Origin of the sequence: Serratia proteamaculans, assembly GCF_004684015.1 — a bacterium.
Taxonomy (GTDB): domain Bacteria; phylum Pseudomonadota; class Gammaproteobacteria; order Enterobacterales; family Enterobacteriaceae; genus Serratia; species Serratia proteamaculans_F.
In genome coordinates this window covers 1-229,434 of record NZ_SRIA01000023.1, presented here as the reverse complement: position 1 = coordinate 229,434, position 229,434 = coordinate 1, and the positions used below count along the sequence as shown (strand labels likewise).

At 55.4% G+C, this 229,434-nt stretch carries 203 protein-coding genes and 1 tRNA gene; 116 read left to right on the top strand and 88 right to left on the bottom strand.

Features of this window, described 5'->3' with window-relative positions:
- The first annotated feature begins 46 nt into the window (after window positions 1–46).
- The 5 genes from E5C26_RS23930 (at window position 47) to yjfF (ending at window position 4,945) form a co-directional block, all read left to right on the top strand.
- A tRNA-Trp gene (locus E5C26_RS23930) sits at window positions 47–122 on the top strand.
- Window positions 123–442: 320 nt separating this feature from the next.
- Window positions 443–1,399: a galactofuranose ABC transporter, galactofuranose-binding protein YtfQ gene (gene ytfQ, locus E5C26_RS23925; RefSeq protein ID WP_135318477.1), complete on the top strand. Its 957-nt coding sequence runs from the start codon at window positions 443–445 to the stop codon at window positions 1,397–1,399.
- Window positions 1,400–1,422: 23 nt separating this feature from the next.
- The gene (gene ytfR / locus E5C26_RS23920) at window positions 1,423–2,937 is read left to right on the top strand and encodes a galactofuranose ABC transporter, ATP-binding protein YtfR (RefSeq protein WP_135318476.1); all 1,515 of its coding nucleotides are present in this window, start codon (window positions 1,423–1,425) and stop codon (window positions 2,935–2,937) included.
- 17 nt (window positions 2,938–2,954) lie between these two features.
- Window positions 2,955–3,956, top strand: coding sequence for a galactofuranose ABC transporter, ATP-binding protein YtfT (gene ytfT / locus E5C26_RS23915; protein ID WP_167796696.1), 1,002 nt, complete (start codon window positions 2,955–2,957; stop codon window positions 3,954–3,956).
- Window positions 3,953–4,945 (top strand): galactofuranose ABC transporter, permease protein YjfF, encoded by a 993-nt coding sequence (yjfF, locus tag E5C26_RS23910; RefSeq protein ID WP_012147439.1) that lies wholly within the window; start codon window positions 3,953–3,955, stop codon window positions 4,943–4,945. Before ytfT ends, yjfF begins: the two co-directional genes overlap by 4 nt.
- A gap of 4 nt (window positions 4,946–4,949) precedes the next feature.
- On the opposite strand, the gene hdfR is transcribed toward yjfF, so the two are convergent.
- Window positions 4,950–5,777, bottom strand: a complete 828-nt coding sequence (gene hdfR / locus E5C26_RS23905; protein ID WP_026142584.1) for an HTH-type transcriptional regulator HdfR — start codon at window positions 5,775–5,777, stop codon at window positions 4,950–4,952.
- A gap of 119 nt (window positions 5,778–5,896) precedes the next feature.
- Here hdfR and E5C26_RS23900 point away from each other — a divergent pair, with 119 nt between their 5' ends.
- Window positions 5,897–6,235: a DUF413 domain-containing protein gene (locus tag E5C26_RS23900; RefSeq protein WP_085119975.1), complete on the top strand. Its 339-nt coding sequence runs from the start codon at window positions 5,897–5,899 to the stop codon at window positions 6,233–6,235.
- Window positions 6,236–6,262: 27 nt separating this feature from the next.
- On the opposite strand, the gene E5C26_RS23895 is transcribed toward E5C26_RS23900, so the two are convergent.
- A complete protein-coding gene (locus E5C26_RS23895; protein WP_135318474.1) occupies window positions 6,263–7,786 on the bottom strand; it encodes a YifB family Mg chelatase-like AAA ATPase in 1,524 nt (507 codons plus the stop codon).
- Window positions 7,787–8,127: 341 nt separating this feature from the next.
- On the opposite strand from E5C26_RS23895, the gene E5C26_RS23890 reads away from it, so the two are divergent.
- The 10 genes from E5C26_RS23890 (at window position 8,128) to E5C26_RS23845 (ending at window position 18,469) form a co-directional block, all read left to right on the top strand.
- The gene (locus tag E5C26_RS23890; protein WP_135318473.1) at window positions 8,128–9,360 is read left to right on the top strand and encodes an MFS transporter; all 1,233 of its coding nucleotides are present in this window, start codon (window positions 8,128–8,130) and stop codon (window positions 9,358–9,360) included.
- A gap of 133 nt (window positions 9,361–9,493) precedes the next feature.
- Window positions 9,494–9,592 (top strand): ilv operon leader peptide, encoded by a 99-nt coding sequence (gene ilvL, locus E5C26_RS23885; protein WP_015962288.1) that lies wholly within the window; start codon window positions 9,494–9,496, stop codon window positions 9,590–9,592.
- Between the two features lie 142 nt (window positions 9,593–9,734).
- Complete coding sequence (ilvG, locus tag E5C26_RS23880; protein WP_135318472.1) at window positions 9,735–11,381, top strand: acetolactate synthase 2 catalytic subunit; 1,647 nt, start codon at window positions 9,735–9,737, stop codon at window positions 11,379–11,381.
- Window positions 11,378–11,635, top strand: coding sequence for an acetolactate synthase 2 small subunit (ilvM, locus tag E5C26_RS23875; RefSeq protein WP_135318471.1), 258 nt, complete (start codon window positions 11,378–11,380; stop codon window positions 11,633–11,635). The genes ilvG and ilvM overlap by 4 nt, the downstream gene beginning before the upstream one ends.
- A 22-nt stretch (window positions 11,636–11,657) precedes the next feature.
- Window positions 11,658–12,584, top strand: a complete 927-nt coding sequence (locus E5C26_RS23870) for a branched-chain amino acid transaminase (protein WP_135318470.1) — start codon at window positions 11,658–11,660, stop codon at window positions 12,582–12,584.
- A gap of 73 nt (window positions 12,585–12,657) precedes the next feature.
- Entirely contained in the window at window positions 12,658–14,508 is a 1,851-nt protein-coding gene (gene ilvD, locus E5C26_RS23865; protein WP_135318469.1) for a dihydroxy-acid dehydratase, read from the top strand.
- A 5-nt stretch (window positions 14,509–14,513) separates the two neighbouring features.
- Window positions 14,514–16,058 carry a threonine ammonia-lyase, biosynthetic gene (gene ilvA, locus E5C26_RS23860; RefSeq protein ID WP_012147430.1) on the top strand — a complete coding sequence of 515 codons (1,545 nt, stop codon included), beginning with the start codon at window positions 14,514–14,516 and terminating at the stop codon, window positions 16,056–16,058.
- A gap of 113 nt (window positions 16,059–16,171) precedes the next feature.
- The gene (locus tag E5C26_RS23855; protein WP_135318468.1) at window positions 16,172–17,167 is read left to right on the top strand and encodes a hypothetical protein; all 996 of its coding nucleotides are present in this window, start codon (window positions 16,172–16,174) and stop codon (window positions 17,165–17,167) included.
- Window positions 17,167–17,745 carry a hypothetical protein gene (locus tag E5C26_RS23850; RefSeq protein ID WP_135318467.1) on the top strand — a complete coding sequence of 193 codons (579 nt, stop codon included), beginning with the start codon at window positions 17,167–17,169 and terminating at the stop codon, window positions 17,743–17,745. The genes E5C26_RS23855 and E5C26_RS23850 overlap by 1 nt, the downstream gene beginning before the upstream one ends.
- 22 nt (window positions 17,746–17,767) lie before the next feature.
- A complete protein-coding gene (locus E5C26_RS23845; protein ID WP_135318466.1) occupies window positions 17,768–18,469 on the top strand; it encodes a DUF2461 domain-containing protein in 702 nt (233 codons plus the stop codon).
- Window positions 18,470–18,675: 206 nt separating this feature from the next.
- On the opposite strand, the gene ilvY is transcribed toward E5C26_RS23845, so the two are convergent.
- On the bottom strand, window positions 18,676–19,557 hold the full coding sequence (gene ilvY / locus E5C26_RS23840) for an HTH-type transcriptional activator IlvY (RefSeq protein ID WP_135318465.1): 882 nt from the start codon (window positions 19,555–19,557) through the stop codon (window positions 18,676–18,678).
- Between the two features lie 179 nt (window positions 19,558–19,736).
- Between ilvY and ilvC the strand changes: the two genes are divergently transcribed.
- The gene (ilvC, locus tag E5C26_RS23835; protein ID WP_135318464.1) at window positions 19,737–21,212 is read left to right on the top strand and encodes a ketol-acid reductoisomerase; all 1,476 of its coding nucleotides are present in this window, start codon (window positions 19,737–19,739) and stop codon (window positions 21,210–21,212) included.
- A gap of 233 nt (window positions 21,213–21,445) precedes the next feature.
- On the opposite strand, the gene E5C26_RS23830 is transcribed toward ilvC, so the two are convergent.
- Together E5C26_RS23830 and E5C26_RS23825 are read right to left on the bottom strand one after the other, a co-directional pair.
- The gene (locus E5C26_RS23830) at window positions 21,446–22,378 is read right to left on the bottom strand and encodes a sugar kinase (RefSeq protein ID WP_135318463.1); all 933 of its coding nucleotides are present in this window, start codon (window positions 22,376–22,378) and stop codon (window positions 21,446–21,448) included.
- Window positions 22,379–22,543: 165 nt separating this feature from the next.
- A complete protein-coding gene (locus E5C26_RS23825) occupies window positions 22,544–22,747 on the bottom strand; it encodes a 2-hydroxymuconate tautomerase family protein (RefSeq protein WP_135318462.1) in 204 nt (67 codons plus the stop codon).
- Window positions 22,748–22,891: 144 nt separating this feature from the next.
- Here E5C26_RS23825 and pdeH point away from each other — a divergent pair, with 144 nt between their 5' ends.
- On the top strand, window positions 22,892–23,677 hold the full coding sequence (gene pdeH / locus E5C26_RS23820) for a cyclic-guanylate-specific phosphodiesterase (RefSeq protein ID WP_135318461.1): 786 nt from the start codon (window positions 22,892–22,894) through the stop codon (window positions 23,675–23,677).
- 90 nt (window positions 23,678–23,767) lie between these two features.
- On the top strand, window positions 23,768–25,804 hold the full coding sequence (locus tag E5C26_RS23815; protein WP_135318460.1) for an AsmA family protein: 2,037 nt from the start codon (window positions 23,768–23,770) through the stop codon (window positions 25,802–25,804).
- Between the two features lie 38 nt (window positions 25,805–25,842).
- On the opposite strand, the gene E5C26_RS23810 is transcribed toward E5C26_RS23815, so the two are convergent.
- From E5C26_RS23810 to yhjD, 3 genes are all read right to left on the bottom strand, one after another.
- Window positions 25,843–26,655 carry a CDP-diacylglycerol diphosphatase gene (locus E5C26_RS23810; RefSeq protein WP_409513919.1) on the bottom strand — a complete coding sequence of 271 codons (813 nt, stop codon included), beginning with the start codon at window positions 26,653–26,655 and terminating at the stop codon, window positions 25,843–25,845.
- A 60-nt stretch (window positions 26,656–26,715) separates the two neighbouring features.
- Complete coding sequence (locus E5C26_RS23805) at window positions 26,716–28,038, bottom strand: MFS transporter (protein ID WP_135318459.1); 1,323 nt, start codon at window positions 28,036–28,038, stop codon at window positions 26,716–26,718.
- A gap of 328 nt (window positions 28,039–28,366) precedes the next feature.
- Window positions 28,367–29,386: an inner membrane protein YhjD gene (yhjD, locus tag E5C26_RS23800; RefSeq protein ID WP_135318458.1), complete on the bottom strand. Its 1,020-nt coding sequence runs from the start codon at window positions 29,384–29,386 to the stop codon at window positions 28,367–28,369.
- Window positions 29,387–29,726: 340 nt separating this feature from the next.
- Here yhjD and E5C26_RS23795 point away from each other — a divergent pair, with 340 nt between their 5' ends.
- Window positions 29,727–30,593 carry a crotonase/enoyl-CoA hydratase family protein gene (locus E5C26_RS23795; protein WP_135318457.1) on the top strand — a complete coding sequence of 289 codons (867 nt, stop codon included), beginning with the start codon at window positions 29,727–29,729 and terminating at the stop codon, window positions 30,591–30,593.
- 16 nt (window positions 30,594–30,609) lie between these two features.
- Here the strand turns inward: E5C26_RS23795 and pdeR are convergent, their stop codons facing one another.
- The gene (pdeR, locus tag E5C26_RS23790) at window positions 30,610–32,604 is read right to left on the bottom strand and encodes a cyclic di-GMP phosphodiesterase (protein WP_135318456.1); all 1,995 of its coding nucleotides are present in this window, start codon (window positions 32,602–32,604) and stop codon (window positions 30,610–30,612) included.
- Window positions 32,605–33,164: 560 nt separating this feature from the next.
- Here pdeR and spy point away from each other — a divergent pair.
- On the top strand, window positions 33,165–33,665 hold the full coding sequence (gene spy, locus E5C26_RS23785) for an ATP-independent periplasmic protein-refolding chaperone Spy (RefSeq protein ID WP_135318455.1): 501 nt from the start codon (window positions 33,165–33,167) through the stop codon (window positions 33,663–33,665).
- 70 nt (window positions 33,666–33,735) lie between these two features.
- Here spy and E5C26_RS23780 read toward each other — a convergent pair whose 3' ends face one another.
- Window positions 33,736–34,983, bottom strand: a complete 1,248-nt coding sequence (locus E5C26_RS23780) for a Tm-1-like ATP-binding domain-containing protein (protein WP_135318454.1) — start codon at window positions 34,981–34,983, stop codon at window positions 33,736–33,738.
- Between the two features lie 294 nt (window positions 34,984–35,277).
- Here E5C26_RS23780 and E5C26_RS23775 point away from each other — a divergent pair, with 294 nt between their 5' ends.
- The 4 genes from E5C26_RS23775 (at window position 35,278) to E5C26_RS23760 (ending at window position 43,886) form a co-directional block, all read left to right on the top strand.
- Window positions 35,278–35,892 carry a TetR/AcrR family transcriptional regulator gene (locus tag E5C26_RS23775; protein ID WP_135318453.1) on the top strand — a complete coding sequence of 205 codons (615 nt, stop codon included), beginning with the start codon at window positions 35,278–35,280 and terminating at the stop codon, window positions 35,890–35,892.
- Between the two features lie 492 nt (window positions 35,893–36,384).
- Entirely contained in the window at window positions 36,385–39,399 is a 3,015-nt protein-coding gene (locus tag E5C26_RS23770) for an autotransporter outer membrane beta-barrel domain-containing protein (protein WP_135318484.1), read from the top strand.
- 69 nt (window positions 39,400–39,468) lie between these two features.
- Window positions 39,469–42,570, top strand: a complete 3,102-nt coding sequence (locus tag E5C26_RS23765; protein WP_135318452.1) for an autotransporter outer membrane beta-barrel domain-containing protein — start codon at window positions 39,469–39,471, stop codon at window positions 42,568–42,570.
- A gap of 464 nt (window positions 42,571–43,034) precedes the next feature.
- Window positions 43,035–43,886, top strand: a complete 852-nt coding sequence (locus tag E5C26_RS23760) for a helix-turn-helix domain-containing protein (protein ID WP_135318451.1) — start codon at window positions 43,035–43,037, stop codon at window positions 43,884–43,886.
- Here the strand turns inward: E5C26_RS23760 and E5C26_RS23755 are convergent.
- The 4 genes from E5C26_RS23755 to E5C26_RS23740 form a co-directional block, all read right to left on the bottom strand.
- Entirely contained in the window at window positions 43,876–45,660 is a 1,785-nt protein-coding gene (locus tag E5C26_RS23755; protein WP_135318450.1) for an ATP-binding response regulator, read from the bottom strand. The two genes, E5C26_RS23760 and E5C26_RS23755, sit on opposite strands and share 11 nt — an antisense overlap.
- On the bottom strand, window positions 45,657–46,151 hold the full coding sequence (locus tag E5C26_RS23750; RefSeq protein WP_135318449.1) for a molybdopterin-dependent oxidoreductase: 495 nt from the start codon (window positions 46,149–46,151) through the stop codon (window positions 45,657–45,659). Before E5C26_RS23750 ends, E5C26_RS23755 begins: the two co-directional genes overlap by 4 nt.
- A gap of 159 nt (window positions 46,152–46,310) precedes the next feature.
- Complete coding sequence (gorA, locus tag E5C26_RS23745; protein WP_135318448.1) at window positions 46,311–47,663, bottom strand: glutathione-disulfide reductase; 1,353 nt, start codon at window positions 47,661–47,663, stop codon at window positions 46,311–46,313.
- A 129-nt stretch (window positions 47,664–47,792) separates the two neighbouring features.
- Complete coding sequence (locus E5C26_RS23740) at window positions 47,793–48,635, bottom strand: 23S rRNA (adenine(2030)-N(6))-methyltransferase RlmJ (protein WP_135318447.1); 843 nt, start codon at window positions 48,633–48,635, stop codon at window positions 47,793–47,795.
- A gap of 135 nt (window positions 48,636–48,770) precedes the next feature.
- On the opposite strand from E5C26_RS23740, the gene E5C26_RS23735 reads away from it, so the two are divergent.
- Entirely contained in the window at window positions 48,771–49,175 is a 405-nt protein-coding gene (locus E5C26_RS23735; RefSeq protein WP_135318446.1) for an ASCH domain-containing protein, read from the top strand.
- Here E5C26_RS23735 and E5C26_RS23730 read toward each other — a convergent pair whose 3' ends face one another.
- On the bottom strand, window positions 49,176–50,102 hold the full coding sequence (locus E5C26_RS23730) for a LysR family transcriptional regulator (protein WP_174355057.1): 927 nt from the start codon (window positions 50,100–50,102) through the stop codon (window positions 49,176–49,178).
- A 93-nt stretch (window positions 50,103–50,195) separates the two neighbouring features.
- On the opposite strand from E5C26_RS23730, the gene E5C26_RS23725 reads away from it, so the two are divergent.
- From E5C26_RS23725 to E5C26_RS23710, 4 genes are all read left to right on the top strand, one after another.
- Entirely contained in the window at window positions 50,196–51,632 is a 1,437-nt protein-coding gene (locus E5C26_RS23725; protein WP_135318445.1) for an amidase, read from the top strand.
- Window positions 51,633–51,800: 168 nt separating this feature from the next.
- Entirely contained in the window at window positions 51,801–53,843 is a 2,043-nt protein-coding gene (gene prlC, locus E5C26_RS23720) for an oligopeptidase A (RefSeq protein ID WP_135318444.1), read from the top strand.
- Window positions 53,844–53,851: 8 nt separating this feature from the next.
- Entirely contained in the window at window positions 53,852–54,604 is a 753-nt protein-coding gene (rsmJ, locus tag E5C26_RS23715; protein ID WP_135318443.1) for a 16S rRNA (guanine(1516)-N(2))-methyltransferase RsmJ, read from the top strand.
- A gap of 319 nt (window positions 54,605–54,923) precedes the next feature.
- Window positions 54,924–56,822 carry a bifunctional metallophosphatase/5'-nucleotidase gene (locus E5C26_RS23710; RefSeq protein ID WP_135318442.1) on the top strand — a complete coding sequence of 633 codons (1,899 nt, stop codon included), beginning with the start codon at window positions 54,924–54,926 and terminating at the stop codon, window positions 56,820–56,822.
- A 49-nt stretch (window positions 56,823–56,871) separates the two neighbouring features.
- Here E5C26_RS23710 and E5C26_RS23705 read toward each other — a convergent pair whose 3' ends face one another.
- The 8 genes from E5C26_RS23705 to uspA form a co-directional block, all read right to left on the bottom strand.
- Window positions 56,872–57,471 (bottom strand): KpsF/GutQ family sugar-phosphate isomerase, encoded by a 600-nt coding sequence (locus E5C26_RS23705; protein WP_135318441.1) that lies wholly within the window; start codon window positions 57,469–57,471, stop codon window positions 56,872–56,874.
- Window positions 57,471–59,108, bottom strand: a complete 1,638-nt coding sequence (locus E5C26_RS23700) for an FGGY-family carbohydrate kinase (protein ID WP_012147371.1) — start codon at window positions 59,106–59,108, stop codon at window positions 57,471–57,473. The genes E5C26_RS23705 and E5C26_RS23700 overlap by 1 nt, the downstream gene beginning before the upstream one ends.
- 10 nt (window positions 59,109–59,118) lie before the next feature.
- On the bottom strand, window positions 59,119–60,072 hold the full coding sequence (locus E5C26_RS23695) for an ABC transporter permease (RefSeq protein ID WP_037426861.1): 954 nt from the start codon (window positions 60,070–60,072) through the stop codon (window positions 59,119–59,121).
- A 1-nt stretch (window position 60,073) separates the two neighbouring features.
- Window positions 60,074–61,063: an ABC transporter permease gene (locus tag E5C26_RS23690; RefSeq protein WP_135318440.1), complete on the bottom strand. Its 990-nt coding sequence runs from the start codon at window positions 61,061–61,063 to the stop codon at window positions 60,074–60,076.
- A complete protein-coding gene (locus E5C26_RS23685) occupies window positions 61,056–62,555 on the bottom strand; it encodes a sugar ABC transporter ATP-binding protein (RefSeq protein ID WP_135318439.1) in 1,500 nt (499 codons plus the stop codon). Before E5C26_RS23685 ends, E5C26_RS23690 begins: the two co-directional genes overlap by 8 nt.
- A 220-nt stretch (window positions 62,556–62,775) precedes the next feature.
- Window positions 62,776–63,762, bottom strand: a complete 987-nt coding sequence (locus E5C26_RS23680) for an autoinducer 2 ABC transporter substrate-binding protein (protein ID WP_135318438.1) — start codon at window positions 63,760–63,762, stop codon at window positions 62,776–62,778.
- A 339-nt stretch (window positions 63,763–64,101) separates the two neighbouring features.
- Window positions 64,102–65,436 carry an NADP-specific glutamate dehydrogenase gene (gene gdhA / locus E5C26_RS23675; RefSeq protein WP_135318437.1) on the bottom strand — a complete coding sequence of 445 codons (1,335 nt, stop codon included), beginning with the start codon at window positions 65,434–65,436 and terminating at the stop codon, window positions 64,102–64,104.
- A 196-nt stretch (window positions 65,437–65,632) separates the two neighbouring features.
- Window positions 65,633–66,079, bottom strand: coding sequence for a universal stress protein UspA (uspA, locus tag E5C26_RS23670; protein WP_012147365.1), 447 nt, complete (start codon window positions 66,077–66,079; stop codon window positions 65,633–65,635).
- Between the two features lie 611 nt (window positions 66,080–66,690).
- Between uspA and uspB the strand changes: the two genes are divergently transcribed.
- Entirely contained in the window at window positions 66,691–67,026 is a 336-nt protein-coding gene (gene uspB, locus E5C26_RS23665; RefSeq protein ID WP_026142575.1) for a universal stress protein UspB, read from the top strand.
- Window positions 67,027–67,100: 74 nt separating this feature from the next.
- Here the strand turns inward: uspB and pitA are convergent, their stop codons facing one another.
- Entirely contained in the window at window positions 67,101–68,603 is a 1,503-nt protein-coding gene (gene pitA / locus E5C26_RS23660) for an inorganic phosphate transporter PitA (RefSeq protein WP_115183577.1), read from the bottom strand.
- A gap of 299 nt (window positions 68,604–68,902) precedes the next feature.
- Here pitA and E5C26_RS23655 point away from each other — a divergent pair, with 299 nt between their 5' ends.
- Window positions 68,903–70,102, top strand: coding sequence for an NAD(P)/FAD-dependent oxidoreductase (locus E5C26_RS23655; RefSeq protein ID WP_135318436.1), 1,200 nt, complete (start codon window positions 68,903–68,905; stop codon window positions 70,100–70,102).
- Window positions 70,103–70,146: 44 nt separating this feature from the next.
- Here the strand turns inward: E5C26_RS23655 and E5C26_RS23650 are convergent, their stop codons facing one another.
- Window positions 70,147–71,010 (bottom strand): helix-turn-helix domain-containing protein, encoded by an 864-nt coding sequence (locus tag E5C26_RS23650; RefSeq protein ID WP_135318435.1) that lies wholly within the window; start codon window positions 71,008–71,010, stop codon window positions 70,147–70,149.
- A gap of 317 nt (window positions 71,011–71,327) precedes the next feature.
- On the opposite strand from E5C26_RS23650, the gene E5C26_RS23645 reads away from it, so the two are divergent.
- Window positions 71,328–71,774 carry a nuclear transport factor 2 family protein gene (locus E5C26_RS23645; protein WP_135318434.1) on the top strand — a complete coding sequence of 149 codons (447 nt, stop codon included), beginning with the start codon at window positions 71,328–71,330 and terminating at the stop codon, window positions 71,772–71,774.
- Window positions 71,775–72,074: 300 nt separating this feature from the next.
- Window positions 72,075–73,997 carry an oxidoreductase gene (locus E5C26_RS23640; protein ID WP_167796695.1) on the top strand — a complete coding sequence of 641 codons (1,923 nt, stop codon included), beginning with the start codon at window positions 72,075–72,077 and terminating at the stop codon, window positions 73,995–73,997.
- Between the two features lie 51 nt (window positions 73,998–74,048).
- Here E5C26_RS23640 and E5C26_RS23635 read toward each other — a convergent pair whose 3' ends face one another.
- Window positions 74,049–74,969 carry a LysR family transcriptional regulator gene (locus E5C26_RS23635; protein WP_167796694.1) on the bottom strand — a complete coding sequence of 307 codons (921 nt, stop codon included), beginning with the start codon at window positions 74,967–74,969 and terminating at the stop codon, window positions 74,049–74,051.
- A gap of 111 nt (window positions 74,970–75,080) precedes the next feature.
- Between E5C26_RS23635 and E5C26_RS23630 the strand changes: the two genes are divergently transcribed.
- Both E5C26_RS23630 and E5C26_RS23625 read left to right on the top strand, forming a co-directional pair.
- Window positions 75,081–75,866, top strand: coding sequence for a hypothetical protein (locus E5C26_RS23630; protein ID WP_135318431.1), 786 nt, complete (start codon window positions 75,081–75,083; stop codon window positions 75,864–75,866).
- Window positions 75,867–76,004: 138 nt separating this feature from the next.
- Window positions 76,005–76,766 (top strand): SDR family NAD(P)-dependent oxidoreductase, encoded by a 762-nt coding sequence (locus E5C26_RS23625; protein ID WP_135318430.1) that lies wholly within the window; start codon window positions 76,005–76,007, stop codon window positions 76,764–76,766.
- Window positions 76,767–76,863: 97 nt separating this feature from the next.
- Here E5C26_RS23625 and E5C26_RS23620 read toward each other — a convergent pair whose 3' ends face one another.
- Window positions 76,864–77,490 carry a TetR/AcrR family transcriptional regulator gene (locus E5C26_RS23620; protein WP_135318482.1) on the bottom strand — a complete coding sequence of 209 codons (627 nt, stop codon included), beginning with the start codon at window positions 77,488–77,490 and terminating at the stop codon, window positions 76,864–76,866.
- 259 nt (window positions 77,491–77,749) lie between these two features.
- Here E5C26_RS23620 and E5C26_RS23615 point away from each other — a divergent pair, with 259 nt between their 5' ends.
- The 8 genes from E5C26_RS23615 (at window position 77,750) to E5C26_RS23575 (ending at window position 84,126) form a co-directional block, all read left to right on the top strand.
- On the top strand, window positions 77,750–78,412 hold the full coding sequence (locus tag E5C26_RS23615) for a DUF3313 domain-containing protein (protein WP_135318429.1): 663 nt from the start codon (window positions 77,750–77,752) through the stop codon (window positions 78,410–78,412).
- Window positions 78,413–78,559: 147 nt separating this feature from the next.
- Window positions 78,560–79,180, top strand: coding sequence for a paraquat-inducible protein A (locus tag E5C26_RS23610; protein ID WP_135318428.1), 621 nt, complete (start codon window positions 78,560–78,562; stop codon window positions 79,178–79,180).
- Window positions 79,173–79,778 carry a paraquat-inducible protein A gene (locus E5C26_RS23605; protein WP_135318427.1) on the top strand — a complete coding sequence of 202 codons (606 nt, stop codon included), beginning with the start codon at window positions 79,173–79,175 and terminating at the stop codon, window positions 79,776–79,778. The genes E5C26_RS23610 and E5C26_RS23605 overlap by 8 nt, the downstream gene beginning before the upstream one ends.
- Before the next feature lie 5 nt (window positions 79,779–79,783).
- Complete coding sequence (locus tag E5C26_RS23600) at window positions 79,784–81,424, top strand: PqiB family protein (protein WP_167796699.1); 1,641 nt, start codon at window positions 79,784–79,786, stop codon at window positions 81,422–81,424.
- On the top strand, window positions 81,421–82,017 hold the full coding sequence (locus E5C26_RS23595; protein ID WP_135318425.1) for a PqiC family protein: 597 nt from the start codon (window positions 81,421–81,423) through the stop codon (window positions 82,015–82,017). Before E5C26_RS23600 ends, E5C26_RS23595 begins: the two co-directional genes overlap by 4 nt.
- Before the next feature lie 550 nt (window positions 82,018–82,567).
- Complete coding sequence (locus E5C26_RS23590; RefSeq protein WP_135318424.1) at window positions 82,568–82,858, top strand: hypothetical protein; 291 nt, start codon at window positions 82,568–82,570, stop codon at window positions 82,856–82,858.
- 377 nt (window positions 82,859–83,235) lie between these two features.
- Window positions 83,236–83,589: a hypothetical protein gene (locus tag E5C26_RS23585; protein ID WP_135318423.1), complete on the top strand. Its 354-nt coding sequence runs from the start codon at window positions 83,236–83,238 to the stop codon at window positions 83,587–83,589.
- A 327-nt stretch (window positions 83,590–83,916) separates the two neighbouring features.
- Window positions 83,917–84,126, top strand: coding sequence for a hypothetical protein (locus E5C26_RS23575; RefSeq protein ID WP_135318421.1), 210 nt, complete (start codon window positions 83,917–83,919; stop codon window positions 84,124–84,126).
- 124 nt (window positions 84,127–84,250) lie between these two features.
- On the opposite strand, the gene E5C26_RS23570 is transcribed toward E5C26_RS23575, so the two are convergent.
- Entirely contained in the window at window positions 84,251–84,697 is a 447-nt protein-coding gene (locus tag E5C26_RS23570) for a universal stress protein (protein ID WP_135318420.1), read from the bottom strand.
- Window positions 84,698–85,050: 353 nt separating this feature from the next.
- Between E5C26_RS23570 and E5C26_RS23565 the strand changes: the two genes are divergently transcribed.
- From E5C26_RS23565 to E5C26_RS23555, 3 genes are read left to right on the top strand one after another with little or no spacing between them, the layout of a single operon-like run.
- Window positions 85,051–85,356 (top strand): DUF406 family protein, encoded by a 306-nt coding sequence (locus E5C26_RS23565; RefSeq protein ID WP_135318419.1) that lies wholly within the window; start codon window positions 85,051–85,053, stop codon window positions 85,354–85,356.
- Window positions 85,357–85,388: 32 nt separating this feature from the next.
- Window positions 85,389–85,688: a hypothetical protein gene (locus tag E5C26_RS23560; RefSeq protein ID WP_135318418.1), complete on the top strand. Its 300-nt coding sequence runs from the start codon at window positions 85,389–85,391 to the stop codon at window positions 85,686–85,688.
- A 27-nt stretch (window positions 85,689–85,715) separates the two neighbouring features.
- Window positions 85,716–86,054 (top strand): DMT family transporter, encoded by a 339-nt coding sequence (locus tag E5C26_RS23555; protein WP_135318417.1) that lies wholly within the window; start codon window positions 85,716–85,718, stop codon window positions 86,052–86,054.
- On the opposite strand, the gene E5C26_RS23550 is transcribed toward E5C26_RS23555, so the two are convergent.
- Entirely contained in the window at window positions 86,051–86,473 is a 423-nt protein-coding gene (locus E5C26_RS23550; RefSeq protein ID WP_135318416.1) for an Lrp/AsnC family transcriptional regulator, read from the bottom strand. The genes E5C26_RS23555 and E5C26_RS23550 overlap by 4 nt on opposite strands.
- Before the next feature lie 143 nt (window positions 86,474–86,616).
- Here E5C26_RS23550 and ctlX point away from each other — a divergent pair, with 143 nt between their 5' ends.
- The gene (ctlX, locus tag E5C26_RS23545; protein WP_135318415.1) at window positions 86,617–87,543 is read left to right on the top strand and encodes a citrulline utilization hydrolase CtlX; all 927 of its coding nucleotides are present in this window, start codon (window positions 86,617–86,619) and stop codon (window positions 87,541–87,543) included.
- On the opposite strand, the gene E5C26_RS23540 is transcribed toward ctlX, so the two are convergent.
- The 9 genes from E5C26_RS23540 to E5C26_RS23500 form a co-directional block, all read right to left on the bottom strand.
- Complete coding sequence (locus E5C26_RS23540; protein WP_135318414.1) at window positions 87,535–88,146, bottom strand: helix-turn-helix transcriptional regulator; 612 nt, start codon at window positions 88,144–88,146, stop codon at window positions 87,535–87,537. The two genes, ctlX and E5C26_RS23540, sit on opposite strands and share 9 nt — an antisense overlap.
- Before the next feature lie 2 nt (window positions 88,147–88,148).
- Window positions 88,149–89,783, bottom strand: coding sequence for a PglL family O-oligosaccharyltransferase (locus tag E5C26_RS23535; RefSeq protein ID WP_135318413.1), 1,635 nt, complete (start codon window positions 89,781–89,783; stop codon window positions 88,149–88,151).
- Between the two features lie 23 nt (window positions 89,784–89,806).
- Window positions 89,807–90,346, bottom strand: a complete 540-nt coding sequence (locus E5C26_RS23530) for a fimbrial protein (protein ID WP_135318412.1) — start codon at window positions 90,344–90,346, stop codon at window positions 89,807–89,809.
- 18 nt (window positions 90,347–90,364) lie between these two features.
- The gene (locus E5C26_RS23525) at window positions 90,365–91,369 is read right to left on the bottom strand and encodes a fimbrial protein (RefSeq protein ID WP_135318411.1); all 1,005 of its coding nucleotides are present in this window, start codon (window positions 91,367–91,369) and stop codon (window positions 90,365–90,367) included.
- Between the two features lie 14 nt (window positions 91,370–91,383).
- Window positions 91,384–91,998 carry a fimbrial protein gene (locus E5C26_RS23520; RefSeq protein WP_135318410.1) on the bottom strand — a complete coding sequence of 205 codons (615 nt, stop codon included), beginning with the start codon at window positions 91,996–91,998 and terminating at the stop codon, window positions 91,384–91,386.
- Window positions 91,999–92,009: 11 nt separating this feature from the next.
- Window positions 92,010–92,735, bottom strand: coding sequence for a fimbrial biogenesis chaperone (locus E5C26_RS23515; protein ID WP_167796698.1), 726 nt, complete (start codon window positions 92,733–92,735; stop codon window positions 92,010–92,012).
- A 49-nt stretch (window positions 92,736–92,784) separates the two neighbouring features.
- Complete coding sequence (locus E5C26_RS23510) at window positions 92,785–95,286, bottom strand: fimbria/pilus outer membrane usher protein (RefSeq protein WP_206194306.1); 2,502 nt, start codon at window positions 95,284–95,286, stop codon at window positions 92,785–92,787.
- Window positions 95,287–95,384: 98 nt separating this feature from the next.
- A complete protein-coding gene (locus tag E5C26_RS23505) occupies window positions 95,385–95,936 on the bottom strand; it encodes a fimbrial protein (protein ID WP_135318408.1) in 552 nt (183 codons plus the stop codon).
- A gap of 87 nt (window positions 95,937–96,023) precedes the next feature.
- Entirely contained in the window at window positions 96,024–96,554 is a 531-nt protein-coding gene (locus tag E5C26_RS23500; protein ID WP_006317526.1) for a fimbrial protein, read from the bottom strand.
- A 763-nt stretch (window positions 96,555–97,317) separates the two neighbouring features.
- Here E5C26_RS23500 and E5C26_RS23495 point away from each other — a divergent pair.
- The 5 genes from E5C26_RS23495 (at window position 97,318) to fetB (ending at window position 100,801) form a co-directional block, all read left to right on the top strand.
- Window positions 97,318–97,731 carry a hypothetical protein gene (locus E5C26_RS23495; RefSeq protein WP_135318407.1) on the top strand — a complete coding sequence of 138 codons (414 nt, stop codon included), beginning with the start codon at window positions 97,318–97,320 and terminating at the stop codon, window positions 97,729–97,731.
- A gap of 2 nt (window positions 97,732–97,733) precedes the next feature.
- Window positions 97,734–98,882 carry an FKBP-type peptidyl-prolyl cis-trans isomerase N-terminal domain-containing protein gene (locus tag E5C26_RS23490; RefSeq protein WP_135318406.1) on the top strand — a complete coding sequence of 383 codons (1,149 nt, stop codon included), beginning with the start codon at window positions 97,734–97,736 and terminating at the stop codon, window positions 98,880–98,882.
- A gap of 15 nt (window positions 98,883–98,897) precedes the next feature.
- Window positions 98,898–99,179, top strand: a complete 282-nt coding sequence (locus tag E5C26_RS23485; RefSeq protein ID WP_135318405.1) for a FaeA/PapI family transcriptional regulator — start codon at window positions 98,898–98,900, stop codon at window positions 99,177–99,179.
- Window positions 99,180–99,363: 184 nt separating this feature from the next.
- Window positions 99,364–100,041, top strand: a complete 678-nt coding sequence (gene fetA / locus E5C26_RS23480; RefSeq protein ID WP_135318404.1) for an iron efflux ABC transporter ATP-binding subunit FetA — start codon at window positions 99,364–99,366, stop codon at window positions 100,039–100,041.
- Window positions 100,028–100,801 (top strand): iron efflux ABC transporter permease subunit FetB, encoded by a 774-nt coding sequence (gene fetB, locus E5C26_RS23475; protein WP_135318403.1) that lies wholly within the window; start codon window positions 100,028–100,030, stop codon window positions 100,799–100,801. Before fetA ends, fetB begins: the two co-directional genes overlap by 14 nt.
- Before the next feature lie 53 nt (window positions 100,802–100,854).
- Here the strand turns inward: fetB and E5C26_RS23470 are convergent, their stop codons facing one another.
- Together E5C26_RS23470 and E5C26_RS23465 are read right to left on the bottom strand one after the other, a co-directional pair.
- Entirely contained in the window at window positions 100,855–101,691 is an 837-nt protein-coding gene (locus E5C26_RS23470) for a TIM barrel protein (protein WP_135318402.1), read from the bottom strand.
- Window positions 101,692–101,737: 46 nt separating this feature from the next.
- A complete protein-coding gene (locus E5C26_RS23465) occupies window positions 101,738–103,165 on the bottom strand; it encodes a sugar porter family MFS transporter (protein WP_135318401.1) in 1,428 nt (475 codons plus the stop codon).
- 564 nt (window positions 103,166–103,729) lie between these two features.
- On the opposite strand from E5C26_RS23465, the gene E5C26_RS23460 reads away from it, so the two are divergent.
- Window positions 103,730–105,235 carry a CoA-acylating methylmalonate-semialdehyde dehydrogenase gene (locus tag E5C26_RS23460; RefSeq protein WP_112364234.1) on the top strand — a complete coding sequence of 502 codons (1,506 nt, stop codon included), beginning with the start codon at window positions 103,730–103,732 and terminating at the stop codon, window positions 105,233–105,235.
- An 85-nt stretch (window positions 105,236–105,320) separates the two neighbouring features.
- Window positions 105,321–106,142 (top strand): 5-deoxy-glucuronate isomerase, encoded by an 822-nt coding sequence (iolB, locus tag E5C26_RS23455; protein WP_135318400.1) that lies wholly within the window; start codon window positions 105,321–105,323, stop codon window positions 106,140–106,142.
- Window positions 106,143–106,247: 105 nt separating this feature from the next.
- Here the strand turns inward: iolB and E5C26_RS23450 are convergent, their stop codons facing one another.
- Both E5C26_RS23450 and E5C26_RS23445 read right to left on the bottom strand, forming a co-directional pair.
- Complete coding sequence (locus tag E5C26_RS23450) at window positions 106,248–107,084, bottom strand: MurR/RpiR family transcriptional regulator (protein ID WP_012147336.1); 837 nt, start codon at window positions 107,082–107,084, stop codon at window positions 106,248–106,250.
- A gap of 197 nt (window positions 107,085–107,281) precedes the next feature.
- Complete coding sequence (locus E5C26_RS23445) at window positions 107,282–109,210, bottom strand: bifunctional 5-dehydro-2-deoxygluconokinase/5-dehydro-2-deoxyphosphogluconate aldolase (protein ID WP_135318399.1); 1,929 nt, start codon at window positions 109,208–109,210, stop codon at window positions 107,282–107,284.
- Between the two features lie 535 nt (window positions 109,211–109,745).
- On the opposite strand from E5C26_RS23445, the gene iolD reads away from it, so the two are divergent.
- From iolD to iolE, 4 genes are all read left to right on the top strand, one after another.
- Window positions 109,746–111,686 carry a 3D-(3,5/4)-trihydroxycyclohexane-1,2-dione acylhydrolase (decyclizing) gene (gene iolD, locus E5C26_RS23440; RefSeq protein ID WP_135318398.1) on the top strand — a complete coding sequence of 647 codons (1,941 nt, stop codon included), beginning with the start codon at window positions 109,746–109,748 and terminating at the stop codon, window positions 111,684–111,686.
- 64 nt (window positions 111,687–111,750) lie between these two features.
- Window positions 111,751–112,764: a Gfo/Idh/MocA family protein gene (locus E5C26_RS23435; protein WP_012147333.1), complete on the top strand. Its 1,014-nt coding sequence runs from the start codon at window positions 111,751–111,753 to the stop codon at window positions 112,762–112,764.
- Window positions 112,765–112,803: 39 nt separating this feature from the next.
- Window positions 112,804–113,688, top strand: a complete 885-nt coding sequence (locus E5C26_RS23430) for a sugar phosphate isomerase/epimerase family protein (RefSeq protein WP_135318397.1) — start codon at window positions 112,804–112,806, stop codon at window positions 113,686–113,688.
- 59 nt (window positions 113,689–113,747) lie between these two features.
- Window positions 113,748–114,644 (top strand): myo-inosose-2 dehydratase, encoded by an 897-nt coding sequence (iolE, locus tag E5C26_RS23425; RefSeq protein WP_135318396.1) that lies wholly within the window; start codon window positions 113,748–113,750, stop codon window positions 114,642–114,644.
- 139 nt (window positions 114,645–114,783) lie between these two features.
- Here the strand turns inward: iolE and E5C26_RS23420 are convergent, their stop codons facing one another.
- The 3 genes from E5C26_RS23420 to E5C26_RS23410 form a co-directional block, all read right to left on the bottom strand.
- Entirely contained in the window at window positions 114,784–115,104 is a 321-nt protein-coding gene (locus tag E5C26_RS23420) for a hypothetical protein (RefSeq protein WP_135318395.1), read from the bottom strand.
- Between the two features lie 482 nt (window positions 115,105–115,586).
- Window positions 115,587–116,765, bottom strand: coding sequence for a P1 family peptidase (locus E5C26_RS23415; RefSeq protein ID WP_135318394.1), 1,179 nt, complete (start codon window positions 116,763–116,765; stop codon window positions 115,587–115,589).
- Entirely contained in the window at window positions 116,758–117,279 is a 522-nt protein-coding gene (locus tag E5C26_RS23410) for a GNAT family N-acetyltransferase (protein ID WP_135318393.1), read from the bottom strand. The genes E5C26_RS23415 and E5C26_RS23410 overlap by 8 nt, the downstream gene beginning before the upstream one ends.
- Window positions 117,280–117,665: 386 nt before the next feature.
- Here E5C26_RS23410 and E5C26_RS23405 point away from each other — a divergent pair, with 386 nt between their 5' ends.
- The 4 genes from E5C26_RS23405 to gntK all read left to right on the top strand — a co-directional run bounded on the left by E5C26_RS23405 (window position 117,666) and on the right by gntK (window position 121,779).
- Entirely contained in the window at window positions 117,666–118,361 is a 696-nt protein-coding gene (locus E5C26_RS23405; protein ID WP_135318392.1) for a pirin family protein, read from the top strand.
- Between the two features lie 131 nt (window positions 118,362–118,492).
- The gene (gene gntR, locus E5C26_RS23400) at window positions 118,493–119,488 is read left to right on the top strand and encodes a gluconate operon transcriptional repressor GntR (protein ID WP_017894317.1); all 996 of its coding nucleotides are present in this window, start codon (window positions 118,493–118,495) and stop codon (window positions 119,486–119,488) included.
- Between the two features lie 342 nt (window positions 119,489–119,830).
- On the top strand, window positions 119,831–121,147 hold the full coding sequence (gene gntT / locus E5C26_RS23395; protein ID WP_135318391.1) for a gluconate transporter: 1,317 nt from the start codon (window positions 119,831–119,833) through the stop codon (window positions 121,145–121,147).
- Between the two features lie 104 nt (window positions 121,148–121,251).
- The gene (gene gntK / locus E5C26_RS23390) at window positions 121,252–121,779 is read left to right on the top strand and encodes a gluconokinase (RefSeq protein WP_012147325.1); all 528 of its coding nucleotides are present in this window, start codon (window positions 121,252–121,254) and stop codon (window positions 121,777–121,779) included.
- 48 nt (window positions 121,780–121,827) lie between these two features.
- Here the strand turns inward: gntK and E5C26_RS23385 are convergent, their stop codons facing one another.
- Window positions 121,828–122,421, bottom strand: coding sequence for a YhgN family NAAT transporter (locus E5C26_RS23385; RefSeq protein WP_135318390.1), 594 nt, complete (start codon window positions 122,419–122,421; stop codon window positions 121,828–121,830).
- 182 nt (window positions 122,422–122,603) lie between these two features.
- On the opposite strand from E5C26_RS23385, the gene asd reads away from it, so the two are divergent.
- The 6 genes from asd to glgP all read left to right on the top strand — a co-directional run bounded on the left by asd (window position 122,604) and on the right by glgP (window position 133,812).
- A complete protein-coding gene (asd, locus tag E5C26_RS23380; protein ID WP_135318389.1) occupies window positions 122,604–123,707 on the top strand; it encodes an aspartate-semialdehyde dehydrogenase in 1,104 nt (367 codons plus the stop codon).
- A gap of 498 nt (window positions 123,708–124,205) precedes the next feature.
- Window positions 124,206–126,392, top strand: coding sequence for a 1,4-alpha-glucan branching enzyme (gene glgB / locus E5C26_RS23375; protein WP_135318388.1), 2,187 nt, complete (start codon window positions 124,206–124,208; stop codon window positions 126,390–126,392).
- Window positions 126,389–128,374 carry a glycogen debranching protein GlgX gene (glgX, locus tag E5C26_RS23370; RefSeq protein WP_135318387.1) on the top strand — a complete coding sequence of 662 codons (1,986 nt, stop codon included), beginning with the start codon at window positions 126,389–126,391 and terminating at the stop codon, window positions 128,372–128,374. Before glgB ends, glgX begins: the two co-directional genes overlap by 4 nt.
- Window positions 128,375–128,386: 12 nt before the next feature.
- Window positions 128,387–129,664 (top strand): glucose-1-phosphate adenylyltransferase, encoded by a 1,278-nt coding sequence (gene glgC, locus E5C26_RS23365; protein ID WP_135318386.1) that lies wholly within the window; start codon window positions 128,387–128,389, stop codon window positions 129,662–129,664.
- Between the two features lie 140 nt (window positions 129,665–129,804).
- The gene (glgA, locus tag E5C26_RS23360; RefSeq protein WP_135318385.1) at window positions 129,805–131,238 is read left to right on the top strand and encodes a glycogen synthase GlgA; all 1,434 of its coding nucleotides are present in this window, start codon (window positions 129,805–129,807) and stop codon (window positions 131,236–131,238) included.
- A 126-nt stretch (window positions 131,239–131,364) separates the two neighbouring features.
- Window positions 131,365–133,812 carry a glycogen phosphorylase gene (glgP, locus tag E5C26_RS23355; RefSeq protein ID WP_135318384.1) on the top strand — a complete coding sequence of 816 codons (2,448 nt, stop codon included), beginning with the start codon at window positions 131,365–131,367 and terminating at the stop codon, window positions 133,810–133,812.
- Between the two features lie 42 nt (window positions 133,813–133,854).
- On the opposite strand, the gene glpD is transcribed toward glgP, so the two are convergent.
- From glpD to malT, 5 genes are all read right to left on the bottom strand, one after another.
- Entirely contained in the window at window positions 133,855–135,363 is a 1,509-nt protein-coding gene (gene glpD, locus E5C26_RS23350; protein WP_135318383.1) for a glycerol-3-phosphate dehydrogenase, read from the bottom strand.
- A 267-nt stretch (window positions 135,364–135,630) separates the two neighbouring features.
- Window positions 135,631–136,389 carry a DeoR/GlpR family transcriptional regulator gene (locus E5C26_RS23345; protein WP_020837378.1) on the bottom strand — a complete coding sequence of 253 codons (759 nt, stop codon included), beginning with the start codon at window positions 136,387–136,389 and terminating at the stop codon, window positions 135,631–135,633.
- A gap of 36 nt (window positions 136,390–136,425) precedes the next feature.
- The gene (gene glpG, locus E5C26_RS23340) at window positions 136,426–137,262 is read right to left on the bottom strand and encodes a rhomboid family intramembrane serine protease GlpG (protein ID WP_135318382.1); all 837 of its coding nucleotides are present in this window, start codon (window positions 137,260–137,262) and stop codon (window positions 136,426–136,428) included.
- Between the two features lie 166 nt (window positions 137,263–137,428).
- Complete coding sequence (glpE, locus tag E5C26_RS23335) at window positions 137,429–137,755, bottom strand: thiosulfate sulfurtransferase GlpE (protein WP_012147313.1); 327 nt, start codon at window positions 137,753–137,755, stop codon at window positions 137,429–137,431.
- Between the two features lie 83 nt (window positions 137,756–137,838).
- On the bottom strand, window positions 137,839–140,553 hold the full coding sequence (gene malT / locus E5C26_RS23330) for an HTH-type transcriptional regulator MalT (protein ID WP_135318381.1): 2,715 nt from the start codon (window positions 140,551–140,553) through the stop codon (window positions 137,839–137,841).
- Window positions 140,554–141,097: 544 nt separating this feature from the next.
- Between malT and malP the strand changes: the two genes are divergently transcribed.
- Together malP and malQ are read left to right on the top strand one after the other, a co-directional pair.
- Window positions 141,098–143,503: a maltodextrin phosphorylase gene (gene malP / locus E5C26_RS23320; RefSeq protein WP_135318380.1), complete on the top strand. Its 2,406-nt coding sequence runs from the start codon at window positions 141,098–141,100 to the stop codon at window positions 143,501–143,503.
- 9 nt (window positions 143,504–143,512) lie between these two features.
- Window positions 143,513–145,603, top strand: coding sequence for a 4-alpha-glucanotransferase (malQ, locus tag E5C26_RS23315; RefSeq protein WP_135318379.1), 2,091 nt, complete (start codon window positions 143,513–143,515; stop codon window positions 145,601–145,603).
- A gap of 81 nt (window positions 145,604–145,684) precedes the next feature.
- Here the strand turns inward: malQ and nfuA are convergent, their stop codons facing one another.
- Both nfuA and gntX read right to left on the bottom strand, forming a co-directional pair.
- Window positions 145,685–146,260 (bottom strand): Fe-S biogenesis protein NfuA, encoded by a 576-nt coding sequence (nfuA, locus tag E5C26_RS23310; RefSeq protein WP_012147309.1) that lies wholly within the window; start codon window positions 146,258–146,260, stop codon window positions 145,685–145,687.
- 67 nt (window positions 146,261–146,327) lie between these two features.
- The gene (gene gntX, locus E5C26_RS23305) at window positions 146,328–147,011 is read right to left on the bottom strand and encodes a DNA utilization protein GntX (RefSeq protein ID WP_135318378.1); all 684 of its coding nucleotides are present in this window, start codon (window positions 147,009–147,011) and stop codon (window positions 146,328–146,330) included.
- Window positions 147,012–147,053: 42 nt separating this feature from the next.
- Between gntX and bioH the strand changes: the two genes are divergently transcribed.
- The gene (gene bioH, locus E5C26_RS23300; protein ID WP_135318377.1) at window positions 147,054–147,848 is read left to right on the top strand and encodes a pimeloyl-ACP methyl ester esterase BioH; all 795 of its coding nucleotides are present in this window, start codon (window positions 147,054–147,056) and stop codon (window positions 147,846–147,848) included.
- Between the two features lie 246 nt (window positions 147,849–148,094).
- Window positions 148,095–148,379 carry a YdgH/BhsA/McbA-like domain containing protein gene (locus tag E5C26_RS23295; RefSeq protein ID WP_135318376.1) on the top strand — a complete coding sequence of 95 codons (285 nt, stop codon included), beginning with the start codon at window positions 148,095–148,097 and terminating at the stop codon, window positions 148,377–148,379.
- 46 nt (window positions 148,380–148,425) lie between these two features.
- On the opposite strand, the gene E5C26_RS23290 is transcribed toward E5C26_RS23295, so the two are convergent.
- The 8 genes from E5C26_RS23290 to E5C26_RS23255 form a co-directional block, all read right to left on the bottom strand.
- Complete coding sequence (locus E5C26_RS23290) at window positions 148,426–148,665, bottom strand: FeoC-like transcriptional regulator (protein WP_135318375.1); 240 nt, start codon at window positions 148,663–148,665, stop codon at window positions 148,426–148,428.
- Window positions 148,665–150,980: a Fe(2+) transporter permease subunit FeoB gene (gene feoB, locus E5C26_RS23285; protein ID WP_135318374.1), complete on the bottom strand. Its 2,316-nt coding sequence runs from the start codon at window positions 150,978–150,980 to the stop codon at window positions 148,665–148,667. Before feoB ends, E5C26_RS23290 begins: the two co-directional genes overlap by 1 nt.
- A gap of 71 nt (window positions 150,981–151,051) precedes the next feature.
- Window positions 151,052–151,276, bottom strand: coding sequence for a ferrous iron transporter A (feoA, locus tag E5C26_RS23280; protein WP_037426593.1), 225 nt, complete (start codon window positions 151,274–151,276; stop codon window positions 151,052–151,054).
- A gap of 638 nt (window positions 151,277–151,914) precedes the next feature.
- Window positions 151,915–154,251, bottom strand: a complete 2,337-nt coding sequence (locus E5C26_RS23275; RefSeq protein ID WP_135318373.1) for a Tex family protein — start codon at window positions 154,249–154,251, stop codon at window positions 151,915–151,917.
- A gap of 157 nt (window positions 154,252–154,408) precedes the next feature.
- A complete protein-coding gene (gene greB, locus E5C26_RS23270) occupies window positions 154,409–154,882 on the bottom strand; it encodes a transcription elongation factor GreB (protein ID WP_135318372.1) in 474 nt (157 codons plus the stop codon).
- Window positions 154,883–154,968: 86 nt separating this feature from the next.
- Window positions 154,969–155,832 (bottom strand): fumarylacetoacetate hydrolase family protein, encoded by an 864-nt coding sequence (locus tag E5C26_RS23265; protein WP_135318371.1) that lies wholly within the window; start codon window positions 155,830–155,832, stop codon window positions 154,969–154,971.
- A 68-nt stretch (window positions 155,833–155,900) separates the two neighbouring features.
- On the bottom strand, window positions 155,901–156,935 hold the full coding sequence (locus tag E5C26_RS23260) for a cupin domain-containing protein (protein ID WP_135318370.1): 1,035 nt from the start codon (window positions 156,933–156,935) through the stop codon (window positions 155,901–155,903).
- Entirely contained in the window at window positions 156,936–158,426 is a 1,491-nt protein-coding gene (locus tag E5C26_RS23255; RefSeq protein ID WP_135318369.1) for an aldehyde dehydrogenase family protein, read from the bottom strand.
- A gap of 113 nt (window positions 158,427–158,539) precedes the next feature.
- Between E5C26_RS23255 and E5C26_RS23250 the strand changes: the two genes are divergently transcribed.
- The 3 genes from E5C26_RS23250 to envZ all read left to right on the top strand — a co-directional run bounded on the left by E5C26_RS23250 (window position 158,540) and on the right by envZ (window position 161,910).
- Window positions 158,540–159,484, top strand: coding sequence for a LysR family transcriptional regulator (locus tag E5C26_RS23250; RefSeq protein ID WP_135318368.1), 945 nt, complete (start codon window positions 158,540–158,542; stop codon window positions 159,482–159,484).
- 330 nt (window positions 159,485–159,814) lie between these two features.
- Window positions 159,815–160,534, top strand: a complete 720-nt coding sequence (gene ompR / locus E5C26_RS23245) for an osmolarity response regulator transcription factor OmpR (protein ID WP_004709363.1) — start codon at window positions 159,815–159,817, stop codon at window positions 160,532–160,534.
- On the top strand, window positions 160,531–161,910 hold the full coding sequence (gene envZ, locus E5C26_RS23240; RefSeq protein WP_135318367.1) for a two-component system sensor histidine kinase EnvZ: 1,380 nt from the start codon (window positions 160,531–160,533) through the stop codon (window positions 161,908–161,910). The genes ompR and envZ overlap by 4 nt, the downstream gene beginning before the upstream one ends.
- Window positions 161,911–161,926: 16 nt before the next feature.
- On the opposite strand, the gene E5C26_RS23235 is transcribed toward envZ, so the two are convergent.
- The 7 genes from E5C26_RS23235 to E5C26_RS23205 all read right to left on the bottom strand — a co-directional run bounded on the left by E5C26_RS23235 (window position 161,927) and on the right by E5C26_RS23205 (window position 168,826).
- Entirely contained in the window at window positions 161,927–162,406 is a 480-nt protein-coding gene (locus tag E5C26_RS23235) for a type II toxin-antitoxin system VapC family toxin (protein WP_135318366.1), read from the bottom strand.
- The gene (locus tag E5C26_RS23230; RefSeq protein WP_135318365.1) at window positions 162,403–162,666 is read right to left on the bottom strand and encodes a FitA-like ribbon-helix-helix domain-containing protein; all 264 of its coding nucleotides are present in this window, start codon (window positions 162,664–162,666) and stop codon (window positions 162,403–162,405) included. Before E5C26_RS23230 ends, E5C26_RS23235 begins: the two co-directional genes overlap by 4 nt.
- A 126-nt stretch (window positions 162,667–162,792) precedes the next feature.
- Window positions 162,793–164,412, bottom strand: coding sequence for a phosphoenolpyruvate carboxykinase (ATP) (gene pckA, locus E5C26_RS23225; RefSeq protein WP_135318364.1), 1,620 nt, complete (start codon window positions 164,410–164,412; stop codon window positions 162,793–162,795).
- A gap of 196 nt (window positions 164,413–164,608) precedes the next feature.
- A complete protein-coding gene (gene hslO, locus E5C26_RS23220) occupies window positions 164,609–165,487 on the bottom strand; it encodes an Hsp33 family molecular chaperone HslO (protein ID WP_135318363.1) in 879 nt (292 codons plus the stop codon).
- 25 nt (window positions 165,488–165,512) lie between these two features.
- Window positions 165,513–165,920 (bottom strand): ribosome-associated heat shock protein Hsp15, encoded by a 408-nt coding sequence (gene hslR, locus E5C26_RS23215; RefSeq protein WP_135318362.1) that lies wholly within the window; start codon window positions 165,918–165,920, stop codon window positions 165,513–165,515.
- Window positions 165,917–166,597: a GMP/IMP nucleotidase gene (yrfG, locus tag E5C26_RS23210; protein ID WP_135318361.1), complete on the bottom strand. Its 681-nt coding sequence runs from the start codon at window positions 166,595–166,597 to the stop codon at window positions 165,917–165,919. The genes hslR and yrfG overlap by 4 nt, the downstream gene beginning before the upstream one ends.
- A 96-nt stretch (window positions 166,598–166,693) precedes the next feature.
- Window positions 166,694–168,826, bottom strand: coding sequence for an intracellular growth attenuator family protein (locus E5C26_RS23205; RefSeq protein WP_135318360.1), 2,133 nt, complete (start codon window positions 168,824–168,826; stop codon window positions 166,694–166,696).
- Window positions 168,827–169,291: 465 nt separating this feature from the next.
- Here E5C26_RS23205 and nudE point away from each other — a divergent pair, with 465 nt between their 5' ends.
- Entirely contained in the window at window positions 169,292–169,846 is a 555-nt protein-coding gene (gene nudE / locus E5C26_RS23200; RefSeq protein WP_135318359.1) for an ADP compounds hydrolase NudE, read from the top strand.
- A 52-nt stretch (window positions 169,847–169,898) separates the two neighbouring features.
- On the opposite strand, the gene mrcA is transcribed toward nudE, so the two are convergent.
- Entirely contained in the window at window positions 169,899–172,457 is a 2,559-nt protein-coding gene (gene mrcA, locus E5C26_RS23195; RefSeq protein ID WP_135318358.1) for a peptidoglycan glycosyltransferase/peptidoglycan DD-transpeptidase MrcA, read from the bottom strand.
- Window positions 172,458–172,579: 122 nt separating this feature from the next.
- Here mrcA and pilM point away from each other — a divergent pair, with 122 nt between their 5' ends.
- The 12 genes from pilM to trpS all read left to right on the top strand — a co-directional run bounded on the left by pilM (window position 172,580) and on the right by trpS (window position 182,814).
- Window positions 172,580–173,422 (top strand): type IV pilus biogenesis protein PilM, encoded by an 843-nt coding sequence (gene pilM, locus E5C26_RS23190; RefSeq protein ID WP_135318357.1) that lies wholly within the window; start codon window positions 172,580–172,582, stop codon window positions 173,420–173,422.
- Window positions 173,422–173,958, top strand: a complete 537-nt coding sequence (locus E5C26_RS23185) for a PilN domain-containing protein (RefSeq protein WP_135318356.1) — start codon at window positions 173,422–173,424, stop codon at window positions 173,956–173,958. Before pilM ends, E5C26_RS23185 begins: the two co-directional genes overlap by 1 nt.
- Window positions 173,951–174,472 carry a hypothetical protein gene (locus E5C26_RS23180; protein WP_135318355.1) on the top strand — a complete coding sequence of 174 codons (522 nt, stop codon included), beginning with the start codon at window positions 173,951–173,953 and terminating at the stop codon, window positions 174,470–174,472. The genes E5C26_RS23185 and E5C26_RS23180 overlap by 8 nt, the downstream gene beginning before the upstream one ends.
- On the top strand, window positions 174,465–174,827 hold the full coding sequence (locus tag E5C26_RS23175; RefSeq protein WP_135318354.1) for a DNA utilization family protein: 363 nt from the start codon (window positions 174,465–174,467) through the stop codon (window positions 174,825–174,827). Before E5C26_RS23180 ends, E5C26_RS23175 begins: the two co-directional genes overlap by 8 nt.
- Complete coding sequence (gene hofQ, locus E5C26_RS23170) at window positions 174,824–176,065, top strand: DNA uptake porin HofQ (RefSeq protein ID WP_135318353.1); 1,242 nt, start codon at window positions 174,824–174,826, stop codon at window positions 176,063–176,065. The genes E5C26_RS23175 and hofQ overlap by 4 nt, the downstream gene beginning before the upstream one ends.
- Before the next feature lie 350 nt (window positions 176,066–176,415).
- Complete coding sequence (aroK, locus tag E5C26_RS23165) at window positions 176,416–176,937, top strand: shikimate kinase AroK (protein WP_004391482.1); 522 nt, start codon at window positions 176,416–176,418, stop codon at window positions 176,935–176,937.
- Window positions 176,938–177,028: 91 nt separating this feature from the next.
- Entirely contained in the window at window positions 177,029–178,129 is a 1,101-nt protein-coding gene (gene aroB, locus E5C26_RS23160; RefSeq protein WP_135318352.1) for a 3-dehydroquinate synthase, read from the top strand.
- Window positions 178,130–178,284: 155 nt separating this feature from the next.
- Complete coding sequence (locus E5C26_RS23155; RefSeq protein WP_135318351.1) at window positions 178,285–179,307, top strand: SPOR domain-containing protein; 1,023 nt, start codon at window positions 178,285–178,287, stop codon at window positions 179,305–179,307.
- A gap of 255 nt (window positions 179,308–179,562) precedes the next feature.
- A complete protein-coding gene (gene dam, locus E5C26_RS23150; protein ID WP_135318350.1) occupies window positions 179,563–180,375 on the top strand; it encodes an adenine-specific DNA-methyltransferase in 813 nt (270 codons plus the stop codon).
- A 63-nt stretch (window positions 180,376–180,438) separates the two neighbouring features.
- Window positions 180,439–181,116 carry a ribulose-phosphate 3-epimerase gene (gene rpe / locus E5C26_RS23145; RefSeq protein ID WP_135318349.1) on the top strand — a complete coding sequence of 226 codons (678 nt, stop codon included), beginning with the start codon at window positions 180,439–180,441 and terminating at the stop codon, window positions 181,114–181,116.
- The gene (locus tag E5C26_RS23140) at window positions 181,109–181,807 is read left to right on the top strand and encodes a phosphoglycolate phosphatase (RefSeq protein ID WP_135318348.1); all 699 of its coding nucleotides are present in this window, start codon (window positions 181,109–181,111) and stop codon (window positions 181,805–181,807) included. Before rpe ends, E5C26_RS23140 begins: the two co-directional genes overlap by 8 nt.
- Window positions 181,808–181,809: 2 nt before the next feature.
- Window positions 181,810–182,814 carry a tryptophan--tRNA ligase gene (gene trpS, locus E5C26_RS23135; protein WP_135318347.1) on the top strand — a complete coding sequence of 335 codons (1,005 nt, stop codon included), beginning with the start codon at window positions 181,810–181,812 and terminating at the stop codon, window positions 182,812–182,814.
- A 52-nt stretch (window positions 182,815–182,866) separates the two neighbouring features.
- Here the strand turns inward: trpS and cysG are convergent, their stop codons facing one another.
- Genes cysG through nirB form a run of 4 tightly spaced genes read right to left on the bottom strand, consistent with a single transcriptional unit; the run spans window position 182,867 to window position 188,023 of the window.
- Window positions 182,867–184,270 (bottom strand): siroheme synthase CysG, encoded by a 1,404-nt coding sequence (gene cysG / locus E5C26_RS23130; RefSeq protein WP_135318346.1) that lies wholly within the window; start codon window positions 184,268–184,270, stop codon window positions 182,867–182,869.
- 50 nt (window positions 184,271–184,320) lie between these two features.
- Window positions 184,321–185,121, bottom strand: a complete 801-nt coding sequence (nirC, locus tag E5C26_RS23125; protein WP_135318345.1) for a nitrite transporter NirC — start codon at window positions 185,119–185,121, stop codon at window positions 184,321–184,323.
- A gap of 29 nt (window positions 185,122–185,150) precedes the next feature.
- Window positions 185,151–185,477: a nitrite reductase small subunit NirD gene (nirD, locus tag E5C26_RS23120; protein WP_135318344.1), complete on the bottom strand. Its 327-nt coding sequence runs from the start codon at window positions 185,475–185,477 to the stop codon at window positions 185,151–185,153.
- Window positions 185,474–188,023 carry a nitrite reductase large subunit NirB gene (nirB, locus tag E5C26_RS23115; protein ID WP_135318343.1) on the bottom strand — a complete coding sequence of 850 codons (2,550 nt, stop codon included), beginning with the start codon at window positions 188,021–188,023 and terminating at the stop codon, window positions 185,474–185,476. Before nirB ends, nirD begins: the two co-directional genes overlap by 4 nt.
- A gap of 303 nt (window positions 188,024–188,326) precedes the next feature.
- On the opposite strand from nirB, the gene E5C26_RS23110 reads away from it, so the two are divergent.
- Complete coding sequence (locus tag E5C26_RS23110; protein ID WP_312847938.1) at window positions 188,327–189,595, top strand: cytosine deaminase; 1,269 nt, start codon at window positions 188,327–188,329, stop codon at window positions 189,593–189,595.
- Between the two features lie 54 nt (window positions 189,596–189,649).
- On the opposite strand, the gene E5C26_RS23105 is transcribed toward E5C26_RS23110, so the two are convergent.
- The 5 genes from E5C26_RS23105 to E5C26_RS23085 all read right to left on the bottom strand — a co-directional run bounded on the left by E5C26_RS23105 (window position 189,650) and on the right by E5C26_RS23085 (window position 195,122).
- The gene (locus tag E5C26_RS23105; RefSeq protein WP_135318341.1) at window positions 189,650–190,801 is read right to left on the bottom strand and encodes a Fic family protein; all 1,152 of its coding nucleotides are present in this window, start codon (window positions 190,799–190,801) and stop codon (window positions 189,650–189,652) included.
- 221 nt (window positions 190,802–191,022) lie between these two features.
- Window positions 191,023–192,207: an MFS transporter TsgA gene (tsgA, locus tag E5C26_RS23100; protein ID WP_135318340.1), complete on the bottom strand. Its 1,185-nt coding sequence runs from the start codon at window positions 192,205–192,207 to the stop codon at window positions 191,023–191,025.
- 190 nt (window positions 192,208–192,397) lie between these two features.
- A complete protein-coding gene (locus E5C26_RS23095; RefSeq protein ID WP_135318479.1) occupies window positions 192,398–193,378 on the bottom strand; it encodes a LacI family DNA-binding transcriptional regulator in 981 nt (326 codons plus the stop codon).
- A 95-nt stretch (window positions 193,379–193,473) separates the two neighbouring features.
- On the bottom strand, window positions 193,474–194,781 hold the full coding sequence (locus tag E5C26_RS23090) for a 6-phospho-beta-glucosidase (RefSeq protein ID WP_135318339.1): 1,308 nt from the start codon (window positions 194,779–194,781) through the stop codon (window positions 193,474–193,476).
- Complete coding sequence (locus E5C26_RS23085; protein ID WP_135318338.1) at window positions 194,778–195,122, bottom strand: PTS lactose/cellobiose transporter subunit IIA; 345 nt, start codon at window positions 195,120–195,122, stop codon at window positions 194,778–194,780. The genes E5C26_RS23090 and E5C26_RS23085 overlap by 4 nt, the downstream gene beginning before the upstream one ends.
- 355 nt (window positions 195,123–195,477) lie before the next feature.
- On the opposite strand from E5C26_RS23085, the gene ppiA reads away from it, so the two are divergent.
- The 3 genes from ppiA to btsR all read left to right on the top strand — a co-directional run bounded on the left by ppiA (window position 195,478) and on the right by btsR (window position 198,619).
- Window positions 195,478–196,047, top strand: a complete 570-nt coding sequence (gene ppiA / locus E5C26_RS23080) for a peptidylprolyl isomerase A (protein WP_012147266.1) — start codon at window positions 195,478–195,480, stop codon at window positions 196,045–196,047.
- Between the two features lie 161 nt (window positions 196,048–196,208).
- Window positions 196,209–197,894 (top strand): sensor histidine kinase, encoded by a 1,686-nt coding sequence (locus E5C26_RS23075; RefSeq protein WP_135318337.1) that lies wholly within the window; start codon window positions 196,209–196,211, stop codon window positions 197,892–197,894.
- Window positions 197,894–198,619: a two-component system response regulator BtsR gene (gene btsR / locus E5C26_RS23070; RefSeq protein ID WP_135318336.1), complete on the top strand. Its 726-nt coding sequence runs from the start codon at window positions 197,894–197,896 to the stop codon at window positions 198,617–198,619. The genes E5C26_RS23075 and btsR overlap by 1 nt, the downstream gene beginning before the upstream one ends.
- Window positions 198,620–198,839: 220 nt before the next feature.
- Here btsR and E5C26_RS23065 read toward each other — a convergent pair whose 3' ends face one another.
- Complete coding sequence (locus E5C26_RS23065; RefSeq protein WP_135318335.1) at window positions 198,840–199,109, bottom strand: CopG family ribbon-helix-helix protein; 270 nt, start codon at window positions 199,107–199,109, stop codon at window positions 198,840–198,842.
- Between the two features lie 230 nt (window positions 199,110–199,339).
- Here E5C26_RS23065 and E5C26_RS23060 point away from each other — a divergent pair, with 230 nt between their 5' ends.
- The 3 genes from E5C26_RS23060 to argD all read left to right on the top strand — a co-directional run bounded on the left by E5C26_RS23060 (window position 199,340) and on the right by argD (window position 202,889).
- Window positions 199,340–200,866: a helicase HerA-like domain-containing protein gene (locus E5C26_RS23060; RefSeq protein ID WP_135318334.1), complete on the top strand. Its 1,527-nt coding sequence runs from the start codon at window positions 199,340–199,342 to the stop codon at window positions 200,864–200,866.
- A 98-nt stretch (window positions 200,867–200,964) separates the two neighbouring features.
- A complete protein-coding gene (locus E5C26_RS23055; protein ID WP_135318333.1) occupies window positions 200,965–201,540 on the top strand; it encodes an aminodeoxychorismate synthase component II in 576 nt (191 codons plus the stop codon).
- 131 nt (window positions 201,541–201,671) lie between these two features.
- Window positions 201,672–202,889, top strand: coding sequence for a bifunctional acetylornithine/succinyldiaminopimelate transaminase (argD, locus tag E5C26_RS23050; RefSeq protein ID WP_135318332.1), 1,218 nt, complete (start codon window positions 201,672–201,674; stop codon window positions 202,887–202,889).
- A 36-nt stretch (window positions 202,890–202,925) separates the two neighbouring features.
- Here argD and E5C26_RS23045 read toward each other — a convergent pair whose 3' ends face one another.
- Both E5C26_RS23045 and crp read right to left on the bottom strand, forming a co-directional pair.
- Complete coding sequence (locus E5C26_RS23045) at window positions 202,926–205,001, bottom strand: YccS/YhfK family putative transporter (RefSeq protein WP_135318331.1); 2,076 nt, start codon at window positions 204,999–205,001, stop codon at window positions 202,926–202,928.
- A gap of 53 nt (window positions 205,002–205,054) precedes the next feature.
- Complete coding sequence (gene crp, locus E5C26_RS23040; protein WP_004718520.1) at window positions 205,055–205,687, bottom strand: cAMP-activated global transcriptional regulator CRP; 633 nt, start codon at window positions 205,685–205,687, stop codon at window positions 205,055–205,057.
- A gap of 379 nt (window positions 205,688–206,066) precedes the next feature.
- Between crp and E5C26_RS23035 the strand changes: the two genes are divergently transcribed.
- Window positions 206,067–206,474 carry an OsmC family protein gene (locus tag E5C26_RS23035; protein WP_012147257.1) on the top strand — a complete coding sequence of 136 codons (408 nt, stop codon included), beginning with the start codon at window positions 206,067–206,069 and terminating at the stop codon, window positions 206,472–206,474.
- Window positions 206,475–206,513: 39 nt separating this feature from the next.
- Here the strand turns inward: E5C26_RS23035 and E5C26_RS23030 are convergent, their stop codons facing one another.
- The 3 genes from E5C26_RS23030 to E5C26_RS23020 form a co-directional block, all read right to left on the bottom strand.
- The gene (locus E5C26_RS23030) at window positions 206,514–207,383 is read right to left on the bottom strand and encodes a phosphoribulokinase (protein ID WP_012147256.1); all 870 of its coding nucleotides are present in this window, start codon (window positions 207,381–207,383) and stop codon (window positions 206,514–206,516) included.
- A gap of 151 nt (window positions 207,384–207,534) precedes the next feature.
- Window positions 207,535–207,768 (bottom strand): YheU family protein, encoded by a 234-nt coding sequence (locus tag E5C26_RS23025; protein ID WP_012147255.1) that lies wholly within the window; start codon window positions 207,766–207,768, stop codon window positions 207,535–207,537.
- Window positions 207,765–208,745, bottom strand: coding sequence for a hydrolase (locus E5C26_RS23020; RefSeq protein ID WP_135318330.1), 981 nt, complete (start codon window positions 208,743–208,745; stop codon window positions 207,765–207,767). Before E5C26_RS23020 ends, E5C26_RS23025 begins: the two co-directional genes overlap by 4 nt.
- Window positions 208,746–208,863: 118 nt before the next feature.
- On the opposite strand from E5C26_RS23020, the gene E5C26_RS23015 reads away from it, so the two are divergent.
- Together E5C26_RS23015 and E5C26_RS23010 are read left to right on the top strand one after the other, a co-directional pair.
- Window positions 208,864–209,466, top strand: coding sequence for a LysE family translocator (locus E5C26_RS23015; protein ID WP_135318329.1), 603 nt, complete (start codon window positions 208,864–208,866; stop codon window positions 209,464–209,466).
- 10 nt (window positions 209,467–209,476) lie between these two features.
- A complete protein-coding gene (locus E5C26_RS23010) occupies window positions 209,477–210,259 on the top strand; it encodes a PhzF family phenazine biosynthesis protein (protein ID WP_135318328.1) in 783 nt (260 codons plus the stop codon).
- 35 nt (window positions 210,260–210,294) lie between these two features.
- On the opposite strand, the gene E5C26_RS23005 is transcribed toward E5C26_RS23010, so the two are convergent.
- On the bottom strand, window positions 210,295–211,638 hold the full coding sequence (locus tag E5C26_RS23005; RefSeq protein WP_135318327.1) for a hypothetical protein: 1,344 nt from the start codon (window positions 211,636–211,638) through the stop codon (window positions 210,295–210,297).
- Between the two features lie 66 nt (window positions 211,639–211,704).
- Window positions 211,705–212,859, bottom strand: coding sequence for a toxic anion resistance protein (locus E5C26_RS23000; RefSeq protein WP_240776142.1), 1,155 nt, complete (start codon window positions 212,857–212,859; stop codon window positions 211,705–211,707).
- A gap of 311 nt (window positions 212,860–213,170) precedes the next feature.
- Here E5C26_RS23000 and tauA point away from each other — a divergent pair, with 311 nt between their 5' ends.
- Genes tauA through tauD form a run of 4 tightly spaced genes read left to right on the top strand, consistent with a single transcriptional unit; the run spans window position 213,171 to window position 216,624 of the window.
- Window positions 213,171–214,166: a taurine ABC transporter substrate-binding protein gene (gene tauA / locus E5C26_RS22995; protein WP_135318325.1), complete on the top strand. Its 996-nt coding sequence runs from the start codon at window positions 213,171–213,173 to the stop codon at window positions 214,164–214,166.
- A gap of 9 nt (window positions 214,167–214,175) precedes the next feature.
- Entirely contained in the window at window positions 214,176–214,943 is a 768-nt protein-coding gene (gene tauB, locus E5C26_RS22990) for a taurine ABC transporter ATP-binding subunit (protein WP_135318324.1), read from the top strand.
- Window positions 214,940–215,779 carry a taurine ABC transporter permease TauC gene (gene tauC, locus E5C26_RS22985; protein ID WP_135318323.1) on the top strand — a complete coding sequence of 280 codons (840 nt, stop codon included), beginning with the start codon at window positions 214,940–214,942 and terminating at the stop codon, window positions 215,777–215,779. The genes tauB and tauC overlap by 4 nt, the downstream gene beginning before the upstream one ends.
- Window positions 215,776–216,624, top strand: a complete 849-nt coding sequence (gene tauD, locus E5C26_RS22980) for a taurine dioxygenase (RefSeq protein WP_135318322.1) — start codon at window positions 215,776–215,778, stop codon at window positions 216,622–216,624. The genes tauC and tauD overlap by 4 nt, the downstream gene beginning before the upstream one ends.
- 11 nt (window positions 216,625–216,635) lie before the next feature.
- Here the strand turns inward: tauD and E5C26_RS22975 are convergent, their stop codons facing one another.
- Window positions 216,636–218,549: an ABC transporter ATP-binding protein gene (locus tag E5C26_RS22975; RefSeq protein ID WP_135318321.1), complete on the bottom strand. Its 1,914-nt coding sequence runs from the start codon at window positions 218,547–218,549 to the stop codon at window positions 216,636–216,638.
- Between the two features lie 133 nt (window positions 218,550–218,682).
- On the opposite strand from E5C26_RS22975, the gene kefG reads away from it, so the two are divergent.
- From kefG to slyD, 4 genes are all read left to right on the top strand, one after another.
- Window positions 218,683–219,234, top strand: coding sequence for a glutathione-regulated potassium-efflux system ancillary protein KefG (kefG, locus tag E5C26_RS22970; RefSeq protein ID WP_167796697.1), 552 nt, complete (start codon window positions 218,683–218,685; stop codon window positions 219,232–219,234).
- A gap of 2 nt (window positions 219,235–219,236) precedes the next feature.
- Window positions 219,237–221,045 carry a glutathione-regulated potassium-efflux system protein KefB gene (kefB, locus tag E5C26_RS22965; protein ID WP_135318319.1) on the top strand — a complete coding sequence of 603 codons (1,809 nt, stop codon included), beginning with the start codon at window positions 219,237–219,239 and terminating at the stop codon, window positions 221,043–221,045.
- Window positions 221,046–221,059: 14 nt separating this feature from the next.
- Window positions 221,060–221,263: a YheV family putative zinc ribbon protein gene (locus E5C26_RS22960; protein WP_012147237.1), complete on the top strand. Its 204-nt coding sequence runs from the start codon at window positions 221,060–221,062 to the stop codon at window positions 221,261–221,263.
- A 122-nt stretch (window positions 221,264–221,385) separates the two neighbouring features.
- Window positions 221,386–221,988 carry a peptidylprolyl isomerase gene (slyD, locus tag E5C26_RS22955; RefSeq protein WP_012147236.1) on the top strand — a complete coding sequence of 201 codons (603 nt, stop codon included), beginning with the start codon at window positions 221,386–221,388 and terminating at the stop codon, window positions 221,986–221,988.
- Window positions 221,989–222,046: 58 nt separating this feature from the next.
- On the opposite strand, the gene E5C26_RS22950 is transcribed toward slyD, so the two are convergent.
- Entirely contained in the window at window positions 222,047–222,274 is a 228-nt protein-coding gene (locus tag E5C26_RS22950; RefSeq protein WP_012147235.1) for a SlyX family protein, read from the bottom strand.
- A gap of 369 nt (window positions 222,275–222,643) precedes the next feature.
- Here E5C26_RS22950 and fkpA point away from each other — a divergent pair, with 369 nt between their 5' ends.
- From fkpA to E5C26_RS22905, 9 genes are all read left to right on the top strand, one after another.
- The gene (gene fkpA, locus E5C26_RS22945; RefSeq protein ID WP_099063554.1) at window positions 222,644–223,477 is read left to right on the top strand and encodes an FKBP-type peptidyl-prolyl cis-trans isomerase; all 834 of its coding nucleotides are present in this window, start codon (window positions 222,644–222,646) and stop codon (window positions 223,475–223,477) included.
- 400 nt (window positions 223,478–223,877) lie between these two features.
- Complete coding sequence (locus tag E5C26_RS22940; protein WP_167796693.1) at window positions 223,878–224,600, top strand: helix-turn-helix transcriptional regulator; 723 nt, start codon at window positions 223,878–223,880, stop codon at window positions 224,598–224,600.
- Entirely contained in the window at window positions 224,600–224,989 is a 390-nt protein-coding gene (tusD, locus tag E5C26_RS22935) for a sulfurtransferase complex subunit TusD (protein WP_135318318.1), read from the top strand. The genes E5C26_RS22940 and tusD overlap by 1 nt, the downstream gene beginning before the upstream one ends.
- 8 nt (window positions 224,990–224,997) lie before the next feature.
- Entirely contained in the window at window positions 224,998–225,357 is a 360-nt protein-coding gene (gene tusC, locus E5C26_RS22930; protein WP_135318317.1) for a sulfurtransferase complex subunit TusC, read from the top strand.
- Between the two features lie 9 nt (window positions 225,358–225,366).
- Window positions 225,367–225,654, top strand: coding sequence for a sulfurtransferase complex subunit TusB (gene tusB, locus E5C26_RS22925; protein WP_135318316.1), 288 nt, complete (start codon window positions 225,367–225,369; stop codon window positions 225,652–225,654).
- A gap of 142 nt (window positions 225,655–225,796) precedes the next feature.
- Window positions 225,797–226,171: a 30S ribosomal protein S12 gene (rpsL, locus tag E5C26_RS22920; RefSeq protein ID WP_004930426.1), complete on the top strand. Its 375-nt coding sequence runs from the start codon at window positions 225,797–225,799 to the stop codon at window positions 226,169–226,171.
- A 96-nt stretch (window positions 226,172–226,267) separates the two neighbouring features.
- Window positions 226,268–226,738 (top strand): 30S ribosomal protein S7, encoded by a 471-nt coding sequence (rpsG, locus tag E5C26_RS22915; RefSeq protein ID WP_012147229.1) that lies wholly within the window; start codon window positions 226,268–226,270, stop codon window positions 226,736–226,738.
- A 97-nt stretch (window positions 226,739–226,835) separates the two neighbouring features.
- Entirely contained in the window at window positions 226,836–228,950 is a 2,115-nt protein-coding gene (gene fusA / locus E5C26_RS22910) for an elongation factor G (RefSeq protein ID WP_135318315.1), read from the top strand.
- A gap of 70 nt (window positions 228,951–229,020) precedes the next feature.
- Window positions 229,021–229,434, top strand: a 414-nt coding sequence (locus E5C26_RS22905; protein ID WP_135318314.1) for a GTP-binding protein, incomplete at its 3' end; no start/stop codon positions are given.

Here is a 229,434-nt window from a genome sequence, read left to right as displayed (position 1 = left end):
AAATTATGCCTGCTAACTTTAGCAGGCATAATGTTAAGCATGATTTAGGGGCGTAGCTCAGTTGGTAGAGCACCGGTCTCCAAAACCGGGTGTCGCGAGTTCGAGTCTCTCCGCCCCTGCCATATTAGAAACCCTTTGCGAAAGCGAAGGGTTTTTTTTGCTTTCTGCTTTTCCAAAATCCTCGCTATTCCTCTGATAAATTGCTTAAAAACCCTACCAAAACTGCTTCCAATTTAGACATTTTTAGCTGGATCCATGTACAAAATGGTTGTTCTCCCGTGATGTGATGCCGCTCATTATTCCTGCCTGATTTTCGACTACACCTAATGGGTGTCCGGGTCTTTGGATACCCACTTCACCAGAAAAATATGCAGCATACACAACAACAGTTACCACTGCCTGAGGCCGCCTGATGCCTGGGCAGTGCGGGGAGAACACAAACATGATTAAACGTCTGCTGTTAGCGGCTGCCATCACTGGCGCATTGATAAGTACGGTACAGGCGGCACCGCTGGTCGTCGGTTTTTCTCAGATTGGTTCGGAATCGGGCTGGCGTTCTGCCGAAACCAAGGTGTCGAAACAGGAAGCGGAAAAACGCGGTATTACGTTAAAAATCGCCGATGCGCAGCAAAAACAGGAAAACCAGATCAAAGCGGTCAGATCCTTCATCGCCCAGGGTGTTGATGCCATTTTCATTGCGCCGGTAGTCGCCACCGGATGGACTCCGGTACTGCAAGAGGCCAAAGAGGCCAAGATCCCGGTATTCCTGCTCGACCGAATGATTGAAGTGAACGATCCCTCGCTTTATACCGCAGCCGTGGCGTCCGACAGTGTGCACGAAGGTAAAGTCGCAGGAGAGTGGCTGGTGAAAGAGGTCGCCGGCAAACCCTGTAACGTGGTGGAACTGCAGGGAACCGTGGGGGCCAGCGTCGCTATCAACCGCAAGAAAGGCTTTGCCGACGGCATAGCCAATGCTGCTAACGTTAAAATCATCCGCTCGCAATCCGGCGATTTTACCCGCAGCAAGGGCAAAGAGGTGATGGAGAGTTTTATCAAGGCTGAGCAGAACGGTAAAAATATCTGTGCCGTGTATGCGCATAACGACGATATGGCAATCGGCGCTATTCAGGCAATCAAAGAGGCGGGTTTAAAACCGGGTTCACAAATCAAAATCGTCTCTATCGACGGTGTGCCTGACATATTCAAAGCAATGATGAATGGTGAAGCCAATGCCTCGGTCGAATTGACGCCGAATATGGCTGGCCCGGCGTTTGATGCGCTGCTGGCGATGAAGAAGGAGGGTACCCAACCGCCGAAGTTTATCCAGACCGAATCGAAACTGTTGCAGCCAGATACCGCGAAACAGGAATTCGAGCTGAAGAAAAGCATGGGTTATTAATCCACTTACCGGCGGGACAGAAGATGGCCACATCTCAGACCACGTTATTGGCGATTAAGGGATTATCCGTTGAGTTTCCCGGCGTCAAAGCGCTGGAGCAGGTTGATATCACGTTACAGCGCGGAGAGATCATGGCGTTGCTGGGTGAGAATGGCGCGGGAAAATCCACGTTAATCAAAGCATTAACCGGGGTCTATCAGCGTTCCGCCGGTGAAATACTGCTGGAGGGGCGCGCCATTGCCCCACAAAGCACCGCGCAGGCCCAGGTGCTGGGGATTGGCACGGTTTATCAGGAGGTTAACCTGCTGCCGAACATCTCGGTGGCGGCCAATCTTTTCATTGGTCGAGAGCCCACGCGGTTTGGTCTGGTTGATCAAAAAAAGCTGCTGAGCCAGGCCCAACAGCTTTTATTGGGGTATGGATTACAGTTGGATGTCAGCCAACCGTTGGGGAATTACTCGATTGCGATCCAGCAGATTATCGCTATCGCGCGGGCGGTCGACCTGTCAGCCAAAGTCCTGATCCTGGATGAGCCAACCGCCAGTCTGGATGCTAAAGAAGTCAGCATGTTGCTGGGTATTCTCAGCCAGCTCCGTACTCAGGGTATGGGGATGATCTTTGTCACCCACTTCCTCGATCAGGTTTACCGCATTTGCGATCGCATCACCGTACTGCGCAACGGTAAGTTAGTGGGGACCAAGATAACCGCTGATTTACCGCGTCTGGAATTGGTACAGATGATGCTTGGCCACGCGTTTGACGAGTCGCTGCTCAAACGTGGTGAGCACGGACTAACTGAGGCGCCATATCTGGTTGAATTCAGTGGCTACGGGCGGCGCGGTATGGTTGAACCCTTCGATCTGCAAATACGTCCTGGTGAGATAGTTGGCCTGGCCGGCTTGCTGGGATCGGGGCGCACGGAAACGGCCCAGTTGATATTCGGCATCAAACCGCGTGATAGCGGCAGTGCGAAAGTTGAGGGACGTACGGTGAACATCCGTACGCCTCGTAAAGCAGCCAGTCTAGGTTTCGGCTATTGCCCTGAGGACCGTAAAACCGACGGGATTGTCGGCGCTGCAACGGTGCGGGAAAACATCATTCTGGCTCTGCAGGCGCAACGCGGTTGGTTAAAACCGTTATCGTTGCGGGAACAAACCCGCATTGCCGAGAGTTATATCCAGCTGATGGGCATCCGTACTCCGGGGCCGGAACAGCAGATCCAATATCTGTCCGGTGGCAATCAGCAGAAAGTGTTGTTGTCCCGCTGGTTAGCGACCAAACCGCGTTTTTTGATCCTGGATGAACCGACGCGCGGAATAGACGTTGGCGCACATGCTGAAATCATTCGTTTAATTGAAAAACTCTGTGACGAAGGGCTGGCGCTGCTGGTGATTTCTTCCGAACTGGAAGAACTGGCGGGCTATGCCGATCGTATCTTGGTGCTACGCGACAGAAAGCACGTGGCGCAGCTTGAACATGACGCCATTACGGTGCCTGCAATCATGCAGGCGATTGCCGCGCAACAGGGGGTTGAATGAACCTCAGGAGTTTTTCCATGTCCGGTGGGCCACGCAAAGTCAGATGGGTGCTTCCCGCTGGGGCAACGCAACTGGGGGCGCTGGCGGTGATTTTGTTGATCGACAGCCTGGTCGCCCCGAATTTCTTTTCCATCCACATTCAGGACGGCCGACTGTTTGGCAGTGTGATCGACATCGTTAACCGTGGCGCGCCGGTAGCGTTATTGGCATTGGGCATGACGTTAGTGATCGCCACCGGGGGTATCGACCTTTCCGTGGGGGCGGTGATGGCGATAGCCGGTGCCACGGCGGCAACCTTGACCAGCGCCGGTTATCCGCTGGGTTACGTGCTGGCGGCTGCTTTGGCGGCCGGAGCGCTGTGTGGCCTGTGGAACGGCTTTCTGGTGGCGGTACTGCAGATACAACCGATTGTCGCCACGCTGATGCTGATGGTGGCTGGTCGTGGCATTGCACAACTGATCACCGAAGGACAAATCGTCACCTTTGAGCGGGAAGGGCTGGCGTGGCTTGGTAGCGGTGCGCTGATGTATTTGCCACTGCCGGCGATCATTGCCGCAGTGATGCTGCTGTTGATCTGGCTGCTGACGCGTAAAACGGCGCTGGGGCTGTTTATCGAAGCTGTGGGTATCAATCTGCGCTCGGCCCGCAATGCGGGGGTCAGTACGCGCTGGGTGGTGATGGCGGTATATGTGATCTGCGGGCTCTGTGCTGCGGTGGCCGGGATAATCGTCACGGCGGATATCCGGGGTGCAGACGCCAACAATGCCGGGCTGTGGCTGGAGTTGGATGCGATCCTGGCGGTGGTGATCGGCGGCGGTTCATTACTGGGGGGACGTTTTAACCTGCTGTTGTCGGTGGTGGGGGCATTAATTATTCAGGGGATGAATACCGGTATTCTGCTCTCCGGCTATCGGCCGGAGTTTAATCTGGTGCTGAAAGCGATCGTGGTGCTGGCGGTGCTGATGGTGCAATCACCCAGCGTTTCCTTGCGCCAACTGCTTAGGAGAAAAAGGCCATGATCAAGCGCAATCTGCCTCTGTTGATGACGGTCCTGGTGTTCCTCCTGGGCTATGGTTTTTGCCTTACTCAGTTTCCCAGCTTTGCCTCAACGCGGGTGTGGTGTGACTTGCTGACCGACAACGCCTTTCTTGGCATCGTCGCGGTAGGCATGACGTTTGTGATCCTTTCCGGCGGTATTGATCTGTCGGTCGGCTCGGTGATCGCCTTCACCGGGGTGCTGTTGGCAAAATTGATCGGCACCTACGGTATTGCTCCGGGTTATGCGTTTGTTATTGCGCTGCTGATGGGGGCGTCGTTTGGCGCACTGATGGGCTGGATCATCGATGTATTGAAGCTGCCGGCGTTTATCATCACGCTGGCCGGAATGTTCTTCGTGCGGGGCATGAGTTTTATCGTCTCGGAAGAGTCGATTCCCATCGATCACCCTTTGTACGCGACGCTGGCGAACTACGCCTGGAAACTGCCGGGCGGCGGCCGTTTCACGCTGTTGGCGTTGGTGATGCTAATGGTGGTGGCGGTCGGCATAGTGTTGGCGCACCGCACCCGATTTGGTCACAACGTCTACGCCATCGGCGGTAATCGGGTGTCTGCGGCGCTGATGGGCGTACCCGTGCAACGGACCACGGTGCTGATTTATATGCTCTCAGGCACGCTGGCTGCGTTGTCCGGGATTATTTTCTCGCTGTATACCTCTGCGGGCTACGCGTTGGCGGCCAGCGGGGTAGAGCTGGATGCCATTGCTGCGGTAGTGATTGGTGGCACCTTGTTGACCGGTGGGGTTGGCACCGTATTGGGCACGCTGTTCGGCGTGCTGATCCAGGGGCTGATACAGAGTTACATCACTTTCGACGGCACGCTCAGCTCCTGGTGGACCAAAATTGTCATCGGCATTCTTTTGTTCGGCTTTATCGGCCTTCAGAAGGCGATGAGCGCGTTTTGGCTCGGTAGACGAACCAAACCCCGGCATCCTCGCTTGACGCCGTTATAAGGCCTTATGCCGTAGTATTTAAAGGTATTTTCAACAGTTGCCGGATCAGCGGCTGTTGGTCGCTATTTTGCAGCCAAACGGCATACAGCGGACGGATTATTGGCGGGATGTCGGCAATGGCGGCCAACTGCGGGTAGTCCTTCTCCCATTGGCTGGGCAGGAAGGCGCAACCGCCCGTGGTTTCCAACAGTTGTCGGGTCAGGTGTGCTGAGGTGGTGGTGAGCACCGGCAGGTTATCCCCCTCCAGCATACGGCTCTCCTGCTGATGAAAATCCGCACCCCATTCCAGCTTGATATACGGCATCGGCGCATGTTTATCACGCAGGGTGGAGGAGAACAGCCGCAACGAGAAATTGCCCAATAGCTGACTGGCCAGTTCATCCATCTTTGGCGGTTCGGTGGTGATGAGCAAATCGAGCTGTCTTTCATGCAGCTGTTTTACCAAAGAGTGCCGTAACGCCACCCTGGCTTCCAGCTGTAATGCCTCTCGTTGTTGATACAAGGATTGCAGCCACGGGGTCAGATAAGCTTCCCACAATGACGCGGTGGCGCCGATGGACAGTTCAGTATGTTGCAGCGAACGCACCACCTCTTTTTTCGCCAATTGCCAGGTCGTCATCAGGCTCTCAGCATAGGGCAGAAGCCGCTCCCCTGCTGGCGTCAGACGGATATTGTTACGATGACGGGTGAATAAATTCGCGCCCAATTGGGTTTCTAACTGGCGGATACGGAAACTAACGGCAGACTGCGTTAAGTACAGGGATTCTGCGGCTCGGCCAAAGTGACGCGTTCTACTGACCTCCAAAAAGGTTTTCAGTAATTCGGTATCCACACCCATCTCCAGAAATTTTTATCGTTAAGATTTAAATGTTTTGTTTTACACAATGTCAAGCCTATCTAATACTCCGCGCCATAAACAGCACGGCCATGAGAGAATTAGGAGCGTGTCAGATGGCGGATAGCTTCACCACGACCAATCGTTTTTTTGATAATAAACATTATCCTCGCGGGTTCTCCCGTCACGGCGATTTCACCATTAAAGAAGCGCAATTGCTAGAGCGTTTCGGGTATGCGTTCAATGAGCTGGACGCGGGCAAACGTCAGCCGGTCACTGAAGAAGAACAGTTGTTCGTCGCAGTGTGCCACGGTGAGCGTGAGCCGGTTACCGAGCAGGAAAAAGTATGGGCTAAATATCTGGTGCGCACACGCCGCCCGAAAAAATTCCATACCCTGTCCGGCGGCAAGCCGCAGGCTGACGCGGTGGAAGATTACACCGACAGCGACGATTGATAACGATGGGGCCTTTGGGCCCCATTTTTATTCCAGGCTGCGGTGCAGCTGTAGCAACAGGCGATCCATACTGCGATAGCCAAGCGCTTCGCTCAAATGGCGCTTATCAATATCCCGATCTCCCGCCAAATCCGCCAGTGTGCGGGCCACTTTTAAAATCCGCTGCCAGGCGCGAACCGATAATCCCAATCGATTTAACGTCGTCTCAAGAAAATCTGCATCCGCCTCGCTCAATGCGCAATCACGCTCTACCTCGTGGTTATTCAGCAGGGCGTTGATCTTCCCTGAACGGTTGAGCTGCCTTTCGCGTGCCAGCAGCACACGCTCCCTTACCTGGATACTACTTTCACTGGTGATACGCCGTTTGCTCAGCACGCCCGGTGGCAGCAGGGGTACCTCAATCGATAAATCGAAGCGATCGAGAAACGGCCCTGAAAGCCGCCCGAGGTAGCGCAGAACCTGTTGTGGGGACGCGCGGTTATGCATGCCCTGATAATGCCCGGTGGGGCTGGGGTTCATGGCGGCGATCAGCTGCACTCTGGCCGGAAAGCAGACTTTGGCCGTAGCGCGAGAAATGACTATTTCGCCGGACTCCAGCGGTTCACGCAGAGCATCCAGCACTCGCCTTCCAAATTCAGGCAACTCATCAAGAAACAGCACGCCATTGTGCGCCATGGAAATTTCACCCGGCCGCGGCAGCGAGCCGCCGCCAACCAGCGCGGCCATCGAGGCACTGTGATGCGGTGCGCGAAACGGTCGCTGTCGCCATGGCAGCGCTTGGGCAGGGTGATGCAGCAGGCTGGCGACGCTGATGCTTTCCAGTGCCTCCCTTTCGGTCAGCGGGGGCAGCAGGCCAGTCAAACGGCTGGCCAGCATGGTTTTCCCGGTTCCCGGTGGGCCGACCAGCAGCAGGTTGTGGCCCCCGGCGGCGGCGATCTCCAGCGCCCGCTTCGCCTGTTCCTGGCCCAGGATATCTTGCAGGTCGGCAGGTTCTTGTGTGCTCTCCGTTGCCGGCGGCGCGCTGGCTATCGGCAAGTCACCTTTGCCCAGTAAAAAGGCGCACACCTCCAGCAAGTGTTCTGCCACGAGGGTTTCGCTCTGGGTAATCAACCCCACCTCCCGGCTATTGGTGGCTGCCAGAATCAACTGCCTGCCCGCATCCATTGCGGCCAGCGCGGCGGGTATCGCGCCACTGACCCCCCGTAGTGCGCCGGATAACGCCAACTCCCCAAGGAATTCATAACGGGCCAGCTTATCGGCCGGTAACTGTTCGGAGGCGGCCAGGATCGCCAAAGCGATTGGCAGGTCGTAACGCCCACCTTCCTTGGGCAAATCGGCCGGTGCCAGATTAACGGTGATGCGCCGTGCAGGAAAGGTGAAGCCATTATTAATCAATGCGCTGCGTACCCGATCGCGGGCTTCTTTCACAGTGGTTTCCGGCAGACCGACCATGGTCAGACCGGGTAGCCCGTTGCTGATATGCACTTCCACCGTAACCGAAGGGGCCTGAACGCCCAGCGTGGCTCGGGTATAGATAACCGCCAGTGACATATTGCTCTCCTTGCTGTAGGCAACATGATGCGGCAAAGGCCCTGCCGGGGCGCGGTAACCTTGGAGTATTTGCGTGGAAAGTCGTAATTAAAATAATTAATTTCATAAGGATAACGATTTTTTGTGCAGCACTGCGCAAGTGACGGCAATACCCCTTAACAATTACGTGAATGCTGCAACAAATTAGCAAGCTAACCAAGTTGCAGTGGGAGGGGTAATGGGTGTATTTAACAATTGAGCAAAATAAAAATCACTTCGTTAACAAACTCCGACCGCCGTCGCCTTCCGCTGCGGCAGCCGCTAAACCTCATGACCTCGTATTCCAGAGTAGGGATAACACTATGTTTGGTTGGACTCCGCTGCAACGCAATGCAGCCATCGCCAGCTTTTCAAGCTGGACGCTTGATGCTTTCGATTTTTTCGTGCTGGTCTTTCTGCTCAGCGATATTGCGCAATCTTTCCATGTCGGCATGGAAGAAGTGACGTTGGCGATCCTGCTGACGTTGGCAGTACGCCCGATTGGCGCACTGATCTTCGGCCGGGCGGCGGAAAAATACGGCCGCAAACCGATTTTGATGCTGAATATCGTGTTCTTCTCAATCTTTGAACTGTTGTCCGCAGCGGCACCGTCGTTGACGGTATTCCTGATACTGCGGGTGTTGTACGGCGTGGCGATGGGGGGGATCTGGGGCGTAGCCTCGTCGCTGGCGCTGGAAACCATTCCGGACCGCTCGCGTGGCCTGATGTCGGGTATTTTCCAGGCCGGTTACCCCTTTGGATATCTGTTGGCGGCGGTGGTGTATGGCCTGCTGTTTGAGGTGATTGGCTGGCGTGGGATGTTCGTGATCGGCGCAGCACCGATTTTACTGTTGCCGTTTATTTACTACTGCGTGCAGGAATCGCCGGTGTGGTTGGCGGCGCGTGAACGCAAGGAAAGCAGTGCCCTGCTGCCGGTATTGAAAAGTCACTGGAAGCTGTGCGGCTATCTGGTGTTACTGATGGCGGCATTCAATTTCTTCTCGCACGGTACCCAGGATATGTATCCGGTATTTTTGAAAGTTCAGCATGGTTTCGATCCTAAAACCGTCAGTATCATCGCCATTAGCTACAATATCGCTTCAATCATCGGCGGCGTTTTCTTTGGTTCGCTGTCGGAAAAAATTGGTCGCCGCAAGGCCATTATCATTGCCGCGTTATTGGCCTTGCCGGTGATCCCACTGTGGGCATTTTCCAGCGGTTCGCTGATGTTGGGGATTGGCGCCTTCCTGATGCAGTTCATGGTGCAGGGGGCCTGGGGCGTGATACCGACTTATCTCACCGAACTGGTGCCGGCCAATACCCGTGCGGTGCTGCCAGGGTTTGTTTACCAGTTGGGTAACCTGATTGCCTCGGTCAACGCCACGCTGCAGGCGACCATAGCCGAACATCATGGCCAAAATTATGGCCTGGCGATGGCGATTATCGCCGGCACGGTGGCTATTGTCATTGCGCTACTGGTGTTCCTGGGCAAGGACACGCGCGGCAAGGCGATTTCGGGAGAGGCGAAATCTCCGGGCGTGCAGGCTAACGTTTGAAATCCGGGCATTTTGCACGAGGTATGACCAGATTGCGCCGAATAATAACGCAAAAAAAGTGTTGTCATGCCGCGCGGGACTATGGTACCTCTGTAGGCATTAGTTCGAAACGAGCACAGTGAACAAACCTATTATGAAAGCCTTTGCCCAAGTGATTAGCCTAGTCGTGATTAGCGTGGTGGTGATTATTATCCCACCGTGCGGGGCTGCACTTGGACGAAGAATGGCTTAGAAAACAAGCCGGAATCGCAAGAGAACCCCCGCACCGAAAGGTCCGGGGGTTTTTTATTGGCAAGAGAAAAGTGAAACGAGGATAACAATATGAATAACAGAACAAAATCCTGCAGTTGTCGAAGTAAGGCGGGGAAATAACTATGAACGGGGCTCAGTGGGTAGTACAAGCATTGCGTGCACAGGGAGTTGATACGGTATTCGGCTACCCGGGCGGCGCAATCATGCCGGTCTACGATGCATTGTATGACGGTGGGGTAGAACACCTGCTGTGCCGCCACGAGCAAGGCGCCGCGATGGCCGCCATTGGCTATGCCCGTTCCACCGGCAAGGTGGGCGTTTGTATCGCCACTTCCGGCCCCGGCGCCACCAACCTGATCACCGGCCTGGCCGATGCGCTGCTGGATTCTGTTCCGCTGGTGGCGATCACCGGTCAGGTAGGTTCAGCACTGATCGGCACCGATGCCTTTCAGGAGATCGATGTCCTCGGCCTGTCTCTGGCCTGCACCAAACACAGCTTCCTGGTGGAATCACTGGATGCGCTGCCGGGCATCATGGCGGAAGCCTTCGCCATCGCCAGCAGCGGTCGTCCTGGCCCGGTGCTGATCGATATCCCGAAAGACATCCAACTGGCGCACGGCGAATTACACCCGCACCTGATGCCGGTAGAGGAAGAACTGCACTACCCGGCAGCGGAGCTGGCGCAGGCCGTCGAATTGCTGGCGCAGGCGCGCAAGCCGATGTTGTATGTCGGCGGCGGTGTTGGTATGGCGCAGGCGGTACCGGCGCTGCGTGAGTTCATTGCGGTGACCCAAATACCCAACGTAGCCACGTTGAAAGGGCTGGGCGCACCGGACGCTGAGCAACCGTACTACCTCGGTATGCTGGGGATGCACGGCACCAAGGCCGCCAATCTGGCGGTGCAGGAGTGCGATTTGCTGATTGCCGTTGGCGCGCGTTTTGACGATCGCGTAACCGGTAAGCTGAACGCTTTCGCCCCGCATGCCAAGGTGATCCACATGGATATCGACCCGGCGGAAATGAGCAAGTTGCGCCAGGCACACGTAGCGCTGCAGGGCGATTTGAAAACCTTGTTACCTGCGTTGCAGCAGCCGCTGAGTATCGCTGCCTGGCAGCAGCGAGTGGTTGAACTGAAAGAAAGCCATAGCTGGCGTTACGACCATCCGGGCCAGCCGATCTACGCGCCGCTGCTGTTAAAGCAGCTGTCCGAGCGCAAGCCGGCCAACAGCGTGATCACCACCGACGTGGGCCAGCACCAGATGTGGACCGCACAGCACATGACCTTTGAACGTCCGGAGAATTTCATCACCTCCAGCGGTTTGGGCACCATGGGTTTTGGCGTTCCGGCCGCTGTGGGCGCCCAGATGGCCCGCCCGGAGGATACGGTGGTCTGCGTATCGGGTGACGGTTCGTTCATGATGAACGTGCAGGAACTGGGCACCATCAAACGCAAACAGTTACCGCTGAAAATCGTTTTGCTGGATAACCAGCGTTTGGGAATGGTTCGTCAGTGGCAGCAACTGTTCTTTGACGGACGCTACAGCGAAACCAATCTCTCCGATAACCCCGATTTCCTGATGTTGGCCAATGCCTTTGGCATCCCCGGCCAGCGTATCACCCGTAAAGACCAGGTAGCAGACGCGCTCGACGCCTTATTCAACAGCGAAGGGCCTTATATGTTGCACGTGTCGATTGATGAACTTGAAAACGTCTGGCCGCTGGTGCCGCCGGGTGCCGGTAACGAAACCATGTTGGAGAAAATATCATGATGCAGCATCAACTCTCGATCCAGGCCCGTTTTCGCCCTGAAATGTTAGAGCGCGTATTGCGCGTCGTACGTCACCGTGGCTTTCAGGTTTGTGCTATGAATATGGCTTCGGCGGTAAATACCGACAAGATTAATATTGAATTGACCGTTGCCAGCCAGCGCCCGGTGGATCTACTGTCATCTCAGTTGAGCAAACTGATGGATGTCTCCTGCGTTGAGATCCAGCAACAAACATCACAACAAATACGCGCCTGACGCGCGAGAAGGATAAACAACAATGACGAAGAAAGCCGATTACATTTGGTTCAATGGTGAGATGGTTCCTTGGGCTGACGCCAAAGTGCACGTGATGTCGCATGCGTTGCACTACGGCACTTCGGTGTTTGAAGGGGTCCGTTGCTACGACTCCCATAAAGGTCCGGTGGTGTTCCGTCACCGTGAGCATATGCAGCGCCTGCATGACTCGGCAAAAATCTACCGGATGCCGGTATCGCAAAGCGTTGATGAGCTGATGGAAGCCTGCCGCGCCACGCTGCGTAAAAATAATCTGGGCAGCGCTTATATTCGTCCGTTGGTGTTTGTCGGTGACGTCGGCATGGGGGTTAACCCGCCGGACGGTTACAAAACAGACGTGATTATCGCGGCGTTTCCTTGGGGCGCGTACCTGGGTGAAGAGGCGCTGGATCAAGGCATCGATGCGATGGTTTCGTCATGGCACCGTGTGGCACCAAACACCATCCCAACCGCGGCCAAGGCCGGCGGTAACTATCTTTCCTCCCTGCTGGTGGGCAGTGAAGCACGCCGCCACGGTTATCAGGAAGGGATCGCGCTGGATGTGCACGGTTATATTTCCGAAGGCGCAGGTGAAAACCTGTTTGAAGTGAAAGACGGCGTGCTGTTCACCCCGCCGTTTACTTCTTCCGCGCTGCCGGGTATCACCCGTGATGCCATCATCAAGCTGGCGAAAGACATGGGCTTTGAGGTGCGTGAGCAAGTGCTGTCGCGCGAGTCGCTGTATCTGGCCGATGAAGTGTTCATGTCCGGTACCGCCGCAGAAATTACCCCGGTGCGCAGCGTTGACGGTATCCAGGTCGGCATTGGTAAATGCGGCCCGGTGACCAAACAGATCCAACAGGCGTTCTTTGGCCTGTTTACCGGCAAGACCGAAGACAAGTATGGTTGGCTGGATCCGGTAAACCCATAAAGAATTAGCGACAGACAAGCATAAATAGGCGGTTCGTTCGCCGCCTGTAATAAATACATTTGGAGTGAAGAGCATGCCTAAGTACCGTTCCGCCACCACCACCCACGGCCGCAACATGGCGGGTGCCCGCGCATTATGGCGCGCGACCGGAATGACCGACGACGATTTTGGCAAACCCATTATCGCGGTGGTCAACTCATTTACCCAGTTCGTTCCGGGCCATGTGCATCTGCGTGATTTGGGCAAACTGGTTGCAGAACAGATCGAGGCCTCAGGCGGCGTCGCCAAAGAGTTCAACACCATTGCGGTGGATGACGGTATCGCCATGGGCCACGGCGGCATGCTCTATTCCCTGCCGTCGCGCGAATTGATCGCCGACTCGGTTGAATACATGGTGAATGCCCACTGCGCGGATGCGATGGTGTGTATCTCCAACTGCGACAAGATCACCCCAGGGATGCTGATGGCGTCACTGCGCCTGAATATTCCGGTGATTTTTGTTTCCGGCGGCCCGATGGAAGCCGGCAAGACCAAGCTGTCCGACAAGATAATCAAACTGGATCTGATCGACGCCATGATCCAGGGTGCCAACCCGAACGTCAGCGATGCCGACAGCGCACAGATTGAACGTTCCGCCTGTCCAACCTGCGGCTCCTGTTCCGGTATGTTCACTGCCAACTCGATGAACTGTCTGACCGAAGCCCTGGGCCTGTCCCAACCGGGCAACGGCTCGCTGCTGGCGACCCACGCTGACCGTAAGGATCTGTTCCTCAACGCCGGCAAACGCATCGTTGCGCTGACCAAGCGCTACTACGAGCAGGACGACGAAAGCGCACTGCCACGCAGCATCGCCAACAAGGCCGCGTTCGAAAACGCCATGACGCTGGACATCGCCATGGGCGGCTCGACCAACACCGTATTGCACCTGCTGGCAGCGGCTCAGGAAGGTGAAATTGATTTCACTATGGAAGATATCGATCGTCTGTCACGCAAGGTACCGCACCTGTGCAAAGTGGCACCGAGCACCCAGAAATACCATATGGAAGACGTACACCGTGCCGGTGGCGTACTGGCGATTCTGGGCGAGCTGGATCGTGCGGGTCTGATGAATCGCGACGTCGATAACATCCTGGGCCTGAAGCTGACGGAAACGCTGAACCAGTACGACATCATGCTGACCCAGGACGAAGCGGTGAAGAAAATGTTCCGCGCCGGCCCGGCAGGTATCCGTACCACCCAGGCGTTCTCGCAGGATTGCCGCTGGGATACGCTGGACGATGATCGCGCAGAAGGCTGTATCCGTTCGCTGGAAAATGCCTTCAGCCTGGACGGTGGCCTGGCCGTGTTGTACGGCAACATGGCACTGGACGGCAGCATTGTGAAAACCGCCGGTGTGGACAAGGACAACCTGACCTTCCGCGGCCCGGCCAAAGTGTATGAAAGCCAGGACACCGCGGTAGAAGCGATCCTCGGCGGCAAAGTGGTTGCCGGCGATGTGGTAGTGATCCGCTATGAAGGGCCGAAGGGCGGACCGGGCATGCAGGAAATGCTTTATCCAACCACCTACCTGAAATCCATGGGCCTGGGTAAAGCCTGCGCGCTGATCACCGACGGTCGTTTCTCCGGCGGGACTTCTGGTCTGTCTATCGGCCACGTTTCTCCGGAAGCGGGCAGCGGCGGCCTGATTGCGCTGATCGAAGACGGCGACATGATCGACATCGATATTCCAAAACGCAGCATGGTGCTGGATGTCAGCGACAGCGAACTGGCGGCACGCCGCGAAGTTGAACTGGCGCGTGGCGATCAGGCCTGGACTCCGAAAAATCGTGAGCGCCAGGTGTCCTTCGCTCTGCGTGCCTACGCCACACTGGCGACCAGCGCGGACAAAGGCGCAGTACGCGACAAGAGCAAGCTGGGAGGCTAAACACCATGGCGGTATCGCAACCCCTACCCGACGCCCCCTGTGGCGCGGAGTATTTGCGAGCGGTGCTTCGCTCGCCGGTTTACGAGGTGGCTCAGGTCACCCCGTTGCAGACCATGAGCAAAATCTCTTCGCGCCTCGGCAATACTATTTTGGTGAAGCGCGAAGATCGTCAGCCCGTGCACAGCTTCAAGCTGCGTGGGGCCTACGCGATGATCGCCAGCCTGAACGAAGAGCAAAAGGCGCGCGGCGTGGTGACGGCTTCGGCCGGCAACCATGCGCAGGGCGTGGCCTATTCCGGCAAACGGCTGGGGATCAAAACGCTGATCGTGATGCCGGTGACCACCGCAGACATCAAAGTGGATGCGGTACGCGGCTTTGGTGGCGAAGTGCTGTTGCATGGCGCCAACTTTGATGAAGCCAAGGCCAGAGCGATAGAGCTTTCACTTAAGCAGGGCATGACCTTTGTGCCGCCGTTTGACCACCCAACGGTGATCGCCGGGCAGGGCACATTGGCGATGGAACTGCTGCAGCAGGACGCGCATCTCGATCGGGTGTTTGTACCGGTTGGCGGTGGCGGTCTGGCGGCGGGGGTGGCGGTATTGATCAAGCAACTGATGCCGCAGATTAAAGTGATCGGCGTGGAGGCGGAAGACTCCGCCTGCCTGCGCGCGGCGCTGGATGCCGGACATCCGGTGGATCTGGCCCGTGTTGGTCTGTTTGCCGAAGGCGTGGCGGTAAAGCGCATCGGTGACGAAACCTTCCGCCTGTGTCGGGAATACCTGGACGACGTGATCACCGTCGACAGCGACGCCATCTGCGCAGCGGTCAAGGACCTGTTTGAAGACGTGCGTGCCATTGCCGAGCCGTCCGGTGCACTGGCGCTGGCCGGGCTGAAAAAGTATGTGCAGCAGCACAACATCCAGGGTGAGCGTCTGGCGCACGTGTTGTCCGGCGCCAACCTGAACTTCCACGGTTTGCGTTATGTGTCGGAACGCTGCGAACTGGGTGAACAACGCGAAGCCCTGTTGGCAGTCACCATTCCAGAGCAGAAAGGCAGCTTCCTGAAGTTTTGCCAACTGCTGGGCGGGCGCTCGGTTACCGAGTTCAACTACCGTTACGCCGATGCCGATAACGCCTGTATTTTCGTCGGTGTCCGCCTGACGCGGGGCCATGCCGAACGTCTGGAAATCATCGATGAACTGCAGGCCGATGGTTATCAGGTGGTGGACTTGTCCGACGATGAAATGGCCAAGCTGCACGTGCGTTATATGGTCGGGGGGCGTCCTTCGAAGCCGTTGCGCGAGCGTCTGTACAGCTTTGAATTTCCGGAGTCGCCGGGCGCGCTGCTGAAGTTCTTGCAGACGTTGGGCACCCATTGGAATATTTCACTGTTCCACTACCGCAGCCACGGCACCGATTTTGGCCGCGTGCTGGCAGGTTTTGAGCTGTCGCAGACCGAACCCGAGTTTGAGCAGCACCTGCAGGCGCTGGGCTATGACTGCCACGATGAAACCGACAACCCGGCGTTCCGCTTCTTTTTGCAGGGTTGATAAGAAATACATAAGTAATCGTGACCTATAAGCCAGTTTATGGGTTGCGTGGTTGTGATTTTGTTGTGCATTTTTATACTGCCAAGACTTTTGACGTATAGGGATGCGCGACAATGACAACGGCTTTTTCTTCGCCATTTGGTTCTCCCGAAGATCAATTAACCAGTGCCGAGTTCGCCCGAATGCTCGGTAACGGCAATGTGCAGGCAATGTATCGGGATATTGATTTACAAGCCCTGCAAGACTCCCTGGATTGCAGTATCGCTTTTCATGGGGTGGGGATTATTTTTTCAGACGGCCAAAATTCGTATTTGGTCAGGCCGACCAAACATACCGGTTACTCAACGTCCTCACAGGTCACCCATGTGGTGATCACCAAAACCGTTGCGCATACTTCACGTACCGCGGCGACCAATACTTTATCTGAGGCTTTGACAAAACCGAGCGTCGGCAAAGAACTGGCTTCGGCAGCGCTATCTTGCGGCACACTGTTGGTCTCCGTTTTTTTACTGGCATCGGGGAGTGTTGCGGTACCCTTTACCGGTGGCACCAGTTCGGCCATCGCCTATTTAGGTTATGCCGGCATGGCTGCCAGTGCCTTACAGTGTGGTAATGGCTTGTATCGCGTGAATAAGCTTTATGATGGAAAAGGTGATGAGCTTGCGCAGTTAGATTCAGAGCAATGGTATGTCGCCACCAGCACCATTCTGGATGTGATCTCTTTGGCTAGCGCTGGGGCAGCATTGAAAGAAGCGGCCATGACTTATCGTGCCATGCGAAGAGTTTCATCGCGTAAGGCGACGGAGTGGCTAAAAAGCATGCCCCGAAGTGAAAGGAAAAGACTCACTGAGAGTATCATAAGGGCGGAGAATCCGGGTATTTCCAATCAAGTGTTAAAACAGATGGTTAATGCCGGCTTATACCCGAAGCGCTATCCAACACAGGCCCTTCAGAACGGACTTCGACAGCAATTGCGGTCGGCACTGAATAACTCTATGGCCTTTGTGGGCAGCGGTATCAGCGGCACTTTGTCCTCGCCCGCGAATGTGAAGGAAACGGGGCAATATTTTGTTGGGATCATGCAAAAATTACCGCAGATGGTGAGGTAATGTCGGACTGGATGATTAACCGCCTGATATCTCAAGGGCGAGAAATGGAACAGCAAATCCTGCAGCGGGATCCGACGGTCTATGCCGGCGTGGATGCGCAACTTGAGCAACATTTTTTGACGCCGGGGCAGCGTTTGTCGCCGCCGGGCGTGGGCAATGTCATGTTGCTGCTGATTTGTCTTACGCTGGGGTTGGCGGGAACCATGGGGTTATTGGCCGATATGGCCCTTGCCATAACCGGCAGTGCCTCTGCTGTCACATTATTAGGCAGTGGTGCCATTATGGCCCTGTGGATGACGCTGATCCTGTTTCACCTGGTTCAGGGTAAAAACACAGGGGTGGTATTGCTGAAATATTATCTTGGCATGCTGGTCGCGTTTTTGGTTGGCGCAGTCGTGGCCTGGACAGCAAACATCACCGGTATTGCCAATGGCCTGATGTTGCTGTGTGCCTGTATTGGTGGAATTATTTTCAGTAACCGGACGGTGTTTTATCTGTATGTTGCCTATTTCAGGACGCGCCGGCGCGTTTTTCTAAAGCGCCGTTGGCAGATGGAAGCCATGCATAATCCCCGATAGAAAGCTTGTTACGGGAAGCAATATGACGCAGCAATTTAACGGCTTTAGCCAGCAGGGCCTGAATTTTCTTCAGCAGGTACGCATCGAGAACGACAAGGAATGGTTTGAGACCAACCGTGACGTTTACGATCGTGAGCTGCTGACGCCGTTCCGTACGTTGGTTACCGAACTGAGCCCGGCGATGTTGGCGATCGATCCGCTGTTCGAGATCCGGCCGGCGATCGGTAAAACACTGTCGCGCATTCATCGCGACACACGTTTTTCCCACGACAAATCGCGCTACCGCAGCCGGATGTGGCTGACGTTCAAACGACCGAGCAAAGACTGGAAGGATGCGCCGGTCTACTTCTTCGAACTGGGGCCGGACATGTTGCGCTACGGGCTGGGTTATTACAGCGCCAACAAACAGACCATGGATCTGTTTCGCCACACGCTGCAACGCCGACCGCAGCCCTTTTTAGAGGTCGCGGCCTGCTGCCGGCCACCGTTCGAGCTGGTGGGTGAAAGCTACAAGCGGCCGTTAGTGAAAGAGCAGGCGGCAGAAATTGCCACCTGGTACAACCGCAAGTCCTTTGCCGTGATGGCAACCGACAGTCAGGTGGAAAAGCTGTTCAATGCCGGTTTGGTACAGACACTGGCGCAAGGCTTCCTGCAGCTGGAGCCGCTCTACCATTGGCTGATGCAGGTAGAGGCGATGAAGCAGGTAGACCCGGCAGATTTATGAATACCCGTCGTCTTTCAAGCCACAGCGTTGTTACCTGCACTCGCTCACCCGTAGGGGGCGAATATATTCGCCCCGATTGACACGGGCGCAGCATGCAGCGCCCCTACTCTTACCTGGGGATGAACGAGCTTGGCGCCTAGCTGTAACTTGAAATCCATAGGATATTTTTATCTTTATTTATCAAGTGATAGCGAATCAACGATCGTTCAAAGCAGGCGCCAGAAAGCGTCGATCAGCGGATCGCTGAGGCGTTTTTTCTGCACGCAGACCCCCAGTTCGAACGGCTCGACCATGGAGATATTCTCCAGTTGCGAAATACGATTACGCACCGGTTCAGGGCTGTTTTCTACCACCACGCCGGGGATCAGCGCGATGCCGCAGCCCAGCGCCACCATTGAAACAATGGCCTCGTGGCCGCCAACGGTGGCGTAAATCAGCGGATTGGCGATGCGCTGGCGACGGAACCACAGTTCGATGCGTTTTCGCGACGGGCCGTGCTCCGGCAGGATAAACGGAATATTGGCCCAGTCGGGCTGTTCGGCAAATGCCTGGCTGCGTACCGCGCAAGGCAGCGCCGGAGCAATCAGCACCAGCGGGATTTCGCCAATTTTAGTGAACGCCACGCTGGTGGGCAGGGTTTCGGGGCGACCGGCAATGCCGAGATCGGCTTCGTTGGACTGCACTTTATCGACCGCATCGGCGGCGTCACCGGTGGTCAGTTTTATTTCTACCAGCGGATGCTGCGCGCGGAAGCGATCGAGGATCGGCGGCAGATGGCTGTAGGCGGCGGTAACCGAGCAAAACAGCCGTAATTCGCCGCTCAGCGAAGGGCCATGTTGACCCAGTGAATGTTTCAGCTGTTGGTATTGCAGCAGTGTCTGCTGGGCAAAATCTTTTAACTGTTCACCGGCATCGGTGAGCTGCACGGTGCGGTTATCGCGCAAAAACAGCGGTTGCCCGAGGATCTCTTCCAGCCGTTGGATCTGGCGGGACAGCGTCGAAGGACTGACGTGCATCGCCTTGGCGGTGCGGCCAAAGTGATGGCTTTCAGCCAGATGGAGGAACAGCTTTAAATCACGCAAATCCATATCAGTACGCTCGCAGCAAGAGTGTTGCATAAATTGCAATATCACATTCGTAATATATCAATTTAAGCAACGCGTTTCCTGTTATACATTGAGTTTAACGAATCTCCGCACAGACAGGGCGGGGAATGAAAATAACATCGATACCCATAGTCGACACAACATCTAACTGGAGCACCACCATGGCTAACTATTTCAACACCTTGAACCTGCGTCAGCAGTTGGCGCAATTGGGCAAGTGTCGCTTTATGGCTCGTGACGAATTTGCTGATGAAGCCGGCTACCTGAAAGGCAAGAAAGTGGTGATTGTCGGCTGTGGTGCGCAGGGCCTGAACCAGGGTCTGAACATGCGTGACTCGGGTCTGGACGTGGCCTATGCCCTGCGTAAGGAAGCCATCGACGAAAAACGCCCTTCATGGCGCAAAGCAACCGAAAACGGCTTCAAGGTAGGGACTTACGAAGATTTGATCCCACAGGCAGATCTGGTGGTTAACCTGACGCCGGACAAGCAGCACACCTCGGTCGTTCGTGCCGTACAGCCGCTGATGAAAGACGGCGCGGCGCTGGGCTACTCCCACGGTTTCAACATCGTAGAAGTGGGCGAGCAGGTACGTAAAGACATCACCGTAGTGATGGTTGCGCCAAAATGTCCGGGCACCGAAGTGCGTGAAGAATACAAACGTGGTTTTGGCGTACCGACCCTGATTGCGGTTCACCCGGAAAACGATCCGAAAGGCGAAGGCATGGCGATTGCCAAGGCCTGGGCAGCAGCGACCGGCGGCCACCGTGCGGGCGTACTGGAATCTTCCTTCGTTGCCGAAGTGAAATCTGACCTGATGGGTGAGCAGACCATTCTGTGTGGCATGTTGCAGGCGGGTTCGCTGCTGTGCTTCGACAAGCTGGTTGCTGAAGGTACCGACAAGGCTTATGCAGAAAAACTGATCCAGTTCGGTTGGGAAACCATCACCGAAGCGCTGAAGCAGGGCGGTATTACCCTGATGATGGATCGCCTGTCCAACCCGGCCAAGCTGCGTGCTTATGCGCTGTCCGAGCAGTTGAAAGAGATCATGGCACCGCTGTTCCAGAAACACATGGACGACATCATCTCCGGCGCATTCTCCAGCGGTATGATGGCCGACTGGGCAGAAGACGACGTGAAACTGCTGAACTGGCGTGAAGAGACCGGCAAATCGGCCTTCGAGAATGCGCCACAGTTCGAAGGTAAAATCAGCGAGCAGGAATACTTTGACCATGGCGTTCTGATGGTCGCGATGGTGAAAGCCGGTGTTGAGCTGGCATTCGAAACCATGGTTGATGCGGGCATCATCGAAGAATCCGCTTACTACGAATCACTGCACGAGCTGCCGCTGATCGCCAACACCATTGCGCGTAAGCGTCTGTACGAAATGAACGTGGTTATCTCTGATACCGCAGAATACGGCAACTACCTGTTCGCCAACGCGGCCGTGCCGTTGCTGAAAGAGTTCATGACCACCCTGCAGGCGGGTGACCTGGGCAAATCTGTAGCCGGTACCTCGGTAGACAACGCGCAACTGCGTGACGTGAACGAAGCGGTACGTAATCACCCGATCGAATCTGTTGGCCGCAAGCTGCGCGGGTATATGACCGATATGAAACGTATCGCGGTGGCAGGCTAAAAACCCGGAGTCTTTCAAGCCGCAGCGTTGTTACCTGCACTCACTCACCCGTAGGGGGCGAATACATTCGCCCCGATTGGCACGGGCGCAGCATGCAGCGCCCCTACTCTTACCTGGGGATGAGTGAGCTAGGCGCCTAGCTGCAACTTGAAATACTTAGGGTTTGAAATTTTTAGGGGTTCAAAATTCTGGGTCCGATAAAAAGGCCAGCCTCGTTGCTGGCCTTTCGCATTTTATTGTGGCATCGCTTCCGGTGGAATAATGGCTCCTCGGTGTTGGATCACCGTACTGGCGGTCAGATGACCGCGCTGCGCCGCCTGCACGGCATCACCACCGGTTAAACGCACTGCCAAATAACCGGCGCTGAAGGAATCGCCTGCCGCGGTAGTATCCACCACCTTTTCTTTCGGCAGACGCACTGCCGGGATCTCAAATTCGCTGCCTTCGGCGCTGAATACCAGGCAGCTATCTGCGCCGCGTTTAATTACTATCTCCGTCACGCCGAGCTGCTCAGTGCGTTGCACCACCTGTTCCAGCGGCAACTTGCCCCACAGCAGGTCTTCGTCATCCAGCGTCAGGAAGGCAATGTCGGTGCAGGCCAGCACCTCGCGGTAAGCCTGCTGCGTTTCTTCCCGGCTTTGCCACAGGCGCGGCCGGTAGTTGTTATCGAAAATCACCTTGCCGCCGTTGGCGCGACACTGCCTTAGCAATGCCAGCAGCTTGCTGCGGCTGGCCGCATCGAGGATCGCCACGCTGATGCCGCTGAGGTACAGATAATCGAATTGGGCCAGTTGTTCGCACAGGCTTTCCGCCTGCGGGCCAGCCAGCCAGTAGCGAGCGGCAGCGTCGTTGCGCCAGTAATAGAAGGTGCGTTCGCCGGTGGCATCGGTTTCAATCACGTATAACCCAGGCAGCTTGTTCTCCAGCCGTTGTATCAGACTGGTGTTGACCTTTTCCTGCTGCCACGCCTGCAGCATTTCCTGGCTGAAACTGTCGGTGCCGAGTGCGGTCACGTAATGCACCTGCAGCGCGCTTTCCGCCACCTGACGGGCAATGTAGACGGCGGTGTTTAACGTATCGCCGCCAAAACCGCGGCTCAGATCCGCGCCTTTTTGCGACAGTTCAATCATGCATTCGCCGATCACGGCAAGATTTTGGGTGGTCATAGTCAACGAGCCCTGGCTGAAAGAAGAAGATGAATTGATGCGAAATACAGCCAGTCTCAATGCAAGGGGCGGGGGAGTCAATGAAAATAAAACAACGTTTTAATTTATTTATGACCGCGATCGGGAAACTAAAAAGTTTCCCGATTTGCAGCCAACATCTGGCCGTTATTTGGCGGCGGCGCGCAGGTCGGTGACGCTTTGGCCGCCGATGCCCCAGTTGTCGGTGTCTACTTCTTCAATGACCACCACGGTAGTGGCCGGGTTTTTTCCCAGCGTATCTACCAGCAACTGGGTCACCCCGGCGATCAACTGTTTCTTTTGCTCCGGCGTCGCGCCTTCGCGGGTAATTTTGATATTAACGTAGGGCATGTTTTTTCCTTCGATTTTGAGACCAGTATTCAATGTAGAAGGCTTTCGCCGCCGCTTAAAGTTTTATTGTCTGTTGCCGATAAACCGAGGGAGCCAATAGCGCAGCCAGAGCGTTTTCAATCCCCTTCAATGGCGACAGTACCAATGATAACCAAGATGAGCACGGGCCTGCTGGCGCCACTCCTCGCCGTATGCACGCAGATCAAAGCACAGCATTATTGGCGGCAATGCCGACGGCAATACACCTTCCAGCCGATCTATCGCACCTGTGGCACTTTAATGGCGCTCGAACTGCTGACGGCGGTGTACCACCCGGCAGCGCCGGAAAAACCGCTGTCGCCGGAGCATTATTTTGCTGCTATCGACGTCGGCAAACGCCTGCAAATCATTCAGGAACAGCTTGAACTGTTGCAGCATTGGCAGCCGCTGCTGACCCGCCACGGGGTGATGGTGTCGGTCAATATCGACGGTATTGCGCTGCAGGCACTGCAGCGGCACGGCGCGTTGCAGCGTCAGATTGCCGCCATGCCCTATCTGCGCTTTGAGCTGGTGGAGCACGCCGGGATGGCATTAAACAGCCCATTGCAGCAGATTGCCGGTGCAGAGCGGCTGTGGCTGGATGACTTCGGTAGCGGCCTGGCGAATTTCTCTGCCGTCAGCACCTGGCGATATCAATATATTAAGGTTGCGCGAGAGTTATTCACCTTGCTCAAGCAAACGGAAGATGGCGTCCAGTTACTGGTCACCCTGATCAAAATGATGAACCAGCATAGCGAAGGGGTGATCGTCGAAGGGGTAGAAACCGAGCAGGAATGGTTGCTGGTGCAGCGCTCTGGCGCCCTGGCTGCCCAGGGTTATTTTCTATCTCGCCCGGCCCATTTCGACACCCTGCAAACCCTGCCTACGCGATTTTCCATGCCTGCCGCCTGAACCCCATCCCTCTAAAGCGTGAACTCTTGCCTATCCTCGGCTAGGCTTGGTAAAGACATATGGGCAAGTTATCGCGTTCAGGGAGCCGTTATGACAAGAACAGGAAAAGCGTTCACTTGGGTTGGCGGCATTGTGCTGCTGATCATCGCCGCGTTGGTGGTCTTTGTGCTGACCTTCGACTGGAACCGCCTCAAACCGACCATCAATGACAAGGTGTCGGCCGAGTTGCATCGTCCGTTCGCCATCCGTGGCGACTTGGGGGTGGACTGGTCACGCGGTGATAAAGATGAAGGTGGCTGGCGCGCCTGGGTGCCGTGGCCGCGAATTCATGCTGAAGATGTGGTACTGGGCAACCCGAAAAATATCCCTGGCGACAGCATGGTGCAGTTGCAGCGCGTCGAAGCCAGCATCTCGCCGCTGGCACTGTTGGGCAAGCAACTGTTGATCCCGCGCATCTGGCTGAAGCAGCCGAACGCCAGCTTGCAGCGGCTGGCCAACGGTGAGAATAACTGGACCTTCAACCTGGCCGGTGACCCTAATCAGCCGCCGTCTGCCTGGTCGGTGGACATTCATGACATCGTCTTCGATCGCGGCCAGATTGCTTTCAAGGACGCCACGCTGAAGGCCGATTTCCGCGCAGAGATTGATCCCCTCGGCAAGCCGCTGTCATTCAGTGAAGTGACCGGTAAAAAAGACGCCGGTACGGCGATCCCGCAAGACTATATCTTCGGCTGGAAAGTGAAAGGCAAATACAACGGCGAGCCGTTATCGGGCAGCGGCAAGATTGGCGGCATGCTGTCGTTGCAGAATGCCGAGGTGCCCTTCCCGTTGCAGGCCGACGTGCGCTCCGGCTCCACTCGGGTAGTGGTGGCGGGGACGTTGTCCGACCCGATGAACCTTGGTGGGTTGGATCTGCGGCTTAAATTCTCCGGCGACAGCCTGGGTAACCTGTATGCCCTCACCGGCGTATTGTTGCCCAATACCCCGCCATACTCCACCGATGGTCACCTGACTGCCCGGCTGCACGAGAAAGGTGGTGCGGTGTTCCAGTACCAGAAATTCGACGGCAAAATTGGCGACAGCGATATCCATGGCGATTTGAAATATGTTGCTGGCAAACCCCGGCCTACGCTGAGCGGCGAAGTGTTGTCAAAACAGCTGCGCTTTGCCGATCTGGCGCCGCTGATTGGTGCCGACTCCAATACGGAAAAAGCCGGTCGCGGTGAGAAGAGTCGCCAGCCTGCGGGCAAAGTGCTGCCGGTAGAGAAATTTGATACCAAAAGCTGGAAGGTGATGAATGCGGACGTCAAATTCACCGCCAAACGCATTGAACACGGCAGTTCGTTGCCGTTGAGCGATCTCTATACCCATCTGCAATTGGATAACGGCGTCATTGTGATGGATCCGCTGCGGTTCGGCGTGGCGGGCGGTAATCTCAATTCGACCGTTCGTCTCGATGGCAGTAAAAACCTGATGCAGGGTCGGGCTGATTTACATGCGCGTAAGTTCCAGCTCAAGCAGTTACTGCCGGATGTGGGATCGATGAAACGCAGCCTGGGGCAATTGAACGGCGATGCCAAACTGACCGGCAGCGGCAATTCGGTGGCCGATTTGCTGGCGACCAGCAGCGGCGATTTGCGCATGGTGATCAATAACGGGGTGATCAGCCGCAGTCTGATGGAGATCCTCGGGTTGAACGTCGGCAACTATCTGGTGGCGCAGCTATTTGGTGATGACGTCGTGGGGATAAACTGCGCGGCGGCAGACGTGGGTATCCGTGACGGCGTGGCGGCCCCACGGCTGTTTGTGTTCGACACCGAGAATGCGATTATCAATATCAGCGGCAATACCAACTTTGCCACCGAGCGGCTGGACCTTTCCATCGATCCGGAAAGCAAAGGCATGCGGGTGCTGACGTTGCGTTCGCCGCTGTACGTGAAAGGCACCTTCGCGCACCCGGATGCCGGTGTGAAGGCCGGTCCGCTGATTGCACGCGGTGCGGCGGCGGTGGCACTGGGCGTGGTGCTGACGCCGGCAGCGGCCCTGCTGGCACTGGTTTCCCCCAGCGAAGGCGGTGAAGAAAACCAGTGTGGACAAATATTGCAGCAGATGAAAAAGAAGAAATAGTCACCACAGGCCCGCCGATGTTCCGCGGGCCTTTTTATTTACTGCAGAACCCGGCAGTCATGATCCTGAATCTCTTCTGACGAAGCCAGCGTAAACGGCAGCAGGCTACGCTCGGTGGCCAGCAACAGAAAATCGCCGCCCGGCAATGCCGTCATCGCCAAGCCAAAGCTCCCCATGCGGTTCTTTGAACGTGCCACGCCATCTGCCAGCAGGCGGAAAGCGCCCTGTTTTTGTAACTCTTCAGGCGTCACCCGGCGCACCAGATAATCGTGGCCCAGCAGGCCGCCCGGCATCGGCTCCCACTGCTCGCTGTAATCTGCCGCATACCGCGCCAACTGCGTTTTCACCGAAGGCAGCAGGCAGGAGATATGAATGTGCAATTGGTTCTGAGTGCGGCCATAGGCCGAATTAATCGCCAGCGAAATATCGGCGTCGTCAATCGCCTTGCCATACTTATCGGCCATAAAGTGCCGTGCCTGCCAGGCTTGCTCAAAGAAGTTCGGGGTGGAGGCTGCGAGCACCGCAGGGCTTTCAATGCCGGTGATTTTAGCGCTTGGCATCAACAGATATTGCAACGGCCCGTTACGGTCTTTGAACACCACAAAACCGGCCTGTGGGTCCACCTGGGCGCAGGGAGCCGGATTGTTATGCGCCTGCTGGTTGGGCAAGCACTGTTGGCTGACGATGCGCCACAGCGCGCTTGATTGGGGTGGCTTCACCCATATCCAGAGCGCACCAGCAATCACAATGGCGGCCATTACCAACGGCGCAACGTATAAAAACAGTCTGCGGCGCAAAGACATGATTGATTTCCATTTCCGTAAAAGGAGAAGCGTTGAGCATAGTCCGATTTTATGACAGGAGACAGGGCGGGAAGTGCGGCCCCACAAGCAGGGGCCGCATAAGTAGTGTTACAGCGACTGGTCGCGGGTTTCTTTCATCAGCAACAGGGCGATCAACGTGAGACAGGCCATGGACGCCAGATACAGCCCGACGTAGAACAGGCCGTAATGGGTTGCCAGCCAGGTAGCGATATAAGGTGCCACTGCCGCCCCGAGGATCGACGCCACGTTGTACGAGAACGAAGCCCCGGTATAACGGACTTCGGTCGGGAACAGCTCGGGTAGCAGCGCACCCATCGGGCCGAAGGTCAGGCCCATGATGCTCAGACCACACAGCAAGAAGCCCATCACCAGCGCCTGGTTACCGGAACCCAGCATGCTTGGGAACAGGAAGGCAAAAGCTATCATCAGCAGGGTGATGACGATCATGGTCTTGCGGCGGCCAAAGGCATCGGCCAGCAGACCGGCAATCGGCACCATCACGCCAAAACCAATCACCGCCACCATCAGCATCCACAGGAAACTGTTGCGTGAGTAGCCCAGCCCCAGCGGCTGCGCCGTGGTGCCGTAGGTCATTGAGTAAACGGTCATCAGGTAAAACAGGGTATAGGTCGCCAGCATGATAAAGGTGCCGAGGATGGTCGCCTTCAGGTGTTTGCTCAGCAGCGTGCCGAGCGGGATTTTCACCTGCTTGCCGGCTTTGGCCACCTTGGCGAACACCGGGGTTTCATGCAGTGATACGCGCACGTACAGGCCGATCAGCACCAGTGCGGCGGACAGGATAAACGGCACGCGCCAGCCCCATTCCATAAACTGTTGGTCGGTCAGCAACCAGGAGAGCAGCAGGAAGGTCCCGTTAGCGAAGAAGAAACCGATAGGCGCGCCCAGCTGTGGGAAGGAGCCGTACAGCGCCCGCTTTTTGGCTGGCGCGTTCTCGGTCGCCAGCAAGGCGGCGCCGCCCCATTCACCCCCCAGTCCCAGGCCCTGACCGAACCGCGCCAGCGCCAGCAGGATTGGGGCGAAGATGCCGATGGTTTCGTAGCTTGGCAGCAAGCCGATCAACACGGTGGAAATCCCCATGGTGAGCAACGAGGCGACCAGCGTCACCTTGCGCCCCACGCGATCGCCAAAGTGGCCGAACAGCGCAGAACCAATCGGACGCGCCACAAAGGCGACGGCAAAGGTGGCTAACGACTGTAGCGTCGCGGTGGTGGGATCGCCCTGCGGGAAGAAGATATGCGGGAAGACGATCACCGCCGCGGTGGCGTAAATATAGAAATCGAAAAATTCGATGGCGGTCCCGACCAGCGAGGCGACAATCACTTTTCCGCGTGAGTTGACTGGTGTTGGCGCGTCGTCGGCGTCCAGAGTTGGTGCGATGGAGGCTTGCATATTTTTTCTTATATTTTGGATTGGTAAAAATCCATCTTAGTCATAGCAAAATGCCTTTTCAATGGCGAAACTTTGTACAATGCCGCAATTAACCGGTTAAAAAGCTTAATGTTTCATTGGCGTGTTTCTGCGTGGTTTTTAACGTTGCCAAATGAATGATTTGCAGACTTAACATCTGTAAAAGCCGCAAAGAAAAGTTATCAGGTAGTTTGTTATGCTGGATTTGGCCGGTGAGGTGGTTTTGTTTTGGTTTAATGTGCTGGTTTGTCGGCTTAAAGTTGGAATAAAATACCAGCCACCAGAGAGTGGCCGGTATGATTGCATTGCTTCAGGGGGCGGATTGCTCGGAGGTTGGCAGGGTTTTGTCTTCTTTATACTGCGCAGTAGCGATCCAGGCGGCGCAGAAAAGCGTCAATCGGGCAAAGAAATAGAAAAATGCCATCAACCCGATGACCGAACCAAAGGCGGCACCGGAAGGGGATTTAGCCACCTGGGGCAGCGTCATGGTCATCACAAACTTAATCACTTCGAAACCGATGGCGGCAAGCAGCGTGCCGCGCAGCAGCGCCTTTTTCTTCGGCTTATGCCGCGGAAGCATCCAGAAGATCCACAGGAACAGCAAATAGTTGGCGAAGATGGAGATCGACAGCGCAATCAGCGTCATCGCCGGCCGTAGCCACTCGATACCTTCCAGGCCCAGTGCACGGACAATCGCCGCCTGTGCCGAGCCGGCGATAGACGTCAGCGTCAGGGTGATAATCAGCGCCACCACCAGGCCACTCAGCGAGATAAAGTCGCGGGTGTATTTGAAATAGATTTTTTCCTGATCCTGCGGATTACGTTCCCATACGTCCCGCGATTGCGCGCGGATCGCCTCACGCAGGTTGCCCATCCAGCTAATTCCCGAATACAGCGCCAGCGCCAGACCGGTCAGCCCCACGGTGGTGCGCTGCTGAATCGCCGTATTGACGGTATTTTTCAGCGTGCTGGCCAGCGTAGGGTCACTGATGCTGCCAACGATTTTATTAATTATCCCGGTCAACAGGTCGGGGTTGGATGCCAGCACAAAGCCGACGGCGGCAAACGACACCATCAAAATCGGGATCAGCGAAAGAAACGAGAAATAGGTGATGGCGGCGCCGAACTGGCTGCCCAGACGATCGTTAAAGCGCTCGGTGGCGCGCAGCAGGTGAGAGATGCTTGGCCAGGCCTTGATGCGTTCGACCAGGCGTGAAAAACCGGAGATGCGCCGGTCAATATTCTGGTGGCCGGTTTTGATGGCGATCAGCGGCTTTTGCGGCGCTTCACTGTTGGGCTGTCGGGGGTCTTTATCTGATCCTGTAGGCATTACGTCACGATTTCCTTAACGATAAATAGGCTCTCTCAGCCTTGATTATAGCCAAAAGGCGCGTTGATTTGGCCGCCGGGTAGGGCAACCGGCTAATTTGTGAGCTTAACGCGTTCGTTCATCGGGTGAAATGTTGCTGCCTACCGATAGGTAAAATTCTTATGCCAGCCCCGTGCCAGCGCGGTTTTTTTCGTTCATCGACCCCCAATTTTTATCTGTTTCATCACCAAGAAAGCGTTTACTCATGATGTGGCGCTGCGGTTTACCCGCCGCAGCGTGGCTGCAGCCGTAGGGGCTGGAACGGTTTCAACTGTAATCACTAGATAAATTGGAAGGTCATATGAAATTACTTAATCACCCCACCTGTCGTCCGTTTACCGAAGCGGGCAATTTGACACAGATTTCCGCCTACTATGAGGAGGAGCGGCACATCATGTGGATGCTGCTGCGCGCTGAGCCGCGCCCTTGTTTTAATCAGGCGTTAATCGAAGACATCATGACGCTGGCGCAGGCCGCCAAAGAGTCATCATTGCAGTTTGATTTTTGGGTCACGGGTTCGCTGGTACCCAATATGTTCAACGTGGGCGGCGATTTGCAGTTTTTCGCCGAGGCGATTAAAAATCGCAAGCGTGAGGCGATGATGGCTTACGCACGAGCCTGCATTGATTGCGTGCATGCGGCGGCACGCGGTTTTGATACCGGAGCGGTCAGTATCGCGATGGTGGAGGGCAGTGCGCTGGGCGGTGGCTTTGAGGCGGCGCTGGCGCACCATTTCGTTTTGGCGCAGAACAATGCGCGTATGGGGTTCCCGGAAATTGCGTTTAATCTGTTCCCCGGCATGGGCGGTTATTCGCTGGTGGCGCGTAAAGCAAACATGCGCCTGGCGGAAGAACTGATTTGGGGCGGTGAGTCGCATACCGCGGAGTGGTTTGAAAGCCGTGGCCTGGTCGATCAGTTATTCCAGCCCGGCGACGCTTATATAGCTACCCGTACCTTTATCGATACCATTCGGCCCAAACTGAACGGCATGCGTGCCATGCTGCGCGCCCGTCAGCGGGTGTTGCAGTTGACGCGTTCGGAACTGATGGACATTACCGAAGACTGGGTGCATTCGGCCTTCACCATCGAGGAGAAAGATCGCGCCTATATCGAACGTCTGGTGATGCTGCAGGACCGTCACACCCTGAACCTGCGTCGAGCCGGCTAATGTTGCCCTGCCCGCCTCACGCTGAGGAGGATGGCGGGCGATAAGACTGCAGCCAATGCTCCAGCTGTTCCGGGAGCATTGGCCGCGCGAACAGGAAACCCTGTTTTTCATCCACGCCGATTTCATCGAGGAACCGATTTTCGCTTTCTGTTTCCACGCCTTCGGCGATCACCCGGAATTTAAGCGCTTCGGCCGCCGCGACGATGGCACGCACCAGCGATTGTGAAACCGGATTATCATTCACCCCACGCACAAAGCTTTTATCCAGTTTAATGGCATCGAGCGGAATACGCGCCAGCTGTGCCAGCGAAGAGTAGCCGGTGCCAAAATCATCAAGATGGACCTGGGCACCCAGTTGGCGTAGCCGGGTGATCACTTCGCGAGCGCGTTTCTCATCCTCTATCAGGCTACTTTCCGTGAGTTCGAAATCCAGCAGGCAGGGGGTCAACTGATTGTGCTGCAACACCTGCGCCAGATCTTCAACGATAGAGTCATCCACCAACTGGCGGGCGGAAAGATTGACCGCGACCCGCAGTGGTAATCCCTGCCGTTGCCACTGAGCAGCCTGTTTGGCGGCGGTTTGCAGCACCCAACGGCCAAGCGGGCCGATCAGACCCGACTCTTCCGCGTAAGAGATAAACTGCAGCGGCGGGATCAGGCCGCGCTCGGGTGAATCCCAGCGCACCAGCGCTTCCACGCTACAGACTCTGCCGCTGAGTGCCTCTATTTTGGGTTGGTAATACACCACCAGTTGATTTTGTTCCAAGCCCTTCCGCAGGTTGGTGTCCAGCCACATGTATTCCGCGACGCGCTTATTCATTTCTGGCGAGAACACGGTATAGGTCCGTTTGCCGTGCTCTTTGGCGACATACATGGCGGTATCGGCACTGCGGATCAGGCTGTCGAGGTCGTTACCGTGTTCGGGACACAGCGCGATACCAATAGAACAGCCGGTATAAACTTCGATAAGCCCTATGCGGAACGGCGTTTTCAGCCGGTCGATAATATGCTGGGCCAGGCGTTGCAGCATTTCACGGTCCGCCTGCTGGGCCAGCACCAGAAATTCATCGCCGCCCAAGCGTGCCAGAGTTTGGTCTTCACCCAGACAGCCGAGCACCGCCAGCGATACCTCCACCAATAAACGGTCGCCGAACATATGGCCGTAGGCGTCGTTAACCTTTTTAAAGTTGTCGAGATCGAGATACACCAGCCCAACACTGTGGCCATCGCGAGTGGCGATCGACTGGGTGATTTTGTCCTGAATGGCATTGCGATTGGGCAGGCCGGTAATGATGTCGGTATTGGCCAGTACCCGCAAACGTTCCTGGGCGCGGCGTTCTTCGGTGATATCGGTACCGGAGCAAATCAGAAAGACTTCATTTTTACCGCTGCCACTGTGGACGAACTTGTTGCGGAACAAAAACAGCCGCTCACCTTTCACCGTTTTAATCCAGCGTTCCACCTCATAGGATGAACCATTACGGAAAAAACCGGCGATGTTGCGGCGTGAGGCCGAGGCTTCCTCCGGGCTCATAAATAACTGAAAGACGTTCTTACCAATGACATCATGTTCGTGCAGGCCGGTGTACTCTTCGCTCAGGCGGTTGAAGCGCTGAATGCGGCCGTGCTGATCGACAATCACAATCACGGAGTTGGCTTCGGACACCACCTGCTCGGCAAAGGAAAGGCCGTGCACCAAATCACGGGCGACCGATTGAGTGTCGCTGAAGGCGGAGGCGGTACCTGCCCATTCCAGATTGTTGACTCGCCTTCCGACCAGATGCAGATGAATCAGTTCACCGCCGAGCGTAATGGTGATATCAAGGCTGGCGGTAATCCCGCTCAGGCGACGTATTTTAGCCGCCTGCATGGCGCTGAGCGCCACGGCCATATGGGTTTTGCCTTTGACTGCCGACAACGCCAACGCATTGCTGTCAAACGCCAACCGCCAATAAGGGCTGTTGGTGCCGAAGTGGGCGTTAAGAAGCATAGGGCCTTGGTCTGCGAACATGATGATTCCTCAAAAGGGCACGACAGCCAGGTCTGTGCGATGAGCGCAGCCGCAGGTTTCTGGCCCGGGAGTGGCCGTAGTGCACGTATCTCCATCATATAACACGTTTTTCATCGGCGGGGGATGAAACTATTATATAAGCAATAATTAGATTTGCCCTGTAATCGTCAGATTGCCCCACGTTTTAAAGTGTAAGTGAGAACCTGAGATTTCGAGAGGTGAGTACGATTTTAGCGTACCAGTGCTGCGATCGTTTTGTTGCAGAGCGGTTGTAGCAGAAGGGGCTACATTATAATAAAGTGGGCCGCCGGCAGGAATAATCCTATAGAAACAGACACCATGTTGTGGTGCATTTTATGCGGTGGGAAACCAAACTTTCCAAATAATACGCACCATCTTCATAATTCATTCATTATTGATGAATAAAAGTGTTTCGGGCTTTAATAAATTTACACTCCATCGCATTACTATATATTTATCGGCCTATTATTATCTCCGACGAAAGATGAGCCTGTTCACGTACAGCGCTCCTGATGAAGAATAATTTTAAGGAAATGATTATGCGTAAACTGACCGCTTTATTTGTCGCCTCTACTCTGGCACTGGGTTCTGCTTCCATGGCCTTTGCTGCAGATACCACGGCAGCACCGGCAACGACAGACGCCACCCCGATGAACATGAAAATGATGCATCACAAAGGTGAAGGGAAAGGTGGGCCGTTTGCCGGCCTGAACCTGACCGAGCAGCAGCGCCAGCAAATGCGCGATATCATGAAAGAATCGCACCAGAAACGCGGCGAAGGGACTAAAGAAGAACGCCAGGCATTGCATAGCATGGTCGCTTCCGACAGTTTCGATGAAGCCAAGGCGAAAACCCAAATTGACGCCATCAGCAAAGCACAGTCCGAACATATGCTGGAGCGCGCCAAAGCTGAAAATAAAATGTATAACCTGCTGACCCCTGAGCAGAAAAAACAATACAATGAGAATTATCAGAAACGCGAACAGAAAATGATGGAACACATGAAAAACATGAAGTCGAAAATGACGACTGCACAGTAATAATTTCATGTGGTAATTAAAAAGGGCCAGAGTAATCTCTGGCCCTTTTGCTTTATCAGCTAAAAACGATTTACTCCAATGAGAGGTGAGGAGAGCTCTCCTTCGCTAAACGGGTAATATGTAGAAACTGTTCAGTAACGATATGTGAAAAACGTGGATCGTTAATATGATAAGTCGTTTTTATCAGCCGTCGTTTGTTGGTTGGCTGGAGGGTATTTTCTAACGCCTGTGTAAAAGCGACCAATGCCTGTGGATCCCAAAATGGCTGTCCCGGAGCATCCAGTGCGGATACGCCTCCTCCCGGGATCACAAACCGTATCTCACCGGTGCAGGCATTTATTTTTCCCCCAATCCAGCGCCCCATGATCGCATTCTCCTGCGGAGTGGTGCGAACCAAAGTAACCTGTGAGTTGTGTTGATGGATCAAGCGGTCGGCATAATGCGCCGGTACCCTTTCTGCGGGGCCAAAATTAATCATATCCACTGCGCCACAGGATAGTACGCAGGGGATGCGAGTGCGGGCGATGGCACCAAAGCGCTCTTCATTGCAGGGAAGAACCCCACCGAGCAGATAATCGGCCACCTCGGTTGTGGTCAGATCCAACGCTGCGCTCAGCAAACGACTGTCGATCAGTTTTTCCAACGTTCTGCCGCCACTGCCCGTGGCGTGGAATACCAGGCAGTCCCATTGAGGCTCGAGTGCGGCAACCACCCTTTGTATGCACGGGGTAGTGACGCCGAACATTGTCAGACCGACAGCCGGTTTATCCTCGATGTCATGAACGGTGGCGAAACGCACCGCCCCGGCAATCTGGCATGCGGCATTGCTCAGGACGCGGCGCGATATGCTGTTCAGGCCGGCTATATCCGTGACGGAATACAGCATGGTGATATCACTGTTGCCGACATACTGCGAGACGTCGCCTGCTGCCATACTTGAAACCATTAATTTAGGCAGGCCGATGGGTAATTTTTGCATCGCCGGAGTGATAATGGCTGTGCCGCCAGAACCGCCCAAACCAAGCACAGCCGCGATATCGTGGCGTGTCAGGAGAAAACGTTCGAAGGCGAGTGCCATGGCGGTAATGGCCTGGCTGCGGTTGGGGCAAAATACGGCCTTGGCCCCTTCGGGATGATACCCGGCAACTTCTTCTGCACAGATATCGACTGCCGGGTTGGCCGGCCGTTTGTTGGTAGAGAGATCGACGGTAATAGTGGGTAAACCGAGGCTGGCGATCGTCTGGCGAACATACTCCAGTTCTTGTCCTTTGGTATCTGCTGTGGTAGCAATATAGACAAAATTTGAAGTATTAAGCATTGCTCTTTCCTGCCGAATTTCTAATTTTATATTTTAAATTATAGCGTTAAATAATTTTGTGGGACCCTGGTGTTGGTCGTTTAAGTTAGAATGATTAATATATCTACATAATGAGACGGCCGTATCATTTGTGCAAGCCCAGTTCAGTTCGAAATGAGACACCTGTCTCATTTTTGAGCGTTTTAATGCTGCCGATAAAGCGGGATATTGTCGGTTTGATGGTTATCGCATCCTGTCCCGGGAGTGGGAGATGCGAAGAAGTATGAGGTTGTCGTGCTAATAACTGCCTTTCCCATGAAACAGGAAAAATCTCTGACCTCTGCCCGGGCCAGAACTCATCATTTACTGTTGACCAGTGCCATGACGTTGTATGACGAAGGAGTCTTTCCGTCGATCACTGAGCTGGCGGCGCATGCGCAGGTGTCACGGGCCACGGCTTATCGTTATTTCCCCACTCAAAGTGAATTGATTGCCGCGGTAGTGGCTGAAAGTCTGGGGCCGATCCTGGACTGGCAACCGCAGGATCATGATGCTTTGAAACGCATTCAACAACTGCTGGCTTTCGCCTACCCTCAGATGGAACAACATGAAGGGGCCTTACGTGCCGCGCTGCAGCTTTCGTTGCAACAGTGGGCGAAAGCGACGCCGGGGGAAAAATTCGTCCGCGGAAACCGCAAACGCCTGCTGAACCTGGCGGTCGAGCCACTGCAGGATAAACTGCCACCTGAGGCATTGCAGCGGGTGATTCATTCTTTCTCGCTGATCTATGGCTCGGAAGTGTTCCTGGTACTGAAAGATATTTGGGGTCTGGATCTCGGTGGCATTCAGGATGTGACGCAATGGATGGCGAAAGCCATTATCCGCCAGGCCGAAGAAGATGCGATGAACAGCAGAAAACCGCTAGCATGATAGTCCAATTTTTACGGTCATTCTCGGCGAAAACCAGCACATTTCACTGAGTGAGTATTGGCAATAGTTATAATTAAAACTGATAAAAAGAGCATATTAAGCATTTTTTTACCGGCCGTATGGAGATGTCCCTACGGCCTTTTTTTTTCTATTATCCCTATTTTTCATTGAATTATATTTTATCCTTAGCCCTATAAATTCACTCTTCTTGCTGGTAATAGCCATCGAAGATCCTTATGTCTTTCCCCCTATTTTATCGATCCTCAGATTTGCCGTTTAGGTCATCCAGCGCCTTGACCCATTAGGCGCGCTTGAGATTGTTGTGCTTTATTTATTTGGTGTTACGAAACTGTTACACAAAAAAATCAATAAAACATTTGCAAACAACAATGGACGGTATCTGGGATGGAAAATAGACGTAGAGGAGTCAAGCCTGTTCAGGCGGCCTTCGGCTGGCCTGAAATTGGTGTTAATCGCGCACAGTGGAGTGCGATGCTTTTTTGCCTGGCGGCGATCGGTGGGGTGCAGGCTGCGCCTTATGTTGAGAGCGGTAAGCCGGGCGATCCTGCCAGTTGGCGCAGTAATGAATTCAACGCCGAGTGGGGCCTGGGGGCAATCCACGCCGATCAGGCCTACGCCGCGGGTTATAGCGGAAAAGGTGTAAAACTCGGCATTTTCGATCAGCCGGTGTATGCCAAACACCCGGAGTTTGCCAGCCAGAATAAGGTGATCAATCTGGTCACTACCGGCATTCGCGAATACACCGATCCCTACATTCCGGTGAAGAAAGGCGACGAATTCCGCTATGACGGCACGCCGAGCGTGGATTCCGACGGCACCCTGGGTTCACACGGCACCCATGTGGGCGGCATCGCTGCCGGCAACCGCGATGGGGGGGAGATGCACGGCGTGGCGTTTAACGCACAAATCATCAGCGCGGAAAACGGCGACCCCGGCCCGGAAGACGGCATCATACTCGGTAACGATGGAGCGGTGTACCAGGCCGGTTGGGATGCGTTGATCGCCAGTGGCGCGCGCATTATCAACAACAGCTGGGGTATTGGCATCACTGAGAAGTTTGATCAGGGTGGCAAGGATCCGGCCTATCCCCACTTCACGCTCACCGACGCGCAAAAGCAATTCGATCAAATCAAACAGATCCTCGGTACCAAAGCCGGTGGCGCTTATCAGGGCGCGATCGATGCAGCACGCAGCGGTATTGTCACCATTTTTGCCGCCGGTAACGACTCCAACCTCAATAACCCGGACGCCATGGCCGGTCTGGCCTATTTCGTGCCGGAGATAGCCCCCAACTGGCTGTCGGTCGCCAGTCTGCAGGATCCGAACAACACCGGCGATTACAGCATCAGCACCTTCTCCTCCCGCTGTGGTTATACCGCCAGCTTCTGCGTTGCCGCACCGGGCACCAGGGTGTACAGCTCAATTATCGAAGGCAACAGCATCGATAACCTGACCACCGGTTACGCCAAATACAGCGGGACCTCAATGGCGGCACCGCACGTGGCCGGCAGCATTGCAGTGCTGATGGAGCGTTTCCCGTATATGACCGGCGCGCAGGCTGCTACGGTGCTGAAGACCACCACTACCGATATGGGCGCGCCGGGGATCGATGCGCTGTACGGCTGGGGAATGATCAATCTGGGCAAGGCGATTAACGGCCCGGGCATGTTTGTTACCGAGCAGGATATTCCTGAAGAATTCCGCGTTAGCGGCGCTTACGGTCCCGAGCAGTTCGTGGTGAATTTGCCGGGCGTCGGTGGGGTGCTGGACAAAGGCAAACCCACCGAGCGCGTGTGTGACGATATTCATTGCGGGCTGGATACCTGGAGCAACGATATTTCCGGCCACGGTGGCCTGACCAAACTGGGTATCGGCACTCTGGTGCTGACCGGCAACAACAGCTACGCGGGGCCGACGTTGATCAATCAAGGCTTGCTGGCGATCAACGGTTCGGTCACTTCCGATGTCACGGTGCAAAATGCCGGTGTGCTGGGCGGTTCCGGCACTGTGGGGTCACTGACCGCCCGCAGCGGCGCTACCGTGGCACCGGGCAACTCGATCGGCACGCTGAATGTGGCGCGTAACGTCAGCTTCGAGCCGGGCTCCCGTTATGCGGTGGAAGTGGCGCCAAACGGCCAGAGCGATCGGATCCAAAGCAGCGGATCGGCAACGATCGATGGCGGTGAAGTCGTGGTGTTGCAGGAACAAAACGCCAACTTGCTGTCGCAAGGTAGCGTGAGCAGTTTGCTTGGCCGACAGTACAACATTCTGACTGCCCAGCAGGGTATCAGCGGGCAGTTTGCTTCCACTTCAACTTTCTCTCCCTTCCTCGGCGCCGGGCTGGCCTACCAGCCTAATCAGGTCACGCTGAACGTGGGCCGTAACGACACTTCCTTTGCCAGCGTGGCACAAACCCAAAACGAGCGCGCAGTAGCCGCCGCGGCGGATGCTCTGGCGGCAGGCAACCCGGTGTACGAGAGCATCCTCAACGCCGGTTCGGCAGGGGAAGCGCGTCAGGCATTCCGTCAGTTGTCGGGGCAGATCCACGCGGATATCGCCTCGGCACAGGTTAACGACAGCCGTTACCTGCGTGATGCGTTGAACGGCCGCCTGCGGCAGGCGGAAGGGTTGGCGACCTCGCCTGACATCAAGGCGGACGACGACGGCGGTGCCTGGGCGCAGTTGCTGGGGGCCTGGGACCATGCGTCGGGCGACGCCAATGCGACCGGCTATCAGGCCTCGACCTACGGCGTGCTGGTGGGGCTGGACTCGGCACTGGCGGACGACTGGCGGTTAGGCGTGGCGACCGGTTACACCCGCACCTCACTGGACGGCGGCTACGGCTCGAATGCCGACAGCGACAACTACCACCTGGCGGTGTACGGCGGCAAACAGTTCGGTGAGCTGGCGCTGCGTGCCGGCGGTGGCTACACCTGGCACCGCTTCGATACTTCGCGCTCGGTCAATTACGGCATGCAGTCAGATCGCGAAACCGCGAAATACAGCGCACGCACCGAACAGGTGTTTGCCGAAGCGGGTTACAGCGTGAAGGCCGACTGGGTGAATCTGGAGCCGTTCGCCAACCTGGCGTACATCAACTTCCAGAACAACGGTATTTCGGAAGACGGCGGGGCTGCGGCGCTGCACGGCGACAAACAGCACACCGACGCCACGGTATCGACGCTGGGGCTACGTGCGGATACCGAGTGGCAGGCGAGCAAAACCACCTCGGTGGCGCTGCGCAGCGAGCTGGGCTGGCAGCATCAGTACGGCGATTTGGATCGCGGCACCGGGCTGCGTTTCAACGGTGGCAGTTCGCCGTTCGTGGTGAACAGCGTGTCGGCCTCCCGTGACGGTGCGGTGCTGAAGGCCAGTGCGGAGGTGGCGGTGAACAAGAACGCCACGCTGTCATTGGGCTACGGCGGCCTGCTGTCGCAAAACTACCAGGACAACAGCGTCAACGCTGGCTTCACCTGGAAATTCTGATCTTAAAAAACAGAGGGACAAACCGCCTCGTCGGGGGGCGGTTTGACTAAAACAAAAAAGGATAAGGGAATGAAGCAAGCTACAGGAAAGAACAAACCGGCATTGACGCCAACATGGAAACTGAACGCCTTGTTGTGCGCGCTATTGGCGGCCGGTGGTGCGCAGGCTTCCACCTATACCGAAGGCGGCAGAACTGGCGATCCGGCAAGCTGGCGCAGCAATGAATTCAATGCCAACTGGGGGTTGGGGGCCATTCACGCTGACGAGGCCTATGCCGCGGGTTATACCGGTAAAGGGCAAAAGGTGGGCATCTTTGATACCCCAGTGAACCAGCACCCTGAATTCGCCGGTGACGGCAAACTGGTGAACGTGGTGACCCAGGGCTATCGCGCCTATACCGATCCACATCGCGAGGGGATTAACGCTGGCGATCGTTTTTACTTCGACGGCACCTTCCATTTCTACAGTGGTTCACAGGGCATGTTGAGTAACCACGGCGTACACGTCGCCGGCATCAGTGGGGCTAACCGCGACGGCACCGGCATGCATGGCGTGGCCTTTGACTCACAAATCATCAGCGTGGATAACGACAACGATGGCCCGGCCTATGGCGAATTCCTCGGGCTGGATGGCAGCGTAACCAACGCCGGTTGGCAGGCGATGATCAACACTGGCGTGCGGGTTATCAATAACAGTTGGGGCGTCAGTATTCCCGATTTCCTGTCGGATAATGGCAAAAAGCCAGACGCGCTGCATTTTGAACTGAAAGACGCACAGGAACAGTTTGATCAGGTGAAGCCGCTGCTGGGCAGCCTGGCGGGTGCGGGTTATCAGGGCGCGATCGATGCGGCGCGTAAAAACATTTTGGTGCTGTTCGCCGCCGGTAACGACGGTAACTACAACCAACCGGACGTGATCAGCGGCCTGGCCTATTTTGTGCCGGATATTGCGCCTAACTGGCTGTCGGTTGCCAGCGTTGCACAGGATGCCGCCTCCACCAACAGCGTGCCTTATACCATTAGCAGCTTCTCTTCACGCTGCGGTTACACCGCCAGTTTCTGCGTTTCGTCACCGGGCAGTAAAATCTACAGCACCGTGGCCAATGGTTCCGATCCGAATCAATTGGTCTCGGACTATGGCAATAAAAATGGTACCTCAATGGCGACGCCACATGTGACCGGCGCGGTTGCCGTGTTGCTGCAGCGTTTCCCGTACATGACGTCGGCGCAAATTGCCGACGTGTTGAAGACCACCGCCACCGATATGGGCGCACCGGGGATCGATGCGCTGTACGGCTGGGGGATGATCAATCTGGGCAAGGCGATTAACGGTCCGGGCATGTTCTATACCGTCGAAGATATTCCTGAAGAGTTCCGCATTCCGGATCCGACAGGCGTGGCTTACGGCTCGTCACAGTTTGTCGCCAACATTCCCGGCTTCGGGGCGCAAATCGATCAAGGTACGTTGCAGGCTCGCACTTGTGATGACTACCACTGTTCGGTGGAAGTCTATTCCAATGACATCTACGGCCATGGTGGCCTGACCAAGGAAGGCCAAGGGGCGCTGGTACTGACCGGTACCAATACCTATACCGGCCCGACCTGGGTAAATACCGGCTTGCTGGCGATCAACGGCTCGGTCACTTCGGACGTCACGGTGCAAAACGCTGGCGTGCTGGGTGGCTCCGGTACGGTAGGGTCACTGACCGCCCTCAGCGGCGCTACCGTGGCACCGGGCAACTCGATCGGCACGCTGAATGTGGCGCGTAACGTCAGCTTCGAGCCGGGCTCCCGTTATGCGGTGGAAGTGGCGCCCAATGGCCAGAGCGATCGGATCCAAAGCAGCGGATCGGCAACGATCGGCGGCGGCGAAGTGGCCGTTTCGCTGGAGAACAACACCAATCTGCTGTCGCAAAGCGAAGTTCGCAGCCTGCTCGGCCAGCAGTACAACATTCTGACCGCTCAGCAGGGGATCAGCGGACGGTTTGATTCGGTGGCACCGAACTACCTGTTTCTCGGCGCCGGGCTGACCTATCAACCCAATCAGGTCACGCTGAACGTGGGCCGTAACGACACCTCCTTTGCCAGCGTGGCAGCCACCCAAAACGAACGTGCGGTGGCGGCAGCGGCGGATGCCCTGACAGCGGGCAACCCGGTGTACGAGAGCATCCTCAACGCCGGTTCGGCAGGGGAAGCGCGTCAGGCGTTCCGTCAACTGTCCGGGCAGATCCATGCGGATATCGCCTCGGCACAGGTCAACGACAGCCGTTACCTGCGTGATGCGCTGAACGGCCGTCTGCGGCAGGCGGAAGGGTTGGCGACCTCGCCGGACATCAAGGCGGACGACGACGGCGGTGCCTGGGCGCAGTTGCTGGGGGCCTGGGACCATGCGTCGGGCGATGCCAATGCGACGGGCTATCAGGCCTCGACCTACGGCGTGCTGGTGGGGCTGGACTCGGCATTGGCGGACGACTGGCGCCTGGGCGTGGCGACCGGTTACACCCGCACCTCGCTGGACGGCGGCTACGGCTCGAATGCCGACAGCGACAACTACCACCTGGCGGTGTACGGCGGCAAACAGTTCGGTGAACTGGCGCTGCGTGCCGGCGGGGGCTACACCTGGCACCGTTTCGATACTTCACGTTCGGTCAATTACGGCATGCAGTCAGATCGCGAAACCGCGAAATACAGTGCGCGCACCGAGCAGGTGTTTGCCGAAGCGGGTTACAGCGTGAAGGCCGACTGGGTGAATCTGGAGCCGTTCGCCAACCTGGCGTACATCAACTTCCAAAACAACGGTATCTCGGAAGACGGCGGGGCTGCGGCGCTGCACGGCGACAAACAGCACACCGATGCCACGGTATCGACGCTGGGGCTGCGTGCGGATACCCAGTGGCAGGTGAGCAAAACCACCAGCGTGGCGCTGCGCAGTGAACTGGGCTGGCAGCATCAGTACGGCGATTTGGATCGCGGCACCGGGTTGCGTTTCAACGGGGGCACTTCTCCCTTCGTGGTGAACAGCGTGTCGGCCTCTCGCGACGGTGCGGTGCTGAAAGCCAGTGCGGAAGTGGCGGTGAACAAAAACGCCACGCTGTCACTGGGTTACGGCGGGTTGCTGTCGCAAAACTACCAGGACAACAGCGTCAACGCTGGTTTCACCTGGAAATTCTGATCTACTTATCTTAATTTTTGTTACCTAACACTGGGGCCAGCTTGCTGGCCCTATTTTTTTGCATTTTAACGGCAGGGATCACCTATGCTGCAGCATGCGGTGGGGGTTAAAGCGGCAATAAAAAAACCGGGACCCTTGCGGATCCCGGTTCAAAGTGGGGTAAAACATATTTTAGCGCTACGGCCCAAATTACGACGAGGATCTATTGCATACATTCTCTACGTCGTAACTGAAACGAGCTTTCCCTGGTGTCATTATGATTATTGGTGATGCGATCTTACTATTGTTATATTTTTATTGTGGTGTTGCTGTGTGTCTCTTCTGATACCATGTTTGACTATATAATGTGGTATGTCAAGCAATGTTTAGGTTATACATTGTACCATATACCAGTTTTGGATCGCTTTTTTGCACGGCAAGTATGAAAACGACTGAAAAAACAGCAAAAAAAATCGAAGGAAAAAATGGATAACAATCACCAGAAATTCGATTCACAGTCGATAGCAAACCGGGTCAGGGAACTGTTTGTACATTATGGGATTGGTAAGCGTCAGCATGCCAAAGAGCTCAGCCGCATTCTGGATCTGAGTTTTTCGCATGCGCATCGTAAGCTAAAGGGGCAAAGTCCCTGGACTCTGGAACAAATTAACAATGTCGCGGCGGCATTAGGGGAGACGCCCGCCGCGATCGTGGATACTGGCACTGAAAGTGACATCTCCGCACAAACTATTGCACGGGATGCCATCTTTTACCTGGGTGGGGTCGAGTTAGCCTGTGTGGGTTATATCGGCCATGAACTGGTTGGCGGACGAACGTCGGAATATGTGGCATTGCAACAGGCAGGGCAATGGTGTGTTTATCGTGCGGATGATGCGCCGCAGGGGCAACGTTACTGCGTGGAGTTGATAGAGCTGCGACCTGCCGCCGTTGAAGACGAACGCTTGAGCATTGCGGTACTCGATGATTCACACCTGGCGGCCGATGAGCTGACAAAATACCTCAACGGGCGCGGTTTTCATGCCGTGGCGTTTTATGATGTCGGCAGTTTTAACCTGGCGTTGCAGCAGAGCCTGTTCGATGGGTATGTGGTCGACTGGTTGATTGGTCAGGAAACGGCAGACCAATGTATTGAAGCCATCCGCGCCTCGGATAATCCGGATGCGCCGGTTCTGGTTCTCACCGGCCAGTTAGGGACCGATCAGCGGGAATCTGAAATCGCCAGAGCGATGCGTGACTATGACGTGCTGGGGCCTTATGAAAAACCAGTGCGGCTCCATGTGATTGAAGCCGCACTGTTGCGCTGTTTTAATCTCTAGCGGCCAGCAGTGAAGCCAGTGCGGAAGACAACGCGTCCAGCCTGACCGGCTTCATCAAGTAATCGTCGAACAGCGCCCGCTGTTCGGCAGACAGTTGTTCCGGGGTATAAGCGCTGATGCCCACGATAGGAATACCGCGATTGGGGCCACGTTGGCTGCGTAATTGTTTAGCCAGCGCGGCACCGTCAATGCCGGGCATTTGCAGATCCAGCAGTAACGCGTCGTAGGGGCGCCTGAGCAGCTTTTGCAGCGCCCGTTCCGACGAGTTGCACAGTTCATGTTGATAGCCGAGCTTGTCCAGCAGCGCCGCGAAGGCGTCACTCACCGATTTGTTGTCATCAACCACCAGGATATGTTGCTGTTTTTGCCCCAGGCCCTGGTGGTGGTGAGGTATTTCGTCCCGCTGTTCTTCATTGCTGATTTCAACCGGAATACTGACGATAAAGGTACTGCCTTTTTTGGGCTCACTGTAGACGGTAATGCTGCCGTCGAGCAGCGTGACCAGCCCGTGAACAATCGCCAGCCCCATACCGACGCCGCCATACTGCCGGGTATGTGACTGATCAAGCTGGGTGAAGGGCTGGAATATCTGGTCGATCATCTCTTTTTCGATGCCGATACCGGTATCAGTGACCTCAATGATCAATGAATTGCCGCTAGGTTGCCGCCGCAGGCTGCTATACAGCGTGATGGTGCCGCTCTCGGTATATTTGAACGCGTTGGTCAGCAGGTTGACGATAATCTGCCTGATGCGCAGTGGGTCGGAATGTATCTGCAGATGGCCGCACTCCACTTCACACAGCAGCGTCACCTGTTCTTTCTGACTCAGCGTATTTATTTCATTCGCCGTTTCTTCGACCAGTCGCTGAACGTCGAAGGGCGCGATACGCAGTTCCATCATCCCGCTGTCCAGGTGTGCGTAATCGGTCAGATCTTTCATCTGGCTTTCAATTTGCTGCGCGGCGGTTTCCAGCCGTTGGAAGGTGTCCGCATGCTCGGCCGACACCTTGGTATTCACCAGCACATCAATGGCAGACATAATGCTCTGCAGCGAGGTGCGCAGCTCGTGACCAATGGCCCCCAGGAAGGCATTTTTGGTGCGAGTGGCTTTCTCCGCCTCAATCGCTTTGGCTTGCTGCCGGATGGTCAGGCGCTGTTGGCGCAGCACAATCAGGGTGATGGCGATCAGCGCGATCACCGAGAACATCACGATCACCAGACCATAAAAAATGATGTGTCGTTTTTCGATATAGTCTTCGTAGGCGGCGGTGCGCTGCTTCACTTCGGCGTGATCGGTCAGGTTGGCCATCTCAATGGCATAGGGCTTGATTTGCCTCATGGCCTGCGAAATAAGCGAGAAATCAATCTTCGGGCTGTTGAGCAAATTATCAATCTGATCCATTTTCTCGCGCATGTGTATGATCACTTCGGGATAACCCGGTTCGGCGTACAGTGGCTGGGTGGATTCGGACACCGTTTCCAGCACGTAAAAGCGAGAATAAAGGATTTCAAATTTAAGCCGCAGATCTTCGCTATCCACCTTCGGTGCGTTTTTCTGCTGTTCGACCAGGGTCTCAAACTCAGCCAGCTTGATGGAAAATTTGGCGATCGACCAGGAGTAGTTCTCCTGGGTGCCGGCGATAGCATACAGCCCCTTCTTTGACAGGGTTGCGCTGTAGTAATACAGCGTCACCGTAGAGGCAACCAAAAACAGTGCGGCAAAAATAGCCGGGATCGCCAGCCTGCTGTTGCTTTTAAACCCTGTGAGCTTCATTTGATCACTATCCTGTCCACTTGCCAGATAAAGCGTGAGTTGTAGAGCGGGGAATTCAACTCAGGCCCTGCGGCATCCCTGGGATAAACCAAAAACAGCGGGCCGAAGTTTCGGATCTTCAGCATTTCGCCATCCATCTTGTAGGCCAAAATCATATTGTATTTCTCGACGTCGGACAGCGGCACGTCGATGTAGTAATCATTCAGCGCGTAAAACGTCAGCGTGCTGCCTTTGGCCCCGACACGCGCCAGAATGTCCGCTACGGCAACCCCTTCAAACTTTCTTTGCGGCGTCCAGGAGGTTGAGGTGGTGATGCTGCTCACCGGCATCGCCAACAGTTGTTTATCGGTAAACAGATAGCTTTTCTTTACCGGGTCGGTGGTGTTTTGGATGTTGCCCGAGACTTCCAGAGTAAAACTCAGTGCGCTGGATTGGACGACCATCAATGCAAAAAATGCCAACGTGATGTTTTTAAATAGTTTGAACAGCATCGGTGTTCTCCAGTGTCGCGGATGCTTACATGAGCTCCGCCCATTGATCAGGCAAAATAATGGCAGAAAATAACAGTCTGTGTTGAAGGGAATGGTAAAGAGCACGAAAAGAAAAGGCCAGGGATTAACCCTGGCCTCGGTTTGTGCTGATTTTTGCGCTTAGCGCATGGTGACAAACTCTTCCGCAGCGGTCGGGTGGATCGCCACGGTGTTGTCGAAGTCTTTCTTGGTGGCGCCCATTTTAATCGCCACGGCGAAGCCCTGCAGGATCTCGTCCATGCCGAAGCCAATGCCGTGCAGGCCAACAATCTTCTCTTCTTTACCCACGCACACCAGCTTCATGCGGCACGGCTGGCGGTGCTGAGTCACGGCGCTGTACATGGCGGTGAAGGAAGATTTATACACTTTCATGCTGTCCGCACCGAATTTCTCGATGGCTTCCGGCTCGGTCAGGCCGATAGTGCCGATTGGCGGGTGGCTGAACACCACGGTAGCGATGTTGCTGTAATCCAGGTGTTCTTCCGGCTTGTTGTTGAACAGGCGTTCGGACAGGCGGCGACCGGCGGCCACGGCAACCGGGGTCAGTTCAACGGCGCCGGTGTTGTCACCTACGGCATAAATGCCCGCTACGTTGGTGTTCTGGTATTTATCGACGTCGATATAGCCATTTTCGTTGGTTTTCACCCCGGTAACGGCCAGGTTCAGATTATCGGTCGCCGGTTCACGGCCGATCGCCCACACCAGGCTGTCGACGGTGAATTCCTTGCCGTTTTCCAACTGCAGCGTCAGGCTGCCGTCGGCGTTTTTAACGATGGCCTTCGGCACTGACTCGGTGTGCAGGCTTGGCCCTTCGGTGTTCATCACTTCCACCAGGGTGTCGACAATCATCGGATCGAAGCTGCGCAGCGGCGCGTGTTTACGCACGAACAGGTGCGTTTCGGCACCCAGTGCATTCAGCACACCGGCGATTTCCACCGCGATATAGCCTGCGCCCACAATGGCAACGCGTTTTGGCATGGCGTCCAAATCGAAGAAACCGTCTGAGTCGATGCCATATTCTGCGCCCGGAATGTCCGGATGGCTTGGGCGCCCGCCGGTGGCGATCAGAATATGGTCGGCGGTGATTTTCTCACCGTTGACTTCAACCGTGTGGGCGTCGATAAAGCGCGCGAAGCCTTTGATCACGTCGACTTTGTTTTTGCCCAGCACGTTGTCGTAGGAATTATGGATGCGGTCGATATAAGCGGTGCGGTTAGCCACCAGCTTTTTCCAGTCAAAGGCGTTGACGGTGGTATCGAAACCGTAATCCGGGCCGTACAGATGAATGGCCTCGGCGATTTGCGCCGCATGCCACATAACCTTTTTCGGTACACAACCCACGTTGACGCAGGTGCCGCCCAGTTCTTTGGCTTCAATCAGCGCGCATTTCTGGCCGTACATGGCTGCCCGGTTGATGGATGCGATGCCGCCGCTGCCGCCGCCAATTGCTAGATAATCGTAATGTTTGGTCATCTGGGATTTCCATGAATTGTGTGAATCGAAGAGCGTAAGAGTTTAACGCCTGATGCAGGTTTGTCGCAAAGATTGCGTCGATGGCTGTGATAGGTGGGGTAAAGGCGCGGCAGGCCGCGCCCCGGATGCTTATTCCGGCACCACCCAGTTCACCAAATGGTGACCATGGCCCGACGGCACCAATATTTTGTGCAGCCATGGCAGCACGTTTTTCATTTGCTGTTCCAGCTTCCAAGGCGGGTTAATCACGATCATGCCGGAGGCAGTCATGCCGCGTTGGTCACTGTCGGGTTTTACCGCCAGTTCGATCTGCAGAATATTGCGGATGCCGGTGGCTTCCAGCTCTTTGAGCATACGTTTGATCTGCTGGCGCATCACCACTGGATACCACAACGCGTAAGTGCCGGTGGCAAAGCGCTTGTGGCCTTCTTGCAGGCCTTTGATCACGTCCTGGTAATCGGTCTTCATCTCGTACGGCGGGTCCATCAGGATCAGCCCGCGGCGCGACAGCGGCGGCAGTTGGGATTTCAACTGCTGGTAGCCATCGGCGCGTTGTACCTTGGCGCGTTCGTCCTTCTGGAACTCGCTGCGCAGCAGCGGGAAGTCGCTCGGGTGCAGTTCGGTCAGGTGGATTTTATCCTGCGGGCGCAGCAGCTGGCGGGCAATCAGCGGTGAGCCAGGGTAGTAGCGCAGCTTTTCGGTACGGTTAAAGTGGTGCACTACACTCATGTAGGCCGCCAGTTCTTCCGGCAGATCGTCACGTTGCCACAGCAGACCAATACCTTCCAGGTATTCCCCGGTGCGTTCAGCGTGCTCACCGCTCAGCTGATAGCGCCCTGCGCCGGAGTGGGTATCCAGATACAGGAAAGGTTTGTCTTTTTCTTTCAGCGATTCAATGATCAGGCTCTGAACGGTGTGCTTGAGCACGTCGGCGTGGTTGCCGGCGTGGAAACTGTGGCGGTAACTTAACATGGCTTGTGGTAATTCCTTGTGCTCCCGACGGAGCGTGCTGAACAGAATAAAGGCTTATATTCTGCACAGTATAAACTGTCTGGGCGGGAAAAACCGGAATGCGTTACCACAGACCCTCTATCAAGGAGCAGGACAATGACCGAGTCGGCTATTCTGGCTAACTATCCCGGCGCGTCGCGCTGGCAATTCGGCGACAGCCCGGCGCTGGCGGATGAGCTGCTGCAACGGGTGCTCGACGGCGACAAAACCGCAACCTGTGGTTCCTATGTCGCCTATCAACAAGAGAAATCACCGCTGGTTGGGGATTATAACGTGATCCTTAATGGTCGGGGTAAGCCCGCCTGTGTGATCAGAACGCTGTCACTGAAGCTGGTTCGTTACTGTGACGTCACCGCCGAGATGGCCGCGCTGGAAGGCGAGGGGGATAAGAGCCTGGCCTTCTGGCGCGAGGGACATCAGGCATTTTTTACTCGCGAAGGGACCTTTTCGCCGCAAATGTGGTTGGTATTTGAAGAGTTTGACCTGGTTGAGGTCCTCTAGTTACGCGGCCGGTTGCTCTAGCGCAGCAACCACCTGCTCGCGCAGCCAGCTATGGGCCGGGTCGAGGTGCGATCGTTCATGCCAGACCATCACCATGTCATAACCTGGTAGTTCCAGCGGCACCGGACAGGTGCGCAGACTGCCCAGCAGTTCCCCCAGCATGCGCGAAGGCAGCATCGCCACCATATCGGATCTCGCCAGCAGCGTGGGAATGAACAGGAAATGCGGCAACGACATCACTACCCGCCGTGTTAATCCCTGAGCTTCCAATAGCGTATCGATCTGAGTACGAAAACCGCCGCCGTCCTGTGAGACCATGACAAATTCAAGCTGGCAGAACTGCTCCAGCGAGGGCGGGGTCTGCAATAACGGATGGTCATGACGACCCACCAGCAGGTAATTCTCGTGGAACAACTGGCGATGTCGCAGCTCGGCGGGGGCCTCTTCACGGGCCAGAAAACCCAGGTCGATCACGCCGTCGGCCAGATCGCGGCTCATGTTTTTGGGTGAAGCTTCACGGATCGCCAGACGGGATTGTGGTGCTGCCAGCCGCAGTTTGGGCAGCATCGGCAACAAAATGGCATATTCGGCCGCGTCGGCGGCGGCCAGTTGCCAGGTCATTTCGGCCCGTAGCGGATCAAACGGCTGTTCCGGCGCCACCAAACGGCCGAGATCGGCCAGCGTCTGGCGCAGTGGCGTCAGCAGGCCGAGTGCGCGTGGCGTGGGCAACATAGCGCGTGAGCCGGGCAGCAACAGAGGGTCATGGTAAATCTCGCGCAGTTTGGCGAGCTGAATACTCACCGAGGGTTGGCTCAGGTTAAGGCGTGCGGCCGCCCGGGTTACGCTGCGCTCAGTGAGCAGCACTTCCAGCGTAACCAACAAATTGAGATCGACCCGCTTTAAATTGTTGATAACTATTCCTCGCATTAAATCTATCAATTTCAACTATAGCGTTAATCCTCTTACCGTGGAACGGACGTCGGAAAAGCCGACGATACCCTAATGGATAAGGACGAAACGATGAAACTGAGCGAGTACGTTGGCTACGATGCGCTGGGGTTGGCCGAACTGGTAAAGAGCGGCGAAGTCAGTGCGCAGGAGCTGCAACAGACGGCGCAGGCCGCGGTTGAGGCAGTGAACCCGGCGATTAACGCAGTGGTGGAACATTGGACGCAGACGCTACCGGAGGGCGAAGGCCCACTGTCTGGCGTGCCTTTCCTGATTAAGGATATCGCCATCAGCATGGCCGGTAAGCGTCTGGAACTGGGGAGTCGATTGGCGCAGGGCAATATCGCGGCGGCAGACAGTTATCTGATGAGCAATATTCGTCGAGCAGGGCTGGTCACCTTTGGTCGCACCACCACGCCGGAAATGGCGTTCAGTACCACCACTGAAGCGGTGCTTTACGGCGCGACGCGCAATCCCTGGAACCCGGATTTCAGCGCGGGCGGTTCCAGCGGCGGAGCCGGTGCGGCGGTTGCTGCCGGGATCGTGCCTATCGCTCATGCCACTGACGCCGCAGGATCGATCCGCGTACCCGCTTCGTCGAATGGCTTGTTCGGCCTTAAACCGACGCGTGGCCGGGTTTCACATGGCCCGGCGATGGATGAAGTGTTCAACGGTTTTGGCGTCCAACTGGGGCTAAGCCGTACGGTGCGCGACAGCGCGGCCTTGCTGGATGCCCTGCAGCATCCACATCTCGGTGAACCCTATTACACCGCGCCTCCGGCACAGAGTTGGCTGTCACAGGTGACGTCTGAACCTGGCCGACTGCGTATCGGCATGATGACTCAGGCATGGAACGGCGGCAAAACCGATCCGCAAATCGCTCAGGCCACGGCCGAGACTGCCGTGCTGCTGAGTGAGTTGGGCCATCAGGTTAGCGAGGTGGATATGGCGATCGGCGTCAGTTGGCAGGAACTGGTGTTCGCCAATGCGCAAATCTGGTGCGCCAATCTGGTCGGTTGGGTCGATGGGTTGAGTCAGGCGACCGGGCGGCCGGTATCAAATGAAACGCTGGAGCCGGAGACGCTGGCTTGTTACCGCTACGGTTTGGCTGCCAGGGCGGTGGATATGGTCGCAGCCCTTGAGGTGCGTAACCGGGTGACTCGCGGCGTCGCGGCCTATTTTCAACAGTACGACCTGCTGCTGACCCCGACTCTGCCCGACCTGCCCTGGCGGATTGGCCGTTATGGCACAGGGACTGCAGGCATGAGCGGCCTGGAGTGGACGGCGCATTTATTCGATCACTCGCCGTTTACGCCGGTATTTAACGTGGCGGGCGTACCGGCGATGTCGGTACCCTTGGCGCAGGATCCGCAGCATAACCTGCCGATAGGCATGCAATTTGTCGCCGGTTTTGGCCGTGAAGGTTTGCTGCTGAAACTGGCTGGCCAACTGGAACGTGCGGCACCCTGGCAGCAGCGACGTCCCGCGATTTGGGCGGGGAATGCATAGCCATTATTGTCCACACTGGCGGTACAGATCCTGCTGAATGCGGTGCAAGGCACTATCTATCAACGCCCGGCCATTGATTTTCCTGCTGCTTGGCTCCATGTTAGATATTCATACGCATTTTAAGGCCTGCCCGCTGCGGCGGGCCCCAACGCTAATCAGGACTGCCCTATGACAAATCCGTTGCTGACCCCGTTTTCCCTGCCACCGTTTTCCGCCATTCGCCCAGAAGATATCGTGCCTGCGGTGCAATCCGCGTTGGCCGATTGCCGCGCTGCGGTAGAGCGCGTTGTCGCGCAGCCGGGGCCATTCACCTGGGATAACCTGTGTCAGCCGCTGGCTGAGTCTGACGATCGCCTGTCGCGCATCTGGTCGCCGGTGGGGCATTTGAACTCGGTAAAAAACAGCCCGGAACTGCGCGCTGCCTATGAGCAGGCGCTGCCGTTGCTGTCTGAATACGGCACCTGGGTAGGGCAACATGAAGGGCTTTATCAGGCTTACCGTAGCCTGAAAGAAGGAGCGGCTTTCGAAAAGCTGACCGCACCCCAGCGCAAGTCGGTAGAAAATGCGCTGCGTGATTTTGAGCTGTCAGGCATCGGCCTGTCGCCGGAAAAACAGCGTCGCTACGGCGAAATCGTCGCGCGTCTGTCCGAACTGGGTTCTACCTACAGTAACAACGTGCTCGATGCCACCATGGGCTGGAGCAAGCTGATTACCGACCAAGCCGAGCTGAGCGGCCTGCCGGAAAGTGCGCTGGCCCAGGCTCAGGCGATGGCACAGGCCAAAGAGCAGGACGGCTGGTTGCTGACGCTGGATATGCCGAGCTATCTGCCGGTACTGACCTACGGCGACAACCGTGCCCTGCGTGAAGAGATGTATCGCGCCTTCGCTACCCGCGCCTCCGATCAGGGGCCGAATGCCGGTAAGTGGGACAACAGCGAAGTGATGGCAGAAACGCTGGCGTTGCGCCACGAATTGGCCCAATTGCTGGGCTTTGACAGCTATGCAGACAAATCGCTGGCGACCAAAATGGCGGAAAACCCGGAGCAGGTGCTCGGTTTCCTCAGCGATCTGGCCAAGCGTGCCCGTCCGCAGGCCGAGCAGGAGCTGGCACAGCTGCGCGCCTTCGCCAAACAGCATTATGGTGTGGATGAGCTGGAAGCCTGGGACATCACCTATTACGGCGAAAAACAGAAACAACACCTGTTCTCAATCAGCGACGAGCAACTGCGCCCGTACTTCCCGGAACAGCGGGTGGTGGAAGGGCTGTTCGAAGTGGTCAAACGCATTTATGGCATCACCGCCAAAGAGCGCAAGGATGTCGATACCTGGCATCCAGAGGTACGCTTCTTTGACCTGTTCGACGCCAACGGCGAGCTGCGCGGCAGCTTCTACCTTGACCTGTATGCGCGTGAAAACAAGCGCGGCGGAGCATGGATGGACGACTGCGTCGGCAGCCTGCGCAAGGCAGACGGCGAGCTGCAAAAGCCGGTCGCCTACCTGACCTGTAACTTCAACCGTCCGCTGGGCGACAAGCCGGCGCTGTTCACCCATAACGAAGTGACCACGCTGTTCCATGAGTTCGGCCACGGCCTACACCATATGCTGACCCAGATCGACACCGCCGGCGTTTCCGGCATCAGCGGTGTGCCATGGGATGCGGTCGAACTGCCAAGCCAGTTTATGGAAAACTGGTGTTGGGAGCCGGAAGCACTGGCGTTTATCTCCGGTCATTATCAGAGCGGCGAGCCGCTGCCGAAAGAGATGCTCGACAAGCTGCTGGCAGCCAAAAACTACCAGGCGGCGCTGTTCATTCTGCGTCAGTTGGAATTCGGTCTGTTCGACTTCCGCATGCACGCCGAATACAGCCCGGAAAAAGGCGCGCAGATCCTGCCAACCTTGGCGGAAGTGAAGAAAATGGTGGCGGTGGTACCTTCACCAAGCTGGGGCCGTTTCCCACATGCTTTCAGCCATATCTTCGCTGGTGGTTACGCGGCGGGCTACTACAGCTACCTGTGGGCGGAAGTGCTGTCGGCCGATGCCTATTCGCGCTTTGAGGAAGAGGGGATTTTCAACGCCGAAACCGGTAAATCCTTCCTCGACAACATCCTGTCGCGCGGCGGTTCGGAAGAGCCGATGGAACTGTTCAAACGCTTCCGTGGCCGTGAGCCGCAGCTGGATGCTATGCTGCGCCATTACGGTATTAAAGGATAACCCCACCGGTGAGCGTGTGTTTATTGTGTGAAGAAGGCGCCGATCCCGGCGCCTTGTCTATTCTGGCGCAGCGCTGGCAGTTAACTTCGGACGACGAGGCGCTGATGGCGCTGGTCTTGACGCCCGAACGGCTGGAGCTGCGCAAGCGTGACGAACCCAAACTCGGGGCGATCTACGTCGATTTCGTCTCCGGCACCCAGGCCCATCGGCGCAAATTTGGCGGCGGGCGCGGTGAAGCGGTGGCGAAGGCGGTCGGCATCAAGGGCAGTTACCGGCCTGACGTGGTGGACGCTACTGCCGGTCTGGGGCGCGATGCTTTTGTACTGGCGTCTCTGGGCTGCCGGGTGCGGATGCTGGAGCGTAACCCGGTGGTGGCGGCATTGCTGGATGACGGCCTGCAGCGCGGCTATCAGGATGCAGAGATCGGCCCATGGTTGCGCGAACGCATGACGCTGTTACATGCCTCCAGCCTGACGGCGTTGGGGGATATTGATCCCCGGCCGGAGGTGGTGTATCTCGATCCGATGTACCCACATAAGCAGAAAAGTGCGTTGGTGAAAAAGGAGATGCGGGTGTTCCAGTCGCTGGTGGGCAGCGACGATGACGCCGATGGCCTGCTGGAACCGGCACGCCGCCTGGCGACCAAGCGCGTGGTGGTAAAGCGCCCGGATTACGCCCCGCCGTTGGCTAACGTACAGGCCCATGCGGCCTCGACGACAAAAAGTCACCGTTTCGATATCTACATGCCCTATCCCCGTTAATTCGGGCGCGGCATGCAGCGCCCCTACAAGCCGCCTTGATACAACGCCAATTATTTAGGGCATAGAGAGTTAAATAGGGAGGTATTCATTGATCCACCTCCCAATTTTATTTTTTACCTTGCAAAGACACTGGCAAGCTTGTGCTCCAGATCGCATGATTCCTTTTCGTTCCCCTTCCTATACCCTATGGCTTTCAAGTTGCAGCTAGGCGGCCAGCTCGCTCATCCCCAAGCGCTTACTTTAGTAAGTAACTGGGGTGAGCGAGTGCAGGTAACACCGCTGCGGCTTGAAAGATGACGGGTATATAATTAGATGAAAAATGAAAAAGATACTCCTTGCTGTTTTGCTTTGCCTGGGTACCTCTGCGATGGCCTCTGAACCTGTCAATATCACCATTCTTGGCACCTCTGATCTGCACGGCACTTTCGTGCCCTGGGATTATTCTACCGACACCGCCAATCTGGCCGGTAGCCTGAGCCAAATTGCCACTCAGGTGAATCAGGTGCGCGCCCAGCAGCCGAACGTGATCCTGGTCGATGCCGGTGACACCATTCAGGGCAACTTTGTCGAGACCTTTAAAAACGACAAAACCAGTCCGATGATCCTCGGTTTTAACGCACTGGACTATGACGTCTGGGTGATGGGCAATCACGAATTCGACTTCGGCCTTAAACCGCTTTCCACCTCACTCAACCAGTTCAAGGGCACGGCACTGGCCGGTAATATCCTGTGGGACAGCGGCAAGCCCTACCTGCCGGCGTATAAAATCATTGAACGCCAGGGGGTGAAAATCGGCATTATCGGCATGGATACGCCGATGACCGCTGAATTCGCCAAAGGCACCGATCGAGTAAAAGGCTTGAACTTTACCGATCCGGTCCAGGCGGTGAAGCAGGTGATCCAGCAGATCCAGGGGCAGGTGGACGCCATCGTGCTGGTGGCGCACATGGGGATCGACAACGAGAACCAACGGCCGGGGACCGGCGTGGGTGATATTGCCCGGGCTAACCCGGAACTGGCGGCGATCGTCGCCGGGCATATGCACGTAAAAGTCGATAAAGAAGTGATTAACGGCGTGATCGTCACCGAACCGGACAAATATGGTCGCGCGCTGTCACGCATCGATCTGCAGTTTGAGCAGCACAACGGTAAGTACGTGCTGATCAACAAAGACAGTTATACCTACCCGATCAAAGGCATTGCCTCGGATAAGAAACTCGAAGAGATTTACCAGCCGTACCACAAGATCCTGCGGGCCAATGCCAATCGGCCGATTGCCCAGCTCAGCGGCCAGGATCTGGTGCCGCCGGATGCGGTGAAGGGCATTCCGCAGGTGCATGTTCAGGACACCGGCATCAGCAAGCTGTATCAGGAAGCCGGGCATTACTATGCGCCGCAGGCGCAGGTGATCGCGTTGCAGATTGATAACGACCGGCCGAAACTGAACGTCGGTACCATCACCGCCAAGGACATTGCCTTCAACTACCAATATGCCGGTGGCGAGATCACCGTTTATCAGCTCAGCGGCAAAGAACTGAAGAAGTACATGGAATGGTCGGCGGGCTATTTCAATCAGCTGCATGATGGCGACGTGACCTACAGCTTTAACCCGCAGCGCCGCGCATCGAAATACTCGACCAATGATTTCTTCGATGGCGTGACCTACAAAATCGACCTGCGCCAGCCGGTCGGGCAACGCATCCGCGACCTGCGGATGACCGACGGCACGCCGGTGACGGACAGCACGCCAATCCGTCTGGGGATGAACAGCTACCGTATGGGGCACCTGACGCAAAAAGGCGGCGCGCTGGAAGGCATGCAGTTCCCGGTGCTGTCTGACAGCAAGGTGGAATACGGTGAAGAGGCCGGTACCATCCGCAATCTGACCCTTCGTTATCTGACCGAGGTGAAAAAAGGCCAGTATCAGGGGCAGGCGGTGCAGCGCTGGCAGTTGGTCGGGCTGGAAGGTTATGATCGTGAGCGCAAGATCGTCGAAAAGCTGCTTAACGACGGCAAAATCAGCGTGCCCACCAGTGAAGATGGGCGTTACGGTAACGTGGCGTCATTCAACGTGAAAGGGTTGCTGTTCAGCGAGCCGCAGGCGCGTCGGCAGCATCAGGCCACGTTGCAGGCGCAGTTGAGTGCTGCCAGCGATCCGCTGGTGAAGAAGCATTTGAGTGACCAGTTGGTGATTATCGAGGCGATTAACAAAGCCTGAGAATGATTACGGGCCCTGCATGCTGGGCCCTTATCATAACCGACGAACCTTAATGCCCCTGCAGTAGACGCTTGCCGACATCACCGCCCGGATGTACCGCCAGCAGCGTTTCCTTGTTGTAGCCACTGCGCTCCATCAGGCAGGCACAGGCCGCGTCGAAAATTGCCAATACCAGCACGATAGACGTAGTTGCCAGCATGTTCAGCGGATCTATCTCATTTTCCACCCCGGTGCGGATCACAAGCTGTGCCGCCTGAGCGATCGCCGAATCCGGATTCTCCGTCACGCCAATCAGCGGCACCCCCCTGGCCTGCAGCGTCGGCAGCAGCCGGGTCAGTTCGTCGGAATTGCCGCCGCGTGAAATCAAAATCATCAGGTCATCGCCGCGCAGAAAGCCCAAGTCGCCGTGCGCCGCGTCGGTGGCATTCAGGTAAATAGCCGGACGCTCCACGCAGGCCAGCATATGGGCAATTTTGCGAGCGGCGATGCCGGAGGTACCAACGCCGGTGACCACAATTTTACCCCGGCACTCCGCCAGCAGGGTCAGCAGCCGTTGCCAGGTCTGTGGGTCGAGGCGTTGCCCCAATTGGGCCAGCTCCCGGCTGTAGATTGCCCAGGCCTGGGTTGCCCGTTGCCATTCCTGCTGCATCAGGCGTCCTCCTGCATCAGTTGGCGGTATTTCATATGGTCGTTATACAGCTCATGGAACACGCGGTATTTACGATCGTAATAGCGTTTGATCTTGTTGGTCTGCGGCGTCACGGTTTTACCGATACGGCTCATGGCACTCATCGCCTCCGGCAGGCTGTCGAACACCCCGGCCGCCACGGTGCCCATCATCGCGCCGCCCAACAGCATCGCCTCGCTCTCTTCCGGCAACAGCATGGCACAGCCGGTGGCATTGGCATGTTCCTGCACGAAAATCGGGTTCTTGGTGCCGCCGCCGCTGGCCATGATGGTATCGATGCTGTAGCCGCTTTGGTTCATGGTTTCGATAATATGGCGGGTACCGAGCGCGATGGCCTGGATAGTCGCCAGATAGTGCAACGCCATGTCTTCCGGGGTACGTGACAGCTTCAGCCCGGTCAGGGTGCCGGTCAGCGTCGGATTGGCACGCGGCGAGCGGTTGCCGTGGAAATACGGCAGCATATGAATGTCTTTGGTCAGGTAGGCAATATCCTCCGGCTCGCCCGCCATACGGCGCAGCAGGGCGTTCAGCACCTCATAGATGGTCTGCCCCTGGGTTTTTGCCTGCGCCAGCAGCTCCTGATAACAAGGATGTGACTGAATGATATGATCAATCAGCGCGCCGGTGGCGGACTGGCCGCCTTCGTTCAGCCAGTATTCCGGCAGAATCGCCGAGTAATACGGCCCCCATACGCCGGGGATAAAGCGTGCGGTGCGCGACATCGCCATATGACCGGTCGAGGTGCCGCCGATCAGGGCGACGCGGCGGTTAAAGTCCGCCACTTCACCGGAAGCCCCGGTAGCCCCCAGCGTGCCGAGAGTACCGGCGTGGGCATCAATGATCGACACGCTGACCGCGGTGCCGGCAATCAACCCCATCTCACTGGCGGCGCGCTGGGTCAGGCCGTGGCCCAGTGGTTCACCCATCATTTTGACGTCGCTGCCAATTTTGGCGGCATCGTGTTCCAGTACGTCTTCCAGCCCAATCTGTTTGAAATAGCTTTTGTCCCAGCGCTGTTCATGGCCGAGATAAGTCCATTTGCACACCGTTGAACACAGCGAACGGGTGGCGTCCTGAGTGGCGCGCCAGGTGAGGAAGTCCGGCAGATCAAACAGGTAACCGGCGTTGGCCCAGGTGGTCGGCATATGCTGCTTCAGCCACAGCATTTTGGGGGTTTGCATTTCCGGCGAGATGATGCCTCCGACGAAATCCAGCACCCGGTGTTTGGTGGCGTTAATGCGCTCGGCCTGGGTGATGGCCCGGTGATCCATCCACACGATAATGTTCTGTTCGGTACGGCCGGAAGGGCTGATGGTCAGCGGCTTTCCCTCTTTGTCCAGCACCACCAGCGAGCAGGTCGCGTCAAAACCCAGCCCTTTGACCTGAATCGGGTTGATGTCGGCCTGATTAACCGCATCACGCACCGCGTTGCACACCGCCTGCCAGATATTGTCCGAGGACTGTTCAACAAAGTCGGCCTTTGGCCGATACAGGTCGATAGCCCGGCTGGCCTGTCCGACCATATGGCCGTTGAGATCGAATACCCCAGCGCGCGCACTTCCGGTGCCTACATCTACGCCAATAAAATAGCTCGCCATTATTTTTCTCCTAGGCTTTTCGATTCTGTAACGCGATAAACAAGATCAACACCGCACCCCACAGGGCCATGGTCAGATAGCTGCTGACGCCCAACAGGTTGAGACCGCTTTCCAGCATTTGCAGCACAATCAGTGCCAGCACCAGGCCCAGTACCCGGCCAAACCCGCCGTCCGGGTTAATGCCGCCCAGCACCGAGGCCAGAATGGTCACCAGCAGATAGGATTCGCCGTAACCGGCCTTGGCCGAGTTGAACTTGGCCATCATCAGCAACGCCGCACCCCAGCCGAGCAGGGCCGACAGCACATACACCGCGATTTGCACCCGGGCGGTATTTACTCCGCTGAAACGGGTGGCCTGCTCATTGGAGCCGATTAAATACAGGCTGCGCCCCAGCGTGGTGTGCTCCAGCAACAGCCACAGGCCCACGGCGACCAACAGGAACAGCAGCAGCGCCACCGGAATACCGAGCAGGCTGCCGTTGCCGAGATACTGAATCGCCGCCGGGAAGCCGGATATCACCGCGCCGTTGGACAACAAAATATTCAGGCCGGTGATCAGCGTCATGGTGCCGAGCGAGGCGAGAATGGGTGAAACACCGACCCAGGCGACCAGCACGCCGTTAAGCGCGCCAATGGCGACGGCGACCAGCAACCCCGCCAGTAGCGCCAGCACCAGAAACAGCGGTTGATCCGGGTGACTGACGATAATGGCCGCCATCACCAGCGAGCAGGCGTTGGCACCGGCGATAATCGACAGGTTGATGCCGCCGGTGAGCATGGTAATGCCCATGCCGAGCGCCAGCATGCCGAGGATCGGTAACTGCGAGGCGATCGACTGGAAATTACCCAGGCTGAAGAAACGCGATCCAAGCAGCCCGGCGAACAGTAGCGCCACGACGATAATGATCGCGCTCTGCAGGCGGATGATCCGATCGTTTGGGATCAGACGAGTTAACTGGGTCATTTCATAGCTCCTTGGCCAGCTTGCGTTTTTCATTCCAGGCGGTGCTGCTGATGCTGATCAAAATGATCGCGCCGCTGAACACCTGGTGCCAATAGGCCGATACGCTAAGCAGCGTCAGACCGTTCTGCAGGAAAGCCAACAGCACCACGCCCAGCAGCGTCCCGGTCAGCGAGCCGCGGCCGCCGGTCATGCTGGTGCCGCCCAGTACCACCGCCGCCAGCACCGTCAGTTCGAAACCGAGCAGGGAGTTGGGCGCCACCGACTGGGTGATCTGCGCCTGTACCACGGCGGCAATGCCCGCCAGAATGCCCATGTAGCCGTAAACGTAGAAGTGCAGTCGCAGCAGGTTCAACCCCAGGCGCGATGCCGCATCGCGGTTGCCGCCCATGGCGAAAATCTGGCGGCCAAGGCGGGTGAAGTTCATCAGTACGCCGGTGACGGTAATCACCGCCAGCAGGCACAAAAGCGGCAGCGTCAGGCCGTAGTCATAGCCGTCGGCACCCTGGAACGAGAACCAGCTGATGCCGTCCATAAACCAGTCGGGGAAACCGTACAGCCAGGTGCCATTGGTGGCGTACACCAGCAGGCCGTAGAACAGGTTCAGCGTGGCGATGGTGATGATGATGGCCGGTACTTTCAGCCAGTAGACCAGAAAGCCGTTCACCAGCCCGAGCAGCAGGCCGACGCCTATCGCCAGAGCGAACGCCAGCGGGAAACCGCCGCCGTGCTGAATAACCCAACTGGCCATCACGTATTGGGCGATAGCGGTGATCGCCGGGAACGAAATGTCGATGCCACCGGCAATCAGCACCACGAACAGGCCGCAGGCGAGAATGCCGAGAATGGCGTAGCTGGTGGCCATATCGGTCAGGTTGCCCAGCGTCAGAAACTCGCTGGTGCCAACGCTCAGGCCGACGGCCAGCAGCAACACCAGCAGGCCAAGGTAAAATTCGTGCCGCCCGGCCAGGCGGGCCAGTAATGACTTATCCATTCACCACCTCGGCGATCTGCTGTTCGGTACTCTGGTGCGGCGAAAACTCGGCGATCAGCTCGCCCTTGCGCATCACCAACACCCGATGGCTGTTGTAATAGGCTTCCGGGATCTCGTCGCAGATCATCAACACCGCCATGCCGAGCGCCGCCAGATCTTTGGCGATCTGGTAGATCCCCTCTTTGTTGGCGATATCTACCCCGACGGTCGGCGAGTCGAGGATCAGGATCTTCGGCTGCGTGGCGACCCACTTGGCGATAGCGATGCGCTGGGCGTTGCCGCCGGACAGGGTTTTGACCGGTAGCGCGCTGTCGGAAACCTTAATGTTCAGATCGCGGATCAGGCGGTTAACCAACCCGGTGGCTTTGGCATGATCCAACAGCCCGAGCGGGGTATGCAGTTGATCAAACACCGTGACGATGGTGTTGTCGTAGATCGACTGCTCCATGATCAGCCCCTGCGTCAGACGATCTTCCGACACATAGCCGATGCCCTGGCGCACCGCTTCGCGGTTGTTATGCAACCGCACCGGCTGGCCGTCGATCCTGATTTCACCGCTGTCCGGGCGGGTCATGCCGAACAGGCTGAGGCACAGCTCGGTGCGGCCTGCGCCCAGCAAACCAACGATCGAGACGATCTCGCCGCCGTGCAGCGACAGATTGATATTCTGATATTTCCCGCGTCGGTTGAGATTACGCACTTCGAGCAGTGGCGCACTCTCGGCGGCTGGCCGTGGGGGTAACTGGCTGTAGTGGAAGCGTTGGCCGGTCATCAGGAACGCCAGCTCATGGCTATCGAGTTCACTGGCCGGATAGGTACCGACCAGCTTGCCGTCGCGCATTACGCTGATGCGGTCGGCAACCTCCATCACTTCATCGAGCCGGTGGCTGACAAATACCACGCAGATACCTGCGGCTTTCAGCTCATTGACTACCCGCAGCAGACCGTCGACTTCCTGACGCGTCAACGAGGCGGTAGGTTCATCCATAATCACCAGCCGCGCTTCGGCAGCGATGGCGCGGCAAATCGCCACCAGTTGGCGATCGGCAATCGACAGTTTTTCGACTTTCTTGTCGGGATCGATATGCACGCCGACGCGCGCCATGGCGTCCAGCGCGGTCTGACGCATCACCCGTTTGCGCACCCAGAAATGGCCGCCGGGCAGGTAGCGGTGAATGGCGATATTTTCCGCCACCGTCAGATTGGGGAATAACGACAGATCCTGATAAATCACCTGAATGCCGTAATAACCGGACAGCTGCGGCGTCAGTGAATGAAAGAGTTTACCTTCCAGCGAAATATTGGCGCCTTTTTCCGGCTGATAAACGCCGGAAATAATTTTAATGATGGTGCTTTTGCCACAGCCATTTTGTCCGGCCAGGCAGTGCACTTCTCCAATATTCAGCGTCAGGTTGATCTGGTCCAAAGCCAGCACGCCCGGAAACTTTTTACTGATATTTTCCAGGCTGATAAATGCGGTGGATGTGGTCATGGCATTAACCTATGCAGGTTCTTATTATCGTCGGGCGCGATGGGCTGCGCACCGACGTTATTTAATTATTTTCCCGGTGTGGCGCAATCAGTCCTACCCTATGAATTTCAAGCTGCAGCTAGGCGCCTAGCTCACTCATCCCCAGGCGCTTACTTTAGTAAGTAACTGGGGTGAGTGAGTGCAGGTAACAACGCTGTAGCTTGAAAGGCGACGGGTAAAATTAGAAGCCCAGTGATTTGGCATTATCTTTGGTAACTTCAAGAATTTTATTAAACCGAATCACTTTCTTGTCCATATCGACGTCGGCTTTACCCAAACCTTCAATCGACAAGTCTTTGGTCACTTCCTTGCCCTGCAGCAGTTGATCGGCCACCGTCACCAGCGCATAACCGGCGTCTTTTGGATCCCACAGCAGCGCTTTCTTGATGTCGCCGCGCATCAGGTAAGGGGCGGCTTGCGCCGGCATGGCGATACCCACCACGGCAATCTTGTCCTTGGCGCGTTTCTTGGCGACCGCCTGACCGGCACCAATCGGGCCTAGGGAGCCAAAACCGATAATGCCTTTCATCTGCGGGTAGGTTTTCATCAAATCCAGCGTGGTGGCGTAGGATTTATCGATGCTTTCCGCCACCGGCAGACGTGACGTCACTTCGAACATGTCCGGATATTTGGCTTTCTGGTATTTGATGGCGGAATCCGCCCAGGCGTTATGCAACGGCACGGTCAGCGAGCCAACGTAAATGGCGTAGCCACCTTTGCCGCCCATGTCTTTTGCCAGTTCATCGACGTTGGCCTGCGCATACTTTTCGCTGTCGATGGTTTCGATATCCCACTGGCCAATCTGCTGGTCAGGCGATTCATGGGTCAGTACCACGATGCCTTTCTCACGTGCCTTCTTCAGTACCGGCTCCAGTACCTTGGCATCGTTTGGCACCACGATGATGGCATTAACGTTCTTGGCGATCAGGTCTTCAATCACTTTGACCTGTGCTGCCGGGTCTGGGGTAGATGGCCCGGTCTGGTAGGCATTAACGTCGAGCTTTTTCGCCGCGTCGTTGACCCCGACTTCCATACGGTTGAACCAGGGAATACCGGTCACTTTGGCGACCACGGCAATCTCGTACTTTTCAGCAGCCAGAACAGGTGTTGTCGATAACATGCACGCAGAAACCACACATGCATTTAATAATGCGAGGTTAAATTTCATTTCGCTGTACCTTTTTTATCTGTAGGGGTGGTTGTTTTTCCACCTGAGCAGATTACAAAGGAATGGAAGAGGGGACGTAACCCAAGTTGGCAAACTGTGAGCTGTGCACATTGAGGTAAAATTATGACGGTTTTAATGTTAATTAAATGTTTAATATTTTTGTGGTGGTAATTTTACCACCTGAAAACATCATTTAATTAACAATATAAATGATATTAATTTACATAATTTAAACAATTTGATTGAGAGAACGCGGATCCTTGAGGGGAAAAATGCCGGCTTGAGCGCCGGCATGGAAGTATTTGAGCAATGTGTGAACAAAATCACCTTATGTGGTGGTTACAGCACGCCCTGTGCCAGCATGGCGTCGGCAACCTTGACGAATCCAGCGATATTGGCCCCCTGTACGTAGTGAGTTTGCTTGCCCTCACCGCCGTGCTCCACACAGGCGTGATGGATATCCGCCATGATATGTTGTAAACGTACATCCACTTTTTCCGCTCGCCAGCCGATGCGCGCGGCATTCTGCGCCATCTCCAGCCCGGAGGTGGCCACCCCGCCGGCGTTGGCGGCTTTACCCGGCGCGAATAGCACCCCGGCATCCAGGAATGCATCGGTCGCCTGAATGGTGGTCGGCATATTGGCACCCTCGGCCACGGCTTTGACCCCGTTGCGGATCAGCGTTTGTGCCGCTTCCAAATCCAGCTCGTTTTGGGTCGCGCACGGCAGGGCGATATCTACCGGGACGTTCCAGGGCTGCTGCCCGGCCAGATAGGTCAGGCCGCGTTCCCGGGCATAGTCTTCTACCCGGCCATAACGCTGGTTCTTGATCTCTGCCAAATGGGCCAGCTTTTCGGTGGTGAACCCGGCCTCATCGACCAGCGTACCGCCGGAGTCAGAGACGGTAATCACCCGCGCGTCCAGTTCCAGCGCCTTCTCAATGGTGTACTGCGCCACGTTGCCTGACCCGGAGACCGCCACTCGCATGCCTTCAAAACCCAATCCGTGACGTTGCAGCATGGCATCGGTGAAGTACACCAGGCCGTAGCCGGTGGCTTCCGGACGGATCAGGCTGCCGCCGAATGACAGACCCTTGCCGGTAAACACGCAGGCGGTGTTGTTGGACAGCTTCTTCATCATGCCGCTCATAAAGCCGACCTCACGGCCACCAACGCCGATATCCCCGGCAGGTACGTCGGTGTCTGGCCCCAGATGACGGTACAGTTCGGTCATCAGTGCCTGACAGAAACGCATGATTTCCGCCTGGCTTTTGCCTTTTGGATCAAAGTCCGAACCGCCCTTGCCGCCGCCCATTGGCAGCGTAGTCAGCGCATTTTTGAAGGTCTGCTCGAAGCCGAGGAATTTTAAAATCGACAAATTGACCGATGGATGAAAACGCATGCCGCCTTTATAAGGCCCAATCGCCGAGCTGAACTGCACGCGCCAGGCGCGGTTGACCTGCACCTGGCCGCGATCGTCCACCCAACTGACACGGAATTGGATGGTGCGTTCCGGTTCTACCAGGCGTTCCAGCAGGGCGTATTCGCGATAGCGCGGGTTACGCTCGATAAACGGCCACAGCGATGAGAAAACTTCTCTTACCGCCTGCAAGAATTCAGGTTGATGAGGATTTTGCTGTTGTAGTGAGGACAAAAATGATTCTACCGATTCCATGGATAACTCCTTGTAGCATTGAATTTCCCCCACCATTTTTATAGCTATAGGTTTAGGTAAAGCGTGGGGAATGATGTTGTGTCTTTAGCGACTATATCACCGGAGGGCGGTTGATTATCAAGCGATTAATGAGGGCGGCAGAATGAAAAACGCCCGCAGCAGCGGGCGTTGGGGTATTTAGTTGGTGGGTGCTTACTTAGTCTTCAGCTTTTTCATCTTCGTCGCGCAGTGGCACGATCAGCATGTCGATGTGCACGGTGTTGATCAGCTGACGCGCGGAGGACATCAACTTGCTCCAGAAATCCTGGTGGTGGCCGCACAGGACCAGGTCCATATCGTATTTCTTGATCGCGTCGACCAACACCTGCGCCAAATCGCCGCTGCCACTCAGGGTTTCGGTAATCGGATAGCCGGCATTTTGTGACAGCTCGGTCAGGGCATGGTGGGTTTCTTCCGAGATACGTTTTTGCATATCGCCGAGATTAACGTCGATCAGGCCGGTATACAGGTCGGAATAGTTAACATCTACGTGGATCAGGGAAACTTTGGCGTTGTACGGACGCGCCATAGATACGGCTTTTTCCACCAGGATTTTGCTTTCCGGGGACAGGTCTACCGCGATCAAAATGTGTTTGTAAGCCATGAGAATACTCCTTCCATATAATGCCGATTAAAAGGTTAGCAGGCATTCAGCGTACCAGCCTGGCGCTTTAGGTTTCATTTTATCATTCAGTTAACGCAATGATATGTTGAGGCGATCACACTGCATCGCATCAAAAAATCTCTTTATTTCAACCCGGTCAGTTTTACACCCGCCAGATGGAAAATCCTATCGCTCGTGGTGCTATTGGCGTGTTGACCGCTTGAAATATAAGCATTCTTAAACAGAGTATAGTCCCAAATGCCCCATCGGGCAGGAGAAAAGGCCCGGCGAGCCATTCAGCGCGGTAATCAGTTATAACCAATGGGTAGCTGACAAATCGGTGGGGTGCGGTAAATTTTATCTACTGCTCAGGCCAGTTTGCGTTTCATTAACCTACAATAATGAATATGGGCCTTATCATTACTCCACTGAGTGAAACCCTGCGTTGAGTCTTTGCGTGGCAAGGGTTCGCTTTCAGTGGCGGTGGGTTATGCGCGGCCTGTGCGGTGCCAAGGGGATCGGAGCGGTAGGCTCCAGCAGTAATGGGTATAGAGGTAGGGCAGTTGGACCCGGCGGAGCGCCGTGGATAACAACGCCTTGAGGAGGCAATCATGATCAGTACCGTCGCGCTGTTTTGGGCTCTGTGTGTGGTGTGTGTGTTAAACATGGTGCGGTATTACTCTTCTCTGCGCGCGCTGTTGGTGGTTTTGCGCGGCTGTGACCCGCTGCTGTACCAATATGTTGACGGTGGGGGCTTCTTTACCGCCCACGGCCAGCCGAGCAAGCAGATACGGCTGGTGCGCTATATCTTCTCGCAACGCTATATCGAGCATCACGATCCTGAGTTTATCCGCCGCTGCGAACGGGTACGCGGGCAGTTTATGCTGACTTCCGCCCTGTGCGGGCTGGTGGTTATCAGCCTGCTGGCGTTGATGATCTGGTATTAACCCCGGCTTGTTTGCCCTGCAACAGATAAAGAAAAGGCGGCCACCTGGGCCGCCTTTCATATGGAGCAAACTGCTTAGATCACCTTAAGCGCCAACCAGTACAGCGAACCGGAAAGCAGAATCGAAATCGGCAGGGTCAACAACCAGGCCAACAGGATATTCTTCACGGTTTTGCTTTGTACGCCGCCGCCGTCCACGATCATGGTCCCGGCTACTGCCGAAGAAAGTACGTGGGTGGTGGAAACCGGCATACCGGTATAACTGGCGACACCAATCGACAAGGCTGCGGTCATCTGAGCCGACACGCCCTGAGCGTAGGTCATGCCCTTCTTACCGATTTTCTCGCCAATGGTGGTGGCAACGCGCTGCCAGCCGACCATGGTACCGAGTGACAACGCCAGAGCGACCGCGACGATAATCCAAATCGGTGCATACTCAACGGTTTGCAGCAGATCCTGACGCAGGTTTTTCAGGAAACGTTGGTCCTGGCTCGAGGTTTCCGGCAGCTTGGCAATCTTGTCTGCGGTATCCGTCACACACATCAGCAGGCGGCGCAGGTGGCTGCGCTGATCTACCGAGAGTTGATCGTAACTTTGCAGATTGTTCAGCAAGCCAGAGGCGAGCTGAATGGCCGGCATGGCGCGGGCACTGTCACAGTGGAACTCGACGGGTTTATCCGGCGATACGTCCTCATCCGGGCTTGGCACCAACGGAGTGAGAGCGACCACGTGCGACAGGGCATCGCTGTGCTGCTCGTAATATTGCTGCAGGTGGGCCACGGCATCACGCGTACGGGTGATGTCATAACCGGTTGCATTCATATTGAGCACGAAGCCGGCCGGCGCAACGCCGATCAGCACCAGCATAATCAAGCCGATACCTTTCTGGCCGTCGTTGGCGCCGTGCGAGAAGCTAACGCCGATAGCAGACAGGATCAGAGCGATACGGGTCCAGAACGGCGGCTTGCGTTTGCCGTCGACCTTTTCACGTTCAGCAGGAGTCATGTGGATACGCTGGCGTTTCTTGGTGCCACTCCAATAGCGGCGCAAGGCAAACACCATCAACCCGGCGACCATCATGCCAACCAGCGGCGAGATGAGCAATGACAGGAAAATACCAATCATTTTCGGGACGTTAAGCGCATCCACCACCGAAGTGTGGGTCATCAGTGCGTTGGTCAAACCCACACCAATAATTGCGCCAATCAGCGTATGAGAACTGGAGGCCGGCAGACCGAAATACCAGGTGCCGAGGTTCCAGATGATAGCCGCCAGCAGCATGGAAAAGACCATGGCTAATCCGTGTGCTGAACTGACGTTCAACAACAGATCTGTTGGCAACAGGTGAACAATGGCGTAAGCAACACTCAAACCACCGAGCATCACGCCAAGAAAGTTGAACAAACCAGCCATCACGACCGCAAGTTGCGAGCGCATGGCACGGGTATAAATTACTGTAGCAACCGCATTGGCCGTATCATGAAAACCGTTAATGGCTTCATAAAACAACACGAACAACAATGCGAGAATTAACATCAGGCCGGTATGGAAATCCAGGCCAGCGAACAAATGCAGCATAAGCGTTACGCCAGTTTGTGGACATGAACGCCGCGCATTATCAGTGACAACCGGGGCCGGGGAAAAGGAAAATATGACGTTTTTTTGATTTAGATATGACGAAATGATGGCGATGGCATGACAAATATATGAAATATCAGCGCGTTATGCTGCCTGGTACGCTGTAATATTTTCTTACTATGGCGTTGTCGGCGCCATGGCTTTACAATCTGCCGCCGTAAAGTTGCCGGTTACCGGCGGCGATTCGGCGTAATATGGCGGCCTTTTGTCGCGATTGTGGTTTTTATAGAGAGGCGCAGGTGGAACAGTTTGATGTCGTGGTGATAGGTGCGGGCGCAGCGGGTATGTTTTGCGCGGCGCAGGCAGGGCAACTCGGTCGCCGGGTACTGCTGCTCGACAACGGCAAAAAACCGGGCCGAAAAATCCTGATGTCTGGCGGCGGCCGCTGTAACTTTACCAACATGTACACCGAACCGGCCGCTTACCTGTCGAATAACCCGCATTTTTGTAAGTCGGCACTGGCGCGTTATACCCAGTGGGATTTTATCGATCTGATCAACCGCTATGGCATTGCCTACCACGAGAAAACGCTGGGGCAACTGTTCTGCGACGACTCGGCGCAGCAGGTGGTCGAACTGCTGGTCAAAGAGTGTGAACTGGGCCAGGTGACGACACGCCTGCGCAGCGAAGTGCTGGCGGTGGAAAAAACGGACGAAGGGTTTGAGCTGGCGCTGAATGGCGAGAAAGTAAGCGCTCGCTCACTTGTAGTGGCCAGCGGCGGTCTGTCGATGCCGGGGCTGGGTGCGACGCCGTTTGGCTATAAGCTGGCGGAGCAGTTTGGCCTGAAAGTATTGCCGACGCGCGCCGCGCTGGTGCCCTTCACGCTGCATAAACCGCTGCTGGAACACCTGCAAACCCTGTCTGGCGTCTCTGTGCCGGCGGTGATCACCGCCGAAAACGGCGTCAGTTTCCGCGAAAGCCTGCTTTTCACCCACCGTGGTCTGTCCGGCCCAGCGGTATTGCAACTTTCCAGCTACTGGCAACCCGGTGAGTTTGTAAGCGTTAACTTACTTCCTGCGCTTGACCTGGCGGGCTTCCTCAACGAACAACGCCAGGCACACCCGAATCAAAGCCTGAAAAACACCCTGGCATTACACTTGCCGAAACGTTTGGTGGAGTGTTTGCAGACGTTAGGGCAATTACCGGAAGTCACGCTGAAGCAACTGAACCCAACGCAGCAGGCTGCGTTGGTCGAAACATTGCAAAATTGGCGCGTGCAGCCGAACGGTACCGAAGGCTACCGCACGGCGGAAGTGACGCTCGGTGGTGTAGACACCAAAGAGCTGTCTTCCAAGACTATGGAGGCAGCCAGGGTGCCGGGCCTGTACTTTATCGGCGAAGTGGTGGATGTGACAGGGTGGCTGGGGGGCTATAACTTCCAGTGGGCCTGGAGCTCGGCCTGGGCCTGTGCTCAGGCGCTGGCCGTGCAGCCGCAATAAAACCTGTCGAACGCAGTATCGGTTGTCCGATAGAGATACTGATACTACTTGCCAACACTGAAGCGCATAGCCGATGGCGTCTGGCCAAAGTAACGACGAAATTGGGTGCTGAATTGCCCCGGTGAGCTAAAGCCGCACTGCAGGGCAATGGCGGTCAGGGTGAGCGGTGTCTGGGTGACTTGCTGGCGGGCGCGTTCCAGGCGTCGTGATAAGACATATTGGTACGGCGGCAGGCCAAAGTGTTGCCGAAAGGCGCGCGAGAAATGATAAATGCTCAGGTCGGCGATATTCGCCAGAGCTTGCAAGGTAATATTTTCGCCCAAATTGTCTTCTATGTAACTGGCCAGTCGCTCGCATAGCGGCTGGGAAAGAATCTCACGATGTAACTCGGCAGGAACCGCCGCTTGTTGATAACGGGCAGTTTCAGCCAACATTGCCATCATCAATGAAGCGGCATGCAATTCACTGTCGCTTTGCTGTAGGCCAAGACACAGTTGTTTAAGCAGCGGATTTCTCAGGTTTGCCCCAGGTTCAATAATCATGCCCGCCTTTCCCCCCGGCATTGACTCAATCAGCTGCGGTGAAATCGAGATGGCGGTATAGCTTAATGTGCCCTCGGCATAGCTCATGGCGTCAAAATCGCACCCTGATGGAATGATATCGGCGACCTGGCCGATAACACGTTTGGCTGGCGTGCGCTTTTGATCGAACCAGACATCGCCGTTGATGGTGGCACTGCCATCCTCAGAATGATAACCATCATAGATGATTAGAGTATGGGCTGGACGAACCAGACGGGCCTGGTGGGGACCGCTGACGCGTATGCGATCGACCCGGCCATAATCCCAGCAACGTGAGGAACGCTGTAATTCTTTTTCATCGGTATAAACTAATCCGTCAGTTTCCATCGCTAGTCCTCATTTCTCAATGAAAGTAAATTCCATGCTATTTATTTTATTAACTAATGATTCCTGTTGAGCTGATATTTCTCAATAAAAAAACTGTTAGTTTTAATTTCTTGCTTTTCAGCATGGACAGTTTCTTGGTTTATATAGATTACATGGTGTAATTTCATCTTTAACCAGCAGTATGTTTACAGCGTTTTTTTTAAACTATAGCTTTGCTGCTGTGGAAGTGGTCCTATTTGTCGGAGTTTTCTTGTGGCGCAGGATAATGCCCAGGGGGCTTGACCTAACTCAGTTCTCAATGATAGAGGAAATGAATTATGCATCATGACGATTTAAAGCATGCCGGCGAATTAATGAAAAAAATGTTGGATAACTTCGCCAATGATCCAGAAAAAATCATCGATCTGTTTGCTGAGGACGCTGTGGTTGAGTTTCCTTTCGCTCCGGGTGAAGCCTACGGATTCCCGAAAAAAATTGTCGGCAAAGCGGCTATTCTTAAGTATGCACAAACCTTGAAGTTGTCGCTGCGTGACTACAAAATCAATCCTCTGAATGAGTGGGGCCGTTACTCATTGAGCCATTCAAAAATGTATCTTTTTGAATATAAAGGGGATGCCTTCACCGTACCGGCGAATAAACCTTATCATCAGGATATACATGCATTTGTAGAAATCTCACACGGTAAAATCACTCTCTTCCGTGAGTATTGGGATGCATTTTATGCATTGATGGTATTTGGCGCCATCGAAGTAAAGACAGCCTGATACTGTATCAGAGTAACATTTTGCGCGTTATCTCTGGAATGACGCGCAATTTTAACTTATCCCCTCCAGACTGATCTATCCCCGGTGTCCTTTTTTATTAGCTATCGCAATATTTGTGTAGAATAGCAATAATCATAAAGCATAACATAAATATCTTCTTTTAAACCCCAATAATCTCTCCCGCTGTTAACAATAAAAACCAAAAATAACATCCCCGAAAACAGGCACGGATAATCAAAGTTAGGACTACCTAATTAGGGTTAAATGTCGCCAGGAATAATTAAATTAAGAAGACATATTATGTTTAAGAAATTATTTGTACCTGGCCAAATTGGTAGTCTCAGGTTAGCGAACAGAATGATCGTCACCTCTATTTCGACCCTGACGGCCACGGATGAAGGTTATGCCACCGAGCAGCTTATGGCCTATTTAGAACGAAAAGCTCAGGGCGGGTGGGCGATGATCATTACGGAGTATTACGCCATAGCGCCACATGTCGGCTATTTTCCGCGCGCTTTGGGGATTTGGAATGACAATTTGATAAAAAATCATACTGAATTGACCGGGCGAGTACACCATGCCGGAGCAAAAATTGCCGCACAAATATCCCACGCGGGCAGAGAAATTTATCCTGGCCACCCCAGAGAAAATGCCGTCAGCTCCTCAGCGTTGAAAGATGTGTACGGTGAGTTTAAACCCCGAGAGATGACCATTGCGGAAATCAAGAAAATCGTTTCTCAATTCGGTGATACGGCAAGAAATCTTAAAAAGGCCCATTTTGATGCGGTAGAAATTTATGCTGCGCATGGTTTCCTTATTTCAAACTTTTTGTCTAAATACACCAATCATCGAACTGATGAGTATGGCGGCAGTTTGCGCGATCGCATGCGCTTTCTGGAAGAGATTGTTAAGGATGTCAGAAGTAAGGTCGGCGATGATTTTCCGCTATTGGTCAGGTTATCCACCAAAGAGTTCGTGCCCGGCGGCCTCTCGCTCGCAGAAACCCGGGTGATCGTCAAAAGGATGGAGGAGCTCGGTATAGATGCCATTAATTGCTCTCAGGGCATTGTGACCGTTTCAAACAATATTGTTGAACCCTTCCAGGTGGGTAATGCCCCCTTCGTTGATATTGCCGAAGAAATTAAAAAAATAGTCAGCATTCCCGTGATAACCACCGGCCGTATTAATGACGCCGACTTGGCTGAAACCACCCTATTATCGGGGAAGAGCGATTTTGTCGGCATGGCGCGAGCCTCTCTGGCCGATCCTGACCTGCCCAATAAAGTGTTGGCAGGGCGTTGGGACGAAATTCGGCATTGCATCGGCTGTAATCAGGGTTGCATTGGTAACAATGTGCGCGGCGAAATCTGCCGTTGCATGGTCAATCCGGAAATCAATCGTGAGTATCAGTTGGATCTGACTGAGGCTGCCGATAAGAAAAACATTGTGATTATTGGCGGAGGCATTGCCGGTTGTGAGGCGGCTATTACGGCGGCGCGCAAGGGGCATCATGTCACGCTGCATGAAAAATCAAACCGGTTGGGGGGAACCTGGTTAATTGCCAGCTTGCCTTTATCCAAGGGGGAACTGGTTTCCCTGGTTAAATGGCAAATCAGTGAAATGAAACGCCTGAATATAAACATAAATGTTAACTCAACCCCGACGGTGGAAGAGGTTGTGGCGTCGTCCCCGGACAAGGTGATTATTGCTACCGGTAGCCAACCCATTTTACCGCCTATTAGTGGGATTAAGAGCCGGATTGTTGCGCAGGCCAATCAGATATTAACGCAGGACGCTCCGTTCGGAGAGAATGTCGTGGTGATCGGTGGGGGGTCTGTAGGGGTAGAAACAGCCGAGTACATGGCCTTTTGCGGCAGCGCTGTCACCATTGTGGAAATGCGCAATGAGATCCTGCCAGGCCTGGAGCGAGAAACAAAAATCGGCCTTAAAGAGGCGATCCGCCACTACCGTATGGATGTTATCAAATCGGCAAAAGTTGTCGGTATTGGTGAGGATTACGTCGCCATTGAGAAAAATGGCAAACAGATCACGCTGGATGATATTGATACTGTCGTGGTGGCTGCCGGTTCGCGCTCTGTCAACCTGCTGGAAGCCCCCCTGCAACAAGCAGGGATTGCAACAGAGGTTATTGGTGACGCCAAACAGGTGCGCAATGGCCTGGCGGCCATGCACGAAGGTTATCTTGCCGGGTACGGGGCTTAAGGCTTTTTCTGTAGCCAGCAGGCATTAAGCAAACAATCCGGCGGAACATAACTAGTGGAAAGCCGGTTGCAGTGTCGCTACCAAAAAATCCATCAGGCTGCGCAGCGCCAGTGATTTATGGCGCTGGTGCGGGTAGACCATAATAAAGGGCCGTGTGGCGCCGCCATATTCTGTCAGGATCTCCACCAGTTCGCCGCTAGCCAGTTGGTCTGCTACGGTAAAGCGATAGGTCTGAAACACCCCCATGCCATGTTTTGCCAGCGTTAATCCGCCCAAAAAATCCCCATTGCAGCTTGCATTGCCACGTGTGGCGACATCAATGAACTTGTTGTCGTGTTTAAGAGTCCAGGGGGCGTTTTTACCGGTGCTCGGCAGTTCAAACTGAATGCAGTTATGTTGTGCCAGATCTTCCGGTTGAGTGGGTTCACCGGCCTGCGCCAAATAAGCGGGTGCGGCGACCACCACCAGCTCGGCATCCTCCAGCTTGCGGGCGATCAGGTTTGAATCTGCGGGATGGTAGCCACGAATTGCCAGGTCATGTGTGCCGTCAGTGAGGTCAACATTGTAGTTGTTGAGGTTCAACGCCAATTGGATTTTAGGATAGCGTTGGCTAAAGGCGGCCAATACTGGTAACAGACGAAAGTGGGCATAGGGGGTAGGTATACTGATGCGCAGTAACCCGGCTGGCTCCAGTTGCTGGCCTTGTATCTGCCGCTCCGCATTGTCGATTAAGGCTATTGCTTCCCGGCATTGCTCGGCATAGCTCTTACCCGCATCCGTCAGGTGAATATGGCGAGTGGAACGGACAAATAGCCTGACACCTAAACGATCTTCCAGCCGCGCTATCGAGCGGCTAACGGCTGCCGGCGTAATGCCAGATGCCACCGCCGCGGCTGAAAAACTGCCTACCTCTGCGACCAGACAAAATAGCTCCAGCGTGCCCAATTGAAGATCGTCAAATTTTCTCTGCAATTTGTTCCTCCATGTAATAAGCCCTGTGTTTGTCACCTTATTTATCATTGTGCAGGGGGGAAGTACAGTAGCTTTCTCACGAGCAGCACTGGATATATAAGGAGATAACTGATGACTATTTTGGGTTATGAAACTGGCGAGATCCTTGCCAAAGCAGCAATGACATCCGATTTTGAATTAGTGGGTGATATTCCGAATCAGGTGCTGGTTGACCAAATGGAAATAGAACGACGCAGCATGGATATTCGTCCTGGCATGAACCGTAAATATTCACCGTTGGGTTTTCATGCGGCTACGGGCACGCAAATTAACGGTGGTCGCTATTTATTTGATACCTGGGAAAATGTTAGCGATTATTCACGTTTTACCGGCGAAGAGCTGGAGTTTGAGCCAGGGGTTAAATTCTGGGATCGCGAAATTTTTGGCCCGGTGGATCGCCACATTTGGAAGGTGATCGGCGCCCACGACTTTACCCCGCTGGCGACCACTCACCATGTGAACCGCTTTGAGCGCTGGACATTCAATGGCGATAACCCAGAGCAGTTGCTGACTCGCATCTGGCCAACCGTACGCAAGCAGGCCGAAAAGCTGGGGCTGGCGGCGGTGTGGTTAATGTACCAGCCGGATGAGAAACAAGTCGCGATCCTGAGCGTGGCCAGTAAGGTTGATGGTGGCGAGCCGAATGAAGTTGCAACCCGCTCTATCGATCGTTTGGCGCTAATGCCGTCGGCCGAGCCGCTACTGCCGATAGATCTTAACGTGCAGAAAGTGTTTGATCGCACCACGCCGATCCTGACGATGTGGTTACCCCTGTCGCGGCATTTGCATGGCGAGCCTTCGTGTTACCCAATGTCACCGCCTTTCTGTCAACCGCAGGTTGCACCGCAGCGCGTATAACAGTTTTTTATCAATGGAATATATCGGGCCGCTTATTTGTGGGCGGTTTGTTATTTCAATTTTAAAGGTTTAAGCGATCCTGTTTACCCCCAGCAAGGTAACCCTGGTTTTGCTCTATTAAATAAGTAAGGAAATAATATGTTCACTAAAAAAACCGTATTGATCACCGGTGCATCCTCAGGGTTGGGGAAAGCGATGGCCGAGCACTTTTTGGCCAAGGGCGCTAATATTGTTATTAACGGACTGACGGCGTCTAAATTAGATAAATTTCTCGCAGAGCACCTTGCCGATAAAGATCGCATTGCATTGGTTGCCGGTGATATCGGCCTGAAAGCCACCAGTGAGAATATGGCACGGGTGGCCATGGAGAGATTCGGCAGCATGGACGTGCTGATCAATAACGCCGGTATCTTTGTGCCCAAGCCATTCCTCGATGAGACCGAAGAGAATTTGGACCGCTATTACGCCAGTGGCGTAAAAGGCACGTTCTTCGCGTCGCAGGCGGTCATCCCCACCATGATTAAGCAGGGTGGCGGTTCTATTATCAATATCGGCTCCATGTGGGTAGAACACCCGCTGGAAGCGACGCCAAGCTCCGCTTCGCAGGTAGCAAAAGGCGGCATGCATACCCTGACCCGTCATTTGGCAATCGAATTTGCCAAAGACAATATCCGGGTTAACACCATCGCACCGGGCGTGATCGAAACCCCGCTGTACGACGACCTGATGGATAAAGAGGCGTTCCGCGTACTAGCGAACCTGCACCCACTACGTAAACTGGGCAAAATGTCCGACATTATCGCCTGGGCGGATATGCTGGCCGGCGAAGGCAGCCGCTTTGTGACCGGGCAAACCCTGTTTATCGACGGTGGCATCACCGCAGGTAACCATGTGATTTGAGTGCGCTGATTTTTCAGAAGCAAAATAACCATTGCGGCCACTGTCTACACTGACAATGGCCACATCGGTATCTACCTGGCGGTACGGTCGATAATATTCAAACGTTCTTTTTGAAAGCCGCCCCGGCTAAAAACATACTCACCGCATTGTCGACCATTTCTCTGATGCGCGGCAGACTGACCGGTTGCAATTCACGCTGGAACACCCGCATGTCAATCTCTGCCGTGAGCAGTGACAGGAACTGTGTCGCCTTGAGGTGAGGGTCGGCCAGCCGGAGCTCCTGACGATCCATGGCGGCTGACATCAACACCGACAGTTTTTCTACGCTTTCGCGTGGCCCCGCCTCATAGAACAGCGTACCAATGTCTGAATGCCCGGACTCGGCAACCACCATGCGATACACCGCCATCGCGCTGTTATCGTTGGTTAGTATCAACAGCATTTGTTCGCCGAAACGCGTCAGCGTTTGTTCCAGCGTTTCCTTAGCCTGTTTTTCATTGTTCAACGCAGCGGCGGCTTCTGACAGATGCTGGGTGGCGTGTTGACGAACCACGGCGGTGAATAACTCTTCCTTGGCGGGAAAATAGCCATAAAGTGTCGCTTTTGATCCGCCGACGCGCTTCGCCAGTTCGTTCATCGACGCGCGTTCATAGCCCATCTCCTGAAATAACTTTGCTGCCTCTTCCACAATGGCATCGCGGCGCTGGTTGGTCCGTACTTTCATCATCTCTCCTGTCAGAAAACCGGAAAATCGCGCAAGAAAAGACATCTTCTTGACAAGCGAAGAATATCAATGCAAAACTCAACTGTACAGTTTTGTTTTGGCGGTTATGTGTACGCATCCATCGGTGGAATGCGCCAGCTGCAACTCTGTACAGACCCTTTTGGTCGCATATTCGGGCGTACGCAGCGGGCAAATACCGTCGCTGAAACAGCACGTTCTGACCGATATTGATGGCGTTATCTTCTACAGGATCACCTAAATGTTCTCATACCTCAAGGTTTCTCGCCCGGCCATGCTGACACTGGCCATTGCATTGGTGGGGTGCGCCGGGACCCCACCGGCACGCTACGCCAATATTGACTCGTCAGCGCAATTAAAACCTAGCACCGACGATCAATCTGACCGTATTCCTTACCGTTACTCCAGCCCGGTGGATTGGAAAAAATACTCCAGCATCATCATTGAGCCGGTGACCGTTTACCAGGGGGCGGATAACCAGTTTGGCGATGTTTCGCCGGAGGACCGCAAAGCGCTGGCCGACTATATGCACAGCAAGTTCAGTGAAGCGTTGCGTCCACGGTTTCGTGAGGTGAGTGCCCCGGCCCCTGACGCCATCCGCTTGAAATTGACGCTGACCGGGGCAGACACCACCACGCCCGTTGTCGGTACCTTCACCAAATTTGACCTGGCGGGCGGGCCTTACAACATCGTGCAGTCCATTCGTGGCAAGGAAGGGATGCTCAACGGCTCGGTAAATTATGCCGTCGAAATTTATGACGCTTCAAACCAGCGCCTGCTCAACGCCTACATAGCGAAACAATACCCGAACGCCATGAATGTCGGGGCGAGTATTGGGTCATTGAGCGCCGCCGAGGTAGGGATCGATAAAGCCGCCGACGAGTTGGCCGAGATCTTGAAATAAAGGCCGCAGGGCTTAAGAAAAATCAGTCAGCACCCAGGGGAAAACAGGCGGGCAGTTGTCGCCTGATAATAAAACAAGCCGATAGCCGACATTAAGGACGGTTATCGGTTTTCACGCCTTACCACGAGTCTTGCTTCCATTAACGTGATGAAAACTTTACCGCATTGGGTGGTTTGTCGGCACTGCGACAGTCTTTATCGTTACCGTCCACTGATGGCGGGAAATGAGGCGCGCTGCACGCGTTGCCGCAGCATCCTTTATCGGGCCAGGCGGGTTAACACCGAGCGAATGTTGGCACTGACGCTGACCGCCGGCCTCGCTTTTATGGTGGCCAATGTCTTCCCGGTGATCGGCGTCAGTTTCCACGCGGTGCAGAATGCCGTCACTGTTTGGCAGGCGGCCGTCGCCCTGGGTAATGGTGCCATGTTGCCGTTGGCGATATGCATGGTGTTTTTATTGATAGTGGCCCCCTTACTGCAGATTACGCTGTTCGGATGGGTGGTGATGTTTGCCTGTCTGGGCCGTTGCGCTCCGGGTTTTATCGTTGCTATCAGGCTACTGAAATGGCTACGCCCCTGGAGCATGGTCGAAGTTGGTATGTTGGGTTTTCTGGTTGCGGCAATCAAACTGTCCGGCTTTCTGCAGGTTGTTCCCGGCCCCGGTTGTTGGGCGATGGCGGTATTAATGTTGCTGCTTGTCATCATCGGCAGCCAGGATCTTCAGCCCCTGTGGCGGCTAATGCCGACAACACGTGCCGATCATGAATAGTCCACTCTATGCGCGGCAAAAGAATGTGGTTGGCTGCCTGACTTGCGGATTGGTTTGCCGTGGCCTGTCCCATTGCCCACGTTGCCGAACCCGGTTGCACTATCGGCGACCAAATAGCCTGGTGCAGTCATGGGCTTTGCTGCTTGCCGCCATCATCTTCTATATCCCGGCGAACCTGCTGCCGGTGATGTACACCAGTCTGTTCGGTCACGGCAGTGAAAGCACCATCATGGCCGGGGTGATTGACTTCTGGCGTGGCGGCTCATACGGCATCGCCGCACTGATCTTTGTCGCCAGCGTGGTCATTCCTTGCATGAAGTTTTTGTCACTTGGTCTGCTGCTGATCGCCTCCCGGCGGCAAAGCACCTGGGCGATGCGCGAGAGGGCAAAGTTGTACCGGCTGACCGAAATGATCGGTTACTGGTCAATGCTGGATGTGGTGGTGGTGGCGGCGGTTGCCGCATTAGTGCAATTCCAGGCGCTGAGTCAGGTCGAACCCGGCTATGGCATCCTGTTTTTTGGTCTGGTGGTCATTTTGACCATGCTGTCTGCCATGGCCTATGACCCTCGATTGATTTGGGAAGGTGACAATAATTGAATCCGATGCATCAACAACCCGGTGAGCCGGAGATTGCCGAACGGCGCGGGCTTTCGTTTATTTGGCTGGTGCCGGCGATAGCGTTACTGATCGGCATTTCGATGCTGGTTCATGCCTGGCTCTCTTCCGGGCCGGAGATCACCGTTACCTTTCAGACTGCCAGCGGTCTGGAGGCGGGTAAAACGGCGGTAAAATATAAAGACGTGACGGTGGGCACAGTCAAAGATATCAGGCTGCGTGGTGACGATTCGCAGGTTCTGGTTACTCTCAGCCTCAACAAAAGTGCAGAGGATTTGGCCCGTGCCGACACCCGTTTTTGGGTGGTGCGCCCACGTGTTGGCATCGGCGGGGTTACCGGCATCGATACCCTGTTGTCAGGGGCTTATATCGGCGTGGATAAGGGAAACTCGCCCCATGCCGGCAGCACTTTCACTGGGCTGGAATCCCCTCCGGCAATCATTAACAACATGCCCGGTTCGCGCTTTGTGGTGCAGACCGATGATTTAGGCTCGTTGGATATCGGCTCGCCGGTGTACTACCGACGGGTACAGGTAGGGCGGATTGCCTCTTACCAATTGAACGAGAATGGCAGGAGCGTCAGCCTGCAAATTTTTATTGATGCCCCTTACGATCGCCTAGTCACGCCGAACTCACGTTTCTGGAACGCCAGCGGGCTGGATCTTTCCGTCGGTGCCAACGGTTTCCGGCTCAGAACCCAAACGGTTGCGGCCATTATGGCGGGAGGGATCGCCTTTATGACGCCGGATATCGCGGCTGGGTCTACTGCCGCCAACCCTGCGGGGGAATATGTGTTGGCGAAAGATCAGGAGTCTGCGCTGGCCGCCCCCGATGGGCCACCCATCCTGTTTAAACTGCGTTTTGAACGCTCATTGCACGGCCTGGAAGTGGGCGCGGCGGTTGAGTTTTCCAGCATTAAAATCGGTCGGGTGGTCTCGGTCGATCTGGATTACAGCCCCAAAGGGTACCGCTTCCCTTCGTTAGTCGGTATCGAGGTTTATCCCAACCGGCTGGGTAATGTCCTGAGCAAATTGCCAAAGCCGACCCAGGGGCTGGAGCAGGAGACGGCGATGTTTACCCGCGATCTGGTTGAGCACGGCTTGCGCGCGCAGGCTACGCCGAGCAACCTGCTCACCGGGCAGCTTTATATCTCACTGGACTTTATACCTAACGTGACCAGGGTGCCGTTTGATATTCACGCGCGTCCTCTGATGCTGCCGACCATCAACGGCGGTTTCGATCGGTTGCAGGAGCAGATCGCCAGCATCGTCAGCAAGGTCGATAAAATGCCGCTTGAGTCGATGGCACAGAACCTGAACGCCACGCTGGCCGGGGTGGATAAAACCCTCAAACAGGTCAATGGTCAGACATTACCTGCGGCGAACCAACTCCTCAGGCAGATGAACCAAACGGCCCAGACCGCGCAGGATTTGCTGGCGGAAGACTCACCGTTGTTGCTGACGTTTAGCCAGTCCTTGCAGGAAGCACTGCGCGCCATGCGTGCGGTACGTAACCTGGCTGACCAGCTTGATCGCCACCCCGAGTCGCTGCTGCAAGGGCGCTCAGAGGACCTCCCTTTGCCCAACGAAGGCAGCCATTATTCTTTACAGCCAGGTACGAAAAAATGATCTCATTGCCACGGTTTTGTTTGCTAACGCTGATGGTTTCACTGTCCGCCTGTTCCTCGCCGTCAGTGCGTTATCACACGCTGGTGGCGCCGGTTGCTGAGTTGCCAATACCGGTACAGCTGGCACCCTTTCTGATAGCGGTATTGCCGGTCGGTATCCCGTCACAGATTGATGTGCCACAACTGGTAGTGCGTGAGGGAGTGAGCGGCGCTCGGGTAATGGATAATGAACGTTGGTTAAGTCCACTCGGGGATGAAATTCGTACGGCGCTTTCCGCCGCCTTGATGCAACGTCTCGATACACAGGACGTTGTCGGGTTGGCCAAAACCGAGGAGATCCCGACGATCAGAATACAGCTTCAGGTACGACGTTTTGATACCTGGCCTGGGCGCGCGGTTGAATTTGAAGGGGGTTGGAGCCTGAGCTCGCAGGGTAAACGACTGGTGTGCAGCACCCGTCTGACGCAGGCCAGCGGCCCAGGCTACACCGCCATGTTACAGGCCCAACAACAGATTATCGCCAGCCTGGCGACTCAGATTGCGGCCACTGCGCGGCACTGGTCAGTTGATGACAAGGGCCACTGTATACCCTGAGGGTAGGATAAGTCTGCTAGTCAGACCGACGCTGATATTTCCTTGACGGTTGAATCAAAATAATGCAAAACTAAACCGTACGGTACTGTTATGGTTCGGTGCATTCACCTAAACAGATGTCATTGGAGAGGTTATGAAAAAGCTGGTTTTGCTGGGCTGCGGTATTGCTTCGGTATTTTTACTGAGCGGTTGTTTATCTATCGGTTGGTAAGGGCTTTGGATCAGATGGTGGCCGACAGCATTCCCACGAGAATGCGGGGCCACCGCTTTTAACGTTATTTATCGTTGATACCTGGGGAAAGAATATGAAGAAGATGATGATAGTGGGATGTTGTATCGTCTCGGCATTTTTATTAAGCGGCTGCATTTCTCTTGGCAAGCAGAGCCACCATAATCGTTCGCATTACGATAGTTCGCAATATGAAAAAAATACGACGTCTCAATATGAACGGGGCCGAGGGAGGGATTATCGGAAAAATTGATCATGATGGATATGCCGCTCTTGAGCGGTATTACTTAACCTGATAGTCAACCTCCGTAGGGCGTAATTATGAACGCTGCGCTTCCTGAGTTGAATTCTCTGATCGACATCTTTGCTGAGCGGCCGTTCCAGGCCAACAGTGACGACAATCTTATTCGAGCGGCCAAGGCCGCACAACAGTTACTGCCGTACATGCAGCAGGCCGGCATCGCTGAAACCGAGCTCGGTATTGCCGCGTTTATCGCCAATTTACTGCACTTGCAGCACTATCTGTATCTCAATAATCAAAGCGTATATACGATTGACCAGGTTGTTCAATTGGCATTCCTGCACTTTGACATAGATACGCGGCAACAGTAGATCAAAACCATATTCAATGCTGCCGGGTAGTCTAAGCTGATTTTTTAGGGTTAACATGACTTCAGATTAATGCGGTCACGGCCTTCCCCGGCGGTGGTCGCATGCGTTATATACCTAATGTTTATTATTTACGATTAAGAGGAATCGGTAAGAGAAAAACAAATTTAACAACGCCGATTCCTTGTTTTATCACCACGCGGATGACTCACTATTTAATTATTAAGTATTTATATGTATTTGGATGTGGCGTTCAAAATATGTGATCTCCGTGTTTTTATTTTATTGGTATCGGCTTGCTTTTGAGTGGCGACGGGTTAAAAATAAGTCGAATTACAAAGTGTAGGTCAATTAAACGATACTAATAAAAGGAACAGCTAATGAAAACTATTGATTGTGATTTATTAGACCAGATAGCTGGCGGCCGGGGGAACAATGGCGGTGACCGTGTCGATAATGGTGGGAGAAATAACCAGCGCGGTCGCGGTAATGGGGGCGGTGCACCTAAAACCCAAGTAAATGATGCTGCTGTCATAGGTTTACTTGGTGCAGGGATTTCAGTTACATCCAGACTTGGACCATATGGAATAATTGCTGCGGGAATTATGGCAGGAATCGCAGGAGCAATAGGATACCCCAGCAACAGCCCATATAATAATAATGGCGATAGAGGACGGGGCGCTTTTGGGGGCGATGCCAATCCAAACAGCGTAAATGGCCAGTGCCATTGGTAATTGTAAGTAATGTTCGGGTAGTATTTACCCGAACATTTAATAAAGCAATTCGCAAAGAAGGTTAACATGGTAAGTCGAAAATCCTGGATGCCGTCAGCCGTAGGCGCTTGTACCTTTAATCTATGGATTGTCAATCAATCATCATTGCAGATTGCCCAGTTTTGTGGGGATGTCTTTGATATCATTGTCGCGATTCTTTCTTTTGTCGGGTTTTATACCTTGTCGATGAATGTATTTGCTTTGTACTTTTGGCATAAGGGGGAGGAGTTTAAGTAATAGTTATCAATTACCGTTTCTTTTTAATATAACTCGCAAAAGGAGAGGGGCATGGAAAGCAGAAAATCCTGTAGGCCGTTAGCTGCGGCTGCCAGTTTTTTTAATCTATGGTTAATCAATAAATCATCACTGCAGATTGTCCAGCCTTGTGGGCAGCTGATTGACGTTATCGTCGCAGTTCTTTCTTTTGTAGGGTTTTATACCCTGTGGATGAGTATCTTCGCTTTATACTATTGGTGTAATGATAAAGAGTTTAAATAAAAGCCATTACTTACCCCTCGTTTCAGTCCTGATTTATTACCCGCCGCCAACGCCGGAGGCGATGTTCTGCCTCCGCGCAGCCTGAGTTGAGTGACCAGGGCTTGATTCCTCGTAAACCGGGGATTCAACTGTCAGTTTGTTCGGGCAAGGATACCAACAAGACATCGGTTTTAGCATTGTTAATCAGATGCCTGGATGTCGGCATTAGCCGACTTAAAAAGTTATGTCGATGCCCGCAGATCAGCAGCTCAATATGCTTGTCGAACAGGATTTTCTCGATTTCCCGGTTAAAGTCGCCGACCACCTCCAGCGCTTCAACAATCGGTGACGTGTCATAGCCGCCGTCACTCAGGAATTGCTTTAACAGGCTAACGTCGTCGTTAATCACCCGGGTTTGAAAATTATCCAGGTGGTTTATCACCACGCCGGAATAAAGCTCGCCGACGTCGACGCCAACATGTACCACATACAATTTTGCCTGGGTGGCACTGCTGAGAGAAAGGGCACGGTCCAGCAGTTTCTTGTTGTTGTCTTTTAAATCTAATGCCACCAGTATATTTTTATAAAGCATACGACTCTCCTTTTCTATTATGACTTTCTTGATAATAGAGTCTACGCAGAAGGGTTTTAAATCAAACCTGAATAACCGGTTAGGATAACTACTTTTTTATATTAACGTGGTCGTTGAATTTAATGGTTAACAATGTTTATTATCAATCGTCGAAAGCAAAGTCATCGAGCAGCGTAACATCAAAGGAGGTGATTATCAGTTAATCCTGGGTAGCTGGCGTTAAGTATGCAATTTGTGAATCCAATTTTCTGGTTTTGGGGGGGCGATTATTTCCGGCTTTTGCCCCCTCATTTTTTTAACGTGAAAAGTTAATTATTAACATGATGCCAACAACATACTGACGAGGAATAAAGATGAAAGATGTGCTGGATAAATGCAGTGATAAAGGGTGCTCCATTGATATCGGCTCGGTGCTGGACAACGAGAATTGCACGGTGACCGTCACTAACCGTTTTGATACTTATGAGCAGGCCATGGCGCACTTTGAGGAGATGGAAACCAGTGCCAACAACGTGGCATCTGAAAAGTACCCTTGCCATTTGTCTCATACCGTCAAGATATTAAATAAAAAGTATATTGCCAGAATCGACATGACGTTTTCCTGCCAGGCAGAAGCGATTATCTTTGAGTTGGAGATGCAACATCATATCCACGACTAACCCCTCCCGTTTAATTTTTTAGGTCTGAAATCATGAAAGATATGACAATAGCGATCGTCATTTGTGAGAGAGAGCTGACTCGTTTTATTCAGGGGCGAATTTGCGACATCAATCAGGGGACGGAAACCCCTCGTCTGGCGGTGGCTTTTATCCAGAAATACGGCAGAGGCATGGCTGATGCACTGTCATCGGTCTATGGCACGGCGATAGCGGGTGAAAGCATTATTAAAATAACCGAAGGGAAGTTAAGCCTGATAGATCCTGACTGGAGTGAACATAACAAGGACAGGTTTCGTGCACGGCCAGCCGATCTGAATTTAACCCTTCCTTAAATTATAGATAAAATACCAGGACGGATAATGCAATGGATTATGCTGTTGCTGGCTATCTTATTTGAGGTGATGGGAACCCTTTTTATTAAATACGCGCAGCTCTACCAGTGCGATAAACTTCACCTTATTACATTAATAGCGATATGTATTGCCTATTTTTTCTTTGCCAAAGCAATCAGGACTATTCCTCTGGGTATTGCTTATGCGCTATGGGAAGGCATTGGTATTGTGCTGATCGTTTCTTTGAGTTATCTGCTGTTTCATGAGTCGGTATCGCCCCTCAACAAGCTGTTGGGTTTTTTATTCATTATCTGCGGTATTGCCTGTTTAAAATTCGGGATCGTCAAGCCTGCGGATAAGCGTTAAGCCTTGTGTGTCGACAGCAGGATACTGGTCTCGGTGTTGGCAATACCGGCGATACGCCGGATGCGGCCCAAGATCTTATCGAAACTTTCCAGGCTGTCGGTGCGGATCTCCACCAGAATGTCCCACTTGCCGTTGGTGGTGTGCAGAGTGAAGACCGAAGGTTCGCCGCGCAGTTGCTGCAATACGCTGGGTGCCCTGGTCCCTTCCACCGCCACGCACATCCAGGCACGGATGCGGTTATGTTCCACGCCCGGTTTGATGCGGATGGTATAGCCGGTAATGATCCCCTGTGCTTCCAGCGCCTCAATTCTTTTTTGTACTGTAGCGCGCGAAACCCGCACCTTGTTGGCGATCTCGGTGATGGAGGCACGGGCGTTTTCGCGCAGCAGCGCGAGGATCTGGCGATCGGTGTCATTCATGTTGGCAATGTGTCACTGAGTTGTGGCGATTTGTAAAAATATAGAGCAATTTAGTCATTTTTCACACTGTCTGCTTTCAAGTTGATTATCCATAATGATGCCGTGCCAGCCCCTGGCGAATCCTCAACTCGGCGAGAGATCTTATGCAAACCACCCAATCCGTTTTTATGGTCAGGCCGTCTGGCTTTGCTGCCAATCTGGAAACCCGGCACAGCAATTTTTTCCAGAAGAAGACGGAGGAAAATGAAAATCCCATGGCAGAGGCGTTAATGGCTTTTAACGGCTACGCCGATGCATTACGGCAGGCGGGGGTCGACGTCAGGGTGATTGAAGAGATTAATGGGCAGGAAACGCCGGACGCGTTATTTCCCAATAACTGGATTGCCTTGCTGGAGGACGGCACCTTGTTCACCTTTCCAATGGAAGCGCTGAACCGACGACGGGAACGTCGCCAGGACATTATCGCGCAGCTCGCCAATGACTTTGTGGTTGAACGACGTATCGATCTCTCCGCCCACGAACGGACCGGGCGCTTCCTGGAAGGTACCGGCTCACTGATTTTGGATCACGACCACAAACTGGCTTATGCCTGTCTCTCTTCACGCAGCTCACCGGAAGTCGGGCGCGAGTTTGAACGCCATTCCGGTTATCAGATTGTCTGGTTTGACGCGGTGGACCGTAATAATCAACCGATCTATCACACCAATGTGATGATGAGTGTCGGAGTGCAATACGCCATCATCTGTGTTGAAAGTCTCCGCAATCAGGCGCAAAAAAGCGCGCTGATCGCCACGCTGGAACGCAGCGGAAAAACCATTATTGACGTCAGCTTCGCTCAGATGGAGGCGTTCGCCTGCAACGTACTGGAACTGCGTGCCGAGGACGGCAACCCGGTCTATGCCATGTCGACCCGCGCCTGGGCCAGTTTCACGCCGCAGCAGCAGGCGCTGATTGGCAGTTATGCCCGGCTGGCGTTGGGGCCGATCGATATTATTGAAGATCTTGGCGGTGGCGGCGCACGCTGCATGCTGGCGGAGATCTTCCTGCAAAAGAAACCGCTGTCAGTTTAATCCCATCTGATTTAACAGCATTTTGTTCAACTCGGTGTTTTTGTGCACATTGAGTTTGCGCATCGCCGAACGCTTATGGGCGCTGATGGTCTTCTGGCTGCGCTGCAACATACCGGCGATGGAACAGGCGGACATACCGGTGCTCATCAGTTTCAGCACTTTCTTTTCGCAACTGCTGAGGGCGGCGATGCGACACTGTCGACATTTCCAGATGCCGCTGGCGTGCAGCGCCACCCAGGGTTGTTGGCAAAACTGCTCCAGTGCCATCTGCAATTTGTTGCGGACCATGGTGCAATCATCGCGCAGGTTAATGCTGAACAGCGCCGGATGGGCTTGTGAATAACGGACGTCGCGCTCATCAAGGATCAGCACGTTCATTTGCCGGTGGCGCAGTGTCTGGTGTGGGCTTTGGTAACAACGCGCGCAGCCACAAGCCTCTTCCAGAGTGCGGAACACGATTTCGATCGGCTCCAGGTTATGCAGATCGACCGGATATTTACGGCGGCGGCTGTTAAGGTCTTGCAGATACTCTTCCAGCAGCAGCCGTAACCCTAATAGATAAAAGTTATCGCTGCCCAACAGGGTGAACCGAATATTAAGCATGATTACTCCTCAAAACGCATATCGTGCGGGAAAAGTCGACGTGCCTGACGCTGTAGATCGGCGGCCCGCTGGGGTTGTTGCAGTAGGCGGCTGACTGCCACCAGATTGATGTAGATATTGGCGTCCGGCCGCACGCGGATTTCGTTTTCTGCCCATTGCCGGTAATTCAGCAGCGTGGCGGCATCGCGGGTTTGCGGATATTGCAGCAGCCGCTGCAACTGGACGTCGTAGTCATAACGCACCTGCCAGGGCGTCGGCGTTATCACCTGGCTCATGGGGCCAAACTGCCGCAGGCCGGTTTTTTCCACCGCGGTAATGATCAGCGCGCTGTGCAGGCCGTTGAACAGATAGGGCAGCATCAGTGCGGCGGCGATGCCGGTCAGCAGGCGCAGCGTTTGCTGTGGGCGGTGGGGTAATCGCCAACGACGGCGTACGTCGCCAGAACGCAGGATCACCAGCAGCAACACGGCATGGGCGGCAGAAAGATAAAGTGGGTACTCCACCATCATATGCAGCAGGATCGGCAGCGCCGCCATCCAGGGAGCAGGGCGCAGTGGCAGGGCGCGAGTACGTTGTAGCAAACGCCATAACCCCCAGCAGATGATAGCGATACCGCTCAGGCTGAGCAGGCCGCCTTCAATGCCCCACAGCAAAATTTCGTTATGTGGGTGGCTGATAGCGACGCTTTCCATGCCGCTGCTTTGGGTGGTGTAGAAATGATGCAGGAAGTCGTGCTGGAAATGACCGTAACCCCAGCCAAGCCACGGGCGTTCGCCGATCATACGCAGCGCTTCTTGCCAGTAAGCCAACCGATAGAAAATCGGCTCGGCCACGGTGACTGCCCGCGTCGCGCCGTTGATCAGTATCAGCAGTAATCCGGCGGCTACCCCGGTCAGCTGCAGCAACAGGGAGAGGGCGGCGCGGCGGCGATTAAGACGGTACAACATCCACAGTTGCAGCGGTGACAGCAGCAGGGCGGCCAGCAGCCCGACGCGCGAGGCAATAACCACCAGCAACAGCGGCGCCAGCACCAGTATGCTGGCGCTCAGGCACTGCAGGACGCACGACAAGGGGCGACGGCTGCTGAGCAAATACAGGGCTAACGCCAGACCGGTAGCCATAAAGCTGGCCATCAGGTTCCATTGTTGGAAGATGCCGTAAGGGCGGTTTTTCAGGTTGTTGTAGCCTATCCAGTTGCCCGGTTGCAGCAGGCTGTATTGCACCAGGCCGAACAGGGCTTCAGTCACCGTTGCTGCCAGTAACAGAGTTAGCAGTCTGCGCCGCCCTTGGCGGCTGAGCGGGATCTGCAGCAGCGCAAAATAGGCCATGATGCCCAGTGCCAAACCCATCAGGCGCGGCAAGGCTTCACTCAGCCAGGGCTGTTGCGTCCACAGCAGCGGCAAAAATAAAATCAGGCCACCCAGCGCCAGCCGGTTAAAAAAGCCGGATACCGCCAGCGGCGGCCGGCAAAACAGCATCGCGCCGAGAATAGTCAGGGCGATAAAAATGCCACCGACCAGATTCCACGGCAGATAAAAACCGCTGCCGCCGCGATTGGGCCAGTAAATATGCATGGCAATCAGGCAATAAAATGCCGCCAGCCCGAATAACCAGGCTGCTTTGGGTTTGGACATCATCACTTATTCCTGCAGACGACGGCTTATTGGTAGGCCAGCACGAAATTGGCCACCGAGCTGAATTCGCCCTCGGTAATGGTTTTATTTTGGATCGCGCTGGGGTGGCCCTGCACATAGGCGGTGAAATTCAAAATATTGTCACCATCCTGCAATGCCACAGCGTTGGAGACCTGGTTCAAATCAATATCCGCCCCCTGATGGTCAAACAAAGCGATAGCAGCGCCGTTGGTGCCGTTGTTAATCGCCAGCTTGCCCGGCAACTCGCTGTCTTCGGTGCCGCTGAAGGTGACGTTGACGGATTTGAACACCGCCGTTTTACAGTCGGTCAGCTTGATGCTGAAGGGCACCGGGGTGCTATGGCCGTAGCGGTACAGCGTTTTGACGATTACCGTGTCCATCTCCACCACCTGATCGGCTGATTGTGGCTCGATATTGCACGGCCGGCTCACCACGGTGCCGTGGAACTGCAGCGGAGAACCAACCAACTCGGTATCCGCCACGGCCGGCAATGTTGTAAACCAAAAGGGCGTGCAACTGAGCATCGCTAAAGCGTGTAAACGCATCGTCTGTTTCTCCCTGAATTACTCGAAGGCCGCCACAATGGTGGCCGAGGCGTTAAACTCCCCTTCCGCGATTTCTTTGCCACCGTTGGCCAAGGGTGCAGCAACCAGGTTCCAACTGCCGCCGTTACCGATATTTGGCACCGGGTAAAACTCATTCGGGATAACCAGTTGGCCGTTATGTTTGATCTCGATGCCGAGATCGGTTTTATCGGTTTTAAATGCGTTATTGGTGAAAGGTGCTGGGGTACCGGAGACCGCCAGTTTGATATTCAGCGTGCCGTCCTCAAAGCTGCCGCCTTCACACTGGAAACGCACCGGAATGCTTTGCGGATAACTGGTGCCGTTCAGGTTACTGCCGCTGATTTCGCCAAACTCAACGTTGATCAACTGCCCTTCGTTCACCACGCATTTATCCGGCACGTAGAGAATGGCGGACTGAATAAATACCTGTGCCATAGGGTTGGGGCCGAAACCGCCGTCGGTCGACCCTAAGCGGCCATACATCTCGATGATCTGTCGGTCATTAATCTGTACGCCGTTGATGATTTTTTTGCGCACCCGAAAGGTGACCTTGCCTTTGGAGCCGCTTTCGTAGTTATTGATCTGTGCATAGGGCGGATTGCATGAATGCTGGTTTAACTCATTGGAGACGTTGTAAAAAGGCACGGTGACATAGGCTTTTTTATTGCCGGCGATCCAAACCTCGGCTTTTAAATCCAGGTAATCATTCAGTTGTAAATAGCCGTTGCCGTAGTCGGAAGCGGGTAACGCCGAATCCGATTTATAAAAGTGGGGGCTTTTGGGGATTGGCGTATCACAATAGGCTTTACCGGTATATTGGCCGCCTAATGAATAGGTGAATTCTTTGGTAAAACCGACCTTATTGGTAATGTTGGTTTCATTCAGGTCGATATAAAACGGCTTTGCCCCACCATCCGGCGTCACATAACCGTTGGCCCAGACGGCAGGGGCTGACAGCACTAACGCCAGCGGCAGGCAGTGGCTCAGGTAGGTTTTTTTCATAGCGTTTGCGAACCTCACAGGTAAATCACCTGAATATGTGCCACACCGGAAAAACCGGCTGCCATTACCGCCCGCTGCGTGGATTCCACGCTGGCGCTGAACCACAGCGTATTGCTGCCGGGCTGCAGAATGTAGGGGCGACTTTGCTGGTTGAGTGCCAGCGCACGGCCTTGCTGATCCTTGAGCCGCAGGCCGATGCCCTGTACGCCGCCGTTAAGTTTCAGCAGCTCCGGGTTGTTGACATCGCTGTCGCCGAGAAACACCAGCGTGGCAGCCTGTTCACCCTGTAAATAAAGCTGCCCGGCATCACCGTTGCGTTGCCCTGCCGGGTTATCCGCCAGCGCTTTGGCACCCAGCAGGCAGTTGCGGAAAGAGAGGCGAAAGCGCACCGGCGTGCTCTGATCGCCGGCATTCTGGAAGTCACGCGCGTTAACGTCACCCAGATCAATCGATTGATCCTGGCTGTCCGGCGTCAGGCTGCAGGGGGAACTGAGCAGGCCGCCATGAAAGCTGACGGTGCCGGTGGTGCCTTGGATCACGCCCAGTGGCGTCGCCGCCGCGGCGCTGCCGGTGAACAGCAACGCGCCGAGCAGCAGGGGCCGCAGGCGGCCGCCGGTGAATTCAGCCATGCGCTATCTCCTTATTTTTTGCTATCGGGCACGGCGTTGCAGACGCTGCCGTTGCAGGCGAAGCGCAGCTCCGGATGGCCGCCGTAGTCATTGATATAGCTGATGACAAAGCCGTTGAGGCCAGAGTCACTCAGCTTGAGGGTTTCGCTGGATTTTGGCTTGAGCATCACCGGCTGGAAGCCACTCAGTGCGCCGCCGCCCTGTTTCTGCGTCTGACGGGTCATACCGGTCAGGGTGATATAAAAAGGCGTGGGGTTTTCAACGGTGAAACCGCCGGTGCTTTTGTGAAACACCAGCTTCTCCTGCCACACTTCGCCTTTCGGCGCGACGATGGCCTTCGGGCGATAAAACAGTTTGATCTGGGTTTGCAGCGCCAACTGCATCACATTGGTTTTGCTGCTTTTCGGCGGGATCTCGCGCAGGTTGAAATAGAACACCGATTCACGATCCTGCGGCAGGCGATCGGCCTCCGGCGTCTTGGTGATACGTACTACGCTGCGTTCGCTGGCTTCAACCCGTTGCAATGGCGGCAACACCACCAATGGTGAAGTGACTTTCTGGTGCTGCTCGTTTTCCAGCCAGGACTGCGCCAGGAATGGCAGTTCCTTGTTTTCATTGACGATATTCAGGCTTATCGATTTTGCGTCGCTGAGGTAAACGGCACGGGTGCGATCCAGCGATATCGCCGCGTTGGCGGCGGGGATTGCAGCGGCTAATGCCAGGCCCAGCGTGGCCATTTTTGCTAACGGAAAGTTATTCATCATCTTCAATTCTCTGCGTTACGGATTACAGTTTGGCGCACGGCAGCAATAGCTGATCCAGCGGCTTGGCGGCGCCCGGTATGACAATGCGGCACTGGCGCTGGCCTTCCCAGGCGACGTCCAGTTGCTCTTGCGGCTGCACGCCGGTCAGGTAGACCGAGCCGCCGTCGTTCACTACGGCCACTTCACGGCCACGTTCGCTCAGCACCGTGGCACCGAATGGTGGCTCACTGCCGTCGGCCAGTTTGATGGTGGCCAGCAGCTTGCTGCCTTTCACTACCTCAAAGTGGCGATAGCCGATGGCTCCCTCGGTCAGCGTGCCCTGAACTACGGCCCGGGTCGCCTCCACGTCGTCTGCCAAGGTATTGACGTCGATGCGGGTGTCGGTGTTGTAGTAACTGGTGATGTCGGAGATCACTGCCAGACCGAAGCGGTTGCTGTAGGCACGACCGTTGTTGATTGGCACCCCGGCGATGCCGTCGGTATCGAGCATCATCCGGCTACCGCCGTTGCTGGAGTTTTGATGTGCGGCTACGCCATGTCGGGTGGCAGTAATGCCGCTGCGGAAAGTACCGCCGATCGACGAATAGCTGTCCTGTTGGTAAGAGGCACTGGCATTGAGTGTGCCAAACGAGGCGTTATGGCTGTAGTAACCCCGGGCCAGTGATTTTCCTGACTGGTTAAAGCCACCGCTCACCTGCCAGGTGTTGTTCGGATCGGTGTAGTCGTTGTAGGACGCCATCTGCGTTACGTCGCTGTTGCTGGTTTGCAGCGAGTAACCCACCCGACGGCGATCGCCAATCGGCACGCTGAAGTTCACCATCACGCTGTCGTCGGTGCGGCCGTGATAAGTGGTGCGATAGGCCGACAGCGAGGCGGTGATGTTGCTGACATTGCCGACGTTGAACAGTTTGCTGGCAGACAACCCGTAACGATCCTGCGCCCTGGCATCCCAATAGGTTTGGTGCGAATAGGTCAGGTAAGCGGTGATCGCCTTGGCGCTGTCTTCCGCCATAAAGGTTTTGCTGGCGGTAATGGTGTACAGCTCTTTTTGGCGCCCGTCGTAGCGCTCGTCGTAATCGTTGTAGCGTTCCTGCAGATACTGCGACATGTTCATGAATTTGCGCTGTGAGAAGCGGTAGCCGGCAAAGGTGATCTGGCTGTTCATCTCATCAAAGCGCTTGGCGTAGTTGACCTTGAACGACAACCCACTGGCGGTTGGCTCATTGGGCAAGCGGGCGATAGACTGCGTCACGTCCACCGACATGGCGCCAAACACGTTCAGGTCACGGCCCAGGCCGAGTGCCCAGGCGTTGTAATCGCCGCCAAGCAACGCGCCGCCGTACAGCGACCAGGCGCTGGTTAACCCCCAGGAGAAATCACTGGCGGAGAACAGCGGCCCTTGGGTACGGTGATCGTAAGCCGAGGGCTTGCCCACTGCGACGTTGTAGCGGACATAACCGGGGCGCGTCAGGTAAGGAATAGTGGCGGTGTCGACCTGGAAGGTCGATACGCTGCCGTCTTGTTCTTCTACCTTCACATCCAGCCGACCGCGTACCGAACTGTTGAGATCTTGAATGGCAAAGGGACCGGCAGGCACGGTGGTTTCGTACAGCGTGCGGCCTTCTTGCGACACGGTTACCTTGGCGTTGCTTTTGGCAATGCCGCGCACTTCCGGCGCATAACCTTGCAGGTTTGGCGGCAGCATACGCTCGTCACTGGCCAGGTTAAGGCCGGTGAAGCGGTAGGAGTCGAACACGCCCGAATCGAGGAAGATTTCGCCGAGGGTCAGCTTGGCGGCCTGCATCGGCAGTGCGCGATAGGCGTAAATCTGGTTCCAGTCGAAATTACTGTCACGCTCACCGGCCTGCTGATTGTAATTGGCCTGATAGTCGGCGCGCAGACGCCAGGCACCCAGGTTGGCGCCGACCGTCCCGTAGCTGCTGAGGTTTTCTGCGGTGTTGTTATTGTGGTTTTGCTTACCGACCTGGCCGCTGATGCTGTAGTCCAGCAACAAGCCAGGGATGCCGTCATCCCACTGTTCCGGTGGCGTCCAGTCCGGATCGGAATATTTCATCCAGGCCTGTGGAATGGTGATTGCCAGCACGCCTCCGCCGATGCGGTCGGAAATCGTGGCCCCTTTAATGCCACTGATATCGGCGCAGCTGTTGTCGTGCCACAGGGTGACTTTTTTGACCACTTCATCTTTCAGCGCCATTTTTTCTATCAGATCGGGCGGCAGACAGACACGGGAACGATCCTTTTGATCCGGCGACGGGTAATACTGGATGCTGCGCTGCGGCAGAGTTTTCTGGTTGATCTTGATATCCAGCAGATAGGCACCCGGCATGACGTAATCGGCGTCGGAAAAACGCGATAAATCCACTTTGCTGCGATCGCCAATATCTAATACGTCGGTATTAAATTCCGTGGCGGAAAAAGCCGAAGGCACCCAGAGGAAAGATAGAATGACGGTGAGGGGTATTTTTTTCCGTGTCAGTAATGACGTCATAGCATAATCACTCATGGCAAATCCGCGCCCAATAGCAGGTCATCCTGTACGACCTGAATACGTAATACGTGATGTCATTCAGTGCCCTGTGAAGGCACCCGCCTAACGAGGCGCTACAGATAAGACAGGGTGAATTTCGCCAGAGAGCTGAATCCACCGGCTCTGGCCCTGTCAGGGTGAATACGTAGCTGAGCGCTAAAGCGCAGCGTATTGTCGCCGGCGACAATCTGGTAATCCGCCGTGGTGCTGCCCAGAGGGATCGGGGTACCGGCAGCGGTCAGCAGCTCAATGGCCACGCCTTGTGCTTCGCCGTAAACGGCCAATAATTCGGGATCCCGGCTGTCAGCCGTGCCGTCGAAGGTGACGTTTGCTGCGCGGTAGATAAAGTCGGGTTTTACCTGGCTGGCCAATTCGCAATTCACCAGCTTGATCTCAAAATTACGGCGGCTGCCGATCAGTACTGGCTGTGCACCCAGCGCGGCATCGGTCATGGATATCAGCCCGAAATCAACGGTCTGGTCCAGGCTTTCGCCGGCAATCCCACAGGGGGTTTCGACGATCTCGCCACCCAGATTGAGCGTGCCGTGGCCCTGATTTTTTGCCGTCGCCTCGGCGCTGCAAACGCTGAGCGCGATAAGCACTACGCCCCAAATCCGCTTGGTCATGCTGGCTCTCCCTGTTGCCGTTGGTGCCGTTACCCAATATCCGTGCAGGTAAAGCGGGGATACCGCAGTGATATCCCCAGCGAGGGATTACAGGTAAGCCAGAGTGAAGTTTGCAACGCTGGTGAACTCGCCTGGAACCACGGCGCCAGAAGCGCTGCTGCCTTGCAGATAAGCGGCGAATTTCAGGGAGTTATTGCCTTCGGTCAGGCCCTGACCATCAGTCGCAGTGCCCAGCTCAACGTCTTTGGAGTGCAGGTTGTCATAGATCATGATGCCAGCGCCGGTTGCGGTGCCGCTCAGAGCCAGCAGTTTGCTGTTATCTGGATCCGGAGTGCCGGTGAAGGTCACCTGGACGTTCTTCATGGTGGCGATGGAACAGTCTTTCAGTTCAATGCTGAATGGCTCAGAGCTGGATTTACCTTCTTTTGCCAACAGACGGCTGCTGATCTGGCCCATTGGCACAGTTTGGTCAACAGATTCCGGTGCTACGCTGCATGGCGCATCAATAATTTCACCGGTAAAGGTGACTTTACCGCTACCCTGGTTAGATGCGGCATGAGCAACAGATGCAGAAGCGAAAGCAATCACGGTTGCCAGCATTAATTTATTCAGTTTCATTTCTCAAGTTCCTGTAGAGAGTATTTAAATAAAAAGAACAGCACATCTAAATCCCCCACAGCGGCAGCAACTTCATGTCACTAACGCGGTAGTTGGAGCCAGATCCTTTTGCTCTGGGCAATACGCCACCGCCCGTTATTCATGAGTGAATAACGAAAGGTTTTGTAAGTCGAATAGGCGAAATCCATAAAATTAAAATAGGTATATCGCCGTAGCGTTTTGCTGGGATTATTCTTGCAAATAATAGGCGTGATTGGAAATAGCTTTTATTAAGTTAAGTCAAATACAGAATATAAATCCAAAAGGAAAAAGAAATATATATGATTGAAAATCAATAGATCGTATACAATTATTATCCAGAATAAATGACTATATAAATAGCAATATGCGAGATATTAGATCGCCATAATTAGTCTTCACACTACAATTAACAATATTGTTTTGATAATATCGCCCTTAGACAGCAGATGATGAATTTTGGCTGTTAATCGTAAGTTAAAAGTTAACTATTTGTTTTTAAAGGTATATAAGCTATAGGTACTGGCTTTGGATGCGGCTTTTATTCATGGTGACGCGGCCAATTCCCTTCGCGTGGTTAACAAATTTATAACAACATGGTTGGCTGTCGGATTATTACCAATATCCGCCTGTTGCTGTGCTCTTTTGTTATTTAACCCGTTAGGATTAATCAGAGATGGTGAACTCTGGCCGGGCTGCGCGACATAATAATGACCTAAGTGATAATTAAGGGATGATAAACGGAATGATTACCATAATTAATGATTCAACTCGCCGTTCTACCGCTGTTATGGTTGCGTTGATAATGACCAGTTTACTGTTATCCGGATGTGCAGGAAAAAATAGCACTGGAGCCGTTGCCGTGAAAAAAGTTTCACAGAATAATCCTAAGGAAAACACCGATGAACAACGAATTACGCTTTGTCAGCAACGGGTCAATTCACTTAAAAATATTAATCCGCAAAGCTACCAGAAAAGGATGGCTTATTTTAATGGGCTGTTATCCAACGCCTCCGGATATGCCGGCATTCGCAGTAATGTTGATGAGAGCACCCGTAAGGCTATAGACGCACTTTATAAATACAAGACCGAGAAGTTCTGCGCTGACGTTGAATATGAGCTGATGTCCAGTCTGTCCAGCCGGGTGGAGAGCCTGTAGCCATGAAAAAGTACGCGGAAGGAGCCGCGGCTTTACTGCTGTTGATCGCAGGAGGCACCGCGTTAGCGGCAGGTAATGCGTCAGGCGGGGATGACGGCATCCCTGCATTGCTGAAATTTGCCGAGCAACAGCAGATGGTGCCGGTGATGGAAACAGTGCCACCGACGCCCAAACCGGTGGTCAGCAAGCCAAAACCTGCGCCCGTTTCGCGTGGGGATAGCGCCCGGCTAATGGCGTTGAATCAGGCGATGCAGCAGCAGGCCGACACTATCCACCTGTTGGAACAGCAGTTGGCGATTCAGGCTAAGACAGCGGCGCCGGTACCGGAACCCAAGGCGGCACCTGTGGATATCAGGCCACTGGTGGCGGCGTTGAAAGGCGTTCGCCGGGCCATTGCTACACCGCCGGATCTGATTGCCATGGCGGCAGCACTGGCGCGGCAACAGCGGTTGGTCGCGGAGCAAGACCGGCAATTGCAACAGCTCAAGCACCAGCTTCAACCCCCAGGGTTGGTCAGTGAGACAGATAAACAGGCTTACGCCGCCGGGGTTTCGCTCGGACGAGACATTCTGCGGCTGCAGGAAGAGAACCGACGGCTGGGGATTGAGGCCGATCGGTCACGCCTGCTGGCGGGTATTGGCGATACGCTGGCGGGCAAACCTCGGCTGGACAACGCCGCTATCGACACTGCTCTGCAGGCTGCAGACGCTGCATTGCAGCAGGCCCGGCAACAACGGCAACAGAGCCTACGGCAGGATGGCAAAGCTTATCTCGCCGATTTTGCCAAACAGCCGGGGGTACAAAAGGACGCGCTCGGTTTCTATTACCGCGTGGATTACGCCGGTAGTGGGCAAATAGCCGCAGGCGACAATGTCGATATTGTGGTGCGTGAAAGTCTGCCCGACGGGCAGGTGATCAAGGATATGGAGTTGGCCGGCACGGTGATCTCACAGCCCCTGGCGCAGTACCCGCCGCTGTTCCGCGCCGCTATCGGCAAACTTAACAAACACGGGTCGATGACTCTGGTGGTGCCGGCGGCGTTGGCCTATGGCGATAAGGGAAGCCCACCCGCCATACCCCCTGGGGCCACCATGATTTATACCCTGCGCGTGGCCGACGCCTTGCCGCAGGACAGGAGCAGGCAAAAGTAACTCAAGGAGAACGCGATGGCCAAGGTGCCGATAACATATGAAATCAGGAAGTCACATATGCTAAACGTGTTACGAAAACTGTGCATGGAGCGTGCGTCCGGGGTCGGTGGACAGCATCCGCCAGCGCCGGAACACTGGCCCAAAACCAGGGAGTTGGCGGATAAATGCGGTGAGAATATTTACACTACGCGTACGTTGCTATTGGCATTGGAAAAAGAGGGCAAGGTGAGTTGTACCCATCGCAGTATCAATAACTCGTTGCGCTGGTATATTTGTGCATCACCCAAAAAACTGTAGTTCCTTTCCTGTTTTGTGTTTTTGACTACCTTTCACAGCAGAGATTTATAGGGCTGACGGGGCAAAATGCCTCTCAGCCCGTTTCCTTTGTTACCACCGATGACCAGCCATTGTCAGTGCATTTTTTTAAGCTCTATACTGGTGGCCTGAGCAGCAATATTTTCATGAGGGATGCAGATTTATAATGAAGGAAAGCAAAGAAATACTGTTATTGGATGATATTCATTATCAAATAGATGAGCAGGTTATTCTGGACTCTGTCTCTTTCGGCCTGAGTCAGGGCGAATTTAAACTGATTACCGGGCCGTCTGGTTGCGGAAAAAGTACCCTGCTTAAAATCATCTCTTCGCTGATCGACCCGACCCGGGGAAAAATTATCTTTGCCGGCAAGGCCATCACTGACATACCGCCGGAAGAATATCGCCAACAGGTATCTTACTGTTTTCAAACCCCCTCGCTGTTTGGCGATAGCGTGTATGACAATATTGCGCTGCCCTACCAGATCCGTAAGCAAAAACCGGACGAGAAAAAAATGCAGGCCGATCTGGTGCGCTTTGGGCTACCGGAAAATATGCTGCAAAAAAGCGTGAACGAATTGTCGGGCGGAGAAAAACAGCGTATTTCCTTGATTCGTAACCTGCAGTTTATGCCCAGGGTGTTGTTATTGGATGAGATCACCAGCGCGTTGGACGAAGATAATAAGCGCAACGTTAACGAAATTATTCATCAGTTGGTGGCGCAGCATGGGGTAGCGGTGCTGTGGGTCACGCATGATAAAGACGAAATTAAACATGCGGATGATGTGATTACCCTGAGTGCGCAGGGTGCACGCGCACAGGAGACAACCCATGAACCAGCATAATATCAGCAATGACTCCCTGGTGCTGTCGATGGTATTGGTGATGATTGCCATTTTCATCAGCCATAAAGAAAAGTTGGCGCTGGAAAAAGACATTATCTGGAGCATTTGCCGGGCGGTGGTGCAGCTGATTATTGTCGGCTATGTGCTGAAATACATTTTTGATGTCAACAACGCCATTCTGACGGTACTGATGGTACTGTTTATCTGTTTTAACGCCGCTTACAACGCGCAAAAGCGCAGTAAATATATCAGTCATGCGTTCATGACATCGTTTATCGCCATCACCACGGGTGCGGTGCTAACGCTGGTGGTGCTGGTACTGACCGGCTCGATAGAATTTACCCCGATGCAGGTGATCCCGATCTCCGGCATGGTGGCCGGTAATGCGATGGTGGCGGTCGGATTGTGTTACAACAACCTGGGGCAGCGTTTCAAAAGCGATCAGCAGAAGATTCAGGAAATGCTCAGCCTGGGGGCATCGCCGAAGTTTGCTTCGGCTGCGCTGATCCGCGACAGCATCCGCGCTTCGTTGATCCCGACGGTAGACTCGGCCAAAACCGTCGGCCTGGTCAGCCTGCCGGGCATGATGTCCGGTCTGATTTTCGCCGGTATTGACCCGGTGAAAGCCATTAAGTACCAGATTATGGTGACCTTTATGCTGCTTTCCACCGCCAGCCTGTCGACCATTATCGCCTGCTACCTGGCCTACCGTAAGTTTTACAACGCCCGTCACCAACTGGTGGTGAGCACGCTGAAATAGCGTCATAAAAAAATTGGTAGGGGCGAGCATGCTCGCCCCTTACGCTATAGCTATTACCCTTGCAGCAGAGCGATACTCTGGCGGATTTCACGTTCGATATCCGCCTCTGTCCAACTATCGAGCTGCGAAGAGAACGGTTCGAAGGCGTAGATGCCGGTGTAGCCCAGGCGTTCCAGATTCTGCACCTGCTTTCTGCTCTCCAGCCGATCCTGTTGGCTAAGCATAATGCGCTCTTCGTCGCTGAGCGTGCTTTTGCTCCGCGCATCCTCCACCCCGGAAAGGTGTACCAGACCGATACCCTCAATCTGAATCTGCTCATCAAACTCAGGCTGGGCCACATCACTTAAATAGTGGTGGAAGGTATCCAGTACGATCTTGTAAGGCGCGCCGGAATCGCGAATCAGGGATTGCGTCAGCAGCGATGAGCGCAGCGAACTGATGCCGAACCCCAGCGGCTCGACGTAGCCCTGCACGCCGTATTGCTTAAACAGCGGTGCCAGCAGCTTCAGCGCCGCCAGCGTATCGGTTTTTTTCTGTTCTTCACTGCGGCCGTCGTCCGCGCTGCAGTGTGGGCACAGCACCAGCGCCTGACTATGGATCGCTTGAGCCTGCGTCAGCAGTGCCTCGGCGTTTTTCAGCAGCCCGGCTTGATCGTCCAGCAAGTTAAACTTGCCGAGGGCGTTAATGGTGACGATTTTGATACCGTATTTGGCCGCCAAAGCATTTAATTGATCGTTGCTCAGGTTATCCGTCACCTTGCCGCTCGGCATATCGTTGCGTAGCTCAACTTTGCTGAGCCCGCATTTTTTTACCAGGCTGAAAAACGACTCCAAATCGAGATTGGGTGCGATCTTGCGGTTGATACAAAAACGGTCTGGCGCAATGGTCATGATGCATTACTCCTGGATAGTTTGATAAAGCCTGAGAGTTGCCGACTTACAGCGGCGTTCGTTGTGTTTCGGGTTGCGGCTGGCGATAGCGTTTAGCCATCACCACGTCTTCCATTTTTTCCAGAGAGACGCCTTTGGTTTCCGGAATATAGCGGCTGATAAACCAGTAGCTAAACAGGCAGCAGGCGGCAAAGACCCACATCGGGAAGGCACCATGGAAGCTGGAGAACAGATAAGGGTTGTCGTTGATCATCGGGAAGCTCTGTGAAACGACAAAGTTGGCCAGCCACATGCAGCCGACGGCAATGCTCATACCCTGGGCACGCATACGATTGGGGAAAATTTCTGACACCAGAACCCAGGCGCCGACTCCCCAGGACAGAGCGTAAAACACCATAAAGAACAGCATGCCGAACAGGGCAAAGTAGCCGGTTGCCTGGGTGTAAAGCGCATAAGAGGTGATCAGCAGCCCGGCAATGGCGCCAAGGGTGCCGTAGCGCATCAACGGAATGCGGCCCATTCGATCCATCAGCATGGCGCCGATCACTGAACCAACCAACTGCAATACACCAATCCAAATGGTCTGGAACAGCGCCTCCTGGGCGTTTTCGGTAACGGTTTTCAGCACCATTGGCGCGTAATACATCATCACGTTGACGCCGGTGACCTGCTGCAGCATGGCGATCATGCAGCCAACAAACAGAATGAAGCGCACCCGTACATCGCTGAAGTTCAGCTTTTGCCGGCTTTTTTGCTGGTCCTGCTGGAGTGAGTCTTTGATTTCCTGCAATACACTTTGTGCATGAGCAGCATTGGAGACTTTGGTCAACATCGCCAAAGCCTGACTGTCACGGCCGACCATCACGCTCCAGCGCGGCGATTCCGGAATGATAAACACCAGCATCAGGAACAGCATGCAGGGGATCACTTCCGACCCTATCATCCAGCGCCAGCCCATTTCCACCAGCCAGGCTTCGCTGGCGATGCTGGCGATTTTGAAGTTAACGTAGAAAATCACAATTTGACCGAACACGATGGCGAACTGCTGCATGCTGAGCGCGCGGCCACGCATATCTTTTGGCGAGACTTCCGACATATACATTGGTGAGACGGTGGCGGCAATGCCCACGGCCAGACCGCCAATAATGCGGTAAATCACAAACCAGGTGAAGGTGTTGGCCAGGGCGGCACCTACCGCTGAGATAGTGAACAGCACTGCCGCCAACATCAGAGCCTTTTTGCGGCCGTAACGCGCAGCCAACGGCCCGGCACCGAAGGCACCCACCACACAACCGATAACCACGTTAGAGACTGCCCAGCCGGTTTCTGCCGGGCTGAGATCAAAATAGGTTTTTAGGGCATCGATAGCGCCGGAGATCACGGCGGTGTCATAACCGAACAGAATGCCGCCGAGTGCCGCAATGCCGCAAATTCGCAGTATGTACCCGGTGTTGTGCTTACGCTGATGTGACATGTGTTGCTCCGATTTTTTTCCTGGCTTCCACCCGCGCAGTAGGTCGTAGGGAAGAGGGAGGCGGAAGGGTGTGAACCGTGCCTGTCATCAAGGCGGTGATATTCGAAAGAATCTTCGCTAAACAAGAACATTTATTTCATAATTAGTGAATAATGAAATATTGATTTTTAGATCCAGTTCAAAAAAAACCGCAAACAGCCGACAAGCGTTGCCGGGCGATCCTGTTGCTTCAGGTTTCGCTATATTGTCCGGTGGGCTGCCTATTTCTGTATAAAAGTCAGGGCTAATTCCCGCGGCTCGACGGATAAGGGGTATGGCGAGTTTTTTCCGGCATGAAATGGCTTTGCACAAGGGCATGGCAAAACTGCGACCTTCCGCACTAAAAACAAATTTTCTAAAATAATTTATTTGAAACTTTTTTTTCAATGAAATAGAGTTTGCTTCATCCGGTCAGGATTTAGCCTGCTTGTGGGCCGTTTCCGGCAGGCGGTGTGATGAAAACGCTACGGCGTGCGGCGGTGCCGCAGGCGGTCAGGCGACAGCGGACTTAAAAGAGGGTGAGACATGAAAACCGTGGGTAACTTTATTGGTGGGCAGGTGTGCCTGAGCAGCAGCAATCAAACCGTCGACGTGCATAACCCGGCTACCGGGCAGGTTGAACGCCGCGTTACGCAGAGCACTGCCGCCGAAGTGAAACAGGCCATTGATGTGGCTCACCAGGCCTTTGCCGACTGGTCGCGAACCACGCCGCTGCGCCGGGCGCGCATCATGTTCAATTTTAAGGCGCTGCTGGAACAGCATCGCGACGAGTTGGCGGCGCTGATTGTCAGTGAGCACGGCAAGGTTTACTCCGATGCGCTGGGCGAACTGACTCGCGGCATTGAAGTGGTCGAGTTTGCCTGCGGTATTCCGCATTTGATTAAGGGCGAGTATTCGGCGGACGTCGGCAGCGGCGTTGACAGCTTCTCGCTGATGCAGCCGCTGGGCGTGGTCGCGGGTATCACCCCGTTCAACTTCCCGGCGATGGTGCCGATGTGGATGTTCCCTATCGCGTTGGCCTGTGGTAACACCTTCGTGCTTAAGCCACCGGCGCTGGTGCCATCAGCTTCGGTACGAATGGCGGAGTTGCTGAAAGAAGCCGGCCTGCCGGATGGCGTATTCAACGTGGTGCACTGCGCTAACGAAGATGCTGCGCAACTGTGCACTGACCCACATATTCAGGCGGTGAGCTTTGTTGGCTCGTCCGCCGTGGCGGAACATATCTATACCACGGCCAGTGCCCACGGTAAGCGAGTTCAGGCCTTCGGTGCGGCGAAAAATCAGGCGATCATTATGCCGGATGCCGATCTGGACGCGACGGTAAATGCCCTGATGGGCGGTGCTTTCGGCTCTGCCGGCGAACGCTGCATGGCCCTGCCGGTAGCGGTGGTGGTCGGTGACGACACGGCCGATAAGCTGATCGCCAGACTGAAACCGCTGATCGCGCAACTGCGTGTTGGCCCGGGCATTCAGCAGGGTGGCGAAGAGAACGAAATGGGGCCGCTGGTTTCCTCGGCGCACCAGAAAAAAGTATTGGGCTATATCGATCTGGGCGTGGAAGAAGGCGCAACCCTGGTGGCCGATGGCCGCAATTATCAGGTGGCGGGTTACCCGGACGGCTACTATGTCGGCGGCACCCTGTTTGACCACGTCAAACCGAACATGCGTATCTATCGCGAAGAGATCTTCGGGCCGGTGCTGGGCATTGTTCGCGTGCCGGACTACCAGACTGCCATCGACACGGTAAACAGCCATGAGTTTGGCAACGGCAGCGCCATCTTTACCAGCAACGGTCACTACGCGCGTCAGTTCGTGCAGGAAGTGCAGGCCGGTATGGTGGGGGTTAACGTGCCGGTGCCGGTGCCAATGGCATTCCACAGCTTCGGCGGCTGGAAGCGCTCGGTGTTCGGTGCGTTGAACGTGCATGGTACCGACGGTGTGCGTTTCTACACCCGCATGAAAACTGCCACCGCCCGCTGGCCAACCGGACAGCAGACGGTGTCTGAATACAGTATGCCGACGTTGGGCTAAGTCCCTTTAGGCAACAGGGGCCGTTATTCCAATGGAGTAGCGGCCGTTGTCGTTTTACCGAATCGCCAGGTTACAGGAGGAAACTATGTCTTCATTACTCGCCAAATGTCAGCAGCCGGATGCTCAGGGCCGCATTCAGCATGTCACCCCAGAGAATGCCGACTGGCGTTTTGTCGGGTTCGATGTTTATCGCCTTGAGGCCGGTCAGTCGCTGAAGTTGGAAAGCGGCGACAAAGAGCTGTGCCTGGTGTTGGTCGCCGGCATGGCTTCCGTTGCCACCCTGCGTGCGGAATACCCGAGCATCGGCAAACGCATGAGCCCGTTTGAACGCACACCGCCTTATGCGGTATATGTGCCGCATCACGACAAGATTGAAGTACGGGCGGAAAGCGCTCTGGAATTGGCGGTCTGCAGTGCTCCGGGGCATGGGCACCTGCCTTCACGCTTGATCACTCCGGCGGAGGTCGGCGTCGAACGTCGTGGCAAAGGGCGTAACCAGCGTCTGGTGCATAATATTCTGCCGGACAGCGAACCGGCTGACAGCCTGCTGGTGGTGGAAGTGTATACGGATGAGGGCAATACCAGTTCATACCCCAGTCACAAACATGACCAGGAAGACTCGCCGGATGAAACCTATCTGGAAGAGACTTATTATCACCGCATTCAGCCGGAACAAGGTTTTTGCATGCAGCGGGTTTATACCGACGATCGCTCACTGGACGAGTGCATGCCGGTGTATAACCGTGACGTGGTCAAGGTGCCGCGCGGCTACCACCCGGTGGCGACGATGGCCGGTTACGACAACTACTATCTCAACGTGATGGCCGGGCCGGTACGGCTATGGAAATTTACCTGGGAAAAAGACCACGCCTGGATTAATACCGACGGCTATCCCGCGGCTAAATAATTGCATATTTACGACGTTGCTAAGATGAACGTCACCCTCTCCAGGGGGAGAGGGGATTTCACGCCACTATGCCTACCCTTTCCCAAGGGAAAGGGTAATTCTTCGTTACTCTTCTTTGGCGTTATTCAGTGCCAGCGATACCGCCAGGGTCTGTGCCAGACACATTGACGCGACCTGGGAGCGGAAGCCATCCACCTGCGCTTCTCGTACTACAAAGCACACGTCGCTGAAGGCAGCCAACGGGCTGACCTGGCTATCAGTAATGGCGATCTGCTGCGCGCCGTTCTTGGCACCCAATTCAACCAGCTCCAGTGCTTCCTGCGCATACGGCGAATAGCTGATGGCAATCACCACGTCATTGGGTTTCACCATGCTGAGCTGTTCGGTAAACATGCCGCCCAGTCCGTCGATCAGGAACGCCCGGCGCTCCAGATGGCGCAATGCATAGGTGAGATAGGAGGCGACGCTGAATGAGCGACGCAGGCCAATCACGTAGATATTCTCGGCGTTGTTCAGCAGTTCAACCGCCCGATCCAACTGCTCGGAGCTGGTTTGCATCGCCAACTGTTGCAGCGCCTGGGCATTGACCATGGTGAAAACGTTAAGGATTTCCGCCGGTTTTTCCGGGGCCACATTACCGTCGGTAGAGGTCTGTCGGAACAGACGCGCCCGTTCGGTGTAGTTGACCGTTTCCTCCATCAGGTGCTGGCGAAAAACCTGTTTCATTTCGTTGAAACCGCTAAAGCCAAAGGCGTTGGCAAAGCGGATCAGGGTAGAGGGGGGGACGCTGGCCTGTGCGGCGATGGAGGCGACGGTATCGAAAGCAATGCTGTTACTGTTATCCAAAATGTAACGCGCCACTTGTTTCAAACGCTTGCTCAGCGTTTCATAGCGGTGACGGATCTCGTCCTGTAACAGCGAAAGTTGAGTTGGGTTGTTCATCCATTCGGCTCGCAGTGGGGGCTAAGGCGTATCGGCCTGACGCCTGAGTTATTGACAGGTTATTCTAACAGATGGCTTGGAAATTTCATTTCACCAAAAAGCGATTTATTCGATTGCAAGTTGCGTTACTTCACAGAAAACAGGCAAAAAAATCCCCTTAAAGCGGCGAAAATCCGTTTAAGGGGAGGTTTCAGTCATTAATGCTGGTGGGAGGTTGGGCGATATTGACGCCAGAAACCGATCAGCGTCAGGTATTTTTGTTTCACCTGCTCGATTAACGCGGCGTCATCCAGCTCACCCTGCAACCAGCGGCGTGAAGGTTGGCCAAAGATAGTGCGACCGACGGCAAAGCCTTTTACCCAGCGTGCGTCTGCCGCCGCGGCAAAACCGGCTTTCAGGGTTTCTTCCGGCGAATCCAGCCCCAGGATCAACACCCCGCGGCAGTGTGGATCGTTAGCATCGATCAACGCCCCGACCCGCTGCCAGTTTTCGGCGCTCAACGGCGGCAATTTCCACCAGTCCGGTTTAATGCCGAGCTGGTAAAAGTGCTGCAACATCTCCAGATAGTGGCTTTCATCCTTGTCGGTGCTGCTGTCCGGCAGGATCACTTCCAGCAGCAGTTCATGGCCGGATTTGCAGCAGCCGCGATACACATCGCCAATCAGTTCATCCTGCTCGCGGCGTAGTTCGACGGTGTCATGCGGATGGTAAAACACCAGGCATTTCACTACGTGTTCCTGTGGCCAGTCGATCAGTTGCGAGCCGATATTGCCGTGCTCCAGCCGCAGCGGGCGTGAACCCGGCAATTCGACCGGTCGGCCTATCCACCAACCCTGGCCGGTGATCTCATTGAGTGCCGCCTGACCATAGGTGGTATCGGCCAGAATGCCGCTGTTACCCTTCAGTCCGGCGACCTCGGCGGCCTGTTGTGCCGCCGTCAGCAACAGCGTTTTCAGTTTTGGAATACGTTCTTCACTGACGTTGGCTTCTCGCGCCATATCTGCCAGTTGTTTACGGTGATCAAAGGCGAACACGCAGAGTTCCGGCCATTGCTGTTTACGGGTGGTGACCCGGTGCAGATGGTTAAGTCGCTCATCACGGTCAGGACGTTTCACTTGCTGTTCGCGTTGCAGATAGTCATCCAGTTCCTGCTTGCTGGGCATCGCCGGGGCGCAACCATGGCGCGAAACCACCAATGCACCGCAGGCATTGGCATAGCGACAGGCCTGATCCCAACCTTCATCATTCAGATAGCCACGCAGCAGGCCGGACATAAAGGCATCGCCTGCGCCCAGCACGTTCAGCACCTCAACCCGCACGCCGGAATGCAGTTTTACCTGCTGCCAGTCGGCGGCGATCTCGCCTTCAAATACCGAACAGCCCTGTGCGCCGCGCTTACAGACCAGCGTGGCCTGCGTCGCTTTACGGACGTTTTTCAGCGCGGTCAGAGTGTCGGTACTGCCACCGGCAATATGAAACTCTTCTTCGGTGCCGACGATCAGATCAAAGTGATGCAACACTTCCTGCAGTTCGCGGGTTACTTTCTCAGACTCGACAAAGCGGGTTTCACCGTCACCCAGCGACGTCAGGCCCCACAGCACCGGGCGGTAGTCGATATCCAGCGCGGTGCGCAGGCCATGGCGGCGGGCGTATTCCAGCGCTTTCAATACCGCGGCGCGGGTATTTGGGTGTGAAAGGTGAGTACCGGTTATAGCCAGCGCGCGCGATGACGCGATGTAGGACTCATCGATATCGTCCGGCGTCAGCGCCATATCGGCACAGTTCTCACGGTAGAAAATCAGTGGGAAGGTTTCCTGATCCTTGATACCGAGGATCACCAGGCCGGTCAGCCGCTGGGGGTCGGTGATCAGGCTCTGGGTATCGGCACCGACGCGTTGCAGTTCTTCACGCAGGAAACGGCCCATATGCTCGTCGCCGACGCGGGCCAGCATGCCGGACTTCAGACCCTGAATGGCGGTGCCATAAGCCACGTTGCCGGAAGAGCCACCGAGATATTTGGAGAATGTGCTGGCATCTTCCAGGCGTGCGCCGATCTGTTGTGCATAGAAATCGACGGCAATACGCCCGAGACAAATGACATCAAGCTGTTTTTCTTGTGTAGCCATACCCGTTTCCTTCTGTATTAAGTCAAACCCCGACTACGAAGCATTTTTGGAGTATGAGGAATAAAAATTTCAATTTCAAGATTGAATGAAATTTACACCCCAAAAATGTGATGCATTTAAAACAGCGCGAATACGCCAGCTGAAAGCACTAAAAACCGCGTCCTGCCTGATGCGAAAACACCGATCAACGGCAAGGGTATAGCTAGCGTTACAAGCCGACGCTGCCAAGGGTTGCGGCGTCGTCAGCTGCTGGTGGGCTGAGGTGTCGGTGGGAACAGGAGGTGCTAAGTCAGTGAATTCTAAAGGCATGGATGAAACGCCGTTTTCATCAATATGCGATCTTTATCGCAAAATGAAATGTTTCTTCTGTAATGTGATTTTATGAAAAATATATTTGTTTATAATCGCTTCACGTTTCAGGTTGTCGGCTTAAGTAGCGCAGCGCGCTTGAAGGCGACGGGGACCACAGAGATTCCAGGCTCGGCATGCAGGTATTTTGCCGGAGCGGGCGCGACTAATCTAAAAGGGTGAGTAAATGGGCAAGATCCGGTTAACCATGGCACAGGCACTCGTCAGGTTCCTCGATAACCAGTATCTGGTAGTCGACGGCGTGGAAACCAAATTCGTCAAAGGCATCTTTGCGATTTTCGGCCACGGCAACGTACTCGGTCTGGGGCAAGCGCTGGAACAAGACAGCGGTGATCTGATCGTGCATCAGGGGCGCAATGAGCAGGGCATGGCCCACGCAGCGACCGGCTTTGCCAAGCAGAAATTGCGTCAACAGATTTACGCCTGCACCTCTTCTGTCGGCCCTGGCGCCGCCAATATGATCACCGCCGCCGCGACTGCCACCGCCAACCGCATTCCTTTATTACTGCTGCCGGGCGATGTTTATGCTTCGCGTCAGCCAGACCCGGTATTGCAGCAAATTGAACAAACTTACGACCTCAGTATCAGCACCAACGACGCTTTCCGCGCCGTGAGCAAGTACTGGGATCGCATTGTGCGGCCGGAACAGTTGATGAGCGCCTGTATCAACGCGATGCGCGTGCTGACCGACCCGGCGGAAACCGGCGCGGTGACGCTGAGTTTACCGCAGGACGTGCAGGGCGAAGCTTATGATTACCCTGACTACTTCTTCCAGAAACGCGTGCACCGTCTGGATCGCCGTCCGGCGACCGAAGGCATGTTGGCCGATGCGCTGGCGCTGCTGACCACCAAGCGTCAACCGCTGCTGGTGTGCGGCGGCGGGGTGAAATATTCGCAGGCCGGTCAGGCACTGCGCGAGTTTGCCGAACGCTTCCAGATCCCGTTTGTGGAAACCCAGGCCGGCAAGGGCACCGTCCCGTCCAACCACCCGTTTAACCTGGGCGGCATTGGTGAAACCGGCTGTCTGGCGGCCAATACCCTGGCCCGACAGGCCGATCTGGTGATTGGTGTCGGCACCCGTTATACCGACTTCACCACTTCGTCCAAATGGCTGTTCCAAAATCCCGACGTTGATTTTCTCAACGTCAACGTCAGCGCCTTCGACGCCGGTAAGCTTGACGGCCTGCAGGTACTGGCCGATGCCCGCGAGGCACTGTCTGCTCTGGGTACGCTATTGGCGCAGGCTGATTATCGCGCCGGCTGGGGCAACGCCATTGCCGAAGCGCGTAGCGCACAACAGCAGGAAACCGCTCGAGTTTATGCGGTGGAATACACCGGCGAAGGTTTTGTACCGGAAATTGACGACCACCTCGATCGCGACAGCGTGTTTGCCGAATTTATCGAGAAGACCGATTCACTGCTAACCCAAAGCCGGGTGCTGGGGGTGCTGAACCAGCATCTGCCGCAGGACAGCGTGATCGTGGCCGCTGCCGGTAGCCTGCCGGGAGATTTACAGCGCGTGTGGCAGAACCATAGCGAGCACGGCTACCACGTGGAATACGGTTATTCCTGCATGGGCTACGAGGTCAACGCCGCGCTGGGGGTCAAGCTGGCCGAGCCGCAGCGTGAGGTGTACGCGATGGTCGGTGACGGTGCCTTTATGATGCTGCACTCCGAATTGGTCACCTCAATTCAGGAAGGCTGCAAAATCAACGTGGTGCTGTTCGACAACATGACCAACGGCTGCATTAACAACCTGCAGATGGAACACGGCATGGACAGCTACACCACCGAATTCCGCTTCCGCAACCCGCAGGGCGGCAAACTCGACGGCAAGCTGGTGCCAGTCAACTTCGCCATGCTGGCGGCGGCTTACGGTTGCAAAACCTACAGCGTGACGACCGAACAACAGCTGATCGAGGCGCTGGCCGATGCTCGCCTGCAAAGCGTTTCTACCCTGCTGGACATCAAAGTGCTGCCAAAAACCATGGTGCACAAATATCTCAGCTGGTGGCGCGTGGGCGGTGCTCAGGTGGCCGACAGCAAAAAAATTGTCGCCGTGGCTCGCAAGCTGCAAGAGAACATCGACAAGGCCCGCGACTACTGATTAACACATTGCCTGATTACCCAGACCTTGCGTCTGCCGCAACTATTTGAAGAGGATAACGAAAATGACACTGAACATTGGGGTTATTGGCACCGGCGCAATCGGTCGGGATCACATTCGTCGCTGCAGCAAAGTGTTGCAGGGCAGTCGCATTGTGGCGGTCAACGATATTAACCGTGACAACGCCGCCAAGGTGGTGAGCGACCTGAAGCTGGACGCCAAGGTGTATGACAATGGCCACGATCTGGTCAAGGCAGCGGACGTTCAGGCGGTGCTGGTCACCTCCTGGGGCCCGAGCCATGAAGAGTTTGTGTTGGCAGCGATTGCCGCCGGCAAGCCGGTATTCTGTGAGAAGCCGCTGGCGGTCACTGCGCAAGGTTGTAAAAACATCGTTGAGGCCGAAGCCAAACACGGTAAACGCCTGGTGCAGGTAGGCTTTATGCGCCCTTACGATCAGGGCTACCGTGCGCTGAAGCAGGTGCTGACCAGCGGGCAAATCGGCGAACCGCTGATGCTGCACTGCGCGCACCGCAACCCAACAGTGGGTGAAGCTTACACCACGGACATGGCGATCACCGACACCCTGATCCACGAGATCGACGTGCTGCGCTGGCTGCTGGATGACGACTACGTTTCGGTGCAGGTGGTGTTCCCACGCAAAAGTGCCAAGGCATTCCCGCACCTGAAAGATCCGCAGATTGTGCTGTTTGAAACCGCCAAGGGCACGCGCATTGACGTCGAAATCTTCGTCAACTGCCAGTACGGTTATGACATTCAGTGTGAAGTGGTGGGTGAAACCGGCATTGCCAAACTGCCGGAGCCGTCTTCAGTGCAGATGCGCAGCGGGGCCAAACTCTCTACCGAAATTCTGACCGATTGGAAAGACCGCTTTATCGATGCTTACGACGTTGAGCTGCAAGGCTTTATCAACGACGTGTTGGCCGGTAAGTTGACCGGGCCTTCCGCCTGGGACGGCTATGCAGCTGCTGTGACGGCCGATGCCTGCGTGGCCGCGCAGCTCAGCGGCGAGATCGTACCTGTGACCCTGCCGCCGCGCCCGGCGTTCTACAACAAATAGTACGCTGAACACCGTACCCACGTTTAATGAGGAGTGACCATGAAGATCGCTTTTGATGTTGATGTCATCAGGGACCTGGGCATCACTAAAATGGTTCAGCAGGTGGCGGACTGGGGCTATCAGTATATTGAACAGTCGCCGCATCCGCAGATCAATCCGTTCTACAAGCACCCGAAAGCCGGGCGTGAAGTGATGGCGGAATATAAAAACGCGCTGAAGGCCACCGGCGTGGAGATTTCCTCATTTATCGTGGTGTATCGCTGGTCTGGCCCGGGGGAAGATCGTCGCCAGGCGGCGGTCAAAAACTGGCGTCGGATGATTGAAATCGCGGTGGAAATGGGCGTGCAGGTGATTAACACCGAGCTGGCAGGCAACCCTAATGAGCCGGAGATCTGTGAAGAGCTGTGGTATCGCTCCATGGAAGAGCTGTTGCCGATTATCGAGCGTGAAGGTATTCGCATGGAGATCCAGTCTCACCCGTGGGACTTCTGCGAATTGAGCAATGAAACCGCCGATATCGTCAAATCGCTACGTAGCGATCACGTTAAGTACCTCTACAGCGTGCCGCACACCTTCTACTACGACAAAGGCCAGGGTGACGTGGCCGGCATGCTGAAATATGCCGGTGACGATCTCTCGCATGTGTTGATCGCCGACACCATGAACCATACCAAACACTGCCGCTATATCGTCAATCCGCCGGGTGTCGACGCCGCTGTGCACCAGCATATGGGCATCGGCGAAGGGGAAGTGGACTTCGATACCCTGTTCCAGACCCTGCGTGATATGGAGTTTGCCAATCGCAACTTTAAGGTCGGCGGCGAGTCGATTATCTGCACCTCGCTGTTTGGTTATCCGGAAAGAATGAAAACCCAGGCGGTAGCGACCCGCGAGCGCATCGAAAAAGAGCTGTTGGGTAAATAAATTTCTCGGCTGCGCGGGTGAAAATTACCGCCAGGCCGATCTGATGATTGAGGCTGACAATGAATAAAGACAACGTACAACTGGCCATCGCCCCGATTGGCTGGACCAATGACGACATGCCCGATCTGGGCAAAGAGAACACTTTCCAACAGTGCGTCAGTGAAATGGCACTGGCCGGGTTCACCGGTAGCGAAGTGGGCAGCAAGTACCCGCGCGATCCGGCGGTGCTGAAACCGATGCTGGATATCCGCGGCATTCAGATCTGCAATGCCTGGTTCAGCACCTTCTTCGCCGATGGCCTGAAAGAAAAAACCATCGATGAGTTTATTAACCATATGAATTTCCTGCATGCGATGGGGGCCAAAGTGATTGGCTGCTCCGAGCAGAGCAAAAGCATTCAGGGCACCACCAAAGGGGTTTTCGAAGAGAAACCGTATTTCACCGATGAAGAGTGGCAGCGGGTGGCCGATGGTTACAATGAGCTCGCGGGTATTGCCAAAGGCAAAGGGATGCAGGTTTGCCTGCACCACCATATGGGCACCGGCATCCAGACTACTGCGGAGATTGACCGCTATATGAGCATGGTGAACGACGACGTCTACCTGCTGTTTGATACCGGCCACGCCTACTACTCCGAAGGCAGCCAGCAGGCAATGATGGCAATCCTGGAAAAATACCTGCCGCGCATCAACCATGTGCATTTGAAGGACGTGCGCGACGAAGTGGTTGCAGAAGTGAAGGCCAATAAACTGAGCTTCCTCGACGGTGTGAAGAAAGGCACCTTCACCGTACCGGGTGACGGGGTCATCGATTTCCTGCCGGTATTTAAACTGCTGGACGAACGCGGTTATAAAGGCTGGATGGTGGTGGAGGCCGAGCAGGATCCGGCATTGGCCAACCCGTTTGAATATGCGGTGAAGGCACGGCGTTATATCAAAGAGACTGCCGGTATTTAATCCGGCAGAGATCTGCAAGGGGCGCTTGATTAATCAATGCGCCCCTTTTTATTTATTGCCGGATGTCAGACGAGGGTTTTCCAGGTGGAGACTTGTCTGTCAGCCGTAGTTGAAAACCTTCTGGCGTTGGTTCTTAAATTTATACGCATTGGAAAACGAGCCTTGCGACGCCATTAACCAAAAGGTGTGAATCGGTTTCTGATTTAACTTCTTTCATCGCCTTGTTTTGCAGTTTGCAATAATCTGCAGCATCCTTTGCCACCAGCGACTCGGCGCCAGTAACTCTGCCACGGCCAGGCGAAGCCTCCACCGCTGCCGTATAATCTCCGTTCGGCAGTTTCTCTATGTTGCTATGATAAGATAAACCAATAAATCCGACCCGGGTATTGTCGTTTTTTACTGCGCAACCCGATAAAATAAGTGCAGTCCCTAATAATAAAGTACAAAAACGCATTGTCATTGGGTAGTTACTCCGTCTGTGTAGTGTTGTCTGTCCCAACATAAAGACAGCCGTTAATAACCTGAGTTCTTATTCGAAATGTGCAAATCAATACCGTTTAGTTTTCATTGACGATATATATCAAAATATTGCTACCGAAGGGTCACATTGCCTAAATAACTTAATATTTAACAATTGGTTGTGTGTGATTTTAAAAGGCGTGTGGTTTTGGCGTTACATTTATGGCTGGTTTATTGATTAACAGGTAAAGATGTGTGCGTTGGTTTGTAACGCGACTTTATATCCATGGGGGATATAAAAACCTAAAACGGTATGTCTTTATTTTGTTGTCTATTTTTTAAGGCTTAATAGCCAATGCCATTTTATTTTTAGTCCATTATATAGCTCTTCATTACCTCAAAGAGACTGCCGGCATTTAATCCGGCAGAGGTCTGGGAGGGGCGCTTGAGTAATCAATGCGCCACTTTTGTTCTTGGTGGCTGTCAGGCGAGGGTTTTCCAGGTGGTGACCTGCCCGCCGGGCCATGGGGTTGCCGCGTAAACGCCACGGGCGATCGCTCGCGCCAGGGTGTCCGCCGCCAGCGCGCCAATCTGCAGCACCGCCAGCTCCCGGCTGCCTTCGACTTTACGCTGGCCGGTGGACAGGGCAAACACCACGTCACCGTCAAACGGGCTATGCAGTGGACGAATGGCGCGCGCCATGCCGTCCTGCGCCATGATCGCCACGCGTTTCAGTTCTACCCGGGTCAGTGCCAAATCGGTGGCGATACAGGCCAGAGTGGTATTCTTCCTGCCGCCCGTCGGCTCTTCAGGCATCCAGTCTTCGCCCTGGCCGTGCAGTTGTGCCAGCGCCGCGGCTCCGCCGTTACCAAACTCGCCGTTGATTTCATAGGGCGTGGCCCAGAAGGCGCGGGTGCCAGGGGCAACCACAGAACCCAAACTGTTGACCGCCACCAGAGCGCCGACGGTGGCACCATTAGCCGCCTGAATCGAAGCCGACCCGAGGCCGCCTTTCAGTTTTCCCATGCCGGTCATTGCACCATAGCCTGCACCCACGGTGCCGAGCGGGAAGTCGTAACCTGCTTTGCTCGCGGCTTCTATCCCCAGTTGCCGATAAGGTGGATTGAGCTGCCAGTCTTTATCACCCGCGTTACTGAGATCGTACAGGCAGGCGGTGGGCACTATCGGGGAAACCGGTACGCCCGCAGCCGGGCGCAGGGCATAGCCTTTGCCCTGTTGCCCCAGCCAGGCGGCCACGCCGTCGGCTGCGGCCAGGCCATACACCGAGCCGCCGCTCAGCACCAGCGCATCGATGGTTTGCACCAGGTTATCTTCCCCCAGCGCGTCGGTTTCACGGGTTGCCGGTCCGCCGCCGCGCACATCGACTGCGGCTGTCGCTGGGCGATCCGGCAAGATAACCGTGGTGCCGGTACGCACCCGGCTGTCCTGGGCGATACCGACCCGCAGACCGGGAACATCGGTAATCAGATTACGGGCGCCGGTACGTATGGCAGGAGAGGTTGGCATCGCGGCCCCCAGGAAGGTGGTGGGAGAAAGGATGCCGATTGCACCCGTTACACAGGCCAGCGTTTGCACAAAGGTGCGGCGGCTGACGGTTAAGGGGCGGTTTCCCGCCCCTGATCCACTGTTGCTATCACTCATAGGAGGGTCTTTTCTGCTGTTCGCTGCGAAAGCGCGCCATGTGATGGGAATCGACCAGCTCGCCGTCCCGTATCGCATAGGCGCGGCTGGTGCCTTCAATTTCAAAACCGAACTTGCGGTAGAGCGCAATAGCGGCCTGATTGTCGGTAAACACCGTCAGTTCAATGCGTTCTATGGCTGCCCAATTGTCGCAAAGGTCAATCATCGCCTTCATCAGGCTGCTGCCGACGCCTTTGCCCTGATGACGGTCATCGACGCCAATACCAAAGGTTGCCACATGACGACGGCGCACGCGTTGATTGAGCATCAGGCCCAGCTGGCCGACGATCTGCCCCTCGATACAGGCCACCAGGTTATGGGTACCCGGCTCCAGATTGGCGAGGCGCTTGTGCCACAGCTCGATTGACGGTAGTGGGAGATGTAGTGTGTCACGGTAAGCCTTCGGCTGAGAATAAAGCTGATGAAGGGCTTGTGCATCTGTCGTTTCCACGTGACGAACCACTATTTCGCTCATTGCGCTGCTCCTTTGGCTTACCGGTTGAATAACCTCTGAATTTATCCGTTTATTGTATCGAGTCAATATTATTACCTGTTGGTTAAAAAAACACTTTACAGGTGCGAATGATAATGATTATTATTGCGATGCGTTCCGGGGAGAGTATCAACCTTTGATACCCTCGCTGCGAAGGCACGACATTGCTCACATTGCTTCCAAGTATTACTTAGCCAGCTCGGGTGCTGGCTTTTTTTTTGCCTGAATTTCGTCCCTCAGCCTTCAACAAATCCACTGCCCATTGCTTCAGTACTCCATCTAATTTTTTGAACAGAGCGAAGAGTTTTTTGCGCTTTCTTATTCTGCTGTCAGGACTAGACTGTAAAAAACATTGAGGAGAGTTGAATATGATTTACTTACGTAAGGCAGAAGATCGCGGACATGCCAATCATGGTTGGCTCGATAGCTGGCACACCTTCTCATTTGCCAACTATCACGATCCTGATTTTATGGGCTTTTCGGCGCTGCGAGTGATCAATGAAGATATGATTGACGCAGGGCAGGGGTTCGGCACCCATCCACATAAAGACATGGAAATCCTGACCTACGTGCTGAGCGGTACGGTTGAACATCAGGACAGCATGGGCAACAAGGAGCAAATCCAGGCCGGTGAGTTCCAGATAATGAGTGCCGGCACCGGGGTGCGTCACTCCGAGTACAACGGCAATAACGATCGTCCGTTGCACCTGTACCAGATTTGGATCATTCCCGATCGGGTGGGGCTGGAGCCGCGTTATGAGCAACGCATGTTCGATGCACCGCAAGGCCGTCAACTGGTGCTGTCGCCGGATGCACGTGAAGGTTCACTGAAGGTGTTCCAGGACATGACGCTGTCCCGTTGGGCATTGGGTAAAGACGAACTGGCAGAGTGTCCGATTGAAGCCGGGCGTCGCGTGTGGATCCAGGTGGTGCGCGGCAAGGTGGTGGTCAACGGTCAACAGGCCGGCACCAGCGATGCTTTCGCGGTGTGGGATGAAACTTCACTGTCGATTAAGGCCGATGAAGACAGTGAAATCTTACTGTTCGATCTGCCGCCAGTCTGATTAAGCGGTAAATATCAAGGGCTCACGCGGTGAGCCCTTTTTGCGTTTGGTCTTCCCATAACCAACAATATCGGCCCCGGTTTTTTTTTGCTAAAATGAGCGCCCATTCACGGTTAGCCAGTTCATTGATAATGAAGAAAAAACGGCCGGTACTCCAAGATGTTGCAGACAAGGTTGGCGTGACCAAGATGACGGTGAGCCGTTATCTGCGTAATCCCGATCAGGTTTCTGCCGTCTTGCAGCAAAAAATTGCCGTCGCGCTTGATGAGCTGGGCTACATTCCCAACCGTGCGCCGGATATCCTTTCCAACTCGACCAGCCGCGCCATTGGCGTCTTGCTGCCGTCGCTGACCAACCAGGTGTTTGCCGAAGTGTTGCGCGGTATCGAGAGCGTTACCGATGCGCACAATTACCAGACCATGCTGGCGCACTACGGCTATTTGCCGGAGCGTGAAGAACAGCGCCTGACCTCGCTGCTGTCTTACAATATCGATGGATTGATCCTGTCTGAGCGTCACCATACGCCGCGCACCATGAAAATGATCGAGGTTGCGGGGATTCCGGTCGTCGAACTGATGGACTGCGTTTCGCCCTGTATTGATCTGGCGGTAGGTTTCAATAACTTTGAGGCCGCACGCCAGATGACCCAGCAAATCATCGCGCACGGCCATCGCCACGTGGTGTATTTTGGCGCGCGTCAGGATGAACGTACCATTATCAAACAGCAGGGCTATGAACAGGCGATGCGTGAGTCCGGCCTGCAGCCGTACAGCGTGATGACTGCGCGTTCGTCGTCTTATTCCGCCGGTGGTGAACTGCTGCGCCAGGCGCAACGCGACTACCCGCAGATTGACAGTATTTTCTGCACCAACGATGACCTGGCGATTGGCGCGACCTTCGAGTGCCAGCGGCAAGGATTGTCGATCCCCAATGATATGGCGATTGCCGGTTTCCACGGCCACGATATCGGCCAGGTGATGGTGCCGAAGCTGGCCAGCGTGTTGACGCCGCGTGAACGCATGGGGCAAATCGGTGCCGAGCGCCTGTTGGCCCGCTTGCGAGGCGAAACGGTCAGCCCGCGCATGGTAGACGTCGGTTTCACCGTGATCCCCGGTGGCAGTATCTGATCGGTTTTAAGCCGTTGTTTGAGCCATTTTAATTCTAAGCGCGCGCCACCCGGCGCGTTTTCCATCTCCGCTGTAAGCTCGCCCTCTGTTAACTCCATAAGTTTGATCTCTGTCCCATAACGCGAATTTTAGCCGCTTACCCGGTTCCGGCGATCAGGTTGTTACCGGTATCATGATACCGGTAACAATGAGTGTGCGGTTATCTTGTATGAGATAGAACCTTTGCCTCAGCACCACCTACAGCTCGTCTTCTAACACCGGGAAGAGCCTAAAAATACAACAAACGCGCGCTTTACGATCTATCGTAAAGAGGGTCTGCGATAAAAAGGTTGGAGAAAAATTATGCCATTAGTGATTGTTGCAGGCGGCGTAGCGCTGCTGCTGCTGCTGATGATTCGCTTTAAGCTGAACGGCTTTATCTCTTTGATTCTGGTTGCTCTGGCGGTCGGGATCACCCAGGGGATGCCGGTCGATAAAGTGATCGGTTCTATCAAGGCCGGCGTTGGCGGCACGTTGGGCAGTCTGGCGCTGATCATGGGCTTCGGTGCCATGCTCGGCAAGCTGCTGGCGGACTGCGGTGGTGCTCAGCGTATCGCCACAACGCTTATAGAAAAGTTCGGCAAGAAACACATTCAGTGGGCAGTGGTGTTGACCGGTTTTACCGTCGGCTTCGCGCTGTTCTATGAAGTGGGTTTCGTGCTGTTGCTGCCGCTGGTATTCAGTATCGCCGCTTCTGCGCGCGTTCCTTTGCTGTATGTCGGTGTGCCAATGGCGGCTGCGCTGTCGGTAACCCACGGTTTCCTGCCGCCGCACCCTGGCCCAACGGCGATCGCCACCATCTTCCATGCCGACATGGGTAAAACCCTGCTGTACGGTACGCTGCTGGCTATCCCGACGGTGATCCTGGCCGGTCCGGTGTATGCCCGCTTCCTGAAAGGCATCGACAAGCCGGTACCTGAAGGTCTGTATAACCCAAAAATCTTTACCGAAGCGGAAATGCCAAGCTTTGGCATCAGCGTTGCGACCTCTTTGGTGCCGGTGATCCTGATGGCGATGCGCGCAGTAGCCGAAATGGTGCTGCCGAAGGGCCATACTCTGTTGCGCTTTGCCGAGTTCTTCGGCGATCCGGTAATGGCAACGCTGATTGCGGTGCTGATTGCTATCTTCACCTTTGGCCTGAACCGTGGCCGCACCATGGATGAAGTGATGGGCACCATCACCGACTCCATCAAGATTATTGCCATGATGCTGTTGATCATCGGCGGTGGCGGTGCGTTCAAACAGGTGCTGGTCGACAGCGGCGTAGAGAAATATATTGCCGCCCTGATGGAAGGCAGTAACGTCTCACCGATTCTGTTGGCCTGGTCTATTGCCGCCGCGCTGCGTTTGGCACTGGGGTCGGCTACCGTGGCGGCAATCACCGCCGGGGGTATCGTTGCCCCGCTGATCGCCACCACCGGCGCCAGTCCGGAACTGATGGTGATCGCGGTCGGTTCAGGCAGCGTGATTTTCTCTCACGTCAACGACCCGGGTTTCTGGTTGTTCAAGGAGTACTTCAACCTGAGCATCATGGAAACCATTAAATCCTGGTCGGTGCTGGAAACCATCATTTCAGTCTGTGGGTTGGTAGGCTGCCTATTGCTGGCGACGGTCGTCTAATATACTGAGGTTTCCGGTGCCCCGGTGGTGTCGGAAACTATTTTGAGTTTGGGGCGCATTTGATGACGCTGCCAGCGTCATCTGACTCCATAAGGGCATGACATATGAGCAATCCACAGCACCACGTATTTATTTTGATGGGCGTTTCCGGCAGCGGTAAATCCGCCGTGGCCAACGCCGTAGCCCATGAGGCCAATGCCGCCATGCTGGACGGCGACTACCTGCATCCGCGTGCCAACATCAATAAAATGGCCGCCGGGCATGCATTGGACGATAACGATCGCGCTCCGTGGTTGGCGGCGTTGAATGACGCGATTTTTGCCATGGAACGCACCAACGATGTTTCACTGCTGGTGTGTTCGGCATTGAAAAAAAGCTATCGCGACCGTCTGCGCGAAGGTAACCGCAACCTGCATTTCATCTATCTGAAGGGTGACAAGGCGGTGATTGAAGAGCGTTTGAAACAGCGCAAGGGCCACTTCTTCAAGCCGCAGATGTTGGTTTCCCAATTCGCTACTTTGGAAGAGCCGAACGAGCAAGAACAAGACGTGCAGGCGATTGAGATTGACCAGCCGCTGGACGGCGTGGTGGCCGATACCCTGGCCTATATTCGGCGTGTTGCAGCCCAGTAATTCGGGCTGCCGCCAACTGCAGGCGCCGAACAGGCGCCAGTAACCTCACTACAACTTCATGTAAGCTCTCACGCCATCCAGGAACATCTGGGTCGACAGCATCACCAGAATCAGCCCCATCAGCCTTTCCAGCGCGCTAACCCCTTTGCTGCCCAGCAGGCGCAGGAACAGGTTCGACATCAGTAAAATGGCGGCGGAAATGCCCCAGGCAATCAGCAGCGCTACCACCAGAGACGAAATATGGTTCGGATACTGGTGCGAAAGCAGCATCAGCGAAGCCAGAATCGAAGGCCCGGCCACCAGCGGGATGGCCAGCGGCACCAGGAAAGGTTCTTCACCGGCGGAAAGCCCGCTGCTGTCGCCTTCCTGCGAGGGGAAGATCATCTTGATGGCGATCAGGAACAGAATAATCCCGCCGGAAATGGACACGGTCTCGGTGCGCAGGTTAAGGAATGCCAGGATTTTTTCGCCGGCAAACAGGAAAATCAGCATCAACAGCAGGGCGATCAGCAGTTCACGGATCAACACCACCCGGCGACGGCGCGGCTCCAGGTGCTTTAGTACCGACATGAAAATCGGCAAATTGCCCAGCGGATCCATGATTAAAAACAGCAACACCGTGACTGAAATCATCTCTGTCATGACTACCTCTGAATCTGAAAAGTGCGTCGGTCATCCCGACCTTGTCCTTGCCTATAAGAAGGATTGCTGAGAATCGCTCCCCCATCGAATAAATTCACTTTGCGCCTGCGCCGACATTTTGTAAGGTGGAGAGATATTGCACACAACTTATAGCAGTCATCCTCCAAGGCAGGACAGTCATTATGAAAAACGTTGGTTTCATCGGTTGGCGCGGAATGGTCGGCTCCGTACTCATGCAACGCATGACACAAGAGCGCGATTTTGACGCCATTCGCCCGGTCTTTTTCTCCACTTCGCAACACGGCCAGGCGGCACCCACCTTCGGCGGCCAGCAGAGCACGCTGCAGGATGCTTACGATGTTGATGCGCTGAGTGCGCTCGACATTATTATTACCTGCCAGGGCGGCGATTATACCAACGAAATTTACCCAAAGCTGCGGGCAACCGGCTGGCAGGGGTACTGGATCGACGCGGCTTCCTCACTGCGCATGCAGGATGACGCGATTATCATCCTGGACCCGGTCAACCGCGCGCTGATCCAGCAGGGCCTGGACAAGGGTATCAAGACCTTTGTTGGTGGCAACTGCACCGTCAGCCTGATGCTGATGTCATTGGGCGGTTTGTTCGCCAATGATCTGGTGGAGTGGGCGTCCGTTGCGACCTATCAGGCGGCCTCCGGTGGAGGCGCACGCCATATGCGTGAACTGCTGACCCAAATGGGCATGTTGCACGCCGACGTGGCGAAAGAACTGCAGGATCCGGCTTCGGCGATCCTGGACATCGAACGTAAAGTCACTGAGGCCACCCGCAGCGGTAAACTGCCGACCGATAACTTTGGTGTGCCGCTGGCCGGCAGCCTGATCCCGTGGATTGACAAGCAGCTCGATAACGGCCAGAGCCGTGAAGAGTGGAAAGGCCAGGCGGAGACCAACAAAATCCTCAATAGCGGCCTGGTGATCCCGGTCGACGGTCTGTGCGTGCGCGTTGGCGCGCTGCGCTGCCATAGCCAGGCGTTCACCCTGAAGCTGAAAAAAGACGTTTCACTGCCGGAAATCGAACAAATGCTGGCGACCCATAATGACTGGGTGCGGGTGATCCCGAACGACCGTGAACTGACCATGCGTGAACTGACGCCGGCCGCGGTCACCGGGACGCTGAACACCCCGGTGGGTCGTCTGCGCAAGCTGAATATGGGGCCGGAATACCTGTCTGCGTTCACCGTGGGTGACCAGTTGCTGTGGGGCGCGGCCGAGCCGTTGCGCCGCATGCTGCGCATCCTGCTGTAACCTGAACTTGTACTTCCCGGGGGCTGGCCTCTTTCAGCCCCCAAAAGCCTTATTTTCTTCCTTTTTCTTCGTTTCGGCGCGCTATGGACCAAGTCGCTGCAAAGGGAGGAAAGCACACAAGTCATCAGCACTTCACCACGCGGGCAGCAGCGCAAAGACGCTGTCAGGCTGGCGGTTTTCTTAATGAATAATTTTCCTTGGTAATGCGGCAATGTTTTTAACCGACATTGGCTATGCTTAAAGGACTGGCGGATAAATTTCCACCAGCGCTAAAAATAAGCATAAAGAGCGGAATTCGAGTCGGGAAGGTGAAAATTGATCAATAACCGACCGCAATCACGCTTTAGATACCGAATGAATTGCATGATAACCAAAACGGCTATGGATTAAGCGTTACGCCCTGTGGATCTCAAGATGCAGCCATTTCGCTGCAATCCGAAAGACGATGAGCTTACGCGGCCCCTTATAAATCATGCTCTTAATCTTAGGAAGAAGACTATGCCTGTACTTCCCGATCGTGACGTGATTGAACAGCTTTTCTCCGGCAATTCTGCCGACCCCTTTTCCCTGCTGGGTATGCATGCGGCCGATAACGGCCTGCAGGTGCGTGCGCTGTTGCCTGACGCCAGCGAAGTCTGGTTGCTGGAGCAGCAAACCGGTCGCCGCCTGGTGCAGCTTAACTGTGACGATGCGCGCGGCTTTTTCAGTGCGACGGTGCCGCGACGCAAAACCCCGTTCCGCTATCAATTTGAGGTTCGCTGGCAAGACCACCAGCAGATTGTCGAGGATCCCTACCGTTTTGGCACCTTGCTGCAGGATATTGACAGTTGGTTGCTGGCTGAAGGCACCCACTTGCGTCCTTATGAACGCCTGGGCGCCCATCTCACCACGCTCGATGAGGTTGAAGGCGTCAGCTTTGCCGTTTGGGCGCCGAATGCCCAGCGTGTCTCGGTGGTTGGCGAGTTCAACTTCTGGGACGGCCGCCGCCACCCGATGCGCCTGCGTCGTGAAAACGGGATTTGGGAGCTGTTCTTGCCGGGAGTGAAAGCCGGGCAACTGTACAAGTACGAAATTATCGATTGCTACGGCAATACCCAGTTGAAGGCCGATCCTTACGCCTTCGAGGCGCAAATGCGGCCGGATACCGCGTCGCTGGTGACGCCGCTGCCGGAAGTGGTGGAAAACACCCCGGAACGTCGGCGCGCCAATGATTTTGACCGACCTATTTCTATCTACGAGGTGCATCTTGGCTCGTGGCGACGTCACACCGATGATAATTTCTGGCTCAGCTATGGCGAACTGGCGGAACAGTTAATTGGCTACGTTAAAGATATGGGGTTCACCCATATCGAACTGTTGCCGATTAATGAGCACCCGTTTGACGGCAGCTGGGGTTATCAACCGTTAGGGTTGTACGCCCCGACCCGGCGCTTCGGTACCCCGGCCGACTTTAAAGATTTTGTCGCGGCGGCGCACCGGGCGGGTATCAACGTGATCCTGGACTGGGTGCCGGGGCATTTCCCCAGCGATGCCTATGGCCTGGCGAATTTCGACGGCACCGCGCTGTATGAATATGCCGATCCGCGCGAAGGCTTCCATCAGGACTGGAATACCCTGATTTACAACTATGGCCGCCATGAGGTGCGCAACTATCTGGCGGGTAATGCCCTTTACTGGCTGGAACGCTATGGCATTGACGCATTGCGTGTCGATGCGGTGGCCTCGATGATCTATCGCGACTACAGCCGTGCCGAAGGCGAATGGGTGCCGAACTACTACGGTGGTAACGAAAATCTGGAGGCCATTGCCTTCCTGCGTTACACCAACCAGAGCGTCGGCAAGGAGCGGCCCGGCGCGGTGACGCTGGCGGAAGAGTCCACCGATTACCCAGGGGTAACGCTGCCACCGGAATCCAACGGGCTGGGGTTCCACTACAAATGGAACCTGGGTTGGATGCATGACACGCTTAACTACATGCAATGCGATCCGGTACACCGCAAGTATCATCACAATCAGATGACCTTCGGCATGTTGTATGCCTACACCGAAAACTTCGTGCTGCCGATTTCCCATGACGAAGTGGTGCACGGCAAGAAATCGATTCTCGACCGCATGCCCGGCGATGCCTGGCAGAAGTTCGCCAACCTGCGCGCCTACTACGGCTTTATGTGGGCACACCCAGGCAAGAAGCTGCTGTTTATGGGTTGCGAGTTCGCCCAGGGCCGCGAATGGAACTTCGACAGCAGCCTCGACTGGCATCTGTTGGAAGGGCTGGATAACTGGCATCACGGCGTGCAGCGGTTGGTGCGCGATCTTAACCATTGCTATCAACAGCAGGCACCGTTGTATGAGCGTGACTACCGGCCGGACGGTTTTGAGTGGCTGGTGGTGGACGACCATGACAACTCGGTATTTGCCTTTGCCCGCTACGATGCGCACGGCAATGAGCTGATCGCCGTCAGCAACTTTACTCCGGTGCCACGCCACCATTATCGCATCGGTATTTCCCGCCCCGGTGAGTACCGGGAAATCCTCAATACCGACTCGCACCACTATCACGGCAGCAATACCGGTAATCAGGGCCGCGTGGTGTCCGAGCCGATAGGCAACCACGGCCGCGAACATTCGATTAGCGTCACCGTGCCGCCGCTGGCGACCCTCTACCTGCTGCGGGAGGCGCAATGATTGAGCTGACGCCCGGCATCGCCGCGCCTCTCGGGGCGCACTATGACGGTAACGGCATCAACTTTAGCCTGTACTCCGCCCATGCCACGGGGGTGGAACTGTGCCTGTTTGACGAACAACATTGTGAAGTACGCCTGCCGCTGACGGCGCGCAGTGGTGATATCTGGCACGGTTATCTGCCGGGCGGCAAACCGGGGCAGCGCTATGGTTACCGGGTGCATGGCCCGTTTGATCCCGCGCAGGGGCTGCGTTTTAACCCCAGCAAGCTGCTGTTGGATCCTGCCGCCCGTGCGGTAGAGGGGCCGGTAGCCGATGACCCTTATCTGCACGGGGGTTATGACAATCAGGAGCCGGAAGACAGTGCGGAGCTGATGCCAAAGTGCGTGGTGATCGATGAGGCCTACGACTGGCAAGATGATTGCCCACCGGCGACGCCATGGGGCAAAACGGTGATCTACGAAGCGCATGTGCGCGGTCTGACACTGCAACACCCGGATATCCCGCCGGTGTTGCGTGGCAGTTTTGCCGCGCTCGGGCATCCGGTGATGATCGCCTACTTCAAGCGCCTTGGTATTACCGCGCTGGAATTGCTGCCGGTGCAGCAACACAGCTCCGAGCCGCGCTTGCAGCGACTTGGGTTGATTAACTACTGGGGTTACAACGTGTTGGCACCCTACGCGCCGGATAACCGCTACTCCAGTCTGCGAACCGACATGACGCCGCTGCAGGAATTTCGCGACGCGGTGAAGGCGCTGCATAAGGCTGGGATTGAAGTGATCCTCGACGTGGTGTTCAACCATAGCGCCGAGCTGGATATGGACGGGCCGATGCTGTCGCTGCGCGGTATCGATAACCCGGGTTATTACTGGCTCACTCCCGATGGCGGCTACGTGAACGATACCGGCTGCGGTAATACGCTGCGGCTTGATCAACCACAGGGTGTGGCCTGGGTGATGGATTGCCTGCGTTATTGGGTGGGGGAATGCCACGTAGACGGCTTCCGCTTTGATCTGGGCAGCGTGCTGGGTCGCACGCCGGCGTTCGACCGTGATGCACCGTTGTTCCAGGCGATGCTGGCAGATGACCTGCTGTCGCGCTGCAAGCTGATCGCCGAACCCTGGGATGTTGGCCCGGGCGGCTATCAGGTCGGGGAGTTTCCCGGGCGCTTTGCCGAGTGGAACGATCATTACCGGGACGACATGCGCCGCTTCTGGCTACAGGGCGATATCTCGCTCGGTCAGTTCGCCCAGCGCTTTGCCGCCTCCAGTGACTTGTTCAATCGACGCGGGCGTGCGCCATACGCCAGCATCAACATGCTGACCGCTCATGACGGCTTTACCCTGCAGGATTTGGTCAGTTTTAACCGTAAGCACAACCAACTGAACGGTGAGGGTAACCGTGACGGCAGCGACCGTAACTTTAGCAACAACCACGGTGTTGAAGGCCCGATTGCCGACGACGCCATTAAGCAACGCCGTCGGAACAGCCGGCAGGCATTGCTTGCCACGCTGTTGCTGTCCCAGGGTACGCCGATGCTGCTGGCCGGCGATGAACATGGACACAGCCAGCAGGGCAACAACAATGCCTATTGTCAGGACAACGCTATCACCTGGCTCGACTGGGCCACGGCGGATGACTCACTCACCGCTTACACCGCTGCACTGATCCACCTGCGCCAACAAATTCCTGCCCTGCAGCAAGACCGCTGGTGGCAGGAGGGCGACGGCAACGTGCAATGGCTGAACGCGCAGGGGCAACCGCCCGACGCACAGCAGTGGGAGCATGGGGCGCTGCAGTTGCAGATCCTCTTGTCGCAACGCTGGCTGGTGGTGGTGAACGCCACGCAGCAGGCGGTGGAGATGACGTTGCCCGCTGGCGATTGGCAGCTTGTCGCCCCCTTTACTCAGGAAGATTCGCGGGCGGCCTTACCCGCCTGGAACCAGGCTGCGCACTCGATTTGCGTGCTGGTCAAGAAAAAATAAAAGGAGTCAGCTATGGTTAGGTTTGAAAATAAAGACCCCCTGATGTTGGCACGCCAACTGCCGATCAAGTCCGTCGCCCTGATTTTGGCCGGTGGCCGCGGTTCGCGTTTGAAAGATTTAACCTCAACCCGTGCCAAGCCGGCCGTCCACTTTGGCGGTAAATTCCGCATCATTGATTTTGCCCTGTCAAACTGCCTGAACTCGGGGATCCGTCGTATCGGGGTGATCACCCAATATCAATCCCATACTCTGGTACAGCATATTCAGCGCGGCTGGTCGTTCCTCAATGAAGAGATGAATGAGTTTGTCGATCTGCTGCCGGCTCAGCAACGCCTCAGTACTGAACATTGGTACAAGGGCACGGCGGATGCGGTGTACCAAAACCTGGACATCATTCGCCGCTACGAGGCCGAATATGTGGTGATCCTGGCGGGCGATCACATCTACAAGATGGATTACTCGCGCATGCTGATCGACCACGTGGAAAAGGGCGCGCAGTGTACCGTTGCTTGCTTGCCGGTGCCGCGCGATGAGGCCAGCGAGTTCGGCGTGATGGAAGTGGACGAGAACGATTTGATCCTCGAGTTCCTGGAGAAACCCAGCAATCCACCGCCGATGCCGGGCAACCCGGATATGTCGCTGGCCAGCATGGGGATCTACATCTTTAACGCCGACTACCTGTTCCAACTGTTGGAGGAGGACATGTCGACGCCGGGGTCAACCCATGACTTCGGCAAGGATCTGATCCCGAAAATCACCGCCCAGAAAGCGGCTTGGGCGCACCCGTTCACGCTGTCGTGCGTGACCTCCAACCCCGAGCTGCCGCCGTATTGGCGCGACGTGGGGACGCTGGAAGCCTACTGGCGCGCCAACCTCGATTTGGCTTCGGTGACGCCGGAGCTGGATATGTATGACCGCGCCTGGCCGATCCGTACCCATATGGAGCCGCTGCCGCCGGCCAAGTTCGTGCAGGACCGTTCCGGCAGCCACGGCATGACCATGAACTCGCTGGTGTCCGGTGGCTGTATTGTCTCCGGTTCGGTGGTGGTGCATTCGGTGCTGTTCCCGCGGGTGCGGGTGAACTCGTTCTGCACCATCGACTCTACTGTATTGCTGCCGGACGTTAACGTCGGCCGTTCCTGCCGTCTGCGACGCTGCATCATTGACCGCGCCTGCCATATCCCCGAGGGCATGGTGATTGGCGAAAACGCCGATGAGGACAGCAAACGCTTTTATCGCTCGGAAGGCGGTATTGTGTTGGTCACGCGCGAAATGTTGTCAAAATTGTGAGTTAAGGTATCCGGCAGAACGATAGCCTGCCGCCATGTAAACGGATTGACTGATGGCTTGCAAAACGCGGATTAACAACAGCGGCAAGCCTGCTTTATTTCTTATCCAGAGGCATTTTTTGCCGACTCTCAGGAGTGATAATGCAGGTTTTACACGTATGTTCTGAAATGTTCCCCCTGTTGAAAACCGGGGGGCTCGCAGACGTGGTTGGCGCATTACCGGCGGCTCAGATCGCCGAGGGCGGCGATGTTCGGGTGTTATTGCCCGCTTTCCCTGACGTTCGTAACGGCATACCGGACTCCGTGCTGGTGGCGGAAATCGATTCCTTCGCCGGCCGGGTCGGCCTGCGTTACGGTACCTATCACGGTGTGGGCATCTACCTGATCGACGCACCCTGGTTGTACGAACGCCCCGGCAGCCCTTATCACGACCAATCCATGAATGCCTATTCCGACAACCACCGGCGCTTTGCCCTGTTGGGTTGGATGGCCTGCGAACTGGCCAAGGGGTTGGACCGCTACTGGCGGCCACAGGTGGTGCATGCCCATGACTGGCACGCCGGGCTGGCCTGCGCCTATCTGGCGGCTAACGGCCATCCGGCGCGTTCTGTTTTCACCGTGCACAACCTGGCCTACCAGGGGTTGTTCTCCGCCCATCACGTGGCGGAGCTGTGGTTGCCGCCTTCGTTTTTCAACATCTATGGCCTGGAGTTTTACGGCCAGATGTCATTCCTGAAAGCCGGTTTGTTCTACGCCGACCATATCACCGCCGTCAGCCCGACCTATGCGCGTGAGATCACCCGGCCGGAATTCGGCTATGGCATGGAAGGGTTGTTGCAGGAACGCCAGCGGCAGGGGCGTCTTAGCGGCATTCTTAACGGCGTGGATGACAAGATTTGGGACCCGTCCCACGATCCGCGCCTGACCGCCCGTTATGACGCCGACAATCTGAAAAACAAGGCCAAGAATAAACTGCATCTGCAAAAAGCCATGGGGCTGAAAGTGGATGAGTCGCTGCCGGTGTTTGCGGTCGTCAGCCGTCTGACCAGCCAGAAAGGTCTGGATTTAGTCCTGGAAGCACTGCCGGCGCTGCTGGAGCAGGGTGGCCAACTGGCGCTGTTAGGGGCCGGTGATGCGGTGTTGCAGCAGGCATTTCTGGCCGCGGCCGCCGACTACCCCGAGCAGGTTGGCGTGCAGATTGGTTACCACGAGGCCTTCTCGCACCGGATCATCGGTGGGGCCGATGTAATTATGGTGCCGAGCCGTTTCGAGCCCTGCGGGCTGACCCAACTCTATGGCCTGAAATACGGCACGCTGCCGCTGGTGCGTCGCACCGGTGGGCTGGCGGACACGGTGGTGGACTGCGCGCTGGAGAATCTGGCCGACGGCAGCGCCAGCGGATTTGTCTTTGATGATTGTGACGCCGCCGCACTGGGTAATGCCATTCGGCGTGCCATGGTGCTGTGGAGCAGACCCAAGCATTGGCGTCACGTCCAGCGCCACGCCATGAGCGTGGATTTTGGCTGGCAAGTTGCGGCACAGGAATACCTGTCGCTTTATCAACGCTTATTGTAAGCGTTATGACATACAGCGGCACCCACGATTGCAGGTTGTAGGGGCGCAGCATGCTGCGCCCATGTTTAGTGGGGCGCATGTATTCCGGGGCGAATATATGCGCCCCCTTCAGGGGATCGAAATGCTATGACTTCACCGATTAGTTACACCTCACCCACGGTCAGTGTTGAAGCGCTGAAACACTCCATCGCCTATAAGTTGATGTTTATTGTCGGCAAGGACCCGGCAATTGCCAACCAGCATGACTGGCTGAACGCCGTGCTGTTTGCGGTTCGCGACCGCATGGTGGAGCGCTGGTTGCGTTCTAACCGTGCACAACTTTCACAGGATGTGCGCCAGGTGTATTACCTGTCGATGGAGTTCCTGATCGGCCGCACGTTGTCCAACGCTCTGCTGTCGATGGGCATTTATCAGGACATCGACGATGCGCTAAATGAGATGGGGATGAGCCTGAGTGAACTGCTGGAGGAAGAAAACGATCCGGGCCTCGGCAATGGGGGCCTGGGGCGGCTGGCGGCCTGTTTCCTTGATTCGCTGGCGACGCTGGCCCTGCCGGGACGTGGCTACGGTATTCGCTATGAATATGGCATGTTCAAACAAAATATCGTCAACGGTCAGCAGATGGAATCACCGGACTACTGGCTGGAATATGGCAACCCGTGGGAATTCCCACGCCACAACACGCGCTATAAGGTGCGTTTTGGCGGCCGTATCCAACAGGAAGGCGCCAAGGCACGTTGGGTCGAAACCGAAGAGATTATTGCCACCGCTTACGATCAGGTGATCCCCGGTTTTGATACCGATGCGACTAACACGCTACGGCTGTGGAGCGCCCAGGCCAGTAATGAAATCAACCTGGGGAAATTCAACCAGGGCGATTACTTCGCGGCCGTTGAGGATAAAAACCACTCGGAGAACGTATCACGCGTACTGTACCCGGATGATTCCACTTATTCCGGGCGCGAACTTCGCCTGCGGCAGGAGTATTTCCTGGTGTCGGCCACGGTGCAGGATATCCTCAACCGCCACTGGACGATGCATAAAAGCTTCGACAACCTGGCAGACAAGATTGCCATTCACCTGAATGACACTCACCCGGTACTGTCGATCCCGGAGCTGATGCACCGGTTAATTGACGAGCATAAATTCAGTTGGCTGGATGCCTGGGCCGTGGTGGAAAAGGTGTTCTCCTATACCAACCACACGCTGATGAGCGAAGCGCTGGAAACCTGGCCGCTGGATATGATCGGCCGGATCTTGCCGCGTCACCTGCAGCTGATTTTCGAGATCAACGATCACTTCCTCAAACACGTACAGGAGGTCGCGCCGGGTGACAATGATCTGCTGGCGCGAGTGTCGATCATTGATGAAACCAATGGCCGCCGGGTGCGCATGGCCTGGCTGGCGGTGGTGGCCAGCCACAAGGTGAACGGCGTTTCCGCACTGCATTCCGAGCTGATGGTGCAATCGCTGTTTGCCGATTTCGCCCATATCTTCCCCGATCGCTTCTGCAATAAAACCAACGGTGTCACGCCACGTCGCTGGCTGGGGCTGGCTAACCGGCCGCTCTCCGCCGTACTTGATGACAGTATTGGCCAGACCTGGCGCACCGATCTCAGCCAACTGAGCGAGATCAAGGCCAATGTCGACTACCCGAGCTTCCTGCGGGCGGTGCAGGCTGCCAAACGACAGAATAAGGAACGACTGGCGGCCTACATCGCCAAGACGCTGAATGTGGTGGTCAACCCGGACGCGTTGTTCGACGTACAGATCAAGCGTATCCACGAATACAAACGGCAGTTGCTCAACGTACTGCACGTAATCACCTTGTATAACCGTCTGCTGCAGGATCCGGAAACCGAGCGGGTGCCGCGGGTGGTGATCTTTGCCGGCAAGGCAGCTTCGGCTTATTACGCCGCCAAACAGATCATTCGCTTGATCAACGACGTAGCCAAAGTGATCAACAACGATCCGCGTGTGCATACGCAGTTGAAAGTGGTGTTTATCCCGAATTACGGCGTCAGTCTGGCGCAGATGATCATTCCCGCGGCGGATCTTTCCGAGCAGATCTCACTGGCGGGCACCGAGGCGTCCGGCACCAGTAATATGAAGTTTGCTCTTAACGGTGCGCTGACTATCGGCACGCTGGACGGTGCCAACGTAGAAATGCTGGAACACGTGGGTGAGGAGAACATCTTTATCTTCGGCAATACCGCCGAGCAGGTAGAAGAGCTGCGGCGCAATGGTTATAACCCACATCTTTACTATGAGCAGGATCCCGAGCTGCATCAGGCGCTGACCCAGATCGCCACAGGTACTTTCAGTCCTGAGGAACCAAAGCGCTACACTAACCTGTTTGATTCACTGGTTAACCTGGGCGATCACTACCAACTGCTGGCCGATTACCGCAGCTATGTGGATACGCAGGACAAGGTGGATGAGGTGTACCGCAATCAGGATGACTGGACGCGGCGGGCGATACTCAACATCGCCAATATGGGCTACTTCTCTTCCGACCGCACCATTCAGGAGTATGCGGACGAAATCTGGCATATCAAGCCTATCAAGCTGTAAAAGAAGAGGGCCGGATATCCGGCCCTTTTTACCTTTGGCGAGTTACGATGCCAGAGACAGTGTTTTCGCTTTCGCGTGTTCTGCCAGCCAGGCTTTCACCCGCGCCTGCTGCGCTTCGTCCAACCACATACCCAGCTTGGTACGGCGCCAGATAGCGTCATCGAGTTCCACCACCCATTCCTTGTCGATCAGGTAGCGCAATTCGGCTTCATGCAGGCCATGACCGAAATCTTCGCCGAGATCGCTGAGGCTATTGGCATTGGCCAGGATCAGCTCGCTGTGGCTGCCGTAGGTGCGTGCAAAGCGGCGTGCCAGGGATTCCGGCAACCAGCTGTGCTCACGGCGCAGTTTCGCGGCGTAGCTGTCACGATCGCCACCGATGTCGCCACCGGGCAGTGAACCGTTTTTGGTCCACGCCGGGCCACAGCCAGGGTAGTAGTGCGCCAGCTTTTCCATCGCATGCTCAGCCAGCTTGCGGTAGGTAGTCAGCTTGCCGCCGAACACCGACAGCAGCGGCGCTTTGCCCTGCTCGTCATGCACGTCCAGCGTGTAATCACGGGTCACCGCCTGCGGCGAATCTGACTCGTCGTCGCACAGCGGACGCACACCAGAGTAGGTCCAGACGATATCGTCACGGCCCAACTGCTTCTTGAAGTGGTCGTTGTACACTTTAAGCAGATAGTTGATTTCGTTATCGTCGATCTTCACGTCTTTTGGATCGCCGTGATACTCCACGTCGGTGGTGCCGATGATTGAGAATTCATCATTCCAGGGGATCACGAAGACGATACGGTGGTCTTCGTTTTGCAGAATATAGGACTGTGGCTGATTGTGTACACGCGGTACCACGATATGGCTGCCTTTGATCAGACGGATGCCATAAGGGGATTTCAGCTTCAGACCATCGTCGAAGAAGTGCTTCACCCACGGGCCAGTGGCGTTCACCAGGCCCTTGGCGCGCCAGGTAAAGGTTTTGCCGCTGTCGACGTCGACCGCTTCTACCATCCACAGGCCGTTTTCACGCCATGCACGGGTCACTTTGGTACGGGTGCGCACTTCGCCACCGCGCTTTTCCACTTCCTGGGCATTGAGTACCACCAGGCGAGCATCGTCGACCCAGCAGTCAGAATATTCGAAACCGCGCTTCAATTCAGGCTTCAGCACCGATTCTGGTCCAAAGCGCAAACCCTTGCTGCCTGGCAGACTGGTGCGTTTACCCAGATGATCGTACAGAAACAGGCCGATACGGATCATCCAGGCCGGGCGCAGGTGCGGCTGATGCGGCAGGCGAAAACGCATTGGGAACGCGATGTGCGGTGCCAGTCGCAGCAACACTTCACGCTCGGCCAGCGCTTCGCTCACCAAACGGAATTCGTAGTGTTCCAGGTAGCGCAGGCCACCGTGGATCAGTTTGGAACTGGCGGAAGACGTAGCACAGGCCAAGTCTTGCGCTTCCAGTAGCAGAACGGACAGCCCGCGCCCGGCAGCATCGGCCGCGATGCCGGCACCGTTGATGCCGCCACCGATAACGATCAAGTCTTTGGTTTCCACGTCAACTTCCTCCAGATGTTCGAAATAGCTCTTTCATGTTCGTTTTCGCTCATGATTGTAATCAAAAACCAACAAACAAGCCAAGACTTAACCAAACAAAAACATTTAGGCGTGATAGAGATAACAGTTTGATGATAGTAGTTATACAAAAAGGAGGGGTATTTCAGTCAGGAATTACAGGGTCCAGTAGACTGAACCCTGTATAAAACGGTAGGCGCTACGGGCGCAACAGGCAGCACCGCTGGGATTAGGCGTGGTGAAAAAGACTTAGCAGAGTTCGAGTTGTACGTCGTACTGCTCGATGATTTTCATCACGCTTGGCGGCGGCAGTTGATCGGTAAACAGGTAGTCGATCAGGTTCATATTACCGAGGTTCACCATCGCGTTGCGGCCGAATTTGGAATGGTCGGTAACCAGCATCACGCAGCGTGAGTTTTCGATAATTGCGCGTTTGGTGCGCACTTCGTGATAGTCGAATTCAAGCAGCGAGCCGTCCATATCGATGCCGCTGATACCGAGAATGCCGTAATCGAGACGGAACTGGGAGATAAAGTCCAGCGTGGCTTCACCCATGATACCGCCGTCGCGGGTACGTACCTCGCCACCGGCCAGGATCAGACGAAAATCTTCCTTGGCGGTCAGCAAAGTCGCGACGTTCAGGTTATTGGTCACCACGCGCAGGTTCTTGTGATTCATCAGCGCATGGGCGACCGCTTCCGGCGTGGTGCCGATGTCGATAAACAGCGTGGCGCCGTCCGGGATCTGGCTGGCGACGCGTTGGGCGATACGCGCTTTCTGTTCCGACCACATCACTTTGCGATCGTTGTAGGCGGCATTGACCGAACTGGAAGGCAAGGCTGCCCCACCGTGGTGGCGTTGGATTTTGTTCTGATCGGCCAGGTCATTCAAATCACGGCGAATTGTTTGCGGGCTAACGTCAAAATGTTCGACCAGCTCTTCGGTACTGACATAACCCTGCAGGCGCACCAGTTCGATAATAGCGTCATGACGCTGTGTTTGCTTCACGGTAATCCCCTAAAACGCCTGGCTTGTACCTGGCTGTTATTGTTCGTTGTGCGCGCGATGTCGCGTGTCCCAAAATGCCATCAATAACCCTAACACTAAACCGGCTATGTGTGCCGCGTTAGCGATCGACATTCCTAAAATATCGAAATATCCGGCCACCAGCCACAGGACGGAAAACACCATCAGGCCGCGCGGCAGCATCAGACCGCGTTCCGGCGCTCGCTCGCCGCTGAGCCAGCAGTAACCCATCAGCGCGTAGACCACGCCGGACAAGCCGCCAAACAAGGCACCGCTAAACAGTGACTGGGCCCAGCCGCTGAAGAAGGCCGAGACCACGGCCAGCACGAACAGTTTGCCGCTGCCAAGGCGTTTTTCCAGCGGGCCGCCGAGATACCACCACCACAGCAGGTTAAAGGTGATGTGCAGCAGTGAGAAATGGAGGAAAGCGTGGCTGACCCAGCGCCACAGTTGCAGGTACTGGCTGCTGTCTTGCGGCCAGGAGAGCCAGTACATCACCCTATCATCGCCCAGCGCCTGCATCAGAATATACACTGCAATGCACAATACCATCACGCTTAACGTCAGCGGACCGGCTTTGCTGCGCAGGGTTTGCAGATAGGAATAGCCTTGATAGTGCAAACCGGCGTCGGTATTGCCGGCCTGCCAACTGGCGGCACGATAACGACTGTCGAGCGGGTTGATCAGAAACTGCTGCAGCTCATGCTGCACCTGTTCCAGATGGCTGTCGTCCGCCAGCCAGATTTCCGCCGCCTCGCCGGTATTGTGCACCCTAAGCTCAATGCCCTGTGTCGTCATGTAGTCGACAAAGGCCTGCGCCAGGCGGGGATTGGATACGGCGATTACTCTAACCATTGCTCTTCCGTCTAATTGAATGATTTTAGCCGCCGGTGACCCGATGGCGTTGACGGCCGATTATAGCGTCGAAATCCTGAGCGCAGGCAAAGGATCTGCGAAAAACCAGTAAAAACACTCACTAACGGCGCGAGAAAGGAACCCGCCGCAGGAGGCGGGGAGAGGATTATGCGGAGGTTTCAACGTCCTGCGGATACTGACGCGCCCAGGCTTCAAAACCGCCGTCGATGCTGTACACCGCGTCAAACCCCTGATGCAGCAGGTATTGCGCCGCGCTGCGGCTGCTGTTGCCGTGGTAGCACATCACCATCACCGGCCGCTCAAAGTCATTTTGCTGCATGAATGTCTGCAGGCTGGCATTGGTAAGATGGAAAGCGCCTGGCGTGTGCCCGGCTTCAAAACTTTGTGGATCGCGAATATCGACCAGAGCGGCGCTGCCGTCTTTCCAACGGCTATACGCCTGTTCAACATTGATCGCTTCAAACTGTTCCATAACTTCCGACTGCCTCGTAATTAGATAATGTCGCTATTGTAACCAACTCCGAGGCAATTAAGACCAGAGCGACGTTGTGGGTTTTAAGCACCATATCCCATCATCTTCAGCAGCTGTTGTGCCTGCTGTACCGCTTCCTGACGATGGGCTACGCCCAGCTTCTGGTACAGGTTACGGATGTGGGTTTTGATGGTGGTGGCCGCCACTGCCAGTTCACCGGCGATCTGGTCGTTGCTATAACCGGAATAAATCAGCCCCAGCACCTGCCATTCGCGCTGTGTCAGCGGACTGGTGCGGATCAGCTCCGGCACTTGTGGATGGGTTAGCAGTTTATCGACGAAGTTCTCGTCAAAATGCGCAAACTTATGCCGATGATGCTGGTTGATGTCGCGCAGGATACGTTGGGCGCGGTGGTTTTCCAGCTCCGGCAGCGTATTGAGCTGGATCAGTTGGCGCAACTGCTGCGCCATCGTTTCACCTTCAATGACGAAGTGGCTGATAAAGCCGGTGCGGCTGGCCAGTGACAGCGCCTCCATCAGCACCTTTTGCGCGTCGCTTTTACGTTCCATCTGCCAATAAAGTTGGTTGCTGAGCAACAGGTTACGGTTCAGATCGCTGACCAGCCGCAGGCGTCGGGCATTTTCGTTGAGTTCATCCAACACCACTTCGGCCTCTTCATATTGACCCAGCATGATTTGCACCCGGGCAATGTTGCGCCACTGGCCCTGCATAAAGTGGTTGTCCGCCATGCCGGGCTTTTCGGTTTGGCGCAGCCATTGGGCCGCGGCGGCAGTATCGCCGGTCATTTGCCAGTGGATCACCCGCGGTTTGTCGGCGTTGGTCAGCCAGTCGCGGTGGTACTGGGTACCGTGCAGCAGCACTTCGCAACGTTGCATGTGCGCATTGGCGTTATCCAGGTCGCCACGGGCCAGAGAACACTTGGCCAGCATGGCGATGCACTGCAACTGTTGCTGGGGCTGGTAGTTGGCCAGGATTTTCAGACCCTCGCGGGCCGCATCTTCCGCTTCGTCCAGCCGCGACCATGACCACAGGATTTGTGAACGGATGCGCAGCAGGAACTCATGCATCGGCAATTGTTCCAGGTGCTGTTCACGTACCAGTTCGAACGCCTTGTCCTGGGTCTCAAAGGCGGCCTGCAGGAAACCCTGAGCGATCAGAATTTCGCTCTGCTGCAACAGTGCCCACAGTGCATAGTGGTAAGCCTGATGGCGCCGCGCCATCTGCTCGGTTTGCTGCATCATCGGTAGTGCACGGGCCAGTTCGCCCTTGCAGTGATGGACTTCACCGGTCACCGAGGTGGCGACAATGCGGCTGTAATAGCTGGAAAGTGGCAGGAACTTCAGCGCTTCGGTAGCCAGGCGTTCGGCTTCTTCCGGCTTACCGGCGTTGATCGCCACCTGCGCGCGCAGGGCGTCAAATTCGGCCTCCAGGGTGCGATCGACCTCAATTTTTTGCTCGCGCATCGCCTGTTCGGCGCGTTCCAGCAGGGTGTTCACTTCGCTGTAGCGGTGTTGGCTTTGTGCCAACCAGGCTTGCAGCAGCGCCAGCTTGGGATTTTGGATCAGCCGTTCATACGGCAGCGCATTCAAACACTCTTCCAACAGGGCCAATTCGCTGTGATGAAACAGCGACCAGGCGTGCTGCAGCAGGATGTCGCGCAGCATGCTGACGTCGCTGGCGGCCAGCGCGTGGTGAATGGCCTCTGCCGGGTAACCCAGCGCCAGCCAGCCTTCGGCGGCGGCGCGGTGCAAGCCGGGCAGTTCCAGCGCCAGTTCCCATTGGCAGCGTTGACGCAGGAAGGTGGCGAACAGCGGATGGAAGCAGAACCATTCACCGCTATCGTCCATGCGATGGATAAACAGCCCCTGGCGCTCCAACTCTTCCAGCCGTTGCTGGCCGTTATCTTCGCCGGTCAGACGCACGATCAGTGCATCATTCATGGAGCGCAGCACCGAACAGCGCAGCAGGAAGGCGCGCGCCTCGGCGTCGACGTGATCCAGCACTTCGTCCACCAAATAATCCGACAGGTGGCTGGCGTTCAGCCCGGCCAGGCGCTTGGCGGACTGTTGGGCGGAGGAGGTCGACTGCCTGGCGGACAGCGCGATCAGTTGCAGCGCGGTGGCCCAGCCTTCGACCTCATCGCACAGACGGCTGCTGTCTTGCGATTCCATGGGTGCCACCAGACGGCAGTCGAAGAACTGTTTGGCTTCCTGATGGGTAAAGGCCAGCTGTTGCGTACCCATTTCCAACAGTTGGTCGCGCACGCGCAAATTGGCAATGCCCAGCGGTGGCAGGGTGCGGGACAGCAGGATCAGCGTCAGGTTTTCCGGCTGGTGGCGCAGGAAAAAGCGCATGGCTTCATGAATGACATCATTGGTGATCAGGTGGTAGTCATCAATCACCAGATACAACGGTTGGTGCCATTCGGAAAGTTCGATAAACAGTTGGGCAAACAGCGCCGACAGGCTGGCGTACTGATGCTTTTGGCTCAGCGCCTCACTCTTCACGCAGTGGCCGCCGCTGGCGAGTTGCAGGGCGGCGATCAGATAGCTGGCGAAACGCTCTGGCTGATTGTCGCTTTCATCCAGCGAGTACCAGCCCAAATCTGATTTGCCGGCTGCCCACTGTGCGACCAGCGTCGTTTTTCCGTATCCTGCAGGGCAATTGACCAATGTCAGGCGATAGTTGGCCGTGCTGGCCAGTTTGGCCAACAGACGATCGCGGATCACGGTATTTTGCAGCCGTACCGGGCGGCTCAGTTTTGATGGGATCAGCATAGTATTCCAGAGTGAAAAGCGCGGTTCCCGCCGCCGTAGGCCTGCCCGATGGCGTTTTTTTCATCGCGACGCCTGCCGGGATCGGAGTGAGGCTAATTATTTTATGGCTCGTAATTAATCCCCCTCCTAACTTCTGACAACGTTAAACGTATTGCAACAAGGTTCAGCATTGGCTTGGAGTTAAATTGCTATTGATCACACTTTTTTACGTTTGCAGGCAAATCCCTGTGGAATAGCGGCGTGGTGGTGCGGTTTGGTGACTCAGATACAGAAAAGCATTTCCGGCTGTGTGCAACACTATAGCCGTCGCCATAACTATGCTAACGTCATTGAACAAGTTTTCACCTTATTCTCGGTGCTCGCTGCCTTCGTCGGTGGGCTTTTTTGCATGATGCAAGGGAGTCAAAAAGTGCCTGAGATCACAATTTTACCTACGCCCCAATCCTCCTCCCCAGCTAATCCCCAGGCGGGATGATGCCTTCATTCTTTCTCCCCGGCACGATAACGGTAATTTGACCCACTTACTGGATAGAGAGTTTTCCTTATGTCACAGCCTATGCTTAAAAAGGATGCTTTTCTGGCGGCACTGACCCGTCAGTGGCAACAGTTTGGCCTCAGTTCTGCACAACAGATGACTCAGCACCAATGGTGGGAAGCCGTCAGCCGCGCACTGGCCGAGCAGCTCGCTGCACAACCGGCTCCGCGTAAAAGCAGTAAGCCATTGCGCCATGTGAACTACATTTCGATGGAGTTTCTGATTGGCCGCCTGACGGCTAACAACCTGATTAACCTGGGCTGGTACGACACCGTCGAGCAGGCATTGGCGGAGCAGGATATCAAGCTGGCGGATCTGCTGGAGCAGGAAACCGATCCGGCGTTGGGTAATGGCGGGCTGGGGCGCCTGGCGGCCTGTTTCCTGGACTCGATGGCGACGGTGGAGCAACCGGCCACCGGCTATGGGCTGAATTATCAGTATGGGCTGTTCCGTCAGTCATTTAGTGGCGGTCAGCAGCAAGAAGCCCCGGACAACTGGCAGCGCGAGAGCTACCCGTGGTTCCGCCACAATGCGGCGCTGTCGGTGGATGTCGGTATCGGTGGGAAGCTGGAGAAACTGGCCGATGGCCGAGAACTGTGGCGCCCTGAGTTTACCCTGCGCGGTGAAGCCTGGGATCTGCCGGTGCTGGGTTACCGTAACGGCGTGACCCAACCGCTGCGCCTGTGGCAGGCCACCCATCAGCATCCATTTGATCTGAGCGATTTCAACGACGGCAAATTCCTGCAGGCGGAGAAGCAGGGTGTGGAAGCGGCCAAGCTGACCAAGGTGCTGTATCCGAATGATAACCACCAGGCGGGCAAGCGTCTGCGTTTGATGCAGCAATACTTCCAGTGTGCCTGTTCGGTGGCCGATATTCTGCGTAAGCACCATCTGGCCGGCCGCAAGATTGAAGATTTGCCGAAGTACGAAGTGATCCAACTGAACGACACTCACCCGACCATCGCCATCCCGGAAATGCTGCGCATTCTGCTCGATGAGCATCAGTTGGACTGGGATGCCGCCTGGGCGATTACCAGCAAAACGTTCGCCTACACCAACCATACCCTGATGCCGGAAGCGCTGGAGTGCTGGGATGAAAAACTGGTGCGCAGCCTGCTGCCGCGTCATTTCTCCATCATCAAGCAGATTAATGCCAACTTCAAAAAGCTGGTGGATAAACACTGGCCGGGCGACGATGCGGTGTGGGCCAAGCTGGCGGTGCACCATAACAAGCAGGTGCGGATGGCTAATCTGTGCGTGGTCAGCGGCTTTGCGGTTAACGGCGTGGCCCAGTTGCACTCCGATCTGGTGGTGAAAGACCTGTTCCCGGAATACCACCAGCTGTGGCCAAACAAATTCCATAACGTCACCAACGGCATTACGCCACGCCGCTGGCTGAAGCAGTGTAACCCGGCGCTGTCAGGGCTGATTGATGAAACGCTGAAGGTGGAGTGGGCGAACGATCTCGACGCTCTGAAAGGGCTGGAGAAATACGCCGATGATGCGGCATTCCGCCAGCGTTACCAGCAAATCAAACGCGATAACAAAGTCGTCTTAGCCAACTATGTGCACGACGTGATGGGGCTGACGCTCAATCCGGACGCGATTTTCGACGTACAAATCAAACGCCTGCACGAATACAAACGCCAGCATTTGAACCTGCTGCACATTCTGTCGCTGTATCGCCAACTGCGCGATAACCCGCAACTCGATATCGTGCCGCGGGTATTCCTGTTCGGCGCCAAAGCGGCACCGGGCTACTACCTGGCGAAAAACATCATTTACGCGATCAATCAGGCGGCGGAAAAGATTAACAACGATCCGTTGGTGAAAGATCGCCTGAAAGTGGTGTTTATTCCTGACTACCGCGTGTCTGTGGCTGAACTGATGATCCCGGCGGCGGATATTTCCGAACAGATCTCCACGGCCGGCAAAGAAGCTTCCGGTACCGGTAATATGAAGCTGGCGTTGAATGGCGCGCTGACCGTTGGCACCCTGGATGGCGCCAACGTGGAAATCGCCGAGCAGGTGGGTGAAGACAATATCTTTATCTTCGGTAACACGGTAGATCAGGTGAAGGCGCTGCTGGCAAAAGGCTATGATCCGCTGAGCTATCGCAAGAAAGACAAGCACCTGAAAGCGATTTTGGACGAATTGGCGAGCGGTGCATTCAGCCACGGCGACAAGCATGCTTTCGACATGATGCTGCACAGCCTGCTGGAAGGCGGCGACCCTTATTTGGTATTGGCGGACTTTGCTTCTTACTGCAAAGCTCAACAGCAGGTAGATGAACTCTATCGTGACCGTGATGAGTGGACGCGCCGTACTATTCTTAACACCGCGCGTGTCGGTATGTTCAGTTCGGATCGTTCGATCCGTGACTACCAGCAGCGTATCTGGCAAGCCAAGCGTTAAGGAGAACGAATGGATCACAAGGTCATCGATCAGGCGGCAGCTCAGGCGGGTATCGCTGCCGATTATATTAATGCCCATGGTCAACAGCAGGCGACCGCTGAGGACACCAAGCGCCGACTGCTGGACGCCATGGGACGCAGCACGACCCCGCAGGAGGCGACAGTGACGCCGCTGCCGGCGGTAAAAGTCTTCTATCAGGGGGCGCCGGTGGCATTACTGCCGGCAGGCAGCGGCGAGTATTTGTGGACGCTGCAGCGTGAAGACGGTGGCCAGTTACAGGGACGTGCCAGCGCGCGTAAAACTTTTACCCTGCCGGGCGAGTTGCCGCCGGGTTACCACCAGTTGACGCTCAAGCAGGGCGAGCAGCAGTGGCAGTGTCGGCTGATTATGGCACCGAAACGCTGCTTTGAACCGGATGCCTTGCTGACCGGAAAGAAGCTGTGGGGCGCGTGCGTCCAGCTCTATACCCTGCGATCCGATCGCAACTGGGGCATCGGTGACTTTGGCGATCTGCGCCAGATGATAGAGCAGGTCGGTGAACGGGGCGGCGCTTTTGTCGGACTCAATCCGATCCACGCGCTGTATCCGGCCAACCCGGAAAGCGCTAGCCCATACAGCCCGTCATCGCGTCGCTGGCTGAACGTGATTTATATTGATGTTAATGCGGTGGAAGATTTCCAGCGCAACGACGCCGCACAGCAATGGTGGCTGAAACCGACCACGCAGAAAAAACTGGCCGCAGCGCGTAGCACTGAACAGGTGGATTACAGCACGGTGACGCAGCTGAAGCTGGCGGCGCTGAAGCTGGCATTCCCGCAGTTCCAGGCGCGTAAAGCGGGTGACGAGCAGCGTCAGGCATTTGAGCAGTTTGTTCTCGACGGTGGTGACAGCCTGTATCAACAGGCGGCCTTTGATGCGCTGCATGCCCATCTGGCCGCCAAAGACAGCAGCCTGTGGGGCTGGCCGGCCTGGCCGGAGCAATATCAACAGGGCGACAGCGCTGCGGTGCAGCAATTTTGTCAGCAACAGCAGGATCAGGTGCAGTTTTACCTGTGGCTGCAGTGGCTGGCCGCCAGCCAGTTCGCCGATTGTTTCCGCCAGAGCCAGCAACAACAGATGCCAATTGGCCTGTATCGCGATTTGGCGGTCGGCGTGGCGGAAGGAGGTTCAGAAACCTGGTGCGAGCCGGATCTTTACTGTCTGAAAGCCTCGGTGGGCGCACCGCCGGATATTCTGGGGCCGCTCGGACAAAACTGGGGCCTGCCGCCGATGGACCCGCATGTGATGGCTGCGCGCGGCTATCAGCCGTTTATCGATCTGCTGCGCGCCAATATGACCAGCTGCGGCGCGCTGCGTATTGATCACGTGATGGCGTTACTGCGTCTGTGGTGGATCCCCTACGGTGAAACTGCGGTTCACGGTGCCTATGTGAAATACCCGGTGGACGATCTGCTGGCGGTGCTGGCACTGGAAAGCCAACGCCACCGTTGCATGGTGATTGGCGAAGACCTCGGTACCGTGCCGGTTGAGATTGTCGGCAAGTTGCGCGACAGCGGCGTCTATTCCTATAAGGTGCTGTATTTCGAACGCGACGGCGAGAACCACTTCCGTGCCCCGCAGGCTTATCCGGTGCAGGCTATGGCGACCATCACCACGCACGATCTGCCGACGCTGCGCGGTTATTGGCAAAGTGGTGACCTGCAGTTGGGCAAGCAACTGGGGTTGTATCCGGATGCGGAGATCCTCAAAGGGCTGTTTGCCGATCGCGAACGAGCCAAACAGGGGTTGCTGGACGGGTTGCACCATTATGGCTGTGTACCGCAGAAGGTAGGAAAAAAGGCGGCGTTGTTGAAGATGAGCCCGTTGCTTAACCGGGGCTTACAGCGTTATGTCGCCGACAGCGCCAGCGCCTTGCTGGGTCTGCAGCCGGAAGACTGGCTGGACATGGCGGATCCGGTCAATATTCCCGGTACCAGCAGTCAGTACCCTAACTGGCGGCGTAAACTGACCCACACGCTGGAAGAGATGTTTGCCGATCAGCAGGTTAACCGGTTACTGAAGGATTTGGACAAGCGGCGACGTAAGGTCTCGGTAGGGTAATTGAGGTGAAAATGCCGGATTGGTAAACCAAATCCGGCATTTTTTTATCCGCTGTGGGGCATCTGGCCCTGGAACAGGGGATTAATAATAGGAGTGCTCGCCGCGCTGGTGCTCGGTCAAATCGCGCACGCCTTTCAGTTCAGGGAACTTCTGCAGCAGCTCTTTCTCGATGCCTTCCTTCAGGGTCACATCGACCATGGAACACCCGTTACAGCCGCCACCAAACTGCAGGATCGCCAGGCTGTCATCAGTGATTTCCATCAACGTCACACGGCCGCCGTGGCCTGCCAACTGTGGGTTGATCTGTGACTGCAGAACGTATTCAACGCGCTCCATCAGCGGTGCGTTGTCGTCCACTTTGCGCATTTTGGCGTTTGGCGCTTTCAGCGTCAGCTGCGAGCCCAATTGGTCGGTGACGAAGTCAATTTCGGCATCGTCCAGATAAGGCTTGCTCAGTTCGTCGATATAGGCGGACAGCTTTTCGAACTTAAGTTCGGTGTCTGTCGCTTCAACCGCGTCCGGCGGGCAATAAGAGACACCACATTCGGCCGTAGGCGTACCCGGGTTGATCACGAATACGCGGATTTGGGTGCCTTCCTCTTGATTTGCCAGCAGTTTGGCAAAGTGTTCCTGTGCAGTATCTGTTATACGAATCATGGCATTAGCTCGTTAGTTCAAATAGTTGACTTCTATACTAGGTTATAATACGCCCATTGCCGTGGCACTACAACGTGCGGCAAACGCACCAGATCTGTATTGATGCCACACCCTGCCGCTGCAACAACCTGGCAATTTCCGCCACCGTACTGCCTGTCGTTACCACATCGTCCAACAGCGCGACGTGTCGGCCCTCGAGGGACTCATGGCAACGAAATGCTCCGCGCAGATTACGCCGCCGCATGCGGGCCGGCAACCCTTGTTGCGGAGCGGTTTTGCGTACCCGGCTCAGGGCAGCGGGGCGGTAGTCGCAGCCCAGCCAGTAAGCCAGTGGCCGTGCCAGCAGGCTGCTCTGGTTATAACCCCGTCGCCAGCAACGTTTTGCCTGCAAGGGTACCGCTAAAATCACATCGGGTCTGTTCAAATGCTGCTCTCGATGCGCCCGCTGCCAGTTTAGCAAAATTAGCCGTGCCAGCAGCGGTGCCAGTTCCGGCGTATGCTGAAATTTGAATTTTTTGATTAGCTGACGCAATGGGGACTGATAATCGCTGACAAACACCAATGCCTGCCAGGGGGGCGGTTGCTGCAGACAGCGGCCACAGGGCAAAACGGTATCGCCGGCGGGCAGGCCGCAGCGGGGGCAACATAAGGGTTTGGCTGGCAGGTGGCGCAGGCAATAGCTGCAGATGCCATGATGGCTGAGGCGTAATGGCTGTCGGCATAGCCAACAGCGGCTGTAGATTGATAGCATAGCCGTCCTCCCTGACGGATGAGAATGAAAGGACAATAACCGATGACAGCGTTGTACTGGCAAACAATAGGTGAAGGCGATCGCGATCTTGTGCTGCTGCACGGCTGGGGGCTGAACGCGGAAGTATGGAGTTGCATGCTTGAGCGGCTGACGCCGCATTTTCGCCTGCATCTGGTCGATTTGCCGGGCTATGGCCGCAGCCAGGGGTTTGCTGCCATGTCGCTCGAGCAAATGGCGGAAATTGTGTTGGACGCCGCGCCGGCGCAGGCCTGGTGGTTGGGTTGGTCACTTGGTGGGCTGGTGGCCAGCCAGATTGCGTTGATGCAGCCGCGACGGGTACATGGGGTGATCACCGTGGCTTCTTCGCCATGCTTTGCGGCACAGGATGACTGGCCGGGGATCCGCCCGGAGGTGCTGAGCGGTTTTCAGCATCAGCTGAGTCAGGATTTCCAGCGTACCGTAGAGCGTTTTCTGGCATTACAGACGCTGGGAACGGAAAGCGCACGACAGGACGCCCGCCTGCTGAAATCGGTGGTGCTTAACCAGCCAACGCCGAGCGTTGAAGTCCTGAACGGCGGTCTTGAAATATTGCGGACTGCCGACCTCCGCCAGCCGTTGGCGCAGCTGTCGCTGCCCTTGTTGCGGGTTTACGGTTATCTGGACGGATTAGTGCCGCGTAAGGTCGCCCAATTGCTCGACGTCAGTTGGCCAGACTCACCGTCAATCATCATTGCGAAAGCAGCCCACGCGCCATTTATTTCTCAGCCTGATGAATTCGCTGAAATTATCTGCACCTTTGTGGCCGAAAGTGGGATCCGCCGCGAAAACGCACAATAAAGCGTTAAAAAAATAGCCGCTTAGTGGATAAAAAATAAACCTGTCCGATACTTAGGGGGGTAACCGCGTTGGCTGGGAAATGAAAAAACCGTTGATGGTTTTTTTACTTTGGCGTTTCGTCTCTGGGAAAACGGCTCTCGTCAGGGAAAGCAACGAGGTCAGAAGATGTCACGGCAGCCGGTGTTATGACGCATTTACCCTGGACAGTTTTCATAATAAATAAATTATCCATTGAGAGGTATTGTAATGAAATCTTTGAAAATGATTATTGCCGCGTTAGTTGTAGGTTCAGTGTCTTTCAGCACCATGGCAGCTACCCTGCTGACCAAGGAAGATCTGGACAAGAATCCGGGTAAATACGAGAAAGTGGGGACAGTAACCACTACCGCACAAACCACGTCGCCAATGGACGCAAAAGATGAGCTGTCCAAACTGGCTGATGAAAAAGGCGGCCAATATTACGTTATTCTGGCAGGTCGTGAACACGGTAAGTTCAGCGCTATTGCTGACGTGTATAAAGACAAGAAATAACGACTGATTAAACAGGGGCGCGCCTGTGCCGCGCCCCGATCCTTCCTTACGACTTCAAACGATAAACCACCGTACTGCATCCCTGGCCCTCAGGGCAGCTTTTGCAACTGCCGCTCAGGCAGGCGCTGTTATCCTGCTCGATCCGTTCCACTTTCCCCATCGCGATTAAACGCTCCAGCATGGCCTGCACTAACGGCAGCGGGGCCGCCAACTGACGGCTGAGCTGAAGCGCCTGCACGTCGCCGTGCAGTGCTATGGCATCGCGGATCTGCAGCAGACCGGCCATCAGTGACAGTTGCCCTTGGCACCCTGACAGCAGGCTGCGGGTGTGGCGTTGCCCAGACGCACCGTTACCCGACTGCGGGCCCGACGCAGACCGAGCAGGATCAACAGATTGAAAATGACCACGATGGCGATTGCCGTCAGGCTGTACTGCGGGTGCTGGCTGAAGGTGGCGACCTGATAAAACAGCGTGGCCAACGAGTAAGCGACATTCAGCCCCCAGAGAATGGAGAAGGTCATCCAGCCACGGCTGGATTCTCGGGCGATAGCCCCCATGACCGAGACGCAGGGGACGTATAGCAACACGAAAATCAGGTAGCTGTAGGCGGAGACTCCTGAACCGAATTTACTGCTCATTACGCCCATCGAACCGACGTCCATTTCCCCGTCACCTTTACTGGCCTCAATCGGGTTGGACAGCACGCTCAGGCTGAAGGTGTCTTTCAATCCCTGCCAGGTGGTATCCAGGGCACCGCCCAGTTCGTCCAGCAGATTAAAGTTGGCGGCATCAAACTCGGTGTTGTTGATGTGTTCGGCGGTGTACAGCGTGTTCAGCGTACCGACTACCACTTCTTTCGCCATGGCCCCGGTGACCAGGCCGACGGTGGCCTGCCAGTTATCATTGTGCACGCCCATTGGCTGCAGCAGCGGTGTCAGCACTTTGGACACCGATGCCAGAGCGGAGTCATTGATGTTATCCACCGGCTTGCCGCTGAACGAAAAGCTGTTCAGGCCGCCAATGAAGATGCTGGCAATCACGATCACTTTACCGGCACGCAGGACGAAGCCTTTCAGCCGCTGCCAGGTTTGCAGCAGCAGGCTTTTCAGGTGCGGCACGTGGTAGACCGGCAGCTCCATGACGAAGGGGGAGGCTTCGCCGCGCATGATGGTGTACTTCAGCACCAGCCCGGTGAGGATTGCCACCACAATGCCGAGCATATACAGGGAGAACACCACGCCTGCTCCATCCTGGCCGAAGAAGGCGGCGGCAAAGACGGCGAAGATTGCCAGCCGGGCACCGCAGGACATGAAGGGCGCCATCATGATGGTAATCAGGCGTTCGCGCTGGGCATCCAGCGTGCGTGCGCCCATGATGGAGGGCACGTTGCAGCCGAAGCCGACAATCAGCGGCACGAAAGATTTACCCGGCAGGCCGAGCGCCTGCATCAGGCGATCCATCACGAAGGCTGCTCGCGCCATGTAGCCGGAGTCTTCAAGGAATGACAGGAACAGATACATCATGCCGATTTGTGGCACCAGCGGCAGCACGGTGTTGATACCGCCACCGACCCCTTGCGCCAGGAAAATGGTCAGCCATTCCGGGAAGTGCAGGTTATAGCCCACCCATTGAATGCCCTGGATAAAGATGGCCGCTGAACCAATATCAAAAATCGGCTGCAGTGCGCCGCCGATGTTGATCGCCAGCAGGAACATCAGATACATCACCAGCAGGAAAATCGGTACCCCCAGCCAGCGATTGAGGATCACTTTATCCAATGCTTCGGTCAGGCGGTTTGGCATCGCCTGCTGCGAATTACTGACGGCGTCACACAGGGTGGCGATTGACTGATAACGCGCATCGGCGATCACCAGGGCTGGGTCTTCCTGTTGCTGCTGTCGCAGCGCCTCTTTGGCTGCCGGTAGCAGGGCCGCTGCCGGGCCGGCCAGGGTATGGCTGTAGATATCGCCTTCCAGCATCTGCAGTGCCAGCCAGCGACGCTGTTCGCTCGGCAGGCTTTGCGGCATCGCGTCGCTCAGCGTGGTCATTTCCTTCAGCAGCACCGGCGGGTAGAGCACCAGCGCTTTCAATTCGTTGAATTGATGATTGTCGATCATCTGCTTTAGCACGCCAATACCGTCGGCCTTGGTGGACACCAGCGGTACCACCGGGCAGCCGAGGCGTGCGGACAGTGCGGCGATATCAATATCAATTTTCTGGCTTCTGGCGATATCCAGCATGTTCAGCGCAACGATGCAGGGTATGCCCAGTTCCAACAACTGCAGCGTCAGGTACAGATTGCGCTCCAGATTGGAAGCGTCGACCACGTTGATCAGCAGATCGGCGTCGCCGCTCAGGATGTAGTGGCAGGCGATCTGTTCATCGAGTGAGGTTTGCTCCGAGATGGTGGTCAGGGAGTAGGTACCGGGTAAATCGACCAGTTTGACCTGGGATTGCGGCGTGGTGAACAGGCCTTCTTTACGCTCTACCGTCACCCCCGCCCAGTTGCCGACCCGCTGGCGCGCGCCGGTAAGCTGATTAAACAGCGTCGTTTTGCCGGAATTAGGATTTCCTATTAAGCCAATAGTGAGTTTTTTCATAATTTTGCGTGATATCAGTCAAGGGAAATTGGGCCAGGCAAAGTGCGTGGCCAAGGCAAGGCGGCTCAGCGTCAGGATTGGCCGTCGAGCAGGATCAGGGCCAGATCTTTCCTGCGCAGCACCAGACTGACGCGGCGGGTTTTAATTTCTATGGGATCGCCCAGCGGCGCTACGCGCACCACTTCAAATGATGAACCCGGCAGCATGCCGAGTGATAAAAGTTTCTGGCGATAGGCTGGGCCGATTTCATTGGCGAAGCCGGCAATCTTATACGACCGTTTAGGCAGAAGATGCATGTAACCTTCCCTGAGCCCAGCTTAGTGGGCTGATGATGATAAAAAACCTTCCCCAGGCAGCGCCGCGGAAAATATGGCGGGCCACCGACGTTTTCGATCCATGAAGTAATGCAGTGAACACGCAAAATAATAATAGTGAGAATCATTATCGTATTCAATACAAAAAAAAGGGGTATTGGTAACTAAAGGTTGTGGCATTCACATTTAACGATCGGGATAGCCTGACGGGACTATTTTTATCACCCGGCCAGGCCGGGTGCAAATGAGAATGGCGAGTTAAATCAGTTGCGTGATTGTAGTAACTTTTTCCAGGTTGAAAAAATTAGCGACAAATTCGACAGCTATGATCCGGCAGCGTCACGATTGGTCTTTATTTGGCAACATTTCATCGGCTGAATACGAGCGGTAACTATTTGTGTTTCTCTGAGAAATACTCAAATGAGAACCTGATGTTAATAACGGTGTTAATCGATGGCGATGCAGCGCTATTTTCAGTCCTGAAACAGCGGGGCATTATGGCCGTCGGCAAGATTGGAGAAAAATGCAGGTTTATTGAGGCGGGTCAAAAAATCGCGGGGATGTTTTATTGGGAAAGGGCGGAATTCACTCCGCCCTGTGTACCCAGGCATTACTGCTGGTTAGGATTTTTTGCCGAATGCCGCTGCCAGCGCATCACCCATGGCGCTGTTACCCGCCGAGGTGTTGTTATTGCCGCCGCGCGGTTTGCCCTTATTAGCTGGAGCCCGGTTGGCGTTGTCTCTGGCCGGGGTAGCGTTACCGCCGCGGCGTGGTGAACCTTCACCCGGTTGCTCGTCCAGACGCATACTCAGCGCGATGCGTTTGCGCTGCAGGTCAACTTCCATCACCTTCACTTTGACGATATCGCCGGCTTTCACCACGGTGTGCGGATCTTCGACAAACTTGTCCGCCAACGAGGAGATATGTACCAGCCCATCCTGATGCACGCCGATATCGACAAAGGCCCCGAAGTTGGTGACGTTGGTCACCGAACCTTCCAGGATCATCCCTGGTTGCAGGTCATTGAGAGTTTCAACGCCCTCGGCAAAGGTGGCGGTTTTGAATTCCGGACGCGGATCGCGGCCCGGTTTCTCCAGCTCCTTCAGGATATCGGTCACCGTTGGCACACCGAACTTGTCGTCGGTGAAATCGCTGGCCTTCAGGCTGCGTACGGTTGCCGGGTTACCCATCAGATCCTGCAGAGCCTGGCGGGTGGCGGCCAGAATGCGTTCGACCACCGGGTAGGTTTCCGGGTGAACGGTCGAAGCGTCCAGCGGGTTGTCGCCGTGGTTAATACGCAGGAAGCCAGCGCACTGTTCAAAGGCTTTTGGCCCCAGGCGGCTGACTTTCAACAGCTGGTCACGGTTGCTGAAACGGCCGTTCTCGTCACGCCAGGTGACGATGTTCTGCGCCATCATGCGCGTCAGGCCGGCCACGCGGGTCAGCAGCGGCACCGATGCGGTGTTCAGATCGACCCCAACGGCGTTTACGCAGTCTTCAACCACCGAATCCAGCTTTTTCGCCAGTTGGCTTTGGCTGACGTCGTGCTGGTACTGACCGACACCGATAGATTTCGGATCGATTTTTACCAGTTCGGCCAGCGGATCCTGCAGGCGGCGGGCGATGGAGACAGCGCCACGCAGCGAGACGTCGAGGTTAGGGAATTCCAGCGCCGCCAGTTCAGAGGCGGAATACACCGAGGCACCAGCTTCGCTGACGATCACCTTCTGCGCTTTGACTTCACCGAACTGCTGTTGCAACTCGAGGTAAAAACGCTCGGTCTCACGCGACGCGGTACCGTTGCCGATGGCGACCAGTTCCACTTTATGTTTGATGCACAGTGCTGCAACGATAGCTGCGGCTTTGGCGGCCTGGCCGGTATGCGGATAGACGGTATCGGTGGCGACCAGCTTGCCGGTGGCATCCACCACCGCCACTTTCACCCCGGTGCGCAGGCCAGGATCCAGTCCCATGGTTGCACGCATGCCGGCCGGTGCGGCCATCAGCAGATCGTGCATGTTACGAGCGAATACGTTGATTGCTTCGTCTTCCGCACGCTCACGCAGGGTACTCATCAGTTCGGTTTCCAGATGCAGCAGCACCTTGATACGCCAGGTCCAGTTGACCACCGCTTTGCGCCAGGCATCTGCCGGGGCGTTATTCAGGTGCAAGTCGAGATGGCTGATGATGATCTGCTCCGCCTGGCTTTCGCGCGGGGCTTCTTCAAACTGCGGGTCGGCGTTCAGCGCCAGTTGCAGCACGCCTTCGTTGCGGCCACGGAACATCGCCAGCGCACGGTGTGAAGGCACCTGGGCGATAGGTTCATGGTGGTCGAAGTAGTCACGGAATTTCGCGCCGGCTTCTTCTTTGCCTTCCACCACTTTGGAGACCAGATGCGCGTGCTTCCACAGGTAGTTACGTACCTTGGCCAGCAGCGTAGCGTCTTCGGCGAAACGCTCCATCAGGATGTAACGCGCGCCGTCGAGAGCGGCTTTCACGTCCGCCACGCCCTTGTCGGCGTCAACGTAGCCTTCGGCCAGCTGTTCAGGTTGTTGCTGAGGATCCTGCCACAGGCTGTCCGCCAGCGGCTCCAGACCGGCTTCAATCGCGATCTGCCCACGGGTGCGGCGCTTGGGTTTGTACGGCAGGTAGAGGTCTTCGAGTTCGGTTTTGCTTTGCGTGGCGGTGATCGCTTCCGCCAGCTGTTCGGTCAGTTTGCCCTGCTCGTCGATCGATTTAAGGATGGTCTGACGGCGGTCTTCCAGTTCACGCAGATAACCCAGGCGGGTTTCCAGCTGGCGCAGTTGGGTATCGTCCAAACCCCCGGTGACTTCCTTACGATAGCGTGCAATAAAGGGCACGGTATTACCTTCATCCAGCAGACGGATGGCGGAGTCAACTTGCTCCGGCCGGGCCTGCAGTTCTGTTGCAATAATGCGGCTCAGTGGGTCATTCATAGGTCTGGTATCTGTTGAGAATGGTTAGTAAACAGGGGGACAGTTATACGGATTGCGCGCGGAAAATGCCAGTGAAGCGGGCCGCCTCTCGGCAGCCATGACGCGCAAAGCGGCCTGTAGCACGGCGGCGGGCGGCCGCTCGGAAAAAACTGAAATCTTATTTAACGTACTCGATCTCATTCACATACCACAGCGCATCGCCTGCCGGGGTGTTGACGGTGGCGGCATCTCCCACTTCTTTTTTCAGCAGGGCGCGGGCCATCGGTGAATCGATGGAGATATAGTCGCGGCGGCCAAAAATCTCGTCATAGCCGACAATGCGAAAGCGTTTGATCTCGCCATCTTCGTTTTCCACCACCACCCAGGCCCCGAAGAACACTTTGCCTTCCTGCTGCGGTGAGTGGTCGACGACTTTCAACTGTTCGAGGCACTTGGTCAGGTAACGCACCCGCCGATCGATTTCCCGCAGCCGTTTTTTGTTGTACTGATAGTCGGCATTTTCACTTCTGTCGCCGAGACTGGCCGCCCAGGTCACTTTCTTGGTGACCTCTGGCCGATCTTCACGCCAGAGGTAGTCCAGCTCTTGTTTCAGTTTTTCGTACCCTTCGCGGGTGATAAGCGGTGTTCTCATACAACCTTGTTACCCTGGCAATAGTGGAACCTATAGCGCGAAGTGTACGACAGATACGGGGCCAGAGGCATCGAAAATAGGGCCAATCAGGGGACGCTGTCGGCGATCGTGACCGACATCGCACCGATGCGCTCGATACTGACGTCGATGCGGTCGCCTGCCTGTATCGCACCGACGCCTGACGGCGTGCCGGTATAAATTACGTCCCCCGGCCACAGGGTAAACATCGCCGAGGCATAGGCGATCAGGCGTTGTACGTTATAAATCAGATGGCGGGTGTTGGACTGCTGCCTGAGCTGGCCGTTGACCCGAATGCTGAGATCCAGTGTGTTCGGGTCGCCGATTTCGTCGGGGGTGACAATCCACGGGCCCAATACCGAAAAGTTATCGGCCGATTTACGGAAAGAGGGAAATTCCGAGCCGCGTACGGTCATGTCTATGCCGATAGCGTAGCCGAACACCACCTCCAGCGCCCGCTCGACAGGCAGGTTGCGGGCGCGTTGACCAATGATCACCGCCAGTTCGACCTCTGGATCGGTACGTCGCCCGGGGATTGGCAGGGGTATGACTTCGTTCGGCCCGCACAGCGAGCTGTTGGCTTTAAGAAACAGGCCGTATTCGCTGATATCGGTATAGACCTTGCCATGGTTGATTTCCTGGTCGGCATTGGCTTCGGCGATGTGATCGCGGTAATTAATTGGCGCGGCGACAATTTTACCTGGATTGGCCACCGGTGCGTTCAGGGCTACCTGCTCCAGCGGGTAGCTTTTCAGCCGTTCCCAGTTTGCGCCCAGTGCCTGCGCAATGAAGGGGAAGTGGCTGATCATCCAGTCGGCGGGCGGCGCGGGCCAATGGGCGGGAGGGAGGTCGTGAAACATCGGCGTGATGTCGTACACCCGTTGTTGCCGGATGATCCCTATCCGGTCGTGATTGAAGCGGCAGATCTTCATGATATAGGCCCTCTAAAAGCAAAAATGTGATGGTGTTGGCCGCTGAATGGGCCGATTAAACGGGAGTATCAGCCCTCAGGCGTGATTTCATGCCGCCAGATCCCCAGTTTTTCCAGTACCGGGCGATCGGAAAAACTAAAGCAGACCGTATCGCCGTCAGGTGCCGACAACTGATAGCTGAGCCACGAAGGCAGCGCAAAGATGTCTTTCGGTTTTAGCCGGAAGTGAATCCCCCCGGTTAACCGAACTTCCAGTTCTCCCTCCATCACCACCAGCACCTGGCTGGCATTGCCACGCTGATAGAGGCTGGTAAACCCTTTGGGCAGCAGCGTGATGACGGTACCGAGGGTAGGGATGGCCCAATCGCCGTTGGCCGGGTTGATATAGCGCAGGCTGATGGCGCTGGCTGGGTCGATCTCGCTATGGCGTTGTAATTGTTCCAGCGCTTCACGGGTGCGTAGATACGGGTAGTTAAATATCGGCGAGGGCTGGCTCTGCCCCGTTGGGCGATACTCCAGCGGTATCAGGCCGGCACCGTAGCGGGCCAGGGCATCGCCCTCCGGGCGCGGCTCCAGCGTTTGGCCTGCGGGCAGGCGATCTTGCCGAAACCCGGCCTTGAGAAAGTGCAGCAGCGGGGCATCCAGGCCATCGAGCCAGAATATCGGCTTATCGGTGTCATTTTGGTGCTGGTGCCAACGCCATGAAGGGGTAATGATAAAATCCCCCGGATGCAGCGTAGTCTTTTCGCCGTCCACCGTGGTGTTACCGCCGTCGGCTTCCAGAATAAAGCGCAGGGCGGTGGGGGTGTGGCGATGTAAGGGGGCAATTTCACCCGGCAGCACCATTTGCATCCCGGCATACAGCGTGTCGGTGATGCGTGATGAGCCCGGTGGCAGCGACGGATTTTCCATCACCAGCACGCGACGTTCGGCTCGTACGATGTCGATCTTTGAGCCGATATCCAGCAGCGCGTCTTTGACCTCAGCGTAATGCCATTGATAAGGCGTAGCCTGAGGTTCCGGCTGATTGGGGACCAGGCCATGCAGTGACTCCCATAGCGGGAACAGGTGTTTCTTTTGCAGTTGCTGAATATCGATATTCATTTAGTCATTCCCCTGCGGGTCGATAACCCCCACATTTTGATAGACGTGTTTGTATTCCATAAAGCTGTCCAGCGAGGCGATACCGTTCAAACGCCCGAGGCCGCTCTGTTTGTACCCACCCTCTTCGAACTCATCGTGAATTTGTGCCCAGTCGTTAATCCACACGCTGCCGGCCTGAATTTCCCGCGCGACCCGATGCGGGCGGTTGGCATCCATCGACCAGATACTGGCGGCCAGCCCGTAGTCGCTATGATTGGCAGAGGCGATCGCTTGCGCTTCGTCGTCAAAGGCCTCCAGCGTGAGCACCGGCCCGAAAACCTCCTGCTGCACAATGTCCATATCGCTGTTGGGTACTTCCAGCAGAGTAGGTCGGTAGAACGCGCCTTTGGCCAATGGGCCTTCCACGACCGGCCCGCCGCGAACCACGGCCCTGGCACCCTGGGCCAGCGCGGCAGTGACCATGGCATCGACCCGCAGGACGCTTTGTTGGTCGATCAACGGCCCCAACTCAACGCCCGGCTCCAGCGACGGCCCGACTTTTACCGCTTCCAGCAAGGCGGCCATGCGGGCTTTAACCTGCGGATAGATCGTGCGCTGCACCAGTAAACGGCTGCCGGTAACGCAGAATTGACCGCTGAAGGTGGTGAGTGAACGCACAATCATCGGCAAGGCGCGATCCAGGTCGGCGTCTTCGAACAGCAGGTGCGGCGTTTTCCCTCCCAACTCCAGTGAGATGCGTTTGACCCGCTGCATGGCGTTGGCCGCCAATGTGCGTCCGGTACGGGTGCTGCCGGTAAAACTGATGCCTGGGACTGCCGGGCTGCTGACCAGTAACATGGCGCCTTCGCTGCCGCTTTCGGTGAACAGGTTCACCACCCCCTGCGGCAGACTGTCGACTTCGGCCAGAATGCGGGCGAAGGCTGCGTTAACCTGAGCGGTCTGAGCCGGAAGTTTGATCACGACGGTATTGCCTGCGGCCAATGCCGGGGCCAGCGATCTGATGGTAAGAATGGCCGGTGAATTCCACGGAGTGATCACCCCGACCACGCCCAGCGGCTCGTACAATACCCGGGATAAGGCGCCAGGCTGGATCTCCATGGCACGCCCATAAGTGGTCAGGGCCAGTGCGGCGGCGTAGCGCAGTTTGCTGGGAATGAACTGAACCTCAAAGCGGGCTTCGCTCAGCGGTTTACCGTTGTCTTGCGCCAGGATCTGGGCCAGGGTTTCCGCATGTTGTTCAAATCGATCGGCCATTTGATTCAGGCAGCGGGCCCGCAGCTGTCGGTCACGGCTCCATGCCGGCACAAATGCGCGTTGGGCGGCGGCAATCGCCATCGCGGCTTCCTCGGTGCCGCCGTCGGCAAATTCCCCCAGTTCGGAGCCGTCCGTCGGGCTGATACTGATGCCCTGTTTGGTCGAATCCTGCCACTGGCCATCGATCCAGTGCAGTGCTTTTGGCCTGGCTGAGTGGGTCTGATCACCTGTCTGCATAACTGCTCCTGTGATGCATTTTTGTTAATGAAATGAAAATTCTTATGTACTGAGAGAATATCTGCTGCCTACAATCAATCAATCGAATGTGATTTATTGGGCAAATAAGAAAAATGAATTTGAAGAACGTCGATTTGAATTTATTGGTGGTGTTTGACGCTATCTTTCGCCAGCGCAGTGTCGGTCTGGCGGGGCAGGTGCTGGGCATCAGCCAGCCGGCGGTGAGTCATGCGCTGGCTCGTCTGCGGCAGCTGTTTGACGACCCGATGTTTGTGCGGATTAATAACGAAATGTGCCCGACGGACCGGGCCAGCGAACTGATGCCGTCCGTCGAACGGGTGCTGTCGATGATCCGCGATGATGTTTTGCAACCGGTGGGATTTGATCCTGCGGCTAGCCGCAGAACGCTGACGCTCTGTATGCCGGACATCGGCGAACAGTATTTTTTACCTCCCCTGATTAACCACCTGGCTAAGGTGGCCCCAGGGATGGCGGTGGTCAGCCATGAGCTGGCCCCGGCGCAATTGGAAGAGGCTCTGGAAAGCGGACGGGTCGATCTGGCTATCGGTTATTTTCCCGACCTGCGTCGCGCCGTTTTTTATCAGCAGCGGTTATTTTACAGTGGGTTCTGCTGCGCGGTGCGTCAGGGCCATCCGCAGATTGGCAAATCGCTGTCTCTGCCGCAGTTTTTGCAGGCTGAACACGTAATCGCTCGTTTGCGTATTCGCAGCCAGGAAATTGCCGAACAGGCGATGAGGGAGCAGGGGATTGTGCGCAACGTCAAACTGCAGACCAGCCATTTTCTGAGCCTGACCCATATCATTGCCCAAACGGACCTGCTCGCCACGGTGACCTATGAGGCGGCGCAGTTACTGCAGGCCGCGGGCAAGGTGCATATTTACCCGGTGCCTTTCTCAATACCTCAGTTCCCGGTGATGCAGTATTGGCATGAGCGCGCTCATCATGATCGCGGTAATCAATGGCTGCGGGGCGAAATTCGTGGGTTATTCCAACGCGATGACGACAATAGTGGCGATGAATGCCCGGGAGAACATTAGGTGCATTGTCACTGGCGGCTTAGACTGAGGGTACACTCGCTGGAACCAGGCTAATCAGGTTATAAATACGTTATTAATTTGAGGGCCAGTCCCCTGCAGTTCACGATGATGATGTCATTCTTCCGGGAGGGCTGTGCGAGCTTTTTACGGCGAAACGAGACAATAATGTGCGGATTAATTAGTCTGCTGTATGAAAGATATTGATAACTCGGTAAAAGAATAAGCTTTGTAACAATTTAGTCTAGAATATATACCAATAATCGCTGTCCGAATTGGCATGGTTTTTTAACAATATTCACGTCAGGCAATACAGCCTTTGGGAGTAATACAATGCAAGAGAATCATAAGATTCTGGTCGTCGATGATGACATGCGCTTGCGCGCGCTTTTAGAGCGTTATTTAACCGAACAGGGTTTTCAGGTTCGCAGCGTAGCCAACGCTGAGCAAATGGATCGCTTGCTGACACGTGAATCCTTCCACCTGATGGTGCTGGACCTGATGTTGCCGGGCGAGGACGGGCTTTCTATCTGCCGTCGTCTGCGCAGCCAGAGCAACCCTATGCCGATCATTATGGTGACCGCCAAAGGTGAAGAAGTCGACCGTATCGTTGGCCTGGAAATCGGCGCCGACGATTACATCCCAAAACCGTTCAACCCGCGTGAACTGCTGGCCCGCATCCGTGCGGTATTGCGCCGTCAGGCCAATGAACTGCCGGGTGCTCCTTCGCAAGAAGAAGCGGTGATTGCCTTTGGCAAATTCAAACTGAACCTGGGTACCCGCGAAATGTTCCGTGAAGACGAGCCTATGCCGTTGACCAGCGGTGAGTTCGCGGTACTGAAGGCGTTGGTAAGCCATCCGCGTGAACCGCTGTCGCGTGACAAGCTGATGAACCTGGCTCGCGGCCGTGAATACAGCGCCATGGAACGCTCCATCGACGTGCAGATTTCTCGTCTGCGCCGTATGGTTGAGGAAGATCCTGCGCATCCACGTTATATCCAGACCGTTTGGGGTCTTGGCTACGTCTTCGTCCCGGACGGCAGCAAGGCATGAGACGATTACGCTTTTCACCGCGTAGCTCGTTTGCCCGAACCCTGCTATTGATCGTCACCTTGCTGTTCGTCAGCCTGGTGACGACCTATCTGGTGGTGCTGAACTTCGCCATCCTTCCCAGTCTGCAGCAGTTCAACAAAGTATTGGCCTACGAAGTTCGTATGCTGATGACTGACAAGCTGCAGCTGGAGGATGGGACCTTGCTGGAGGTGCCGCCGGCGTTCCGTCGTGAAATCTATCGCGAATTGGGGATTTCTCTCTACACCAACTCGGCGGCGGAGGAGAGCGGTCTGCGCTGGGCGCAGCACTATCAATTCCTCAGTCAGCAAATGGCTCAGCAGCTTGGTGGCCCAACCGACGTGCGGGTGGAGGTGAACAAAAACTCCCCGGTAGTGTGGCTGAAGACCTGGCTGCAGCCGGATATCTGGGTACGTGTCCCGCTGACTGAAATTCACCAGGGCGATTTCTCGCCGCTGTTCCGTTATACGCTGGCAATTATGCTGTTGGCGATAGGCGGTGCCTGGCTGTTTATTCGTATCCAGAACCGCCCGCTGGTGGAGCTGGAGCATGCAGCTCTGCAGGTCGGCAAGGGCATTATTCCGCCGCCGTTGCGTGAGTACGGCGCATCTGAGGTGCGTTCGGTAACGCGGGCCTTTAATCAGATGGCATCGGGCGTTAAGCAACTGGCGGATGACCGCACGCTGCTGATGGCCGGCGTCAGCCACGACCTGCGTACACCGTTGACGCGCATCCGTCTGGCGACCGAGATGATGAGTGCCGAAGACGGCTATCTGGCGGAGTCGATCAATAAAGATATTGAAGAGTGCAATGCCATCATTGAACAGTTTATTGACTATCTGCGCACCGGCCAGGAGATGCAGACCGAGTTAAGCGATCTGAATGGTATTCTGGGTGAAGTGGTGGCGGCCGAGAGTGGCTATGAGCGGGTTATCGAAACTGCTTTGGCTCCGGGTGAGCTGATGATGAATGTGCATCCTCTGTCGATCAAGCGTGCGGCGGCGAACATGGTGGTGAATGCGGCGCGTTACGGCAACGGCTGGATCAAAGTCAGCAGTGGTCGTGAACTGCAGCGCGGCTGGTTCCAGGTAGAAGACGATGGCCCGGGCATTAAACCGGAAGAGTTGAAACATCTGCTGCAGCCGTTTGTCCGTGGCGACAGCGCACGTAGTACCAGCGGGACCGGGCTTGGCCTGGCTATCGTACAACGTATTATCGATGGTCATCATGGCGCTTTGGATATCGGCACCAGCGAACGCGGCGGGTTGTTGATCAGGGCTTATATTCCGTTACCGATGGAAAAGAAAGAGTCGGCCAACGGGCATCAGGCAGTGAAAGACAGCGCCAAACTCCCCTGACAGTGAAGCTGCCCTGTCAGGGTTTTCTGCTCATGACGTAGTATTCCGCCGCTTCTTCATGCAGACGTCGACCGGTGCTGGCTTGCCAGGGGTCGATTAATTCAATCCCGCAATGAATAAAGTCTTTGGTATTACGCGTGGCCAGGGCGGCACCGTAATTCAGGCAGGTGGCGGCGATCTGGGTGTCTGCCATGCTCATCAGCCGACCCTGACGCTGATTCTTCCCCATAAGTTCTGCGTATTGCATTGCGCAGAGCGTATCAAATGGCAGAGTTTGCTCATCAAATCTTATCTGCACCGCCTCCGCCAACTTAAACCTGAATTCGCGTTTTCGCTTTCCATCAGGCATACAGGCCACCCCACTGAACAGCTCGGCGAGAACGACCGCACTCAGATAAAGGTCATCGTTGTCTTTTTCATTCAGCCATGTGAGGACGTTGTAGTGGGGATTGGGGCGCAACGTTTCCGAAATGACATTGGTATCGAGAATAATCATACCTGGTCATCATCGTCATCAAAGGTGACAATGCGCGCGGGTGTTTTATCACGCGGTGGGATTTCCAGTTCAACGCCGCCCAACTCGGCAAAATGCTGATGCATCCAGGTGCCTAACCCGTAGCGCGGCTGTTTTTTCACCAAGGCCTGTTTCAAAATCATACGAGCTTCCTCCTCCATGGAATGGCCATTCTTCGCTGCCGAGACGCGCAGCAACTCTTTGACTTCGTCGTCCAGATTTCTGACGGTTATGGTAGCCATTGAAACCTCCTTTGCTATCAATGATTGCACCGCATTATTATCCCTTTGCGCTGATTAAATAACAACCGATAAAAATAAAAAAAGGCGTGGGATCCACGCCTTAGCTGAAGCTGTAAAAGGAAGGTATTACAGTTTTGGACCGGCGCTGACCAATGCGGCACCTGCCGGCGTATCGGTGTATTTGTCAAAGTTGGTGACAAAACGCTCGGCCAGATCCTGCGCTTTCTCTTGCCATTGTTCGAGGCTGGCGTAAGTGGCGCGTGGATCCAGGATATCCGGGTTAACGCCCGGCAGTGAGGTTGGCATCGCCAGGTCGAAGATAGGCAGAGTAATGGTTTCTGCCTTATCGATTTCACCGCTGAGGATCGCGTCGATAATGCCGCGGGTATCCTTGATCGAGATACGTTTGCCAGTGCCGTTCCAGCCGGTGTTCACCAGATAGGCCTGCGCGCCGGCAGCCTGCATGCGTTTCACCAGCACTTCAGCGTACTGCGTTGGGTGCAGCGACAGGAAGGCTGCGCCGAAGCAGGCGGAGAAGGTTGGGGTCGGCTCGGTCACGCCGCGCTCGGTACCGGCCAGCTTGGCGGTAAAGCCAGACAGGAAGTGGTACTGGGTCTGGTTAGCGGTCAGGCGAGAGACCGGCGGCAGTACGCCGAAGGCGTCTGCGGTCAGGAAGATCACCTTGGTGGCGTGACCCGCTTTGGAAACCGGTTTCACGATATTCTGGATGTGATAAATCGGGTAGGAAACTCGGGTGTTCTCGGTTTTCGAACCGTCATTGAAATCTATGGTGCCGTCAGCCAGAACGACGACGTTTTCCAGCAGCGCATCGCGTTTGATGGCGTGATAGATATCCGGCTCGGCTTCTTCAGACAGCTTGATGGTTTTGGCGTAGCAGCCGCCTTCAAAGTTAAACACGCCGTCGTCATCCCAACCGTGCTCGTCATCGCCAATCAGTTGGCGTTTCGGATCGGTGGACAGGGTGGTTTTGCCGGTGCCGGACAGGCCGAAGAATACCGCCACGTCGCCTTTCTCGCCTACGTTGGCCGAGCAGTGCATTGAAGCGATGCCTTTGAGCGGCAACAGGTAGTTCATGATGGAGAACATACCCTTTTTCATTTCACCGCCGTACCAGGTGCCGCCAATCAGTTGCATGCGCTCGGTCAGGTTGAAGGCGACAAAGTTTTCCGAGTTCAGGCCCTGTTGCTGCCAGTTCGGGTTAGTGCATTTGGCGCCGTTCATCACCACGAAGTCTGGTTCGAAATCCTGCAGCTCTTCATCAGTCGGGCGGATGAACATGTTTTTAACGAAGTGTGCCTGCCAGGCTACCTCGGTAATAAAGCGGACTTTCAGGCGGGAGTCGGCGTTGGCGCCGCAGAAGGTATCCATTACAAACAGACGTTTGCCGGAGAGTTGTGTAGTGACCAGCTGTTTCAGGTCTGCCCAGACTTCCGGGCTAAGGGGTTTGTTGTCGTTTTTACCTTTACCCTGATCGGCCCACCACACGGTGTCGCGGGTGATGTCGTCACGGACGATGTATTTATCTTTCGGGGAACGGCCGGTAAAAATACCGGTGTCGACGGATACAGCACCCAGCTTGGTTACCACCCCACGCTCAAAACCTTCCAGAGATGGGTCTGTTTCTTCCTTGAACAGCAGGTCATAACTCGGGTTGTGAACGATTTCGCCGACGTTATGAATCCCATAAGCGGCCAGATCCTGAGGGGTTATACCTTTAACACGCATGTCACTACTCCTTGGTCACAGAATTTCTGGCGCCAATTGTAGGGATTCAGCAGCGAGTAACCGCGATAGGTATCAAATATTTAACGTTTTAGTCGGTTTTTCGTTACGTTCTGAGAGATAGCACACGGAAAAAAGCAAACGTGCAAACGGAGTAAATAGGCAGGCGCAGGGCGCGCCCGCCGATATGAGGTGCTACTTAGTGCAACTGCTCGCTTTCGTCGGTGTTACCGGTGTACAAAGCGGCAACGTCCACGGCATCAAACACATAGTGATTGCCGCAATAATCGCAGTGCATATCAATATTGCCATCTTGTTCCAGCATCTGAGCCACTTCTTCCGCCGGCAACGTGATCAGCGCGTCAGCGCAACGCTGGCGTGAACAGGTGCAACGGAATATCACGTCCTGCGGTTCATACAGGGTAACTTCTTCCTGATGGTACAGGCGATAAAGCACTTCGTTGGCCGGCAGGCCGAACAGCTCTTCGCTTTTCACCGTGTTGGTCAGTTGCACCAGATGATCGAAGTCATCGGCATTACCGTCCTGCGCCGGCAGGACCTGCAGCAGCATGCCGCCCGCAGCCGGTTGACCTTCAGACTCACCGGTACGGATGAACAGGCGGGTCGGTAACTGCTCTGACTGACGGAAGTAAGCCTCGAGGCACTCGGCCAGCGTTTCACCTTCCAGTGCCACTACGCCCTGATAGCGTTCGCCCTCGGTGGGGGCAATGGTGATGACCATGACGCCATTACCGATCATCTGGTGCAGCGTGCTGTCATCAGCGATTTCGCTCTGTACGCGCGCCACACCACGCATTTCCTGGCGGTTGTTGCCGTTAATCACCGCCAGCTTCAGCGGACCGTCGCCTTGTAACTGTACGGTGATGTCGCCGTCGAACTTCAACGTTGCGGTCAGCAGACTGGTGGCAACCAGCAGTTCACCCAGCAGTTTCTTTACCGGTGCCGGATAGTCGTGGTTGTTCAGAACCTGCTGATAGGTTTCGCTGACGGTAACCAGCTCACCGCGCACCGCGTAGTTTTCAAACAGGTAACGGTGCAATTGGTCATGGTTAGACATAGTTTTCTCTCATTGCGGTGAGGGGTTATTCCTGCTCACCAAATTTAAATTTAATCAGGTCGCGCCGCTCTTTCTTGTCCGGACGGCGGTCCGGATGCGGCATGGTCAGCGCATTCATTTTGCGCGCGAGCGCCACTTTCTCTCGGTTGACGATGCTGGCCTCGGTTTCCTGATACATTTGCTGCGCCTCGTCGGCGCCGCGCCGTTGGTTGGTCACTGCCAGCACGATCACCGTGCGTTCTTCATTTCCCTGACGCAGTTTGATCTCGGCGTTAAGCTCGACAATCTTGCTCGGCTTGCCGCGCTGTCCGTTGTAGTGCACCTTGCCGCCGTCGATCATCTCCCGTGCCAGTGCGCGGGTCTTATAGAAACGTGCCGCCCATAGCCACTTGTCCAGCCGGACGGCTTCGTCGTCTGTTGCTTTTCCTTTCATCCATTCCCCCTGGCCAGCGCCGGTATCAACAGGCGGTAATCGCGCATCGATGGGTGATGCTGGAAGGTTTTCTCCGCCATGCTGGAATCCGGGTTTTGCACGCCCAGGCAGTAGCGAATACCGAAGGTACGGGCGGCATCCAGAATCGGTTCACCGTCGTCGACAAACAGCGTGCGCTGCGGATCAAAACCGGTGTGTTGCTGCACTGCCTGCCATAAACGCTGATCTTCTTTCGGATAACCAAATGTGTGGGTGGAAAGTAATAAATCAAGGTGCCTGTCCAAACCGGTATGCTCAATTTTTACCGCCAGGCTGTGCGGATGGGCGTTGGTCAACAAAATAGTCTGGTGGCCTGCCGCACGTAATGCCTGTAAAAACGGTTCGGTATCTTCACGCAGACGGGCACGGTTGCCTACCTCGCTGGTCATGCGGTAAATATCCATATCCAGCCGTTCGCTCCAGTAATCGAAGCAGTACCAATTCATGGTGTGCTGCACGGCCAGATATTCCTGATGAATAATTTTACGCGCTTCATCGAAGGGAATAGCCCGCTGCTCGCTCAGGGCCTGTGGCACCAGGCTGAGCCAAAAGTGGCTGTCGAACTCCAGATCGAGCAGGGTACCGTCCATATCCAGCAGCACGGTATCGATCTCACGCCAGTCAAACTCGGGAACCATGAAAACTCCATAGGCGAACCGTCGGCGGTTCGCAGGATAAGGGGAATAGCGTTAGCGTAGCATAAGCTGATGACAGGGCGCAGGCTGGCTGGTGACTCAGGGCATCGGCCGCAATGACATCGGGGCGAGCTGCGGATTAAAGCAGCTCTCGTAGTAGCGCTGGATATCGGCGATGCGGTGCTGATTGATGCGACGGCGCTGCACCAGTTGCCAGGTGTTGTAGCCCAGCACGACGGCGACGGTCAGCAGCAGCAGGCTGGTGCCGAGATAGCGCCACAAGGTAATGATATCCGGCTCACTGTGCAGTGCAATATGACGGGTCCCATTGGCATCGACGCTGATATTGGTGATCACGCCCTGTGCCTCGAACGGCGTATGCAGCAGCATGCCGGCAAGGCGTTGTAGCTCATTCCACTGGTCAAGTGCGTTGTATTCGTTTAGCGGCACCGTCGGTTGCGGGTGATTCACCAGCTGTTTGCCTTCATCACTGGTGATCAGGAACCCTCCCGGTGGCGGGCTGTTGAGCGCGGCGGCGGCCTGCCTGGTTTCGCTGTAGACGAAGGATGATGCGGCCACTTTGGTCAGGCTTTCCAGCGATTCGGCGCTCACCGGGCGTAGCAACACGTTCACCCCTTGCAACGAGCCTGTTTTGGCACGTTTAACCAGGGTGCCCCAGTTTTTGACGTTGCCCAGATTGACCAGTGCGTTCTTCAGCCGGACGCAGTCATTATCCGCTTGGCACAGATCCTGCGTTTTCAGCACGATATCGGAAAAATCATCCAGCAGGATCATACCGGATTTTTCGATTGCGCTGGCCAACTGTGGGTTGAGCTTTTGGTCGGTGCCGTCAGGGTGTAACTGGGCATTAACCGTCGCCAGCAGGGCAGAGGCCTTGTCGATCACTTCCGATTCCGGCTGCGGCAGTGGCGCCGCGTTGTTCCAGTAAATCCCTGAACAGTCGAACGGCATAAAGCTGGCGGAGCGCGTGCCGCTGGTTAACGGTGGTACATAGCACATGCCCGTACCCTGGGCTTTCAGGGTATCACCGATACGCAGCGTTGCGCCTTCCAGCGCCTGCACGTTGGTGACTTCAATTTTTTGTGCGCCCTGCAACCAGGCCATGCTCAGCTTGAGCGGCAGGCTGAGCGGGATATAGGTCAGCAACAGCAGCAGCACCAAAAGTGAACTGGCCATGAGTACCGCGTTCCTGCCCCATTGCTGCAGTGGGAAGTTCTTCACCTCATCATGCAGCGAAAGGTAACGACCCTGGCGCAGTACCTGACGGTTAAGGTAGATATCCACGTCGGTGGTTTTACCCAGATCCTGAGTGATGTAAGGCTGCCAGTGTGGCGGATAAATCAGGTCAATGATGCCGAGTGAAATATTGCTGATCTGCCCCTGATTGGATTCGCCAAACAGCCCCCAGCGCTTGGGGGTACCCCGCAGGCAGTGCACTTCTTTTAGTTCGCGGGTGGCAGGGCTGCGGAACAGGTTCCAGCAGCCCCAGGCGATCATCAACACGGCGACGACAATCATCCAGGGGATCACAACGACCGGGCTTATCAGGCTGAAGAACAGCAGCAGCAGGGCAGCGGAGATAATGGCGGCTTCCTTGATGCCGTTCGGGCGATTGAGTGCGTGTTCTTCCGGAGTTTCCTTGCGGATGTTCACCAGTTCGACATGCTCGCTCTCTTCCTTGCGGATAGAGGCATTTGGGCTCGGGGTTGCCTTCACCACCGGCGGCAGCGGCCGATCGTGAATATGGTCTTTCAGCGAATGCCCGTTGAGCGAGATCACCAGCGGTAGGGTCTGGGTTCTAATCACTTCCACATGGTTATCGGCGCTGATGTACTGCTCCCAGAACGGCGGCAGATGCACCTCTTCGGCGTCCAGATAATAGCGCCATTTATTGGGTTCATCGCTGGCCAGCCCGTAGCGGGTAATGGCGTGGGTGACCGGGTAGACATTGTCGCTTTGCGGAGTCAGCGCCAGCTTGGCAGAAGGCAATGAATTGCTGCCGGGCAACAGTTTGTTGCTCAGCTTGTTTTGTTGGCCGAGATAGTGCTCAACGGCGGCGCGTTCTTCGCCGGTCAACTTGCGGTGTGTGGGTTTGATAAAGGGCAGCGTACGCGTCAGCAGCGGCTGATTGCGGGCTTTGAACCAAAGATACAGGCCGGCGGCAATCAGGCAGGCAAGCACTAAGGCCAATATCAACACTATTGTGCTCATGCTATCCCCATCCTGAACCCGTGAACCTCACCAACCTGATGAATCCTGGACTATTATACGCAGCCAAATCACCAAGAGACACCCTGATCCGTAACGAGAGAGCAGATTCTCCGTCGGGATCTCACTTATTGATAAAAATATCAGTCTTATTGCCCTGTCTTACCTGCGTGATGATAGCAACCAGGTTGCACTGTCGATATCGGCATTATCTTATTTTAATGCGCTCTTTTTGCTGGATGAGAACAGAAAAGCGGCGCGTACTGGCTACGCTTGTTAAAAAAAAGTAAATTACTGCTTGTGCTCGTTGCGACAAAGGTTCTCATTAACGCACAATGTGATCAAGATCGGATTTGGTCAGCGTTTGAACGCATGCGGACCGCGCGTCACGCCAATCATTATTCTGGTTACCCGCGTTATCACGCCCGATGCTGTGGCCTGCTAGCGGATAACTCATTTGAGGCAATCATGGATAAACACCTGCAAAAACCTAAAATTCTGAAAGTGGAAACGGTCGCACGTTCGCGTTTATTTAACGTTGAGTCGGTCGATTTGGAGTTCAGTAACGGTGTACGGCGGGTGTATGAGCGGATGCGGCCCTCAGATCGCGAGGCCGTGATGATTGTGCCGGTGATTGGCGCCGATTTGCTGCTGATCCGTGAATATGCCGTGGGCACTGAATCTTATGAGCTTGGTTTTCCCAAAGGCTTGATTGATCCGGGTGAAGGAGTGTTGGAAGCGGCCAACCGTGAGCTGATGGAAGAGGTCGGTTTTGGTGCCAGACGCTTTGATTTCCTCAGCAAGCTGACGATGGCCCCGTCGTACTTTTCCAGCAAGATGAATATCGTACTGGCGCACGATCTCTACCCGCAGAGTCTGGAAGGGGATGAGCCGGAGCCCTTGCCGCAGGTGCGTTGGCCAATAGCCGACATGATGGCGTTGCTGGCAGAGCCTGATTTCCGTGAGGCGCGCAACGTGAGTGCGTTGTTCCTCACCGAGGCATTTTTACGCGGTTCCCGCTAAGTGCGGTGGTTAAATGAAAAGGGGGCCAGATGAATCTGGCCCCCTTTTTTTGCTAGAACAACTCGTGGCTTTCGCCACCAGGATCCGTCAGCGTCGTGCCGGTATCCCGCGATGGGTAGTCCGTCGGCTGAGTCCCTTCGATAAAGTACTCGGAACGGCTGCCGCCGCCGCCACCGGAAAGCTTACCGCTACTCTTGTCGATGGTTACGCTGATGATACCCGGTGGTGGGGTCACTTTCTGCTCTGGAATGCCTTCCAGTGCAGTTTTCATAAAGTCATCCCATGCCGGTTGCGCACTCTTGGCACCACCTTCACCGCCGGAAGCCTGATCCGGGATCGCGCCGGATACCGTTGTACGGCCAAGGTCACGGCGATGGTCATCGAAACCAATCCATACCGACGTCACGGTATCCGGGCCATAGCCGGAGAACCAGGCGTCTTTTGAACTGTTGGTGGTACCGGTTTTGCCACCAATATCACGACGTTTCAGGTCACGGCCTGCACGCCAGGCGGTACCCATCCAACCCGGTTCGCCATAGATATTGCTGTTCAGCGCATCGTGCATCAGGAACGCCAGCGGGGTGCTGATAACGTGTGGCGCATACTGCTGATCGCCATCCTGCTGAACCTGAGCGGGGGTCACCTGCTCGAGTTGCGGCATGGGCACGTTGCCATTTTTACCTTCCTGCGACGTCGCGACATTTTCAATGTTGTCTTCGGAAAGCACCGCTGAGCGGTGAGTGTCACCATAAATCACCGGCAGATTACAGCTGTCGCAGACAATCTTCGGCTTGGTTTCGAACACGGTGTTGCCGTTATCGTCTTCAATCTTGGTGATGAAGTACGGATCCACCAGATAACCGCCATTGGCCAGCACCGCGTAACCGCGTACCAGCTGCATTGGGGTGAACGAAGCCGAGCCCAGCGCCAGTGATTCGGTATGCACGATGTTTTGTGCCGGGAAGCCGAAACGCTGCAGGTATTCAGCCGCATAGTCGACGCCCATCGCACGCATCGCACGCACCATCACCACGTTCTTCGACTGTCCCAGCCCCTGACGCAGGCGAATCGGACCATCGTAGGTTGGCGGTGAGTTCTTCGGCCGCCAGTCGGTACCGGCACCTGGATCCCAACGGGTGATCGGCAGGTCATTGAGGATAGTGGCCAGGGTCAGACCCTTGTCCATCGCTGCGGTATACAGGAAAGGTTTGATATTGGAACCGACCTGACGCAACGCCTGAGTGACACGGTTAAACTTGCTCTGGTTGAAGTCAAACCCACCGACCAGCGCTTTCACCGCACCGTCATTCGGGTTGATCGAAACCAGGGCTGAGTTGACGTCCGGCACCTGTGACAGCCACCAGTTTTCGCCCACCTTGCGAACCCACACTTGTTGACCGGCCTGCACCACATCGGTGACGCGTTTCGGCGTTGGGCCTTGCTGAGTGTCGGATCTGTAAGGCCGCGCCCAGCGCATGGTGGACATCGGCAGCGCGACATGGCTGCCGTCTGCCATCATGGCGGTTGCCTCTTCGGTGCTGGTGGCAACAATCACCGCCGGCGACAGTGGGCCGTAGTTCGGCAGATTCTTCAGGGAATCGACGATCTGCTTTTGGTCCCAGGCCGCTTCACCCACTTTCCACAGCACGTTGGACGGGCCGCGGTAGCCATGGCGCATATCGTACGCCAGCACGTTGTTACGCACCGACTCCTGCGCCGCCAACTGCAGTTTCTTGGTGACGGTGGTGTAGACCTTGTAGCCGTCGGTATAAGCATTGTCACCGTAACGCTTGATCATCTCCTGACGCACCATCTCGGAGAGATAGGGGGCAGAGAAGCTGATTTGTGGCGCATGGTAATTGGCCACCAGCTCTTCACTGCGCGCCTGGTCGAACTGCGCCTGAGTGATGTAATGCTCATCCAGCATCCGCGACAGCACCACGTTGCGGCGAGCTACGGCGCGATCGTGGGAATAAAGCGGGTTGAAGGTTGACGGAGCTTTCGGCAAGCCGGCGATGGTCGCCATTTCGCTTAAGCTGAGCTGGCTGACGTCTTTACCGAAGTAAACCTGCGCCGCAGCACCTACGCCATAGGCGCGATACCCCAGATAGATTTTGTTCAGATACAGCTCGAGGATTTCGTCTTTGGTCAGCATCTGTTCGATGCGGATTGCCAGGAAAGCTTCCTTGATTTTGCGCATCAGGGTGCGTTCCGGGCTTAAGAAGAAGTTTCTCGCCAACTGCTGGGTAATGGTACTTGCCCCCTGTGACGCATGGCCAGACACCAGCGCAATAGAGGCAGCACGGAAGATACCGATTGGGTCGACGCCATGATGCTCATAGAAGCGGCTGTCTTCGGTGGCGATAAACGCATGCACCATAACCGGCGGAATTTGGTTCAGTTTTAGCGGAATACGGCGTTTTTCACCGTATTGGGCGATCAGCTCGCCGTCGGCGCTGTAAACCTGCATCGGTATTTGCAGCCGCACATCTTTCAGCGTTGCGACGTCAGGCAGCTGTGGCTCGACATATTTGTACAAGCCAAAGATCGAGGCTGCCCCCAACACGATGCAACACACTGCAAGGATTAGTAAATACTTTACGAACTTCACCTGAGATTTCCCATTTTCATGTCATTTGGGCAGTTTATAAACAACCGCGCGGTAGTATAAAGGCAAGCCTGCAACATGGATATGTTCTTTTGTTATCTGACGATATGGAGGTCGGGCAAAATATGATCACTCAAGCATGGCAGGTGGGGCTGGATATACAAAGTCACTGCGTTCGTGCCCTGGCGGCACAGCGCCGTCGCAATGGTTGGCAACTGCGTCACTGGTGGCAACAAAGGTTGCCGCAACCGGTGCTGCGTGAGGGCTGTCTGGAGCAGACCGACGCACTGATCCAGGCGTTGCGCCAATGGCGGATTCAGTTACCAAGACATATTTCCTTACGCATTGCTCTGCCCGCGCAGCGGGTTTTACAGCACCGATTGCCCCTGCCGGACGCCAGGCTGAAAGAGCCGGCGCGCGCTGACTACATCACCAGCCAGGGGCTGAAAAAGTTTCCGCTGGATAGCCAAACCTTGGCGCTGGACTACCGCCAATCATTGCCTGAACACGCGACTCTGCTGCTGACCGCCGCCCGTCAGCAAGAGCTGCAACAGTGGCTGAACTGTCTGCGTCAGGCCAATTTACAGCCGCAGGTGGTTGATATTGCCCCATGCGCACTGCGCGTAATGGCGGCGGCGGCAGGCGTGCCGGGCGAAGCCGGTTTGCTGCACCGCCTCGATGAAGAATGGCTATGGGTGACCGCGCACCGAGCGGAGTTTGCCTATGGCCTGGTATCGATGCGAGAAGCGGACGAAGCAAATCAGGCGTTGTCCGCAATGCGCGCCGCCTGTCCATCACTCAGTGAACATCCGATTTACTATAGCAGCGTGATCGATGAGCAGCCTCCGTCAGGCAGCTTATCGTGGTCACCGCTTAGCGCTTTCAGCCAGCTGCGTCCCCCGTTACCCACATTGCCGGCGGCATTTGTATTGGCCGGTGGACTGGCGCTGCGCGCTGAGGACAACTGATGTATCAGGTTAATCTTTTGCCCTGGCGCATACGGGGCCAGCGTCGCCGCTATGCCTTTTGGTTACGCATATTCATTTTGCAACTGGTGCTGGTGTTGGCGGTACTGATGGTGGTCTTTGGCCTGTTGAGTCAACAGCAGGCACAGCGGCATGAGGCGCTATTGACGCTGATCGGCCAGCAGGCAGAACTGACCGAGCGTTATCAACAATTGCAACAGGCGGTGGCGCGTCTGGCGCGTTTAACTGCGTTGGCGCAACAGTATGACAACAACCTGGTGCATAACCGACGTTATCTGCAGTTGTTGCAGCAGTTATCCACTTCGCTACCCGAGCCGCTGTGGCTTATCGCGCTGGAAAGCCACCCGCAAAATGTCACTTTACGGGGACTTAGCCGGCGTTATGAAGCGGTACTTCAGTTTGAACAACAACTGACGGCGTTACCCCTGTTACAGAACTACCGCCTGGCAGAGGTGGTACAGCGTCAGGACGGTCTGTTCTCGTTTACCTTGATGGCGCAATGGGGGCCGGGTGGATAAGTCATTGCCGCTGTGGTTGGCGAGAGGGCTGGGCTTGCCGGGGTGGAAGCTGTTGGCCATCCAGTGGCTGGTGTTGGGTAGCCTGATCTTGCTGTTCGGCCTGCTGCTGTTGCAAGGAAAATGGCAGCAATTGGCACAGACCGAGGCTGATCAGCAGCGTCTGATACAACAGATGACCCCCTTGTGGGAGCAACTGGCCGGTATGCCGACGCTGGATCAGGTGAATCAAAGCCTGCAGCAGGTCGTCCGCCCACCAGTCGCCGATAGCGATTTGGCGAGCACGTTGCAACGGGCGGGGGCCGGTCTGCAGCGTTGGCAGCAGCAGGACAACTCGCCGCGGCAAACTCTGATGCTGCATCTCAATTACGGCAGTTTATTAAGGCTGCTGGACAGTTGGCCGGCTCAGTTGCGTATTGATCAAATGACCGTTGAGGCGCAGGTGGGGGAACTGACGACGCATTTCATTCTCCAGGCGGCTTTGGCAGAGGCAGAGGCGGCAAACCCCAATGAATAGATGCTGTGGGTTCTGGTTACTGTGGCTGCCTCTGGCGTTGATGGCCCAGCCTCAGCCACGCGATCCTTTTAAGCCGTTACCCTTGCCCGACTGCCCGAGCGCAGCGGAGTCGCCGGTGAACTGGCAATTGAAGGGCACCATCGGGAAAGCGGCGTTACACCATGCCTGGGTGGTGACGACCGCCGGACAGTGGCTGCGATTAAAACCCCACCAAACCCTGTTAGACGGGCGTTGGCGGGTGGAGCAGGTCCTTAAGGGGCAAGTGACGCTGAAAGAGAACCAGGGCGTTCCGCTGTGTCCGGCCACTGAGAATGCAGTGGCGTTGACCCTGGGAAAGCATAAGGAAGAAAAATGAAAGGATGCCGTTGGTTGGCGCTGCTGCTCTGGGGTGTGGTTGTTTCCGGCGCAGCACAGGAGCAAGAGCCCGTTTCGCTGGAGTTTCAGGATGCTCCGATTACTCTGGTGTTGCAGGCGCTGGCGGATTATCAGCAGCTGAATATGGTCACCGCCGCAGGTGTGGGGGGCAACCTGACGCTAAGGTTGGATAATGTGCCCTGGCAGCAGGCGCTGGCGGTGATTTTGCGTATGGGCAAGCTGTCAATGACGCTGGAAGGGAATGTCATGATGATTTCCCCTGAACCCAATGAGCAAGAAAAGCAGCGCCAACAGCAGGCGCTGGTACAAAAACAGCCGCTAAAAAGCGTGACCCTGCCGTTGAGCCATGCCGATGCGGAAGAGGTTGCTGAAAACCTGAATGCGCAGGGCGGAATATTGCTGAGCGAGCGTGGCAGCGTGGTAGCAGATAAACGCACCAATGCGGTATTGATCCGCGATACAGCATCGATCGTGACGTTATTAACGCAAAGGATCGCCGAAATGGATGCGCCTTTGGCACAGGTGCAATTGGCGGCACATATCGTCACCATCAACACCGAGAGCCTACGTGAGCTTGGGGTGCGCTGGGGTTTGGCTCCGGACGAACGACCGGCCAGGTCATGGCAGATGGACGGCTTTAATGTGGGGTTACCGCTGGAGCGCAGTGCCGTCAGCGCGGGATTCCATCTGGCACGAATTGGCGGGCGATTATTGGATCTGGAGTTAATGGCTTTGGAGCAGGAGAACCGGGTAGAAATCATCGCCAGCCCGCGCTTGCTGACCGCGAACCTGCAAACCGCCAGCATAAAGCAGGGGACCGAAATTCCTTATGAAGTGAACAGCGGCTCCAGCGGGGCGACGTCGATGGAGTTCAAGGAAGCGGTGCTGGGCATGGAGGTGACGCCTAAAGTTTTGCCCAATGGCCGCATCACCCTGACGTTGCAAATCAGCCAGAATATGCCCGGGCGCTCAATCAGCCGTGCGGCAGGCGAGACGTTGGCGATAGATAAACAGGAAATCAAAACTCAGGTGACGGTAAAAGATGGCGAAACCGTTGTTTTGGGTGGCGTATTTCAGCGCCATAGCGCCGAGGGGGCAGACAAGGTGCCCGGGATCAGCGACGTGCCGCTGCTGGGTTCCTTGTTCAAACAGAGCAGTAAACAACATAAACGGCGCGAGCTGGTGATATTCATTACTCCGACATTGATTAAGGCCTGAGCAACCGGGTGTGCGGTTCGTGGGAAATCGCCTAAAGTTGATGAGCAGATGCACTTTTTTATCACCTTCGGGGCATCTGCGTTTGACGCTGCGACCGATTTAGCTTACAAGGGTTACCGAATTGAGCACCGAGGTTTTTTTGTTAGCGCCAAGACGCCGTTAAAAACGTATGGTTTCCCTCCTGCGGCGTGGATTGCGATTTATTCGGTTGCCAAACTACCAAGAGTGTTGAGATAATTTTCCGTCTGATCTCGCACTATCGTTCATGAGGTTTCAGTTTAGGTCCCGCCGCTGATTTGATTGGCGGGGCGGGTTAACATTAACGAATTGTCTTAGTAATACCGAAAAACATGGCAGAGAAACGCAATATCTTTCTGGTTGGGCCTATGGGTGCCGGCAAAAGCACTATTGGCCGTCAGTTAGCTCAGCAACTCAATATGGAGTTTTTCGACTCCGATCAAGAAATTGAGCGACGTACCGGAGCTGACGTGGGCTGGGTATTCGACGTGGAAGGTGAAGAAGGTTTCCGCGATCGTGAAGAAAAAGTCATTAATGAACTGACGGAAAAGCAAGGCATCGTGCTGGCTACCGGCGGTGGTTCGGTTAAATCGCGTGAAACGCGTAACCGTCTGTCGGCGCGTGGCGTAGTGGTGTACCTGGAAACCACTATCGAGAAGCAGTTGGCCCGTACCCAGCGTGACAAAAAGCGTCCGTTGCTGCAGGTTGATTCTCCTCCGCGTGAAGTGCTTGAAGCGCTGGCGAAAGAGCGCAATCCGTTATACGAAGAAATTGCAGATGTCACCATCCGCACCGACGATCAAAGCGCCAAAGTGGTTGCCAACCAGATCATCAACATGCTGGAAAGCAACTGATAGCGGTTTCCGTGTTCGCCACGGCAAATGCGGAAGACTGATTGTGTTCCCCGCGTTGCGGGGATAAACCACATTGAGAACTGAGCGCGACATGGAGAGAATTACCGTAACGCTTGGGGAGCGAAGCTACCCGATAACCATAGCCGCCGGATTGTTTAACGATCCGGCTTCTTTTATGCCGCTGAAGGCGGGTGAACAGGTCATGCTGGTCACCAACCAAACCCTGGCGCCACTCTATCTGGATCAGGTTCGGAAAGTGTTGGAGCAGGCAGGCGTCATGGTGGATCAGGTGATTTTACCTGATGGCGAACAGTATAAATCTCTGGCCGTACTCGAGCAGGTGTTCTCGGCACTGTTGGAAAAGCCGCACGGTCGTGATACCACGCTGATTGCCCTTGGGGGCGGCGTGGTTGGCGATCTTACCGGCTTTGCCGCCGCTTGTTATCAGCGCGGTGTCCGCTTTATTCAGGTTCCTACCACGCTGCTGTCGCAGGTGGACTCTTCCGTTGGCGGTAAAACCGCCGTCAATCATCCGCTCGGCAAGAACATGATCGGCGCCTTCTATCAACCCGTTTCTGTGGTGGTTGATCTCGATTGCCTGAAAACCTTACCGGCGCGTGAGCTCTCCTCTGGTTTGGCTGAAGTGATCAAGTACGGGATTATTCTCGACCACGACTTCTTCGTCTGGCTGGAAAACAATATCGATGCCCTGGTGGCGCTGGATATGCAGGCTCTGGCCTACTGTATCCGCCGCTGCTGCGAGCTGAAAGCTGAGGTGGTTGCCGCTGATGAACGCGAAAGCGGGCTGCGCGCGCTGCTGAATCTGGGCCATACTTACGGTCATGCGATCGAGGCCGAAATGGGCTATGGTGTATGGTTGCATGGTGAAGCCATTGCCGCCGGTATGGTGATGGCGGCAGAAACCGCGCACCGTCTCGGTCAGTTCTCCCGCGAAGATATTGAACGTATTAAAGCACTGTTGTTGCGCGCTGGTTTACCGGTGTGTGGCCCGCAGGAAATGGCTCCGGGATCTTATCTGCCGCATATGATGCGCGATAAGAAAGTCCTGGCCGGTGAATTGCGCCTGGTACTGCCGACGGCCATTGGCCAGGCGGAAGTCCGTGGCGGAGTGGGGCATGATAGGGTGCTCGCTTCGATCGCAGCTTGCCTTCCTGACGGAATGTCTAAGTAAATCGGACGAAGTAACAGTGGCTTAGCCGCCGTTTACATCTATATTAATTAATGTGCAAAGCCTGACTGATGTCGCTTTGCCATCATCGGGTTAATCTGCCCGTGCCACGTTAGGTATACCGTGGTGGGCTTTTGCCTCTAGTTGGAGGGTTTCAGATGGATGAGTTTAAACCGGAAGACGATCTCAGACCTGATAGCAGCGATCGTCGTCCTGCACGTTCGCGTAAACCGGCTCCGGGACCGCGTTTTGCCATTTCTCGTCAGCATTTAATGATTGGTATCGGTATTTTGGTGCTGTTGCTGCTGATTATCGGCATTGGCTCGGCGTTGAAGGCGCCAACCAAGCATGAGGCGGCACAGGAAAGCGCACAGAATGGCGCAGCCAAGGACATTAATCTGTCGGGTTCTTCGTCACTGACTGCCGGTAATACCGGTGTTCCGGGCGGCACCACAGATACCAACGACAATAACGGTGTGAGCAGCAGCTCGCAGCCGCAAACCGTCAGCGTTCCTCCGATCTCCAGCACCCCGACGGAAGCGCAACCGCAGCCACCGCAGGGCGGCGCGCAGCAGCGTGTCGATCTGCCGGGCAATATGTCGGATGCATTGTCAGCGCAGCAAGGTCAGGTTGATGCGGCTACGCAGGGCATGACAGGTCCAGCTTCGACGCTGCCAACGGCCCCGGCTACCCTGATGAACGGCGCTGCGGCGAAAGAAACCGCCCGTCCGGTTCAGGGCACTGCGCCACAGCAACATAAAACACCGGCGAAAACCGTCAGCAAGCCGACGGCCACGGCCACACAGCATAAATCGCCAACCACGGTGTATACGCCGGCGCCAGCCTCTTCCGCCAAAGCGGGAGCAGCAAGTGCCAAGGCGGGAGCCGTTAGCGGCAGCGGCGGTTCGCTGCAGTCTGCACCGGCAAGCCATTACACTCTGCAACTGAGCAGCGCCTCGCGTTCCGATACGCTGAACGCCTACGCCAAGCAGCAGAAATTACAGCATTATCTGGTGTATTCGACTAAACGTGACGGCAAACCCTGGTACGTGCTGGTGAGTGGCAACTATGCCTCTTCAGCGGAAGCCAAGCGTGCCATCGCGACGCTGCCGGCGGATGTTCAGGCGAAAAAACCCTGGGTCCGACCTGTAAGTCAGGTTCAGCAGGACCTGAAAAAGTAACCCGATAGATTTCAAGCTGCATTCAGGCATTGTAGGGGCGCACAAACTGCGCCCCTGTTACTCAGGGCGGACAGAGTTGCCCATGACCGATGGCTGGAGTTGCCTGCGGACAGGCCGAATAACTGTGCGTGGCCAAGGGTGCTGCGGCTTGAAGGATGAAGGGTATCAATCACTTAAATTTGTGCGCTGATGTGCTGTCTGAAACAGAGTACAATCCGCCGCTCTGAATTGTATAATAAGTAGCTAATTGACGGCATGAAGAAAAACCGCGCTTTTTTAAAATGGGCTGGTGGAAAATACCCGCTGGTGGACGAGATCCGTCGTCACCTGCCAGCAGGCGACTGCTTAATCGAGCCCTTCGTGGGTGCGGGTTCAGTCTTCCTGAACACGGAATACGACGCCTATATTCTCGCCGACATCAACAGCGATCTTATTAATCTGTATAACATCGTTAAACTGCGTACGGATGACTTCGTGCGTGATGCCCGCCTGCTTTTCACCGATGAATTCAATAAGTCAGAACAGTTTTACCTGCTGCGCGAAGAGTTCAATACTAGCGCCGATCCCTATCGTCGCGCGTTGCTGTTTCTTTACCTGAACCGCCACTGCTATAACGGCCTGTGCCGCTATAACCTGCGTGGGGAGTTCAACGTGCCGTTTGGACGTTACAAGAAACCGTACTTCCCGGAGGACGAGCTGTACTGGTTCGCTGAAAAATCCCGCAACGCCACTTTTGTCTGTGAGCATTACCGCGATACCATGGCAAAAGCCGAGCGTGGTACCGTGGTGTATTGCGATCCGCCGTATGCGCCCTTATCGGCGACGGCGAATTTTACCGCTTACCACACCAACAGCTTTAGCATGGCCGACCAGCAAAGCCTGGCGTTGATGGCGCATCAGCTTTCGGTAGAAAGCCAGGTGCCGGTATTGATTTCCAACCATGATACCGAGCTGACGCGTGACTGGTACCAGCACGCCTCGCTGTACGTGGTGAAAGCGCGCCGTACTATCAGCCGCAATATTCTTGGCCGCAGCAAAGTGAATGAGCTTTTAGCGCTGTATCGTTAAACCGGGGTTACGCCCCGGCGTAGTTATCCTATGGATTTCGAACCCTACGTTTGGAGATAGCGGATGAAAAAATTTTTGATTGCCCCGTCCATTTTGTCAGCAGACTTTGCCCGTCTGGGTGAAGACACTGCCAACGTGTTGGCCGCAGGCGGCGACGTAGTGCATTTTGACGTAATGGATAACCACTACGTTCCCAATTTGACCATCGGGCCGATGGTTTGTCAGGCGCTGCGTAATTACGGCATCACCGCACCGATTGACGTTCACCTGATGGTGAAACCGGTCGACCGCATCGTGCCGGATTTCGCTGCAGCGGGCGCCAGTTACATCTCTTTCCATCCGGAAGCTTCCGAACACGTCGATCGCACCATTCAACTGATTAAAGAGCACGGCTGTAAAGCCGGCCTGGTGTTCAATCCGGCAACGCCGTTGAGCTACCTCGATTATGTGATGGATAAAATCGACGTGATCCTGCTGATGTCGGTCAACCCTGGTTTTGGCGGTCAGTCGTTTATCCATGGCACTTTGGATAAGCTGCGTCAGGTACGCAAAATGATCGACGAAAGTGGTCGTGATATCCGACTGGAAGTGGATGGCGGCGTGAAGGTCGACAATATCGCCGAGATCGCTGCCGCGGGCGCAGACATGTTTGTCGCGGGTTCCGCCATCTTCGGCAAGCCGGATTATCGTCGGGTGATCGACGAAATGCGCAGCGAGTTGGCGAAGGTGACGCATGGCTGATTTCGGGGCGATCCGCGCTCTGGCCTTTGATCTCGATGGCACACTGGTCGACAGCGCGCCGGGATTGTCAGCCGCTATCGATCTGGCATTGGCGGAAATGGGCCTGCCACAGGCCGGTGAGGCCCGGGTAGGCACCTGGATTGGCAACGGTGCCGACGTGCTGGTACAACGTGCGCTGCGCTGGGCCGAAGTGGAAGCCACGCCGGAACACTGTCAACAGCTTCGCGAGCGCTTCGATCATTTTTATGCGCAAACCGTCGACAGCGGCAGCCGCCTGTTTCCGCAGGTGAAAGAAACCCTGTCCCGCTTGGCCGCACAAAACTACCCGATGGCGCTGGTGACCAACAAGCCCACGCCGTTTGTTGCACCGTTGCTGGCCGCATTGGGCATTATGGATTATTTCTCGCTGATTATCGGCGGTGACGACGTGGTGGAAAAGAAACCTCACCCGGCGCCCCTGTATCTGGTCCTCGGCAAGCTTGGCCTGCGAGCCAACGAGTTGCTGTTTGTCGGCGACTCCCGCAATGATATTCAGGCTGCGCAAGGGGCAGGTTGCCCAAGCGCCGCGCTGACCTACGGTTATAACTACGGCGAGGCGATTGCCCTGAGCCACCCCGACCGCGTGTTGGAGCGCTTTGCCGATTTGTTGCCCGCTCTTGGGCTGTCATCTTTAGAGAATCAGGAAATTTAAACATGAGTAAGCCCATCGTATTTAGCGGCGCGCAACCGTCCGGTGAACTGACCATTGGCAACTACATGGGTGCGCTGCGTCAGTGGGAGAAAATGCAGGATGATTACGACTGCATCTACTGCATCGTTGACTTGCATGCGATCACCGTACGTCAGGACGCAGAGAAATTGCGTAAAGCCACGCTGGATACTCTGGCGCTGTACCTGGCCTGTGGTATCGATCCGCAAAAAAGCACCATCTTCGTGCAGTCGCACGTACCGGAACACACCCAGCTGAGCTGGGTGCTGAACTGCTACACCTATTTCGGTGAACTGAGCCGCATGACCCAGTTCAAGGATAAGTCCACCCGTTATGCGGAGAACATCAACGCCGGCCTGTTCAGCTACCCGGTATTGATGGCGGCGGATATCTTGCTGTATCAAACTAACCAGGTGCCGGTCGGCGAAGACCAGAAACAACATCTGGAGTTGAGCCGTGACATCGGTCAGCGTTTCAACGCGCTGTACGGCGATGTGTTCAAAGTGCCTGAGCCGTTTATTCCCAAGTCCGGCGCTCGCGTGATGTCGCTGCAAGAGCCGACCAAGAAGATGTCCAAGTCGGATGATAACCGTAATAACGTGATCGGCCTGCTGGAAGATCCGAAAGCGGTGGCTAAAAAGATCAAACGCGCGATGACCGACTCTGAAGAGCCGCCAGTGGTGCGTTATGACGTGGTGAACAAAGCGGGGGTGTCTAACCTGCTGGATATTCTCTCCGGCGTGACCGGCAAGAGCATCCCTCAGTTGGAAGCCGAGTTTGAAGGCCAGATGTACGGCCACCTGAAAGGCGCCGTCGCTGAAGCGGTATCCGGCATGCTGAGCGAGCTGCAGGAGCGTTATCATCGTTTCCGCAATGACGAGGCCCTGCTGCAGCAAGTCATGCGTGATGGCGCTGCCAAGGCCCGTGCACGCGCTCAGGAAACGCTGGCGAAGGTTTACCAGGCGGTTGGTTTTGTCTCACCGCAGTAACGGCTTTGATTCATAAGGAAAGCGGCCAGTGGCCGCTTTTTTTACGTCTGTATCAGGCCATTTGAGCCAGTGGTTGCGGCGGCTCCTGGCTGGAGAACCAGTTCAGCTTGCTGCGCAGGCTGACTACGCTACCGACGATGATTAAACTTGGGCTGGCAGCCTGTAAGGCCAGCGTCCCCAGTTGGCTCAATTCACCTTCGATGACCCGCTGGCGGCAGGAAGTCCCATTTTCTACCAGCGCCACCGGCGTAGCGGCAGGCATGCCGTGCGCGATCAGTTGGCGTTCGATCTCTGCCGCCTGCGTCAGGCCCATGTAAAACACCAGGGTTTGTTGCCCGGCGGCCAGCGTTGACCAGTCCAATCCGCCGTCACTCTTGGCGTGGCCGGTCACCAGGCGCACGCTCTGTGCGTGGTCACGATGGGTGAGGGGAATGCCGCTGTAGGCAGAACATCCGGAGGCGGCGGTAATGCCCGGCACCACAGAGAAAGGAATATTGGCGGCGGCCAGCGTTTCCAGTTCTTCGCCGCCGCGGCCGAAGATAAACGGGTCACCGCCTTTCAGCCGCACCACGCGTTTACCGAGTTGTGCCTGCTGCAGCAAAATTTGATTGATCTGCGCCTGCGGTACGCAATGGTGGCCCGCACGTTTGCCGACAAAAATGCGTTCGGCATCGCGGCGCACCAGCGTCATGACTTCATCAGACACCAGCCGGTCGTAAACCACCACGTCGGCCTGCTGGATTTGCTGCAGACCTTTCAGCGTCAGCAAACCGGCATCACCCGGACCGGCACCCACCAGCACCACTTCGCCGCAGGCTTGCGGTTGATGGCTAAACAGTTGCTCAATTTGCCGCTCCGCCAGCGCTACGTCATTATTGGCCAGCGATTGTGCCAGCCGATCGTGGGCAAACAGCTTTTCCCAAAAACGGCGGCGTGAGCCGATGTCGCTGAAGTGCTTTTTCACCCGTTGACGCAACGAACCCCCCAACTGTGCCAACTTGCCCAGATGCTGGGGCAGCACGGCCTCCAGCTTTTCACGCAGCAGTCGTGCCAGCACCGGGGCTTTACCGCCGGAGGACACCGCGACCATAATCGGCGAGCGATCGATAATCGACGGCATGATAAAGCTGGCGCGTTTTGGATCGTCGACCACGTTGCAAAATACCCGCTGCTGGTTGGCACACTGGTACACCAGCGCATTGACCTCGACCCGGTCGGTGGCGGCGATCACCAGCCACTTTTCCGCCAGTAACTCTGCACTGAATTCACCTTCCGCCAGCGTGAGGTGGCCAAGAGCTGCCCACTCGTGGAACTGCGGGGTGAAGGTACAGGCGTTGACGGTCAGTGCCGCACCAGCATCCAGCAGCAGGCGAGCCTTGCGCTCGGCAATCTCACCGCCACCGACCAGCAGGCAGGCTTTGTGTTGCAGTTGGCAGAAAATCGGCAGGTAATCCATCGGCACTCCTCGGGGCAATCAGCAATGGGGCGCAAGGCGCCCCATGAATATTATGCAGTCTGGCGTGCTGCGGTTTTCTCAGCCTGTGGCCGTTCGGCACGCGGCGTGGCGTACCAATAACCCAGCCCCATCAACACCGCACCGGACAGGATATTGCCCAGCGTCACCCACAGCAGATTATGGCCGATCCCGCTCAGGGTATAGGCTTCACTGTGATGGCCGAACCAGGACAGGGCGAACAGCGTCATGTTGGCGACCGAGTGTTCGTAGCCGGAAGCGATAAACGCCAGCAGACACCACCAGATGGCGATGAATTTGGCGGCCCCCTCAACGCGGATAGCCATCCAAATCGCCAGGCAAACCAGCCAGTTACACAGCACGCCCTTGAAGAACAGCACTTCTGCCGGTGCAGTGGTTTTCGCCAGTGCCGCGGTGTGCACCAGGCTGGTGTCTACCGGCAACAGGCTGCCGCCGCCGTAATAGTACATCAGCGCGACCAGCACCGATCCCAACAGGTTACCCAGCCAGGTTTGTGGTAATACGGCCCACATCTGGCCCTGGGTAATGGTGCCGGCTTTGACGCCGAGGGTCAGGAACATGGTATGACCGGTGAACAACTCCGACCCGGCAATGATCACCAACGTCAGCGCGATGCCGAAAGTGGCACCCATCACCAGCGGACGAATCGATGGATCGACCAGGTTGCCGAGGGTGAAAATTAAAATGATGCCGAGGCCGACGTAGGCCCCGGCCATCGCCGAGCTGATCCAAAAGCCGAGCGGGCTGTGCTTTGCCAACCTGACGATGCGCGCCGCATTGGCGGCGCATTTGTTGATGGTATCGGTGAACATGCTGTTTTCCCTGAGGTTAAATAAAAATATCAGGCCGCGACCTGCACCATGCCGTCCACAACCCGGCTAGTGAAATGCGCGACGCTGCGGCTGTCATCTTCCAGGCAGTAACCGTCGTGCAGGCGGAAATGTTGTTTTTTTAACGGGCTGGCGACCCACAGCTCACCCTGATGTTCGGCAATCAGACCGCGTGACAACACGCTGGCCTGGGCGAAGGGATCAATATTACTGATGGCAAACACCTGTTCGTCGGCGCTGGGGCGGAAAATCGCCACCTGCTGATCGCCGAGCAGGGCACACACGCCGGTGCCGGGCAGAATATCGGTGATGGCGCAAAGGGTTGTCCACTGGCTCATACGTTGTTCTCCTCGGTTTCCAGCAGGGTGACGGGAATGCGTTCATCCGGACGTGCCGGCCGGTGCTGTTCGCGCTCGGCGACCACCTGTACGTTAGGATCGCGCAGGCTGCTGTTGATAAAGTGGGCGAAGCGCACCTGGGTTTCAGGATGCTCCAGGGTTTCTTTCCACTCGCAGACCACCGCGTCGCGCAGGCGGGCGATCTCGGCTTCCAATTGGTCGTTGATCCCCAGTTTGTCGTCAACTATCACCTTACGCAGATAATCGATGCCGCCTTCCAGGCTTTCCAGCCATACCGAGGTGCGTTGCAGCTTATCGGCGGTGCGGATATAGAACATCATAAAGCGATCGAGATAGTGCTCCAGCGTCTCGCGGTCGAGATCGGCTGCCAGCAGGTCGGCATGGCGTGGTTTCATCCCGCCGTTACCGCAAACGTACAGGTTCCAGCCGTTTTCGGTTGCGATAATACCGACGTCTTTGCCCTGGGCTTCGGAGCATTCGCGGGTACAGCCGGAAACGCCAAACTTCATTTTGTGCGGGGTGCGAATGCCTTTGTAGCGGTGTTCCAGTTTGACGCCAAAACCGACGCTGTCACCGACACCAAAGCGGCACCAGGTGCTGCCGACGCAGGTTTTGGACATGCGCAGCGCCTTGGCGTAGGCGTGGCCGGTTTCAAAACCGGCGGCAATCAGTTTGCTCCAGATGGCCGGCAGGTCGTCTTTCTGCGCGCCGAACATGCCGATGCGCTGGGAACCGGTCAGTTTGGTGTAAAGGTTATATTCCTTGGCGATCTGGCCAACGGCCATCAACCCTTCCGGGGTAATTTCACCGCCAGGGGAACGCGGGATCACCGAGTAGGTGCCGTCTTTCTGAATATTGCCGAGGAAGTTGTCGTTGGTGTCCTGCAGTGGCGTATGTTGCGGCTTGAGAATGTACTCATTCCAGCAGGAGGCCAGCAGCGAGCCGACGGTCGGTTTACAGACTTCGCAACCGTAGCCCTTGCCGTATTTGGCCAGCAGTTCGTCGAAGGATTTGATGCCTTCGACGCGGATCAGGTGGTACAGCTCCTGACGCGAATAAGCGAAGTGTTCGCACAGGTGGTGGTTCACCTCGATGCCCTGTTTGCTCAATTCGGCGTTCAGCACCTGGGTGATCAGCGGAATACAGCCGCCGCAGCCGGTACCGGCCTTGGTTTCTGACTTGAGCGCGGCCACGGTATGGCAACCCATGCCGACCGCTTTGATGATGTCGCCTTTGCTGACGTCGAAGCAGGAACAGATTTGCGCGCTTTCCGGCAGTGAGTCGACGCCGATGGCCGGTTTACTGCCCGCATGTGCCGGCAGGATCAGGCCATCCGGATTTTCCGGCAGTTCGATGGCGTTCAGTGCCAGTTGCAGCAGGTTACCGTAGTCGCTGGTGTCGCCCACCAGTACCGCGCCCAGCAGGGTTTTGTTGTCGGCACTGACCACGATGCGCTTATAAACTTCTTTGCTCTCGTCCAGATAAACGTAGCTGCGTGCGCCTTCGGTGCGGCCGTGGGCATCACCGATACCGCCGACGTCGACGCCCAGCAATTTCAGCTTGGCGCTCATGTCGGCACCCAGGAAGGTGTTTTCACGGCCCAGCAGATGGTCGGCGGTGACCTGCGCCATTTTATAACCCGGTGCTACCAGACCGAAGGTACGCTCACGCCATGAGGCACATTCGCCGATGGCGTAAACGTCCGGATCGGAGGTCTGGCAACTGTCGTTAATCACGATGCCGCCACGACGGGCGGTAGCCAGACCGCACTGGTGAGCCAGTTTGTCCTGGGCGCGGATGCCGGTGGAGAAGACGATAAAGTCCACTTCCAGCGCGGTGCCATCGGCAAACTGCATGGTTTTGCGCGCCTGTTCACCGCCGTTGACGATTTCCTGCGTGTTTTTACCGGTATGGACTTTGACGCCCATGCGTTCAATCTTGCGGCGCAGTTGATCGCCGCCCATTGGATCGAGCTGTTCGGCCATCAGTACCGGCGCAAACTCGATGACGTGAGTTTCAACCCCGAGGCTTTTCAGCGCCCCGGCGGCTTCCAGCCCCAGCAGGCCACCACCGACCACCGCACCGCGTTTGCTGCGGCGGGCGCAGGCTTCGATGGCGTTCAGATCTTCAATGGTGCGGTAAACGAAACAGTCCTGGCTTTCGGAGCCTTTAATCGGCGGGATCCACGGATAAGAGCCGGTAGCCATGATCAGCTTGTCGTAGTAGACGGTGCGGCCGGTATTGGAGTGAATGACTTTCTCGCTGCGGTTAATGGTGATGGCGCGTTCGCCGACCAAAACCTTCACGCCCTGCTTCTCGTAAAAGCCTTCACGTACCAGTGAAAGTTCTTCGGCGGTGTGGTGGGAGAAATAAGAAGAAAGGTGTACGCGATCGTAGGCGATGCGCGGTTCTTCGCAAAATACGGTGATGTCGAATTGGTCTTTGTCTGCTTTTTCCAACAGATCTTCGATAAACCGGTGGCCGACCATGCCATTGCCGATGACAGCAAGTTTGACTCTGCTCATTATTGCCTCAAAATTCTGGTTTCCTAGCGTTACCTTATTCCTCCCTGTGGGCAATTTATTGATGCAAATCAAGCGCTCCTCCATATACCTCTAATGTGGTATATCGATGATTTTTATCGTTATTTGATAAGTTGCGGTTTTTATTCATCTTTAGCTGAAACGAGCCAGTTAATGCGAATTCTACCCATTCGGGAGTAACAGGGGCTTTAATAAATTATTGGTGGCTTTGTCAGTCTGATCCGCTGCCAGTATGATGAATGAAACAGGCTGGAACAGCAGAGGTGAAGGGTGGCCAAGAGTCCATTGAAGTTTATCGATAACCTGCGTCTGAGCGGGCATGAAGGGCTGTGGCAATTGGCCATTGAGCAGGGGCACATCGCCCATATCGTGCCGCAGCCGGAAGGGCTGGAATGGCGCAGCGATGTGCTGGATGCGCAGGGTGGGCTGGCGCTGCCGGCGTTTGTCGAACCGCATATCCATCTCGATACCACCCAGACCGCCGGGCAACCGGCCTGGAACCAGTCGGGCACCCTGTTTGAAGGGATTGAGCGCTGGGCAGAGCGCAAGGCGCTGCTGACCCACGAGGATGTCAAACAACGCGCCTGGCAGACGCTGAAATGGCAGATTGCCAACGGCGTGCAGTACGTGCGTACCCACGTTGACGTTTCTGACCCGACCCTGACCGCGCTACGTGCGATGCTGGAAGTAAAACAGGAAGTCGCACCCTGGGTAACGCTGCAAATCGTCGCTTTTCCACAGGAAGGCATTATGTCTTATCCCAACGGCGAGGCGCTGTTGGAAGAGGCACTGCGGCTGGGGGCCGATGTGGTGGGGGCTATTCCGCACTTTGAGTTTACGCGTGAGTACGGTGTGGAGTCATTGCACAAGGCGTTCGCCCTGGCGCAGAAATACGATCGGCTGGTGGATGTTCACTGTGATGAGATAGACGACGAACAGTCGCGTTTTGTCGAAACCGTGGCGGCGTTGGCGCTTAAGCTGGATATGGGGGCCAGAGTCACCGCCAGCCATACTACGGCGATGCATTCCTACAATGGGGCTTACACCTCACGGTTGTTCCGCCTGCTGAAAATGTCAGGCATCAACTTTGTCGCCAACCCGCTGGTGAATATTCACCTGCAGGGTCGCTTCGACAGCTACCCGAAACGGCGTGGCATCACCCGGGTGAAGGAGATGCTGGAGGCGGAAATTAACGTCTGCTTCGGCCATGATGATGTGTTCGATCCCTGGTATCCGCTGGGCACTGCCAACATGCTACAGGTGCTGCATATGGGGCTGCATGTGTGTCAACTGATGGGATACGGCCAGATCGACGACGGGCTGAAACTGATCACCAGCCACAGTGCGCGCACTCTACATCTGACCGACTATGGCCTGACGGCGGGCAACAGTGCCAACCTGGTGATATTGCCGGCCGATAGCGGCTTTGATGCGGTGCGCCGCCAGACGCCGGTACGTTATTCGATACGTCAGGGCTCAGTGATTGCCGAAACCCAGCCGGCAGAAACCACGCTGTATTTGGCTCAGGATGAGAAAGTGGATTTCCGGCGTTGAGGCCGGCTGCAACTCTATTTTCTTTTGTTGCCAAAGCCTTATGACGCTTTGTTTTTAATCATTACGCAACACATCTACGTAGGCCTGATAGACGTAGCTTTTGCCTCTTAGTCGGCCGGTCGTCTCCAGCAGTATCCCTGCATTTTCCAGTGCTTTGATGGCAGCGTTGGCAGTAGGGAAGGAGACGGCTAACTCCGCCTGAGCCCGTTCCACCGTTAATTTTGGCATTGTGGGTAATAGCTCAAAAAGGCGCAGTGTTTGTAATGTACTTGATGCCGTCCCGAGAATTTTTTTCCTGTCAGCCGCGATTAACGATGCTATCTGAATAATGCTTTGCTGTGCTTCCTCTGCCGCTATTTCAACGCCTTTGAGAAAGAAAGCCACCCAGGATTCCCAATCCCCATGGCTGCGGATTTCGGATAAACAACGATAGTATTCAGTCTGATGGGCCTTCAGATACCCCGATACATACAATAATGGTTCAGGGAGAAGCTTCGATGTTTCCAGTAACATGGCGATGAGTAGACGACCGATGCGGCCATTGCCATCAAGAAAGGGGTGGATGGTTTCAAACTGGGCATGTGCCAAAGCTATCTTCACCAGTGGTGGCAAGGTAGTTTTGTCATCATGTATAAACATCTCAAGATCTGCCAGCAAATGGGCAACATTTTCTGGTGGTGGTGGGACATACGCCGCATTGCCTGGGCGTGAACCGCCAATCCAGTTCTGACTGGTGCGTAGATTGCCCGGCTGCTTATTTGCACCGCGAACGCCATCCAGCAGAACTTTGTGGGCTTGGGTGAGCAAGCGGACTGATACAGGTAATCCAGTTGGAGAGAGTATCTGTTCACGGACAAATTTGAAGGCTTGTAGGTACCTGGTGACCTCCTCGACGTCATTCGCATTGGTCACAGACAACCCTGCTTCTTCATCAAAAACATCTGTCAGCGTCGCCTGAGTCCCTTCAAGCTGAGAAGTGAGCAACGCCTCACGTCGTATTGCACTGTAGATGAGCCACTCACCGGATGTTACCAGGCCTGTCATACCTGATAGCCTGGCCAGAGCAAGTTCAGCACGGTGATTGAGTTGCTGATAGGACTTGACGTCAAGGTCAGGGGCAGAGGGCGGTAAAGGCACAGGCACAAAGGCATTAACGGTTTCATGATGGCTCTGGGTTGTCACAAATCGGCCAGATGTACGCTTCATTAAACACTCCTTTAATAAGACTGCACATTATTAAACTACTCTTTAATAACATGAGCGCTCGTTAAAAGTCTTTTTAATTAATGGGGGGCCGTGATGACGAGTGGCAAAGCGCTTATGGGGGACGGGTTTTTTCTATCCGTCAACGCATAAAAAAATCCGGTGAGCGGGCCCACCGGATTTTGATTTCTTGGCAAAGGTTCTTTTTATGCCGCGTTAGCAGATCAGTTGGTTACGTGGCCGTGGCTGCGGTGCTTGGTGACGAAACCGAGCAGTAGACACATTACGAACACCGCCAGGTACAGACCATTGGCGGTAGTCAGCGCCGCGTGTGCGCCGCCTTTGGCTACGATTGGGCCGGTGACCACGAAGGTCAGCATGGTGCCGATGGTGCCGCAGGTCAGGATGAAGTTAACCAGTTTCGGTGAGGAAACCTTGGTCTGCAGCGAGCCCAGCGTGATCAGCGTGGTGTAGATCGCGCTGGAAACGAAGCCCAGAGCCATAATGTAGTAGCCCAGGTGTTCCGGATTATCGGTGCTGACAAACAAGTACATCGCACCGGTCGCCAAAGCAGCCAGAATAGTGACGATGCGCTGCAAATCGAAGAAGCGCAGGATAAAGCTGAACACCCACATGCCGATCATGTACGAGGTCCAGAAATCACTCACCAGCTTGCCGGCCTGGCTGATATCCATCCCGAACGACTTGGTGGCGTATTCCGGCACCCACTGAATGAAACCCAGCTGACCGAGGATGTAGCACAGTGCGGCGATCGACAGGAACAGCACGCCGATACCCCATTTTTCTTTCACCACCGGCTGCCCGGCGTCGGCGCCTTTGTTGCCCAGTACCGGGAACTCGGAGAACAGGGCCAGCACAAAGATACCTACGTACAGCAGGCCGATGCAGGCGTACACCCAGTACCAGCCGATCTGGCGCGCCAGCAGCATCGCGGCAACAATCGGGAAGATCATCCCGGCCATGCTGAAGAAGGAGTCAGTGAACAGCAGACGCGAACCGCGTTGACGGCCGGCATACATATGGGTGATCAGGAAGGTGCCTATCGACATGGTGATACCGCTGACCACGCCAAGGATAAACATGCACAACGAAAACATGGTCAGGCTTTTGCCGAGCATCAGTCCGGCAATAGCCAGCACCATCAGCACAAAGCCAAACATCAATTGACGTTTCAGCGGGATGATTTCCATCAGCCAGGCATTGAGGAAGATCGAAATCAAAATACCGGCGTTAAGGAAGGTAAAAGTATTACTCATGCTGGAAACCGGCAGATTAAAGTACTCTGCAATGTTCCCCATCACCATCCCTGTGACGATAACTAAAGCACCGGTCAGCGCGTAAGAAAAGTAGCTGATCCAGGTAAGCCGTAGACGGTTGCTGTCATTCATTATTTAGGCCTGATTAAGTCTATAAAGAGTTTAAAACTGGCATAAGGCCGCTGGCTTTTCCTGGCAAAAGCAGAAAAAAGTCCCGATCAGGCCACCAGGGAGCGGATCCTAGCACAGACAACGGGAGTTTTTGTGATGCCTATCTACTTTTTGATGCAATCAATGAGAGGTGTTGAAATATTTTTGTGATCTATTTGCTCGCCGTCACGATCGAGTCGCGGCTGATGACTGTCGGCGCAAAACTAACCGGTGGGGTAGCTGGGTCAATCAGCAGGCGTGCGGCATATTGCGCCATTTCGGTAATCGGGAAATGTACGCTGGTCAGCGCCGGGCGGACAAAGGGCGCGCGCTCACCGCTGTCGTAACAGATCAGCGAGATATCTTGCGGCACCCGCAGGCGGTGTTCGTTGACGGCCAGCAGTGCGCCGATAGCCATCTCTTCATTGCAGCAGTAGATGGCGGTGGGCAGGGTTTTCATTTTCAGCAATTGATCGGCGCAGCGATAACCGCTCTCCAAATCGTAAAGCCCTTCGGTGCAGGCGACCGGCTTGATATGCGCGGCCTGCATGGCCTGTTCAAAACCCTGCAGCCGCAAGAGACTGGAAGGACGGTCGCGTGGGCCGCTGATACAGGCGATGTGCCTGTGGCCGGCATCAATCAATTGTTGTGTTGCCATGCGGCTGGCGTACTGGTGATCGAAAGTGACGCAGTGCGCCTCCAGGCCGGGCACCAGACGATCGAGCAGCACAAAGCGACGTTGCTCCGCCGCCAGTTGGCGTAACTGATCATCGCTGAGGAAGCGGACGTGCAGGATCACGCCATCGCAACGCAGATTGAACAGCCGCTGGATCGCCTGCCATTCGTTTTCCGCACTGTTACGTCCCTGGGTCACCAGCAATTGCTTGCCGTGGGATTCTGCTTCGGTTTGCACAAAGTCCATCAGTGCGCCGAAGAAGCCACCGCGATAGGAGGTGGTGACCAGCCCAAGGGTATTGCTGTGGCTGGAGGCCAGCGCCCGGGCGGCCGGGTTGGGGGTATAGCCAAGTTGGGCTACCGCCTTTTCTACTTTTTCGCGGGTTTGCCCCTTAACGTTGGTATCGCCATTCACTACGCGTGACACGGTGGCGCGGGACACGCCCGCCAGGGCTGCGACATCTTCCAGTGTCACCATCATCCGACTCCTGATTACGACAAAAATGGGGTCGACGCAGCGACCCCTGTACATTAGGTATAGCAATGTATCAGCAACCGTGGTTGGCCCGACGGTTATTTGAACTGAGGCAGATAAGGCGCATTCACCGTCAGCACTTCATCCAACAGCGGCTGCGCCACATTGGCATTGCCGACCAACGGGTTAGTGACCAACGCCAGCAGGCCACTGCGGCGATCGCCGTGCACTGCGGCTTCGATGGTCAGGCGCTCATAGGCTTTCACCTGTTGGGTCAGCGCGTGCATGGAATCCGGCAGCGTGCCAAAGGTCAGCGGATGGGCACCCTGAGCATCGACGATACAGTTGGTTTCTATCACAGCGTCATCCGGTAAACCGCGAATAGCGCCACGGTTTGCGGTATTGACGACTAATTGCGTCCCGAGATTATTATGGATCGCACGGATTAGCTCCAGCGCCACTTCCGAATAATATGATCCACCGCGGAAACTTAACTGTTCCGGTTTGCTGTCGAGATGCGGATCGGCGTACAGCTCAAACAGCTCTTTCTCCACCTTCATCACCTGCTCGGCGCGGGTACCGCGTTCGGCCGCAGCGGCAATTTCCTCGGCCAGCATCTCTTTGGTCTGGTAGAAATAACGGTGATAGGGGCAGGGGATTGCCCCGACGGCGCGCAGGAAGTCCGGCTGCCAAGGTTCTTCCTTGATGTTGTTCATGGTCAGCGCCGCACCGTCACACAGCATGTCGATCACCTTGCCGGTGACGTCATGCCCGTTTTGCAGCACCTGATGTACCCACACCATATGGTTCAGTCCGGCGAATTGCAGCTGCACCTCTTGAGAAGGGACTTTCAGCATGTTGGCAATCATGTGATGCATGCTGATCGGCACGTTGCACAGGCCGATGATTTTCGCTTTGGTGTAGCGGGAGACTGCTTCGGTGACGATGCCGGCCGGGTTGGTGAAGTTGATGATCCAGGCGTCAGGTGCCAGTTTTTCTACCCGGCGTGCGATATCCAGCATCACCGGAATGGTGCGTAATGCCTTGGCGAAGCCGCCAACGCCGGTGGTTTCCTGGCCGATTAAATCGTATTTCAGCCCTAAACGCTCGTCGGCGGCGCGCGCCGGCAACTGACCAACGCGGAACTGGGTCAGGACGAAATTGGCGTCGCGAATGGCTTCATCCAGTTCGAAATGCACGCTGACTTTCACCTGCTCCAGCCCGTGGCGCGCCAGCATGCGTTCGGTCAGGGCGGCAATAATCTCGACCTTTTCACGGCCAGGCTCAACGTCCACCAGTGCCAGCTCGGTCACCGGCAGTTCTTCAATGCGTTGGATCAAACCATCGACCAATTCTGGCGTGTAGCTGCTGCCGCCGCCGATGACAGCGATTTTTAACGATTTCATGCGCGAACCTCCATCTGGGCCTGACGGCGGTATAGCTCAATCATGTCATCCGCCAGATCCTGGATCACCATGGCATTCATCAGATGATCCTGGGCATGAACGGTAATCAGGTTGATGGTCAGTTTGCCACAGCCTTCGTCCAGGCCGATCAGTTGGGTTTGGATCAGATGGGCCTTTTTTACCGACTGTTTGGATTCGGCCATGTGCTTGGCTGAAGCGGTAAAGTCGCCGGCACGCGCTTGTTGCAGCGCCATCAGCGCACTGCTGCGGGCGCCACCGGAGAACACCAGCAGCTCCATGATGGTGCTTTCAAAATCGGGGCTGATTTCAGTTTCAGTCATCAATTCACTCACATTATTTCTCCAATATTGCTCGGCAGTGGTGCCGGCTGACATTCATGATTCTTATCGTTGCGCCAAAATGAGAGCGCTCTCATTTATCTAGAGTAACGGGAATGGAAAATGAAACCGGGAGTTGTGTCGCAAAAAACGACCAAGGCGTAAAAAGGGCAAAAAATGCGTGATGCAGTTGGCAAAAAGGTCTAAGGCGATCATACTTTTGGCAGTAAAATCCGGGGCTGACTGAGATATGTCCCAGTATTACGTAAATATAGGTAAATGGCTGGCACTCGCAGGTGCAGCTCTTTAGAATCAAGGCGCTTTTCCGTTGTTTGTCTCTCAGAGAAAGGACCCGTTAATGTTCAAACGTACTTTAGTGACCTTCGTTGCGCTGTGTTCCCTGACAGCAATGGCACCTGCCGCGCTCGCCGCCGGCGAAACTCATGTCATGCTGACTACCTCGGCTGGGAATATCGAATTGGCGCTCGACAGTCAGAAGGCTCCGGTTTCCACCAAGAACTTCGTCGACTACGTGAACAGCGGCTATTACAACAACACCATTTTCCACCGTGTGATCCCGGGCTTTATGGTTCAGGGCGGTGGCTTTACTGCGGATATGCAGCAAAAATCCACCCAGGCACCGATCAAGAACGAAGCGGATAACGGCCTGCGCAACCTGCGCGGCACCATTTCGATGGCGCGTACTGCCGATAAAGACAGTGCCACCAGCCAGTTCTTCCTCAACGTGGCGGATAACGCCTTCCTGGATCACGGTCAGCGCGATTTCGGCTATGCGGTATTCGGTAAAGTGGTCAAAGGCATGGACGTGGTAGATAAAATCTCCCAGGCACCGACCGGCAACGTCGGCCCGTACCAGAATGTTCCGAGCAAACCTATCGTCATTCTGTCAGCGAAAGTGCTGCCATAATGATTTTGCGCCGGCCCCAGGTGGGCCGGCTGCGTTGCTTTCCCCGGAAGCCTTGCCTGCATCACTGTTTTTTCCTCCTTCACATGCTTTAATCGCCAGCTTATAACCAGACCGGAAACCCGGCGTTCTGCATCTGTTTTGTTAAGGGATGAGCTGCTGCCATGTTTGAATTTAACCAGGTTCTGCTGCTGTTGCAGCAGATGTGCGTTTATCTTGTCATTGCTTATTTACTGAGCAAAACCCCGTTATTCATTCCGCTGACGCAGGTGACCATTCGCCTGCCGCACAAGCTATTGTGCTACGTGATTTTCTCGGTGTTCTGCATTATGGGCACCTATTTCGGTCTGCATGTTGAAGGTTCTATAGCCAACACCCGCGCTATCGGTGCCGTATTGGGCGGGCTGCTGGGCGGGCCTTCGGTGGGGCTGCTGGTGGGGCTGACTGGTGGTCTGCACCGTTATACCCTGGGCGGCATGACCGATATCGCCTGCGCGGTATCAACCGTGGCGGAAGGACTGGTGGGCGGACTGGTGCATAGCATCGCCATGCGTCACCGACGTATCGACCTGCTGTTTAATCCGCTGTTTGTCGCCGGAGTCGCGCTGGTGACCGAAGTGCTGCAAATGGTGATTATCCTGGCTATTGCCCGCCCGTTCGATGAGGCGCTGCGGTTGGTGGAACATATCGCTTTGCCGATGTTGATCGCTAATACGGTGGGGGCCGCGATGTTCATGCAAATCCTGCTGGACAGGCGAGCGATGTTCGAGAAGTACACCGGTGCGTTTTCCGCCAAGGCGCTGAAGATTGCCGAACGTACCGAAGGGATCTTGCGGCAGGGGTTTGATCAGGAAAACAGCATGAAGGTGGCGCGAGTGATCTATCAGGAGCTGGGTATCGGCGCCGTAGCGATAACCGACCGCGATAAACTGCTGGCGTTTATCGGCATCGGTGACGATCACCACCTGCCGGGCACGCCGATTTCATCAAAACACTCGCACCGTGCGATCGACAACAACGAAGTGGTCTACGCGGACGGCAATGAGCACTCCTACAGCTGCTCGATTAACTCCAGTTGCAAACTGGGCTCGACGCTGGTGATCCCGCTGCGCGGTGAGAATCAGCGGGTGATCGGCACCATTAAACTGTATGAACCGAAGAGCCGGTTGTTCAGTACCATCAACCGTACGCTGGGGGAAGGTATCGCCAGCCTGTTATCCGCACAGATTATGGCCGGTCAGTATGAGCGCCATAAACAGCTGCTGGCGCAGTCAGAAATCAAATTACTGCATGCGCAGGTCAATCCGCACTTCCTGTTTAACGCCCTGAATACGCTGGTGGCGGTGATCCGCCGTGACGGTGACCGGGCTTGTGAGTTGGTGCAAAACCTTTCGACCTTTTTCCGCAAGAATCTCAAGCGTTCCGGTGATGAGGTCAGCCTGGCGGACGAGCTGGAACACGTGAATGCTTACCTGCAAATCGAACTGGCGCGCTTTGCCGATCGGCTGGAAGTCGTGGTTTCATTGCCGCAAGAGCTGTTGGCCGTGCGGTTACCGGCATTTTCATTGCAACCGATCGTAGAGAATGCCATCAAGCATGGCACTTCGCAGTTACTGGGCGTGGGGCGGATTGATATCGGTGCGCGGCGCGAAGGGGAGTGCTTGCTGCTGCAAGTGACCGACAACGCCGGATTATTCCAATCGCAACCGAACAACAGTGGGCTGGGGATGAACCTGGTGGATAAACGTATCCGCGTGCGTTATGGCGACGCTTATGGCATTCAGGTGGCCTGCGAGCCACAAACATTCACCCGCATTACCATCAACGTTCCCCTGGCGAGGGCTGCCTGATGCTCAACGTACTGATTGTCGATGACGAACCTTCTGCACGCGATAACCTGCGGCATTTGCTGGAGGCTGAAGAAGGCATTTCCATTGTTGGCGAATGCGCCAATGCGATAGAGGCCATTAGCGGGATCCATCGCCTGCAGCCGGACGTGGTGTTTTTGGATATCCAGATGCCGCGCATCACCGGGCTGGAGATGGTAGGCATGCTCGATCCCAACCGGATGCCGCATATCGTCTTTCTGACCGCCTATGATGAATATGCGGTGCAGGCCTTTGAAGAGCATGCGTTTGACTACCTGCTGAAGCCGGCGGAACCGAAGCGGCTGAGTAAAACGTTGCAGCGCCTGCAGCAGCAACGCGGGCAGCAGAACATCGCTGCGCTGGATGAAAGCGCCGGCTACCTGAAATACATTCCCTGCACCGGCCACAGCCGCATCTATTTGCTGCGCTTTGACGAGGTGGTGGCTATCCGTTCGCGGCTGAGTGGGGTGTTCGTGGTGCGCAATGACGGCATGGAGTGCTTTACCGAGCTGACGCTGCGCACGCTGGAAATGCGAACGCCGCTGGTACGCTGCCACCGCCAGTATCTGGTTAATCTGGAGCAGGTGCGCGAGATTCGCTTTGATGACAACGGCGCAGCGGAAATGATCATGCCGGTCGGTGACCCGGTACCGGTCAGCCGTCGCTACCTGAAAGCGCTGAAAGAAGAGCTGGGGCTGCGTGGTTGATTAGTTTTTTGTTTGCTCTAACCAGCCATAACTTGTTAGACCCAATGGATTTCAAGTTGCAGCTAGGCGGCCAGGGCGAGAATCCCCAGGAGCTTACTTCAGTAAGTGACTGGGGTGAGCGCATGCAGCCAACAACGCTGCAGCTTGAAAGACGAAGGGGATATGCGGTCGGCAATTGCGGGGTTCATCTACTTTAGCTTCACGATATTTCCTTATCGTATTACCGCATCGATTTTTCCCTGCGTTCGGTGAAATAAACCTCAACATCCTCATCATCAACGATTCTTCCTTCATGAAGCGCTTTCCGGCTTAATTCCACTTTTTCTTGTAGCCATTGTTCGTATTCTTTTTGTTGAGATTGGCGACTAACAAAATCCCGCATGAAATCCCGTAACAGTTGAGATGCAGTACGATCTGCCGCTTTTGCCGCGCTGGCGAAAGCCATTTTTAATTCATCATCCACTCGGATCACCACGGTAGATTCAGACATGGTATGTACCTCGTATATACAGCGTCTTGCTTACTATATCACTGCTGTTTTATTGTTCAAGCCGACCGTAATCGGCTAACCCTGTGTTAAGCGGAATCCTAAATTCATTCTCCCGCGAGCAGGTTGGTCGCTAGGTTTTTGTTTGTCCTTGACGGGGTTACGCCACGCTTATAGCTTTATTGACATCCACTGGCGCTTTTCGCGCCACGTCAGCGTCCAAGGAAAAGAAAATGAGTGAAGCACGGATTATTGCCAAAGCGATGAAAGACGGGAAACCCGAACAGGATCTGGTGATTTTGCCTGCATTGGCCAACCGCCATGGTCTGATCACCGGTGCAACCGGGACCGGTAAAACCGTTACGCTGCAAAAAATGGCCGAGCAATTCTCGCGTATCGGCATTCCGGTATTTTTGTCCGACGTGAAAGGTGACCTGTCGGGGATTGGTGCCGAAGCCGTGCCCTCCGAGAAACTGCAGGCACGCCTGACGGCCATTGGCGTCACTGACTGGCAGCCGCAGGCCTGTACCATTATTCCGTGGGACATTTACGGTGAGAAGGGCCACCCGATCCGCGCCACCGTGTCTGATTTGGGCCCGCTGCTGCTAGGCCGCTTGCTGGATCTGAACGAAGTGCAAAGTGGCGTGCTGCAGTTGGTATTCAAAATTGCCGACGATAACGCACTGCTGCTGTTGGACATGAAAGATCTGCGTGCCATGGTGCAGTACGTAGGTGACAACGCCAAACAGTTCCAGACTCAATACGGCAACATTTCTTCGGCTTCGGTGGGCGCTATCCAGCGTGGGCTGTTGACGCTGGAAGAGCAGGGTGCCAACCAGTTCTTCGGCGAGCCGATGCTCGACATCAACGACCTGATGAAAACCGATACCAATGGCCACGGGGTGATTAACCTGCTGGCGGCGGACAAACTGATTAATCAGCCGAAGCTGTATTCGGTGTTCCTGTTGTGGCTGCTGGCCGAACTGTTCGAACACCTGCCGGAGGTGGGCGATCCGGAACAGCCAAAGCTGGTGTTCTTCTTTGATGAAGCACACCTGCTGTTCAACGATGCGCCTGCGGCACTGCTGACTAAAATCGAACAAGTGGTGCGCCTGATCCGCTCCAAAGGCGTCGGCATCTACTTTGTGACCCAGAACCCGCTGGATATCCCGGACAGCGTGCTCGGTCAGCTAGGCAACCGCGTACAGCATGCGTTGCGTGCTTTTACTCCTCGTGACCAGAAGGCGGTGAAGGCGGCGGCACAAACCATGCGTGCCAATCCGGCCTTTGACGCCGAAACGGCGATCACCGAACTGGGCGTCGGCGAGGCGCTGGTGTCGTTCCTGGATGAGAAAGGGCGGCCAAATGTGGTGGAGCGGGCGATGGTGATCGCGCCGGAATCCAAGATGGGCATGCTGGGTGCTGATGGACTGAACAGTGCAATCAACAAGTCACCGCTATATGGCCGTTATGAGGACATGGTCGACCGCGAATCGGCTTATGAGAAGCTGTCGGCGCAGGGGTTCTCTACCGTTGGCACGCCGCAACCGGGTCAGCCGGCACAGCAATCGCAGGCACAGCAGCAGGCGGGCGGTGGCTTGATGGGCGGCCTGAACGATATTCTGTTTGGTTCCACCGGCCCGCGTGGTGGCAAGCGTGACGGTATCGTCCAGACCGCCGCCAAGAGCATGGCGCGTGACCTTGGCCGCCAGATCCTGCGTGGTGTGCTGGGGTCGATTATGGGCGGCCGCAAAAAGTAAGCTGAAATTATCGCTGGCGGCAGTATTGCAGGGGCGTTGTATAATGCACCGGTGTCAATCGGGGCGAGCCCCTTACCATGCTGTCCGTTGGAACCCCTATGCTGCTGCTAATCGATAACTACGATTCTTTTACCTATAACCTTTACCAGTACTTCTGCCAATTAGGCGCCGAAGTGCTGGTGAAGCGTAACGACGAACTGCAACTGGCCGATATCGAAAGGCTGGCCCCGCAGCATTTGGTTGTCTCTCCTGGCCCTTGCACCCCAAACGAAGCCGGCATCTCGCTGGCGGCTATCCGGCATTTCGCCGGTAAGCTGCCGATCCTTGGCGTTTGCCTGGGGCACCAGGCACTGGGGCAGGCCTTTGGCGCCAAGGTGGTGCGTGCCCGTGAGGTCATGCACGGTAAAACCTCGGCGATCCGCCATCTCGACCGCGGTGTTTTTCACGGACTGAACAATCCGTTGACCGTGACCCGCTATCACTCGCTGGTGCTTGAGGCCGCTACTTTGCCGGACTGTTTTGAAGTGACGGCCTGGAGCGAGCGCGACGGCATACGCGATGAGATTATGGGGATCCGCCACCGCCAACTGGCGCTGGAAGGGGTGCAGTTCCACCCGGAGAGTATCCTTAGCGAGCAGGGCCACCAGCTGTTGGATAATTTCCTTAAAAGTTAATCGGTTAGGTTTTTTTTATTCGCGAAGACGATTTGCGTTTGCCCTTCATTGGTTTTTTATGCATATTTTGTGATTATATTTTCACTCAATCGCAACCAAAAGACTGAGTCACATTTAGGGTGGGCCCCATAATGACCGAAAAATCCGCAGTTAACCGCAGTACCTTTGACCAGGTTATCCTGCCTGTTTATGCACCCGCGCAGTTTGTTCCGATCAGGGGCAAAGGCAGCCGCGTGTGGGACCAGCAGGGGAAAGAGTATATCGATTTCTCTGGCGGCATTGCGGTGACGGCGTTAGGGCACTGTCACCCGGCTTTGGTCGAGGCGCTGAAACAGCAGGGCGAAACCCTGTGGCATACCAGCAACGTTTTCACCAACGAGCCGGCGCTGCGGCTGGCCACCAAGTTGATCAACGCCACCTTTGCCGACCGGGTGTTTTTCGCCAACTCCGGTGCAGAAGCCAACGAAGCGGCCTTCAAGCTGGCTCGTCATTACGCCATTACCCGCCACAGCCCGTACAAAACCAAAATCATCGCGTTTTATAACGCTTTCCACGGCCGCACGCTGTTCACCGTCTCGGTGGGCGGGCAGGCCAAGTATTCCGATGGTTTTGGGCCAAAACCGGCTGACATCGTGCATGTGCCATTCAACGATTTGGCGGCGGTGAAAGCGGTAATGGACGACCATACCTGTGCGGTGGTGATGGAGCCGATCCAGGGGGAAGGGGGCATTACTCCGGTTAATGCCGAATTCCTCAAGGGGGTACGCGAGCTGTGCGACAAGCACCAGGCACTGCTGGTATTCGACGAAGTGCAGAGCGGCATGGGGCGCAGCGGCAAGCTGTTCGCCTATATGCACTATGGTGTGACGCCGGACATTCTCACCACGGCCAAAGCGCTTGGCGGCGGGTTCCCGGTCAGCGCCATGCTGACTACCGAGGAGATTGCCTCGGTGATGCAGGTCGGTACCCACGGCACCACTTATGGCGGTAATCCACTGGCTTGTGCGGTGGCGGAAGCGGCGCTGGACGTGATTAATACGCCGGAAGTGCTGAGCGGCATTGAGTTGCGTCATGGATTATATGTGCAGGCGTTAAAGAAAATTGGCGAGAAGTACGGTATTTTCAGCGATATTCGCGGCATGGGCCTGCTGATTGGGGCTGAATTAACGCCGCAATACCACGGCAAGGCGCGCGATTTCCTGACCGCCGCTGCCGCACGTGGGCTGATGATCCTCAATGCCGGGCCAAATGTGATCCGCTTTGCCCCTTCGCTGGTGGTGGAAACCCAGGACATCGACCAAGGCATGGCGCTGTTTGAATTGGCGGTGCAGGACGTGATTAACGCTTAATTTGTTGCATGGATAACCGGGCGCCATAGGGCGCCCTTATTGATCGCGCAGTTTGCGTTTCAGCCAGATGCCATGATGTGGGCGCTGGCTCCAGGCCAATGACGAGATGGTATGCATGACGCTCAGGTGCGACAGAATACGTCGCAGGTGGCGTTCCATTTCGGTAATCGGCATATCCGGGTGTAAATCCGGCTGCTGCATAATGCTGTTGCCACTGCTCGGCCCGTCGTATTCCAGCCGCTGCTGACAGCTTTGCAGCGCGATCTCGCAAGATTGCAGATACTCCTCCGCCAGCTTTGGCGTCAGCATATAGTGCTCGCGCGCCAGGATGGTCATCGCATTCAGATGCTCGACAATAAACTGGCTGTGCGTCACCCACAGGCGCATATCCGCCAGATAGTTCGATTCAAACCCCGGTTCCTGCATGGCCTGATTTAGCGAGGTGAACAATGCATTGTGCGCCTGATTGACCTGCATGCGTGCGTAGGCCAGTGCGCTGGGATCCGGTTCTTGCTCTTCCAGTAACAGGCGTAATGCCTGCTGATCGTTCTCCAGTGCCTGATGGGCATTCTTGCGCAGCAGCCCGCTTTGCCACTGCGGCCATAGCCAGATGGTGCTGCCGAACACCAGCACGCAGCCAATCAGAGTGTCGATCAGCCGCGGTACCAGGAAATTAGTGCCGTTTAGCGCCAGCAACTGCAGGGTGTAGACCGCCGTCACCGTAAAACCTATTACCGCCAGCCCGTAATTTTTACGCGACACCAGATAGGCCAGCAGCGTAATCACCAGCATCACGCCCAGGGTCTCGGCTTCGGGCAGTTGTAATTGCAGCAGACCGGCGGCGATCACCAGCCCGGCCAGGGTTCCGAGCGCACGGTGCTGGATGCGCACCCGGGTGGCATTGTAGCCGTTCTGGCTCACCAGCATGATGGTGAGCAGGATCCAGTAGGGTTTCGGCAGGTTGAAAATCATCCCCAGGCTGCTGCCCGCCGCCAGCGTGACGCCTAATCGTGCCGCATTGCGCAGGGCATTGGATTTGAACGACAGATAACTGACCAGCGCCGGCCAAAACGGCAGGCGGTTTTGATTGGCCATCAGGTCACGCCGGTAGAGTGGATGCTGGGTACGCAGCAGACGGGCGATGCGGCTGAAGTGGTAGTAGCAGAACTGCCCAACCGGATTATCCGGGTGCTGCGCGGCCACTTTTTCCAATGCCAGCAGTTCATGGTCCATTTTGAAGCGCTGCGAATGCTGGTGGTAGAGAATATCGTGCGCCACCGTACGTAGCCGACCGGCAATCACTTGTGCGTTGCGGCGGATAATCGCTTCGGCCTGACTCTGTTCTACCAGCTTTTGTACCTCTTCCGGCAGATGCAGGCTGACGGTGATATGTTCCTGCAAATCCAGCGCGACCTGAAAGGTACGTTGCAGACGTTTTTGTTCGAGGTTGCTGGCGTGCGGCAGAAAGTTCAGTTGCTGATACAGCAGGGTGATCAGATCCATCACTTTTTGCTGACGTACCAACAACGGCGGTAACGCGGTCTGTGGATCGGTATGCTGAGTGAGCAGTGAGTATTTGGCTTCGAAGTAGTCCGCCAACTCCAGATAGAGCTGATTGAGCGACTCGCGCATCGGCTGCTCTTTCCACAGCTTGAACCAGAACCAGGTGAACAGCCCGTACCAGGCGGTGCCGACCACATATAACAGCGGCGCATGCCAAAGCGGTACCGAACCGGCCATGCTGAGGGAGAAGATGGCGGCAACCAGCGCAGCAGGCAGCAGACGGGCGTGTAGCGGACTTATTTCACCGTTGACGCCGAGCAGCAGCGCCAGGCCAAGCATCAGTATCGGCAGCGGCAACTGCCATAACAGAGCTTGCTGCAGCAACAAACTGCTGAATGCAAACAGTGAACCGCCGACGATCAGGCGTTTGAAAAAACGTTTGTGGGGCGTGTCCAGCCCGGCGATGTTACAGCAGGCGGGAACCAGCGAAAATAACAGGCCGTATTGCAGTTGGCCGATCAGCAGGCCAAGCAGTACCGGCAGGCAAAGCACCAGCGTTTGCCGCAGTGCGTAATTAACTTCCGGGTGGTAGATCAGTCGGCGCCACATGATGACTCGGGGCATAAAAAAACGGCGCGAACATCGCGCCGTTTTTTCAGTGATTAACGCGTGCCGTAAACGACAATGGTTTTGCCGTGGGCGGAAATCAGGTTTTGATCTTCCAGCATTTTCAGAATGCGACCAACGGTTTCACGTGAGCAACCGACGATCTGGCCAATTTCCTGGCGGGTAATTTTAATCTGCATGCCGTCCGGGTGGGTCATGGCATCAGGCTGTTTCGCCAGGTTCAGCAGGGTTTGCGCGATGCGGCCAGTAACGTCCAGGAAAGCAAGGTTACCCACTTTCTCAGAGGTGATCTGCAGACGGTTTGCCATCTGAGCTGACAGACGCATCAGGATATCCGGGTTAACCTGAATCAACTGGCGGAATTTCTTATAGGAAATTTCAGCCACTTCACAGGCGGTTTTCGCCCTAACCCAGGCGCTACGCTCCTGACCTTCTTCAAATAATCCAAGCTCGCCGATGAAATCCCCCTGGTTAAGGTAGGACAGGATCATCTCTTTACCTTCTTCATCCTTAATCAGCACCGCGACGGAGCCTTTGACGATGTAGTAAAGCGTTTCGGCTTTTTCACCTTGGTGAATCAGCGTACTTTTGGATGGATATTTGTGGATATGGCAATGAGACAGGAACCATTCGAGAGTAGGGTCTGTTTGCGGTTTGCCGAGAACCATTCGCTGTTATCCTCTGTTGTTATCGCTGCCTTGTGTCACAGGGGTCAGAGTTCCCTGTAAAACGTGCTGTCGCCGTTCTTTTAATGGTGGCTGGCAGCAGGTTTTGAGGCGTGTCATAAATATACGCTGTCGCCCTAGCATATTAATTTGCCGGGAGAGCTGCAAGCTACATTCTGTTAACATACCGGTAAAGGAGCCTTTCCCTGGGAGTTTCCCTGAAATCAGTGTCCCGGAAAGATTTATTGCGGCTCTGTTTGTAGCACAGAGTGAGGCGGGTGTCTTGTGTTGTCTCGCTTCAGCATGATTAGCATCAGGTTCCGTTGCCAGTTTCTATGCGAAAGCGTAGTGTGATTTTAAGAAATTAACCGGAGTGACCAGTATGCAGGCAAGAGTTAAGTGGGTAGAAGGGTTGACGTTTCTGGGGGAATCCGCGTCTGGCCATCAGGTGCTGATGGACGGTAACGCCGGGGATAAAGCCCCCAGCCCAATGGAAATGGTACTGATGTCGGTGGGGGGCTGCAGCGCGATAGATGTGGTGTCGATCCTGCAAAAAGGACGTAACGATGTGCGCGACTGCGAGGTGAAATTAACCTCTGAGCGGCGTGAGGAAGCGCCACGACTGTTTACCCATATCAACCTGCATTTCATCGTCACCGGTAAAGATTTAAGTGACAAAATTGTTGAGCGCGCGGTGAATCTTTCCGCCGAGAAGTACTGCTCGGTGTCATTGATGCTGAGTAAGGCCGCCAGCGTGACCCACAGCTTTGAGATCCGCGCGGTGTCCTGATGGGGAAAGGGGCGCGGCCCGTTGCCGCGCTCCGGTAAGTTATTCGATTTTTTTGCCTTCCAGCAGTTGCTGCACCAGCGGCGCCATAATCAACTCCATTGCCAGCCCCATTTTGCCGCCCGGCACCACCAGCGTATTGATATGCGAGATAAAAGATCCCTGCAGCATCGCCAGCAGATACGGGAAATCGATCTGATCCAGGCCACGGAAGTGGATCACCACAAAGCTCTCGTCCAGCGAGGGGATCGCCTTGGCAGCGAACGGGTTGGAGGTATCTACCGTCGGTACCCGCTGGAAGTTGATATGGGTGCGCGAAAACTGCGGCGTGATGTAGTTGATATAGTCTTCCATCGAACGCACTACCGAATCCATCACCGCTTCACGGGAGTGGCCGCGCTCGCCGGTATCGCGGATTAACTTTTGGATCCATTCCAGGTTAACGATAGGCACTACCCCGACCAGCAAATCGACATGTTTGGCCACGTCGTTGTGCTCGGTCACGACGCCGCCGTGCAGCCCTTCATAAAACAGCACGTCGGTCGGTGCCGGTAAGGCTTCCCATGGGGTAAAGGTCCCCGGTACCTGGTTATAGGGCACCGCTTCATCGTAGGTGTGCAGATACTTGCGTGAACGGCCGGTGCCGTTGGTGCCGTACTCGCTAAAGCTTTGTTGCAGCAGGCCAAAGTCGTTGGCCTCGGGGCCGAAATAGCTGATATGACGGCCGAGATCGCGCGCTTTGCGGATCGCCGCGTCCATTTCCGGCCGGGTATAGCGGTGGAAACTGTCGCCTTCCAGCTCCGCTGCGCGGATGTTCAACTGCTGAAAGATTTTACGGAACGCCACGCTGGTGGTGGTGGTGCCAGCGCCGCTGGAGCCGGTCACTGCGATAACGGGATGTTTGGCGGACATGGTGATGGGTCACTCCGTGTTGAATGCGCAGGCGTCAGATATGGTTATTGGTCTGTTTGACGCCCTTTCGCCAAGGGCAAAATTCCGCGCGTTGGTTTGCAATCCCTCATTGTTACCTGATTTTTTCCGTCAGTCATAGAACCGACAGGTACTAAATTTCTTCTTGCCCGGCGCGGAACTGCCCGCGCGGCATGATGTTGATGGTCTCATGCAGTTCTGACCACACCAGCAGTACCTCGCCGTTTTTCAGCTGGCGGCGCACGTCTTCCACTTTCTGTTCCAGCGAGCGCTCATGCTCGCCGTAGTCGGTTCCTTCGCGCAGCACAAAGGACTCGATCAGGCTATTGAGGGTTTCGGTTTCCAGTTCTTTCCAGGGGATGATCACTTGGTTGTTTCCAGATAAGGGGCAAGCCAGGATGGAATACGGTATTCCAGCCACATATGGGGTTTTTTCAATGTACCGCCGACAAAACCGACGTGACCACCAAACTCGGTCAACTGATATTCAATGTTGTGCGGCAGCGTAGCGGTCTCGGGGATCACTGCGTCGGTCATAAAAGGATCGTCCTTGGCATGGATGATCAACAGCGGCGTTTGGATCGCCGGCAACAGCGGCAGGGCGCTGCAACGGCGGTAATAATCGGTGGCATCGCTAAAGCCATGGATGCGCGAGGTAATGGCATCATCAAAGTCGCGGATCCGGCGCAATGCCTTGAGCTGCGGCAGCTTGAGCGGCAGGGTATCAGGGTAGTGCAGCAGTTTGCGGGTGGCGTTCTGTTTCAACTGCCCGAGCAGGTAGTGCTGATAAACCCGTGAGAAGCCTTGATCCATCCGCCATGAGCAGGGTTCCAGCATCAGTGGCGCAGAAACCACCACCGCCGCCTGCAGCAGACTGTCGGCGCCCTGCTGTGCCAGATAACAGGCCAGCATGTTGCCGCCGAGCGAGACGCCAACGGCAGCGGTGGGGGCTTCTCCGTAGGTAGTACGCAGCCACTGGAGGAAGAAGCGCGCATCTTCCGTTTCACCGGAATGGTAGATGCGTTGCTTGCGGTTCGGGACGCCGCTGCAGCCGCGAAAATGCATCACCACCCCGAGCCAGCCTTTTTCACGCCAGGCGTTAAGCTGGCCGTGGGCGTAGGGGCTGTAGAAGCTGCCTTCCAGGCCGTGGAACAGCACCACGCGCGGCTTGCCGTCGGCCTGAGCCGGATCTTCGCTCCAAGCGAGATCGACAAAGTCGCCGTCGGGCAGTTCCAGCCGTTGCCAGTGGGGTTTCAACTGCACGCGGCGACGCACCAGCCGTGGCAGCAGTGTCTGCAGATGGGGATTACTGGCCCCGATCAACGGGCGAAAGGATTCATGCATAGCTTGAATTAAATTCTTATTGGCAACTATTGTGGGATGATTAGTGCGCTGTTAGCTTCACTAGCCTGAGTTAACAATAATACTGCAAAAAATGACCTGGGTGAGGAGCGCCCGCCTGATGGATGCGAGTTTATTTCTTTCGATGTTAGGTTTTCTGTGGGTTGCCGCGATCACACCCGGCCCCAACAATATGTTACTGACCACTTCCGGCGCCAACTTTGGCTTTATGCGTTCACTGTTGCTGATGATTGGCATCATGCTTGGCATGCAAAGCATTCTGCTGTTGGTGGCGTTCGGCGTTGGTAGCCTGATTCTGGTTTATCCGGCGCTGCATCTGGTGCTGAAAATTCTCGGTAGCCTGTATCTGCTGTGGCTGGCATGGAAAGTGGCTACCGCCGCTTATGAAAAGCTGGAAACTGACGTGGCACCGCCCAAACCGATACGGCTGTATCAGGGCTGGCTGTTGCAGTTCCTTAATCCCAAGGCCTGGTTGATGGCGCTGGGCGCGGTGGCCAGCTTTAGCCTGGCGGGTGATAAGTATAACAGCTCGATTATGGCGATCTCACTGGGCATTTTCGTGGTGAACATCATTGCCGGCGTGATTTGGCTGGGATTTGGCACGGTGATTGGCCGTCTGCTGCGCAGCAAAAAGGCCTGGATCATCTTTAACGTTTCTATGGGGTTGCTCACCGCGGCCTGTGTATTACTGATCTGGCATTAAGGGATTGCGAATGGCAGAAAATTACTTCCATATTGCGGCTTTCACCGGTGAAGGATTGCGTGGCAACCCGGCCGGTGTCTGCCTGCTGCAACAGCCGTTGTCGGCTGCGGAGATGCAGGCGATCGCTAATGAGCTGAGCCTGCCGGAAACCAGCTTTGTCTGGGACGACGGCGATATGTCGGCCATCCGCTGGTTCACGCCCCAGCGCGAAGTCGACTTGTGCGGTCATGGCACGCTGGCGGCGGCACACGTGATGTTCAGCGTGGTGAACCCGGCGCTGCAGGATATTCGTTTCCGCTCGGCGAGCGGCGACTTGTACGTTAAACGCGACGCCGAAGATGGCGAACGCCTGGTGCTGGATTTCCCGTCCCGACCACCGCTGAAGGTTGTGGAACCTGAAGGGTTGGCGGCGTTGCTGGGCGCTAATCCGCAGGAAGTGTGGCAGGCCAATGCGCTGTTGGTGGTATTGGAAAACGAAGCGCAGGTCAGGGCATTACAGCCGGATATCCCGGCACTGATTGCCCTGGTCGGCCGGGCGGTGATTGTCAGCGCGCCGGGTGAGACGGCGGATTTTGTCTCGCGCTATTTTACCCTCGACGGCAGCGAAGACCCGGTGACCGGCTCCGCACACTGCACGCTGATGCCATACTGGAGCGCTCGTCTTGGGCGCCATCAGCTGCGCGCACGGCAGATTTCGGCGCGTGGCGGAGAGTTGTTCTGTGAGCAGAAAGGCGATCGCACCTTGATTGGTGGCTATGCGCACACGTTTTTGCGTGGGGAAATAAATCTCTGAGGGTCCGCAGCATCGACGATGCTGCGGAGGCGCGCTTACTTGAAGCCGTCGGTTTTCAGCAGGCTATTAAGCAGGCTTAAATCCGTGCTAAACGCCAGCGTATCGTTTTCCAACAGTTGTGCGTGTTTTTGCCGGAAGGCCGAGTGCAGAGCATGCAACATATCGATGCTTTGTTGGTCAATAGCCTCAGCATTGCCGTGCATTTCCAACTGGCCGGAAAGCTTGTTACTTTTCTCTAATAATGCCGTGATGGCTGGCAAATAGCGCTCCAGAAACTCGGAGCCTGGTTTGACATCATTAGGATCATCCATCATGCATTGCTGAATCAGACGGGCATATTTAATGATGCCGTCCAGTTCCGATTGAAAGATCTGCGGGAGGCGTTGTTCCGACTCCAATTGGCTTATTGCTTGTTCGTATGGGGGGCTATCCCCATTTTGCCAGTTTGTTATTGGTGCTGCCTGATCGTCAGGAAGCGGGGTGCTGATGAGTTGTATATCCAGATACAGTTCCTTGAGCGTCTTTAGCGTATTAGCGAACATGTCCTCGATAGTGCTCATAATCTCGTAAAACGGATCGTCTTGTTCCGGATTTGGTTCCAGGTAATAGATTTCGTTGAACGTTTTTATGTGTACATAAAAAGTGGGTAGGGTCTTACGATAAAAGGTGCGAAGCGCAGACACATATTCGGCGGAGTTCAGCGGAGTTTCAAGGAGCCGCTCAGCATAGTAAATCAGTCCATATAATGAAGCTTGCAGTTCTGCCTTGCCACCCTCGCTTTTTTTCAATAATTCCAGAGTCTGACGATAAAGTTTTTTTTCAATCGATGAAAATTCAGTCACGTTTTCCCGGCTATACAGTGCGTAACGGGCATATAGTGCACCAACGGCTACAATCGCAAAAACGGCCAGATAATCACCGTGGTAAACCGACTGATAGACGCTGTTGTAACAAATAGTCGCCACTACCCATAACGCCACATACCAGAAGTACGAAAACTTCAGCGATCTTCGGTGCGTTACCACGTGCAGCAGGGTGTACAGGGAGGCGCTCCAGTAGATGAATGCAATACTGTCGCCGAAAGATAACCACAACAGACCAGCCAGCAATCCCCAGGCTAAATTGACCTGATCGTAAAGCAAACCCCGAAAAAGAATAGCTAAGCTGAGCCAACAGAACCATAGGGTGGAACCCTTGTCTTCAGCACCTTCAGGCAAGTTGGCAAGCACGGCTTGCATTTCCGGTGAGCTGTTTCCGTTCAGCATGAAGGTGATATAGATGGCACTGACAATACAAAGGCTGAATTGGATCAAAAATATCAGCCATTTGCGTTCTTCATACTTGGCTCTGAAGCCTGATACATCAACAAAATGATACATAATTCACGATCGTCCTGGGAGCAATGATTAACGAAGAACGGCGTTAATAGAATGATTTTAAAAGCGTTAACCCGCGGAGGTTTGTCGTTGACCTGCCGCAATGGATGCCAGGCGATTGCGTAGCTCCTGCTCCATAGTTCCCAGCTCTTTCTCAACTTCGGCTCGGCGGCTGCGGGCATCGCTGGCGATGGTCACGGTATCTTCGATTGTGCTCAGCAGGCGGGCCTGTACATCGCGCAAGGTTTCAATATCTACGATGGAGCGCTCGACCTGGCGTGCTGTTTCCAGCGTGCCGGTTTGCAACAGTTCGGCATTGCGGCGCAGCATGTCATTGGTGGTGTCCGCCACGTCTTTTTGCAGTTTGGCAGCCTGACGTTGGGAGTTAAGTGACAACGCCAGCACGATCTGGCTTTTCCAGATCGGTATGGTGGTGAGAATGCTGCTCTGGATTTTTTCTGCCAGCGACTGGCTGTTGCTTTGCATCAGGCGAATTTGCGGTGCAGTCTGAACGGCAATGGTGCGTGACATCATCAAGTCGTGCAGACGGCGTTCAAAACGTTGGATACCTTCCAGCAGATCGCGCACGTTTTGGGCATCCATGGCGTCGCTGGATTGGCTTGCTTTCTGCTGTGCCTGTGCCAGCTCTTCGGTTTGCACCAAGGCCAGCTTCTGTTTACCGGCAATGACATGCAGGTTGATCTGCTGGAAGAAATCACGGTTGCGAATGAACAGTTGTTCCAGGACGGCGATATTGCGCAGCAGGTCAACCATGGTTTGCTCAAGCTTTTTACCGATGTTATCTACCTGTTGTGCCAGCGTCTGGTATTCCATCATGGTGCGTTCGACTTTGTTGAACAGGCTTCCCAGCAGAGGGATTGAGGCCAGCAAACTTTTCTTCTCGCCAAAGGCGCTGAGATCGACAGCTTTAACCTTACCCAGCAGATCGGTGAGTTGATCGCCAATCATGCCGGCGTCTTTGGCACGTACTTCTTGCATTAACGATTCAGAAAAGCGCGAAATGCTGTTCATGGTTTTGGCGCCGTAGGCGATCGACAAGACGGGATCGGTGATATCAATTTGGCTGACCAGTCGGGAGACCTCTTCCTGATCTTGCTGACTGAGTCGTTCATCGGCAACCTGTGCCAGCGCTTGATTCAACGGCGAAGTGAAACTGCTGTCAGCCTGTTGGGGCAGCAATGAAGAAGAGGTATTTTCCGTCACTCGGGACATCCTTTTGCGAAATGGCGTTATGCGGCACTGTTGCGGAGTGTTTTCGCCGCTGCATTATTAGAGGTTATTTCAGATAATGTTACCTTGTGCTTTCTCCTTAAGCCAGATACATGCACGTGTTTCCCCTGGGCATTGGCGGAACGGAGCGGCCTGCGTGAGTGTCTGGTATGCCCTGCCTGGAAAAGGTTGAAAGAATTCATATTCCCATAAGTAATAACGCAGTTTTTTTTATTCTTTTATAGCTCGTCACCGCTCAGATAAAACTGTCAGCAACTGAACAGACTTTTATCAACGGAGCGATCATGGCGAGCAAACTGTTTTCATTACGCAGCGCGGCACTTTTGGTGTTGTCACTCAGCGCAGCCAGCGCCTATGCGGTGGACGTGACCGTGGCTTACCAGACGTCGGCGGAACCCGCCAAGGTGGCGCAGGCGGAAAACAGCTTCGCCAAACAGTCCGGCGCCACCGTTGATTGGCGTAAATTCGACAGCGGCTCCAGCGTGCTACGCGCGTTGGCTTCCGGTGACGTGCAGATCGGTAATATCGGCTCCAGCCCACTGGCGGTGGCCGCCAGCCAAAAACTCCCTATCGAAGTCTTCCTGATCGCCTCCCAACTCGGCAGCTCCGAAGCCCTGGTGGTGAAAAAAGAGATCAAAAGCCCGCAGGATTTGATCGGCAAGCGTATCGCCGTGCCCTTTATCTCAACCACTCACTACAGCCTGCTGGCCTCGCTGAAACACTGGGGCATCAAACCCGAACAGGTCAAAATTCTCAATCTGCAACCGCCGGCCATTGCCGCCGCCTGGCAGCGTGGCGATATCGACGGGGCCTACGTCTGGGCACCGGTGGTGAATGAATTGGCCAAGCAGGGCAAGGTACTGACTGATTCTGCCCAGGTTGGACAATGGGGCGCCCCGACGCTCGACGTTTGGGTAGTGCGTAAAGACTTTGCCGAAAAACACCCGGAAGTGGTGACCGCCTTTGCCACCAGCGCGCTGAACGCGCAAAAAGCCTATCTGGCGCAGCCGGAGCAGTGGCTGAAGGACAAGGGCAATCTCAGCACGCTGGCCCGCTTGAGCGGCGTGCCGGAAGAACAGATACCGGTGTTGGTGAAGGGCAATACCTATTTGCCGGTGGCGGAGCAAATCACCCAGTTGGGGCAACCGGTGGACAAGGCTATCCGCGATACTGCCGAGTTCCTTAAACAGCAGGGCAAAATTCCGCAGGTCGACAGCGATTACAGTGCCTATGTCACCGATCGGTTTGTAAAACAGGTGCAGGCTGCGCCGCAGTCGTAGGGGAGCAGAATGTTAAACGTTAATCACCTTTCAGCAGAGTACCAGGGCCGCCCCGCGCTGCGCGACGTCTCTTTCCAGATTGCCGCCGGGCAACTGGTGGTGGTGCTCGGGCCTTCGGGCTGTGGCAAAACCACGCTGTTGAATTTGATCGCCGGGTTTATTGAGCCTTCAGCTGGCAACATCACGCTTGATGGAACGACCGTTAGCGGCCCCGGAGCCGAGCGGGGCGTGGTGTTCCAGCATGAGGGTTTACTGCCGTGGCGTAACGTGGTGGATAACGTGGAGTTTGGCCTGCAACTGGCCGGTGTCGGCAAACAGCAGCGACGTCAGGTGGCGCAAGAGATGTTGCAACGAGTCGGATTGGCCGGCTATGAACAGCACTTTATTTGGCAACTCTCCGGCGGCATGCGTCAACGGGTAGGGATTGCCCGCGCACTGGCTGCCGATCCGCGCCTGTTGTTGCTGGATGAGCCGTTTGGCGCGCTGGACGCTTTTACCCGCGAGCAAATGCAGGAACTGCTGTTGACCATTTGGCGTGATACCGGCAAGCAGGTGCTGTTGATCACCCACGACATCGAAGAAGCGGTGTTTCTGGCCAGTGAACTGCTGTTGCTGTCGCCGGGACCGGGGCAGGTGGTGGAACGCCTGGCGCTTAACTTTGGCCAACGTTATGCCGACGGTGAGCCCTGCCGTTCGATTAAGTCCGACCCTGAATTTATCGCGCAGCGCGAATATGTGCTGGGCAAAGTCTTTCAACAGCGCGAGGCCTTGCTATGAGTCTGCACTCCGCTCTCAAAGAGGTGACTCAGCCGCAGGCTGCAGCCCCGACGCGCCGTTTTAGCGTGCCGCGTAATGTCTGGCTAAGCAGCGCCACCTTGCTGGTGGTATTGGCGATCTGGTGGGGCGTGACCGCGCTGAACCTGATCAGCCCGTTATTCCTGCCGGCACCGCAGCAGGTGCTGCATCAACTTATCACTATCGCCAGTCCGCAAGGCTTTATGGACGCCACGCTATGGCAGCATTTGGCCGCCAGCCTGGGGCGTATTCTGGTGGCGCTGTTGGCTGCGGTGATTATCGGTGTGCCGGTGGGTATCGCCATGGGGCTGAACGATACGGTGCGCGGCATTCTCGATCCGTTGATTGAGATTTATCGCCCGGTGCCGCCGCTGGCCTATTTACCGCTGATGGTGATTTGGTTCGGCATTGGCGAAACCTCGAAAATCTTGCTGATTTATCTGGCGATTTTCGCTCCGGTGACGCTGTCTGCCGTAGCCGGTGTGCGCAGCGTGGCGCAGGTTCGCGTGCGGGCCGCCCAAGCGCTGGGAGCCAACCGCTGGCAGCTGCTGCGTTTTGTGGTGTTGCCGAGCGCCTTGCCGGAGATTTTAACCGGCATTCGAATTGGGCTGGGGGTCGGTTGGTCGACGCTGGTGGCCGCAGAACTGATCGCCGCCACCCGCGGTCTGGGATTTATGGTGCAATCCGCCGGTGAGTTTCTGGCGACCGATGTGGTGCTGGCCGGTATCGGTGTGATTGCGATTATTGCATTTGGGCTGGAGCTGGGGTTACGCGCCCTGCAGCGCCGATTGACCCCGTGGCATGGAGTACAACAATGAACGAACGTTTAAGTATCACCCCGCTGGGGCCTTATATCGGTGCGCTGGTGGAAAACGTTGATCTGGCACGCCCCTTGGGGGACGGCCAATTCGAACAGCTCTACCATGCATTGCTGAAACATCAGGTGCTGTTTCTGCGTAATCAGCCGATCACGCCGTTGCAACAGCGGAATTTGGCCGGTCGCTTTGGCGACCTGCATATCCATCCGGTCTACCCGCAAGCCGCCGATGTGAAAGAGATCATCGTGCTTGATACCCATGACAATAATCCGCCGGACAACGATAACTGGCATACCGACGTAACCTTTATCGAAAACCCGCCGTTGGGAGCGATTCTGGCGGCGAAAACCCTGCCTTCCACCGGTGGTGATACGCTGTGGGCTAGCGGCATTGCGGCTTATGAGGCTTTGTCTGATCCCTTTAGGAAACTGCTGGCTGGGCTGAAGGCGGAGCATGACTTCACCAAGTCATTCCCGGAACACAAGCATCGCGGCAGCGAAGAAGAACATCAGCGCTGGCAGGTAGCGGTACAGAAAAATCCACCGTTGCTGCATCCGGTAGTGCGCACGCATCCGGTCAGCGGCCGGCAGGCACTGTTCGTCAATGAAGGTTTTACTACGCGGATTGTTGATCTGGCGCCGAAGGAAAGCGACGCGTTGCTGAGTTTCCTGTTTGCCCACATCACCAAGCCGGAGTTTCAGGTGCGTTGGCGCTGGCAGGAAAATGACATTGCCATCTGGGATAACCGCGTGACGCAACATTACGCCAACGCGGATTATCTGCCGCAGCGGCGCATTATGCACCGCGCGACCATTCTGGGGGATAAGCCTTTCTACAAGGCGTAAGGGCAGAGGCCTTAAAGGTCAAACTCGTTGGTGAACTGTTCCAACTGCTCTTGCGCATCCAGCCAGGTCATTTCCGTTTCTTCCAACGCTGATTTGGCCTGGCTTTGCTGTTGCAGACAAAGCGTCAAATCGGCCTTGCGGCTGATGTCGTACAACGCGGAGTCCGCCAGCTTCTCTTCCACCGCCGCCAGTTCGGCGCTCAGTTTTTCCATCTGCTGTTCCAGCTTGGCGATCTGCTTGCGCAGCGGCTGAGTTTGGCTACGGAACTCGGCTTCCCGACGTTTCTGATCTTTACGGGCTTGCGCGCTGTTGGCGTTGTTTTCCTTGTCCGGCGCGTCCTGCTGGTTTTCCTGGCGTTGCAGGTCAGCCAGCCATTGCTGATAGTCGTCCAAATCGCCGTCGAACACTTCCACCTGACCATCGTGCACCAGATAGAGATCGTCAGTGGTAGAGCGCAACAGGTGGCGGTCGTGCGAGACCACCACTAACGCGCCTTCAAAGTCGATCAGCGCTTCGGTCAGCGCCTGACGCATGTCCAGATCCAGGTGGTTGGTCGGTTCATCGAGCAGCAGCAGGTTAGGGCGCTGCCAGACAATCAGCGCCAGCACCAACCGCGCCTTTTCGCCACCGGAGAAACGTTCGGTAATCTCGGTGACCTTATCGCCCTGGAAGCCAAAACCGCCCAGGTAATCGCGCAACTGCTGTTCCAGCACTCGGGGAGCGATGCGGCTCAGATGCTGCAATGGGGATTCGTCGGCGCGCAGGAACTCCAACTGATGCTGGGCGAAATAACCCAGCTTGATGCCTTTCGCCAGACCGATCTCGCCGCTCAGCGGCTCCAGCGAGCCGGCGAGCATTTTGATCAGAGTGGATTTACCGGCACCATTACGGCCCAGCAGACCGATGCGTGAGCCGGGCACCAGGTTCAGTTTGATCGAGTTCAGGATCACCTTGTCGCCGTAACCGGCGCTGACCTTTTCCATGCGCAGCAGCGGGTTCGGCAGGCTTTCCGGCTGGCGGAAGCTGAAGCTGAACGGGTTATCAACGTGGGCCGGTGCGATCAACTCCATGCGTTCAAGCATTTTGATACGGCTTTGCGCCTGTTTGGCCTTGGTGGCCTGCGCGCGGAAGCGGTCAATGTAGCTTTGCAGGTGCGCCACTTTCTCCTGTTGGTTCTGGTACAGCGCCTGCTGCTGTGCCAGCTTGGTCGAACGTTGACGTTCGAACGAGGAGTAGTTACCGGTATATTCGTTAATGGTTTCTTGTTCGATATGCAGAATCTTATCGACAATCGGGTCGAGGAAATCACGGTCGTGTGAAATCAGCACCAGCGTGCCTGGGTAGTTTTTCAACCAGCGTTCCAGCCAGATCACCGCGTCCAAATCCAGGTGGTTGGTGGGTTCGTCGAGCAGCAGCAGGTCTGAACGACAGACCAAGGCTTGTGCCAGGTTCAGACGCATACGCCAACCGCCCGAGAAAGCGCGTACCGGATTGAGCAACTGTTCGTTGGAAAAGCCCAGGCCGTGCAGCAGGCTGGCGGCGCGTGAACGGATGGTCCAGGCATCAAGGGCATCGAGTTTGCCGTGCAGCGTGGCGATGGCGTGGCCGTCGTTTTTATCGTTTGCTACCTGCAATTCGGCTTCAAGCTGGCGGAATTCGCGGTCGCCGTCGATCACATACTCAAGCGCAGGGACGTCCAGCGCCGGTGTTTCCTGATTAACCCAGGCCAGGGCCCAGTTGCTTGGAAAGGTGTAGCTGCCGCCGTCTGCGGCCATCTCGCCTTTCAGCAATGACAGCAGCGTGGATTTGCCGCAGCCGTTTTTACCCACCAGGCCGACCTTCTGACCTGGATTAACCGTCGCCGTGGCGTTGTCCAACAGGACGCGGGTGCCGCGTCGGATTTGTAGCGAGGAAAATACAATCATAAAGTGCCGTATGTTCAGAGTATGTTAAATTGAGTGAGTTCTAAGTTAACAGGACGCAGACTGTCCTATTATTAGTCTTTGCGGAGCATGGTAACGGAAAACCGCTACCCTGACGACGCTTTGGAGGGGAATGATGTCGCAGCCGCCGAAGGTCTTGCTGCTGTATGCCCATCCGGAATCCCAGGACTCGGTCGCGAATCGGGTTTTGCTTCGACCGGCACAGCAGTTGGAACATGTCACCGTGCACGATTTATACGCGCACTATCCTGATTTTTTTATTGATATTCACCACGAACAACAGCTGCTGCGTGAACATCAGGTCATTGTTTTTCAACATCCTCTCTATACCTACAGTTGCCCGGCCCTGCTGAAAGAATGGCTGGACCGCGTGCTGTCGCGCGGTTTTGCCAGCGGCATGGGGGGCAATGCGCTGGCGGGAAAGTACTGGCGTTCGGTGATCACCACCGGTGAACCCGAGGGAGCCTACCGTACCGGGGGGTATAACCGCTATCCGATGGAAGATATTTTGCGCCCGTTCGAATTGACCGCCGCCATGTGCCATATGCACTGGCTGACACCTATGCTGGTGTATTGGGCGCGTCGGCAGAAGCCGGAGGTGCTGGAAATCCATGCCACGGCGTATGGCGACTGGCTGCGCAACCCGCTGCCACACGGAGGGAGGTAAACATGGAAGGCTCCACCTTACTGACCGCAATTTTACTGTTTCTGTTCGCTGCGGTGGTCACGGTGCCGATTGCACGCCGCCTGGGTATTGGCGCGGTATTGGGCTACCTGATCGCCGGGATTGCCATCGGCCCCTGGGGGCTGGGCTTCATTCGCGACGTCGACGAGATCCTGCACTTTTCCGAACTGGGCGTGGTGTTCCTGATGTTTATCATCGGGCTGGAGCTGAATCCCAGCAAGTTGTGGGAATTGCGGCGTTCAATCTTTGGCGTCGGTGCTGGCCAGGTGCTGATCACCGCTGCGGTGCTGGGGGTGCTGCTTTATCTGACGCATTTCGCCTGGCAGGCCGCCGTGATAGGCGGTATCGGGCTGGCGATGTCGTCAACCGCCATGGCGTTGCAGCTGATGCGCGAGAAAGGCATGAACCGCAATGAGGGCGGGCAATTGGGGTTCTCGGTGCTGTTGTTCCAGGATATGGCGGTGATCCCGGCGCTGGCGCTGATCCCTATTCTGGCCGGAGCCGGTGGCAGCAGTGACGATTGGGCTAAAATCGCACTCAAGGTGGCGGCGTTCGGTGGCATGTTGATCGGTGGTCGCTTCCTGTTGCGGCCACTGTTCCGCTATATCGCCTCTTCCGGAGTACGTGAAATTTTCACCGCGGCCGCTTTGCTGGTGGTGCTGGGATCGGCGCTGTTTATGGATGCGCTTGGCCTGTCGATGGCGCTCGGCACTTTTATCGCCGGCGTGCTGCTGGCGGAGAGTGAATATCGCCATGAGCTGGAGATTTCAATCGAGCCGTTCAAGGGGCTGCTGCTGGGGTTGTTCTTTATCTCGGTGGGCATGGCGCTGAATATCGGCGTACTCTATACCCATCTGGCCGAAGTGCTGCTGGGTGTGGTGCTGCTGGTGGCGATCAAGTCGGGGGTACTGTATTCGCTGTCGCGTATTTTTGGCCTGCGCAGTTCGGTGCGTTTGCAGTTTGCCGGCGTGCTTAGCCAGGGCGGAGAGTTCGCCTTCGTCCTGTTTTCGGCAGCGGGTACGCAGAAGGTGTTGCAGTCCGATCAACTCGCGCTGTTGCTGGTAGTAGTGACATTGTCGATGATGACTACGCCACTGTTGATGCAAATTATTGACCGCATTCTGGTACGCCGTTACAACGCCCGGGATGAAGACGAAGAGACGCCGTATGTGGAGGACGATGACCCGCAGGTGATCATCGTCGGCTTCGGGCGTTTTGGTCAGGTGATCGGCCGGTTGCTGATGGCCAACAAAATGCGCATCACCGTGTTGGAGCGCGATGTCAGCGCCGTTGGCGTGCTGCGCCGCTACGGTTACAAGGTCTATTACGGCGATGCCACCGAACTGGAGCTGCTGCGTGCGGCCGGTGCGGCGAAGGCCAGGTCGATCGTGATCACCTGTAATGAGCCGGAAGACACCATGGAAATCGTGCGTCTGTGCCAGCAGCATTTCCCCGATCTGAGCATTTTGGCGCGAGCACGCGGTCGCGTGGAGGCACATGAATTACTGCAGGCCGGGGTCAAGCAGTTCAGCCGCGAAACCTTCTCCAGTGCGCTGGAGCTGGGGCGAAAGGCACTGATGGAGCTAGGCATGCATCCGCATCAGGCCTACCGTGCGCAACAGCACTTCCGTCGGCTGGACATGCGTATGCTGCGCGAATTGATGCCGCCGCATCACGGCGATGTGGCGCAGATTTCCCGCGTAAAAGAAGCGCGGCGTGAGTTGGAAGAACTTTTCCACCGAGAAATGCAAAAAGAGAGTCGCCAGTTCGACGGCTGGGATGAATACGAATAATTTGGAGCACTGAGATGTCTGCAACACGTAAAAGATTTATCGCCGGAGCGGTCTGCCCGAGCTGTAAGGCTATGGATACGCTGGCCGTTTGGCGTGAAGACCAGGTCGAAGTGGTGGAGTGCGTCAAGTGCGGCCATCACCAGCGGCAGACCGAAGAACAGGTGGAAAAGCACGTCCGGCCGCAGGAACAGGTGATCGGTATTTTCCATCCGGAGTAGCGTTATCGGGCGCGATTTTTTATGCTGAAGGGTACAGCGGGAAAGATTTCCGATACAATCTGTCCGGTTAAGGCGTGGCCCCCATGACGGTTGCGTCCAAGTATCCAACGGTAGGAGATATCATGAAAGTAGCAAAAGACTTGGTGGTCAGCCTGGCTTATCAAGTACGTACAGAAGACGGTGTTTTGGTTGATGAGTCTCCGGTGAGTGCGCCGCTGGACTATCTGCATGGGCATGGTTCACTGATTGCGGGTCTGGAAAAAGCACTCGAAGGCCACGAAGCGGGCGATCGTTTTGACGTGAATGTTGGCGCTAACGATGCGTACGGCAACTACGACGAGAACCTGGTGCAGCGCGTACCGAAAGACGTCTTTATGGGCGTTGATGAGTTGGAAGTGGGTATGCGCTTCCTGGCTGATACCGATCAGGGCCCAGTGCCGGTCGAAATCACCGAAGTGGACGGCGACCACGTAGTGGTTGACGGTAACCACATGCTGGCGGGTCAGAACCTGAACTTCAACGTGGAAGTTGTCGCGATCCGCGAAGCTACCGCTGAAGAACTGGCTCATGGCCACGTACATGGCGAGCACGATCATCACCACGACCATGAACACGGTGAAGGCTGCTGCGGCGGTCATGGCCATGACCACGATCATGACCATGCACACGACCAGGCTCCAGCCAAGAAAGGCGGTTGCGGTAACGGCGGTTGCGGTTGCCACTAATCGCAATGCTGTAACGGCAAAAAAGGGCGGCCCTGGGGCTGCCCTTTTTTATGGTTTATCAATAATGTGGCGGTGGAGTCTCTTCCGACTGTGAAGCGATCATCGACGTCTGGCTCGAACGCAGTTTATCGGTCAGCACGCGCAGGTGCTCTTGTAATTTCAGCATTTCAAACTGATGCTGCACCACGATCTGATTGAGCTCTTCGATGGTGACTTCCTGGAAGGCCTGACGACTCTCCAACTCTTCCAGCCGCAGTAACAGGCTGTGGTTATCGGCGTTGTGCATGGTGCTACCTCTGACGCGGTTTAATCCTGAATCTGACGCTATGTTAACAGCTGCCGCCGGCTTTGCGCTGCGCTATTTCACCCCGTTTCGCGGGGGGGATAACCGAACGCGTCACAGCACTGTGTAAAGTGCTGAAAAATAGAGCGCTTACCTTGGGCAGATTTGTTACCGTTGGGCATCGGATGATGGAAAAATCTGATTTATCATACGGGTAGCAGATTAAAGGAAACTTCTGTTTAAAGCTGGAGTCACACTTTGACTCGATTGGTTACCTGTGTGACTGTTTTGTTTTGTTTCGGACAGCTATAGTAGCCCGGTTATCTTACTTAATGATTGTTTGGGGCATCGCTTCAGACACTGGAGAAATGGATGAAATCTTTGTTTAAAGTCACGCTTCTGGCAACCACCATGGCTTTTGCTTTGAATGCGACCCAGGTCATGGCTGCCGATGCAGCTAAACCAGCAGAAGCGGCTAAAGCTGCCGACGCGGCACCAAGCACTGGCAAGTTCAAGAGCGATGACGAGCAAGCGGCTTACGCACTGGGTGCATCCCTGGGCCGTTACATGGACAACTCACTGAAAGAGCAAGAAAAACTGGGCATTAAACTGGACAAAGACCAGTTGATCTCAGGCGTTCAGGACGCTTTTGCCAACAAGAGCAAGCTGAACGATGCAGATATCGAAAAAACCCTGCAGAGCTTTGAAGCCCGCGTGAAGGCTTCCGCTCAGGCGAAGATGGAGCAGGACGCGAAAGATAACGAAGCGAAAGGCACCAAGTACCGTGATACCTTCGCTAAAGAAAAAGGCGTGAAGAAAACCGAGTCTGGCCTGCTGTACCAGGTAGAGAAACCAGGTACCGGCGCGGCGCCTAAAGACAGCGATACCGTGGTGGTGAACTACAAGGGCACCCTGACCGACGGTACCGAGTTTGATAACTCTTATACCCGTGGCGAGCCACTGTCATTCCGTCTGGACGGTGTGATCCCAGGCTGGACTGAAGGCCTGAAACACATCAAGAAAGGCGGCAAAATCAAGCTGGTTATCCCACCGGCGCTGGCCTACGGTAAAACTGGCGTCCCGGGTATTCCGGCTAACTCCACTCTGGTGTTCGACGTCGAGCTGCTGGATGTGAAAGCCGCGCCGAAAGCGGATGCCAAGGCTGAGAAACCGGCTGACGCAGCGGCTGATGCCAAAGCGCAGTAAGTCTGCCTGAGCCCCACACCGCCGCGAACATTCTTCGCGGCGGTGTTCATTTCAGCCTGCCAAATCAGGCGTAACTTTTACTACCTCCCCCACTGATCGCTTGACGCCTGCCGGGCATCGGGCTTAACGTCAATACCACGCGCAAACGCAAGGACTTTACTCTGGCTGTTTTGCTAGACTAATTATCCGGACTTATAAGTCATGCGCCTGCCCCTTAGGGCGTGTACCTAAAACTGTTCCTGGCCGTCAAGGCTAGCGGACGCACATCGTGCTGTTTCAGACTGATATCAGCCAGCCACCCTGCGTAATCACAAGGGTGTGCCGCCTGTGGAAGGGAACCCGCACGAGCAGTTTTAGCTGCGCCCCCTGGCACAGGCGATCTTTGAGGGTGGTATTTTCGATGTCTAATTCGCTTTTATCCAGCGAAGCCAGCGAACTTGATTTGCTGAACGAACGTCCGTTTACCCAAACGGATCATGAAATTTTGAAGTCTTACGAAGCGGTAGTTGATGGCCTGGCGATGTTGATCGGCGGGCATTGCGAGATCGTGCTGCACGCACTGGAAGACTTGAAATGCTCGGCGGTACGTATTGCCAATGGTGAGCATACCGGGCGGCAAATCGGTTCGCCGATCACCGATCTGGCGCTACGTATGTTGCATGACATGGCCGGCAATGACAGCAGCGTATCGCAAGCCTATTTTACCCGCGCCAAGAGCGGTGTGCTGATGAAGTCAGTGACTATTGCCATTCGCAATCGCGAGCAGCGAGTGATCGGCCTGCTGTGCATTAACATGAACCTCGACGTGCCTTTCTCCCAGGTGATGCAGACCTTTATGCCACCGGAAACCCAGGAGGTGGCCCCTTCGGTCAACTTTGCGTCCTCCGTTGACGACTTGGTGGCTCAAACGCTGGAGTTCACCATCGAAGAAGTTAATGCCGATCGCAATGTCTCCAACAATGCCAAAAATCGTCAGGTGGTACTGAACCTCTATGAGAAAGGCATTTTTGACATCAAGGATGCGATTAACCAGGTGGCGGATCGCCTGAATATCTCCAAGCACACCGTGTATCTGTACATCCGCCAGTTCAAAAGCGGCGATTTGGTGGGAACTGACCGCTGATGCTGAATTACTGCCTTTTGGTCACCGGCCCGGCGTATGGTACTCAGCAGGCCAGTAGCGCCTACCAGTTTGCTCAGGCTTTGCTGGCGAAGGGGCACCGCCTCTCCAGCGTGTTTTTTTACCGTGAAGGGGTGTTGAACGCCAACCTGCTGACGGCGCCTGCCAGTGATGAGTTTGATTTGGTCCGCGGCTGGGTACAATTGGCGCAGCAGCACGGCATCGAGCTCAATGTCTGCGTTGCAGCGGCGTTACGACGTGGGATAACCGATGAGCAGGAGGCGGCACAACAGGGGCTGCCTGTGGCCAACCTACAGCCGGGTTTTATCCTCAGCGGGTTAGGCTCACTGGCTGAGGCTGCGCTGAGCAGTGACCGCCTGGTGCAGTTCTGAGAGAATTTATGAAACGAGTTGCTTTTGTTTTTACCCAGGGGCCTCACGGCAACGCCGGCGGCAGGGAAGGGCTTGATGCGTTACTGGCCACCTCGGCGCTAAGCGAAGATCTGGGCGTGTTTTTTATCGGTGACGGCGTATTGCAGCTATTGCCGGGGCAGCAACCGGAAAAAATCCTCGCTCGCAATTACATCGCCACCTTTGGTGTACTGCCATTGTATGACGTTGAACAGTGCTATCTGTGCCAGGCATCCTTGCAGGAACGGGGTCTGAGTCAGGTGACTGACTGGGTGCTGGACGCCGAGGTATTGGCACCGGATGCGCTGCGCCAGCAATTGGCCGGCTACGATGCGGTGATGACTTTTTAGGAAATCCTTATGCTGTATACCCTCAGCCGTTCCCCCACTCAATGTGATTTGCCTGCGTTGCTGCGCCTGACAGCAGCGGGCGACGACCTGCTGCTGTTACAGGATGGTGTGCTGGCCGGCCTGGCCGGGAGTGCGCATCTTGAATTGCTGCTCAACGCCCCCATATCACTTTATGCACTGCAAGATGACCTGGAGGCCAGAGGTCTGATTGGTCATTTTTCGCACAAAATCACTGCCATCGGCTATAATCACTTCGTTGAATTAACCGAGAAGCATCGCAGCCAAATGTCCTGGTGATGAGAGTAATGTTGTATATTTCTTGACACCTCTACTGCTCAGCCATAAAATTCTGCGTCCCGTACTTTGCCTGTAGTGCATACGGGGGGATTTATCACATGTTTACGAAGCAACAAACGAAGCAAAAACCAGGAGCTTTTTAATGGCAACAATTAATCAGCTGGTACGCAAACCACGCTCTGTGAAGGCTGCTAAAAGCAACGTTCCAGCGCTGGAAGCTTGCCCGCAGAAACGTGGCGTATGTACTCGCGTATATACCACCACTCCTAAGAAACCAAACTCCGCACTGCGTAAAGTATGCCGTGTGCGTTTGACTAACGGTTTTGAAGTTACCTCCTACATCGGCGGTGAAGGTCATAACCTGCAGGAACACTCCGTGATCCTGATCCGTGGCGGTCGTGTAAAAGACTTGCCAGGTGTGCGTTACCACACAGTCCGTGGTGCACTTGACTGCTCCGGTGTTAAAGACCGTAAGCAAGCTCGTTCCAAGTACGGCGTGAAGAAGCCAAAGGCTTAATGGTTCTCCGTTAAGTAAGGCCAAACATTTTCACTTTAATGTCAAAATAAACTCGTAGAGTTTTGGACAATCCTGAATTAACAACGGAGTATTTCCATGCCACGTCGTCGCGTAATCGGCCAACGTAAAATCCTTCCAGATCCTAAGTTCGGATCCGAACTGTTGGCCAAATTTGTAAACATCCTGATGGTAGATGGTAAAAAATCTACTGCAGAAGCAATCGTCTATACCGCGCTGGAAACCCTGGCTCAGCGTTCTGGTAAAGATCACCTGGAAGCTTTCGAAGTAGCTCTCGACAACGTTCGCCCGACTGTAGAAGTTAAGTCGCGCCGCGTTGGTGGTTCTACTTATCAGGTACCAGTTGAAGTCCGCCCGGTCCGTCGTAATGCTCTGGCAATGCGCTGGATCGTTGATGCTGCTCGTAAACGCGGTGATAAATCCATGGCTCTGCGCTTGGCGAACGAACTTTCTGATGCAGTTGAGAACAAAGGTTCTGCTGTTAAGAAACGTGAAGACGTTCACCGTATGGCAGAAGCCAACAAGGCGTTCGCCCACTACCGCTGGTAATTGCCACGCAGTAGTTATGCTAACCAAGCGGGCGCTTCAAGAAGCCAACCCGCTTGGGTTAACTGAACTTGAACGCCTAAGGCAATAGAGGAATCAAATGGCTCGTAAAACACCCATTGAGCGCTATCGTAACATCGGTATCAGCGCCCACATCGACGCCGGTAAAACGACCACTACCGAACGTGTTTTGTTCTACACCGGTGTAAACCACAAAATCGGTGAAGTGCACGACGGCGCAGCTACCATGGACTGGATGGAGCAGGAGCAGGAACGTGGTATTACCATCACGTCCGCTGCGACTACCTGTTTCTGGTCTGGTATGGCTAAGCAGTTCGACGCACACCACATCAACATCATCGACACCCCAGGACACGTTGACTTCACCATCGAAGTAGAACGTTCCATGCGTGTTCTTGATGGCGCGGTAATGGTTTACTGTGCAGTTGGTGGCGTTCAGCCACAGTCTGAAACCGTATGGCGTCAGGCTAACAAATATAAAGTTCCACGCATCGCGTTCGTTAACAAAATGGACCGCATGGGTGCTAACTTCCTGAAAGTTGTTGATCAGATTGAAAAACGTCTGGGCGCAACTCCGGTTCCTCTGCAGCTGGCTATCGGCGCAGAAGAGAAATTCACCGGTGTTGTTGACCTGGTGAAAATGAAAGCCATCAACTGGAACGAAGCCGATCAGGGCGTGACCTTCGAATACGAAGAGATCCCGGCTGATATGCAAGAACTGGCTGAAGAATGGCGTCAGAAGCTGGTTGAGTCCGCTGCTGAAGGTTCTGATGAGCTGATGGAGAAATTCTTTGGTGGCGAAGAGCTGACTGAAGAAGAGATCAAAACTTCTCTGCGTAAGCGCGTTCTGAACAACGAAATCATCCTGGTTACCTGTGGTTCTGCGTTTAAAAACAAAGGCGTACAGGCAATGCTGGATGCTGTTGTTGAGTATCTGCCAGCACCAACTGACGTTGCAGCAATCAACGGCATTTTGGATGACGGTAAAGACACTCCAGCAGTTCGTCGTTCTGACGATGCTGAGCCGTTCTCTGCTCTGGCGTTCAAAATCGCAACTGACCCATTCGTGGGTAACCTGACGTTCTTCCGTGTTTACTCCGGTCTTGTTAACTCAGGTGACACTGTATTTAACCCAGTGAAATCTCAGCGTGAACGTCTGGGCCGTATCGTTCAGATGCATGCCAACAAGCGTGAAGAGATCAAAGAAGTTCGTGCAGGCGACATCGCTGCAGCTATCGGTCTGAAAGACGTGACTACCGGTGACACTCTGTGTGATCCGAACAACGTGATCATTCTGGAGCGCATGGAGTTCCCTGAGCCGGTAATCTCCGTTGCAGTTGAACCAAAAACCAAAGCTGACCAGGAAAAAATGGGTCTGGCTCTGGGCCGTCTGGCGAAGGAAGATCCATCATTCCGCGTATGGACTGACGAAGAATCAGGTCAGACTATCATCGCAGGTATGGGTGAACTTCACCTGGACATCCTGGTTGACCGTATGCGTCGTGAATTCAACGTTGAAGCTAACGTGGGCAAACCTCAGGTTGCTTACCGTGAAGCGATTCGTTCGAAAGTTACCGATATCGAAGGTAAACACGCCAAGCAGTCTGGTGGTCGTGGTCAGTATGGTCACGTTGTGATCGACATGTACCCACTGGAGCCGGGCTCAAATCCGAAAGGTTTCGAGTTCATCAATGACATTAAAGGTGGTGTGATCCCAACGGAATACATCTCTGCCATTGATAAAGGCCTTCAGGAACAGCTTAAATCTGGTCCGCTGGCGGGTTACCCGGTAGTTGATCTCGGTGTGCGTCTGCATTTCGGTTCTTACCACGATGTTGACTCCTCCGAATTGGCGTTTAAACTGGCCGCTTCTATCGCCTTTAAAGATGGCTTTAAGAAAGCGAAACCTGTTTTGCTTGAGCCAATCATGAAGGTTGAAGTTGAAACGCCGGAAGAGAACACTGGTGACGTCATCGGTGACCTTAGCCGTCGTCGTGGTCAACTGAAAGGTCAGGAATCCAACGCTACTGGCGTTCAGATTCACGCTGAAGTTCCGTTGTCCGAGATGTTCGGTTACGCAACTCAACTGCGTTCTCTGACCAAAGGCCGTGCTTCTTACTCCATGGAGTTCCTGAAGTACGATGATGCGCCGAACAACGTCGCTCAGGCCGTTATTGAAGCCCGTGGTAAATAAGCTTTCGGGTTTAACACATTGATCAGTGCTCTCTCCATGAGGGGAGAGCATAAGAGTAAGGAATATAGCCGTGTCTAAAGAAAAATTTGAACGTTCCAAACCGCACGTTAACGTTGGTACTATCGGCCACGTTGACCACGGTAAAACTACCCTGACTGCAGCAATCACCACCGTTCTGGCTAAAACCTACGGCGGTTCTGCACGTGCTTTCGACCAGATCGATAACGCGCCAGAAGAAAAAGCTCGTGGTATCACCATCAACACTTCTCACGTTGAATATGACACCCCAAGCCGTCACTACGCGCACGTTGACTGCCCAGGGCACGCCGACTACGTTAAAAACATGATCACCGGTGCTGCTCAGATGGACGGCGCTATCCTGGTTGTTGCTGCGACTGACGGCCCTATGCCTCAGACCCGTGAGCACATCCTGCTGGGTCGTCAGGTTGGCGTTCCTTTCATCATCGTATTCATGAACAAATGT

Coding starts and splice junctions, on each gene's coding strand:
- ytfQ (WP_135318477.1), top strand. CDS start 443: ATGATTAAACGTCTGCTGTTAGCGGCTGCCATCACTGGCGCATTGATA.
- ytfR (WP_135318476.1), top strand. CDS start 1,423: ATGGCCACATCTCAGACCACGTTATTGGCGATTAAGGGATTATCCGTT.
- ytfT (WP_167796696.1), top strand. CDS start 2,955: ATGTCCGGTGGGCCACGCAAAGTCAGATGGGTGCTTCCCGCTGGGGCA.
- yjfF (WP_012147439.1), top strand. CDS start 3,953: ATGATCAAGCGCAATCTGCCTCTGTTGATGACGGTCCTGGTGTTCCTC.
- E5C26_RS23900 (WP_085119975.1), top strand. CDS start 5,897: ATGGCGGATAGCTTCACCACGACCAATCGTTTTTTTGATAATAAACAT.
- E5C26_RS23895 (WP_135318474.1), bottom strand. CDS start 7,786: ATGTCACTGGCGGTTATCTATACCCGAGCCACGCTGGGCGTTCAGGCC.
- E5C26_RS23890 (WP_135318473.1), top strand. CDS start 8,128: ATGTTTGGTTGGACTCCGCTGCAACGCAATGCAGCCATCGCCAGCTTT.
- ilvL (WP_015962288.1), top strand. CDS start 9,494: ATGAAAGCCTTTGCCCAAGTGATTAGCCTAGTCGTGATTAGCGTGGTG.
- ilvG (WP_135318472.1), top strand. CDS start 9,735: ATGAACGGGGCTCAGTGGGTAGTACAAGCATTGCGTGCACAGGGAGTT.
- ilvM (WP_135318471.1), top strand. CDS start 11,378: ATGATGCAGCATCAACTCTCGATCCAGGCCCGTTTTCGCCCTGAAATG.
- E5C26_RS23870 (WP_135318470.1), top strand. CDS start 11,658: ATGACGAAGAAAGCCGATTACATTTGGTTCAATGGTGAGATGGTTCCT.
- ilvD (WP_135318469.1), top strand. CDS start 12,658: ATGCCTAAGTACCGTTCCGCCACCACCACCCACGGCCGCAACATGGCG.
- ilvA (WP_012147430.1), top strand. CDS start 14,514: ATGGCGGTATCGCAACCCCTACCCGACGCCCCCTGTGGCGCGGAGTAT.
- E5C26_RS23855 (WP_135318468.1), top strand. CDS start 16,172: ATGACAACGGCTTTTTCTTCGCCATTTGGTTCTCCCGAAGATCAATTA.
- E5C26_RS23850 (WP_135318467.1), top strand. CDS start 17,167: ATGTCGGACTGGATGATTAACCGCCTGATATCTCAAGGGCGAGAAATG.
- E5C26_RS23845 (WP_135318466.1), top strand. CDS start 17,768: ATGACGCAGCAATTTAACGGCTTTAGCCAGCAGGGCCTGAATTTTCTT.
- ilvY (WP_135318465.1), bottom strand. CDS start 19,557: ATGGATTTGCGTGATTTAAAGCTGTTCCTCCATCTGGCTGAAAGCCAT.
- ilvC (WP_135318464.1), top strand. CDS start 19,737: ATGGCTAACTATTTCAACACCTTGAACCTGCGTCAGCAGTTGGCGCAA.
- E5C26_RS23830 (WP_135318463.1), bottom strand. CDS start 22,378: ATGACCACCCAAAATCTTGCCGTGATCGGCGAATGCATGATTGAACTG.
- E5C26_RS23825 (WP_135318462.1), bottom strand. CDS start 22,747: ATGCCCTACGTTAATATCAAAATTACCCGCGAAGGCGCGACGCCGGAG.
- pdeH (WP_135318461.1), top strand. CDS start 22,892: ATGATAACCAAGATGAGCACGGGCCTGCTGGCGCCACTCCTCGCCGTA.
- E5C26_RS23815 (WP_135318460.1), top strand. CDS start 23,768: ATGACAAGAACAGGAAAAGCGTTCACTTGGGTTGGCGGCATTGTGCTG.
- E5C26_RS23805 (WP_135318459.1), bottom strand. CDS start 28,038: ATGCAAGCCTCCATCGCACCAACTCTGGACGCCGACGACGCGCCAACA.
- yhjD (WP_135318458.1), bottom strand. CDS start 29,386: ATGCCTACAGGATCAGATAAAGACCCCCGACAGCCCAACAGTGAAGCG.
- E5C26_RS23795 (WP_135318457.1), top strand. CDS start 29,727: ATGAAATTACTTAATCACCCCACCTGTCGTCCGTTTACCGAAGCGGGC.
- pdeR (WP_135318456.1), bottom strand. CDS start 32,604: ATGTTCGCAGACCAAGGCCCTATGCTTCTTAACGCCCACTTCGGCACC.
- spy (WP_135318455.1), top strand. CDS start 33,165: ATGCGTAAACTGACCGCTTTATTTGTCGCCTCTACTCTGGCACTGGGT.
- E5C26_RS23780 (WP_135318454.1), bottom strand. CDS start 34,983: ATGCTTAATACTTCAAATTTTGTCTATATTGCTACCACAGCAGATACC.
- E5C26_RS23775 (WP_135318453.1), top strand. CDS start 35,278: ATGAAACAGGAAAAATCTCTGACCTCTGCCCGGGCCAGAACTCATCAT.
- E5C26_RS23770 (WP_135318484.1), top strand. CDS start 36,385: ATGCTTTTTTGCCTGGCGGCGATCGGTGGGGTGCAGGCTGCGCCTTAT.
- E5C26_RS23765 (WP_135318452.1), top strand. CDS start 39,469: ATGAAGCAAGCTACAGGAAAGAACAAACCGGCATTGACGCCAACATGG.
- E5C26_RS23760 (WP_135318451.1), top strand. CDS start 43,035: ATGGATAACAATCACCAGAAATTCGATTCACAGTCGATAGCAAACCGG.
- E5C26_RS23755 (WP_135318450.1), bottom strand. CDS start 45,660: ATGAAGCTCACAGGGTTTAAAAGCAACAGCAGGCTGGCGATCCCGGCT.
- E5C26_RS23750 (WP_135318449.1), bottom strand. CDS start 46,151: ATGCTGTTCAAACTATTTAAAAACATCACGTTGGCATTTTTTGCATTG.
- gorA (WP_135318448.1), bottom strand. CDS start 47,663: ATGACCAAACATTACGATTATCTAGCAATTGGCGGCGGCAGCGGCGGC.
- E5C26_RS23740 (WP_135318447.1), bottom strand. CDS start 48,635: ATGTTAAGTTACCGCCACAGTTTCCACGCCGGCAACCACGCCGACGTG.
- E5C26_RS23735 (WP_135318446.1), top strand. CDS start 48,771: ATGACCGAGTCGGCTATTCTGGCTAACTATCCCGGCGCGTCGCGCTGG.
- E5C26_RS23730 (WP_174355057.1), bottom strand. CDS start 50,102: ATGCGAGGAATAGTTATCAACAATTTAAAGCGGGTCGATCTCAATTTG.
- E5C26_RS23725 (WP_135318445.1), top strand. CDS start 50,196: ATGAAACTGAGCGAGTACGTTGGCTACGATGCGCTGGGGTTGGCCGAA.
- prlC (WP_135318444.1), top strand. CDS start 51,801: ATGACAAATCCGTTGCTGACCCCGTTTTCCCTGCCACCGTTTTCCGCC.
- E5C26_RS23710 (WP_135318442.1), top strand. CDS start 54,924: ATGAAAAAGATACTCCTTGCTGTTTTGCTTTGCCTGGGTACCTCTGCG.
- E5C26_RS23705 (WP_135318441.1), bottom strand. CDS start 57,471: ATGCAGCAGGAATGGCAACGGGCAACCCAGGCCTGGGCAATCTACAGC.
- E5C26_RS23700 (WP_012147371.1), bottom strand. CDS start 59,108: ATGGCGAGCTATTTTATTGGCGTAGATGTAGGCACCGGAAGTGCGCGC.
- E5C26_RS23695 (WP_037426861.1), bottom strand. CDS start 60,072: ATGACCCAGTTAACTCGTCTGATCCCAAACGATCGGATCATCCGCCTG.
- E5C26_RS23690 (WP_135318440.1), bottom strand. CDS start 61,063: ATGGATAAGTCATTACTGGCCCGCCTGGCCGGGCGGCACGAATTTTAC.
- E5C26_RS23685 (WP_135318439.1), bottom strand. CDS start 62,555: ATGACCACATCCACCGCATTTATCAGCCTGGAAAATATCAGTAAAAAG.
- E5C26_RS23680 (WP_135318438.1), bottom strand. CDS start 63,762: ATGAAATTTAACCTCGCATTATTAAATGCATGTGTGGTTTCTGCGTGC.
- gdhA (WP_135318437.1), bottom strand. CDS start 65,436: ATGGAATCGGTAGAATCATTTTTGTCCTCACTACAACAGCAAAATCCT.
- uspA (WP_012147365.1), bottom strand. CDS start 66,079: ATGGCTTACAAACACATTTTGATCGCGGTAGACCTGTCCCCGGAAAGC.
- uspB (WP_026142575.1), top strand. CDS start 66,691: ATGATCAGTACCGTCGCGCTGTTTTGGGCTCTGTGTGTGGTGTGTGTG.
- pitA (WP_115183577.1), bottom strand. CDS start 68,603: ATGCTGCATTTGTTCGCTGGCCTGGATTTCCATACCGGCCTGATGTTA.
- E5C26_RS23650 (WP_135318435.1), bottom strand. CDS start 71,010: ATGGAAACTGACGGATTAGTTTATACCGATGAAAAAGAATTACAGCGT.
- E5C26_RS23645 (WP_135318434.1), top strand. CDS start 71,328: ATGCATCATGACGATTTAAAGCATGCCGGCGAATTAATGAAAAAAATG.
- E5C26_RS23640 (WP_167796695.1), top strand. CDS start 72,075: ATGTTTAAGAAATTATTTGTACCTGGCCAAATTGGTAGTCTCAGGTTA.
- E5C26_RS23630 (WP_135318431.1), top strand. CDS start 75,081: ATGACTATTTTGGGTTATGAAACTGGCGAGATCCTTGCCAAAGCAGCA.
- E5C26_RS23625 (WP_135318430.1), top strand. CDS start 76,005: ATGTTCACTAAAAAAACCGTATTGATCACCGGTGCATCCTCAGGGTTG.
- E5C26_RS23620 (WP_135318482.1), bottom strand. CDS start 77,490: ATGAAAGTACGGACCAACCAGCGCCGCGATGCCATTGTGGAAGAGGCA.
- E5C26_RS23615 (WP_135318429.1), top strand. CDS start 77,750: ATGTTCTCATACCTCAAGGTTTCTCGCCCGGCCATGCTGACACTGGCC.
- E5C26_RS23610 (WP_135318428.1), top strand. CDS start 78,560: ATGAAAACTTTACCGCATTGGGTGGTTTGTCGGCACTGCGACAGTCTT.
- E5C26_RS23605 (WP_135318427.1), top strand. CDS start 79,173: ATGAATAGTCCACTCTATGCGCGGCAAAAGAATGTGGTTGGCTGCCTG.
- E5C26_RS23600 (WP_167796699.1), top strand. CDS start 79,784: ATGCATCAACAACCCGGTGAGCCGGAGATTGCCGAACGGCGCGGGCTT.
- E5C26_RS23595 (WP_135318425.1), top strand. CDS start 81,421: ATGATCTCATTGCCACGGTTTTGTTTGCTAACGCTGATGGTTTCACTG.
- E5C26_RS23590 (WP_135318424.1), top strand. CDS start 82,568: ATGAACGCTGCGCTTCCTGAGTTGAATTCTCTGATCGACATCTTTGCT.
- E5C26_RS23585 (WP_135318423.1), top strand. CDS start 83,236: ATGAAAACTATTGATTGTGATTTATTAGACCAGATAGCTGGCGGCCGG.
- E5C26_RS23575 (WP_135318421.1), top strand. CDS start 83,917: ATGGAAAGCAGAAAATCCTGTAGGCCGTTAGCTGCGGCTGCCAGTTTT.
- E5C26_RS23570 (WP_135318420.1), bottom strand. CDS start 84,697: ATGCTTTATAAAAATATACTGGTGGCATTAGATTTAAAAGACAACAAC.
- E5C26_RS23565 (WP_135318419.1), top strand. CDS start 85,051: ATGAAAGATGTGCTGGATAAATGCAGTGATAAAGGGTGCTCCATTGAT.
- E5C26_RS23560 (WP_135318418.1), top strand. CDS start 85,389: ATGAAAGATATGACAATAGCGATCGTCATTTGTGAGAGAGAGCTGACT.
- E5C26_RS23555 (WP_135318417.1), top strand. CDS start 85,716: ATGCAATGGATTATGCTGTTGCTGGCTATCTTATTTGAGGTGATGGGA.
- E5C26_RS23550 (WP_135318416.1), bottom strand. CDS start 86,473: ATGAATGACACCGATCGCCAGATCCTCGCGCTGCTGCGCGAAAACGCC.
- ctlX (WP_135318415.1), top strand. CDS start 86,617: ATGCAAACCACCCAATCCGTTTTTATGGTCAGGCCGTCTGGCTTTGCT.
- E5C26_RS23540 (WP_135318414.1), bottom strand. CDS start 88,146: ATGCTTAATATTCGGTTCACCCTGTTGGGCAGCGATAACTTTTATCTA.
- E5C26_RS23535 (WP_135318413.1), bottom strand. CDS start 89,783: ATGATGTCCAAACCCAAAGCAGCCTGGTTATTCGGGCTGGCGGCATTT.
- E5C26_RS23530 (WP_135318412.1), bottom strand. CDS start 90,346: ATGCGTTTACACGCTTTAGCGATGCTCAGTTGCACGCCCTTTTGGTTT.
- E5C26_RS23525 (WP_135318411.1), bottom strand. CDS start 91,369: ATGAAAAAAACCTACCTGAGCCACTGCCTGCCGCTGGCGTTAGTGCTG.
- E5C26_RS23520 (WP_135318410.1), bottom strand. CDS start 91,998: ATGGCTGAATTCACCGGCGGCCGCCTGCGGCCCCTGCTGCTCGGCGCG.
- E5C26_RS23515 (WP_167796698.1), bottom strand. CDS start 92,735: ATGGCCACGCTGGGCCTGGCATTAGCCGCTGCAATCCCCGCCGCCAAC.
- E5C26_RS23510 (WP_206194306.1), bottom strand. CDS start 95,286: ATGAGTGATTATGCTATGACGTCATTACTGACACGGAAAAAAATACCC.
- E5C26_RS23505 (WP_135318408.1), bottom strand. CDS start 95,936: ATGACCAAGCGGATTTGGGGCGTAGTGCTTATCGCGCTCAGCGTTTGC.
- E5C26_RS23500 (WP_006317526.1), bottom strand. CDS start 96,554: ATGAAACTGAATAAATTAATGCTGGCAACCGTGATTGCTTTCGCTTCT.
- E5C26_RS23495 (WP_135318407.1), top strand. CDS start 97,318: ATGATTACCATAATTAATGATTCAACTCGCCGTTCTACCGCTGTTATG.
- E5C26_RS23490 (WP_135318406.1), top strand. CDS start 97,734: ATGAAAAAGTACGCGGAAGGAGCCGCGGCTTTACTGCTGTTGATCGCA.
- E5C26_RS23485 (WP_135318405.1), top strand. CDS start 98,898: ATGGCCAAGGTGCCGATAACATATGAAATCAGGAAGTCACATATGCTA.
- fetA (WP_135318404.1), top strand. CDS start 99,364: ATGAAGGAAAGCAAAGAAATACTGTTATTGGATGATATTCATTATCAA.
- fetB (WP_135318403.1), top strand. CDS start 100,028: ATGAACCAGCATAATATCAGCAATGACTCCCTGGTGCTGTCGATGGTA.
- E5C26_RS23470 (WP_135318402.1), bottom strand. CDS start 101,691: ATGACCATTGCGCCAGACCGTTTTTGTATCAACCGCAAGATCGCACCC.
- E5C26_RS23465 (WP_135318401.1), bottom strand. CDS start 103,165: ATGTCACATCAGCGTAAGCACAACACCGGGTACATACTGCGAATTTGC.
- E5C26_RS23460 (WP_112364234.1), top strand. CDS start 103,730: ATGAAAACCGTGGGTAACTTTATTGGTGGGCAGGTGTGCCTGAGCAGC.
- iolB (WP_135318400.1), top strand. CDS start 105,321: ATGTCTTCATTACTCGCCAAATGTCAGCAGCCGGATGCTCAGGGCCGC.
- E5C26_RS23450 (WP_012147336.1), bottom strand. CDS start 107,084: ATGAACAACCCAACTCAACTTTCGCTGTTACAGGACGAGATCCGTCAC.
- E5C26_RS23445 (WP_135318399.1), bottom strand. CDS start 109,210: ATGGCTACACAAGAAAAACAGCTTGATGTCATTTGTCTCGGGCGTATT.
- iolD (WP_135318398.1), top strand. CDS start 109,746: ATGGGCAAGATCCGGTTAACCATGGCACAGGCACTCGTCAGGTTCCTC.
- E5C26_RS23435 (WP_012147333.1), top strand. CDS start 111,751: ATGACACTGAACATTGGGGTTATTGGCACCGGCGCAATCGGTCGGGAT.
- E5C26_RS23430 (WP_135318397.1), top strand. CDS start 112,804: ATGAAGATCGCTTTTGATGTTGATGTCATCAGGGACCTGGGCATCACT.
- iolE (WP_135318396.1), top strand. CDS start 113,748: ATGAATAAAGACAACGTACAACTGGCCATCGCCCCGATTGGCTGGACC.
- E5C26_RS23420 (WP_135318395.1), bottom strand. CDS start 115,104: ATGACAATGCGTTTTTGTACTTTATTATTAGGGACTGCACTTATTTTA.
- E5C26_RS23415 (WP_135318394.1), bottom strand. CDS start 116,765: ATGAGTGATAGCAACAGTGGATCAGGGGCGGGAAACCGCCCCTTAACC.
- E5C26_RS23410 (WP_135318393.1), bottom strand. CDS start 117,279: ATGAGCGAAATAGTGGTTCGTCACGTGGAAACGACAGATGCACAAGCC.
- E5C26_RS23405 (WP_135318392.1), top strand. CDS start 117,666: ATGATTTACTTACGTAAGGCAGAAGATCGCGGACATGCCAATCATGGT.
- gntR (WP_017894317.1), top strand. CDS start 118,493: ATGAAGAAAAAACGGCCGGTACTCCAAGATGTTGCAGACAAGGTTGGC.
- gntT (WP_135318391.1), top strand. CDS start 119,831: ATGCCATTAGTGATTGTTGCAGGCGGCGTAGCGCTGCTGCTGCTGCTG.
- gntK (WP_012147325.1), top strand. CDS start 121,252: ATGAGCAATCCACAGCACCACGTATTTATTTTGATGGGCGTTTCCGGC.
- E5C26_RS23385 (WP_135318390.1), bottom strand. CDS start 122,421: ATGACAGAGATGATTTCAGTCACGGTGTTGCTGTTTTTAATCATGGAT.
- asd (WP_135318389.1), top strand. CDS start 122,604: ATGAAAAACGTTGGTTTCATCGGTTGGCGCGGAATGGTCGGCTCCGTA.
- glgB (WP_135318388.1), top strand. CDS start 124,206: ATGCCTGTACTTCCCGATCGTGACGTGATTGAACAGCTTTTCTCCGGC.
- glgX (WP_135318387.1), top strand. CDS start 126,389: ATGATTGAGCTGACGCCCGGCATCGCCGCGCCTCTCGGGGCGCACTAT.
- glgC (WP_135318386.1), top strand. CDS start 128,387: ATGGTTAGGTTTGAAAATAAAGACCCCCTGATGTTGGCACGCCAACTG.
- glgA (WP_135318385.1), top strand. CDS start 129,805: ATGCAGGTTTTACACGTATGTTCTGAAATGTTCCCCCTGTTGAAAACC.
- glgP (WP_135318384.1), top strand. CDS start 131,365: ATGACTTCACCGATTAGTTACACCTCACCCACGGTCAGTGTTGAAGCG.
- glpG (WP_135318382.1), bottom strand. CDS start 137,262: ATGGTTAGAGTAATCGCCGTATCCAATCCCCGCCTGGCGCAGGCCTTT.
- glpE (WP_012147313.1), bottom strand. CDS start 137,755: ATGGAACAGTTTGAAGCGATCAATGTTGAACAGGCGTATAGCCGTTGG.
- malT (WP_135318381.1), bottom strand. CDS start 140,553: ATGCTGATCCCATCAAAACTGAGCCGCCCGGTACGGCTGCAAAATACC.
- malP (WP_135318380.1), top strand. CDS start 141,098: ATGTCACAGCCTATGCTTAAAAAGGATGCTTTTCTGGCGGCACTGACC.
- malQ (WP_135318379.1), top strand. CDS start 143,513: ATGGATCACAAGGTCATCGATCAGGCGGCAGCTCAGGCGGGTATCGCT.
- nfuA (WP_012147309.1), bottom strand. CDS start 146,260: ATGATTCGTATAACAGATACTGCACAGGAACACTTTGCCAAACTGCTG.
- gntX (WP_135318378.1), bottom strand. CDS start 147,011: ATGCTATCAATCTACAGCCGCTGTTGGCTATGCCGACAGCCATTACGC.
- bioH (WP_135318377.1), top strand. CDS start 147,054: ATGACAGCGTTGTACTGGCAAACAATAGGTGAAGGCGATCGCGATCTT.
- E5C26_RS23295 (WP_135318376.1), top strand. CDS start 148,095: ATGAAATCTTTGAAAATGATTATTGCCGCGTTAGTTGTAGGTTCAGTG.
- E5C26_RS23290 (WP_135318375.1), bottom strand. CDS start 148,665: ATGGCCGGTCTGCTGCAGATCCGCGATGCCATAGCACTGCACGGCGAC.
- feoB (WP_135318374.1), bottom strand. CDS start 150,980: ATGAAAAAACTCACTATTGGCTTAATAGGAAATCCTAATTCCGGCAAA.
- feoA (WP_037426593.1), bottom strand. CDS start 151,276: ATGCATCTTCTGCCTAAACGGTCGTATAAGATTGCCGGCTTCGCCAAT.
- E5C26_RS23275 (WP_135318373.1), bottom strand. CDS start 154,251: ATGAATGACCCACTGAGCCGCATTATTGCAACAGAACTGCAGGCCCGG.
- greB (WP_135318372.1), bottom strand. CDS start 154,882: ATGAGAACACCGCTTATCACCCGCGAAGGGTACGAAAAACTGAAACAA.
- E5C26_RS23265 (WP_135318371.1), bottom strand. CDS start 155,832: ATGAAGATCTGCCGCTTCAATCACGACCGGATAGGGATCATCCGGCAA.
- E5C26_RS23260 (WP_135318370.1), bottom strand. CDS start 156,935: ATGAATATCGATATTCAGCAACTGCAAAAGAAACACCTGTTCCCGCTA.
- E5C26_RS23255 (WP_135318369.1), bottom strand. CDS start 158,426: ATGCAGACAGGTGATCAGACCCACTCAGCCAGGCCAAAAGCACTGCAC.
- E5C26_RS23250 (WP_135318368.1), top strand. CDS start 158,540: ATGAATTTGAAGAACGTCGATTTGAATTTATTGGTGGTGTTTGACGCT.
- ompR (WP_004709363.1), top strand. CDS start 159,815: ATGCAAGAGAATCATAAGATTCTGGTCGTCGATGATGACATGCGCTTG.
- envZ (WP_135318367.1), top strand. CDS start 160,531: ATGAGACGATTACGCTTTTCACCGCGTAGCTCGTTTGCCCGAACCCTG.
- E5C26_RS23235 (WP_135318366.1), bottom strand. CDS start 162,406: ATGATTATTCTCGATACCAATGTCATTTCGGAAACGTTGCGCCCCAAT.
- E5C26_RS23230 (WP_135318365.1), bottom strand. CDS start 162,666: ATGGCTACCATAACCGTCAGAAATCTGGACGACGAAGTCAAAGAGTTG.
- pckA (WP_135318364.1), bottom strand. CDS start 164,412: ATGCGTGTTAAAGGTATAACCCCTCAGGATCTGGCCGCTTATGGGATT.
- hslO (WP_135318363.1), bottom strand. CDS start 165,487: ATGTCTAACCATGACCAATTGCACCGTTACCTGTTTGAAAACTACGCG.
- hslR (WP_135318362.1), bottom strand. CDS start 165,920: ATGAAAGGAAAAGCAACAGACGACGAAGCCGTCCGGCTGGACAAGTGG.
- yrfG (WP_135318361.1), bottom strand. CDS start 166,597: ATGGTTCCCGAGTTTGACTGGCGTGAGATCGATACCGTGCTGCTGGAT.
- E5C26_RS23205 (WP_135318360.1), bottom strand. CDS start 168,826: ATGAGCACAATAGTGTTGATATTGGCCTTAGTGCTTGCCTGCCTGATT.
- nudE (WP_135318359.1), top strand. CDS start 169,292: ATGGATAAACACCTGCAAAAACCTAAAATTCTGAAAGTGGAAACGGTC.
- pilM (WP_135318357.1), top strand. CDS start 172,580: ATGATCACTCAAGCATGGCAGGTGGGGCTGGATATACAAAGTCACTGC.
- E5C26_RS23185 (WP_135318356.1), top strand. CDS start 173,422: ATGTATCAGGTTAATCTTTTGCCCTGGCGCATACGGGGCCAGCGTCGC.
- E5C26_RS23175 (WP_135318354.1), top strand. CDS start 174,465: ATGAATAGATGCTGTGGGTTCTGGTTACTGTGGCTGCCTCTGGCGTTG.
- hofQ (WP_135318353.1), top strand. CDS start 174,824: ATGAAAGGATGCCGTTGGTTGGCGCTGCTGCTCTGGGGTGTGGTTGTT.
- aroK (WP_004391482.1), top strand. CDS start 176,416: ATGGCAGAGAAACGCAATATCTTTCTGGTTGGGCCTATGGGTGCCGGC.
- aroB (WP_135318352.1), top strand. CDS start 177,029: ATGGAGAGAATTACCGTAACGCTTGGGGAGCGAAGCTACCCGATAACC.
- E5C26_RS23155 (WP_135318351.1), top strand. CDS start 178,285: ATGGATGAGTTTAAACCGGAAGACGATCTCAGACCTGATAGCAGCGAT.
- dam (WP_135318350.1), top strand. CDS start 179,563: ATGAAGAAAAACCGCGCTTTTTTAAAATGGGCTGGTGGAAAATACCCG.
- rpe (WP_135318349.1), top strand. CDS start 180,439: ATGAAAAAATTTTTGATTGCCCCGTCCATTTTGTCAGCAGACTTTGCC.
- E5C26_RS23140 (WP_135318348.1), top strand. CDS start 181,109: ATGGCTGATTTCGGGGCGATCCGCGCTCTGGCCTTTGATCTCGATGGC.
- trpS (WP_135318347.1), top strand. CDS start 181,810: ATGAGTAAGCCCATCGTATTTAGCGGCGCGCAACCGTCCGGTGAACTG.
- cysG (WP_135318346.1), bottom strand. CDS start 184,270: ATGGATTACCTGCCGATTTTCTGCCAACTGCAACACAAAGCCTGCCTG.
- nirC (WP_135318345.1), bottom strand. CDS start 185,121: ATGTTCACCGATACCATCAACAAATGCGCCGCCAATGCGGCGCGCATC.
- nirD (WP_135318344.1), bottom strand. CDS start 185,477: ATGAGCCAGTGGACAACCCTTTGCGCCATCACCGATATTCTGCCCGGC.
- nirB (WP_135318343.1), bottom strand. CDS start 188,023: ATGAGCAGAGTCAAACTTGCTGTCATCGGCAATGGCATGGTCGGCCAC.
- E5C26_RS23105 (WP_135318341.1), bottom strand. CDS start 190,801: ATGAAGCGTACATCTGGCCGATTTGTGACAACCCAGAGCCATCATGAA.
- tsgA (WP_135318340.1), bottom strand. CDS start 192,207: ATGAATGACAGCAACCGTCTACGGCTTACCTGGATCAGCTACTTTTCT.
- E5C26_RS23095 (WP_135318479.1), bottom strand. CDS start 193,378: ATGGTGACACTGGAAGATGTCGCAGCCCTGGCGGGCGTGTCCCGCGCC.
- E5C26_RS23090 (WP_135318339.1), bottom strand. CDS start 194,781: ATGAAATCGTTAAAAATCGCTGTCATCGGCGGCGGCAGCAGCTACACG.
- E5C26_RS23085 (WP_135318338.1), bottom strand. CDS start 195,122: ATGACTGAAACTGAAATCAGCCCCGATTTTGAAAGCACCATCATGGAG.
- ppiA (WP_012147266.1), top strand. CDS start 195,478: ATGTTCAAACGTACTTTAGTGACCTTCGTTGCGCTGTGTTCCCTGACA.
- E5C26_RS23075 (WP_135318337.1), top strand. CDS start 196,209: ATGTTTGAATTTAACCAGGTTCTGCTGCTGTTGCAGCAGATGTGCGTT.
- btsR (WP_135318336.1), top strand. CDS start 197,894: ATGCTCAACGTACTGATTGTCGATGACGAACCTTCTGCACGCGATAAC.
- E5C26_RS23065 (WP_135318335.1), bottom strand. CDS start 199,109: ATGTCTGAATCTACCGTGGTGATCCGAGTGGATGATGAATTAAAAATG.
- E5C26_RS23060 (WP_135318334.1), top strand. CDS start 199,340: ATGAGTGAAGCACGGATTATTGCCAAAGCGATGAAAGACGGGAAACCC.
- E5C26_RS23055 (WP_135318333.1), top strand. CDS start 200,965: ATGCTGCTGCTAATCGATAACTACGATTCTTTTACCTATAACCTTTAC.
- argD (WP_135318332.1), top strand. CDS start 201,672: ATGACCGAAAAATCCGCAGTTAACCGCAGTACCTTTGACCAGGTTATC.
- E5C26_RS23045 (WP_135318331.1), bottom strand. CDS start 205,001: ATGTGGCGCCGACTGATCTACCACCCGGAAGTTAATTACGCACTGCGG.
- crp (WP_004718520.1), bottom strand. CDS start 205,687: ATGGTTCTCGGCAAACCGCAAACAGACCCTACTCTCGAATGGTTCCTG.
- E5C26_RS23035 (WP_012147257.1), top strand. CDS start 206,067: ATGCAGGCAAGAGTTAAGTGGGTAGAAGGGTTGACGTTTCTGGGGGAA.
- E5C26_RS23030 (WP_012147256.1), bottom strand. CDS start 207,383: ATGTCCGCCAAACATCCCGTTATCGCAGTGACCGGCTCCAGCGGCGCT.
- E5C26_RS23020 (WP_135318330.1), bottom strand. CDS start 208,745: ATGCATGAATCCTTTCGCCCGTTGATCGGGGCCAGTAATCCCCATCTG.
- E5C26_RS23015 (WP_135318329.1), top strand. CDS start 208,864: ATGGATGCGAGTTTATTTCTTTCGATGTTAGGTTTTCTGTGGGTTGCC.
- E5C26_RS23010 (WP_135318328.1), top strand. CDS start 209,477: ATGGCAGAAAATTACTTCCATATTGCGGCTTTCACCGGTGAAGGATTG.
- E5C26_RS23005 (WP_135318327.1), bottom strand. CDS start 211,638: ATGTATCATTTTGTTGATGTATCAGGCTTCAGAGCCAAGTATGAAGAA.
- tauA (WP_135318325.1), top strand. CDS start 213,171: ATGGCGAGCAAACTGTTTTCATTACGCAGCGCGGCACTTTTGGTGTTG.
- tauB (WP_135318324.1), top strand. CDS start 214,176: ATGTTAAACGTTAATCACCTTTCAGCAGAGTACCAGGGCCGCCCCGCG.
- tauC (WP_135318323.1), top strand. CDS start 214,940: ATGAGTCTGCACTCCGCTCTCAAAGAGGTGACTCAGCCGCAGGCTGCA.
- tauD (WP_135318322.1), top strand. CDS start 215,776: ATGAACGAACGTTTAAGTATCACCCCGCTGGGGCCTTATATCGGTGCG.
- E5C26_RS22975 (WP_135318321.1), bottom strand. CDS start 218,549: ATGATTGTATTTTCCTCGCTACAAATCCGACGCGGCACCCGCGTCCTG.
- kefG (WP_167796697.1), top strand. CDS start 218,683: ATGTCGCAGCCGCCGAAGGTCTTGCTGCTGTATGCCCATCCGGAATCC.
- kefB (WP_135318319.1), top strand. CDS start 219,237: ATGGAAGGCTCCACCTTACTGACCGCAATTTTACTGTTTCTGTTCGCT.
- E5C26_RS22960 (WP_012147237.1), top strand. CDS start 221,060: ATGTCTGCAACACGTAAAAGATTTATCGCCGGAGCGGTCTGCCCGAGC.
- slyD (WP_012147236.1), top strand. CDS start 221,386: ATGAAAGTAGCAAAAGACTTGGTGGTCAGCCTGGCTTATCAAGTACGT.
- E5C26_RS22950 (WP_012147235.1), bottom strand. CDS start 222,274: ATGCACAACGCCGATAACCACAGCCTGTTACTGCGGCTGGAAGAGTTG.
- fkpA (WP_099063554.1), top strand. CDS start 222,644: ATGAAATCTTTGTTTAAAGTCACGCTTCTGGCAACCACCATGGCTTTT.
- E5C26_RS22940 (WP_167796693.1), top strand. CDS start 223,878: ATGTCTAATTCGCTTTTATCCAGCGAAGCCAGCGAACTTGATTTGCTG.
- tusD (WP_135318318.1), top strand. CDS start 224,600: ATGCTGAATTACTGCCTTTTGGTCACCGGCCCGGCGTATGGTACTCAG.
- tusC (WP_135318317.1), top strand. CDS start 224,998: ATGAAACGAGTTGCTTTTGTTTTTACCCAGGGGCCTCACGGCAACGCC.
- tusB (WP_135318316.1), top strand. CDS start 225,367: ATGCTGTATACCCTCAGCCGTTCCCCCACTCAATGTGATTTGCCTGCG.
- rpsL (WP_004930426.1), top strand. CDS start 225,797: ATGGCAACAATTAATCAGCTGGTACGCAAACCACGCTCTGTGAAGGCT.
- rpsG (WP_012147229.1), top strand. CDS start 226,268: ATGCCACGTCGTCGCGTAATCGGCCAACGTAAAATCCTTCCAGATCCT.
- fusA (WP_135318315.1), top strand. CDS start 226,836: ATGGCTCGTAAAACACCCATTGAGCGCTATCGTAACATCGGTATCAGC.